216 protein-coding genes and 9 pseudogenes (1 of these 225 cut by a window edge) are annotated in these 227678 nt (G+C 70.5%); 127 read left to right on the top strand and 98 right to left on the bottom strand.

Translation table 11 applies throughout. The features are described from left to right. Positions 1-398: the final stretch of a hypothetical protein gene (locus tag ACIBBA_RS13700; RefSeq protein WP_396696971.1), read on the top strand. 523 nt of this gene lie to the left of the window's left edge; only the last 398 of its 921 coding nucleotides appear in the window; its start codon lies off the left edge, out of view; its stop codon occupies positions 396-398. 146 nt (positions 399-544) lie between these two features. On the opposite strand, the gene ACIBBA_RS13695 is transcribed toward ACIBBA_RS13700, so the two are convergent. Further along, positions 545-1621, bottom strand: coding sequence for a PQQ-binding-like beta-propeller repeat protein (locus ACIBBA_RS13695; RefSeq protein ID WP_396696969.1), 1077 nt, complete (start codon positions 1619-1621; stop codon positions 545-547). Positions 1622-2106: 485 nt separating this feature from the next. On the opposite strand from ACIBBA_RS13695, the gene ACIBBA_RS13690 reads away from it, so the two are divergent. The 3 genes from ACIBBA_RS13690 to ACIBBA_RS13680 all read left to right on the top strand — a co-directional run bounded on the left by ACIBBA_RS13690 (position 2107) and on the right by ACIBBA_RS13680 (position 4726). Further along, the gene (locus tag ACIBBA_RS13690) at positions 2107-3297 is read left to right on the top strand and encodes a helix-turn-helix domain-containing protein (RefSeq protein ID WP_396696967.1); all 1191 of its coding nucleotides are present in this window, start codon (positions 2107-2109) and stop codon (positions 3295-3297) included. 132 nt (positions 3298-3429) lie between these two features. After that, positions 3430-3582: a hypothetical protein gene (locus ACIBBA_RS13685; protein WP_396696965.1), complete on the top strand. Its 153-nt coding sequence runs from the start codon at positions 3430-3432 to the stop codon at positions 3580-3582. Next, on the top strand, positions 3572-4726 hold the full coding sequence (locus ACIBBA_RS13680; RefSeq protein ID WP_396696963.1) for a helix-turn-helix domain-containing protein: 1155 nt from the start codon (positions 3572-3574) through the stop codon (positions 4724-4726). Before ACIBBA_RS13685 ends, ACIBBA_RS13680 begins: the two co-directional genes overlap by 11 nt. Before the next feature lie 62 nt (positions 4727-4788). On the opposite strand, the gene ACIBBA_RS13675 is transcribed toward ACIBBA_RS13680, so the two are convergent. Both ACIBBA_RS13675 and ACIBBA_RS13670 read right to left on the bottom strand, forming a co-directional pair. Further along, positions 4789-6837: a glycogen debranching N-terminal domain-containing protein gene (locus tag ACIBBA_RS13675; RefSeq protein ID WP_396697058.1), complete on the bottom strand. Its 2049-nt coding sequence runs from the start codon at positions 6835-6837 to the stop codon at positions 4789-4791. A gap of 12 nt (positions 6838-6849) precedes the next feature. Then, positions 6850-7203 (bottom strand): SCP2 sterol-binding domain-containing protein, encoded by a 354-nt coding sequence (locus ACIBBA_RS13670; protein WP_350876616.1) that lies wholly within the window; start codon positions 7201-7203, stop codon positions 6850-6852. Between the two features lie 131 nt (positions 7204-7334). Here ACIBBA_RS13670 and ACIBBA_RS13665 point away from each other — a divergent pair, with 131 nt between their 5' ends. Further along, positions 7335-8048: a PH domain-containing protein gene (locus ACIBBA_RS13665; protein ID WP_396696961.1), complete on the top strand. Its 714-nt coding sequence runs from the start codon at positions 7335-7337 to the stop codon at positions 8046-8048. A gap of 69 nt (positions 8049-8117) precedes the next feature. After that, positions 8118-9428, top strand: coding sequence for an alpha/beta fold hydrolase (locus tag ACIBBA_RS13660; RefSeq protein ID WP_396696959.1), 1311 nt, complete (start codon positions 8118-8120; stop codon positions 9426-9428). 15 nt (positions 9429-9443) lie between these two features. On the opposite strand, the gene ACIBBA_RS13655 is transcribed toward ACIBBA_RS13660, so the two are convergent. Further along, on the bottom strand, positions 9444-10271 hold the full coding sequence (locus tag ACIBBA_RS13655) for a hypothetical protein (RefSeq protein WP_396696957.1): 828 nt from the start codon (positions 10269-10271) through the stop codon (positions 9444-9446). Between the two features lie 456 nt (positions 10272-10727). Between ACIBBA_RS13655 and ACIBBA_RS13650 the strand changes: the two genes are divergently transcribed. The 3 genes from ACIBBA_RS13650 to ACIBBA_RS13640 are packed head-to-tail and all read left to right on the top strand — an operon-like array spanning position 10728 to position 13527. After that, positions 10728-11684, top strand: a complete 957-nt coding sequence (locus ACIBBA_RS13650; RefSeq protein ID WP_396696955.1) for an SRPBCC family protein — start codon at positions 10728-10730, stop codon at positions 11682-11684. Between the two features lie 24 nt (positions 11685-11708). After that, positions 11709-12881 (top strand): zinc-dependent alcohol dehydrogenase, encoded by a 1173-nt coding sequence (locus tag ACIBBA_RS13645; RefSeq protein WP_396696953.1) that lies wholly within the window; start codon positions 11709-11711, stop codon positions 12879-12881. Between the two features lie 52 nt (positions 12882-12933). Further along, the gene (locus ACIBBA_RS13640) at positions 12934-13527 is read left to right on the top strand and encodes a GNAT family N-acetyltransferase (protein ID WP_396696951.1); all 594 of its coding nucleotides are present in this window, start codon (positions 12934-12936) and stop codon (positions 13525-13527) included. A 56-nt stretch (positions 13528-13583) separates the two neighbouring features. Here ACIBBA_RS13640 and ACIBBA_RS13635 read toward each other — a convergent pair whose 3' ends face one another. Next, complete coding sequence (locus tag ACIBBA_RS13635) at positions 13584-15062, bottom strand: glutamate--cysteine ligase (protein ID WP_396696949.1); 1479 nt, start codon at positions 15060-15062, stop codon at positions 13584-13586. Positions 15063-15244: 182 nt separating this feature from the next. On the opposite strand from ACIBBA_RS13635, the gene ACIBBA_RS13630 reads away from it, so the two are divergent. Beyond that, positions 15245-15586: a DUF3817 domain-containing protein gene (locus ACIBBA_RS13630; protein ID WP_396696947.1), complete on the top strand. Its 342-nt coding sequence runs from the start codon at positions 15245-15247 to the stop codon at positions 15584-15586. Between the two features lie 105 nt (positions 15587-15691). Here the strand turns inward: ACIBBA_RS13630 and eda are convergent, their stop codons facing one another. Next, positions 15692-16405, bottom strand: a complete 714-nt coding sequence (gene eda / locus ACIBBA_RS13625; RefSeq protein WP_396696945.1) for a bifunctional 4-hydroxy-2-oxoglutarate aldolase/2-dehydro-3-deoxy-phosphogluconate aldolase — start codon at positions 16403-16405, stop codon at positions 15692-15694. A 61-nt stretch (positions 16406-16466) separates the two neighbouring features. Next, positions 16467-17015 carry a hypothetical protein gene (locus tag ACIBBA_RS13620; protein ID WP_396697056.1) on the bottom strand — a complete coding sequence of 183 codons (549 nt, stop codon included), beginning with the start codon at positions 17013-17015 and terminating at the stop codon, positions 16467-16469. Between the two features lie 143 nt (positions 17016-17158). Here ACIBBA_RS13620 and ACIBBA_RS13615 point away from each other — a divergent pair, with 143 nt between their 5' ends. From ACIBBA_RS13615 to ACIBBA_RS13600, 4 genes are all read left to right on the top strand, one after another. Then, a complete protein-coding gene (locus ACIBBA_RS13615) occupies positions 17159-18283 on the top strand; it encodes a Vms1/Ankzf1 family peptidyl-tRNA hydrolase (RefSeq protein WP_396696943.1) in 1125 nt (374 codons plus the stop codon). Then, the gene (locus tag ACIBBA_RS13610) at positions 18276-20036 is read left to right on the top strand and encodes a thiamine pyrophosphate-binding protein (protein WP_396696941.1); all 1761 of its coding nucleotides are present in this window, start codon (positions 18276-18278) and stop codon (positions 20034-20036) included. Before ACIBBA_RS13615 ends, ACIBBA_RS13610 begins: the two co-directional genes overlap by 8 nt. Before the next feature lie 482 nt (positions 20037-20518). Continuing rightward, complete coding sequence (locus ACIBBA_RS13605) at positions 20519-21922, top strand: hypothetical protein (protein WP_396697054.1); 1404 nt, start codon at positions 20519-20521, stop codon at positions 21920-21922. A 223-nt stretch (positions 21923-22145) separates the two neighbouring features. Continuing rightward, positions 22146-23282: a SigB/SigF/SigG family RNA polymerase sigma factor gene (locus tag ACIBBA_RS13600; RefSeq protein ID WP_396696939.1), complete on the top strand. Its 1137-nt coding sequence runs from the start codon at positions 22146-22148 to the stop codon at positions 23280-23282. Between the two features lie 184 nt (positions 23283-23466). Here ACIBBA_RS13600 and ctaD read toward each other — a convergent pair whose 3' ends face one another. From ctaD to ACIBBA_RS13575, 5 genes are all read right to left on the bottom strand, one after another. Continuing rightward, positions 23467-25470, bottom strand: a complete 2004-nt coding sequence (ctaD, locus tag ACIBBA_RS13595) for a cytochrome c oxidase subunit I (protein ID WP_396696937.1) — start codon at positions 25468-25470, stop codon at positions 23467-23469. A gap of 105 nt (positions 25471-25575) precedes the next feature. Beyond that, complete coding sequence (locus ACIBBA_RS13590) at positions 25576-26304, bottom strand: STAS domain-containing protein (protein WP_396696935.1); 729 nt, start codon at positions 26302-26304, stop codon at positions 25576-25578. 91 nt (positions 26305-26395) lie between these two features. Beyond that, the gene (locus ACIBBA_RS13585) at positions 26396-26848 is read right to left on the bottom strand and encodes a DUF4383 domain-containing protein (protein WP_396697052.1); all 453 of its coding nucleotides are present in this window, start codon (positions 26846-26848) and stop codon (positions 26396-26398) included. Positions 26849-26988: 140 nt separating this feature from the next. Beyond that, a complete protein-coding gene (locus ACIBBA_RS13580; protein ID WP_396696933.1) occupies positions 26989-28146 on the bottom strand; it encodes a glycosyltransferase in 1158 nt (385 codons plus the stop codon). 58 nt (positions 28147-28204) lie between these two features. After that, entirely contained in the window at positions 28205-29188 is a 984-nt protein-coding gene (locus tag ACIBBA_RS13575; RefSeq protein ID WP_396697050.1) for a glucosyl-3-phosphoglycerate synthase, read from the bottom strand. Between the two features lie 230 nt (positions 29189-29418). Between ACIBBA_RS13575 and ACIBBA_RS13570 the strand changes: the two genes are divergently transcribed. From ACIBBA_RS13570 to ACIBBA_RS13545, 6 genes are all read left to right on the top strand, one after another. Beyond that, positions 29419-30429 carry a Gfo/Idh/MocA family protein gene (locus ACIBBA_RS13570; protein WP_396696931.1) on the top strand — a complete coding sequence of 337 codons (1011 nt, stop codon included), beginning with the start codon at positions 29419-29421 and terminating at the stop codon, positions 30427-30429. Beyond that, positions 30422-31510 (top strand): zinc-binding alcohol dehydrogenase, encoded by a 1089-nt coding sequence (locus ACIBBA_RS13565; protein WP_396696929.1) that lies wholly within the window; start codon positions 30422-30424, stop codon positions 31508-31510. Before ACIBBA_RS13570 ends, ACIBBA_RS13565 begins: the two co-directional genes overlap by 8 nt. Before the next feature lie 90 nt (positions 31511-31600). Beyond that, positions 31601-33892 (top strand): accessory Sec system translocase SecA2, encoded by a 2292-nt coding sequence (secA2, locus tag ACIBBA_RS13560; RefSeq protein WP_396696927.1) that lies wholly within the window; start codon positions 31601-31603, stop codon positions 33890-33892. Between the two features lie 181 nt (positions 33893-34073). Further along, the gene (locus ACIBBA_RS13555; RefSeq protein ID WP_396696926.1) at positions 34074-34814 is read left to right on the top strand and encodes a GAF and ANTAR domain-containing protein; all 741 of its coding nucleotides are present in this window, start codon (positions 34074-34076) and stop codon (positions 34812-34814) included. A gap of 97 nt (positions 34815-34911) precedes the next feature. Further along, positions 34912-35412, top strand: a complete 501-nt coding sequence (locus ACIBBA_RS13550) for a DUF2231 domain-containing protein (RefSeq protein WP_396696925.1) — start codon at positions 34912-34914, stop codon at positions 35410-35412. A gap of 167 nt (positions 35413-35579) precedes the next feature. Further along, on the top strand, positions 35580-36338 hold the full coding sequence (locus tag ACIBBA_RS13545; RefSeq protein ID WP_396696924.1) for a class I SAM-dependent methyltransferase: 759 nt from the start codon (positions 35580-35582) through the stop codon (positions 36336-36338). 6 nt (positions 36339-36344) lie between these two features. Here the strand turns inward: ACIBBA_RS13545 and ACIBBA_RS13540 are convergent, their stop codons facing one another. Both ACIBBA_RS13540 and ACIBBA_RS13535 read right to left on the bottom strand, forming a co-directional pair. After that, complete coding sequence (locus ACIBBA_RS13540) at positions 36345-37298, bottom strand: DUF3500 domain-containing protein (protein ID WP_396696922.1); 954 nt, start codon at positions 37296-37298, stop codon at positions 36345-36347. Between the two features lie 40 nt (positions 37299-37338). Next, entirely contained in the window at positions 37339-37731 is a 393-nt protein-coding gene (locus tag ACIBBA_RS13535) for an ankyrin repeat domain-containing protein (RefSeq protein ID WP_396696920.1), read from the bottom strand. A 61-nt stretch (positions 37732-37792) separates the two neighbouring features. Between ACIBBA_RS13535 and ACIBBA_RS13530 the strand changes: the two genes are divergently transcribed. The 9 genes from ACIBBA_RS13530 to ACIBBA_RS13490 all read left to right on the top strand — a co-directional run bounded on the left by ACIBBA_RS13530 (position 37793) and on the right by ACIBBA_RS13490 (position 43911). Then, positions 37793-38170 carry a signal peptidase I gene (locus ACIBBA_RS13530; RefSeq protein WP_396696918.1) on the top strand — a complete coding sequence of 126 codons (378 nt, stop codon included), beginning with the start codon at positions 37793-37795 and terminating at the stop codon, positions 38168-38170. 130 nt (positions 38171-38300) lie between these two features. Beyond that, positions 38301-38759, top strand: coding sequence for a cysteine dioxygenase (locus ACIBBA_RS13525; RefSeq protein ID WP_396696916.1), 459 nt, complete (start codon positions 38301-38303; stop codon positions 38757-38759). A gap of 101 nt (positions 38760-38860) precedes the next feature. Then, on the top strand, positions 38861-39349 hold the full coding sequence (locus ACIBBA_RS13520) for a rhodanese-like domain-containing protein (RefSeq protein WP_396696914.1): 489 nt from the start codon (positions 38861-38863) through the stop codon (positions 39347-39349). A 51-nt stretch (positions 39350-39400) separates the two neighbouring features. Beyond that, on the top strand, positions 39401-39949 hold the full coding sequence (locus ACIBBA_RS13515; protein WP_396696912.1) for a winged helix-turn-helix domain-containing protein: 549 nt from the start codon (positions 39401-39403) through the stop codon (positions 39947-39949). 391 nt (positions 39950-40340) lie between these two features. Then, positions 40341-40946, top strand: a complete 606-nt coding sequence (locus ACIBBA_RS13510) for a winged helix-turn-helix domain-containing protein (RefSeq protein WP_396696910.1) — start codon at positions 40341-40343, stop codon at positions 40944-40946. A gap of 59 nt (positions 40947-41005) precedes the next feature. Continuing rightward, the gene (locus ACIBBA_RS13505) at positions 41006-41683 is read left to right on the top strand and encodes a uridine kinase (RefSeq protein WP_396696908.1); all 678 of its coding nucleotides are present in this window, start codon (positions 41006-41008) and stop codon (positions 41681-41683) included. Between the two features lie 153 nt (positions 41684-41836). Beyond that, positions 41837-42235 carry a TraR/DksA C4-type zinc finger protein gene (locus ACIBBA_RS13500; RefSeq protein WP_350876551.1) on the top strand — a complete coding sequence of 133 codons (399 nt, stop codon included), beginning with the start codon at positions 41837-41839 and terminating at the stop codon, positions 42233-42235. Positions 42236-42283: 48 nt separating this feature from the next. Continuing rightward, on the top strand, positions 42284-43156 hold the full coding sequence (locus ACIBBA_RS13495) for a DUF72 domain-containing protein (RefSeq protein WP_396696905.1): 873 nt from the start codon (positions 42284-42286) through the stop codon (positions 43154-43156). A 326-nt stretch (positions 43157-43482) separates the two neighbouring features. Next, positions 43483-43911: a DUF2267 domain-containing protein gene (locus tag ACIBBA_RS13490; RefSeq protein WP_350876547.1), complete on the top strand. Its 429-nt coding sequence runs from the start codon at positions 43483-43485 to the stop codon at positions 43909-43911. A gap of 40 nt (positions 43912-43951) precedes the next feature. Here ACIBBA_RS13490 and ACIBBA_RS13485 read toward each other — a convergent pair whose 3' ends face one another. Beyond that, a complete protein-coding gene (locus ACIBBA_RS13485) occupies positions 43952-44704 on the bottom strand; it encodes a DUF72 domain-containing protein (protein ID WP_396696903.1) in 753 nt (250 codons plus the stop codon). 192 nt (positions 44705-44896) lie between these two features. Between ACIBBA_RS13485 and ACIBBA_RS13480 the strand changes: the two genes are divergently transcribed. After that, a complete protein-coding gene (locus tag ACIBBA_RS13480; RefSeq protein ID WP_350876543.1) occupies positions 44897-45187 on the top strand; it encodes a hypothetical protein in 291 nt (96 codons plus the stop codon). An 8-nt stretch (positions 45188-45195) separates the two neighbouring features. After that, positions 45196-46470 carry a cupin domain-containing protein gene (locus ACIBBA_RS13475; protein WP_396696901.1) on the top strand — a complete coding sequence of 425 codons (1275 nt, stop codon included), beginning with the start codon at positions 45196-45198 and terminating at the stop codon, positions 46468-46470. 145 nt (positions 46471-46615) lie between these two features. On the opposite strand, the gene ACIBBA_RS13470 is transcribed toward ACIBBA_RS13475, so the two are convergent. From ACIBBA_RS13470 to ACIBBA_RS13450, 5 genes are all read right to left on the bottom strand, one after another. After that, positions 46616-47281, bottom strand: a complete 666-nt coding sequence (locus ACIBBA_RS13470; RefSeq protein WP_396696899.1) for a hypothetical protein — start codon at positions 47279-47281, stop codon at positions 46616-46618. Continuing rightward, positions 47278-49947: an FtsK/SpoIIIE domain-containing protein gene (locus ACIBBA_RS13465; protein ID WP_396696897.1), complete on the bottom strand. Its 2670-nt coding sequence runs from the start codon at positions 49945-49947 to the stop codon at positions 47278-47280. The genes ACIBBA_RS13470 and ACIBBA_RS13465 overlap by 4 nt, the downstream gene beginning before the upstream one ends. After that, positions 49940-51061, bottom strand: a complete 1122-nt coding sequence (locus ACIBBA_RS13460) for a hypothetical protein (protein ID WP_396696895.1) — start codon at positions 51059-51061, stop codon at positions 49940-49942. Before ACIBBA_RS13460 ends, ACIBBA_RS13465 begins: the two co-directional genes overlap by 8 nt. Before the next feature lie 8 nt (positions 51062-51069). Next, the gene (locus tag ACIBBA_RS13455; RefSeq protein ID WP_350876533.1) at positions 51070-51330 is read right to left on the bottom strand and encodes a hypothetical protein; all 261 of its coding nucleotides are present in this window, start codon (positions 51328-51330) and stop codon (positions 51070-51072) included. A gap of 150 nt (positions 51331-51480) precedes the next feature. Beyond that, a complete protein-coding gene (locus tag ACIBBA_RS13450) occupies positions 51481-51891 on the bottom strand; it encodes a hypothetical protein (protein WP_396696893.1) in 411 nt (136 codons plus the stop codon). Positions 51892-52066: 175 nt separating this feature from the next. On the opposite strand from ACIBBA_RS13450, the gene ACIBBA_RS13445 reads away from it, so the two are divergent. From ACIBBA_RS13445 to ACIBBA_RS13435, 3 genes are read left to right on the top strand one after another with little or no spacing between them, the layout of a single operon-like run. Beyond that, positions 52067-54622, top strand: a complete 2556-nt coding sequence (locus ACIBBA_RS13445; protein WP_396696891.1) for an ATP-dependent Clp protease ATP-binding subunit — start codon at positions 52067-52069, stop codon at positions 54620-54622. Beyond that, on the top strand, positions 54619-54819 hold the full coding sequence (locus ACIBBA_RS13440) for a hypothetical protein (RefSeq protein ID WP_350876527.1): 201 nt from the start codon (positions 54619-54621) through the stop codon (positions 54817-54819). The genes ACIBBA_RS13445 and ACIBBA_RS13440 overlap by 4 nt, the downstream gene beginning before the upstream one ends. Next, the gene (locus ACIBBA_RS13435) at positions 54819-55169 is read left to right on the top strand and encodes a DUF3140 domain-containing protein (RefSeq protein ID WP_396696888.1); all 351 of its coding nucleotides are present in this window, start codon (positions 54819-54821) and stop codon (positions 55167-55169) included. The genes ACIBBA_RS13440 and ACIBBA_RS13435 overlap by 1 nt, the downstream gene beginning before the upstream one ends. Positions 55170-55293: 124 nt before the next feature. Here the strand turns inward: ACIBBA_RS13435 and ACIBBA_RS13430 are convergent, their stop codons facing one another. The 3 genes from ACIBBA_RS13430 to ACIBBA_RS13420 form a co-directional block, all read right to left on the bottom strand. Then, entirely contained in the window at positions 55294-55539 is a 246-nt protein-coding gene (locus tag ACIBBA_RS13430) for a hypothetical protein (protein WP_396696886.1), read from the bottom strand. A gap of 19 nt (positions 55540-55558) precedes the next feature. Continuing rightward, positions 55559-56566: a LysR family transcriptional regulator gene (locus ACIBBA_RS13425; protein ID WP_350876522.1), complete on the bottom strand. Its 1008-nt coding sequence runs from the start codon at positions 56564-56566 to the stop codon at positions 55559-55561. Positions 56567-56675: 109 nt separating this feature from the next. Then, a complete protein-coding gene (locus ACIBBA_RS13420; RefSeq protein ID WP_396696884.1) occupies positions 56676-57275 on the bottom strand; it encodes a hemerythrin domain-containing protein in 600 nt (199 codons plus the stop codon). A 139-nt stretch (positions 57276-57414) separates the two neighbouring features. On the opposite strand from ACIBBA_RS13420, the gene ACIBBA_RS13415 reads away from it, so the two are divergent. Both ACIBBA_RS13415 and ACIBBA_RS13410 read left to right on the top strand, forming a co-directional pair. Continuing rightward, positions 57415-58743 (top strand): M20/M25/M40 family metallo-hydrolase, encoded by a 1329-nt coding sequence (locus ACIBBA_RS13415; protein ID WP_396696882.1) that lies wholly within the window; start codon positions 57415-57417, stop codon positions 58741-58743. Between the two features lie 59 nt (positions 58744-58802). Continuing rightward, the gene (locus ACIBBA_RS13410; RefSeq protein ID WP_396696880.1) at positions 58803-59456 is read left to right on the top strand and encodes a hypothetical protein; all 654 of its coding nucleotides are present in this window, start codon (positions 58803-58805) and stop codon (positions 59454-59456) included. Positions 59457-59543: 87 nt separating this feature from the next. Here the strand turns inward: ACIBBA_RS13410 and ACIBBA_RS13405 are convergent, their stop codons facing one another. The 3 genes from ACIBBA_RS13405 to ACIBBA_RS13395 all read right to left on the bottom strand — a co-directional run bounded on the left by ACIBBA_RS13405 (position 59544) and on the right by ACIBBA_RS13395 (position 61191). Next, positions 59544-59735: a DUF5703 family protein gene (locus ACIBBA_RS13405; RefSeq protein ID WP_039906151.1), complete on the bottom strand. Its 192-nt coding sequence runs from the start codon at positions 59733-59735 to the stop codon at positions 59544-59546. Between the two features lie 98 nt (positions 59736-59833). After that, positions 59834-60775: an SseB family protein gene (locus ACIBBA_RS13400; protein ID WP_396696877.1), complete on the bottom strand. Its 942-nt coding sequence runs from the start codon at positions 60773-60775 to the stop codon at positions 59834-59836. Beyond that, on the bottom strand, positions 60772-61191 hold the full coding sequence (locus ACIBBA_RS13395) for a YbaB/EbfC family nucleoid-associated protein (RefSeq protein ID WP_350876510.1): 420 nt from the start codon (positions 61189-61191) through the stop codon (positions 60772-60774). The genes ACIBBA_RS13400 and ACIBBA_RS13395 overlap by 4 nt, the downstream gene beginning before the upstream one ends. Before the next feature lie 93 nt (positions 61192-61284). Between ACIBBA_RS13395 and ACIBBA_RS13390 the strand changes: the two genes are divergently transcribed. Genes ACIBBA_RS13390 through ACIBBA_RS13380 form a run of 3 tightly spaced genes read left to right on the top strand, consistent with a single transcriptional unit; the run spans position 61285 to position 63603 of the window. Next, on the top strand, positions 61285-61617 hold the full coding sequence (locus ACIBBA_RS13390) for a hypothetical protein (RefSeq protein ID WP_350876508.1): 333 nt from the start codon (positions 61285-61287) through the stop codon (positions 61615-61617). Continuing rightward, positions 61614-62675: a WXG100 family type VII secretion target gene (locus ACIBBA_RS13385; RefSeq protein WP_396696875.1), complete on the top strand. Its 1062-nt coding sequence runs from the start codon at positions 61614-61616 to the stop codon at positions 62673-62675. Before ACIBBA_RS13390 ends, ACIBBA_RS13385 begins: the two co-directional genes overlap by 4 nt. 19 nt (positions 62676-62694) lie before the next feature. Next, positions 62695-63603: a hypothetical protein gene (locus tag ACIBBA_RS13380; protein ID WP_396696873.1), complete on the top strand. Its 909-nt coding sequence runs from the start codon at positions 62695-62697 to the stop codon at positions 63601-63603. A gap of 33 nt (positions 63604-63636) precedes the next feature. Here the strand turns inward: ACIBBA_RS13380 and ACIBBA_RS13375 are convergent, their stop codons facing one another. After that, on the bottom strand, positions 63637-64608 hold the full coding sequence (locus ACIBBA_RS13375; protein ID WP_396696871.1) for an aldo/keto reductase: 972 nt from the start codon (positions 64606-64608) through the stop codon (positions 63637-63639). 190 nt (positions 64609-64798) lie between these two features. On the opposite strand from ACIBBA_RS13375, the gene ACIBBA_RS13370 reads away from it, so the two are divergent. Together ACIBBA_RS13370 and ACIBBA_RS13365 are read left to right on the top strand one after the other, a co-directional pair. After that, positions 64799-65851 (top strand): LLM class F420-dependent oxidoreductase, encoded by a 1053-nt coding sequence (locus ACIBBA_RS13370; protein WP_350876500.1) that lies wholly within the window; start codon positions 64799-64801, stop codon positions 65849-65851. Next, positions 65848-66684 (top strand): undecaprenyl-diphosphate phosphatase, encoded by an 837-nt coding sequence (locus ACIBBA_RS13365; protein WP_350876498.1) that lies wholly within the window; start codon positions 65848-65850, stop codon positions 66682-66684. Before ACIBBA_RS13370 ends, ACIBBA_RS13365 begins: the two co-directional genes overlap by 4 nt. 72 nt (positions 66685-66756) lie before the next feature. On the opposite strand, the gene ACIBBA_RS13360 is transcribed toward ACIBBA_RS13365, so the two are convergent. Then, the gene (locus ACIBBA_RS13360; protein ID WP_396696868.1) at positions 66757-67350 is read right to left on the bottom strand and encodes a hypothetical protein; all 594 of its coding nucleotides are present in this window, start codon (positions 67348-67350) and stop codon (positions 66757-66759) included. Positions 67351-68220: 870 nt separating this feature from the next. Between ACIBBA_RS13360 and ACIBBA_RS13355 the strand changes: the two genes are divergently transcribed. The 4 genes from ACIBBA_RS13355 to mshC all read left to right on the top strand — a co-directional run bounded on the left by ACIBBA_RS13355 (position 68221) and on the right by mshC (position 71808). Next, positions 68221-68934, top strand: a complete 714-nt coding sequence (locus tag ACIBBA_RS13355; protein WP_396696866.1) for a histidine phosphatase family protein — start codon at positions 68221-68223, stop codon at positions 68932-68934. Between the two features lie 147 nt (positions 68935-69081). Further along, positions 69082-69666, top strand: coding sequence for a DUF3090 domain-containing protein (locus ACIBBA_RS13350; RefSeq protein ID WP_396696864.1), 585 nt, complete (start codon positions 69082-69084; stop codon positions 69664-69666). Further along, positions 69663-70481, top strand: a complete 819-nt coding sequence (locus ACIBBA_RS13345; protein ID WP_396696862.1) for an SCO1664 family protein — start codon at positions 69663-69665, stop codon at positions 70479-70481. The genes ACIBBA_RS13350 and ACIBBA_RS13345 overlap by 4 nt, the downstream gene beginning before the upstream one ends. An 88-nt stretch (positions 70482-70569) precedes the next feature. Continuing rightward, entirely contained in the window at positions 70570-71808 is a 1239-nt protein-coding gene (gene mshC, locus ACIBBA_RS13340; protein ID WP_396696860.1) for a cysteine--1-D-myo-inosityl 2-amino-2-deoxy-alpha-D-glucopyranoside ligase, read from the top strand. A gap of 148 nt (positions 71809-71956) precedes the next feature. On the opposite strand, the gene ACIBBA_RS13335 is transcribed toward mshC, so the two are convergent. Next, the gene (locus tag ACIBBA_RS13335; protein WP_396696858.1) at positions 71957-72748 is read right to left on the bottom strand and encodes a GntR family transcriptional regulator; all 792 of its coding nucleotides are present in this window, start codon (positions 72746-72748) and stop codon (positions 71957-71959) included. A gap of 128 nt (positions 72749-72876) precedes the next feature. Beyond that, entirely contained in the window at positions 72877-73746 is an 870-nt protein-coding gene (locus ACIBBA_RS13330; RefSeq protein WP_350876985.1) for a PAC2 family protein, read from the bottom strand. Positions 73747-74008: 262 nt separating this feature from the next. On the opposite strand from ACIBBA_RS13330, the gene metH reads away from it, so the two are divergent. Further along, positions 74009-77524 carry a methionine synthase gene (gene metH / locus ACIBBA_RS13325; RefSeq protein WP_396696855.1) on the top strand — a complete coding sequence of 1172 codons (3516 nt, stop codon included), beginning with the start codon at positions 74009-74011 and terminating at the stop codon, positions 77522-77524. 57 nt (positions 77525-77581) lie between these two features. Here metH and ACIBBA_RS13320 read toward each other — a convergent pair whose 3' ends face one another. The 3 genes and pseudogenes from ACIBBA_RS13320 to ACIBBA_RS13310 form a co-directional block, all read right to left on the bottom strand. Beyond that, positions 77582-77722: a hypothetical protein gene (locus ACIBBA_RS13320; protein ID WP_396696853.1), complete on the bottom strand. Its 141-nt coding sequence runs from the start codon at positions 77720-77722 to the stop codon at positions 77582-77584. Between the two features lie 459 nt (positions 77723-78181). Next, entirely contained in the window at positions 78182-78895 is a 714-nt protein-coding gene (locus tag ACIBBA_RS13315; RefSeq protein ID WP_396696851.1) for a GNAT family N-acetyltransferase, read from the bottom strand. Between the two features lie 29 nt (positions 78896-78924). Next, positions 78925-79129 (bottom strand): annotated as a pseudogene (locus ACIBBA_RS13310) (IS5/IS1182 family transposase); the annotation flags it as partial. Between the two features lie 226 nt (positions 79130-79355). On the opposite strand from ACIBBA_RS13310, the gene ACIBBA_RS13305 reads away from it, so the two are divergent. The 4 genes and pseudogenes from ACIBBA_RS13305 to ACIBBA_RS13290 form a co-directional block, all read left to right on the top strand. Beyond that, complete coding sequence (locus tag ACIBBA_RS13305) at positions 79356-79802, top strand: GNAT family N-acetyltransferase (protein ID WP_396696849.1); 447 nt, start codon at positions 79356-79358, stop codon at positions 79800-79802. Between the two features lie 274 nt (positions 79803-80076). Then, positions 80077-80595 carry a GNAT family N-acetyltransferase gene (locus tag ACIBBA_RS13300; RefSeq protein ID WP_396696847.1) on the top strand — a complete coding sequence of 173 codons (519 nt, stop codon included), beginning with the start codon at positions 80077-80079 and terminating at the stop codon, positions 80593-80595. A 1122-nt stretch (positions 80596-81717) separates the two neighbouring features. Further along, entirely contained in the window at positions 81718-82014 is a 297-nt protein-coding gene (locus tag ACIBBA_RS13295; protein WP_396696845.1) for a GYD domain-containing protein, read from the top strand. A 150-nt stretch (positions 82015-82164) separates the two neighbouring features. After that, positions 82165-82276 (top strand): annotated as a pseudogene (locus ACIBBA_RS13290) (IS5/IS1182 family transposase); the annotation flags it as partial. Positions 82277-82292: 16 nt separating this feature from the next. On the opposite strand, the pseudogene ACIBBA_RS13285 reads toward ACIBBA_RS13290, so the two are convergent. The 8 genes and pseudogenes from ACIBBA_RS13285 to ACIBBA_RS13250 form a co-directional block, all read right to left on the bottom strand. After that, positions 82293-82511, bottom strand: a pseudogene (locus ACIBBA_RS13285) (IS5/IS1182 family transposase); the annotation flags it as partial. Between the two features lie 145 nt (positions 82512-82656). Then, a complete protein-coding gene (locus ACIBBA_RS13280) occupies positions 82657-84021 on the bottom strand; it encodes an NAD(P)/FAD-dependent oxidoreductase (protein ID WP_396696843.1) in 1365 nt (454 codons plus the stop codon). A 71-nt stretch (positions 84022-84092) separates the two neighbouring features. After that, positions 84093-84554 carry a GNAT family N-acetyltransferase gene (locus tag ACIBBA_RS13275; RefSeq protein ID WP_396696841.1) on the bottom strand — a complete coding sequence of 154 codons (462 nt, stop codon included), beginning with the start codon at positions 84552-84554 and terminating at the stop codon, positions 84093-84095. A 2-nt stretch (positions 84555-84556) separates the two neighbouring features. Then, positions 84557-85048, bottom strand: a complete 492-nt coding sequence (locus tag ACIBBA_RS13270; RefSeq protein ID WP_396696839.1) for a GNAT family N-acetyltransferase — start codon at positions 85046-85048, stop codon at positions 84557-84559. A gap of 197 nt (positions 85049-85245) precedes the next feature. Then, positions 85246-86496 (bottom strand): MFS transporter, encoded by a 1251-nt coding sequence (locus ACIBBA_RS13265; protein WP_396696837.1) that lies wholly within the window; start codon positions 86494-86496, stop codon positions 85246-85248. 90 nt (positions 86497-86586) lie between these two features. Beyond that, positions 86587-86967: a nuclear transport factor 2 family protein gene (locus ACIBBA_RS13260; RefSeq protein ID WP_396696835.1), complete on the bottom strand. Its 381-nt coding sequence runs from the start codon at positions 86965-86967 to the stop codon at positions 86587-86589. 758 nt (positions 86968-87725) lie between these two features. Next, entirely contained in the window at positions 87726-90542 is a 2817-nt protein-coding gene (locus ACIBBA_RS13255; protein WP_396696833.1) for an immunoglobulin-like domain-containing protein, read from the bottom strand. Positions 90543-91329: 787 nt separating this feature from the next. Continuing rightward, positions 91330-93276: an Hsp70 family protein gene (locus tag ACIBBA_RS13250; RefSeq protein ID WP_396696831.1), complete on the bottom strand. Its 1947-nt coding sequence runs from the start codon at positions 93274-93276 to the stop codon at positions 91330-91332. Between the two features lie 346 nt (positions 93277-93622). On the opposite strand from ACIBBA_RS13250, the gene ACIBBA_RS13245 reads away from it, so the two are divergent. Then, entirely contained in the window at positions 93623-96217 is a 2595-nt protein-coding gene (locus tag ACIBBA_RS13245; protein WP_396696829.1) for a transcriptional regulator, read from the top strand. A 111-nt stretch (positions 96218-96328) separates the two neighbouring features. On the opposite strand, the pseudogene ACIBBA_RS13240 reads toward ACIBBA_RS13245, so the two are convergent. After that, positions 96329-96439, bottom strand: a pseudogene (locus ACIBBA_RS13240) (transcriptional regulator); the annotation flags it as partial. Between the two features lie 115 nt (positions 96440-96554). Here ACIBBA_RS13240 and ACIBBA_RS13235 point away from each other — a divergent pair. Next, positions 96555-97124: a hypothetical protein gene (locus ACIBBA_RS13235; protein ID WP_396696827.1), complete on the top strand. Its 570-nt coding sequence runs from the start codon at positions 96555-96557 to the stop codon at positions 97122-97124. A gap of 199 nt (positions 97125-97323) precedes the next feature. On the opposite strand, the gene ACIBBA_RS13230 is transcribed toward ACIBBA_RS13235, so the two are convergent. Further along, complete coding sequence (locus ACIBBA_RS13230; RefSeq protein ID WP_396696825.1) at positions 97324-97968, bottom strand: TetR/AcrR family transcriptional regulator; 645 nt, start codon at positions 97966-97968, stop codon at positions 97324-97326. 55 nt (positions 97969-98023) lie between these two features. On the opposite strand from ACIBBA_RS13230, the gene ACIBBA_RS13225 reads away from it, so the two are divergent. After that, positions 98024-98431, top strand: coding sequence for a RidA family protein (locus ACIBBA_RS13225; protein WP_396696823.1), 408 nt, complete (start codon positions 98024-98026; stop codon positions 98429-98431). Positions 98432-98557: 126 nt separating this feature from the next. Here the strand turns inward: ACIBBA_RS13225 and ACIBBA_RS13220 are convergent, their stop codons facing one another. Further along, positions 98558-98995 (bottom strand): Lrp/AsnC family transcriptional regulator, encoded by a 438-nt coding sequence (locus ACIBBA_RS13220; protein ID WP_396696821.1) that lies wholly within the window; start codon positions 98993-98995, stop codon positions 98558-98560. Positions 98996-99168: 173 nt separating this feature from the next. Here ACIBBA_RS13220 and ACIBBA_RS13215 point away from each other — a divergent pair, with 173 nt between their 5' ends. From ACIBBA_RS13215 to ACIBBA_RS13205, 3 genes are all read left to right on the top strand, one after another. After that, complete coding sequence (locus ACIBBA_RS13215) at positions 99169-100440, top strand: ArgE/DapE family deacylase (protein ID WP_396696819.1); 1272 nt, start codon at positions 99169-99171, stop codon at positions 100438-100440. 19 nt (positions 100441-100459) lie between these two features. Continuing rightward, positions 100460-100669: a hypothetical protein gene (locus ACIBBA_RS13210; protein WP_396696817.1), complete on the top strand. Its 210-nt coding sequence runs from the start codon at positions 100460-100462 to the stop codon at positions 100667-100669. 687 nt (positions 100670-101356) lie between these two features. Further along, a complete protein-coding gene (locus tag ACIBBA_RS13205; protein ID WP_396696815.1) occupies positions 101357-102361 on the top strand; it encodes an ATP-dependent DNA ligase in 1005 nt (334 codons plus the stop codon). A gap of 147 nt (positions 102362-102508) precedes the next feature. Here ACIBBA_RS13205 and ACIBBA_RS13200 read toward each other — a convergent pair whose 3' ends face one another. Beyond that, complete coding sequence (locus ACIBBA_RS13200; RefSeq protein WP_396696813.1) at positions 102509-103249, bottom strand: hypothetical protein; 741 nt, start codon at positions 103247-103249, stop codon at positions 102509-102511. A 58-nt stretch (positions 103250-103307) separates the two neighbouring features. On the opposite strand from ACIBBA_RS13200, the gene ACIBBA_RS13195 reads away from it, so the two are divergent. Further along, positions 103308-103808 (top strand): STAS domain-containing protein, encoded by a 501-nt coding sequence (locus ACIBBA_RS13195; RefSeq protein WP_396697048.1) that lies wholly within the window; start codon positions 103308-103310, stop codon positions 103806-103808. A gap of 187 nt (positions 103809-103995) precedes the next feature. Here the strand turns inward: ACIBBA_RS13195 and ACIBBA_RS13190 are convergent, their stop codons facing one another. After that, positions 103996-105180, bottom strand: coding sequence for an LLM class flavin-dependent oxidoreductase (locus tag ACIBBA_RS13190; protein WP_396696811.1), 1185 nt, complete (start codon positions 105178-105180; stop codon positions 103996-103998). Positions 105181-106068: 888 nt separating this feature from the next. On the opposite strand from ACIBBA_RS13190, the gene ACIBBA_RS13185 reads away from it, so the two are divergent. The 14 genes and pseudogenes from ACIBBA_RS13185 to ACIBBA_RS13120 all read left to right on the top strand — a co-directional run bounded on the left by ACIBBA_RS13185 (position 106069) and on the right by ACIBBA_RS13120 (position 119999). Further along, positions 106069-106311, top strand: a complete 243-nt coding sequence (locus ACIBBA_RS13185; RefSeq protein WP_396696809.1) for a hypothetical protein — start codon at positions 106069-106071, stop codon at positions 106309-106311. Next, positions 106304-107632 carry an aminopeptidase P family protein gene (locus ACIBBA_RS13180; RefSeq protein WP_396696807.1) on the top strand — a complete coding sequence of 443 codons (1329 nt, stop codon included), beginning with the start codon at positions 106304-106306 and terminating at the stop codon, positions 107630-107632. Before ACIBBA_RS13185 ends, ACIBBA_RS13180 begins: the two co-directional genes overlap by 8 nt. A gap of 32 nt (positions 107633-107664) precedes the next feature. After that, entirely contained in the window at positions 107665-108570 is a 906-nt protein-coding gene (locus tag ACIBBA_RS13175; protein WP_396696805.1) for a dihydrodipicolinate synthase family protein, read from the top strand. After that, positions 108567-109568 carry a proline racemase family protein gene (locus ACIBBA_RS13170; RefSeq protein WP_396696803.1) on the top strand — a complete coding sequence of 334 codons (1002 nt, stop codon included), beginning with the start codon at positions 108567-108569 and terminating at the stop codon, positions 109566-109568. Before ACIBBA_RS13175 ends, ACIBBA_RS13170 begins: the two co-directional genes overlap by 4 nt. Further along, entirely contained in the window at positions 109565-110257 is a 693-nt protein-coding gene (locus tag ACIBBA_RS13165) for a GntR family transcriptional regulator (protein WP_396696801.1), read from the top strand. The genes ACIBBA_RS13170 and ACIBBA_RS13165 overlap by 4 nt, the downstream gene beginning before the upstream one ends. Then, positions 110254-111411 (top strand): NAD(P)/FAD-dependent oxidoreductase, encoded by a 1158-nt coding sequence (locus ACIBBA_RS13160; RefSeq protein WP_396696799.1) that lies wholly within the window; start codon positions 110254-110256, stop codon positions 111409-111411. Before ACIBBA_RS13165 ends, ACIBBA_RS13160 begins: the two co-directional genes overlap by 4 nt. After that, a complete protein-coding gene (locus tag ACIBBA_RS13155; protein WP_396696797.1) occupies positions 111408-111701 on the top strand; it encodes a (2Fe-2S)-binding protein in 294 nt (97 codons plus the stop codon). Before ACIBBA_RS13160 ends, ACIBBA_RS13155 begins: the two co-directional genes overlap by 4 nt. Next, the gene (locus ACIBBA_RS13150; RefSeq protein ID WP_396696796.1) at positions 111694-113184 is read left to right on the top strand and encodes an NAD(P)/FAD-dependent oxidoreductase; all 1491 of its coding nucleotides are present in this window, start codon (positions 111694-111696) and stop codon (positions 113182-113184) included. Before ACIBBA_RS13155 ends, ACIBBA_RS13150 begins: the two co-directional genes overlap by 8 nt. Beyond that, on the top strand, positions 113177-114706 hold the full coding sequence (locus ACIBBA_RS13145; RefSeq protein WP_396696794.1) for an aldehyde dehydrogenase (NADP(+)): 1530 nt from the start codon (positions 113177-113179) through the stop codon (positions 114704-114706). Before ACIBBA_RS13150 ends, ACIBBA_RS13145 begins: the two co-directional genes overlap by 8 nt. A 530-nt stretch (positions 114707-115236) precedes the next feature. After that, entirely contained in the window at positions 115237-116106 is an 870-nt protein-coding gene (locus tag ACIBBA_RS13140; protein WP_396696792.1) for an alpha/beta fold hydrolase, read from the top strand. Between the two features lie 174 nt (positions 116107-116280). Next, on the top strand, positions 116281-117567 hold the full coding sequence (locus ACIBBA_RS13135; RefSeq protein WP_396696790.1) for an IS701 family transposase: 1287 nt from the start codon (positions 116281-116283) through the stop codon (positions 117565-117567). Between the two features lie 511 nt (positions 117568-118078). Then, positions 118079-119035 carry a sulfotransferase family protein gene (locus ACIBBA_RS13130; RefSeq protein ID WP_396696788.1) on the top strand — a complete coding sequence of 319 codons (957 nt, stop codon included), beginning with the start codon at positions 118079-118081 and terminating at the stop codon, positions 119033-119035. After that, a pseudogene (locus tag ACIBBA_RS13125) lies at positions 119028-119231 on the top strand (RCC1-like domain-containing protein); the annotation flags it as partial. The gene ACIBBA_RS13130 and the pseudogene ACIBBA_RS13125, both read left to right, overlap by 8 nt. 39 nt (positions 119232-119270) lie before the next feature. Continuing rightward, positions 119271-119999 (top strand): RCC1 domain-containing protein, encoded by a 729-nt coding sequence (locus tag ACIBBA_RS13120; RefSeq protein ID WP_396697046.1) that lies wholly within the window; start codon positions 119271-119273, stop codon positions 119997-119999. Between the two features lie 244 nt (positions 120000-120243). Here ACIBBA_RS13120 and ACIBBA_RS13115 read toward each other — a convergent pair whose 3' ends face one another. From ACIBBA_RS13115 to ACIBBA_RS13040, 16 genes are all read right to left on the bottom strand, one after another. Next, positions 120244-120678 (bottom strand): methyltransferase domain-containing protein, encoded by a 435-nt coding sequence (locus ACIBBA_RS13115; protein ID WP_396696786.1) that lies wholly within the window; start codon positions 120676-120678, stop codon positions 120244-120246. Positions 120679-121260: 582 nt separating this feature from the next. After that, a complete protein-coding gene (locus ACIBBA_RS13110) occupies positions 121261-122298 on the bottom strand; it encodes a C40 family peptidase (protein ID WP_396696784.1) in 1038 nt (345 codons plus the stop codon). A gap of 502 nt (positions 122299-122800) precedes the next feature. Further along, entirely contained in the window at positions 122801-123145 is a 345-nt protein-coding gene (locus tag ACIBBA_RS13105) for a hypothetical protein (protein WP_396696782.1), read from the bottom strand. Positions 123146-123241: 96 nt separating this feature from the next. Then, positions 123242-123679, bottom strand: a complete 438-nt coding sequence (locus tag ACIBBA_RS13100; RefSeq protein ID WP_396696780.1) for a hypothetical protein — start codon at positions 123677-123679, stop codon at positions 123242-123244. Continuing rightward, the gene (locus ACIBBA_RS13095; protein ID WP_396696778.1) at positions 123676-124071 is read right to left on the bottom strand and encodes a hypothetical protein; all 396 of its coding nucleotides are present in this window, start codon (positions 124069-124071) and stop codon (positions 123676-123678) included. Before ACIBBA_RS13095 ends, ACIBBA_RS13100 begins: the two co-directional genes overlap by 4 nt. Before the next feature lie 119 nt (positions 124072-124190). Continuing rightward, positions 124191-125180 (bottom strand): DUF932 domain-containing protein, encoded by a 990-nt coding sequence (locus ACIBBA_RS13090; protein ID WP_396696776.1) that lies wholly within the window; start codon positions 125178-125180, stop codon positions 124191-124193. A gap of 363 nt (positions 125181-125543) precedes the next feature. Further along, positions 125544-126830, bottom strand: a complete 1287-nt coding sequence (locus ACIBBA_RS13085; protein WP_396696774.1) for a helix-turn-helix domain-containing protein — start codon at positions 126828-126830, stop codon at positions 125544-125546. A 202-nt stretch (positions 126831-127032) separates the two neighbouring features. Then, on the bottom strand, positions 127033-127722 hold the full coding sequence (locus tag ACIBBA_RS13080) for a hypothetical protein (RefSeq protein ID WP_396696772.1): 690 nt from the start codon (positions 127720-127722) through the stop codon (positions 127033-127035). A 304-nt stretch (positions 127723-128026) separates the two neighbouring features. Next, on the bottom strand, positions 128027-128914 hold the full coding sequence (locus ACIBBA_RS13075; protein WP_396696770.1) for a replication-relaxation family protein: 888 nt from the start codon (positions 128912-128914) through the stop codon (positions 128027-128029). A gap of 170 nt (positions 128915-129084) precedes the next feature. Beyond that, positions 129085-131541, bottom strand: coding sequence for a type IV secretory system conjugative DNA transfer family protein (locus tag ACIBBA_RS13070; RefSeq protein ID WP_396696768.1), 2457 nt, complete (start codon positions 131539-131541; stop codon positions 129085-129087). Continuing rightward, positions 131541-133244 carry a VirB4 family type IV secretion system protein gene (locus ACIBBA_RS13065; RefSeq protein ID WP_396697044.1) on the bottom strand — a complete coding sequence of 568 codons (1704 nt, stop codon included), beginning with the start codon at positions 133242-133244 and terminating at the stop codon, positions 131541-131543. Before ACIBBA_RS13065 ends, ACIBBA_RS13070 begins: the two co-directional genes overlap by 1 nt. 44 nt (positions 133245-133288) lie before the next feature. Further along, positions 133289-134179 (bottom strand): PrgI family protein, encoded by an 891-nt coding sequence (locus ACIBBA_RS13060; RefSeq protein ID WP_396696766.1) that lies wholly within the window; start codon positions 134177-134179, stop codon positions 133289-133291. Beyond that, positions 134176-135093 (bottom strand): hypothetical protein, encoded by a 918-nt coding sequence (locus ACIBBA_RS13055; RefSeq protein ID WP_396696764.1) that lies wholly within the window; start codon positions 135091-135093, stop codon positions 134176-134178. The genes ACIBBA_RS13060 and ACIBBA_RS13055 overlap by 4 nt, the downstream gene beginning before the upstream one ends. Before the next feature lie 10 nt (positions 135094-135103). After that, entirely contained in the window at positions 135104-135400 is a 297-nt protein-coding gene (locus ACIBBA_RS13050) for a pilin (RefSeq protein ID WP_396696762.1), read from the bottom strand. A gap of 653 nt (positions 135401-136053) precedes the next feature. Next, entirely contained in the window at positions 136054-136386 is a 333-nt protein-coding gene (locus ACIBBA_RS13045) for a hypothetical protein (protein ID WP_396696760.1), read from the bottom strand. Positions 136387-136560: 174 nt separating this feature from the next. Beyond that, positions 136561-137370 carry a hypothetical protein gene (locus tag ACIBBA_RS13040; protein WP_396696758.1) on the bottom strand — a complete coding sequence of 270 codons (810 nt, stop codon included), beginning with the start codon at positions 137368-137370 and terminating at the stop codon, positions 136561-136563. A gap of 259 nt (positions 137371-137629) precedes the next feature. On the opposite strand from ACIBBA_RS13040, the gene ACIBBA_RS13035 reads away from it, so the two are divergent. The 9 genes from ACIBBA_RS13035 (at position 137630) to ACIBBA_RS12995 (ending at position 145524) form a co-directional block, all read left to right on the top strand. Continuing rightward, entirely contained in the window at positions 137630-138205 is a 576-nt protein-coding gene (locus tag ACIBBA_RS13035) for a hypothetical protein (protein WP_396696756.1), read from the top strand. Beyond that, positions 138198-139040, top strand: coding sequence for a TRM11 family SAM-dependent methyltransferase (locus tag ACIBBA_RS13030; RefSeq protein ID WP_396696754.1), 843 nt, complete (start codon positions 138198-138200; stop codon positions 139038-139040). Before ACIBBA_RS13035 ends, ACIBBA_RS13030 begins: the two co-directional genes overlap by 8 nt. A gap of 806 nt (positions 139041-139846) precedes the next feature. Beyond that, entirely contained in the window at positions 139847-141022 is a 1176-nt protein-coding gene (locus ACIBBA_RS13025) for a hypothetical protein (protein ID WP_396696752.1), read from the top strand. Positions 141023-141131: 109 nt separating this feature from the next. Further along, on the top strand, positions 141132-142130 hold the full coding sequence (locus tag ACIBBA_RS13020) for a DUF4192 domain-containing protein (protein ID WP_396696750.1): 999 nt from the start codon (positions 141132-141134) through the stop codon (positions 142128-142130). Between the two features lie 31 nt (positions 142131-142161). Further along, on the top strand, positions 142162-142614 hold the full coding sequence (locus tag ACIBBA_RS13015) for a hypothetical protein (protein ID WP_396696748.1): 453 nt from the start codon (positions 142162-142164) through the stop codon (positions 142612-142614). Between the two features lie 4 nt (positions 142615-142618). Then, on the top strand, positions 142619-142933 hold the full coding sequence (locus ACIBBA_RS13010) for a hypothetical protein (protein WP_396696746.1): 315 nt from the start codon (positions 142619-142621) through the stop codon (positions 142931-142933). Positions 142934-143077: 144 nt separating this feature from the next. Next, a complete protein-coding gene (locus ACIBBA_RS13005; RefSeq protein WP_396696744.1) occupies positions 143078-143770 on the top strand; it encodes a GGDEF domain-containing protein in 693 nt (230 codons plus the stop codon). Beyond that, positions 143767-145065, top strand: a complete 1299-nt coding sequence (locus tag ACIBBA_RS13000) for a hypothetical protein (RefSeq protein ID WP_396696742.1) — start codon at positions 143767-143769, stop codon at positions 145063-145065. Before ACIBBA_RS13005 ends, ACIBBA_RS13000 begins: the two co-directional genes overlap by 4 nt. Positions 145066-145284: 219 nt before the next feature. Further along, positions 145285-145524 carry a hypothetical protein gene (locus ACIBBA_RS12995; RefSeq protein ID WP_396696740.1) on the top strand — a complete coding sequence of 80 codons (240 nt, stop codon included), beginning with the start codon at positions 145285-145287 and terminating at the stop codon, positions 145522-145524. A gap of 23 nt (positions 145525-145547) precedes the next feature. On the opposite strand, the gene ACIBBA_RS12990 is transcribed toward ACIBBA_RS12995, so the two are convergent. Then, complete coding sequence (locus ACIBBA_RS12990) at positions 145548-146477, bottom strand: NADP-dependent oxidoreductase (RefSeq protein ID WP_396696738.1); 930 nt, start codon at positions 146475-146477, stop codon at positions 145548-145550. Between the two features lie 51 nt (positions 146478-146528). Here ACIBBA_RS12990 and ACIBBA_RS12985 point away from each other — a divergent pair, with 51 nt between their 5' ends. Continuing rightward, a complete protein-coding gene (locus ACIBBA_RS12985; protein ID WP_396696736.1) occupies positions 146529-147164 on the top strand; it encodes a TetR/AcrR family transcriptional regulator in 636 nt (211 codons plus the stop codon). Between the two features lie 277 nt (positions 147165-147441). Here the strand turns inward: ACIBBA_RS12985 and ACIBBA_RS12980 are convergent. Then, positions 147442-147775, bottom strand: a pseudogene (locus ACIBBA_RS12980) (IS5/IS1182 family transposase); the annotation flags it as partial. Positions 147776-148211: 436 nt separating this feature from the next. Here ACIBBA_RS12980 and ACIBBA_RS12975 point away from each other — a divergent pair. From ACIBBA_RS12975 to ACIBBA_RS12935, 9 genes are all read left to right on the top strand, one after another. Then, the gene (locus ACIBBA_RS12975; protein WP_396696734.1) at positions 148212-149159 is read left to right on the top strand and encodes an alpha/beta hydrolase; all 948 of its coding nucleotides are present in this window, start codon (positions 148212-148214) and stop codon (positions 149157-149159) included. 1 nt (position 149160) lies between these two features. Next, a complete protein-coding gene (locus tag ACIBBA_RS12970) occupies positions 149161-149997 on the top strand; it encodes an alpha/beta hydrolase (protein WP_396696732.1) in 837 nt (278 codons plus the stop codon). A 231-nt stretch (positions 149998-150228) separates the two neighbouring features. Next, the gene (locus ACIBBA_RS12965) at positions 150229-150510 is read left to right on the top strand and encodes a DUF4396 domain-containing protein (RefSeq protein ID WP_396696730.1); all 282 of its coding nucleotides are present in this window, start codon (positions 150229-150231) and stop codon (positions 150508-150510) included. Positions 150511-151100: 590 nt separating this feature from the next. Next, positions 151101-152066: a helix-turn-helix domain-containing protein gene (locus tag ACIBBA_RS12960; RefSeq protein ID WP_396696727.1), complete on the top strand. Its 966-nt coding sequence runs from the start codon at positions 151101-151103 to the stop codon at positions 152064-152066. 252 nt (positions 152067-152318) lie between these two features. Beyond that, positions 152319-153362 carry a sensor histidine kinase gene (locus ACIBBA_RS12955; protein ID WP_396696725.1) on the top strand — a complete coding sequence of 348 codons (1044 nt, stop codon included), beginning with the start codon at positions 152319-152321 and terminating at the stop codon, positions 153360-153362. 7 nt (positions 153363-153369) lie between these two features. After that, on the top strand, positions 153370-154029 hold the full coding sequence (locus ACIBBA_RS12950; protein WP_396696723.1) for a response regulator: 660 nt from the start codon (positions 153370-153372) through the stop codon (positions 154027-154029). 89 nt (positions 154030-154118) lie between these two features. Next, positions 154119-154688, top strand: a complete 570-nt coding sequence (locus ACIBBA_RS12945) for a hypothetical protein (RefSeq protein WP_396696721.1) — start codon at positions 154119-154121, stop codon at positions 154686-154688. A 265-nt stretch (positions 154689-154953) separates the two neighbouring features. Further along, a complete protein-coding gene (locus tag ACIBBA_RS12940) occupies positions 154954-155793 on the top strand; it encodes a helix-turn-helix domain-containing protein (RefSeq protein ID WP_396696719.1) in 840 nt (279 codons plus the stop codon). Between the two features lie 66 nt (positions 155794-155859). Continuing rightward, positions 155860-156441 carry a dihydrofolate reductase family protein gene (locus tag ACIBBA_RS12935; RefSeq protein ID WP_396696717.1) on the top strand — a complete coding sequence of 194 codons (582 nt, stop codon included), beginning with the start codon at positions 155860-155862 and terminating at the stop codon, positions 156439-156441. Between the two features lie 184 nt (positions 156442-156625). Here ACIBBA_RS12935 and ACIBBA_RS12930 read toward each other — a convergent pair. Further along, positions 156626-156808: pseudogene (locus tag ACIBBA_RS12930) on the bottom strand (ISL3 family transposase); the annotation flags it as partial. A 14-nt stretch (positions 156809-156822) separates the two neighbouring features. Next, complete coding sequence (locus ACIBBA_RS12925) at positions 156823-157179, bottom strand: DNA polymerase ligase N-terminal domain-containing protein (protein ID WP_396696715.1); 357 nt, start codon at positions 157177-157179, stop codon at positions 156823-156825. A gap of 461 nt (positions 157180-157640) precedes the next feature. Between ACIBBA_RS12925 and ACIBBA_RS12920 the strand changes: the two genes are divergently transcribed. After that, the gene (locus ACIBBA_RS12920; RefSeq protein WP_396697042.1) at positions 157641-158801 is read left to right on the top strand and encodes an alkaline phosphatase PhoX; all 1161 of its coding nucleotides are present in this window, start codon (positions 157641-157643) and stop codon (positions 158799-158801) included. A 451-nt stretch (positions 158802-159252) separates the two neighbouring features. Here the strand turns inward: ACIBBA_RS12920 and ACIBBA_RS12915 are convergent, their stop codons facing one another. Beyond that, positions 159253-160488, bottom strand: coding sequence for an MFS transporter (locus ACIBBA_RS12915; RefSeq protein ID WP_396696713.1), 1236 nt, complete (start codon positions 160486-160488; stop codon positions 159253-159255). 709 nt (positions 160489-161197) lie between these two features. Between ACIBBA_RS12915 and ACIBBA_RS12910 the strand changes: the two genes are divergently transcribed. After that, on the top strand, positions 161198-161545 hold the full coding sequence (locus tag ACIBBA_RS12910; RefSeq protein ID WP_396696711.1) for a hypothetical protein: 348 nt from the start codon (positions 161198-161200) through the stop codon (positions 161543-161545). Positions 161546-161727: 182 nt separating this feature from the next. After that, entirely contained in the window at positions 161728-162033 is a 306-nt protein-coding gene (locus ACIBBA_RS12905) for a hypothetical protein (protein ID WP_396696709.1), read from the top strand. A 401-nt stretch (positions 162034-162434) separates the two neighbouring features. Here the strand turns inward: ACIBBA_RS12905 and ACIBBA_RS12900 are convergent, their stop codons facing one another. Both ACIBBA_RS12900 and ACIBBA_RS12895 read right to left on the bottom strand, forming a co-directional pair. Next, the gene (locus ACIBBA_RS12900) at positions 162435-162644 is read right to left on the bottom strand and encodes a hypothetical protein (protein WP_396696707.1); all 210 of its coding nucleotides are present in this window, start codon (positions 162642-162644) and stop codon (positions 162435-162437) included. 615 nt (positions 162645-163259) lie between these two features. Next, positions 163260-163868: a DJ-1/PfpI family protein gene (locus ACIBBA_RS12895; RefSeq protein WP_396696705.1), complete on the bottom strand. Its 609-nt coding sequence runs from the start codon at positions 163866-163868 to the stop codon at positions 163260-163262. Between the two features lie 289 nt (positions 163869-164157). Here ACIBBA_RS12895 and ACIBBA_RS12890 point away from each other — a divergent pair, with 289 nt between their 5' ends. From ACIBBA_RS12890 to ACIBBA_RS12880, 3 genes are all read left to right on the top strand, one after another. Beyond that, positions 164158-165990: a glycoside hydrolase family 15 protein gene (locus tag ACIBBA_RS12890; protein WP_396697040.1), complete on the top strand. Its 1833-nt coding sequence runs from the start codon at positions 164158-164160 to the stop codon at positions 165988-165990. Between the two features lie 202 nt (positions 165991-166192). Then, a complete protein-coding gene (locus ACIBBA_RS12885) occupies positions 166193-167035 on the top strand; it encodes an enoyl-CoA hydratase/isomerase family protein (RefSeq protein ID WP_396696703.1) in 843 nt (280 codons plus the stop codon). A gap of 327 nt (positions 167036-167362) precedes the next feature. Next, positions 167363-168580, top strand: coding sequence for a low temperature requirement protein A (locus ACIBBA_RS12880; protein ID WP_396696701.1), 1218 nt, complete (start codon positions 167363-167365; stop codon positions 168578-168580). A gap of 190 nt (positions 168581-168770) precedes the next feature. On the opposite strand, the gene trxB is transcribed toward ACIBBA_RS12880, so the two are convergent. The 6 genes from trxB to ACIBBA_RS12850 form a co-directional block, all read right to left on the bottom strand. Beyond that, positions 168771-169703: a thioredoxin-disulfide reductase gene (gene trxB / locus ACIBBA_RS12875; protein ID WP_396696699.1), complete on the bottom strand. Its 933-nt coding sequence runs from the start codon at positions 169701-169703 to the stop codon at positions 168771-168773. Positions 169704-169766: 63 nt separating this feature from the next. Continuing rightward, positions 169767-170174: an arsenate reductase ArsC gene (locus ACIBBA_RS12870; protein ID WP_396696697.1), complete on the bottom strand. Its 408-nt coding sequence runs from the start codon at positions 170172-170174 to the stop codon at positions 169767-169769. A 182-nt stretch (positions 170175-170356) separates the two neighbouring features. Next, complete coding sequence (locus ACIBBA_RS12865) at positions 170357-171100, bottom strand: aquaporin (protein ID WP_396696695.1); 744 nt, start codon at positions 171098-171100, stop codon at positions 170357-170359. A 51-nt stretch (positions 171101-171151) separates the two neighbouring features. Next, positions 171152-171814 (bottom strand): arsenate reductase ArsC, encoded by a 663-nt coding sequence (locus ACIBBA_RS12860; RefSeq protein ID WP_396696693.1) that lies wholly within the window; start codon positions 171812-171814, stop codon positions 171152-171154. Continuing rightward, the gene (locus tag ACIBBA_RS12855; protein ID WP_396696691.1) at positions 171811-172497 is read right to left on the bottom strand and encodes a helix-turn-helix domain-containing protein; all 687 of its coding nucleotides are present in this window, start codon (positions 172495-172497) and stop codon (positions 171811-171813) included. The genes ACIBBA_RS12860 and ACIBBA_RS12855 overlap by 4 nt, the downstream gene beginning before the upstream one ends. A 182-nt stretch (positions 172498-172679) precedes the next feature. Continuing rightward, positions 172680-173030: an ArsR/SmtB family transcription factor gene (locus tag ACIBBA_RS12850; protein ID WP_396696689.1), complete on the bottom strand. Its 351-nt coding sequence runs from the start codon at positions 173028-173030 to the stop codon at positions 172680-172682. A 64-nt stretch (positions 173031-173094) separates the two neighbouring features. On the opposite strand from ACIBBA_RS12850, the gene ACIBBA_RS12845 reads away from it, so the two are divergent. Next, positions 173095-174228, top strand: coding sequence for a flavin-containing monooxygenase (locus tag ACIBBA_RS12845; protein ID WP_396696687.1), 1134 nt, complete (start codon positions 173095-173097; stop codon positions 174226-174228). A 137-nt stretch (positions 174229-174365) separates the two neighbouring features. Here ACIBBA_RS12845 and ACIBBA_RS12840 read toward each other — a convergent pair whose 3' ends face one another. Beyond that, entirely contained in the window at positions 174366-174743 is a 378-nt protein-coding gene (locus ACIBBA_RS12840) for an ArsR/SmtB family transcription factor (protein ID WP_396696685.1), read from the bottom strand. Between the two features lie 68 nt (positions 174744-174811). On the opposite strand from ACIBBA_RS12840, the gene ACIBBA_RS12835 reads away from it, so the two are divergent. The 9 genes from ACIBBA_RS12835 to ACIBBA_RS12795 all read left to right on the top strand — a co-directional run bounded on the left by ACIBBA_RS12835 (position 174812) and on the right by ACIBBA_RS12795 (position 182321). Further along, the gene (locus tag ACIBBA_RS12835; RefSeq protein ID WP_396696683.1) at positions 174812-174979 is read left to right on the top strand and encodes a hypothetical protein; all 168 of its coding nucleotides are present in this window, start codon (positions 174812-174814) and stop codon (positions 174977-174979) included. Further along, positions 174976-175248: a hypothetical protein gene (locus ACIBBA_RS12830; RefSeq protein WP_396696681.1), complete on the top strand. Its 273-nt coding sequence runs from the start codon at positions 174976-174978 to the stop codon at positions 175246-175248. Before ACIBBA_RS12835 ends, ACIBBA_RS12830 begins: the two co-directional genes overlap by 4 nt. A 62-nt stretch (positions 175249-175310) precedes the next feature. Beyond that, a complete protein-coding gene (locus ACIBBA_RS12825) occupies positions 175311-176489 on the top strand; it encodes a M28 family metallopeptidase (RefSeq protein ID WP_396696680.1) in 1179 nt (392 codons plus the stop codon). A 12-nt stretch (positions 176490-176501) separates the two neighbouring features. After that, entirely contained in the window at positions 176502-176834 is a 333-nt protein-coding gene (locus ACIBBA_RS12820) for an ArsR/SmtB family transcription factor (RefSeq protein WP_396696678.1), read from the top strand. Continuing rightward, positions 176834-177331, top strand: coding sequence for a GNAT family N-acetyltransferase (locus ACIBBA_RS12815; RefSeq protein ID WP_396696676.1), 498 nt, complete (start codon positions 176834-176836; stop codon positions 177329-177331). The genes ACIBBA_RS12820 and ACIBBA_RS12815 overlap by 1 nt, the downstream gene beginning before the upstream one ends. A 71-nt stretch (positions 177332-177402) precedes the next feature. Then, the gene (locus ACIBBA_RS12810) at positions 177403-178821 is read left to right on the top strand and encodes an FAD-dependent oxidoreductase (RefSeq protein ID WP_396696674.1); all 1419 of its coding nucleotides are present in this window, start codon (positions 177403-177405) and stop codon (positions 178819-178821) included. After that, on the top strand, positions 178821-180062 hold the full coding sequence (locus ACIBBA_RS12805) for an MFS transporter (protein ID WP_396696672.1): 1242 nt from the start codon (positions 178821-178823) through the stop codon (positions 180060-180062). The genes ACIBBA_RS12810 and ACIBBA_RS12805 overlap by 1 nt, the downstream gene beginning before the upstream one ends. A 149-nt stretch (positions 180063-180211) precedes the next feature. After that, complete coding sequence (locus ACIBBA_RS12800; protein ID WP_396696670.1) at positions 180212-181786, top strand: FAD-dependent monooxygenase; 1575 nt, start codon at positions 180212-180214, stop codon at positions 181784-181786. Between the two features lie 229 nt (positions 181787-182015). Further along, positions 182016-182321: a VOC family protein gene (locus ACIBBA_RS12795; protein ID WP_396696668.1), complete on the top strand. Its 306-nt coding sequence runs from the start codon at positions 182016-182018 to the stop codon at positions 182319-182321. 118 nt (positions 182322-182439) lie between these two features. Here ACIBBA_RS12795 and ACIBBA_RS12790 read toward each other — a convergent pair whose 3' ends face one another. Both ACIBBA_RS12790 and ACIBBA_RS12785 read right to left on the bottom strand, forming a co-directional pair. Then, positions 182440-183486 carry an endonuclease/exonuclease/phosphatase family protein gene (locus ACIBBA_RS12790; RefSeq protein ID WP_396696666.1) on the bottom strand — a complete coding sequence of 349 codons (1047 nt, stop codon included), beginning with the start codon at positions 183484-183486 and terminating at the stop codon, positions 182440-182442. 229 nt (positions 183487-183715) lie between these two features. Further along, positions 183716-183868, bottom strand: coding sequence for a hypothetical protein (locus ACIBBA_RS12785; protein WP_396696664.1), 153 nt, complete (start codon positions 183866-183868; stop codon positions 183716-183718). Between the two features lie 114 nt (positions 183869-183982). Here ACIBBA_RS12785 and ACIBBA_RS12780 point away from each other — a divergent pair, with 114 nt between their 5' ends. Further along, positions 183983-184501, top strand: coding sequence for a hypothetical protein (locus ACIBBA_RS12780; protein WP_396696662.1), 519 nt, complete (start codon positions 183983-183985; stop codon positions 184499-184501). Between the two features lie 4 nt (positions 184502-184505). On the opposite strand, the gene ACIBBA_RS12775 is transcribed toward ACIBBA_RS12780, so the two are convergent. From ACIBBA_RS12775 to ACIBBA_RS12760, 4 genes are read right to left on the bottom strand one after another with little or no spacing between them, the layout of a single operon-like run. Further along, on the bottom strand, positions 184506-184841 hold the full coding sequence (locus tag ACIBBA_RS12775; RefSeq protein WP_396696660.1) for a YnfA family protein: 336 nt from the start codon (positions 184839-184841) through the stop codon (positions 184506-184508). Then, positions 184838-185146 carry a hypothetical protein gene (locus tag ACIBBA_RS12770; RefSeq protein ID WP_396696659.1) on the bottom strand — a complete coding sequence of 103 codons (309 nt, stop codon included), beginning with the start codon at positions 185144-185146 and terminating at the stop codon, positions 184838-184840. The genes ACIBBA_RS12775 and ACIBBA_RS12770 overlap by 4 nt, the downstream gene beginning before the upstream one ends. Then, entirely contained in the window at positions 185130-185579 is a 450-nt protein-coding gene (locus tag ACIBBA_RS12765; RefSeq protein ID WP_396696657.1) for a MerR family transcriptional regulator, read from the bottom strand. Before ACIBBA_RS12765 ends, ACIBBA_RS12770 begins: the two co-directional genes overlap by 17 nt. After that, entirely contained in the window at positions 185576-185932 is a 357-nt protein-coding gene (locus ACIBBA_RS12760) for a hypothetical protein (RefSeq protein ID WP_396696655.1), read from the bottom strand. The genes ACIBBA_RS12765 and ACIBBA_RS12760 overlap by 4 nt, the downstream gene beginning before the upstream one ends. 303 nt (positions 185933-186235) lie before the next feature. Here ACIBBA_RS12760 and ACIBBA_RS12755 point away from each other — a divergent pair, with 303 nt between their 5' ends. After that, positions 186236-186616, top strand: coding sequence for a hypothetical protein (locus ACIBBA_RS12755; protein ID WP_396696653.1), 381 nt, complete (start codon positions 186236-186238; stop codon positions 186614-186616). A gap of 93 nt (positions 186617-186709) precedes the next feature. Here the strand turns inward: ACIBBA_RS12755 and ACIBBA_RS12750 are convergent, their stop codons facing one another. Continuing rightward, on the bottom strand, positions 186710-187561 hold the full coding sequence (locus ACIBBA_RS12750) for an alpha/beta fold hydrolase (RefSeq protein WP_396696651.1): 852 nt from the start codon (positions 187559-187561) through the stop codon (positions 186710-186712). A gap of 23 nt (positions 187562-187584) precedes the next feature. Further along, the gene (locus ACIBBA_RS12745; protein WP_396696649.1) at positions 187585-188535 is read right to left on the bottom strand and encodes a patatin family protein; all 951 of its coding nucleotides are present in this window, start codon (positions 188533-188535) and stop codon (positions 187585-187587) included. 125 nt (positions 188536-188660) lie between these two features. On the opposite strand from ACIBBA_RS12745, the gene ACIBBA_RS12740 reads away from it, so the two are divergent. Then, positions 188661-189452 (top strand): helix-turn-helix domain-containing protein, encoded by a 792-nt coding sequence (locus ACIBBA_RS12740; RefSeq protein ID WP_396696647.1) that lies wholly within the window; start codon positions 188661-188663, stop codon positions 189450-189452. Between the two features lie 878 nt (positions 189453-190330). Beyond that, a complete protein-coding gene (locus tag ACIBBA_RS12735) occupies positions 190331-190942 on the top strand; it encodes a hypothetical protein (RefSeq protein WP_396696645.1) in 612 nt (203 codons plus the stop codon). Positions 190943-191306: 364 nt separating this feature from the next. Here ACIBBA_RS12735 and ACIBBA_RS12730 read toward each other — a convergent pair whose 3' ends face one another. Then, positions 191307-191927, bottom strand: coding sequence for a hypothetical protein (locus tag ACIBBA_RS12730; protein WP_396696643.1), 621 nt, complete (start codon positions 191925-191927; stop codon positions 191307-191309). Positions 191928-192675: 748 nt separating this feature from the next. Between ACIBBA_RS12730 and ACIBBA_RS12725 the strand changes: the two genes are divergently transcribed. Beyond that, positions 192676-193419 carry a class I SAM-dependent methyltransferase gene (locus tag ACIBBA_RS12725; protein WP_396696641.1) on the top strand — a complete coding sequence of 248 codons (744 nt, stop codon included), beginning with the start codon at positions 192676-192678 and terminating at the stop codon, positions 193417-193419. A gap of 755 nt (positions 193420-194174) precedes the next feature. Next, positions 194175-195278: a phospho-N-acetylmuramoyl-pentapeptide-transferase gene (mraY, locus tag ACIBBA_RS12720; RefSeq protein ID WP_396696639.1), complete on the top strand. Its 1104-nt coding sequence runs from the start codon at positions 194175-194177 to the stop codon at positions 195276-195278. A 152-nt stretch (positions 195279-195430) separates the two neighbouring features. On the opposite strand, the gene ACIBBA_RS12715 is transcribed toward mraY, so the two are convergent. Continuing rightward, positions 195431-195856, bottom strand: coding sequence for a DUF6069 family protein (locus ACIBBA_RS12715; protein ID WP_396696637.1), 426 nt, complete (start codon positions 195854-195856; stop codon positions 195431-195433). 39 nt (positions 195857-195895) lie between these two features. Then, on the bottom strand, positions 195896-197248 hold the full coding sequence (locus tag ACIBBA_RS12710) for an FAD-binding oxidoreductase (protein ID WP_396696635.1): 1353 nt from the start codon (positions 197246-197248) through the stop codon (positions 195896-195898). Between the two features lie 47 nt (positions 197249-197295). Here ACIBBA_RS12710 and ACIBBA_RS12705 point away from each other — a divergent pair, with 47 nt between their 5' ends. Then, positions 197296-198720 (top strand): PLP-dependent aminotransferase family protein, encoded by a 1425-nt coding sequence (locus tag ACIBBA_RS12705; RefSeq protein WP_396696633.1) that lies wholly within the window; start codon positions 197296-197298, stop codon positions 198718-198720. A 245-nt stretch (positions 198721-198965) separates the two neighbouring features. Here ACIBBA_RS12705 and ACIBBA_RS12700 read toward each other — a convergent pair whose 3' ends face one another. Beyond that, positions 198966-199166 carry a hypothetical protein gene (locus tag ACIBBA_RS12700; protein WP_396696631.1) on the bottom strand — a complete coding sequence of 67 codons (201 nt, stop codon included), beginning with the start codon at positions 199164-199166 and terminating at the stop codon, positions 198966-198968. A gap of 45 nt (positions 199167-199211) precedes the next feature. On the opposite strand from ACIBBA_RS12700, the gene ACIBBA_RS12695 reads away from it, so the two are divergent. The 4 genes from ACIBBA_RS12695 (at position 199212) to ACIBBA_RS12680 (ending at position 209401) form a co-directional block, all read left to right on the top strand. Then, positions 199212-207593: an RHS repeat-associated core domain-containing protein gene (locus ACIBBA_RS12695; protein WP_396696629.1), complete on the top strand. Its 8382-nt coding sequence runs from the start codon at positions 199212-199214 to the stop codon at positions 207591-207593. Positions 207594-207622: 29 nt separating this feature from the next. Further along, on the top strand, positions 207623-208183 hold the full coding sequence (locus ACIBBA_RS12690; protein ID WP_396696627.1) for a tail fiber protein: 561 nt from the start codon (positions 207623-207625) through the stop codon (positions 208181-208183). A 65-nt stretch (positions 208184-208248) separates the two neighbouring features. Then, positions 208249-208797 carry a phage tail protein gene (locus ACIBBA_RS12685; RefSeq protein ID WP_396696625.1) on the top strand — a complete coding sequence of 183 codons (549 nt, stop codon included), beginning with the start codon at positions 208249-208251 and terminating at the stop codon, positions 208795-208797. A 10-nt stretch (positions 208798-208807) separates the two neighbouring features. Beyond that, positions 208808-209401: a phage tail protein gene (locus tag ACIBBA_RS12680; protein ID WP_396696623.1), complete on the top strand. Its 594-nt coding sequence runs from the start codon at positions 208808-208810 to the stop codon at positions 209399-209401. Between the two features lie 86 nt (positions 209402-209487). On the opposite strand, the pseudogene ACIBBA_RS12675 reads toward ACIBBA_RS12680, so the two are convergent. Next, positions 209488-209727: pseudogene (locus tag ACIBBA_RS12675) on the bottom strand (transposase); the annotation flags it as partial. On the opposite strand from ACIBBA_RS12675, the gene ACIBBA_RS12670 reads away from it, so the two are divergent. From ACIBBA_RS12670 to ACIBBA_RS12660, 3 genes are all read left to right on the top strand, one after another. Next, complete coding sequence (locus tag ACIBBA_RS12670) at positions 209687-209983, top strand: hypothetical protein (protein ID WP_396697064.1); 297 nt, start codon at positions 209687-209689, stop codon at positions 209981-209983. The pseudogene ACIBBA_RS12675 and the gene ACIBBA_RS12670 sit on opposite strands and share 41 nt — an antisense overlap. Before the next feature lie 370 nt (positions 209984-210353). Further along, positions 210354-210677, top strand: coding sequence for a hypothetical protein (locus ACIBBA_RS12665; protein ID WP_396696621.1), 324 nt, complete (start codon positions 210354-210356; stop codon positions 210675-210677). Positions 210678-210980: 303 nt separating this feature from the next. After that, positions 210981-211523, top strand: a complete 543-nt coding sequence (locus tag ACIBBA_RS12660; protein ID WP_396696619.1) for an excalibur calcium-binding domain-containing protein — start codon at positions 210981-210983, stop codon at positions 211521-211523. Between the two features lie 490 nt (positions 211524-212013). Here ACIBBA_RS12660 and ACIBBA_RS12655 read toward each other — a convergent pair whose 3' ends face one another. Further along, positions 212014-212382 (bottom strand): hypothetical protein, encoded by a 369-nt coding sequence (locus ACIBBA_RS12655; RefSeq protein ID WP_396696617.1) that lies wholly within the window; start codon positions 212380-212382, stop codon positions 212014-212016. Between the two features lie 262 nt (positions 212383-212644). Here ACIBBA_RS12655 and ACIBBA_RS12650 point away from each other — a divergent pair, with 262 nt between their 5' ends. Further along, complete coding sequence (locus ACIBBA_RS12650; protein WP_396696615.1) at positions 212645-213514, top strand: aldo/keto reductase family oxidoreductase; 870 nt, start codon at positions 212645-212647, stop codon at positions 213512-213514. Between the two features lie 211 nt (positions 213515-213725). Here the strand turns inward: ACIBBA_RS12650 and ACIBBA_RS12645 are convergent, their stop codons facing one another. Beyond that, positions 213726-213923: a hypothetical protein gene (locus ACIBBA_RS12645; RefSeq protein WP_396696613.1), complete on the bottom strand. Its 198-nt coding sequence runs from the start codon at positions 213921-213923 to the stop codon at positions 213726-213728. Positions 213924-214085: 162 nt separating this feature from the next. On the opposite strand from ACIBBA_RS12645, the gene ACIBBA_RS12640 reads away from it, so the two are divergent. Both ACIBBA_RS12640 and ACIBBA_RS12635 read left to right on the top strand, forming a co-directional pair. After that, a complete protein-coding gene (locus ACIBBA_RS12640; protein ID WP_396696611.1) occupies positions 214086-214751 on the top strand; it encodes an Hsp70 family protein in 666 nt (221 codons plus the stop codon). 105 nt (positions 214752-214856) lie between these two features. Further along, positions 214857-215468 (top strand): Hsp70 family protein, encoded by a 612-nt coding sequence (locus ACIBBA_RS12635; protein WP_396696609.1) that lies wholly within the window; start codon positions 214857-214859, stop codon positions 215466-215468. On the opposite strand, the gene ACIBBA_RS12630 is transcribed toward ACIBBA_RS12635, so the two are convergent. The 6 genes from ACIBBA_RS12630 to ACIBBA_RS12605 form a co-directional block, all read right to left on the bottom strand. Continuing rightward, positions 215440-215784: a hypothetical protein gene (locus tag ACIBBA_RS12630; protein ID WP_396696607.1), complete on the bottom strand. Its 345-nt coding sequence runs from the start codon at positions 215782-215784 to the stop codon at positions 215440-215442. The genes ACIBBA_RS12635 and ACIBBA_RS12630 overlap by 29 nt on opposite strands. Before the next feature lie 386 nt (positions 215785-216170). Further along, positions 216171-216587, bottom strand: coding sequence for a YeeE/YedE thiosulfate transporter family protein (locus ACIBBA_RS12625; protein ID WP_396696605.1), 417 nt, complete (start codon positions 216585-216587; stop codon positions 216171-216173). Beyond that, complete coding sequence (locus ACIBBA_RS12620; protein ID WP_396696603.1) at positions 216587-217261, bottom strand: YeeE/YedE thiosulfate transporter family protein; 675 nt, start codon at positions 217259-217261, stop codon at positions 216587-216589. The genes ACIBBA_RS12625 and ACIBBA_RS12620 overlap by 1 nt, the downstream gene beginning before the upstream one ends. Before the next feature lie 1075 nt (positions 217262-218336). Further along, entirely contained in the window at positions 218337-218870 is a 534-nt protein-coding gene (locus ACIBBA_RS12615) for a hypothetical protein (protein WP_396696601.1), read from the bottom strand. Between the two features lie 826 nt (positions 218871-219696). Further along, positions 219697-220689 carry a hypothetical protein gene (locus ACIBBA_RS12610; protein WP_396696599.1) on the bottom strand — a complete coding sequence of 331 codons (993 nt, stop codon included), beginning with the start codon at positions 220687-220689 and terminating at the stop codon, positions 219697-219699. 340 nt (positions 220690-221029) lie between these two features. Further along, positions 221030-221707: a hypothetical protein gene (locus tag ACIBBA_RS12605; protein WP_396696597.1), complete on the bottom strand. Its 678-nt coding sequence runs from the start codon at positions 221705-221707 to the stop codon at positions 221030-221032. A gap of 1907 nt (positions 221708-223614) precedes the next feature. Here ACIBBA_RS12605 and ACIBBA_RS12600 point away from each other — a divergent pair. Next, on the top strand, positions 223615-223926 hold the full coding sequence (locus tag ACIBBA_RS12600) for a S8 family serine peptidase (RefSeq protein WP_396696595.1): 312 nt from the start codon (positions 223615-223617) through the stop codon (positions 223924-223926). Here ACIBBA_RS12600 and ACIBBA_RS12595 read toward each other — a convergent pair. Beyond that, a pseudogene (locus ACIBBA_RS12595) lies at positions 223871-224152 on the bottom strand (serine/threonine protein kinase); the annotation flags it as partial. The gene ACIBBA_RS12600 and the pseudogene ACIBBA_RS12595 overlap by 56 nt on opposite strands. Positions 224153-225188: 1036 nt before the next feature. Between ACIBBA_RS12595 and ACIBBA_RS12590 the strand changes: the two are divergent. From ACIBBA_RS12590 to ACIBBA_RS12580, 3 genes are all read left to right on the top strand, one after another. Then, a complete protein-coding gene (locus ACIBBA_RS12590; protein ID WP_396696593.1) occupies positions 225189-225704 on the top strand; it encodes an ATP-binding protein in 516 nt (171 codons plus the stop codon). Beyond that, positions 225701-226027 carry an STAS domain-containing protein gene (locus tag ACIBBA_RS12585; RefSeq protein WP_396696591.1) on the top strand — a complete coding sequence of 109 codons (327 nt, stop codon included), beginning with the start codon at positions 225701-225703 and terminating at the stop codon, positions 226025-226027. Before ACIBBA_RS12590 ends, ACIBBA_RS12585 begins: the two co-directional genes overlap by 4 nt. 755 nt (positions 226028-226782) lie before the next feature. Continuing rightward, positions 226783-227678: IniB N-terminal domain-containing protein (locus tag ACIBBA_RS12580; protein ID WP_396696589.1), on the top strand; the 896-nt coding region annotated here is incomplete at its 3' end.

The raw sequence follows: 227678 nt of genomic DNA, 5'->3' as shown, positions 1-227678 counted from the left end.
GGCGGCTGCTGGCCGCCGGCTTGCCGTGCGTGCTCGGCCACGCCGACTTCGAGGCGCAGAACCTGCGGTGGCAGGGCTGGCAGGTGTGGGCGGTGCACGACTGGGACAGCCTGGCGTGGCAGCCGGAGGCGGCGCTAGTGGGAGCGGCGAGCGGGTCGTTTGCCAGTTCCGGGCCGCCCACGCTGGCGCCGATCGAAAGCTCCGAGGCGTTCCTGGCGGCTTATCAAGACACTCGAGGGCGCTTGTTCACGGCCGTGGAGCTGGAGATCGCATGGGCGGCCAGCTTGTGGATGGCTGCGTACAACGCCCGGGAGATGGCACTGTGCGGTGGCGCCCCGGCGGGCGGCGATGCGCTGCGGGCGCAGGCAGCCGAACGCCTCCGCAGGGCTAATGCGTAACATCAGCACCCAAATTCAGCCAGCGTCTGCCCCCGGCCGCGGCGTCGGGGCCCGTCCGCCCTTCGAGATCATCGCCGCCGCCAACCGCATCTGCTCGTGTGGGCAGGAGTAGCCACTCTGATGGCTGAGACTACGGAGCGCACGAGCTACACCTCGACCCTTCGTTCGTGATCAGCACCTGAGTCTTCCCGACCAGGGGTCACGAGGTTGAGCGTGACGAGGTGGCCTGTGCCGATGGCGTGTACCAGATCGCTACCTCCCGGAAGCAGCCGGTCGATTCGCGCCGGGATGCGCAAGGAGGCATTGACGTGGCCGACCCGGTCGACGCTGACGAGGGAGCCGTCCGGGTAGGCGAACAGTGCGCCGCCGGATATGGGAGCTGCGGCAGATACAGCGCCACGCGGTAGGTGCGCCACCTCCGTGACAGCACCGCGGTCCAGGTCTACGAATGTGATGCCGGTGTCCTCCACCAGCCAGAGCGCTCCACCTCTGAGCATCGGCGGATGCGGCAGTAGGTCGCGCTCGTGTTGCCACAGCACCTTGACGCCGTCGACGGGGTGAAAGGCCATGATCGTGCGTCTGCCGCTGAGGAAGATGATGCGCCCATCGTCGCTGACGTCGTAGGCGATTCCGGTATCAGGAAATACCACCGGGGCGGGCAGCGGCCACTCGGCCACGACGGTGCCGGACTGGGAGTCGAGCAGGAGCAGTTCGGGTTTGTCGGCGATGGCGATGAGCGCCGCATGGGTGGCGAGATCTCGCTCTGGCGCCAGTCGAAGTGGCAGCGGCCAGGCCAGTTGACTGCCGTGGGGGAGCGCTGTGGAGACGGGTGGGAGAGGCTCGCCGTCGGCAAGGGAGACCCGCTTCAATGGGTGATAGCCACGCCACCCGCCCAGGAGGATGACCGAGCCGCTGACGCTGACGTAATGCAGTAGGCGAGGGCCTGGCGTCGACCACATCTGTTCGCCGTTGTGAAGGTCGAAGCAGTGCAGTACCCCCGCCTGGCTTAGATAGAGGCACTTCTCACCTGCAACGACGGTAGTGCCCCAGCAGTCCTCAACGCGCTGCTCCCACAGCGACTCCCCGCTGACCGGATCCAGCCTTGTCAGGCGCGAGTGCCGCTCTGCTACGACGAGGGCGTCGGAGGCGGCGGCCATCGTCTCTGAGCTCGATCTCAAGTGCAAGGATCGTGACCACAACAACTTCACCGACTGATCCACCACGCCGATATCATGCACGCTTCTCCGCAGGAGAGGATGCCCTGGTATCTGCGTCTGGGCCGTTGCCGTCCACGGTCAGTAGCCAACGATTTGAAGATCGCGTAACCATCGATGCCGTCCGGTTAGACAAACTCCTCTTCGCTCCGCTGTAGGTGCGATGATGCACCCATCAGTACGCGGCACAATTGTTGGAAGCATGAGGAAGACCTGACGATCCGCTACAGCGGCGCGCACAGCGTCACCACGGAGCCTGCCGACCATGGGGCGGGACGTGGCCCAGCTCCAGGACGTGGGGAGCCGACACGAAGCCGTCTGTCTCGCCGGAAGGCTGGTTGTGACGAGCCAGGCCGCGTGCGACCGAGCCGGGGCGGCGCTTCTTGGGCACTCAGCGTCATCGCTTGGACGCTCTGCCGGTGTACCGTCCAACCGTGCGGGATGGCAGGCCGTGGCCGCTATCCCTAGTCCTCTACCTGGGAGTGGGCGAAGGCATGGTGAAGAAGCCGGAGACCATCGGCGCCAGGATCCGGTACTGGCGGATGCGCCGTGGCGGAATGACTCAGGCCGTCCTCGCCGGGCTGGCCGGCGTCACTCAGTCCTACGTGTCGCAGGTCGAGTCGGGCCGGAAGACCATCGACCGTCGCTCCACTCTGGTCGCCCTCGCTGCCGCGCTCCAGGTCACGGTGGCCGACCTGCTCGGCCAGGGCACCGAGTCCGGCGATCCGGCCCGCGAGAGTGCCGCCGAGTGCGTACCGGCGATCTGGTCGGCCCTGATCGAAATCGAGGACGGCGAGCGCCGACCGGCGACCTACACGAAGGACCGTCTGGCCGTCGAGATCGCCCGCAGTGATCAGCTCCGCAACTCCTGCAACTACCCGGCGATGGCTCGCCTGCTTCCCGGACTGCTGCTCGAAGCCGCTGCCGTGGGTGGGGCCGCGCTCGCTCAGGTCGCGTACCAAGCTTCTACCTGCCTTCGGCACCTCGGGTACCGACACTTGGCGCTCAATGCCGCTCGGATCTCGGTGTCGGCAGCGGAGGACGTCGAAGACCAGGCGTGGATAGGAGCATCTCGTTTCGCGTATGCGCAGAGTCTGCCGATTGAGTCCGCGCGGTTGGCTGCCAGAGCTGCCGACCGGTCGCTGGCGGAGCTTCAGGAGAATGCATCCGACGTTCGGGTGCGGCAAATGCTTGGCCAGCTGCACCTCATGGCTGCGCTTGCTTCGACCGTGGATGGTCGTCCGGATGTTGCCCGCGACCACCTCGCCGCGGCCACGGGTGAGGCAGCGAGTTTGGGAGACCCGGCTGACGGTGGCGGCTTCAACGGTTGTTGCTTTGGGCCGACCAATGTAGGGCTCTGGAAAATGTCCATAGCGGCAGAGCAGGGCGAGTCCGGCAGAGTAATCGAGCTGTCCCGGATGGTACGGCCACAGGTGCTGGTGGCATCAAATCGCCAGCTGTCCTACTGGCTCGATGTTGGCCGAGCGCTGGCGGACGGCGGTCGCCGGGACACCGAAGCGCTGGCCGCATTCATCCAGGCCGAGCGGGCCGCACCGGTGCCGTTCGCTATCAACCCCCTCGTCCGAGACGCCGTGGTGACGCTGGCGCAGCGCGCCCAGCGCCGGGCCGTCCCCGACGAACTGCGGCTGCTTGCGAGCCGCATCGGCATCGACCTGGCCGCATAACTCCTGGTAATCGGCTCATCGCCGATCCGCCCTACCGTCCGATTCGGGGCGCAATCGCGTCCTTTGGCCTGGTGGGGCGGTCGGTCTCTTCTCTGGTAGGACCGCTGCCACGCCCTTGCGGAGCGGGCAGGGATGAGCGATCAGGACAGCAAGGGTCAGCAGTCTGAGGCGGCCGAGCGGGAGGCCGCCAAACAACGCCTGCTCGCGCAGGCCGAGGCGGAGCGCGTACCGGTGGAGGAGACCACCCGGGCGGTCCCGGACCGGCGGTGGCGGCGTGACCGGTGACGAGCTGCCGATCGGCCGCCGGGTGGCGCACTGGCGGGTGCGGCGGCGGATGACCCAGCAGATGCTCGCCGACCGGCTGCGCAGGTCGAAGAGCTGGGTGGACAAGGTCGAGCGGGGCGTCCGCCCACTCGACCGGTACTCGGTGATCCAGGAGCTGGCCCAGGTGCTGCGGATCGATCCGACGGTGCTGCTCGGCCAGCACCAGACGACACGGGCCGGCACGCTGGACGGAGTGGACGAGATTCGGGCCGCTCTCGCCCGCTACGACAGCGGGTCAGACACAATGCCCCCGGCCGAAGAGCTGAGAAGGCAGGTCGGGCATGCCTGGTTGACCTACCAGCACGCGCACTACCCGCAGCTGGTGCGGGTGCTGCCGGGCCTGCTCGACGCCGCCCAAGGCGTGCAGTCAGTAGAGCTGTTGGTGCAGGCGTACCGGATCACCTCGTCGGTGTTGGTGAAGCTCGGTGAGGCCGACCTCGGGTGGCTGGCCGCGGACCGGGCGATGGCCGTGGCGGGCGGCGATCCGGTGCTGGCGGCGACGGCGGCCGTGTCGGTCGGGCAGGCGCTGCGCGCGTCGGGCCGAGACCGGCTGGCCCTCGCTGCGACGACCGCCGCCGCGAGCCGTGTCGCGCCAGGGCCGCGGCGGCCGGCGGGGGAGTGGGCGGTCTGCGGGACGCTGCTGCTCCAGGCCGCCCTGGCCGCCGCCGCCTGCGCCGACCCCCGCCGCGCCGAGGAGCTGACCGACCGGGCCGCCGGCCTCGCCGCCCAGCTCCGGGGGTACGACGACGCGCACCGGACCAGCTTCGGACCGATCGCCGTCGACCTGGCCCGGGTGGTGACGGCTGCCGAGCGGGGTGACGCCGGGGAGGCGGTCCAGCGGCACGCGGCAGTGATCCGGCGGGAGGCGTGGCGGCGGCTGCCGGCCGAGTACCGGGGCGCGTACCTGGTGGACGCCGCGCGGGCGTACCTCCAGCTCGGTGACCTACGCGGCGCGGCGCGGGCGCTGGTCGACGCGGACAGCGTCGCGCCGGCCGAGGTCCGGTGCCGGCCGTCGGCGCGTGCGGTGATCGCCGAGGTCGCCCGGAGCCACCCGGCGCCGGCCGGTGTGGCGCGACTGGCGACGCTGGTCGGCCTGACCCGATGACCGGTCGGCCTGCACCCACTCTCGCCGGGAGATCGAGTCGACCTGGCCGCCGGGAAGGTGCGTCAGTGGTGTGGCTGGTCGGGGCGGCGGCGGCCGAAGGCGTCGGCCTTGCCCCAGCGGCCGGGGATGTCCAGCAGCGCGATCCGCTCGAAGGCGGCCGGCAGCGCGGGGGCCACGGCGAGATGGTCCTCGTGCGGGTCGATGCCGAGCATGGTCCTCAGGAGCAGCATCGACGCGCCGCTGGACCACGCCTGCGGGCTGCCGGCCGTCGGGTACCGGACCGGGTAGCGGGTGGTGTGGCGGTCGAACCCACCGAAGGCCTCCGGCAGCCGCCCCTGGAAGTAGGTGGCCGCGTAGAGGATGCCCTCGGCGATGCGGCCCGCCTCGCTGGTGAACCCGTAGCGGCGCAGTCCCCACGCGATGAACGAGTTGTCGAACGGCCACACCGTGCCGTTGTGGTAGCCGAGTGGGTTGTAGCGGGCCTGCCCCTCGGCGAGGGTGCGCACTCCCCAGCCGGAGAAGAGCGCCGGGCCCATCAGGTGCTCGACGACCCGCGGCGCCCGCTCGGGCGGCACGATGCCGCTCCACAGCAGATGACCGATGTTCGAGGAGAGGCTGTCGACGGGCGTGCCGTCGCGGTCGAGCGCGAGAGCGTAGTAGCCACGATCCTCCAGCCAGAAGTCCCGGTTGAAGCGGTCGTAGAGGGCCGCCGCCTCGCGTTCCAGCCGGTCAGCGTAGTCGGGGTCGCCCCAGACGGTACGGGCCAGCCGCGCCCCGCGGACCTTGGCGTCGTAGGCGTACCCCTGCGTCTCGCACGTGGCCCTCGGGAAGGCCGGCAGCCTCCCGTCGGCGTAGGAGATGCTGTCCCACGAGTCCTTCCAGCACTGATTCTCCAGGCCGGTCGCGCGGTTGCGCCGCTCGTACCAGATGTAGCCGGAGGACATCAGGTCCGCGTACTGGTCGATCCACGTCAGGGCCGCGCGGGCCTCCTGCTCCAACTCCATCACCAGCGCCGTGTCGCCGCTCCACCGCTCGTATTCGTCGAGCAGCACCACGAACAGCGGTGAGGCGTCGACGGTGCCGTAGTAGGGAGAGTGTGGCTGCTCCTCGAACGCGGCGGACTCGCCGTAGCGCAGCTCGTGCAGGATCCGCCCGGGATCCTCCTCCAGCACGTGGTCGGTGCGGGCGCCCTGGAGCGACGCGAGGATCCGCAGTGTCGCCGGGGTCAGCGACGGGGTGACGGGCAGGGTCTGCAGGCAGGTCAACAGACTGTCCCGCCCGAACAGGGTCATGAACCAGGGCAGTCCGGCCGCCGGCACGCTCGCGCCGCTGAGCGAGAGCGGCGCGAAGCGCAGCGCCGCCAGGTCCACCAGGCTACGGCGGTACACCTGCTGTAGCGCGGTGTTCTCCGTGTCCAGGGTCGGGGCCGCCGCGACCCACGCCTGCACGCTCGCCGGCAGGGTCGATTCGTCCGGCCGCAGCGCCCGCAGGGCGGAGCGGAAATCGACACCGTCCGGGCGCAGCGCGCGCATGACCACCTGAACCTCGGTGGACCACTGCTCTCCGGGCCGCAGTCGGGCGGCGAACCGGAGCCCCTGCGCGTCGAACGTGGCCGGCTCAGTGGCCGTCAGGGAGATCTCGCGCCGGTAGGTGGCGCGCTCGTAGCCCAGCCGCAGCTCGTTCGCGCCGACGTGGGTGTAGTGACTGCCGGCCTTGTCGTGGAGGTCGAACTTGATCTCGAAGATGTCGGCGAAGTCGGCCGCCACGTCGAGTCGCACGTCGAGCTCGACGTCCTGCTGACCGTAGTTGAAGATCGTCAACGACTCGGTGAGGTCCGGGCCGAGCCGACGGCGCCGGATCGCCGAGACGTCGGCCTGCACGTAGTCGACCGCCCCGCCCGGCACCAGGAAGAACGTGACCTCGTAGTACAGCATGTCGTCCACCGACAGCGCGTTCAACCGTTCGCCGTTGATGGTGAGCACCCAGTGGGACAGGTAACGCGTGTCGGCGGCGAAGAGCCCGACCGGGGTACTGCTCGAGGACTCCACGTCGCCACTGGCGTCCGACACGATGAAGGTGTTGCCGTCGAGGCACGACACGGTGCCGGGGATGTCCCTCATCGGCTACTTCCCGCCGTAAGGAGCGGTCTGATCCGGCGTTCGCGGGAACAGCCGGCCGATCCGCAGCGCCAGGCCGAGGTCCCCGTCGACCAGGATCTCGCCCCGGATGATCGCGGCCAGACCGTTCACCTCACCCCGCGCCATCGCCTCCGCGACCTGGGCGGACACCCGGATGACGGTCCGGGCGTGGCCGCCGTCCCGCGTCACCCGCATGCGGCCATGATCAATGTCCAGGTGCCACTGCTCCACACGGTTCCCGTCCCGGATGTCGAACCGCACGCTCCCGGACACGTTGCTGAGCCGTTGATCCTGGCCAGCAACCGCCAACCGCTCGAAGAAGGCACTGGTCGTCGTCATCCGACCTCTCCAGGCGCTGGTAGGGGCGCCTGCCGGCTACCCGCTGGACGAAGCGGCTAACTCCGTGCCGGCGGCAGCCGGCCGACTACCGGGGCACCTACCTGGTGGACGCCGCCGTTCACTATGGCGACATGCGTGGATGGCAGCGCCCTTACTCAGTCGACCTGGCGACCGGCTCGGCGATGCTGGGGCTGGTCGGGGTGGCAGGGTTCGGGGTGTTCCTCGGGATCCTCTACGTGCGCGGGCACCTGTCGGCCCCGATGGCGGTCCTCTGCGGGGTGTGGCTGGCCGCCGCCCTCGCCGTCACGGCACGGCGGGCGGTGCTCGGTGTCTATGTCAGCGATGGTGGCCTCCGGACCCGGTCCCTGCTGCGCACGATCACGCTGCCGTGGGAGTCGGTGGCGGCGATCCGCAGCGGCACGGCCTCCATCGGGGGCCTGGACATGGGCCGCACCGCCATCGTCATCGAACGAGCCGACGGGGTCCTGATCCAGACCCCGCTGCAACGCGGGGACGTCTTCCGGCCGTTCACGTTCCGGCCGGAACTGGGGCGGCTGGCCACCTGGCCCGAGCACTACGACGAGATCCTGGCGACACTGCGGGCCCACCACCGCGACGCGCAGCGCCGCCGGCCGGCGGCATCTGCAGCTCAGCTCCCGCTACCGCCCCCCGGGGTTGGGTCGACGAGCCCTACCGACGGAGTCACCCGGACCCCTGCGCCCCACGATGCCGTCTCCGCTGACCAGCGGCGCGACATCCACACCCTGATCCGGCAACACCAGCGCGGTGCGCTCAGCGACGCCGAGTTCGCCGTGGAACTGGCGAAGATTCGCGGCACCGGCTAGGTCGACTCCCGGCCCGGTGGCCGGATCTTCTGCTTCTACGATGAGCGGGCCTCATCCGAAAGGGAACCCGTGCCGACCTACCGCCATCCGGGCACCGTCATCACCGACCACAGCTTCCCGGTGCCGCTGGACCACGCCGACCCGACCGGTGAGCGGATCGAGGTGTACGCCCGCGAGGTCGTGGCCGCCGGCCGGGAACGCGACTCGCTGCCCTGGCTGCTCTTCCTGCAGGGCGGCCCGGGCGGGCGCTCGCCGCGCCCGGTGGGCCGGGACAGCTGGCTGGACCGGGCGCTGGACGACTACCGGGTGCTGCTGCTGGATCAGCGGGGCACCGGCCGTTCCACCCCCGCCGACCGGCACACCCTGCCGCTGCGCGGGGACGCCGCCGCGCAGGCCGACTATCTGGCGCACTTCCGGGCTGACTCGATCGTCCGCGACTGCGAGCTGATCCGCCGGGAACTGCTCGGCGAGGGCGGGCGCTGGACCCTGCTCGGCCAGAGCTACGGCGGCTTCTGCACCCTCACCTACCTGTCGTACGCCCCTGAGGGCGTCCGCGAGGCCCTGGTCACCGGCGGCCTGCCCGGGCTTCGCAGCACGGCGCAGGACGTCTACCGGGCCGCCTACCCGCGGGTGCAGCGCAAGATCGAGGCGCACTACGCCCGCTACCCGGAGGACGTCGAGGCGGTCCGCGCCGTCGTGCGGCACCTGCGGGAGCGGGAGGTGCGGCTGCCCGGCGGCGGGCTGCTGACCGCCGAGGCGTTCCAGGCGATCGGCACCGTGCTGGGCACCGGCAGCGGCTCGCACGCGCTGCACTACCTGCTCGAAGACGCCTTCCTGCCCGGGATGCCCGAGCGCCGGCTCGCCGACTCGTTCCTCGCCGAGGTCCAAGGCCACCTCTCGTACGCAGGTCGCCCGCTCTACGCGCTGCTGCACGAGTCGATCTACGGCCAGCGCTCGGCGTCGCCGCGCGCCACCGGATGGGCGGCCGAGACGGTACGCGCCGAGTTTCCGCAGTTCGACGCCGATCGGGCGCTGGCGGAGGACCGGCCGGTGCTGCTGACCGGCGAGATGATCTATCCCTGGATGTTCGGCACCGATCCGGCGTTGGCCCCGCTTCGCGAGGTGGCGGAGCTGCTGGCGGCCCGCGAGGAGTGGCCGGACCTGTACGACCCGCGGCAACTGGCCCGCAACGAGGTGCCGGTGGCCGCCGCCGTCTACCACGACGACATGTACGTCGACACCGACGACTCGCTGGCCACCGCGCGCGCGGTGCGCGGTCTGCGCCCCTGGATCACCAACGAGTACGAGCACGACGGCCTACGGGTGAGCGAGGGTCGGGTCCTGGACCGGTTGATCAGGCTGGTCCGCGACGAGACCTGAGCACGGGCGCCGAGGTCACAGTGGTGGCGGGCACCGATCGGGGAGCGTTACCTGCCCCGGCTGGTGGGCGAAGGTCCTCATCGTGAACCACTCGTCCAGCGCCGGATCGAAGAGGTTCTGGAACCCGAACTGCAACACCTGCCACCACTGGCTCGGGTTCCGTTGGTCGACGTAGACATCGCCCAGGGCGATCGGGAACCGGAAGACCTCGCCCGGCTGGGTGAAGCCGCCGACGACGCCGACCCGCCAATGGTCGACGCGGCGATCGGGCTTCCCCTGCAGGATCTCCGGTCCGACGAACCGCGCGGTCTTCAGCAGGTCGTTGAACATCTGCCGGTTGAAGAATCCCACCCGGTCGCACGGGCGCGGCGGGTCCAGCGGGATGTTCGGCCACTTGTAGGTGAGCGTGTAGAGCGTGTTGCGGTAGATCAGGTTCGTGAACCAGATCGGATGCTCCGGACCCCCGGCGATCATCTGGCTGTCGCCATTGCGGCCCTGCCAGGTGAAGGGCACGTCGATGCCGAGGTCGCGCACGATGTACCGGCCGGTGCCCCGGAAGTCCGCCGGCAGCAGCGGCGGGCGCGGCTCCTCCGGGCCGGGCGGCTTGCCGTGCGCCGTACCGCCGGACTCGTCGGGTCCGGGCTTGGTGCCGCCCGGCTCCTCGGAGTCGAGCGGCCCGCCGGCCCTGGTGCCGCGCGAGTCGTCCGGCCCGAGTGGCCTGCTGGGCGCGGTGGCGCCGGCCGAGGTCTCGCTCGGCGGCGCGGCGGACGCGCCGGGTGCGATCAGGGCGAGGGCGACCACGCCGCTGGCGATCAGCGTCCGAAGTGCGCGGATCGGTGCCATCTGCCCTCCGTGCTCAAAGTGGCTGAAGTTCGGACAATCGGGGCGTCTGTGGCGAATGTTAGGGCTCGGGTGGCAGCCCAATCGGCGTCAACTCCGCCGTCGTCACCCGGAAGCGCCGAAGAATCCTCGCCTGCCGCCTGCCGCCAAACTCTCGGGAGCGCAACGGCCGCCGCGAAGATCGCGCTCGATCCGGGATGTAGTGGCATCCTGCTGATGGTGAGGCCACTACATCGTGGATCGAGCACGATCTTGCGAGCTCCTGGGTGGTTCCACGTGTCCGACCAGGCGGGCGGGACCGGCCGGGCGAATGCTCGGAGTCGGTGCAGCGGAACGCGGCGGGACAATCTCCGCTGAATCGGGCATGCCGACACGTCGTACCGCATAGCGTCACGGTGGCGGCGTCACCGCCGCGCCGCCGGTCCGCCGGCGGCCCCGCGCTGCGCGGAGGTTACCGACGTGAACCGCATCGACGGAGTGCTCCTGCCCGAACTGGATTCCCCCATCCGGGAGCCGCTCCTGGCCCGGGCTGTGGGCTGGCTGAGCCTCGTGCTCGGGGTGGGCGCCCTCGCCGTGCCCGGCCGGCTGGCCGAACTGGCCGGCGTGGACGACTCGCCCACCGCCCGCGCCATCATCCCGGCCGTCGGCGCCCGCGAGTTGGGCCACGCCGCCGGGCTGATCACCGGCCGCCGCACGGCCGGCTGGGCCTGGAGCCGGGTGGCCGGCGACGCCATGGACCTGACCCTGCTCGCCCGGGCCCTCACGGACCGCAGCGGTGACCGGCGGAAACGCGTCGCCGCCACCACCGCCGTGATCGCCGGCATCACCGCCGTCGACGTGCTCGCCGCGCTCGGCGCCTCGCGCGCCCGCCGATCCCGGGACCGGATGATCCGCATCGACGTCGGGGTGACGGTGAACCGGTCACCGGCCGAGGCCTACCGGTTCTGGCGGGACGTGGAGAACCTGCCCCGCTTCATGTCGCACCTGGAGTCGGTGCGTGCCGAGGACCTGCGCCGGTCGCACTGGACCGCGCGCGGGCCAGCCGGCCGCCTGATCGAGTGGAACGCGGAGATCCTGGACGACCAGCCGAACCGGTCGATCGCCTGGCGGTCGATGCCCGGCGCGCGGGTGCCGAACGCCGGCCGGGTCCGCTTCCAGCCCGCCCCCGGAGACCGGGGCACCGAGGTCCGGGTGCAGCTCGGCTACGCGCCGCCGGCCGGCTCGCTCGGCCGGGCCGTGGCGAAGCTCTTCGGCGAGGCGCCTGAGCAGCAGGTCCGCGACGACCTGCGCCGGTTCAAGCAGGTGCTGGAAACCGGGGAGGTGGTCCGCTCCGAGGGCAGCCCGGACGGGATCTCGGCGCGGCAGCAGGTCATGCAGCGCCCCGCCCAGCCGCTGCCCAACGGCCACCGGCGCTGACCGCCGCACCCAGGAAGGAAGACAATGAAGGCCACCGCCTGGATGGGCAAAGAGAGCGTCAAGGTCGTCGACGTGCCCGATCCCACGATCATGAATGCCCGGGACGCGATCGTACGGATCACCACGACCGCCATCTGCGGCTCCGACCTGCACCTTTACCACGGCTACATCCCTGCCATGCGCAAGGGCGACATCCTCGGCCACGAGTTCATGGGCGAGGTGGTCGAGGTCGGCCCGCAAGTGCGCAACCTGCGGGTCGGCGACCGGGTGGTGGTGCCCTTCCCGATCGCCTGCGGGCACTGCACCTCCTGCCAGCGCGGCCTCTACTCGGTCTGCGAGAACTCCAACCCGAACGCCGGCATCGCCGAGAAGATCATGGGTCACTCGCCGGGCGGCATCTTCGGCTACTCCCACCTGCTCGGCGGCTACGCCGGGGGCCAGGCCGAGTACGCCCGGGTGCCGTTCGCCGACGTCGGGCCGATCAAGGTGCCCGACGAGGTGCCCGACGACCAGGCGGTGATGCTCGCCGACGTGTTCCCGACCGCCTACATGGGCGCCGAGATGTGCGACATCAGGCCGGGTGACGTGATCGCGGTCTGGGGCGCCGGACCGGTCGGGCTGCTCGCCGCGGCCAGCGCCCGGATGTTCGGCGCCGAGCGGGTGATCATCATCGACCGGTACCCGTACCGGCTGGCGCTGGCCCGGGAGCACACCGGCGCGGAGACGCTCAACTACGAAGAGGTCGACGTGCTGGACGCGCTCAACGAGCTGACCGCCGGGCGGGGCCCGGACGCGTGCATCGACGCCGTCGGCATGGAGGGGCACCACGGCAACGCCGCGATCTACGCGTACGACCGGGCGAAGCAGGCGGTCCACGCGGAGACCGAGCGGCCCTTCGCGCTGCGTCAGGCGATCCTGGCCTGCCGAAGCGGCGGGGTGGTCTCGGTCGTCGGCGCGTACGGGGGCCTGATCGACAAGTTCCCGATCGGGGCGTTCATGAACCGGTCGCTGACCCTGCGCACCGGGCAGTGCCACGTGCAGCGCTACACCCGGCCGCTGCTGGAGCGGATTCAGCGCGGCGACATCGACCCGAGCTTCATCGTCAGCCACCGGATGCCACTCAAGGACGCCCCCAAGGGATACAAGATCTTCCAGAAGAAGCAGGACGAGTGCACCAAGGTCCTGCTCACGGTGTGACGACCGCTGCGTCCGGCCGGCGGGGCGGCGGCCCGGTGGGTGAGCGGCTAGCGTGTCCAGGGTGGAGGGCGGCCAGCCGCCGGTGCCGCTGGCCGGCATCGCGCACGAGGCGGACGGGACGACCGTCCGGCTGCGCCCGGTCACCGAGGCCGACCTGAGCATCTTCCGGCGCTTCCTCACCGAACCGGGCCTGATCGGCCTGGACTGGGCCGGCTTCCGGGACGCCGGCGCGCCGGCCCGCCGGTTCGCCGCCGACGGCTGGCTCGGCGCGGACGACGGCCGGTTGATCGTCGAGGTCGATCCGGAAGCGGCCGCCACCGGGTTCGTCAGCTACCGGGCCGGCCGCTACGGCGGGCAGGCCGGCTACTGGGAGATCGGCGTCGCCCTGCTGCCGCAGTGGCGCGGGCGGGGCATCGGGTGGCGGGCCCAGGCGCTGATCTGCGACTACCTCTTCGCGCACAGCCCCGCCCAGCGCGTCCAGGCCGGCACCCACCCGGAGAACATCGCGGAGCAGCGGTCACTGGAGAAGGCCGGCTTCCAGCTGGAGGGGGTGGTCCGCGCCTGCGAGTTCCGGGCCGGCCAATGGCACGACGGGCACCTCTACAGCCGGCTGCGCGACGACCCGTCACCGTGGGACCGGCCGTGACCTGACCGGGCCGGCTCAGGGTGGCGGGCGCCGTCGCGGCGCTTGAGCCGCACCCGTCAGGGCAGCGGCCACTCGTGCACCGGACGGTTGCTGTGCATCAGGTCCACGTAGTGCCGGACCACCTCGCGAAGCGCCGCCGGCCGGTCCAGGTGGTCGGCGGACTCCAGCCGGTGCAGCGTCTCCACCTGCCACGTCGCCCCGTTACGCCCGGTCAGGCAGCGCTGCTCGATGATGCCGAGCAACCGGTCGCGTTCGTGCGGGTCGAGCCCCCAGCTGTCCAGCCCGTGGTGGGCCATCGGCAGCAGCCGACGCAGCACCAGCTCGGTGACCGGCAGATAGCCGAGGCCCGGCCAGAACACCTGCGCGTCGATGCCGTAGCGGGCGCAGGCGTTGAAGTTCTCCTCGGCCGCGCTGAACGACATCTGCGACCACAGTGGCCGGTCGGACTCGGCCAGCGCCCGGACCACCCCGAAGTAAAAAGCGCCGTTGGCGATGGTGTCCAGCACGGTCGGACCGGCGGGCAGCACCCGGTTCTCGACCCGCAGATGCGGACGGCCCCGCAGCACGTCGTAGACCGGCCGGTTCCACCGATAGACGGTGCCGTTGTGCAGCCGCAGCTCGGCGAGCCTCGGCACCTCGCCGGCCGCGAGCGTCTCGGCCGGGTCCTCCGGGTCGCAGACCGGCAGCAGCGCCGGGAAGTAGCGGACGTTCTCCTCGAACAGGTCGAAGACATTGGTGATCCAGCGTTCGCCGAACCAGACCCGCGGCCGTACGCCCTGCGCCTTGATCTCCTCGGAGCGGGTGTCGGTGGCCTGCTGAAACAGCGGGATCCGGGTCTCCCGCCACAGCTCGCGGCCGAAGAAGAGCGGTGAGTTCGCGCCCAGCGCGACCTGGATGCCGGCGACGACCTGGGCCGCGTTCCAGTAGTCGGCGAACTGGGCCGGGCTCACCTGCAGGTGGAACTGGGTGCTGGTACAGGCCGCCTCCGGCGTGATCGTGTCGGCGGTGACCGCCAGCCGCTCCACCCCGTTGATGGCGATCCGCAGATCTTCCCCCCGGGCGGCGAAGATCTGCTCGTTGAGCAGCTCGTAGCGGGGATTGGTGGAGAGCGTGTGCGCGGTGAGGTGCTCCGGCCGCAGGGTCGGCAGGATGCCGATCATCACCATGTGCGCGCCGATCTTGCGGGCCTTCTCCTCCGCAGCGTTCAGGCTGGCCCGGACGTGCTCCTCGAACTCCGCCGTGCCGGTGCCGGTCAGCCGCCGCGGCGCAACGTTGATCTCGACGTTGAACTGGCCCAGCTCGGTCTGGAAGCTCGGGTCGGCGACGGCGGCCAGCACATCGGCGTTGCGCATGGTCGGCTGTGACTGCTCGTCGACCAGGTTGAGCTCGATCTCCAGCCCGGTCATCGGGCGGTCCACGTCGAAGCGCGACTCGCGCAGCATCTCGGCGAAGACGTCCAGGCAGCGGCGCACCTTGTCCCGGTAGCGGGCCCGATCCTCCCGGCTGAAGGTTCGCGCGCCGACTTCCTCGCCCATGGTCACCACCCCGTCACCGCTGGTCTTCCTAACCTCGCACGCCACCGTTGGCGGGGGAAGACCCGTCTGTTCCTTTCTCTACCCAGCCCGGGCCCCGGTGATCCCCGTCGCCTCCGGCGGGTCCGCGCAGGCCGGCCAACCCGATCCCGCTAGCATGGCGGCCCGAGAGGGTGGTGGTGGGGATGCGCGACAAGCTGACCGGGCTGTTCGTCGTGGCGGCGATCGCCGAGGCCTGTTCCTGGTTCGGCCTGCTCGTCGGCATGCTCGTGAAGTACGGTCCGCCCGGCAACGAGCTGGGCGTGAAGATCTTCGGCCCGATCCACGGCGGCCTCTTCGTGGCGTACCTGGTGCTGGTCCTCGCCGTCGCCCGGCGGCAGCGGTGGAGCCTGCTGGCGACCGGGGTGGCACTGGCCTGCGCGGTGCCGCCGTTCGCCACCCTGGCCTACGAGCGGTGGGCCCGCCGCCGGGGGATGCTCGGCACCGCGCCGGCCTCGACCCGGCGCGACCCGGCCCCGGTGGGCTGACCCGAGCGGCGCCGAGCCCGGTCGGGCCTGGCTCTGGTCGGGCCCGTTGCTGGTCGGCGGGCCGGGAGTTCGATGTCGCCGCCGGTGGCGAACGTCGTCAGCGCGTTAGGCGGCCGTCGGGTCGGCCGTGCCCAGTGCCGCGGCCTCGCGGGCGAGCGCCGTCACGGTCGCCTCGTCCCGGGCCCGGACCGCGGCGGCCGGCGTGAGCCATGAACCGCCCACGCAGGCGACGTTGGGCAGGGCCAGCCACTCGCCCGCGCTCGCCGCGGAGATGCCGCCGGTCGGGCAGAACGTGACGTGCGGCAGCGGTTGGGCCAGCGCCGCGAGGTAGGCGGGGCCGCCACTCGCCGCCGCCGGAAAGAACTTGATCGTGGTCAGGCCGATCTCGGCCAGGGCCAGCATCTCGCTGACCGTGCCGGCGCCGGGCAGGAAGGGCAGCCCCGAGTCCAGGGCGGCACGGGCGAGCCGGGGGGTCGCGCCCGGGCTGACCAGGAACCCGGCCCCGGCCTCACCGGCCTCGGCGACCTGCTCCGGGGTGAGCACGGTGCCCGCGCCCACCACCATCTCCGGCACCTCGGCGGCCACCTTCCGCAGGGCGGGGAGCGCGGCGGCGGTGCGCAGGGTGATCTCCATGGTGCGGACGCCGCCGCGCAGCAGCGCCCGGGCCAGCGGAACGGCGTCGTCGGCGCGCTCCACCACCACGACCGGGACGACGGGACCGAGCCGGACCAGCTCCGCCGCGGTGAGCGCGGCGGAGGGCGGCCGGCCGCCGGGCGTGGACGCCGCCGACGGGCCGGCGACGGGGTGGGGGATCGGCATGGCACTCCTCGGGCCGGTGCGGTCGGCACCGTGAACCCGGAGCGTACGACAGTGATCCCGGTCAGCGCAGCGCGGACCAGGCGGCGATGCCGAGCAGCAGCAGCGCCCCGAGCATCGCCTGGAGCAGCAGCGGCGGGCCGAGGTGCGTCCAGAGCGTCGCGGTACGCGGGGTGAGCAGCTGCCCCGTGGTGAGGTTGACGATCCGCTCGATGCGCGGCGGCAGCTCCGGATCCCGCTGCGGGCGCAGGGCGAGCTGCACGTGGTCGGCCGGATGCAGCGCGCTCTGCGGCAGGTGCCCGTGCAGCTCGACCTCGCAGAGCCGACCCGTGGTGTCGCGTAGCCGCAACGGCGTGACCAGGTACTCCGGGCCCTTGCGCAGCTCCTTCCAGCGCCGCCGGGCACCGCCCCCGCCGCCGGGCAGCACGGAGCGCACCAGCAGCATCAGCAACCCCGCCACGCCCGCCGCGGCGAGCACCGCGACCAGCACGGGCTGACCAACGGACACCTCCCGGGAGTAGCCGTCGAGCAGCCGGACCACCCGCCCGGTGACGATCCGTTCCGTCGGATGCGCGATCCGTCGGGTTTCGAGTCCGCTGTCCATGTCCACCACCGAGAGTCCTGATCCGTTCACTGATGGTATCGACGACACGGGTTGAACGGCGTGAATGAAACCTGGTCACGCGCTCACGATCGGCCAGGTGACATCCGGGACGGCACGGGTAAGCGGGGGGCCGAGCTGGAAAGGGGTCGAGCATGCAGCTGTCCTTCCTGCGCCCGCTCTACGACCGACCCGGGCCGTGGTGCTCGGTGTATCTGGACGCGTCGGCCGACACGCACGACGCCCATCCGGCGCTCGACCTGCGCTGGCGGGCACTGGAGAGCCAACTGACCGAACAGGGCGCCGACGAACCCACGCGCGCCGCGCTGGACCGGGTGATCCGTGGCCACGACCCGATCGCGGGCGACTACGGGCTCGCCGTCTTCGCCACCCGCGGCCAGGTGGTGCTCACCGAGTATCTCTCCGCCCCGCCGATGCGCGATCTCGCCTCGTACGCGCAGCTGCCGCACGTGATGCCGCTGCTCGCCCAGCGCGGCGAGCAGGTGGCGTGGGTGCGGGTGCTGGCCGACCGCACCGGCGCCGACGCGATGGCGGTGAGCGCCGGCGGGGTTCCACGCCGGTCGCACATCGTCGGGCGGGAGGAGTTCCAGCTGCGTCGGGTGCAACCCGGCGGCTGGTCGCAGTCCCGCTACCAACGGGCGGCGATGGAGGCGTGGCACCACAACGCCGGCGACGTGACCGCCGCGACGGTGGAGTTGGCCGAGAAGGTCGGCGCCGACGTGGTGGTGGTGGCTGGCGACGTACGGGCCACCGGAATGATCGCCGCGCAGATGCCGGAACGCTGGCAGGACCTGGTGGTACGTACCGACGCCGGTTCCCGGGCCGGCGGCGCCGACCAGACGCTGCTGGACGACCTGACCGTGCAGACCATCGCCGAGGTGGCCGACCAGCGGATCAACGCCGCCCTGGACAGGTTCGGCATGCAGGAGGACGTCGGCGCGGGCCTGGACGCCGTGGTCGCCGCCCTGCAACGCAACCAGGTCGACACCATGCTGATCGTGGACGACCCGTCCGCCAACGGCGAGCTGTGGATCGGCCCGGAGCCCACCGAGATCGCCGTCGACCCGGGACAGCTCGCCGCGATGTCGATCACCGACCCGCAGCGGGTACGGGCCGACGCGGCCCTGGTGCGGGCGCTGGTCGGCACCAACGCCGAACTGACCGTGCTCGGTGCCGACGAGGCCCCGGAGCTGGTCGACGGCGTCGGCGCGGTGCTGCGGTACGCGGACGCCAGCACCCCCGGGCGCGAAAATGGCTGAGCGCACGGTGGCCGACCTGGTGGTCGACCGGCTGCGGGCCTGGCGGGTGCCGCGGGCGTTCGGCTATCCGGGTGAGGCCATCGCCCCGGTGATCGCCGCACTGGACCGCTCCGGCGGCGACCCCGCCTTCATCCCCGCCCGGCACGAGGAGACCGCCTCCTTCATGGCCACCGGGCACGCCAAGTTCACCGGCGGCATCGGCGTCTGCCTCGCGACCCAGGGGCCGAGCGCGGTGCAGCTGCTCAACGGCCTCTACGACGCCAAGCTGGACAGCAAGCCGGTGGTGGCGATCGTCGGCGAGGACGTCTCCGGCCCGCTCGGCGGCGCCCACGAGGAGATCGGGCTCAGCCGGCTCTTCGGCGACGTGTGCAACCAGTTCGTTCGCTACGCGCGCAGTCCGGGCCAGGTGCCGACTCTGCTCGACCAGGCGTTCCGCACTGCCGCGGCGACCCGCAGCCCGGTCTGCGTGGTGCTGCCCCGGCAGGTGCTGGATTCCGCCGTGCCCGACCTGCAACCGCACGCCGCCGGCGTCTTCACGGCCACGCCCGGCGAGCCGCTGGCCCGGGTGCTGCCGCACGAGGTGGACCTGGCCGCCGCCGCGCAGCTGCTGGGCAGCGGCCAGCGCACCGCGATCCTGGTCGGGCAGGGCGGCCGTGGCGCCGAGGACGAGATCATCGCGCTGGCCGACCGGCTCGGCGCCGGGGTGGCCACCTCGCTGCTCGGCAAGCCGGTGCTCGACGAGCGGCTGCCGTACCACGCCGGTGTGCTCGGTGAGGTGGGCACGCCCGCCGCCGCCGAGTTGATGGGCGGCTGCGACGCGCTGCTGCTGATCGGCACCAACGACCCGTGGACCGACTACTTCCCGATGCCGGGGCAGGTCCGCACGGTGCAGATCGACATCGACGGCCGGCGGATCGGCACGCGCTACCCGGTCGACGTGCCGCTGGTCGGCGACGCCGCCGAGACGGTACGCGCGCTGCTCGACCGGGTGCCGGATCGGCCCAATCCGCAGTGGCGGGCCACCGTGGAGAACTCGGTGGACCGGTGGCGGCGGGAGGCCACCGAGCGGGCCGCCGCGCCGGCCGAGCCGGTGAACCCGCAGTTGGTGCTGCAGGAGCTGTCCGCGCGGCTGCCCCGTACCGGCGCCGTCGCGGTGGACGTCGGGTCGGTCATCTACTGGTACGCCCGCCATCTGGAGCTGCCGCCCGGGGTGAACGCGCAACTCTGCGGCACGCTCGGCTCGATGGGCTGCGCCCTGCCGTACGCGGTCGCCGCCAAGCTCGCCGCGCCGGACCAGCCGGTCGTCGCGCTGATGGGCGACGGCGCGATGCAGCTCAACGGCCTCGCCGAGCTGATCACCGTGTCCCATCACTGGTCCGGGTGGCCCGATCCACGGCTGGTGGTGCTGGTGCTCAACAACCGGGACCACTCCGGCATGGGCGGCGGGCGTCAGCCGGTCAGCGATCCCGCGCGGCGGCGGCCCGACGTGCCGTACGCCGGCTGGGCGCGGCTGCTCGGCCTGCACGGCGTGCGGGTCGACCGGCCCGAGCTGGTCGGCGCGGCCTGGGACGAGGCGTTGGCCGCGGACCGGCCGTGCGTCCTGGAAGCGGTGGTGGACGCGGCGGTGCCGCTGTCGCCGCCGGAGCCGGCCTTCGCCGACCTGCGCGACCTCTTCGCCGACGGCGACGCCGCCCGGCGGGTACGGGAGCAGTCGGACCGTCGGCTGACCCTGGCGGCGGAGGAGATCGCCTAGGACCTCTCGGAACTCGCCCCCGGGCACCCGGCTCCGCTTCGCCTCGCCGGCGTGCGGCGTGCGGCGGGCGGCGGGCGAGGCAAGCACCGCAGCCTTTGCTCCGCTTCAATCCCGGCAACACCCGACGCCCGGTATCTGGACGCCGGGTGTTGCCCTGGGTGAAGCAGAGCAAAGGTGGCGGAGTCCGGATCGGGTGGGCCCGCTGCGGAGTGGTCACCGCCGCGAGCCGGGTCAGATCCGGTCAACTCACCCCGCGAGCGACAGCACGACCGACGGCACGACCGGGCGGAACGGACGGGAAGTCGTCGGAGGCACGGCCGGGCCGAGCCGGGCCGGACGCCACCAACCGCCCGGGACCGGCGAAGCGCCGCCGACCTGCGGATTGGTCCCGCCGGGTGGGGGAGGGCCCGTTTGAACCGCATCGGGACGGGAAGCCGGGCCGCGTGGTGAGCGAACGAGGCAAGGTGGGGCCGGTGCACAAGGTGCACAAGGGGCTCACGGCTGACGGCGCCGGTCTGGCCGGCGACCGGGTCGTGACGGCCGGCAGCACGGCACGGGTTCTGGTCGCCGCCACGGCCCGCGCGCTGCGCGGCACCGACTGCGCCGATCTGGGGCACCCCGGGCCGGTCTCCCGGTTCCCCGGGGCCCCGGAACCGGTCCGCCGGGCGGCGGTCACCCGCGCCGCCGGGCGGGTGGCGCTCACCGTGGGGCAGACCGCCGAGGTCGACGCCGAGCGGGTGGCCCGCTGGTTCGTCGACCAGTACCCGCGCCGCACCTACCCGGGGGCGGTGCTCGGCTCGCCGCACGGCGCCGCGGCGCATCTGGCGGTCGCGCTCGGGGTGCCCTGGCTGCCCGCCGGCTTCGAGATGAGCGTGCACTGGGCCCAGGGCGCGGTGGACCGTCCCGGCGCCGCGCTGGACCACGGGGCCGCGCTCGCCGCCCGGCTGCTCGCCGGGAACGACGATCTGCACGTACGCCAGGTGCACTGCCCGGCGAGCCGCGGCGCGCTGGCCGGGGTCACGGTCGCCCTGGCGGCCCGCTGGCGGACCCTGCCGGCGGTGTACCGGCGGTTCCTGGCCGACCGGCTCGCGCCCGGTGCGCCCGTGCTGCTGCTGCGCGACGCGCGCACCTGGCCGGTGCTCGACTCCGGGCAGGGACACAGCTTCCAGGTCGGTTGCCCGGGCAGCGGACTGGACCCGGTGGACTTCCACCCGGACAGCCACGCGCTGCGCCAGGTGCTCCGCTCCGCCGGCGGCGACGCGTCCTGCTGGGAGCCGCCGCAGGTCTCCTCGCCGTCCGGCTACGCCGAGCACGGCGTGGACTCCGGTTTCGAACTCTCCGCCCGGGACTGGGCGGCCCGAGGCGGGCATCCGCTGCACCGGGTGCTCTTCCCCCGCCCGGAGGCGCTGAGCGCCGCCACGGCCGACCTCTACCGCCGGTGGCTGCGCTCGGCCGGTAAGACCGGCAACCGGCTGGTGGTGGAGTGCGGGCGGCTGCTCGACCCGTGGCAGGTGGTGCGCGCGGGGCTGGTGCCGTACTGGTGCGAGAACGCGACGCGGCGCAGCGTCGAGGGCGTCGAGTGGTGGCTCGCCGGTAGCGAACCGTTCAGCTCGGTGGACGTGCTGCCCGAGCCGCCTGGGGTCCGCTCGCCGGCGCTCGCCGGGCTGCCGCAGTGGCTCGCGGTGGCCGGGTTCGGCCGCCGGCGCCGCGCGCTGGACCGCACGTCGGCGCGGGGCTACCCGGTGACGTCGGTACCCACCCGCCGGGCCACCGAGGTGCTCCGGGCCCAGCCGTACGACCTGCCGACACCGCCGCCGCTGGCCGTCGCCGAGGCGCTCGCCGTGCTCCGCGACAGCGGCACCCACCAGGGGTTGCTTGTCTCTTGAGGTGAGCCCACCGAAACATCCTCGCGAACCCGGGATCCCGTGATTGAGTACCTACGGAGCGGGAACATCGCTGGCTGCGACGGCCTGACAACGCTGCGCAGTGTGGTGTCGTCGCCCGCTGGCATCCCAGTCACGTAACCCATTTCCGGCCCGGTGCGTGGCCCGACCACGCGCACGACCGGTTTCCCAATCCGGGCGGGGGACCTTCCTGAGGGAGGCGCGGATGTTCGGACAGACCACCACAAGCACGCCACCACCCACCGAACGAGGGCTTGAGGATCTGGACGCGGCCGCTCTGGCGTACGCGGCACGGATCGCCGGGCTACCGCCCGAACGGCGGCAGGAGGCCCGGGACGACCTGGTCCGCTTCGCGCTGCCGTTCGCCGGCCGGCTGGCCCGCCGGTACCGGGGGCGGGGGGAACCGCTGGAGGATCTGGAGCAGGTGGCGCGACTGGGGCTGGTCAACGCCGTCGACCGGTACGACCCCGAACGGGGCTCGTTCACCGCGTACGCGGCGATCACCATCGTCGGGGAGATCAAGCGGCACTTCCGGGACCGCACCTGGGGCGTGCACGTGCCCCGCCGGCTGCGGGATCTGATCCTCGAGGTCGGCCAGGCCACCTCGGCGCTGACCAGTGAGCTGTCCCGGGCGCCCACGGTCGCCGAGCTGGCCAAACGGTTGGAGACGCCGGAGGAGGAGATCCTCGCCGCGCTGGAGTCGGCCGCCGGTTACAGCCCGGCCTCGCTCAACGCGCCGGTGGGCGGGGAGAGCTCCGCCGAGTTCGGCGACCTGGTCGGCGAGTCGGACAACGCGCTCGAATCCGTCGACGACCGGGTCACCGTCAGCGGTCTGCTGCACCGGCTGCCGTGGCGGGAGCGGCGGATCCTGGCCATGCGCTTCTACGGCAACCAGACCCAGGCGGAGATCGCCGCCCGGTTCGGCATCTCCCAGATGCACGTCTCGCGGCTGCTCTCCCGCGCGCTGACCTGGCTGCGCCAGGCGATGCTCGCCGACGCCCCACCACCGTGGCAGAACGGCGCCGCCGAGTCCGAGCCCGCGAAGACCCGCATCTCGGTACGGCAGAACGGTGACCGGGTGGTGGTCGAGGTCGGCGGGGAGATCGACCGGGACGGCGCCGACCAGCTACGCCGGGCGATGTTGGAGGCGGTGACCGGCCAGCCGAGTGAGGTGGTGGTTGACCTGGTCGGCGCGGGCGGCTTCGACGCCGGCGGCATCGCCGCGCTGATGGCCGGCCGGGACGCGGCGGCCCGCACCGGTGTGCCGCTGCGGCTGACCCGGGTGCAGCCCGCGGTACGCCGCTCGCTCACCGCCGCCGGCCTCGCGCCGGTCCACGACTGAGCACCGGCACCTGCGCCACCGACCAACGGCGGGCGGTCCAGTCCACGTGTTCAGGCGGCCTGCGCCGCCACCGGCTCGCCCGCCAGGAGCCGAGCGACGGCGGCAGGGCCGGCACGGCCTACGGAAACGGCAGGGCCGGCACCCAGCGGGTGCCGGCCCTGATCGCGTTCCGTGCCGGTGTTCGTCAGCTGTCCGGCCGGTCCTCACGGCTGTGCGGGTGGCGCCACCGCTGCTTCTCCGGCGGCTCGCGCCCCGCGTCGGGTGGGGTCTCCTCCGGGGCGTCGCTCTGGTCGAAGCTGGGCCGGCGGACCTCGGTCGGCTCCGGCACCTCCACCGGCCGGGCACCGGACTGCGGCGCCGGCTGGAACTCGGCGGCCTCGCGCGGGCCGTGCGCCCCCTCGGCGGCGGGTGACTCCGGCACCTGGGTGATGTGCCGCAGTTCCTCGCGGAAATCCTGTGGCGGTTTGGTGGTGCGCTGCGGCAGGTCCCGGCCGAGGTCGGCGACGAGCGGGCCGTACTTGGCGTCGAACGCCGGGCGCTCGGAGCGGATCCGGGGCATCCGGTCGAAGTTGCGCAGCGGCGGCGGGCAGGTCGTCGCCCACTCCAGTGAGTTGCCGAACCCCCACGGGTCGTCCACGGTCACCATCGCGCCGTAGCGCCAGGACTTCCAGGCGTTGTAGATGAAGAACAGGGTGGAGATGCCGAGTACGAACGCGGCGATGGTGGAGATGGTGTTCAACGTGGTGAAGCCGTCGGTCGGCAGGTAGTCGGCGTAGCGCCGGGGCATGCCCTCGTTGCCCAGCCAGTGGTGCACCAGGAAGGTGCCGTGGAAGCCGAGGAACATCGTCCAGAAGTGCACCTTGCCCAGCCGCTCGTCGAGCATCCGCCCGGTCATCTTCGGGAACCAGAAGTAGAAGCCGCCGAAGAGCGCGAACACCACGGTGCCGAACACGACGTAGTGGAAGTGCGCGACGACGAAGTAGGTGTCGTGGGTGTGGAAGTCCGCCGGCGGGCTGGCGAGCAGCACCCCGGTGAGCCCACCGAGCAGGAAGGTCACCAGGAAGCCGATCGCGAACAGCATCGGCGTCTCGAAGGTGAGCTGCCCCTTCCACATCGTGCCGATCCAGTTGAAGAACTTCACCCCGGTGGGCACCGCGATGAGGTAACTCAGGATGCTGAAGAACGGCAGCAGCACCTGACCGGTGGCGAACATGTGGTGCGCCCACACGGTCATCGACAGCACGGTGATCCCGATGGTGGCCAGCACGATCCCGGTGTAGCCGAAGATCGGCTTGCGGGCGAAGACCGGAATGATCTCGGTGATGATGCCGAAGAACGGCAGCGCGATGATGTAGACCTCGGGATGGCCGAAGAACCAGAACAGGTGCTGCCAGATCATCGGCCCGCCGGTAGCCGCGTCAAAGACGTGCGCGTTGAGCAGCCGGTCGGCCGCCAGGGCCAGCAGCGCCGCGGCGAGCAGCGGGAAGACCAGGATCACCAGCACGCTGGTGAAGAGCATGTTCCAGGTGAAGATCGGCATCCGGAACATGGTCATGCCGGGCGCGCGCAGGGTGAGGATCGTGGTGATCAGGTTGACCGCGCCCAGGATGGTGCCGAGGCCGGAGATCACCAGGCCGATCACCCACATGTTGGCGCCGACGCCGGGGGAGTGCTCGACGTCGCTCAGCGGCGCGTACGCGGTCCAGCCGAAGTCCGCCGTGCCCCCGGGCACCGCGAGCCCGCCGATCACCATCAGCCCGCCGAACAGGTAGAGCCAGTAGGCGAGCGCGTTGAGCCGGGGGAAGGAGACGTCCGGTGCGCCGATCTGGATCGGCACGATGAAGTTGCCGAAGCCGAACGCCGCCGGTGTGGCGAAGAGCAGCAGCATCACCGCGCCGTGTGAGGTGAAGAGCTGGTTGTACTGCTCCGAGGAGAGGAACTGCAGCCCCGGGCGGCCCAGCTCGGCGCGCATCAGCATCGCTTCCAGGCCCGCCACCACGAAGAAGCCGAACGAGGTCAGCAGGTAGAGGATGCCGATCTGCTTGTGGTCGGTGGTGGCCAGGAACTTGAGCAGCGAATTGCCCGGGATCGGCGTGCGCAGGGGCCCGGGGAAGCCACCGAATCGGGCCGGCGCCAGGATCGCCGCACCCCGGTCGTGGCCAGGCTCCGTGCTAACCCGCTTGGGCATCGCTGCTCACCCCGTCCTGACGAGAAAAGGACGGGCGTGCCTACCCGACCCGGTCTCCATGTAACCAGGCCGAAGCGGAAAATTCGGTCAGTTCGGTGGTGGTGGTCAATTCGCCGGCAGCATCGCCCAGACCGCCTTGCCGTTTCCGGCCGGGACGCTGCCCCAGCGCTGGGCCAGCTCGCGCACCAGCAGCAGCCCCCGGCCGCCCTCGGCGGTCACCTCCGGGGTGGCCGCCCGGGCCGCCATCTGGCTGCCGTCCACCACCGCCAGGTGCAGGTACGGGCGGCGCAGGGTCAGCGTGACCTCCATCGGGGTGCCGGCGTGCCGGACCACGTTGCCGACCAGCTCGCTGAGCACCACCGACGCGGGGCCGAGCGCCTCGGGCAGGTTCCACCGGGTACAGGCGTCGCCGACCAGCTCCCGGGCCCGCCGGCACGCCTCGGCGACCGGCTCCAGCCGGGCGCGCAGCCGTGGTGCGGCGGCCTCCCCGGCTTCCCGCGTCGCCTCCGCGCAGTCCCGTCGTACCGGCAGCACCCGGCACGCCGTGGTCTCGGCCAGCCAGCGGGCGGCGTCCGGTGGCGGGGCGCAGAGCACCACCGGCACGGCCGGCCACTCCTCGGCCCGACGGGCCGTGGCGGCGAAGACCGAGAGCGCCAGCTGGTCGCGGACGGTGACCCCGCCCAGGTCGACCACGAGCGCGTCGGGCTGCGCGGCCAGACAGTCGTCGAGCGTCCTGTGCACCGATCGCATCGTGCCCAGGTCCAGCGTGCCCGCGAGGTGGACGACGGTGACCGGGGATCCGTCGTGTACCTCGCAGCTGATCCGGCTCGCCATCAGGGGCGCCTCTCGCGTCTCGTCGGTGGGACTCACGAACTACCCCCGACGCCGGTCGGTCAAACGGCGGCGGCCCAGCGTGGGAGGCACCTCACCCACCCCGCCGCACCCGGCTGGTCAGCAGCCCCAGGGTGATCATGCCGAGCCCGAGGCCCAGGTGCAGCCAGTTGTCGGCGTCGTTGAGGGGCAGGAAGTTCGCCCCGCTGCCGCGGTCGACGACCAGCCCGTAGAGCCAGAGCACCAGGTAGATCGCGCCGCCGCCGACCAGGTACGTCCGGGCGTTGGTGACGGTCCGGGCCATCGCCAGGCCGACCACCCCGAAGAGCAGGTGGACAAGATTGTGCAGCACCGAGACCTGGAACGCGCCGAACAGCATGGCGCCGGAGTGATGGCCGGCGAACCGCAGGTCGCCGTAGCCGCTGGTCACCCCCGGCAGGAAGCCGAGCAGGCCGATCAGCAGGAAGAGCACGGCCACCGCGCCGGCGGCGCGGCGGACCGGCGCCTTGCCGTCGGCCGGGTTCGCCCGGGCGCGGGAGTGTGCCATCGGTCCGGCCACCACCGTCTCCTCCCGCCACGGGCCCGCTCGGTCCGCCGCGGGCCGCTCGGTGGTGCGCGGCTACCCGTCATCGGCTCGGGCAAACCGGGCGGCGGGCCGGCCCCGGCGCGAGCCGGCCCGCCGGCGGATCAGGCGACCTGCAGGCGTCCGGTGGCGGCCAACTGCCGTACCCGCTCGTAGAGCGCGACGTAGCGCTCGGCCATCACCGCCGGGGTGAACCGTTCGGCAGCCTCCCGGCGGCACTCGTCCGCATCGAGCAGACCCGCCGCCAGCACCAGGTCGCCCAACTCCTCCTCGTCGGTGGTGAGCAGGCCGGTGCGGCCGTGCTCGATCAACTCGGGCAGGCAGCCCCGGGCGGTCGCCACCACCGGGGTGCCCAGGGCCAACGACTCGACCACGGCGGTGCCGCCGGGCTCCTCCCAGCGCAGCGGGAACAGCGACGCGCGGGCTCCGGCGAGCAGGTCGTCCCGCTCCTGCCCGGCGACGGTGCCCACCCAACGGACCAGGTCCCCGTCCACGTACGGCGCCACCTCGTCGTAGAAGAAGCGCACGTCCGGGTTCTGCCGCGCCTCGTCACCGGCGGCGGCGAGGTCCTCCGGGCGGTGGTAGGGGCCGACCGGGCCGGCCAGCACCAGAGGGAAGCCCACCTGCCGCGCCAACCGCGCGCCGAGGTCCTGCCCCTTGCCGGGATTGATCCGGCCCAGCACCAGCAGGTAGTCGCCCTTCTCCGCACGGGGGCGCCGGTCGGCGTCGACGGCGAGCGGAGTGGAGAGGTGCACGTGACCGACCGAGTGGTCGCGCAGCGCCTGTGGCGCGCGGGCCAACTGGGAGGCCGAGACGCCGTTGACCCGGACCCGGTCGCCGCCGTCGAGATTGCCGTACAGCGCGGGGTGCTTGGCGAGGTCCCAGTGCAGGGTGTGCAGCACCGGCAGGGCGTCCGGGCCCATCGCGGCGAGGGTGGCCAGGCCGACCGCCTCGACGTGGTCGTGCACGAGGTCGATGTCGTCGCGGGTCTGCAGTTGCCGGACCACCCCGCCCAGGTGCGCCTGGGAGATGCCGCAGACCTGGTTGTAGGGACGTTGCAGTGCGGCGAACTGGCCGTCGGGGAAGACCGTCACCAGCTCGTCGGCCGGCAGCGTGCTGCTGCCCACCGAGGCGAGCACCACCCGGACGCCGAGGCGGCGCAGCTCCGGCACCAGCGTCGCGATCACGTTCTCGATGCCGCCGTAGCCGGGCGGCGGCACGGAGAGCCACGGGCCGGCGTTCATCAGGACGGTGAGGCTCATCGGCTCAGGCCCCTCATCCCGGCGGCCTCGCCGGCCAGTGGTGGGAGCAGCCGGCCGCTCACGCCGCGGCCATCCGCCGGCGCGGCACCTGGTGCCGCAGCTCCGCCAGGGGCGGGCGCTCCTCGATGGACACGTCGCTCACCACGATCTCCCGCTCCAGGTTGGGCAGGGCCTCGGAACCGCCGCGGCGGAACTGGGTCAGCAACGAGGTCGGGACGGTGCCGGGGGCCGCCCACCCGCGCCGCTGCAACCGCGACCAGGCGGTGAGCATGATCTGCGCGGACATCCGGCCGAGCGCCGCGGTGTCCTGGTGGCGGTGCTTGCGCTCGCCGAGGTCCACCTGGGCCAGCGCGTCGAGCCCCACCAGCTCCAGCAGGTCGATGAGCATCGCCGTCTCCACCCCGTACCCGGAGACGAAGGGCACCCGGGCCAGCACCTCCCGGCGGCCGGCGTACTCGCCGGCGAGGGGCTGGACGAAGCCGGCCAGCTCCGGCCAGAACAGGTTGAGCAGCGGACGAGCCATCAGCTCGGTGACCCGGCCCCCGCCGTCCTGCTCCACGCCGGCCGTGCCGACCAGCGGTCGGTGATAGAAGCCCTTGACGAAGTCGACTGACGGGTCGGTCAGCAGCGGGCCGAGCAGCCCGGTCACGAAGTGCGGACGGAACTCGCGCAGGTCGGCGTCGACGAAGGCCACCACGTCGCCCTCGGCGGCGGCCAGCCCGGCCCAGAGCGCGTCGCCCTTGCCGGTCAGCCGCGGCAGCCCGCGGGTCATCGCGTCCTGGCTGACCACCTCGGCTCCGGCGGCCCGGGCCACCCGTGCGGTCCGGTCGGTGGACCGCGAGTCCACCACAATCAGCTCATCGACCAGCGCGACCCGATCCATCAGGTGCTCGCGGATCGTCGACACGATCGCGCCGACCGTCGCCTCCTCGTTACGCGCCGGAAGCACCACGCTGACCCGGCTCTCGCCCTTGGCCCGGACCAGCCGCCGGGGCGTCCAATCCGCGGCGGAGGTCGTCCGATATGTCGCCCACGCCTCCACCACTGGTGAGACGGTCGATTCTGTATCCCGCACGGGCACACCCCCAGATCGTGGCGGAAAACGCGAACTCGGATTTCCCACTGCCGACCTCGCGCTAACCGGATCATGCCTAACAGCTGGATCACGACGGTCCCACCACCGCGTTCCCGGCCCGTGAACGTTTGGTTGCGCCGCTGTGGGGGGAGTGCTTGCGTCGAAACGTGAAACCGGGGGCGGAGAGGGCTGGTCGGATGCGCAAGTGCCGAGTGGGACTGGTAGGGGCCGGCGGGGTGGCGCAACGCCACGCCCGCGTGCTGGCGGGCTTCGACGACACCGAACTGGTCGGGGTGACCGACGTCCGGCCCGAGGCGGCCGCCGCGCTGGCCGCCGCACACGACACCCGGACGTTCAACGACGCCGACGAGCTGCTCACGGCCGGGCCGGACGCCGTCTACGTCTGCGTGCCGCCGTTCGCGCACGGCCCGGTGGAGGAGACGGTCGTCGCCGCAGGCGTGCCGATGTTCGTGGAGAAGCCGGTCGCGGTCGACCTGGTCACCGCCGAGCGGGTCGCCGACCTGGTCGCCCGCCGGGGGCTGCTCACCGCGGTCGGCCACCATTGGCGGTACCTGCCGGTGGTGGAACAGGCCCGCGAGCTACTGGCCGGCCGTCCGATCCGGATGGTCAGCGGCGCCTGGCTGGACAAGGTGCCGCCGGTCGACTGGTGGTCGCGGCGGGAGCGCTCCGGCGGCCCGGTGGTGGAGCAGGCCGCCCACGTGCTGGACCTGATCCGGGTGCTGGCGGGCGAGGCGACCGAGGTGACCGCGTACGGCGACGGCGCCCCGCCCCCGGTCGACGGGGCCGACATCGACTCGGTCACCGCCGCCACCGTGCGCTTCGCCGGCGGCGCGGTCGGCACGCTGAGCGCGGCCTGCGTACTCGGCTGGAAGCACCGGGCCGGGCTGGAGATCCTGGCCGACGGGCTGGCTCTCACCCTGACCGAGGATGGCCTGCTGGTCCGCGACGCCGAGGGGGAGCGCCGGATTCCGGCCGACCCGGAGGCGGCCCGGGTGGCGGTGGACCGGGCCTTCGTCGACGCGGTACGCGGCGTCGGCGACGACATCCGGGTGCCGTACGCCGAGGCGCTGGCCACCCACCGGTTCGCCCTCGCGGTGGCCGACTCGGCCCGCACCGGCCGGACCGTACGGCTCGGCGCACCGCGCGAGGCGGCGGTCGACGTCACCGGGGTGACCGTCGATGCGTGACCGGGTGGTGGTGGTCGACGGGCCGGGCCGGGTGGCGCTGGTCGAGCAGGACGCCGCACCGGTGCGCCCGGGCACCTTCCGGGTGCAGACGCTGTTCAGCGGGGTCTCCGCCGGTACCGAGCTGAGCTATGTCAAGGGCACCAACCCCTACCTCAACGTCACCTGGGACGCCGACCTCGGCCTGTTCCGGCCCGGCGCGGCGAGTACCCCCTACCCGGTGACCCGGCTCGGCTACATGCAGGTGGGGCGGGTGGTGGAGAGCGCCACCCCCGCGGTCGCGGAAGGCACCGTGGGCGCGATGACCTACGGCCACCGCACCGGCTGGGTGGCCGACCCGGTCGCCGAGCGGTTCGTCCCGCTCCCGGACGACCTGGACCCGCTGCTCGGGGTCTACGTCGCGCACATGGGGCCGATCTGCGCCAACGGGCTGCTGCACGCCGCCGCCGACCTGCACGGCACCGACGTCCGATCCCTCGGCGACGGGGTGCGCGGGCGCCGGGTCGCGGTGGTCGGCAGCGGGGTGGTGGCGCTGCTCACCGCGCTCTTCGCCCGGCGCCACGGCGCGGCCTCGGTGGTGGTGCTCGACCCCACCCCGCAGCGCCGCCAGGTCGCCGAGGCGCTCGGCCTGGAGACCCTCGACCCGGACGCGGACGACCCGGCGGTGGTGCTCAAGACCCGGTGGGCGCACCTGGCCGGCGACCGGGGCGCGGACGTGGTGTTCCAGTGCCGCGGGCAGGCCTGGGCGTTGGGGCTGGCGCTGCGGCTGCTCCGGCCGCAGGGCACGGTGATCGACCTCGCCTTCTACCAGGCGGGCGCCGACGAGGTCCGGTTCGGTGAGGAGTTCCATCACAACGGGCTCTCGCTGCGTTGCGCCCAGATCGGCCGGGTGCCGCGTGGGCTCGCTCCCATCTGGGACCGCGAGCGGCTCTCGGCCGAGACGATCGACCTGCTGCGGACGTACGGGGATGTGATCCGCAAGCACCTGGTCTCGGCGGTGGTGCCCTTCGCGGAGGCGCCGGCCCTGCTCACCGATCTCGCCGAGCGGCGCCGGCAGGAACTGCAGGTCGTCCTGACCGCCTGAGCAGCCGATCATGGCCGCCGACCCGCCCGGGCCGACATGCCGCCCGGGCGGGACGCGGAACGCGGCGAAGTTCGCGTACCGTTGCCGCTCATGGGTGTGTCGCAACGGATGAAGAGCAGGTTCCGGCGGTTCCTCCAGCGCCCGGGGACGACGGTGGACCTCGCCCCACTGGAGAAGCTGCTGCCGGCGATCGAGGCACGCGAGGACGAGCTCGCCGCGCTCGACGACGTCGAGCTCACCGAGGCCGCGGGCAAGGCCGAAGGCTACGAGGAGATCTGCGCCCTCGGCCGGGAGGCTGCCCGGCGCGGGCTCGACCAGCGGCCGTACGACGTGCAGCTGCTCGGCGCGATGGCGCTGCTCTCCGGCAAGGTCGCCGAGATGGCCACCGGTGAGGGCAAGACGCTCACCGCCGCCGTCGCCGCCTACGGGCACGTCCGGTTGGGCAACGGTCCGGTGCACGTGCTCACCGTCAACGACTACCTGGCCCGCCGCGACGCCCAGTGGATGGAGCCGGTCTACACCCTGCTCGGCCTCAGCGTCGGCTGGGTCAACGAGGCGTCCACCCCGCAGGAGCGGCGCGACGCCTACGCCTGTGACGTCACCTACGTCTCGGTCAGCGAGGCCGGCTTCGACTTCCTCCGGGACCAGCTGGTCACCGAGATCGAGGACCGGGTGCAGCCGCCGCTGCGCACGGCGATCGTCGACGAGGCCGACTCGATCCTGATCGACGAGGCCCGGGTGCCGATGGTGCTGGCCGGGGCGGTGCCCGGCGAGCAGGACCCGGTGCACGCCGCTGCCGCCCAGGTGCGCGGGCTGCGCCGGGGCAAGCACTACACGGTGGCCGAGGACGGCCGCAGCGTGGCCTTCACCTCGGCCGGCCTGGCCGCCGTCGAGGCCAAGCTCGGCATCGACCTCTACGACGAGGAGCACGTCGAGCAGCTCTCCGCGATCAACGTGGCACTGCACGCGCACGCCCTGCTGCACCGTGACGTGGACTACATCGTCCGGGACGGCTCGGTCGAGTTGATCGACGAGATGCGCGGCCGGGTGGCCCAGCGCCGCCGCTGGCCCGACGGGCTCCAGGCCGCGGTCGAGGCCAAGGAGGGCCTGGACGCCACCGCCGAGGGCGAGGTGCTGGGCACCGTCGCCGTGCAGGCGTACATCGGGCTCTACCCCAAGCTCTGCGGGATGACCGCGACCGCGGTGCTCGTCGGCGACCAGCTGCGCGAGTTCTTCGGCCTCGAGGTGGCGGTGATCCCGCCGAACACCCCGTGCGTCCGCGAGGACGAGCCGGACCGGATCTACGCCACCCGGGCGGAGAAGGAGGAGGCGCTGATCGACGAGATCAAGCGCTGCCACTCCGCCGGGCGGCCGGTGCTGGTCGGCACCCTGGACGTCAAGGAGTCCGAGGGGCTGGCCGCCGGTCTGCACGCGGCCGGCGTGCCGTGCGCGGTGCTCAACGCCAAGAACGACGACGAGGAAGCCGCGATCATCGCCGAGGCCGGCGCGTACGGCGCGGTGACCGTCTCCACCCAGATGGCCGGCCGGGGCGTCGACATCCGGCTCGGCGGCAGCGACCAGGCCGACCGGGACCGGGTGGCCGAGCTGGGCGGGCTTTACGTGATCGGCAGCGGCCGGCACGACAGCCGTCGGGTCGACGACCAGCTGCGCGGCCGGGCCGGCCGGCAGGGCGACCCGGGTGGCTCGGTCTTCTTCGTCAGCCTGGAGGACGACCTGGTCGTCCGGCACGCCTCGGACGCGGTGCCGCCCTCGCCGCGGATGAACGCCGACGGCCTGGTCACCGACGAGCAGGTCGACTACGCCGTGGAGCACGCCCAGCGGGTCGCCGAGGGCGTCAACCACGAGATCCACCGCAACACCTGGCGCTACAGCGTGGTGATCGAGCAGCAGCGCAAGGCGCTCGCCGAGCGGCGGGAGCGGCTGCTCACCACCGACGTGGCCGCGCTGATGCTGCTCGACAAGGAGCCGGAGAAGGCCGGCGAGATGGACGAGGATCTGCTCGCCCGGGTCGCCCGCTCGATCGCGCTGTTCCACCTCGACCGGCTCTGGGCCGCGCACCTGGCCGAGCTGTCCGAGGTACGGGAGGGCGTGCACCTGCGCGCGCTGGGCCGGCTGGACCCGTTGGACGAGTTCCACCGGGCCGCGGTGCCGGCCTTCAACGAGCTGGTCCCGGAGATCGAGGCGCGGACCATCGCGACCTTCAACGAGACCGAATTCGACGAGGACTGGGAGCCGGACGAGGCGAAGCTGGTACGGCCGACCGCGACGTGGACCTACCTGGTGCACGACAACCCGTTCGGCTCCGAGCTCGACCGGCTGATCGCCTCGGTCGGGCGACGGCTCACCGGCGCCTCCCGCTGACGCGTACGGGCGCCCTTCCGGATCGCTCCACCCGGAAGGGCCCCCGTTTGCGCCCGTTTCGACCCATGTTCCCTGGGGTAGTAGGGCGGGTCCGAAGACTCGGGAGAGAGCAGACGATGACACAGGTGATGGCATCGGTGGGGCGTGCGGTGGCACGCGTGGGGGCCGGGACCGTGCGCCGGTGAACCTGGACACGCAACAGCCGACGGCGCCGACCGTCGGTGTGCTGGAGACCGCCGCGCTGCTGCGGGAGCTGACCGCCGGTCTGATCGCCGTGACCGATTTCGATGAGGCGTTGACCGCGCTGGTCCGGATCAGCCGGGACGCGGTGGCGGGGGTCAGCTGGTGCGGTTTCACCGTCCTGCGGGCCGGTCAGCCGGCCGGCGGGGCGGCCTCCGACGACCGGCTGGCCGGCCTGGACGACCCGCGGCACGGCCCCGACTCGCCGGCGATGGACGCCATCCGCCGCCGCGAGATGGTGCTGTCGGAGAACCTCGGCCGGGAACGGCGCTGGCCGGACTGGACCTCCCGCGCGACCGACCTCGGGGTGCACGGGGTGATCTCCGCCCCGCTCGACGTCGACGACCACGTGATCGGGGCGATCAACCTGTACGCGGGCGCCGCCGACGTGCTCACCACCCAGCACCAGCTCACCGCGATGCTCCTCGCCGAGCACGCGGGCCTGCTGCTCGCCGCCGTGCGGGGCCGCGCCCGCCAGTTGGAGGTGGCCGGCGAGTGGGACGCCGCGCTGCTGCACGACGGGGTGGTCGGGCAGGCCGTCGGGGTGATCATGACGCAGCGCGGCTGTCCCGCCGAGGAGGCGCTGGACGTGCTGCGCAGCGCCGCGTCGTCGCTCGACATCCCGCTGCGCGAGGTGGCCCAGCGGCTGGTCCGGACGGTCTCCCGCGCCCGCGAGAGCTGACCCGGTCCGGCCGGTTCCGCCTCGCGTGTCGTTTCGTCCCGGGTGCGCCCGGGTAGCACTCTGGGCTCAGGCGCTGAGCTGACCAGGGGAGGGAACGATGCAGAGCCGGCTGCGGGTCCAGGGGCACCCGATCCAACCGATGCTGGTGACGTTCCCGTACGGGCTCTTCGTCAGCGCGGTCGTCTTCGATCTCACCGACGTCCTGGGCGGGCCCGCGTTCCTGGGCGAGGTCGGCTACTGGACGGCGGTGGCGGCCCTGGTAGCGGCGGGACTCACCGCGATGGCCGGGATGATCGACCTGTGGGACGTGCCCGGCGACCGGACCCGGCGCACCGCGATCGCCTTCAACCTGGTGAACCTGGCGATGGCCGGGCTGTTCCTTCTCGCCTGCCTGATCCGCGCCGACGCACCGCAGCGCGGCGCGTCGATCGTCCTGCTCCTCACCGAACTGGTCGCCCTGGCCGTCGGCGGGGTGGGCGTACGGCTCGGCGCGCGGCTGATGCGCCGGTTCGACAAGGGCCGCAGCGAGGCGACCACCTTCGACGCCCTGGGCGGCGTCACCGCCTCGACGGCGGAGATCGTTCCGCCCCGCCCCTGACCGCAGCCGGCGACCGGCCGTTCGGGGGCGAGGATCGACACCGGATCCGCGATATGGCGGCCTCCCCGCGCCGGGGACACCGCCATGTCGCCGACCTGGAGTTGATCGAGTTCCGGTCGGGCAATTTCGTTTGCCGGCGGGGGAAGTCGGCCGGCAGGCTCACCCGGGTGCACACCGATCCGGACTTCGAGAAGCTGATCGCCGAAGGGGCCGCGGCCCCGGTCGAGGGCTGGGCCTTCGACTGGCTCGCCGGCCGGGCCACCGAGGAGCGCCCCACCTGGGGATACGCCCGGATGGTCGCGGCCCGGATGGCGGACGCCGAGGCGGCCCTGGACGTGGACACCGGAGGCGGCGAGGTGCTCGCCGAGGTGCCCCGGGCGCCGCGACTGCTGGTGGCCACCGAGGGCTGGCCGCCGAACGTGCTGGTCGCCCGGCAGACGCTGCGTCCGCTCGGCGCGACCGTGGTCGCGGTCGCCCCGGACGCCGAGCTGCCCTTCCGGGACGCGTCCTTCGACCTGGTGGTCAGCCGTCACCCGGTGCGGACCGACTGGCCGCAGACCGCACGGGTGCTCCGGCCCGGCGGCACGTTCCTCTCCCAGCAGATCGGGGCGGGCACCGTACGGGAGCTGAGCGAGGCCATCCTCGGCCCGCTGCCCCCGCCCACCTCGCGGCACACCGCGCAGGCGGTGGCCGCCGCCCGGGCCGCCGGGCTGAGCGTCGTCGACGTGCGGGAGGCGACGCTGCGCACCGTCTTTCACGACGTCGCCGCGGTGGTGTGGTTCCTGCGCAAGGTGATCTGGACGGTTCCCGGCTTCACCGTCGATCGGTACCGTCCCCAGTTGCTCGCCCTGCACCGGCGGATCCGGTCCGAGGGTCCCTTCGTCGCCCACGCCCGCCGCTTCCTGATCGAAGCCCGCCGTCCCTGACCGGGGTCAGGGGTGGGGGGTGGTGGTGTGGTGGGCGGCCAGGACGTCCTGGCCGAAGTCGCTGGCCGGGCGGCGCAGCACCGTGTGCGCGTGGTTGCCGTCGTCGGTGGTGTTGTCGTACTCGATCAGCAGGTCGTCGCCCTGGATCCGGTAGTAGTGCCGCTGCCCGGGACTCATCGGGCCGGCCCAGGCGAAGTGCAGCTCGCGGCTGTCCAGCCGCTTCGCCTCCCGAATCGCCAGCTCCGGCGGGAGCCGGTCCAGATAGAGCGCGACCAACTGGTCGAGCAGTGCCCGCCCGGTGGGGCCGAGTCGGTCCGCCGGAACGCCGAGCGGCTCCAGCGGCCCGTCCACCCGCGGCCGGGTGGCGCTGATGATGTCGCCGGGCGCCTCGTCGTCGATGATCGCGGCGGCCCGCCCGGCCGGCCCGATCGTGTCCAGCAGTGCGCGGCCCAGGTCCTCCTCGATGCCGAGCGGGCGGGAGACCGGCCGGCCACCGTGCCGGACCGCGGCCGGGTTGGCGCCGAAGAAGATCGGCGCGGGGGAGACCTGGTCGTCCACCACCGTCATGCTGACCGACAGGTGGTGCCCCTCCAGCCGCCACGCCCAGCGGTCGTCACGCTCCGGGTCGCCGAAGACCGCCACCCAGTAGTCGCCGCTGTGCCGGCCCCGGCGCCACCCCTCGGCCCGGTCCAGCACCTCCTCGAGGGCGACGATCGCCATCGCCTGGGCGTACGCCGCCGGGCTCAGCGCGGTCGCCAGCAGCCGGTGCGCGGCCTTGCGCCCGACCACGTCCAGGTCGGCGAGGCAGGCCCCGGGCCGGGGCGCCGGCCGATACTCCAGCCAACGGCGGGCCGCCTCGTCGTCGAAGCGGTAGGCGGCGCGGGCGCGCGCCGGCTCGTCGAGCGCGGCCAGCAGCGCGCCGCCGGCCGTACGCATCTGCTCAGGTAGCGGATCTTCCACCGCCCCTGTATACCGTGCCCGACAGTGGGCCCGCCGGAGGTCACCCGGCGCGCAGCAGCTCCACCATCGGCGGCAGGTCGAAGAAGCGGGCGGTGTCCATCGCCGACGGAACGCCGTGATCCGGGTCGGCGCCGGCGGCGAGCAGCGCCCGTACCGCCTCGGAGCTGCTGCGGAAGACGGCCGCGGCCAGCGCGGTCTGCCCCCGGTCGTTGATTCGGCTGTGATCGGCGCCCCGGGCCAGCAGCGCGGCCACGGTCTCCGGGTGAGCGTGGTAGGCGGCCAGGATCAGCAGGGTGTCGCCCTTGTCGTTGGTCAGGTTCACCGGCAGCCCGGCGTCCAGGTGCCCGGACAGCTCCTCGGTGGCCCCGGCCCGGGCCAGGTCGAACATCCGGTGCGCGAAGGCCAGGGTCTCGGCGTCGAGTTCGTCGCTCACCGGTCCAGGTTAGGTCTCCCGCCGCCTGGTACGGTCCTCGGCCGGCGGATGGGGGAGGGCGATGAGCGAGACGGTGTACGTGGGCAACGCGGGCATCGACGGCGCGGCGGACGCGGGCTGGCTGCTCGGGCACTTCGTCCCGCCCGGCGACGTGCGGCACAGCACCGACGTCGAGGTCAAGTGGGGGGTGCACCCGGCGGGGGAGGCCCGCGCCCGGTGGGCGACCGGTGAGCGCCGCATCGCCCTGCTCGTGCTGATCAGCGGGCGCTTCCGGGTCGAACTGCCGGACCGCACGGTGGTGCTCGGCGCGCCCGGCGACTACGTGGTGTGGGGTCGCGGCGTCGATCACAGCTGGTACGCCGAGCGGGAGTCGGTGGTGCTCACCGTGCGCTGGCCGTCCGTGCCGGGCTACCAGGTGGAGCCGCCGGTACGCCGCTGACCGGGTCGAGGGGGCGGAACCGACCGGGTGCGGGCGGACCGCCGTCCCGGCATCTGAGAATACCTACTAAACCTATAGGGTTTGCCGCCTAGAGTGGGGTGACCGTACCGCCCGACCCGCGAGGAACGTCATGAACCGCAACGCCCCGCAGCCCGACCTGCTCGCCGTCGCCGCGAGGTGGGCGGCGGACCCGGCCGGCTGGCCCGTGCCGCTGCGCTTCGACCCCGCCGAGCGCTGGTACGGCCGGCTCGCCGCCGGGGCCGACCACGAGGTGTGGGCGTTGAGCTGGCTGCCCGGCCAGGGCACCGACCTGCACGACCACGGCGGCTCCTCCGGCGCGTTCCTTGTCGTCGCCGGAGCGCTCACCGAGGAGACGGTCAGCGCAGGCCGGTTGCGCCCGCGGCGGCTCGCCGCCGGTGCCGGCCGCCGCTTCGGCGCCCGGCACGTGCACCTGGTCGCCAACCGCGGCGACGAGCCGGCGGTCAGCGTGCACGTCTACCGGCCGGCGCTGCGCCGGATGACCCGCTACCAGCTCACCGACGGCCGGCTGCGGGTCGCCGAGGTGGCCGAGGCCGGCGTCGCCTGGTGAGCACAACCCGCCGACCCGCGCCGAGCAGCGTCGCGGCGCCGACCGGCACGCCGTCCCGCACCGGGTCGCCGACCCGTCGTCGTCATCGGAAGGAACCGAGAATGCGCCAGTCCCGCGCCACCCGCTGTCCGTCCCCGGTGCCCCCACCGGGTTCCCGGGGCATCGACGAGATCCTGACCGCCGCCCGGGCCCGGCTCGACCGGCTCGATCCGGAGCAGGCGCATCTGGCGTACCGGTCGGGGGCGCTGCTGGTCGACATCCGACCGGCCGCCCAGCGGGCCGCGCACGGCACGGTGCCGGGCTCGCTCGCGGTGGAGCGCAACGTGCTGGAGTGGCGATTCGACCCGCGCTGCCCGGCCCGGCTGCCCCAGGCAGTCAGTTACGACCTGCCCGTGGTGGTCCTCTGCCAGGAGGGTTACACCTCCTCGCTGGCCGCCGCGGCGCTGAAGGACCTCGGGCTGCACCGGGCCACGGACGTCGTCGGCGGGTTCGCCGCCTGGCGGATCGCCGGCCTGCCCGCCCTCGGCCCCACCCCGCTGCCCCCGTCCCCGCTCGCGCCCCCGGTGACCGCCGGCCGGGCGCTCCACTGACCGCCACGCGCCACCCGGCGTGGCGGGCGTACCGCCGTCACAGGAGGCACCATGTCCGTCGTCGCCATCTCGCCACGGCCGCACCCGCCGGTCCGCGCCGTCCGCAGCGCGCCGGCCCGCGCCAGCTCGACCCTCACCCTCACGGTCGACCTCGCGCCGGGCCCGCTCACGCCGGGGCTGGTCCGGCTGCTCGACCTGATCGGCGAACTCGCCGAGTCGGGGGAGGGTCGGCTGCGCGCCGACGACCTCGCCCCGGCCGGGCCGCGGGCCGTCCCGGACCTGCCGGCCGCCGCCCCGGACGAGGTCCACATCCTCGCCGGCTCCCGGGTGGTACGCCAGGGCGACCGGGAGATCCCGCTGACCCGCATCGAGTACGACCTGCTGCTGTTCCTGGCCGAGCGGCCTCGACGGGTGTTCACCCGGTTGCAACTGTTGGCGAACGTCTGGGGCTACGAGCACGCGGTGGCCCGCACCGTCGACGTGCACGTGCGCCGGCTGCGCGCCAAGGTCGGCGTCGACACGCCGGTGGTGACGACCGTCTACGGCGTCGGTTACCGGCTCGCCGACGAGGCCCGGATCGCCGTCGACCGGACCCGCTGACCGGCGGCTCCGCCCCTTCGCCGACGCGGCGCACCCGTACCCGCGGGTGCGTCGCGTCGTCCTGTCGGCGCGCGACGTGTCCCACCACCGTGACGTGGCCGGTCCATCTGGGAGCGTGCCCGGCGAAGGCGAGCGCAATTCACTTGCGACGGTGGGTACGGTTCGACACCGAATGTGAACCGGGTGGGCACCCCCCGTATCGGGTCATCTCGGCGGCTCTGCTGTAATCATCAGGCCTCGTACGCAGAGCGAGCATCCGGCTCCGATGCGTTCGTCAATTGTCACATTCATGCAACGCAGCCGCCCCTTGACCCTCGCACGGGCGCCGGGAAGCATCGATGAAGCGGCGTCCCGGGCCGTGGGGAGATACCCGGACCAGCCAAGGAGGACCATGTCGGTCAGCCCCGCCTCGTCGCGCGCCGGATGGCATACGTCCCAACCCGCGGTTCCCGGTCGACCCCCGGGCGGCCAGCGCCGCCCGGCGAACACGGTCGCGCCCGTGCTCACCGTGACGCTGTCCATCCCCCTCGCCGCCGAGGAGTCGCTGACCCCGCCGGCCCGCCGGCTGCTGGAGGCCGCCCGGGAGCTCCTCGAGCGCGGCGAGGGGGTGATCTCCAGCAACGTCCCGCTGGAGCGTCGGCCCGAGTCGCTGCCGGCCAACCGTGCCCCCGCCCGGCCACTCGCCGCGACCATCCCGGCCCTGCACATCCTCGCCTCGTCCCGCTCCGTGCTGCGCGACGGCGAACCGCTGCCGCTCACCCGGCTCGAGTTCGACCTGCTGCTGCACCTGGTCGCCCACCCCCGCCGGGTCTTCACCCGGCTGCAACTGCTCAACGCGGTCTGGGGCTACGAGCACGCCGGCGTCCGCACGGTCGACGTGCACGTGCGCCGGCTGCGCGGCAAGGTCGGCGTGGACGTACCGCTGGTCACCACGGTCTACGGCGTCGGCTACCGGCTCGCCGACGACGCCCGGGTCACCATCGACCGCAACGGCTGACCCGGCTCGGCGCCACCGCCCGCCGCGCCAAGCCTGTCGGCGCGCGGCAGGATGGGTCGGTGCGCATCCGTCCCATCTCGCCCGAGCGGCTCGTCGCCGAGCTGACCGACCGGCTGACCGATCGGTTGGCCGAGCAGGACGCCCACGCCGGGCCCGCCGCCGACGCGGCCCCGCCCCGACTCCGGGTCGGGGTGGACGGCCCGGCCGCCGCCCGACCGGACGAGCTGGCCGCCGCCCTGATCGACCCGCTGCGCGCCCGCGGCCACCCGGCCCTGCACGTGCGGGCCGAGGATTTCCTGCGCCCGGCCTCGGTGCGTCTGGAGTTGGGCCGGACCAACCCGGACGCGTACTACGAGGGGTGGGTGGACGAGGTCGGACTGCGCCGGGAGGTGCTCGACCCGGCCGGCCCGGGTGGCTCCGGCCGGGTACTGCCCTCGCTCTGGGACGCCGCGGCCGACCGGGCCAGCCGAGCCGGCTACGTCGAGCTGCCACCCGGCGGGGTGGTGCTGGTCAGCGGGGCGCTGCTGCTCGGCGGTGGGCTGCCCTTCGACGTCACCGTCCACCTCGCGCTCTCCCCGGCGGCCCTGCGGCGGCGGACCGACCCGGGGCAGAGCTGGACGCTGCCGGCGTTCGACCGCTACGCCGAGGAGGTCGCGCCGGCCTCGTTCGCCGACGTGGTGGTGCGCTACGACGACCCCCGGCATCCCGCTGTCGTGGAGCCGCCCGCGGGCGCCTGATGTCCCCGAAATCGCCGGTTTGGTCGACGGATCCGGTGGGTAATCGCCCGGCTCACAGAGCACGGGTGATCGCCCGTGCACCGGACGCGACCGTAACCGGGGCCAGGGGCCGCCGGGCCGCCGGTTGACAGACGCCAGGAAAGGCAGGCAGCGATGCTCGTCCATGACACGGTCGGCACGGGCCGTTCCCAGACGGAGACCGCCCAGATCCGTCAGTCGCTCCAGGCGCGCTACGACGAGCTGTCCGCGGAGTACGAGCAGGCGGTGCTGCAGAGCCAGGTGCTGCGGCTGGTCGAGGTCGGCGACACCGCCGGCGACGACCAGGCCGACAGCGGCACGAAGACCGCCGAGCGGGACACCGCGCAGTCCCTGCTGCGCACCATCCTCGACCGCCGGGCCCAGTACGAGCACGCGCTGGGCCGGTTGGAGGAGGGCACCTACGGCTTCTGCGAGGGCTGCTCCGCGCCGATCCCCGTCGAACGGCTGGAGATCTTCCCCTCCGCCACGACCTGCGTGTCGTGCAAGCAGACCCGGGAACGTCGGGCGGCCTGACGAGCCTCAGCGGTTGCCGGTCGGTCCGGAGCGCGGTGGACTTCACCCATGGGTGAGATCAAGGTGGGCACCGCGTCCTGGACCGACCGGACCCTGTTGGACTCCGGGTGGTATCCGCAGACGGCCGACACGCCGGAGAAGCGCCTGGCCTACTACGCCAGGAAGTTCCCGCTGGTCGAGGTGGACGCCACCTACTACTCGCCACCCGCCGAGCGGACCGCCCAGCTCTGGGCCGAACGCACGCCGGCCGGCTTCACCTTCAACATCAAGGCGTTCAGCCTGCTCACCGGTCACCCGACCCGGGTCAGCGCGATCTACAAGGATCTGCGTCCGCAGACCGACAAGCGCAACGTCTACCCCGACGACCTGCCCGCGCAGGCGTACGAGGACGTGTGGACACGTTTCCTCTCCGCGCTCGACCCGCTGGTGCAGGCGGGCAAGCTCGGCGCCCTGCTGTTCCAGTTCCCGCCCTGGTTCACCATCAAGCGGGACAACAAGCAGTACCTGCTCGAGGTGGCCCGGCGCTGCGCCCCGCTGCGGCCGGTCTACGAGTTCCGGCACGCCTCCTGGTTCGACGGGGACAACGCCGACGAGACGCTCGACTTCCTGCGTACCCACGAGCTGCCGTTCGTCTGCGTGGACATGCCGCAGGGCCACCGCTCCTCGGTGCCGCCGGTGCTGGCCGCCACCGCGGACCTCGCGGTGGTCCGCTTCCACGGGCACAGCGACAAGTGGACCAGCAAGGACATCCACGAGAAGTTCGGCTACCGCTACGCGGACCGGGAGCTGCGGGACTGGGCGCCGAAGCTGCGCGAGCTGGCCGACTCCACCCAGCAGACGCACGTGCTGATGAACAACTGCTACCGGGACTACGCGCAGACCAACGCCGCCACCCTCGCCGGGCTGCTCGACGCCGACTGATCCGGCCTCACCTGAGAAGGGTGAGGCCGGATCACCCGCCCGGCCGGCAGAGTGGCGGTGCGTGCGGTCGGCGTCGTCGACCCGGCCAGGGCGGCACCGCAAACGGTCGCCGGCACGCACCACGAGGAGGTGACCGGGAATGACGGCTCGGATGGTGACGGACCCCCGACGGGGCGCCGTCCTGCACGTGGTCGGCGGCTCCGGAGACACCAGGCGCGCTCCGCGGAGCGGCCGACGGGGCCCGATCCGCTCGCGACCCGGCCCGGTGGGGCCGCCGCGCCGCGACGACGACCGACGCTGGGATACCGACGAACGGGGGTGGGACGATGGCTGAGCAGTTGATCTCGGCGTTCGAGTCCTCGCTGGACAAGACGAACCTGATCCTGAAGGACATCGAGAGCGCCTACGGCTGGCCCAAGGAGCAGCGCAACCAGTCCTACGCGGCGCTGCGAACCGTGCTGCACCTGCTGCGCGACCGGCTGCCGGTGCAGGAGAGCGTCGAGTTCGCCCAGCAGTTGCCGGTGCTGGTGCGGGGCATCTACTTCGACGGGTGGAGCCCGTCGGACGTGCCGATCAAGCTCAACCGTGACGACTTCCTTTACGAGGTCCGGCAGGGCTTCCCGTACGACGTGGAGGGCGGCATGGAGCAGGTCGTGCAGGTGGTGCTGGACACCCTGCGCCGGCACATCACCCAGGGCGAGTGGCAGGACGTCAAGGACACCATGCCGAAGGACCTGGCCCGGATGATGCCGTGACACCCTCCGGCCCGCCCCGGCGCAGGGGCGGGCCGGGCGCTCACTCCGCCGGGACCCGGCTCACCGGGTGCCCGGCGCGGCGCGCCAGTCCGGCGAAGGCGACCGCGTCCACGATGGCCGCGCCCCCCGGGTCGTTGTTGAAGTAGACGTACGCCGGCGCGTCGCCGAACGTGTCGGCGAGCCGCCGGACCCACGAGGCGAGCGCCGCGCGTCCGTAGCGCGGGTGCGGACGGGCCCGCCCCTCGTGCAGTCGCAGGTAGCCGAAGTCGGTGGTGCGCCACAGCGGGGCAACCGGACGGCCGAGCCGGTCGGCCCAGACCAGCGCCGCCCGGCGTCGCTCCAGCAGCGCCCGGGTTGCCGGCATCCACCACGACGGGTGGCGGGGCTCCACCGCCACCCGCACCTCGGCCGGAAAGAGGCGCAGCGTGGCGTCCAGCGCCGCCAGGTCGGCGGGCAGGTTGGGCGGCAGTTGCAGCAGCACCGGACCGAGCCGGTCGCCCAGCGCGGTGGCCCGGCCCAGGAAGCGGCTCACCGGCTCGGCCGGGTCGCGCAGCCGCTTGATGTGGGTCAGGTAGCGGCTCATCTTCACCGCCACACAGAAGTCGTCGGGGGTCCGCGCCCGCCACGCGGCGAAGGTGTCCCGCTCCGGCAGCCGGTAGAAGGCGTTGTTCACCTCCACCGTCGCGAACCGCTCGGCGAAGTGCTCCAGCCAGAGTCGCTGCGGCACCGCGGCGGGATAGAACCGCTCCCGCCAGTCGCGGTACTGCCAGCCCGAGGTGCCCACGAGGATCATCGGCTCCATCCTGACACCGGCGGCGCCGCGCCGCTGGGTGGCCGGGCCGCCGAGCAGCGCGGCGGCGGACCGGCGAACCGCCCGTGCCGGACGGTCGGGGCGTCTACGGTGTGGTTAGAGGAGATCGCGCGTGGGGTACCACCCGCTGCACACGGACCCCGGCGCACGGCGGGGCGGCACAAGGGAGCACCGATGGCACTCAGCGACGACGACATGACCACCAGCGGCGCCGGTGGCGCCGAGGGCCCGGCCGACGGAGGGGCGACCCCCGGTCAGCGCGACGGCGGCGCCGACGGCGGCGCGGACCAGGGCGCCGAGCGCGGCATGGACCAGGGCGCCGACCAGGGCGCGGAGGGTCCGGCCGACGGCGGTGCGACGCCGGGTAAGCAGGACGGTGGCGCCGACGGCGGTGCCGAGGGGCCGGCCGACGGCGGTGCGACGCCGGGCAAGCAGGACGGCGGCGCCGACGGCAGCGCCGGGTAACGAGCGCCGTGACGCACAACGACCCGCCGGGTGGCCACGGCCGCCCGGCGGTCCCGTCCGTTCCCGCGGCGGCCGCGCTGGCCCGCTGCGTCAGCGTCGAGCCGGCGAAGTTCGCCGCGGCGTACTGGGGGCAGACCCCGTTGTTGTCCCGCGCCGACGAGCTGCCCGACCCCGCCGGTTTCGCCGACCTGTTCAGCCCCGCTGACGCCGACGAACTGCTCAGCCGCCGCGGCCTGCGTACCCCGTTCCTGCGGATCGCCAAGGACGGCGAGCTGGTTCCCGCCGGGAGGTGGACCGGCGGTGGTGGCGCCGGCGCCGAGATCGCCGACCAGGTCCTCGACGAGCGGGTGCTGGAGCAGTACGCGGGCGGGGCGACCCTGGTGCTGCAGGGTCTGCACCGCACCTGGCCGGCGCTGATCGACTTCGCCCGCGACCTGGGCCTGGCGCTCGGCCAGCCGTTGCAGGTCAACGCCTACCTGACCCCGCCGGGCAACCAGGGCTTCGCCACCCACTACGACACCCACGACGTGTTCGTGCTCCAGGTGGACGGTCGCAAGCACTGGCGCATCCACCCTCCGGTGCTGCCCGACCCGCTGGAGCGGCAGCCCTGGGGTGGCCGGGCCGACGAGATCACCGCCACCGCGCAGGGGCCGGCCGCGCTCGACGTGGTCCTCGCCCCCGGCGACGCGCTCTACCTGCCCCGTGGCTGGCTGCACAGCGCGCAGGCGCAGGAGACGAGTTCGCTGCACCTGACCGTGGGCATCCGGGCGCTGACCCGCTACGCGCTCGTGGAGGAGTTGCTGGCGCTCGCCGCCGAGGACCGCCGGCTGCGGGCCAGCCTGCCGTTCGGCACCGACGTCGCCGACCCGGACGCCATCGAGCCGGAACTCACCGAGACCGTCGAGGCGCTGCGCGACTGGCTGCTGCGGGCCGACCCGGTCGCGGTGGCGGCCCGGCTGCGGCAGCGGGCCTGGCCGGCGTCCCGGCCCGCGCCGATCCGCCCGCTCGCCCAGGCGGCGGCGCTGGCCGCCCTGGACGCCGACGCCCGCCTGAGCCCGCGAGCAGGGCTGCGCTGGCAGCTCGTCCCGGACGGCTCGGACCGGGTCGCGCTGCGCCTGCCGGACCGGACGATCACCCTGCCCGCGCAGTGCGAGCCAGCGGTGCGGGCCCTGCTCGCCGGCCCGGTCACCCGCGTCGGCGACCTGCCCGGCCTGCCCGACGACGCCGACCGGCTGGTGCTGGCCCGCCGGCTGCTGCGCGAGGCGGCCGTCGTCCCAGCCTGAGCGATGCCGGCCGGTCACGCCGTCACACCGTTGCCGGTCGGCAGTGAGCGAGCCCGCCGTCGATCATGCAGTCGGGGTGCCAGCCTCATCCACTTGTGCACCTTTCGTCACCCACCACAACTGCATGATCGACGGCCGGCAGGGGTCAGCGGCCGAGCACGAGCAGCAGCGCCGTGGTCAGCAGCCCGGCCGCCAGCACCACGGTGATCGGGCGTGGGCCGAGCACGGCGTGTCGCCGGTCGGCCAGCACCTTGGCCGGTACCAGGCCGACCAGCGGGCCGAGCAGCGTCACCACCAGCGCCAGCACGGGCATCCCGACGGCCAGGTCACCGCCGTAGCCGACCCCGGCCGCCCGGGCGCCCACCCCGAGGCCGTAGGCCAGGGCGGCCCCGCCCACCCCGCAGAGCGCGAGCATCGGGTTGACCGACCCGGGCAGTTCACCCGGTTGCCTGGTCCGGTTCAGTAGCTCCCGCACCCCGGCGAGCAGCAGCACCGGATCGCCGTCGGCGCCGACCGCCGGCGCGGGTGGACCGGCCAGCCGCCGCCCGGCCGCGCCGAGCCGGGCGCGCAGCTGCTGCCACAGGTGCGCCACCTCCGCGTCCACCCGCTCTTGCAGCTCACGCGCGGCGGTCAGCTCGCGCTCGGCGTCGCGGACCTGCTCGGCGGCCTCGGCGACGGCCCGGTCCGCGGCGGCGCACTGCCGCTCGTGCCAGCTGCGCGCCTCGTCCCGCTGGGCGTGCACCCGGGCGGTCAGGTCGGCCAGCCGCCGCACCTGGGCCGCGTACGTCTCACTGGTCACCGGTTGGTTCATCGGGCCGGTCCGTAGGGGATGATCACCTGTCCGGTGCGGTGCACCGCCCGGTCGAAGAAGAGCCCGCGCCACGGCCGGGGATACCAGTCCGGCCCGCCGGTGCCCGGATAGAGCGAGGAGCCCAGCTCCCCGCCGTGCGCGTCGAGCGCCACCCACGCCCCGATCTGGTCCGTGCGCGCGGCCGGCCCGCCCAGGTCGGCGCGCATCCGGGCCACGCCCCGCCACCAGGCCAGCACGTGGGTCCGCCGCTCCGGCCCGTCGTGCAGGATCCGGCGCAGCTGCTCCAGCCCGCTGCGCCGCCCGGCCGGCGCGGCCAGCGAGCCGGCCGCCGCGTCCACCGCGAAGAGCAGCAGGTAGTGCGGGTGGCTCGACGCGGTGAGGCCCTCCGCGGTCTCGACCATCAGCTCGGGCACGGTCTCCTCGTCGTACCAGGCGGCGTCGTCGGCGAGGTCCTCGTAGAGGGCGCGGGCGACCGGGTCGGCGTCGGGGTCGAGGCAGGCGATGGAGAACCGGGCGGTGCCCGGTCGGTGCTGGCGCGCGAGCGACCGGGCCGCCGCGTCGAGCACCGCGCACGCCTCGTCGACCCGGGTGCCGAGCACCGCCAGGTTGCGCCCCGGCGCCCGGGGCAGCCGCAGCGCCGCCGAGCGGGCCTGCACGTCGATGATCTCGCCGAGCAGCGCGACCGGTCCCCGCTGCGTCCCGTCAGCCGGCCGCAGCGCGCGGAAGTCCGGGGCGTCGGCCAGCCGGGGGATGGCATCACCGTCGAATAGCCGGGCCGGCGCGGCGTCCTGCGGACGCATCCGCCACAGCCGGTGCTGCAGGCCGCTCCAGGTCTCCCAGTCGCTGGCCGACGGGATCCTGGCCACCTCGTTCCCCTCGGGCAGCCCCGACTCGGCGTTGACCACGGCGTGCCACCGCGGCAGCGACTGGGCCGCGTCGTTGCGCTCGGCCAGGATCCGCAGTGCCTTCGGCAACGCGATGCGCAGGGTGAACTGGGCGACCAGGGCGGGCCGCCCCCACAGCGCCTCGATGCCCCGCACGTCCTGGGAGGCGAGCACCAGGTGGATGCCCTGCGAGCGGCCGCGGCGGGCCAGGTCCTCCAGCAGGTCGGCGGCCTCCCGGGCGACCACGTCCCGGCCGGCGAGCAGCATCTGGAACTCGTCGACGACCGCGACGATCCGCGGCCAGCGCCCGGTCGGGTCCACCGCGCGCAGCTCGGCCAACTTGGTGACCTCGTGCTTCTTGGCCGCGTCGGCCCGCCGGCGCAGCTCCTCGGCGAGAAAGCGCAGCAACGCCAGCCCGAACTCCCGGTCGGTGTTGACGTTGATGCCGACCAGCCGCATGTGTGGCAGCCAGCTCGGATCCCGTCGGCCCTGCGCGAACCGGGCGAAGGAGACCCCCTCCTTGAAGTCCAGCAGATAGAACTCCAGCTCGGCGGGGGAGTAGCGGGCGGCCAGGGCCCCGATCCACGCGAAGATCAGGTTGGTCTTGCCGGTCCCGGACGGGCCACCGATCAGCGCGTGCGGCGGGTAGTCGCCCAGCGTCACCCGCACCGGCCGGCCGTGCGGTCCCTCCCCGATCGGGGCGGTGAGCGCGGTGGACGAGTCCTCCTGCCACATCTGCTCCGGCGGCGGCAGCAGGTCGGTGAAGGGGGTCGGCGGCGGGCCGGCGTTGACCCGGGCCGCCACGTCCCGGCACGTCTCGGTGACCAGCGTCGCCGGTGGCGGCGGATCCAGCCGGACCGGCAGCCCCGGCGGCCCGCCGATGCGCGCGCCGTCCGGCTCGGCCACCACCCGGGTGATCGTCGGGTCGTCGGGCAGCGGCACGCCCCGGACGACTAGGTGGACCCCGCATGCCGCGCCGGTGCGTACCACCCGGTCGAGCTGTCCCCGCTCGTGCCGGGACAGCTCGTCGCCGCCGAGCAGCACAGCGACCCGCCACGGCTCGGGGCGGCGACCGGTCGCCGCGGCCAGCTCGCGCAGCGAGCCGTGCTCGCCGGCCAGCACGGTCTCGTTGATCCGGCGGATCTGCTCCACCAGGTCGTCGAGGAGTCGGCCCAGCCCGCCGGGGCCGACGAAGGTGAGCAGCCCAGCGGTGCCCAGCGGGGCGAACCCGGCCAGCCCGCCGCCCAGGTGCTCCGGGTCGTACCCGATCAGCCGGACCGCACCCGGTTCGGCCCGGCCCAGCGCGCGTAGCAGCAGCGCGGCCAGCACCGCGTCGCCGCCGTCCCGGTCGTCGCCGGTGAGGTGGACGTGCCCCGCGTCGAGCAGGGGCACCAGCGCCGGCACCGGTTCGGCGCCGGCGATCCGGACCGCGCCGACCCGCAGCGCGCCGGGCGGCTCGCCACGGCCGCCGGGCGTGGGCCGCCACCCTGGCCACTCCTCGCTGGCCGCGCCCGGCGCCTCCCGCCGCGCGGCGTCGGCGGCGCGGCGGGCGAGCTCCGCGATCCGGGCGGCGTGCCGGGCGTCGATCTCGGCGAGCCGGCGGTCCCGTTCCGCGCCGACCCGCTCCGGCACCGCCGCCGCGGCCCGGCGTACCCGGGCGAGCCGTTCCTGCCCGGCGGTCAGCTCGGCCTGCGCGGCGGAGAGCCGGGTCCGGCTCGCGCCGAGCGCCTCGGCGAGGGTTTCCCGGACCCGGGTGACCAGCTGGGCGCGCCGGTCAGCCATCGGAGCCCCGACGTCGGGGCGCGTCGTGCCACGGACCCGAGCGCGGCGGCACCCGGTCGCCGGTCCCGGCCGGCTCACCCGGCCACGACCGCACGCTCGCCGCCGCACCGGGTGCGGCGCCGGTGCGTCCCGACGGGCGGGCAGCGGGCCCGCGCGGTGGCGTCCGGCCCGCGCTGGTGGCGTCCTGACCGGCCGGCGGGCGCCGTTCGCCCGTGCGTCCCGGCGTGGTGCCGCCCGCGTCGGCCCGGCCCGCGTCCGCCGTGCTCGACCGGCCGGCGTCGGCGGGGAGGTCCCGGCCGAGGCGGGCCAGCAGCACACCGGTCAGCACCCCGGCGCTCACCGCGGAGTCCGCGGCGTGCGGCGGCTCCCCGGAGCGTCGTGGTGGGGGCATCCGGCAGACCCGGGTCAGCAGGGTGTCGAGCACCGGCACCGGCAGCCCGGGCAGCAGGTCACGCACCCGGCCGTCCAACTCGCCGCGCAGCCGGCCCAGGTCGTCGGCCCGGGGCGGGTGCCCGAGCAGCTCGCCGGCCAGGTCGCGGAGCAGCGGCGGGGCGAGCGCGGCCAGCCCCAGCCCGACGTCGGCGTGCGCCCGGCGCAGCTCGGTACGGAGCCGGTCACGGTCCCCGGCGCGTACCCCGCGGACCACCCGGCGCAGCAGCTCCGCGGAGTCGCCGATCCGCTCGTCCGGCTCGTCGGCGCCCTCCGGCCCGCCGGTCAGCTCGGCCACCCGCACCGACCACCAGCGACGTAGCCGCACCTGTTCGGCCGGTTCGGCCGCTACGGCGACGGGAGCGGCGTCGCGGGGCGCGTCGTGCCGCGGTTCGGGCTCCTGCGGCCGGGCCGCCGCCGGCCCGCCCCCGCCGGCCAGCCCGAGCGCGGTGAGGTAGGCCGCGAGCTGCTCCTGGGCCAGCCGTAGCGCGTAGCCGGCCGTCTCGGCGTGCTCGGTCGCGGCGGAGAGCTCCGGCACCCCCATCGGGTTGGCCGATTCCTGCCGCACCCAGCGCAGCCGCTCGCTGGCCAGCCCGAACTTCTCCAGCGCCTGGCCGAGCAGGTCGAGCGGCAGCTCCTCGGCGGCGGCGCGGACCTGCGCGCCGACATCCTCGACAATGGACACGGCGGGCCCTACAGGGCCGCGACGTAGAGCTGCGCCTGCTCGACCGCGACCAGGGTGGCGGCGAGGCACTCCTCCAGCTCCTGGCTGGCCTGGGTCAGCGACGCCTGGGCCGCCTCGACCGTCTCGTGGCCGCTGCCCTCGAGCGCGCCGGCGAGTGTCTGCTGCGCCTCGGCCAACCTCTCACCGGCTGCCTGGACGGCGCTCTGGCCGTCGCCGATCTGTTGCAGTGCAACGTCGATGGCTGCCTTGAGCTCGGCGACGCTCGCCACGGGGGGTACCTCCTGGGGGCGGGGAGGCCTTCATTAGAGCCTATTCGGGGCGCGGGAGAACATCCGCCCTGTCAGTGTTCCTGCCTCGCTGACCGCTTGTCACCACGAAGCGCCGGGAGTCCGATTGGCGGGACCGGAGGTCGGGGCCGCTCAGCTGCGCGCAGTGGCGTCCGGGCCGGTCATCGCGTCACGCAGCCAGCGCGGGCCGTACACCTCGGCGCCCCGGGCGGTGACGCGTTCGCGCAGCTCACGGTCGGCGGTGACGACCACCCGGCGCCGCTCCGGCGCCGCGCCGACCAGCTCGACCATGGCGTCGTCGCCGGAGCCCGGGGCCGCGACCACCTCGACCCCCGGCACGGCCGGCACGTCCCGGGCCGCGCCCTCGACCACGAGCACCACCTCGAGCGGAGGCGGCAGCTGCGGTGGCAGCCCGGCGGCGGCCACCCCGGTCAGCGAGTCGCGCAGCCGGGCGGTCGCTCCGGCCCGGTCCCGCCACCACCCGTTCGGGCGGGATCCGACCACGTTCGCGGCGTCCACGATCAACAGCGGCGGTACGTCCATCACCTCAGCCTGCCACCGCGACCGCCGGTACGCCCGCTGCTGGGCTATCCCGGCGGGTCGCGACGGGCCGGACGAGGGTCCGGTTCCGCGCCGGTGCCCTGCGCCGCGCGGCGTTTGTCGCGCCGACCGCCGGGTAGCCCCTGCCGACCGTGCCGCTCGCAACTGCGGAGGAGACATGATGGGACCCGGCGAGTTCGGCTCCGACCCGTGGGACGAGTTCCTGGCCCGGTACTTCGGCCGGGGTGAGGGTGGGCGCCGACCGGCGCACCGGGTCGACATCACCCGGCTGATGACCGCCGACGCGCGGGAGATGCTGGCCGACGCCGCCCGGCGCGCGGCGCAGCGGCAGAGCAGCGACCTGGACACCGACCATCTGCTCTGGGCGGCGCTGCAACGTGAACCGCTGCGCGACCTGGTCCGGCGGGCCGGCGCCGACCCGGACACGCTGCTCAACGCGCTCGGCGGGCGGGGGGACGGCGCCCCCCGTGGCGAGGTGCCGCCGAACCTGTCGCTCACCCCGGCGGCGAAGCGGGCCCTGCTCGACGCCCATCAGCTCTCCCGCGCGATGGGCGCGAACTACATCGGCCCCGAGCACATCCTGATGGCGCTGCCGCTGAACCCGGAGTCGCCGGCCGGGCGGATGCTCGCCGCCGGGCGAATCCAGCCGGAGTCGTTGCAGGCCGCCAACGCCGAGCGCGGCCCGATGACCGGGCCGAGGCCGGACCGCGGCACCCCGACCCTCGACCAGTACGGCCAGGACCTCACCGACCTGGCCCGAAACGACCAGATCGACCCGGTGATCGGCCGGGCCGACGAGATCGAGCAGGCGGTGGAGATCCTCTCCCGCCGTACCAAGAACAACCCGGTGCTGATCGGCGAGGCCGGCGTCGGCAAGACCGCCATCGTGGAGGGGCTGGCCGAGCGGATCTGCGACGGCGACGTGCCGCAGACCCTGCTCGGCAAGCGGGTGGTCCAGCTCGACCTGGCCGGCCTGGTGGCCGGCACCCGCTACCGCGGCGACTTCGAGGAGCGGCTCAAGAAGGTGATCGACGAGATCCGGGCGCACCGGGAAGAGCTGATCATCTTCCTGGACGAGATCCACACCCTGGTCGGGGCGGGCGGGGCCGGCAGCGAGGGCGGCATGGACGCGAGCAACATGCTCAAGCCGGCGCTGGCCCGTGGTGAGCTGCGGGTGATCGGCGCGACCACGCTGGACGAGTACCGCAAGAGCATCGAGAAGGACGCCGCCCTGGCCCGCCGGTTCCAGCCGGTGCTGGTGCCCGAGCCCAGCGTCGACGACACCATCGCCATCCTGCGCGGGCTGCGCGACCGGTACGAGGCGCACCACCAGGTGCGCTTCACCGACGAGGCGCTGGTGGCCGCGGCCGAGCTCTCCGACCGGTACGTTACCGACCGGTTCCTGCCGGACAAGGCGATCGACCTGATCGACCAGGCCGGCGCCCGGGTCCGGTTGCGTACCCGAACCCCGGCTGCCGACGTGCGCGACCTGGAGCGGCAGCTCGACGACGTCCGTCGGGACAAGGAGCAGGCGGTCGCCGACGAGCAGTACGAGCGGGCGTCGACGCTGCGCGACCGGATCGGCGAGTTGGAGGAGCAGGTACGTCGGGCGCACGGCGAGGACGGCGACACCTCGCAGGTCCCCGAGGTCGGTCAGGAGGAGATCGCCGAGGTGGTCTCCCGGGCCACCGGCATCCCCGTCGCCCAGCTCACCGAGGAGGAGCGCGACCGGCTGCTGCGCCTGGAGGGGCACCTGCACGAGCGGGTGGTCGGGCAGGACGACGCCGTGACCGCGGTCGCCGAGGCGGTCCGGCGCTCCCGGGCCGGGCTCGCCGACCCCGAGCGGCCGATGGGCAGCTTCCTCTTCCTCGGCCCGACCGGTGTGGGCAAGACGGAGCTGGCCCGGGCCCTGGCCGACGCGCTCTTCGGCGAGGCGGACCGGATGGTCCGGGTGGACATGAGCGAGTTCCAGGAGCGGCACACGGTCAGCCGGCTGGTCGGGGCGCCACCCGGGTACGTCGGCTACGAGGAGGCCGGTCAGCTCACCGAGGCGGTGCGCCGCCGCCCGTACGCGGTGGTGCTGCTGGACGAGATCGAGAAGGCGCACCCCGACGTGTTCAACATCCTGCTTCAGGTGCTCGACGACGGCCGGCTCACCGACAGCCAGGGCCGGACGGTGAACTTCAAGAACACCGTCCTGATCATGACCAGCAACCTGGGTTCCGAGTTGATCACCGGTACCCAGCGCTCGGTCGGCTTCGGCGCCGGCGAGCCCGGCAGCGCCCAGGAGAGCGACGAGTTGCGCGAGCGGCTGATGCGCCGGCTGCAGGAGAACTTCCGGCCGGAGTTCCTCAACCGCATCGACGAGGTGATCATCTTCCGTCGGCTGGAGGCCGAGCAGCTGCGCCAGATCACCGAGCTGATGCTGGAGGAGACCCGACGCCGGCTGCACGCCCAGGACATCCAGGTGGAGGTCACCACGGCGGCCATCGACTGGCTCGCCGAGCACGGCTACCAGCCGGAGTTCGGCGCCCGCCCGCTGCGCCGGGTGATCCAGCGCGAGGTGGACAACCGGTTGTCCCGGATGCTGTTGGAGTCGGAGATCTCCCCGAGCCAGCGGGTGACCGTGGACGTCAGCGAGGGGGCGCTGACCTTCCAGGTGGGGGCGGGGGAACGCGGCTACACCGCCGCCACCACGACGCACCCGCGATGAGCCGGACGCAGGCGCCCGAGCCCGAGAAGCCCCGGGAACCGGCGGAGTCCACCCAGGAGGACGAGCACCCCGAGCCGATCCAGGCCCGCCCGACGGCCAACCCCGCCCGCGTGCGGATGCCGGCGGAGGGGCTGAGCCGGAAGAAGGACGAGGAGGACCCGGAGGCGTCCGGGCCGCCACCGGAAGAGGAGGCCTGATGGTACGCGAGCAGCGGCTCGAACCCGAGGTTGCGGTGCTCTGGGATGACTTTCACGCCCAGGTCAACGTCCCGTCCGAGCAGTTGCGTCAGTGGCTGCTGACCCGCGGCTCCGGCGAGGAGTCGTTCGGCGCGGACCCGGATCTGGGCCTGCCCGAGCCGGGTCGGCAGATCCTGGCGGTGCTGCGCAAGCGGAAGGTGGACCTCACCCCGGAGGACATCGAGGTGATGCGGGACGCTATCGACCGGATCCAGTCCCTGATGGACGCCAAGCCGTCACGCGGCAACGCCGACGACGAGTGGCGCCACTCCCTGCTCGACCTAGGCCACGACGTCCTGGTCGAACGCTGACACCCGAGCCGGCCGCGCGGGCCGCACCGGCCCCGCGCCCGCCGCGCGTCGATCATGAAGTTGTTGTCACGGCGCCCGACGTGTCGTGACAACAACTTCATGATCAACGCGGGGTGGGGTGCGGTCAGGTGCCCTGGTCGGACTCAAGGCTGCCGAGGGTCAGGCCGGCAGCGTCCGCGGCCGCCTCCCGGTCGGCGCGCTGCTGCTCCTCCCGGGTGATCAGGTTGGCGTACTCGGTGATGTCCGCCGCCCCGGGCACCTGCGGCAGCCGGCGCAGGAAGGACTCCACGTCCTGGGCGGCGGCGGTGTGTGCGGCGGCCGCCCGGCGCAGCAGCTCGCGGTCGTCGGCAGCGGGATACAGGTCGGTCATGTGGCCGTGATACCCGTCGTCAGGCGGTTCGCACCCCACCGGCCCCGGCGACCGGGCCGGCCGCCGTCGGCCGGCGGACCCCGAAGCCGGGGTTGCGGGTCAGCCAGGCCAGGTAGCCCGGGTGCGGGACGAGCGAATCGGTGTACGCCGCTTTCGCCGTCTCCAGCACCAGCTCGGCGACCGGGCCGGCGGGGGAGTCCGGGTGCCAGCCGAACATCAGCCGCCAGCGCAGCGGCACCCCGGCCAGCCGCCGGGTGACCAGTCCGGTGACCGGACGGAAGGTGGCCTGGCAGAGCGCGATCGCCTCGCCGGCGTCCACCAGGTCGACGCAGCCGCGCACGTCGGTCTCGTACACCTTGCGCGGGGTGAAGCCGGCGCGGGCGCAGGCCGCGGCGAAGCAGTCGCCGAAGCAGCCGTCACCCGGCGCCGCCACCCACTGCTCGTGACGCAGGTCGACCAGGTGAACCTCCTCCCGGTCGGCCATCGGATGGCTCTCCGGCAGCAGCACCAGCACCGGGTCGACCGCCACCTCCCGCCAGCTGAGCCCGAACTCGGCCGACGGACTGGAGTCGCCGCAGACCCCGGTGAGCACGAAGTCCAGCCGCCCCCCGACGACCAGCTGCGCCAGCTCGTCCACGGACCACGAGGCGTAGGTGGTGATCTGCGCCTGCGGCTGCTCGGCGGCGAGCCGGTGCACCAGCCGGCCGAGGATGGGGCTGTTCACCCCGCCGAACCGGTAGCGCCGGGGCGTGTCCCCAGCCCCGGCCAGCCGCGCCGCCTCGTCCTGCAGCCCCTTCATCGCCGGCAGCAGCACCCGGGCCCGGGCGAGCACCAGCTCGCCGAGCGCGGTCGGCCGGGCGCCGCGCCGGTCCCGCTCGAACAGCGGGCCGCCGAGTGTCCGTTCGATGCGCTGGAGCTGGGCGGTGAGCGCCGGCTGGGCGAGGCCGAGCGTCGATGCCGCCTTGGTCACGCTGCCCGTCTCGGCGATCGCGCAGACGACCCGCAGGTGTCGCAGCTCCAGGTTCATACGGTGACGGTAGGACCCCACCCGGTGCTGCGGAAGGGCCCGGACGGATCGGTGACGATGGATGACCGGCGCCGGGCGGGCGGTGCCACCGCCCGCCCGGGCGCCGACGTCAGCCGCGCGGCGGCTCCGGCAGGTCGGCCAGGTACGTGGGCCGCCCCGTCACCACGTCCCGGACCTTGTCCACCACCCCGACCGCCGGTTCCACGATCCGGTTCCACGGCGGGGTGGCCGGGGTCGCCGGGTGCGGCCGGGTCGGCGCCGCCTCCTCGGCGATCTCCAGCCGGTTGCCCAGCCGGATCAGCTCCTCCTCGGTGGCCACCGCGCGCAGTGCCGCGACCAGCGCGCCCACCCCCTCGACGTGCCGACGGACCCGCTCGGCCACCTCGTCGAGCCCGTCGTCGCCGAGCGCCTTCAACGCGGTCAGCAGGGCGGCGTCGGCGTCGATCTCCTTCTCGACCCGCTCGACCGCCTCGGGTGCCGCCGCCCGCACCGCCGGCAGCAGGTACTGCTCCTCGGCGGAGAGGTGCCGCGACAGCACGGCGGTCAGCACCGGCAGGCCCTCCTGCGGGGTGGTGCCGGGCCCGGTCAGCTGCCCGAGCAGCTCCAGCAGCTGCCGGTGCTCCGAGTCGACGATGTCGGCGATGCTGCGACCACCGGGCCGGTAGCCCTCGTCAGGCGCGGGCGGCAACGGCGGCAGGGGAACGGTCATGGTGCCCTCCTCGGCTGGCGGGCGGTGCGGGACGGGGGAACGTACGGTCGCCCGGCGCGGTACCCCCGACGGCGCGCCGCGAAACCGCGAAGCGGGCCGGGGCGACCTGCCCGGACACCGCTGCTGGTATGAAGAAGCGATGACGACCGACCCCGCCTCCGCCCGACCCGAACCGACCGACGAGGTCGTCGACCTCTGCCGTGACCTGCTGCGGATCGACACCACCAACACCGGCGACAACGACACCAGCGCCGGTGAACGCCGCGCGGCCGAGTACGTGGCGGAGAAGCTCGCCGAGGTGGGCGTCACGGCCGAGATCCACGAGTCCGCACCGGGCCGCGCCAACGTGGTCGCCCGGATCGCCGGCACCGATCCCGGCCGGGGCGCGCTGCTGGTGCACGGCCACCTGGATGTGGTGCCGGCCGACGCCGACGAGTGGTCGGTGCACCCGTTCTCCGGCGAGATCCGCGACGGCTACCTCTGGGGCCGGGGCGCGATCGACATGAAGGACTTCGACGCGATGGTGCTGGCCGTGCTGCGGCACTGGCAGCGCACCGGGGTGCGCCCGCAGCGCGACATCGTGCTCGCGTACACCGCTGACGAGGAGGCCGGCAGCGACTACGGCGCGCACTTCCTGGCCGAGCGGCACCGCGACCTCTTCGACGGCTGCACCGAGGCGATCGGCGAGGTGGGCGGCTTCTCCTACTCGATCAACGACTCCCAGCGGCTCTACCTGATCGAGACCGCCGAGAAGGGGCTGGACTGGCTGCGGCTGCACGCCAAGGGCCGCCCGGGGCACGGCTCGATGGTGCATGACGACAACGCGGTCACCGCGCTGGCCGAGGCGGTGGCCCGCATCGGCCGGCACCGCTTCCCGGTAGTGGTCACCCCGACCGTGCGGGCCTTCCTCGAGGAGGTTTCCGACCTGCTCGGCGTCGAGCTCGACCCGGAGGACCCGGAGACCGCGATCGCCAAGCTCGGCCCGATCGCCAACATCATCGGCGCGACGATCCGCAACACCGCCAACCCGACCCGGCTGACCGCCGGCTACAAGGACAACGTCATCCCCGGGCGGGCCACCGCCACCATCGACTGCCGCAGCCTGCCCGGGCAGTCCGAGCTGCTCGAGCAGCAGCTGCGCGAGCTGATCGGGCCGGACATCGCGATCGAGTACATCCAGCGCCAGCCGGCGCTGGAGACGACCTTCGACGGCGACCTGGTCGAGGCGATGTCGGCCGCGCTGCGCGCCGAGGACCCGGGCGCCCGCCCGGTGCCGTACATGCTCTCCGGCGGCACCGACGCCAAGGCCTTCTCCCAACTCGGCATCCGCTGCTTCGGGTTCGCGCCGCTGCGGCTGCCCGCCGACCTGAACTTCTCCGCCCTGTTCCACGGCATCGACGAGCGGGTTCCGGTCGACGGACTACAGTTCGGCGTGCGGGTTCTCGACCGGTTCCTCCGCACCTGCTAGCCCGTGTCCGGTAGCCACATCCGGCACGCAACCTCCCCATCGTGAAGGGACACCCTCCCATGACCGACCAGCACGGTGAGCTGGACGCCGCCCTCGAGCGGGTGATCGACGCGGCTCGCCGCCACCTGGCCGCCGTACGCGCCGCCCAGGGCCGCATCGACGACGACGACGTGTGGCAGGCGTACGTGGCGTTGAACAACGCGTCCTACGCCTACGACGAGCAACTCCTGGACGCCTTCGGCGAGGTCACCCCCTGGGACGTGGACTCGATCGACCCGGACGAGGCCGACGAGCGCTTCGGCGGGGCGGAGGGCGCTGAGGCCGGCGACCCGCACCCGCGGGTGATCTCGGTCCGGCAACGTCGCGACTACCGGGTGCCCAGCGTCTCCGCGCTGATCCGGGTCGCCGAGGTCGCCCGCCGCGAGGGCACCCCCGAGGACGACGAGCCGGCGCCCGTGGAGGGCGTCGGTGAGGCGGTGCTGGAGCTGCTGCAGAACGGCGACGGCTCGCTCGGCGCGCTCGACATCCCGGAGCTGGAGCCGCTCGACGGGGTGGTCATGGTCAGCGAGGTCGGCACCCCGGTCGACCTGGAGTCGTTCGACGACGACGACCCGGTCGGGCCGTTCCAGCCGGCCGCGGACGACCGCCTGGTCGGCCGGCTCGACGAGCACCCGTTCCTCGACCTGGACGAGGAGCACGACCACGCCCACTAGGCGGTGACGCCCCGGGGCCCGGCCGTGCGCGGCACGGCCCCGGGGCGCGGGCGTGGCCCCCGGGCGTACGCCCCGGGGCGGGCCTCGTCAGTACGACAGGCCAGGCTGCGGCTGGTTGACCCGCCGACGGCGCAGCATCACCTGCCGCGTTCCGTCCCGGAACAGCCGCACCCGGGCCAACTCCCAACCGGAGAACTCCGCCTGGATCGCCAGCTGCGCCGCGGCGGTCAGCCGGTCGACGTTCGGCGGGAGCCGCAGCGGCGCGTATTCGTAGTCCATGAGCCCTATGCTGCCCAGCCCAACGGCCGTTCGCCACCCCGAGCGGGGTGACCGACACCGCCACCCGGGTGGTTCCTGCCACCCTGGTCGCCGGTGCCCTACTCGGGTGGCGGGTTCGCGGCGAGCAGGGCGGTCAGCGTCGGCGCGGCCAGCGCGACCGCCCGGGCGCTGCCCGGGTCCACCGCCAGCCCCCAGGAGGCGTCCGGCCAGTCCGCGAGCAGCTCGGCGCAGGGCAGCGCGACGAACGGCACACCGTCCCCGGCGAAGGCGGCCAGCGCCTGCGGGGAGGTGAAGACCGGCAGCAGCGGGGCGCCGGTGGCGTCGCCGACCACCGTCCAGGGGAAGTCGTCCTCCGGCGACGGTTCCCCGGCGAGCGGGACGCAGACCGTGGCGCCGGCCAGCACCCCGAGATAGCCGGGCAGGTCCTGCCGCTCGGCGGCCGCGGCGAGCAGCCGCGCGACCGCCGGTTCGCCCGCCGGACCCGTCGGGGCGGGCGCCGCCACCACGGACCCGGAGGTCGGGCCCGTCGGGGCGGGCGCCATCGCCACGGACCCGGTGGCCGGGCCCGTCGCGGCGGGCGGCGTTGCCGAGGAACCGGTGGCCGGGCCGGTCAGGGTGGGCGATGTCGGGGCGGACGCCGTCGCCGGGGTCGGGCCGGTCTCGGCCGCCGCGCGGGGAGCGGACACCGGCGGTGGCGAGGGGTGGCCGACGGGCGGCACGGGTCGGCAGGAGAGCGCGCCCGGGTCGGCGGTCAGCACCTCGGCCGCGGTACGGGTGACGAACGCGCTGAGCCAGTCCAGCCGCTCCGGGCTGCGCGTCGTCTCGTACCACCAGCCGGCCTCGTCGATCGGGCGGCGCCAGCCGAGCGCGGCCAGGCGTGCCTCGTCGTAGCCCGGGCAGAGCACCCGGACCACCTCGCGGCGCACCAGCAGCCGTATCCCGCGCGGACCGGCGGAGAGCTCCAGGTCGGTGTCCCGGGCACAGCGGGCGAGGGTGTCACGCAGCCGCGCGGTGATCTCCGGCCAGGTCGGTGGGGTCATGCCGGCGAGCCGGGCAGGCGGCCGTCGAGGCGCCCGAGCCGGCCGATGGTCTCCTCCAGGCGGCCCATCGCGGAGAAGTCGCCGGGCGTGCCGAACAGCTCGCCCAGCCCGGCGCCGAGCTGGGCGTCCAGCCCTTCGGTGCGCTCCTCGACCTGCTCGGCGGCGACCGAGCGGGCCTTGCCGTACGCCTCGAGCACCAGCTCCGCCAGCCCCTCGGTGCCGGCGCGCAGCGCGCTCGGCGCGAAGCTCAGGCCGGTGAGCACGCCGGTCGCGTCGACGGTCACGGAGACCAGGCCGCTCTCGTCGGTCGCGGTGGCGGACAGTTCGGTCAGGTCGTCGCGAAGGCCGGCGAAGCGCCGTTCGATGTCGGCGATCCGCCCGGCGAGCGCGTCGAACGCGGACAGCGGGTCAGCCATGAGATCCTCCCCCGTGGACAGTGGCACCGGGGTGGTGCCCGGTGGCCGATGAATCGTATCGTCGGTGCGCCGGACACACGGGGGAGGAACGGCATGCCGCCTGACATCGAGGTCGACGTGCACGCGGTGCGTCGTCTGGAGACAGCCGCCAAGCAGGTCGCCAGCTCGCTTGCCGCGTTGGAGAGCCAGATCGCCTCCGCCGGCGACGTGCCGTCGGGCGCCTTCGGCCACCTGCCGTTCGCCAGCGACATGCTGCGCGACAAGTACGCCGAGCAGGTCACCGGCGGCCAGGAGCTGTTCCGCTCCGCGCACGACGCGTTCCAGCGGGTCGCCCTCGCGCTCGGCGACACGGTGCAGATGTACGAGCTCAACGAGCAGGACATCGACGCCGGCTTCAAGGCCATCCAGTCGAGGATGCCCGGATGAGCGGGCCCGCCGGCAGCGCCGTCCAGCTGTGGAACGGCCTCGACAACGCGCTCTCCGGGGTGCAGGACGCGGTCGACAGCGTCTGCCGCACCCTCGCCTGGCCGCTCATCCAGCTCGTCGACATGGTCGACGGCGAGCCCGCCGCCCTGCGCGCCAAGGCAGCGGAGTGGGACGCGCTGGCCGCGCAGGTGCGCGACCTGGCGCAGGGGCACCGCGGCGTCCGGCTGGCCGCGCAGTCCGGGTGGCGCTCGCCCGCCGGTGAGGCGTACGGCCAGCGGCTCGCCGAGGTGGAGCAGCAGCTGCTCGACCTTGCCGCGCAGTTCACCGCGACCGCCGAATACCTGCGCGGCGTCGCCGACGGCCTGCAGATGGTGCACGACGTGCTCGTCGACCTCTGCGTCGAGTTCGTGAACTTCCTGCTGGTCACGCTGGTGACCGCGCTGCTCATGGCGCCGTTCACCGCCGGGGCCTCCTGGGCCGCCGGCGTGGGGCTGGCGGTGACCCGGGGCATGATCGCGGTGACCCGGGCGCTGAAGGTCATCCGCCCGCTCGCCACCCACCTGCAGAAGGTGATCAGGCTGCTCCAGCGGGTGCTGGTCTACCTGCGCAAGCTGCGCAGCCACCTCGACAAGCTGGTCGACAAGCAGAAGGCGCTGCGCAAGGGCGCGAAGTACGCCGACAAGCGGCGCGCCGCCGGCAAGGCCGACAAGTGGTACCACAAGGTCACCGACCCGGCGAAGGGCACCTACAAGCTGGGCAAGTCGGGCTCGCCGTTCGACATGAGCACCCTCGACCGGGCCGGCGCGCTGCGGGCGCACGGCCTCACCGACGGCGCTCGGGTGATCGCCCGCGACTGGGCCACCAACCTGCCGTGGAACGTGCCGAACTCCGTCGTGCACGGCGTCACCTGGGGCACCGTCGCGCTCACCTCCGGCCTCTCCGTGCCGGGCGCGGACCTGGTCAGCGACCAGATCGGCGAGAAGGTGCAGGACGGCGCCGACTGGATCGACCAGAATGTCTTCGGGCAGCCGCCGGCCGAACAGCCTGCGGGCCGGTAGCCCGTCGAGGAGGTAGCGCGTGACGTCAGGGGAACGGGGTCGGCTCGGTCGGTTCGCCGACGCGGTGCGGGGCGGCGCCCGCGCGGCCCGCGACAAGGCCCGCGAGCTGCGCGACGAGTTCCGCACCAGCGACGAGCCCGAGCGCGCCCTCGTCGCGCCGCTGCTGAGCGGGCAGGAGCTGCGCTACGTCGGGCTGGCCCCGGTCCGGGCGCCCGAGAACCACCGGGCGGGCAGCCAGCTGGCCGACCGGATGGCCGACGAGATGGCCGAGGCGCTCGATCCCCGGGCGCTGTTCGGGCTGCTCAACATCGTCAACCCGGTGGTCTGGGTGGACGCGGTGATGACGCCGGTGCGGCTGGCCGCCGGGGTGCTGCTGCTGCCCGGCAAGGCCGCCGCCCTCGCCGTCGGGCTGCCCGAGGAGGCGCCGCCGCAGTCTGGCCCGCCGCACCAGCCGGTACAGCGGGAGCCGTTGCCGCTGACCGAGGAGCAGGAGGCGTTCCGGGCGCTCTTCCGGCTCAGCCGGTACCGCCCGCTGGCCGACCAGCTCGCCGAGATCGCCTACCGCCGCCGCTACGTCTTCAGCGGCGACCTGGCCACCCTCGCCGGCAGCCTGCTGCTCTTCCTGGAGCGCTACAGCGGCACGCCGCTGGCGGTGACCGACACCCACCTGCACCTGCTGCGGATGGGGCGCCGGCCCGACGAGGGCCGACCCGACCGGCGCCAGCCGCGGGTGCTGTGGAGCGTGCACCGCAGCCGGGTGCTCCGGGTCGACTCGGAGCGCGGCACGGCGGGGCTGGTGCAGTTCCCGTCCACCATCTTCTTCGACGACGGGTCGTGGATCCGCATCGTCAACCCGGCGCTGCGCGACGACCAGTCCCGCTTCCTGACCGCGATCCGCGAGCTCCCCGGGCAGCGGCCGACGCCCTGACCCGGCCGAGCGCTCCGGCGGCGCCCGGCGGGGTCAGCTGTCGCGTTCGGGGTAGCCGACCGGCACCGACGACACGTCGTCCAGGGCGGTGGTGATCTCCTCGGGCAGCGTCATCCGCTCCACCTGGAGCGCACCGAGCAGCTGACCGACCGTGCGGGCGCCCAGGATCGGCGCGGTCACCCCGGGCCGGTCCCGGATCCAGGCCAGCGCCACCTCCGTCGGCGAGACGCCGAGCCCACCGGCGGCGGTGGCCACCGCCTCCACGATGCTGGAGCAGCGGGGCTCCAGGTAGGTGGCGACGAACCGCTCGAAGTGCGGCGAGGCGGCCCGGGAGTCCGCCGGGCGGCCGTGCCGGTACTTGCCGGTGAGCACCCCCCGACCGAGCGGCGACCACGGCAGCACGCCCAGCCCGAGCGCGTCGCAGGCGGGCAGCACCTCCCGCTCCACGCCGCGCTCCAGCAACGAGTACTCGACCTGCGCGGCCACCACCGGCGCCCGGCCCGGCCACGCGGTCTGCCAGGCCGCCGCACGGGCGGTCTGCCAGCCGGAGAAGTTCGACACCCCGACGTAGCGGACCCGACCGCTGGCCACCGCGTGGTCCAGCGCGGCCAGCGTCTCCTCCAGCGGAGTGTCCGGGTCGTAGCCGTGCACCTGGAACAGGTCGACGTGGTCGGTGCCGAGCCGGCGCAGGGACGCGTCCAGCGTCCGCAGCAGGTGCCCCCGGGAGCCGTCCCGGCGTCGGCCGCTGCCCGGCCGCAGCCCCGCCTTGGTGGCGATGAGCAGCTCGTCGCGGGGGACCAGGCTGCCGAGCAGCGACCCGATCACCGACTCGGCGTCACCGTCTCCGTAGACGTCGGCCGTGTCGATCAGGTTGCCGCCCGCGTCGAGGTAACTCTTCAGCTGGGCGGCCGCATCGTCGGCGTCGGTGTCCCGGCCCCAGGTCATGGTGCCGAGCGCGAGCCGCGAAACCGCCAGCCCGCTTCGGCCGAGCGGTCGCTGTTGCATGGGTGAACCTTATTTCGAACCTGCCGCAACCGATATCCTCGCTCCCGTCATGTTGCTCGGCTTCTGCCGGTGTTCCTGCCGCCCGGCTGCCGGAACCGCACCTCGCGGCCTTGCGGGTGAGCCGGTGATCGAGCCGACCGCCCGCATTGCGTAACCTGATGCGACCTGTGGTGCGGATGGGGGAGGACCAGTGCGACTCGGGCTCAGCCTCGGATACCAGACAGCGTGGAGCACGCCGGCGGACCACCTGGCCCTGGCCCAGGAGGCGGATCGGCTCGGCTACTCGGTGGTGTGGGCGGCGGAGGCGTACGGCTCCGACTCGCCCAGCATGCTCGCCTGGATGGCCGGCCAGACCGAGCGGATCGACGTGGGCAGCGCGGTGATGCAGATCCCCGGCCGCACTCCGGCGATGACCGCGATGACGGCGGCGACCATCGACGCCCTCTCCGGCGGCCGGTTCCGGCTCGGCCTGGGCGTCTCCGGCCCGCAGGTCTCCGAAGGCTGGCACGGTGTGCGCTTCGGCAAGCCGCTCGCGCGCACCCGCGAGTTCGTGGACATCGTGAAGCTCGCGATCGCCCGCAAGGAGGTCGCGTACGACGGCGAGTTCTACACCCTGCCGCTGCCCGACGGGCCGGGCAAGGCGCTGCGGTTGGGCTTCCACCCGCCCCGCGAGCACATCCCGATCTACCTGGCCGCGGTCGGCCCGAAGAACCTCGAGCTGGCCGGCGAGATCGCCGACGGCTGGCTGGCCGTCTTCTACGCCCCGGAGTTCGCCCAGGAGCAGCTCGACGCGGTCCGCGCCGGGCGGGCCCGGGCCGGCAAGGAGCTGGCCGGCTTCGACGTGGTGCCCTCGGTGCCGGTGGTGGTCGGCGACGACGTGGCCACCTGCGCCGAGCTGGTCCGCTGGTACGCCGCGCTCTACGTCGGCGGGATGGGCAGCCGGCAGCAGAACTTCTACAACCAGCTGGCCACCCGGATGGGCTACGGCGACGCCGCCAAGGAGGTCCAGGACCTCTACCTGGCCAAGCGGCAACGCGACGCGGCCGCCGCGGTGCCGATGGAGTTCATCGACCGCACCTCGCTGCTCGGCCCGAAGGAGCGCATCGCCGAGCGGATGCGGGAGTACGCCGCCGCCGGCGTCACCACGCTGTCGGTGACCCTGTTCGTGGCGGACCGGGACAGCGGCGTGCAGACGCTGCGTACCGTCGCCGAGGCGCTGGAGCTCTCCGGAGTCGGCGAGTGACCTGGGTCGAGGCCATCGTCCTGGGCATCGTCCAGGGGCTCACGGAATTCCTGCCGGTCAGCTCGTCCGGGCACCTGCGGATCACGTCGGCGATCTTCTTCGGCCGCGACGCCGGCGCGTCGTTCACCGCGGTGACCCAACTGGGCACCGAGGCGGCGGTGCTCATCTACTTCGCCAAGGACATCTGGCGGATCACCCGTACCTGGCTGCTCGGGCTGCGCGACCGTTCGGTGCGCTCCAGCCTGGACTACCGGATGGGCTGGTACGTCATCGTCGGCACCATCCCGATCGGCGCGTTCGGCTTCCTGTTCAAGGACCAGATCAAGACCGCCGGGCGCAACCTCTGGCTGGTGGCCACCACGCTGATCGTCTTCGCCTTCGTGCTGGCCTTCGCCGAGTACTGGGGTCGGCAGACCCGCACCCTGGAGAACTTCCGGATGCGCGACGGCGTGGTGATGGGCTTCGCCCAGGCCATGGCGCTGGTGCCCGGGGTGTCCCGGTCCGGCGGCACGCTCACCGCCGGACTGCTGCTCAACCTGACCCGGGAGGCGGCGGCCCGGTACTCGTTCCTGCTGGCCATCCCGGCGGTGGTGCTCTCCGGGGTGTTCAGCCTCGGTGACGTCTTCGAGCCGTCCGCGCCGGGCACCGCGGCCCCGACCGTCGCCATGCTGATCGTGGCCACGCTCATCGCGTTCGGCATCGGGTACGCGGCCATCGCCTGGCTGCTGCGCTACGTCGCCCACCACACCCTGTACGTCTTCGTGCTCTACCGGGTGGCGCTGGGCACTCTGGTCCTCGCCTTACTGATGACCGGCACGATCTCCGCCACCTGACCGGCTGCGAACACGCCGCTGGCCGGCACCCGTGTCAGGGTGCCGGCCAGCGGTCAGACCATTCTGTGGTTGTCAGCTGTTCCAGTGCTGGGCGACGAGGTCAGCGGCCTGCTGCTCCCACTGGGCGTAGGCGTCCGGGTAGGCCGACACCTGCACCGTCTGCGCGGCCTCGGTCAGCGGCATGTCCTGCCACCCGTCGACCTGCTTCAGACCCTTCTGGAACGCCATCGTCGAGTACTCAGGATCGGTGATTTGCTCCGGCGTACCCCAACCCGAGGAGGGGCGCTGCTGGAACAGACCCAGCGAGTCGTGGTCGTTGGCGTCGCCGAGGTGGCCCAGGTTCTCCAGCTTCGACTCCTGCAGCGACGTGGCGATCGAGATGACCGCGGCCCGCTCGTCCAGACCCGACTTCTTCGTCCCGGCGATGATCGCCTTCACATTCTTGGTCTGCTCGTCGTTCAGGTCGATACGGGACTGCTCGCCCTGCACGCCGTGCGGGATCAGCTTCGCCTTGTCCACACCCGGCTTGTCCACCTGCACCACCGCAACGGGCTTGGCGTCCACGGCCGGCGCGGCGGCGTGAGCGGCGACGGGGCCGGCGAAGATGCCACCGGCGAAAGCCAGACCAGCAACACTCAGAACGCTCTTACGCATGATCGTATTCATCAGGAAAGCTCCAATTCGGGGGTAGACACCCACAGCCGATAGGGGTCGGCACAGTGCGCGGGTGTGCAGCACCTCGACAGGCGCTCATGCAAACAAGGGGAAAGTCATTTCGGCCGGGCCACACGACAGGGGCTCATCGGCCAGGGGGGTCCGACGTGCGAGGCGGGGGCCTCACGGGTGCCGGGTCCAGGTGTAACGACCGGCTGCCCACCATCATTCCGGGGGCCAGGCCACCGTCGGCGACCGGATGAACCGGCCTGCGGGCGGGGCTGCTACCTCGGCCGTCGGGGATGTTCAACGACGCCCGGCCGCCCACCATTCCGGGCCCGGGATGCCCCCGGTCACACCGCAAATCGCCCAGATGTGCCCAGCTGGCACGGGTCGCAACGGGCCTCGGCCTGCCGCAGGAGGCATGCATGTCGGCTCGACGCCAGCCCTCGCAGATTGCGCCCCGGAAACCGGACAATCAGCCCACACGGCACCGGCCGGTCTCGGCCTGTCGCGCACGCGTCCGCGCGCGCGAGCACCCCGCCGATACGGTCCGGGCCGGTGGCCGGCCCGCCGAGCCCACGCCAGCGCCAGTACCGGCGACCGCCCCGGGATCACTGAAATCGGGGTGACGAAGCCACCGGGACAGGCCGACATCAGTGAGCCCGAGTTGGTCAAACCTGACGGACCCGCCCGATCGACTCCAGATCGCCCATCGCAGCACCAACCCAGCCTGGACACCGCCGTGTCGGGCGAGACAGAACGGACCATGGGGGGTCCGACTGCGGGGACCTCCGTCGGGCACCGGGCAAGGGCCCGAAGCGCGTGCAATGCGTACGCTCGGCGAGCGCGGCCGGTCGGGCAGGTCGGCGAGGTCATAGGGTGGTCCCCGTGGCGACCCTTCTGCTTCTGCGACACGGCCGGACGACCGCGAACGCCGACGGCGGCCTGGCCGGTCGGCAACCGGTCGAGCTGGACGAGACCGGTAGGTCGCAGGCCGCCGCGGTGGGTGAGCGGCTGCGCGGCCTGCCGCTGGCCGCCGTGGTGACCAGCCCATTGATCCGGTGCCGGCAGACGCTGGAGCTGGCGCTGCCCGACGCGACCCCGGCCGTCGAGGAGGGGCTGATCGAGTGCGGCTACGGCAGCTGGGAGGGGCAGCCGCTGAAGAAGCTGGCCAAGGAGCCGCTCTGGCCGGTGGTCCAGCAGCATCCCAGTGCCGCGGTCTTCCCGCAGGGTGAGGCCATGGCCGCGATGGCGGCCCGCGCGGTGGCGGCGGTGCGCTCCTGGGACGCCCGGGTCACCGCCGAGCACGGGCCCGAGGCGGTCTGGCTGGCCTGCAGCCACGGCGATGTGATCAAGGCCATCGTGGCCGACGCGCTCGGCGTACACCTGGATCTCTTCCAGCGGATCGTCGCGGACCCGGCATCGGTGACCGCGATCCGCTACACCCCGCTGCGACCGTTCCTGGTCCGGCTCAACGACACCGGCGGCGACCTGACCGGTCTGGTCCCGGCGCCGCGCAAGCGCCGCCGGCGGGCCCCCCGGCCGACCGACTCAGACGCCGCGGTGGGCGGCGGCGCCGGTGCGGCCCGCTGAACCCCGCGGGCGGCGCCGAGCCGACCCCGAGGCCGGCGGGGTCGCCACGCCCGACCGGGTCCGGCGGTACGGCGGGCGCGCCGGCCGGGCGGCGATTCGGGTCGGTGGGGTGCGCGACGCCATGACGGGCCGGATAGGGTCGTGGGTATGACCCACCAGGTGCACGCCTTCGAGCCGCCGGAGCGGTTCGTCGCCGGGACCGTCGGGCCGCCGGGGGAGCGCACGTTCTTCCTCCAGGCGCGCGGCGGCGGCCGGCTGGTCAGCGTCGCGCTGGAGAAGGTCCAGGTGTCCCTGCTCGCCGAGAAGCTCGAGGAGCTGCTCACCGAGGCGCAGCGCCGCTTCGGGGTCGATCTGCCCGAGGTGCCCGCCGTGATCGGCGACAACGAGCCGCTGGACACGCCGGTCGACGAGGAGTTCCGCGTCGGCACCCTCGGGCTGGCCTTCGACGTCGACAGCGCCACCGTGGTGATCGAGGCGATCGCCGCCGGGGAGGCGGAGGCCGAGGTCGAGCTGGGCGAATCCGACGACGACGATGACGACGATGACGACGACGAGGAGCCGGACGAGGACCTCGACCGGCTGCGGGTGCGGCTCACCCCGCAGGCGACCCGCGAGTTCATCGAGCGGGCCCGGCGGGTGGTCAACGCCGGTCGACCGCCCTGCCCGCTCTGCGGCCAACCGCTGGATCCCGCCGGGCACCTCTGCCCGCGGCACAACGGTTACCACCGGTGACGTCGTCCGGCATCCAGCCCCGACAGGACGGCAGCGCCGCACTCCGGCTGCTGCGTGACGGCGAGCTCGCCCTGGAGGGCCGGCTGGTCGACGCGTCGAACACCACCCTGCGCGGGGTGCTGACCCTGGACGACCTCAGCGCCCGCTGCGTCTACAAGCCGGTGCGGGGCGAACGCCCGCTCTGGGACTTCCCTGACGGCACCCTCGCCGGCCGGGAGGTCTCGGCCTACCTGGTCTCCCGGGCCTCCGGCTGGGATCTGGTGCCGCCGACGGTGCTGCGCGACGGCCCGTTCGGGCCGGGGTCCTGCCAGCTCTGGATCGACGAGCCGGAGGAGGCCGAGCCGCTGGTCGGGTTCGTACCGGCCGACGAGTTGCCGCCACGCTGGTTCCCGATCGCGGCCGCCCGCGACGACGACGGCACCCCGTACGCGCTGGCCCACGCCGACGATCCCCGGCTGGCCCGACTCGCGGTCCTCGACGCCGTGATCAACAATGCCGACCGCAAGGGTGGGCACGTGCTCGTCGGGCCGGACGACCGGATCTACGGCGTCGATCACGGGGTGAGCTTCCACGTCGAGGGCAAGCTGCGCACGGTGCTCTGGGGCTGGGCCGGCCGGCAGCTGCCGCCGGACGCGACGCAGATGCTCGACGCGCTCGCCGGCCAGGTCACCGGCCCGCTCGGCGCCGAACTCGACGACCATCTGACGATCAGCGAGATCGCCGAGCTGGCCGCCCGCATCGACCGGCTGCGCGACACCGGCCGGTTCCCGCTGCCGTCGGAGGGCTGGCCGGCGGTGCCCTGGCCGCCGATGTGAGCTGAGCGGCCCCGCCTCGACCTGCTGTCATGTTGATCACCTGTGGGGGCGGCCGCCCGGCTCCGGCCGGCTGGTTAGGCTGGCGGTCATGGAAGCGTGGACGGGACACGAGGTGCCGCGGCTGCCGGGTAGCGGCCGGCCGCTGGAGTTGTACGACTCGGCGCGGCAGGGCGTGCACCCGAGCGATCCGACGGACGTGGCGCGGATGTACGTCTGCGGCATCACCCCGTACGACGCGACCCACCTCGGCCACGCCGCCACCATGATCACCTTCGATCTGGTGCAGCGGATGTGGCTGGACGCCGGGCGTCCGGTCCGCTACGTGCAGAACGTCACCGACATCGACGACCCACTGCTGGAGCGGGCCGCCCGCGACGGCGAGGACTGGGTGGTCCTGGCGATGCGCGAGACGGCGCTGTTCCGCGAGGACATGGAGGCGCTGCGGATCATCCCGCCGGAGCACTACGTGGGCGCCGTGGAGTCGATCCCGGACATCGCCGAAAAGGTCCAGCTGCTGCTCAAGGACGGCGCCGCCTACCGCCTCGACGACGGCACCGGCGACGTCTACTACGACATCTCCGCCACGCCCCGCTTCGGCTACGAGTCGAACCTGAGCCGGGAGGAGATGCTGAAGATCTTCCCGGAGCGCGGCGGTGACCCGGACCGGGCCGGCAAGCGCGACCCGCTCGACCCGCTGCTCTGGCGCGGCACCCGCGAGGGTGAGCCGTCCTGGCCGGGCGGCGACCTCGGGCCGGGTCGCCCGGGCTGGCACATCGAGTGCGCGGTGATCGCGCTGAACCTGCTGGGCAACCAGATCGACGTGCAGGGCGGCGGCAACGACCTGCTCTTCCCGCACCACGAGGCGTCCGCGGCGCACGCCGAGCGGCTGACCGGCGAGGCGCCGTTCGCCCGGCACTACGTGCACGCCGGCATGATCGGGCTGGACGGCGAGAAGATGTCGAAGTCCCGGGGCAACCTGGTCTTCGTCTCCCGGCTGCGCGCCGACCGGGTCGACCCGATGGCGGTCCGGTTGGCGCTGCTGACCGGGCACTACCGCAGCGACCGCACCTGGACCGACGAGTTGCTGAGCGCGGCGCAGCAGCGGCTGAACCGCTGGCGGCGGGCCGCCGCCGCGCCCGCAGGGCCGTCCGAGGCCGAGCTGCTGGCCGCCGTACGTGACCGGCTCGCCGACGACCTGGACAGCCCGGGCGCCCTGGCGGTGGCCGACGCCTGGGCCGAGCAGGCCCTCGCCGGCACCGGCGACGACTCCACCGCCCCCGCCCTCTTCGCGAAGACGGTAGACGCCCTCCTCGGCATCCGCCTCTAACCCCCGCCCCCACCCCGCCCACCCCTGCCCACCCCTGTCCCGGGTCGATCATGCAGTTGTGGTGCCTCGCGAAAGGCACGACGGTGGGCAATCCGCCCACCACAACTGCATGATCGCCAGCCTGGGCCGGGTCGCCCGGATGGGGCGGTCAGCCGAGGACGAGCCCGGGGTCGGGTTCCGGGTCGGCGGCCGGGGCCGGGATCTTGTACTCCTCGGTGAGGGTGGTCATCGGGCCGGGCCAGGTGGCCTGGGCGACCTCGATCGGTTTGTGGGCACCGTCGTAGGCGACGTGCAACAGGTGCAGCACGGGGGTGTCGGGGCGGATCTGCAGCGTCTCCGCCTCCTCCCGGCTGGGCTGGCGGGCGCTGATCGTGTCGGTCGCCGAGACGTAGCGCCGGCCGGTGGCCTCCTCGGCCTCCTGGTAGAGCGGCCGGCCGAACGCCTCGGCCCGCTCCAGTGTGGTGCCGGCGGTGTCGCTGGGCATGAACCAGGAGGCGCCCACCTCGACGGGGGAGTCCTCGGTGCGGACCAGGTGCCGCCGGCAGAGCAGGTCGGTGCCGTCGGCCACGCCGAACGCGTCGGCCACCTCCGCCGGGGCCGGGGCCCGGCCGACGGAGACGAGCTGCTGCCGGTACCGGGCGGCCAGGTCGGTGTGGTAGCCGCGGAAGCCGCCGTAGCGTCCACGGGAGAGCCGGTTGAGCCGCCGCCGGGTGCCGCGGACGTACGTACCGGAGCCCGGCTTGGTGATGAGGATGCCCTCGACCCGCAGCTGGTCGACGGCGCGCTGCACGGTCTGCTTCGCCACGCCGAACATCTCGGCGATGGCCGGGATGGACGGCAGGCGCTCGCCCGGCCCCCAGTCGCCGCGCCGCACCTGGGCCTTGAGCTGCGCGGCGATCTGCCGGTGCGGGAACTCGGCAGCGCCCGGATTGATCTGCATCCCCGCCTCCTTGATCACATCTAGGTTCCTAGGATGCCGTAGAGGGTGTGTCGGCGCCACCCGGACACGCACACGAAAAGGCCGGGCCCGGACATCCGTCCGGGCCCGGCCGAGGCAGGGGAGAGGCGCTACCAGGAGCCGGCGGTCGGGCCGGCCGACCCGCCACGGCGGCGCAGGTACTTCTCGAACTCCTGAGCGATCTCGTCACCGGTCAGCGGGGTGATGCCCGCGTCGCCGACCCGTTCCTCCAGCTCGCGGACGTATTCGCCGAGCTCCGCGTCCTGCTCGGCGGCGCTGCGCACCCGCTGCTCCCACTCGGCGGCCTCCTCGGCCAGGTCGGCCATCGGCACCGGCAGATCCAGCACCTCCTCGACCCGGTGCAGCAGCGCCAGGGTGGCCTTGGGGCAGGGCGGGTTGTTGGCGTAGTGCGGCACGTGCACCCAGAACGAGACGGCGTCGACCTCGGCGCGGCTGCAGGCGTCGTGCAGCACGCCGACGATGCCGGTCGGGCCGTCGTAGCGGGTGGGGGTGAGCTGGTAGCGCTCGGCGGCCTGCGCGTCTGAGGCGCTGCCGCTGATCGGCAGCGGCCGGGTGTAGGGCACGTCGGCCAGCAGCGCGCCGAGCAGCACCACCCGCTCGACCTCCAGGCTGTGGCAAATCTCCAGCACCTGCTCGCAGAAGGTGCGCCACCGCATGCTCGGCTCGATGCCGCGGATCAGCACCACGTCGCGTTCGGTGCCCTCGGGGCTGGCCACCATGAAGCGGGTGGTCGGCCACTCGACCCGGCGGGTCTCGCCCTCGGCCATGGTGATGGTCGGACGGCTGACCTGGAAGTCGTAGAAGTCCTCCGGGTCGAGCTCGGTGACCTGCCGGGCCTGCCAGACCTGCTCTAGGTGCTCGACGGCCGCGGTGGACGCGTCCGCGGCGTCGTTCCAGCCCTCGAACGCGGCGATGGCCACCGGGGAACGCAGCACCGGCAGTCCGTCGAACTCCGTCACGCCGTCACCTCACCCTGCTCGTGGCGGGCGGCGGCGGGGTCGAGCCCGGTCGTCCGCCCCTGGTGCACGGTGGCGTCCCTGTTCTCCTTCACGTCCGTCAGCCTACGTGCCGGGCCGGGATGCGGCCCGTCGGCCGCGCCGTTCAGACGCCCGGACAACCGGGGCACCGACGGCGCAACCGGACAACGTGATCCCGCTGACACAATGTGGGACGCCGGGCGGGAGGCGGTCGCTGCGGCGGAGGTCGCACTAACCTGAAGCCGTGCGGACTTCGTTGCTCGACGTGCTGGCCGATCGGATCCTCATCGCCGACGGGGCGATGGGCACCATGTTGCAGGCCGCCGACCTGACGCTGGACGACTTCGACGGGTTGGAGGGGTGCAACGAGATCCTCAACGTCACCCGCCCCGACGTGGTGCGCGGCGTGCACGACGCCTACCTGGCCGCCGGCGCGGACTGCGTGGAGACCAACACCTTCGGCGCCAACCTGGCCAACCTCGGCGAGTACGACATCCCGCACCGCATCCGGGAGCTCTCCGAGGCGGGCGCCCGGATCGCCCGGGAGGCCGCCGACGCGGCCGCCACGCCGGAGCGGCCCCGGTTCGTGCTCGGTTCCATCGGGCCGGGCACCAAGCTGCCCACCCTGGGCCACGCCGCCTACGCCACCCTGCGCGACGCTTATCAGGAGAACGCCGCCGGCCTGATCGTCGGCGGGGCGGATGCGCTGATCATCGAGACCTGCCAGGACCTGCTCCAGGTCAAGGCGGCGGTGGTCGGGTCGAAGCGGGCGATGGCCGAGCTGGGGCAGTCGGTACCGATCATCTGCCACGTTGCCGTGGAGACCACCGGCACCATGCTGGTGGGCAGCGAGATCGGCGCGGCGCTGGCGGCCATCGAGCCGCTCGGGGTCGACCTGATCGGGCTGAACTGCTCGACCGGCCCGGCGGAGATGAGCGAGCACCTGCGCTACCTGTCGCAGCACTCGCGGATCCCGCTGTCGGTGATGCCCAACGCCGGCCTGCCCGTGCTGACCGCGGACGGGGCCTACTTCCCGCTCACCCCGGTCGAGCTGGCCGACGCGCTGGAGCGGTTCATCACCGAGTACGGCGTGGGCCTGGTCGGCGGCTGTTGCGGCACCACCCCCGAGCACATCCAGGTGCTGGCCGAGCGGCTGCACGGGGTCACCGCGGCGGCGCGTGAGCCGCGGCACGAGGCCGGCGTCTCGTCGGTCTACCACCCGGTGCCGTTCGCCCAGGACGCCTCGGTGCTGATGGTGGGGGAGCGGACCAACGCCAACGGCTCCAAGGCGTTCCGCGAGGCCATGCTGGCCGAGGACTGGCGGGCCTGCGTCGAGATCGCCCGCAGCCAGGCGCGCGACGGCTCGCACTTGCTCGACCTGTGCGTCGACTACGTCGGCCGCGACGGCACCCTGGATATGCGGGAGCTGGCCGGCCGGTTCGCCACCGCGTCGACGCTGCCGATCATGCTGGACTCCACCGAGCCCGCGGTGGTCGAGGCCGGGCTGGAGATGCTCGGCGGCCGGTGCGTGGTCAACTCGGTGAACTTCGAGGACGGCGACGGCCCCGACTCCCGCTACGCCCGGGTGATGCCGGTGGTCAAGGAGCACGGCGCGGCGGTGGTGGCGCTGCTCATCGACGAGGAGGGCCAGGCCCGGACCAAGGACTGGAAGGTACGCGTCGCGGCCCGGTTGATCGACGACCTGACCGGCCGGTGGGGGCTGGACCGCTCCGACATCCTGATCGACGCGCTGACCTTCCCGATCGCGACCGGCCAGGAGGAGACCCGCCGCGACGGCATCGAGACGATCGAGGCGATCCGGGAGATCGCCGGGCGCTACCCGGGGGTCAACTTCACCCTCGGCATCTCGAACGTGTCGTTCGGGCTGAACCCGGCGGCCCGCCAGGTGCTCAACTCGGTCTTCCTGCACGAGTGCGTACAGGCCGGCCTGACCTCGGCGATCGTGCACGCCAGCAAGATCCTGCCGATGTCGAAGATCCCCGACGAGCAGCGCGAGGCGGCCCTCGACCTGGTCTACGACCGGCGCCGCGAGGGCTACGACCCGGTGCAGCACTTCATCGAGATCTTCGAGGGGGTCGACGCCGCGTCGGCGCGGGCCGGCCGGGCCGAGGAGTTGGCCGCTCTGCCGCTGGACGAGCGGCTGAAGCGGCGGATCATCGACGGCGAGCGCAACGGTCTGGAGGCCGACCTCGACGCCGCGATGGCCGGGGGCCGCAGTCCGTTGTCGATCATCAACGACATCCTGCTCGACGGGATGAAGGTGGTCGGTGAACTGTTCGGCTCCGGGCAGATGCAGCTGCCGTTCGTGCTCCAGTCCGCCGAGGTGATGAAGACCGCGGTGGCCTACCTGGAGCCGCACATGGAGACCGCGGAGGACGGCGGCAAGGGTCGTATCGTCCTGGCCACCGTGCGCGGCGACGTGCACGACATCGGCAAGAACCTGGTCGACATCATCCTGTCCAACAACGGCTACGAGGTGGTGAACATCGGCATCAAGCAGCCGATCAACGCCATCCTGGAGGCCGCCGAGGAGCACCGCGCCGACGCGATCGGGATGTCCGGCCTGCTGGTCAAGAGCACGGTCATCATGAAGGAGAACCTCGCCGAGATGGCCTCGCGCGGGGTCGCGGAGCGCTGGCCGGTGCTACTGGGCGGCGCCGCGCTGACCCGGGCGTACGTTGAGGACGACCTGCGGTCGATGTTCCCCGGGCAGGTGCACTACGCGCGCGACGCGTTCGAGGGGCTGTCGCTGATGGACCGGGTGATGACCGCCAAGCGTGGCGGCGCGCCGGTGGTCGACCCGGAGCGGGAGGCGGCGCTGGCGGCCCGGCGGGCGCGGCGTGAGCGGCAACGGGCGGTGGTCACCGAGTCGTTGCCGGAGTTGCACGACTCCTCCGTCCGTTCGGACGTGGCCGGTGATGTTGAGGTGCCCACCCCGCCGTTCTTCGGCAGCCGGGTGGTCAAGGGCGTGCCGCTGGCCGACTACGCGGCGCTGCTGGACGAGCGGGCCACCTTCCTTGGTCAGTGGGGTCTGCGCGGCTCCCGGGGCGGTCAGGGACCGTCCTACGAGGAGCTGGTGGAGACCGAGGGCCGGCCGCGGCTGCGCTACTGGCTGGACCGGCTGATCTCCGACCAGGTGCTCGAGGCGGCGGTGGTCTACGGGTACTTCCCCGCCTACAGCGAGGGCAACGACCTGGTGGTGCTGGACGAGAACGGGCACACCGAGCGGGCCCGGTTCTCCTTCCCCCGGCAGCGGCAGGAGCGCCGGCTGTGCCTGGCCGACTTCTTCCGCCCGCGCGGCGAGCAGCTGGACGTGGTGGCGTTGCAGCTGGTCACCGTCGGCCAGCCGGTCAGCGAGTACGCGGCGAAGCTCTTCGCCCGCAACGAGTACCGCGACTACCTGGAGGTGCACGGGCTCTCCGTGCAGCTCACCGAGGCCCTCGCGGAGTACTGGCACCGGCGGATCCGCGCCGAGCTGACCCTGCCCGGCGGCCGTACGATCGCGCAGGACGACCCGGCGGACCTGGCCGGCCTGCTGCGCAACGACTACCGGGGCTGCCGGTACGCGTTCGGCTACCCGGCCTGCCCGGATCTGGAGGACCGGGCGAAGATCGTGGATCTGCTCGGGTCGGAGCGGATCGGGGTGGAGCTGTCCGAGGAGTTCCAGCTGATGCCGGAGCAGGCCACCGACGCCATCGTGGTGCACCACCCGGAGGCGAGCTACTTCAACGCCAAGTAACGGGCGCAGGTGCCCTGACCTGCGCCTGAGGTCGTCCGGAAAGCCGTTGAACCATGATCATGCCGTCTCCAGGCCGTCAACGGCTTCCGGGCCGTCCTTGGCGGCCTGGTCCTCGCCGAACGCGGTGTCGATGGCGCGGCGCCCTCGGTCCTCGCTGGTCGGTAGGAGATGCGTGTAGGTCGGCAGGGCGGCCGACACGCCTACGCCGGCGGCTGGCGCGGAAGCGGGAAGCCCAGGGGCCGCCGCAGAACGACGGACCGTTGACCGGTGCTGTGGTGGGCCGGCAGCCGGCCGGGCCGCGCGGCCACGAGTCCGCGCGGCGCAGGGAAGCGCACGCTGGCCGCGTCGGCGAGCTGGCGGCGGTCGCGGGGTTGCGGCTATTGCGCCTCCGGCGGGGGCGCTCGGGCTCCGAGATGGTTGCAACCCGTCGGCGGGTTGCGGTCCGTTAGTGGTTGCGCGAGCTATCCCGCCTGCCGTCGACCCGGGCAAGCCGAGCAGACCACCGCCCGACCCGCCAGCGTCCGACCGTGCGTCAAGGCCGTCTTGACGTGGCGGGCCGGGCGGCGGCCCGCTCCCCAGGAGGGCGGGGTCGACGGCAGACGAGATGGCAGAACCCGGGCTGCTGCCGTGTTGACTGGCCGGCCGCAATGCGGGGGCTCAATTAGTCATCCGCATGTACCAGACTGCCGTCGAGACCGGCTCGAAGCCGAGTCGCTGATACAGGGGCAGGCCAGCCGGGGTTGCGACGAGCGTGGCGATGCGGTCCGGGTGCGCGGCCAGCATAGCGTTCATGACCGCCCGCCCGAGGCCGGTGGAGCGATACTCTGAGAGCGTCGTGAGCCAGTAGATCCCCACAGCGTCGCCATCGTCGTAGGTATATCCAGCCGCCGCTGGCACACCGTCCCGCCGCGCCAGCCACACCTGCCATCCGGGCAACTGGAGCACCTGTGGCGGAAGCGCCTGCCCGGGGGTAAAGGGCTGAAGGTGGCGCAGCGGAAAGCCATCCACGATGACCTGTTCAGCCTGTTCCAGACCTGGCCGGTCGAGTACGGACACCACTGACACGCCGTCCGAGTCGAACGGCCTCACAGGGGCGGGCGGGCGAATCATGACTGGCATACGCAGGACGGTGGTTTCGACGGGCGCGGTAACGTCGGGTACTCCAAAGGGATCCTCTACCACGGTGCGTCCGGGCAGGCCAGGCGCCGCGACCAGCGCGGTCAGGTTGGCTTCTGGCAACCGGCGCAGAGCGAGGACGCGGGTACTACCCGACGTCCGCACCGCGAGGACGCCCTGGGGGACAGGGACGAACTGGCCAAGGCTGGCCCACATCCCGGCCGCGTTGGTGGAGTAAACATCAATCCTGGTCATTGGGGTGATAGTGCCAGAAGCCCAAGTGTGGTGGCGACGCCGACGGCGAAGCTGGCGGTAAGCCGGATGTAGGTGTCGCCGTTGCGCAGATGGGCCAGGGCGAGCAGGCGTCTGCCGACCTGGGTCGAGGCGCCGCTTTCGGGATCGGTGCTGGTTGCGGTGCGCGCGGATGAGGTCGGCGAGGTGGTGCAGGGTGCGGCTGGTCAGAGGGATCGTGGAGGGGGCAGACAGCACGAGCGAGCCTCCCGGCCCGGGGATCGGACCTTGGTCGCCTGTTGTCTTGCCCGCAGCCTCGCCTCATCGATCTCCAGGCTTGCCGCACCACCTGAGCTGCAAGATCAGCTTGGGAAAGGCTCGCTTCTGCCCGATAAGCGGTGATATTACGTTTTGTGTCTGTGGGTGGGCACGCCGGAAGCGGGTGGAATACGGTACCCGAGTGGTTGTCCTGAGACTCGAACCGATGACCGACGAGCAGTACCGGCTGTATCGGCAGCGGGCGGAAGCAAGTTACGCGCAGAACATTGCGACCTCCGGCGCGATGCCAGTGCCCGAGGCTTCGGAGAAAGCTCGGCAGGACTACAACCAACTCTTACCTGATGATCTGGACACAGAGGGTCATCATCTCTGGACGGCCTATGACGACGATGTTGAAATTGGCATGCTATGGCTGCAAATAGAACGGAAGTCGGACGGGCTGCACGCTTTTGGCTATGACTTCGAGGTGCGCCCGGAATTGCGTCGGAAGGGCTACGGCCGAGCAATCATGCACGCGGCCGAGGAGGTTTGTCGGCAGCTGGGCGTTGTGTCCGTCGGTCTGAGCGTCTTTGGGTTCAATCTCGGGGCTCGCACGCTTTACGAACAAATGGGCTTCGAGGTCGCCACCATCCATATGCGCAAGCGATTGTGACCAGGCAGCGACTCAGACACGTTTCCGGCTACCGACCAGTGCCCTTGGCCTCGCTGAACGGTCAGGGCGCATTTAAGAGGGAGTCCGCCTGCCACTGGGCACCTGCCATTCCCACTCGGAGTACTTCTGTAACGACGAGTGGCCAGCGGGGTATAGGTGCGAGGACGTGGTTCCCGTCCCACTGCCCCTATGAGTGGTCCACGTTGGGCGGGAAGGTCAGGCGCCAGGGTTGTAGGTTCTGCGCTGCTTGCGCGCACCGGTACCGTGACCGTTCATGCGTATTCGATTCGGTGGTCAGCAGGACATGGTTGGGCTCGCTCGCGTCCACTTGGCGACGCGGCAAGCTACCTACCGAGGGTTGCTACCTGACGAGGTGTTGGACGCTATGACACCAGAATCGTTGACGGCCTGGTGGCATGAGTATCTGGCGCAGGCACCCAAGCCGAACACTCTGTTGGTGGCCGATGTCGACGGTACTCCACAAGGATTTGCTCTCCTGCAGAAGGCTGGCCAGCGGGGCGAGGTCTTCGCCATCCATGTGCACCCGCAGGCGCAGGGGCAGGGCGTCGGACGGCGCCTGATGGAGCAAGGCCTCGGTGTGCTGCGTTCGTGGGGATGCGATCAAGCCCTGCTGTGGGTACTAGCCGACAACCATGGCGCCCAGGGCTTCTACCGAAAGCTCGGGTGGACGCCCATCCCCGAGGGCTCTCGTATCGAGGACATCGACGGTGCCCTGGTCGCGGAGGTCTGCTACGAGTTGCCGCTCACTCAGGCAATGGAGCATTTGCCGTGATAGACCTGGTCACGGCAAGTGGGACGTAGCGCGTGTCGACATAGTACGAGGTCCCGGTAGAACAGCAGTCGACCAAGATCCGATACCCCAACCGGGAACCTCGCTGTGCTGTCTCAGACGTCCACGATCCCGCTGTCCAGCCGGACCCCGCACCACCTGGCCGACCTCATCCCCGCTGAGCGCGCCCGGCGTCGAGGCCGGTGGTGGTGCCTCGACCTCGTCCTACACCACGTCGAGAGCCGCCGAAACCCAAGATGACAAGGGCTCAGTGTGGGCCCTCAGGCCGATCCGCTGGTGGCGGGGTAGCGCTCTCAGTTCCGGTGGTGGCGGGGTAGCGCTCTCAGTTCCGGTTCAACGTCTGAGTTGAGCGTTGGCGTCCGAGCGCGTCGATTGGTTGAATTCGTCTGTCCTCGCCCAAGGCGGGGTGGCTCCGGATGACCACGTCCGCAAGGTGGAGAGGGTGGCAGCCCGTTCAAGCCGGGCCGAGTCCGGGGAGCCCCGCCGGTTGCGGGGCTCCCAAGCCTCGCAACGAGCAGGTCAGCCGATGCCAAGCTCGGGCAACTGGACCTCGGCGCAGGGATCGACTGTGATCAGTCGGTCGATTACCGCGGTTCTCATGATCGCTCGCTTGGTCGCCCAAATTGGTCGGATCGACGACACGGAGACGCTCAGGCCAAGCCCGCTTACGAATGCTGTAGCTCGGAGTGGCGCAGTTGCCCAATCGGGCGGGCACCCAGCGCGGGATAGAAGTGCGTCGTCAACTGTGGCCGGTGCGCGCGGCGGTGTTCGGACGGCGCAGCGCCGGGCGTCCCGGTTCCCGGCTCACCCGATCTTCACGCCCCGCGACTCTCACTGTCCGGCCGAGGAATCTCCCCCCGGCCGGGTGTTGGCCCGCTCCGCCGGAGGGCCGGGGGGCGCGCGCCAACCCCTGGCGGACATGGGCTTCTGCCTCACTCGTTATGCCAGCTCCGCCGTAGAAGCGATGGCTGGGCCTGGCTCGCCGGGCGGACGGCCATCCTGTTGATCACTCGCATCATTCGTGCTGATGCGCACTTGATGCCGATTCAGGCCACTATGCCCAGAATTAGCCTTACGATGAGGTCTCTATGGAGGTGAAGGACCATGCCGATCTATATCGCGTTGCTGAACTGGACCGATCAGGGGATCCGAAACTACAAGGACACCGCGAAGCGCGCCGACGCCTTCGCGACAGCGACCGAGAATGTCGGAGCGGATCTCCAAAAGCTTTACTGGACCGTCGGTCCGTACGACCTCGTGGCCGTCGTCGAGGCGCCCGACGACGAAACCGCCGCCGCGGCGCTCCTGCAGCTCGGCGGGGCGGGCAACGTGCGTACCACGACGCTGCGGGCCTTCGGTCGAGAGGAGATGGAACGCGTCATCGGCAAAACCGCTGGCTAAGGGCTGTCGAGCACGGTCAACCTGTTCAGTACAGAATTGTCTGCGCCCTCCTGATTGAATTTCCACCGCTTGAGCGTTTCGGGCGGGTAACGGCGCTCGTCGCCGTCGACCTCCTCGTGGTGCCCTAAACAAAGCAAGAGAAGGTTGGCGAAAACGCACCTGGCCTGTGAGCAGGGCCAGAAGGTCCTGTCGATGGTCGTGACCGCGGGGCACTGCGGTGACAGTCGGCAGTTCATCCCGGTCCTGCGCCGCGTCCGGGTCGCCCGCGCGATGCCGTTCTCGACGGCGTGGCGTAGCCGGTAGAAGTCTCGGTCGAAGGCGGGTGGGCGTCCGCCGCGGGAGCCTTTGGCTTTGCGGTGGTCGTCCTAGTCCTACTTGCTCGGGATGCAGGCCTTGATACCGCGCGTCCGCAGGTAGCGGCGGTTGCCGCGGCTGGTGTAGGCCTTGTCGGCCAGGACCACATCGGAACAGGTCCGGAGCCGGCCCACCCCGAGGCGTCTCAAACGCCACCGCGGCGTCGCCGCCCGATACGACAAGTTGGCCGTCCGCTTCCAAGCCGTCCTCACCATCACCGAGTGGCTCTGACCTGCTTGTGAAACACCCCTTAGTCGGCAGGCCTCGGCGAACTTGCGCACAACATTGTCATGCCGATTGAACATGCTGGGACCGGATAGGCGGGTGCGCGGGTGGCTCCACCGGGTCGTCGCCGGTGACGAATGCGCGGCGGGGATCCTGCAGCGAGGCCAGCGAGACGATGTCGCGGCCGAACACCGCGGCGGTCAGCCAGACCGCCAGCACCCGGGTCTTCCGTTCCCAGCTCGGTACGGCGAGGACGTGGTACCCCCGGTGCATCAGCCAGGCCGGCAGCCCCTTGATAACGATGCCTCGGTACTGGAAGATGCCCCGACCGAGGCCCAGCGTGGCGACGGTGCCGAGGCTGTGGTGCACATACTGCTTCGCCTTCCGCCCGCGGAGGGTGGCCACGATGTTCCTCGCCAGAAGCTTTCCCTGCCGCACGGCGTGCTGGGCGTTCGGCACCGTCACGGCGCCGGGTCGGCTCACGGCAAGGTCCGGAATCGCCGCGTCGTCGCCGGCACCCCAGGCGTCCGGCACTGGTTCGCTCTCGGTGCCGACCCGCAGGTCGGCTCGGACGATCAGCATCCCGCGCCCGTCGATGGGCAGATCGGTGTGGCTACGCACCATCGGATTGGCGGCGTTGCCGACGGTCCACACGATCAGGTCGGAGTCGAACTCCTCCCCGGTCGACAGCACCACGTGACCGTCGCGGGCGGAGATCAATTGTGCATTGAGGTGTATGTGTGCCCCGCGCTTCTCCAGCGACCGCACTACCCATTGCCCGGGTCCGTCGGACACCTCGGGAAGGATGCGGTCCCGGGCCTCCACCAGGTGGAACTGCAGCTCGGCAGGGTTCAGCTCGGGGTACGCCCGCATCAGCGACGTCGCCAGGGACAGCAGCTCGCCGAAGCCCTCGACGCCGGAGAACCCACCGCCCACGAACGTCACGGTGAGCAGCCGCCGGCGCAGCGGCCCCGGCTCGAGCGTCGAGGCCCGGTCGAAGGCGGTCAGCAGCCGATCCCGGATCGCCACCGCCTCCTCGACGTGCTTCATGCCAATCGCCTGCTCCGCCACGCCGGGAATGGCCAGCTTGCGGGTCACCGCGCCGGCGGTGACGACGATGATGTCGTAGCCGAGCGCGAACTGCGGACCCTCGGCCGGCTGCACAGTAGCCGTCCGGTGTGCATGGTCGACCGCGACGACCGTGCCCGAAATGAGCGTGGCCCGGCGTAGGTGCCGGCGCAGCGACACCGCGGCGTGTCGCGCCTCGACCGATCCGGCCAGCACCTCGGGCAGAAACGGCTGATACGTCATGTACGGGCGCGGATCGATCACGACGACCCGTGCCTCGTCCCGCCGAAGCTTCTTCTCCAGCTTCCAGGCCGTGTAGAAGCCGGCGTAGCCGCCGCCGACCACCAGAATCGTTCGCACGGTGTCCTCTGTTTCTCTCGCAGCCGACACCTATATGACCAGGTAGCGCGCTGGTTTGTGACGTTGGCGGATCAGTCCAGTCCGGACACCGCTGCGGTCTTCTCGGGGTTCACGGGTTCGTGCTTCGGGTACGCGCCGGAGCCGGGATGGATCTTATCGATGAGGTCGGTGTACTGCGGGTTGCGGGCAATGAACTCACCCACGACCGGGCAGATGATAGTGATTTTCTTCCCGCTCTCGCGGATCTCGTTCAGGACGCGAGAGACGAGTTCCGTGGCTACCCGATGGTTGCGGTAGGCGGGATCGACCCAAGTCGTCAGCAGAACGACACGGCCACCCACGAACCGGTACGGGAGCTCGGCGATCGCTTCGGCACCGAGGGTGGCGACCCATCGCCCGTGCTCCGCGTCGTTGATGACATCGAGTTCCCAGCTGGACTCCACCTCGCTAAGACCTGACTCGTCCAAAGCGGCAATGATCGCCGCGGTGTTCTCGTCACGGACGACCGCCTCGGCCTCGAGATTGATCGTCATCGTCACACTTTCTGCCGGGAGCTGATAGGTGGGTTTAGGATCGGTGTGAACCCTCTGGTCACTCCGGGGTGCGCAGGGTCGATGAGGTCGGCGTACTCATGGTTGTGCTCGATGAAAGTGCGCACGATCGGGCACAGGATGGTGATGGTCTTGCCTTGCGCGCGCGCGTCGTGCAGGACGCGTCGGATCAGTTCGGTGGCGATGCCCTGTTTGCGGAACTCGGGGTACACCAAGACGGCCAGCAGCACGAGTCGGTCGTCGCCGGCGACGTTGTAGGTCAGCCCGGCGATCTCGCGGTCGCCGGCGATGGCGTCGTAGATGCCGGCTTTCTCGTCGTTGACGACGGCGAAGTCGAATGCGGGGGCATGGGGATCATCGAGCACCTCGTCGACGAGGACGGCCTGGTCCTGACTGAGGGTGCCTTTCTCGTCGGGGTGTCCGGCCTCGTCGGGGTACTCGAAGGCGTCGCGGGTCGGCTCAGATGGGCCGGTCATGGTGGTGTCCCTTCGTTAATGCTCATCAGATCGGTCCCGGGTCGCGGCGATAGTCGTACTCGTCCAGCCGCATGTCGTCGACAGAGTCGTAGGCGCGGCTATCGACGTATTTCTCGCGACCGATGGGCGTCCACGAGAACGATCAGCGCCCGCGCACGGTCGAGTGAGGTCTGCATACGGCCAGGTTCGTCGCATGATTACTCACCGTGCTGGCTGTTCTCGGCCGTGTCGGTGTGCGCGTTGCGTGCGGCGGTGGCGGTGAACAGGGTGGCGATGAGGGCGAGCGCACCGTAGCCGAGCGCGATCTGCGGCAGCGAGAAGGTGTGGGAAAGTCGGCCGGCGATGAGGGCCGGGATCGTAGCGCCGCTGTAGCAGAGCAGATAGATCACGCTGAGGATCGGTGCCCGGTCGGCCAGTGTGCTTCCGTGCAGCAGACCGCGAGTGGCGGCGCTGATGGCGATCCCTTGAGCGGCGCCGGCGACGATCGTTGCGGCGATGAACAACGCCAGTGTGCCGGTGGCGATCGCTGTGATGATGCCGATCATTCCGGCTAGGAAGGCGATCATGCCGACACGTTGGGCTGCCGTTGTGGTGAACCGGCCGCCGACGGGAGCGCCGAGAACGCTGGGACCCATGTAGGCGGCGAACACCAATCCGACGATGAGCGGGCTGCTGGTGTGGAGCTGATCCTCGACCAGTGCGGGCACGAACGCTTGGTAGAAGGCCCCGGCCGCCCAGGTGGCCAGGAACACCGCCGCCGCGACGGGGAGCAGATGCCTGACCCGGGCCGGCACGTAGACCCGGGGTCGCAGCGATCGCCAAGCACCCGGCATCCGAGTCACGGTCTCCGGGCTGACGGCAATGAGACCGACAGACAGCAGGAGAAGGCCGATGACAACCAGGAAGATGAAGTCGCGTGGCCACGGCCCGAACTGAACCAGGGCGCCGGAGGCGATGGTGCCGACGGCGAGGCCAAGCATGACTGTCTGGCTGGAGGCGACAGAGGCCAACCACGCAGGCCTGGCGGGTGCGGCGTCGACGATGTACGCAGTGAGGCTGCTACTGGCCAGCCCGGCACCAAGGCCCATCAGGAGCCGGCTGGTGATCAGGGTGCCGATGTCGTGCACGTTCAACAGCAGCGCACAGCCCAAGAGGAGCAGGACGAGGCTGGCGATCGAGATGGGCCGTCGGCCCAGATGATTGGACAGTCGCCCCAGCACCAGCAGCGTGGTCAGAGTGGCGGCGGAGTACGCGACGACGCTCATCGAGATGCCGGCGTTGGTGAACCCGTCCTCGGCCCGATAGATGTTGAACAGCGGGATCGTCGAGCCCACAGTGGCAAATGCGGCCACCAGGGAGACCACTGCAGATATGAAGGTCAGCCGGAGCGTTCTGCCCTGGCCGGCCACGTTGGTCACTGGTGCCGTGTTGAGCATCGAGCTGCGCATTTCTGTTGTCCTGAACTATCCCTTGGCTCCCGTGTGGTCCCCACCCGAGTGCAAAGATGTCTCGCGACCAGGAGCCTCGTTCGACCGGCGTCAGGCGCCCGGAGCGATCGCGCAGGCTGAGATGCAGACCCAGGTGCCCTCACGCTTCTGGTACACGTCCGTGTACAGAGCTTCCTGCTCCGCGCCGTCCGCGATCAGGGTGTATGAGGCGCGGCCGTGGATCAGCGCAACGTCACCGAGGATGCGGATCTTGGCGTCGCGCAGCGTGAGATCCTTGAAAGGGCGCGGCTTGGCGATGTACTCGAGGTACTCGTCGCGGTTGCGGGTGACACCCGGTGTCTGCACGATGAAATCCTCAGCAAGAAACTCACTGAAGCGCTTGGCATCGCTGGCCTGGTCCGCATGGTTGTAGTCAAGGTTGAGCTGCTCGAGGATCGCCAGATCTTCGGTGGACTGCGTGGTGTCATTCATTTTCTTGCTCCTTCTGTGTGTGGTTCGACGCTCGCGGTAGGTGGGCACAACGAACGGCGTCATGGTCCGACTGTTTAGTGTCGGTTGCGGCGCCGTCTTACCTCAATGTCACGATCTCGCCCCGTTGTGCGGTTCCTCGGCGACGAACGTGAGGCCGCGGGTGGTCATGTCCGTGCGTCGGCGCTTATTCGCAGAAAGGACAGCTCGGGCGGATGCGACGACACGATCCCGATCGGTCCCCAACAGGCGCGCCTTCCTGTAGATCCTGGTAGTGGCGGTCCAGATACGCGGATTCCAGCAGCAGCCGAGCCGCAGTCTGAGTGGGGGCTGTGGCCGGGCGTATCACCCCGTGACCGAGTACCTCCGTAGGCTAGCCTGCGCGGACTCGATAGTCCAGTTGACCGCTCGTGGCCAGAACCGCCCAGACCTCGTGGACCGTCATCTCGTGGTGCTTTGAGCTGCGCTGAAGGGCGGCTAGGGCCAAGGGGCCCCCAGCTGAACTCGCTCCAGGCCAAACGCGGAGATGGACTCATCAGTCCGTTAAGGCTAGCGTGTATGCTGTCGTTCACGCATCAGGGCGGCGACGGTGTAGCGGAGTCGTCCGTGCTCGTCGAGGCGGCCCAGGAGCCACCTTGGCGCCTCAACGTAGTCACGTGGCTTGACGCTTTTGACACGCTTCAGATAGCGGGCGAGATCAATAGATCTCGCCCGCTCCTTCTTGTGGCGCATCTCAGCACGCCTCGGCGTGCCTATGCTGGCTACCGCACCGTCAACTCCTGGTAATTGGCGTCGTAGGGCTGGTAGGTCGGGTTGCCGGAGTAGGCAACATGGACCCGGTAGGCCCCGGGCTGAAGATCGGCGGTCGGCAGTTCGACGACGGCCTTACCGTCCGCCAGCGGCACGACTTGCACGGTGCCGCCGAAGGTGACGGTGACCTCGCCGGTCGGGGTCGGAGCGTTCTGCTTCCGCCCGCCCGCCGGCCCAACAGTCACGTTCAATCTGAACGTGTCCCCGCGGACAACCGACGCCGGCGCGGTGTTCGCCTGGACCTTGACGGCGGCCGGGCCGGAGGGCACCTCGAACGACGCCGTACCTTCCGACGCCTTCAGGTAGTCGAAGCCGAGGTACTCGGCCTTGACCGTCCGGGCACCCGCAGGCAGACCCGTCGGCAGCGTGACCGTGGCGGCGCCGTCGCTCAGGTGGGCGAGCTTCGACCACGAGCCGATGCTGAACCGCACTTGACCCCCGGTCTCGAACCCGTCAGATGCCGTGACTGTCACGGTGGCCGTGGTCGTCTGGGCCCCGCTCGCGTACGGCTCGACAGCCACCTCGGTGGTGGTCGTGACGTCGCTGTTCGGGTTCCCGCGGATGTCGTTCCACTCGCGGACGGTCAGCGGGATCACGGTGCCGTGACGCGGACGGACGACACCCGCGTTGGTCATCGTGATCGCCTTGGCGTTCCAGGTCGGAGCCTCGATGTTCTCGTGGCACGCTGCCTGGTATCCACCACCGTTCGTGTACCTGTCACCCCAGAGGTAGAACTGGCCGGGGCAGGAGGTGTCACCGGGGTTGGCCTTGAAGATGACCGGTCCCTCGTACCCCTGGTTGGCGACCCACGTCGTGCGCCCCAGAGCCGGCGCGACCATCGTCCAGTTGTCGATGTTGCTGTCCAGGAAGTCGGTGTGCTTCTCCGAGAAGATGTCCGAGCCCTGGTTGCCGGCCTCGTTCTTGGTCACGCGGTAGTAGTAGTCACCGACCCGGATCGCGGTCGTGTCGATCCGCGACAGCGGGGCCGGGTTCTGCCAGACCCGGGGAGCGGAGAACGTCTGGAAGTCTCGCGTCGTGGCATACCACATCTGCGCGTTCCCCTGACCGGTGCGGTTCACGGGGTTGTCCCACAGCGACTGTGCCCAGAACACGGCGTAGGCGCCAATCTCCTCGACCCACAGCGATTCTGGTGCGAAGGCGTTGCCCGCGTTGTCGGGCGCGACCTTCACGTGCCGCTGAGGGGTCCAGTGCACAAGATCGTGCGACTCGAACACCTCGATGTACTGGGTGTCGTTGATGGCGTATCCGCCCTGGTCGTACCAGTTCAGGTCGGTGGCGATCATGTAGAACGTGTCGCCGTTGGGTGAGCGGACGATGTGCGGGTCACGAAGCCCCTGGTCGCCCAGCTGGGAGATGAGTGACGGCCGACCTCCGGTCAGGCCGGTCCAGTCCAGAGCGGTGTTTCCGTTGGATGTGGCGAACATGATCTGCTCGCCGTCGGCAATTCCCTCGCCCTTGAAGTACCCCATGAAGTACCGCTCGTACTCCTCGGAACGCGGCAGGGCGGTGATGGTCACCGGGAACGACTTCGTCTGCGAGGCCGTACCCTTGGTGATGGTCGCCGTCAGGGCGGCGGCAACATCCTCATGGCCGAAGGCCGGGCGGGTCACCTCACCCGTCGGGGTGACGAGGTCGGTGGACGACCTCCAGGTGATCGTGGATCCGAACTCGCCCTTGGCAGCGAGGTCGAGGTTTCCGCGTACGTCGTCGGTGGCGTACAGGGTCAGGTCGAAGGTGTCACGGTCGACCGCCTGCGCATCGTCGAACTCGGCCTTTACCACGACGGGGATCTCCCGTGTGGTGACCTCTTGGGCGCCCTTGCGGACAGTCGCCGTGAGCGTGGCTGTCGCGTCGGGCTGCCCCTGCGCGGGCCGGGTGATCCTGCCGGTCACCGCAACCTTGCGTGCGCTGGCGAGGGCTGGCGGTGTGTAGACCTCGACGACCGACGGGTCCGAACTCGTCCAGGTGATGGCCGAGCCCGCCGCGGAGCCCACCTTGGGCAGAACGATGTCGCGTACGACCGCACTGGTCAGGCCGAGGTCGATGGCGGCGGCGTCGGCGCGAACGCCATCGGAGACGGTCCTCTCCGCCAGGGCGAGTGTCTCGTCGAGACTCACTGCCCGGTCGTACACGCGGAAGTCCCGGACAGTCCCGCGGAACGAGTAGTGGCCCGACGTCTGCGAGCGACCGAGGAAGTTGCAATTGGTCCCCGCAGCATTCACCGACGGCGCCGTGGCCAGGTTCGTCGACGTCGCGTGCAGCACGCCGTCGACGTAGAGCCTGCCGGTCCAGCTCGTACCGTTCGAGTTCAGTGACTGGGTGTAGGTGACATGCGTCCACGCTGCCTCAAGCATGCGGACCCGGTTCTGTTGGAGGTTCGCCGGACCCACCGCGACGCGGAACCGCTGGGTGTTCGACGCGAAGATGGAGCCCTGGGCGCCGGTGTCGACGTCGCACGAGCCGGACTTGCGGCCGAATCCCCACATCTGGTGCTCGCCGACGTTCGCCGGGTCAATCCACACGTCATAGTCGACGGTGAGGTTAGACATGCCGGCGGTAATGTCGTTCGGCAGCGCCACGTACGCGCCGTCGAGGGCGCTCTCGTAGGAGTCGGGGTTGAACCTGACTCCTTCGCCGGTCAAGGTCGCCTTCTCGGGATTCACGAGCGTGGCGTTCGCCGCCGAGCCCGCGCTACCCGAGTTGACCAACGTCGTCCCACTGGTCTCGTCGAGGGCGAAGTGGTGCACCAGACCCTCGTTGAGCTGCTCCTCGGCAGCGTGCGAGGGCGTCGCCGCGAACGAGACCGAAAGAAGCGCACCCAGTGCCAGGACCGCGACACCTCTACCCTTCCGACTCCGCCTGGGACGGGACCTTCGCTGTCGCAGTCTCAATTGATCCTCCTTGGCCGGTGTGGGGCTCCCTCTGAAGTGGACGAGGTTTGTTAACGCTAACTTCGGCGTACTGCCAGGTCAACGCAATGCGTTGCGGCCCGAAGCCGCGGCCCGAACTAGGCCTCGATCGGGTTGGCCCAGGAGGCGTAGCTCGGGGTGAAGCAGAGTCCGACCTGTTCCGGCTGGGACCAGGCAGGTGATCGCTGGCGCCGTGTTCCCGCCTGCCGAGGCGAGCACGACCAACGCCCGTCGCAGTCGTGATCGGTGATCGACCGCACGTTCTCCGCCCAGTCTGGCTGTTGATCGGGCCGACACTCGCTGCGTCGCTGGGTGCCTTCCTGCTCGCCGAAACACTGGGCCGAGTGCTATCGCGTCGGCGGCGCTGGGGGTATGAAAGACCGCTCCAGCCGGCCACGATGCAGCCCGAACCGCACCCGCCCGCGGGTGCCTAGGCCGTCTGCCACGGTGCCGTTCGCCATGCCAAAGGGGGTGGAGGTTAAGGCCGGCGTGGTAGCGGTTTATGTCGTTGGTCGATTAGGCCGGTCGCAGGCTGCGATGGCCTATCGGGGTGCATGTAGGACCTGTGCGGCGACAGCAAGTCAGAGCCGCTGGAGGTAGAGCGTTCGACTGTCCATATTCCTTTTCAGGCCTGGGGCGGCGGCCGGTCGCCTTGGTGGTGTTGGTTGTCGATCATGCGGCCGAGGATGGTTCGGTTGATGGGGAAGGCGAGTCGCAGGGTTTGGGCGGTGAGTCGGATGCCCCACCAGGTGACGGCGACGAGGTAGCCGACGATCAGGGCGCTGCTGGTGTCGTAGCTGAAGACGAGGGCGTAGCCGATGGCCAGACCTGGCGCGGTGATGGTGCGAAGCAGCCGGCTACGACTGGCGGTCAGCGCGGTGGCTACGCCGAGCAGGGCTGCTCCGAGGCTGCCGGCTATGCCGGCGGTGTTGTTCGTGTGGATGGGGGTGGTGAGGGTCAGTGCCGCGCGCATGAGGAAGATGCCGGCGGCGGCGATGAGGGCGTACGTGATGGCGGGGCGGGTCAGGGCGAGCCAGGTGGGCAGTGCGTCGGCGGGGATCCGGGGTGCGGCGGCGGCGATGAGGGCGGCGCACGCGGTGAGGGGCAAGGCGGCGCCGAGGGTCCATTTCAGGTAGGGGGTGTAGTCGAACTCGACGGCCGTGCCGGTGGCGAGTCCGTAGAGGGTGGCGGTGACCGCGCCGCCGACGGCAGCGGCGAGGTATCCCCGCCGGATGAGGTTGCCTGTCGTGGGTTCGGGCGTTGACGCGGTGGGTGATCCGGCGAGCCAGGTGGTGGGTGCCAGGTGCGCTACGGCGAAGGCGGTGAGCATGGCGAGTGCGCCGGCGGTGCCGAGTTGCGGCAGTGAGGTGCGCACGCCGGCTACCCAGGTGTTGACGGTGGTGATGTTGGCGGTGAAGACGGCTTGCAGGAGCAGCGTCAGCGAGGATGCGCCGATGAGCAGGGCTCCGGTGAGGTCGCTGACCCGCAGCCGGACGCGGGGTAGCCGTGCGGCGCCGGCACGCGGTCCCGGTTGGTGGGCGGCGGTGAGCGTCAGGGCTCCGTCGGCGAGTGCGTAGGGATGGTCGATGAGGACGGGCGCAGCGCCGGTGGCTTGGGTGAGCTGGTCGGCGAGGGCGGGCAGGGCATGGGCTGGTCTCAGGACGACCGCGGTGAGGTGCTCGGTGTCGACGTCAGCTGCGTCGAGCAGTTCGTGGACTGCGCTGGGTATCTGATCGAGGAGAGGTTGTGCGGCGGCCGTGATGTCGTCGCGGGTGATGACCGTGGGTTGTCGGGGCGCGGGTAGCAGGATCGGCGCCCGATCTTGTTCGACGAGCAGATGACGGGCGGTGCGCACGGATTCCAGGAGGGCGAGGCGGCCCTCTGCGTTGTCGTCTGAGGGCTGGTTGATTGCCGTTCGGAGGGGGTCGTCGTCGGCGGTTGCCGTGTGCACGACGCGTTGGGTGATGAGGTGGTCGAGGTCGGGTGTGCCATCGAGCTGGTGTGTTGCCAACTCGCGGTAGCCGTCGCCGACTGTTTGCAGGACGGTGAGGGTCGCCGGATGGCGATCCGCCTGACAGGCGAGCACGCAGGAGCTTTCGGGCGTGTGGAGGCCGAGCATCGTGGCGTAGGCGGTGAGGGCGGCGGGTGCCGTGACCAGGGTGGGAGGAGGTAGTCCTGCTCGGGTTGCCGCCTCGCCGACTTGGCCGCGGCGGCGTGGTCCCCAGCCGGGCGGGATGGTCACGGTGAGCTCGGTGGCCGGCTGGCCGACCTGGTGGGCGCAATGCTGGCCGACATGCCGCAGTACGGCGGCGAGTAGGTCCACGGGGTCGGGTTGTACAGCATCGAAGGCTCGTACGGGCTTGCCGAGCAGGTCGGTGGGGTTATCGACGAGTCGGTGCTGCGCTGGGAGGGACCTTGCTGCCGTGCTGTCGAGGCCGACGTAGAGCTGTCCCGTGGGGCCGATGGCGACGCCCGGTGGCATGACGAGGCGACCGTCGATGAGGATCGGGACCCGCGTTCCCTGCCGGATGGCCGTAGCGGCGACAGCCGAGGAATTGAGATCAATCGACAACCTGACGCCCCCGCTTGGCATGAGGGGCAGTCTCGCCCGTGAGGGCGGGGCGATGCCAACGTGATCCTTTCCGGGTGATCCCTTGTGCACGGATGGTGAGAATCCTTCTCGGCGGACTGGCCGCAGACACTCATCCTCGTGTATGCGAAGAGGTTGACGATCAATTGCGGGGGAGGGGCACGTGCCGCAGATGTCCCCGGACAAAGGCGACAGGCTCGCCGAGTACGGTGCACGGGCCACGGTCCACCCGTCCCGAGCATCACCCCCGCGCCGTCGTGGTTCGCTGTCGCGGTCGCTGGCCAGGGCTGGTCGCGCTGTCGTAGGCGCTGGCCTGTTCCTGATCGCGGTGCCGACGCTGCTGTGGTCCGCCGGCGGCAACCCCGTGCGACGCCTGCCGGCCTGGTCGCAGATCCCGGATTGGTTCGCACGATCCAGTGGACGATTCACCCCCGACGTCCTCGTCGGCGCGGCCCTGTGGGTGATGTGGCTGCTGTGGGGCGTCCTCGCGCTGCTGCTGCTCGCCGAGGTGCTCGCGGTGCTGACCCGGTGGCGCGTTCCCGCGCTCAGGTTGCCGGCGCCGCTGCACCGGCTGGTGTTCGGTCTGGCCGGCACCGCCGCGCTGGCCGTCACGTCCGCCGGCACGCCCGACCGCACGGCGACCCCGGACCAACCCGCCACCTCGGCCGCAGCGACAGACCGTGTCGACATTCCTCGACAAGCCGCCGCCCGCGGGCCCGCCATCATCCAGGTCGCCGACGAGCGTTACCTGTACACGGTCGAGCGACACGACACGCTTTCCAAGGTCGCGAAGGAGTGGCTCGGCGACGCGAACCGGTGGCCGGAGATCTGCCATCTGAACAAGCACCGCAATTTCGTAGGCGTCGGCGGCATCCTGCGCGACTGCGACCTCATCTACCCCGGCTGGGAACTCCGACTGCCCGCCGACGCCCGCCCGCCGAAGGCCGCCAAACCCGCAACGCCCCCCACGCCACCGTCGGCGAGCACGTCCCGGCCTGCCACCCCATCTGCCTCCTCGAGCGTGGATCCGGAGCCACCGGACTCGAGCGTGCGGCCGCCCGCGAGCACCCAGAATCCGTCCACGGCCCCCAGCACGTCATCGTCAGCCGCCAGCACGCCGGGGCCCTCGCGGGCTCCCTCGTCGGCGGCTCCCGCGCCCGCGGTGCCGCCGGTCTCGCCCTCGGTCACCGACACACACCATCCGGCCATTGCCGCCGACGAAGGCGGTGTGCAGCTGTCGACCTCCGAGTGGCTGCCATGGTCGCTCGCCGCCGCGATCAGCGCCGCCGCCACGTTGGTCTGGTTGCAGCGCCGCCGGCGCTACACCGGCGAACCCGAAGCCGATCCGCCCGTCGAGCTGCCACCGCCGGTCGTCCACGTCCGACGTGCCGTGGCTGCCCGCAACCCCGATCCACCAGCCTCGGACAACGACGACAGAGAGCCGCCAGTCCTCGTACCCGCGTCGCTGCCGACCGGCGGAATCGGCGTCGCCGGCGACGGCGCGCACGCCGCAGCCCGCGCTGCGCTCGTCGCGATCCTGACCTCCGGCGGACCGCACCACCCCGACGCACGCGGTGAAGTCATCATCGACACGTCCACCATGGTCACGCTCCTCGGCGCCGACGCGACCGCCTTCGAACCGTGGCCACGTCTGCACCTCGTCGACAGCGTCGATGACGCGCTCACCGCAATCGAAGCCCGCCTCCTGCACCGCAGCCGCATCCTCGACGAGCACGCGCTGACCGACCTCGACACCCTGCGTGAGCAGGCTCCCGACGAGGAGGCGCTGCCACCGGTCGTGCTCATCACCGCCGCCCCACCCGCCAACGCCTCCCTGAGGACCAAGACCGTCCTCGCGCTCGGCGGTGACCTGAACGTGTCCGCCGTGCTGCTCGGCGAATGGGCACACGGCGCCACCATCGAGGTCTCCTCGGACGGGCACACCACACTCGCGTCCGGGCCGGCCACCGAGCCGATCCCACCGCGCCTGCCCGTACTCGAGGCCGACACCGCCATGCAGATCCTCACGACCCTGCGAGAAGCGCAGACCGGGGAACCTGCCGCAACTGGGTCACCCGGCGCACCAGGCCCGACCGTTGCACTGCATGCGAGCCGAACCAACGCCCCTTCTCGCGATCGGCCCGCACCGCTCACCGTGCCTGTCGAGGCCAGCCCCACCGGCAAGGCGCGACTGCGAGTGCTCGGGCCGCCGCGCATCGACAACATCAGCCAGCCCGGCCGACCGCTACGCGCCAAAGCCCTCGAGCTCGCCGTGTTCCTGGCCTGCCACCCCGACGGCGTCACCACTCGGGAGATCGGCGAATACCTCGAACCCGACGCCCGCGTCAGCCAAGCCGACCAACGCGTCCACACCAACGCGAGCAACCTGCGACACGTACTCGGCCGCGCCGCGGACCCCGACGCGAAGAACGCCTACCTCGTCAAGGGCGCCGGACGCTACCGGCTCGACCCCGCCACCGTCGACGTCGACGTCTGGACACTGCGCGACCTGCTACGTACAGCCACCATCGCCACCGGCCCCCGCCGCCGGGAACTGCTCACCGCCGCCTGCACCCTCTACACCGCGCCGTTGGCGGACGGCCAGGACTACGAATGGCTACCGCCACATCGGGAGACCGTGCGCCGCTGGGGTACCGAAGCGCATCTGCTGCTGGCAGATGACCTCATCGGCTCCGACCCGCAGGGCGCATCCGACCTGCTCGACAACGCCATTGGACTGGACGGCTACAACGAGGCCCTCTACACCCGCGCCATGCACGCCCGCCACGCCCTCAGCGACGCCGACGGCATCCGAACCCTCCTACGCGCCCTGACCAAAGCCCTGGCCGACCTCGACGCCGAACCCCAGGAAACGACCATCACGCTCGCGAACCGGCTTCGAGGTAGCCTCGCTGACATCTGAAGACCCACAGGAGCACGCCGCGGGGTCGCGATGGCGACGGCAAGCTGACAACAGTCGGACTCGCCCACCGTGACCCCGTGCAGCAGGCGCAGTTGGAGGCTTCAGACGACCGCGGGCCCTCCTCGTCGCTCGCTTGCGCGGACGCGTCAGCAGATCGGCAACCGCAGTAATCGTGGACGGGACGAGGCGTGCCGCTGGGCTGACGAGCCGTGGTGTCCTCTCAAACGAGATCAGTCGCATCGCGTCACCACGGGTGCCATCGCAGCGAAACAGCCAAGTAGACCTTTCCACCGACCCCCACGAGTCGGCATCCAGCATTGGCAGGCATCATGTCGGCGTGAATTCGACCGTCGCCGCCCTGCTCGGCTCAGCGATCACCGCCTTCGCCTCGCTGTTCGTGGTCCTGTTGCAAAGTCGGCTGAGGCGGCGACACCGGGAGCAGGCCGACCTTCAGCGCGCCTACATCCTCATGCTGTCAGGCGCCCTGCGCCTCGCGCACAAGGCCGAGGCGCTGCGGCAAACCAGGTACTGGCGCTCGGGCCTGCGGGAGGTGAGCGACCAGCTGCTTGGAGGGCACAAGCCTCTAGATCCGATGGTGCTCCACGACTGGCTGGCCAAGGACATGGCCACCGTGGAAACCGCTTGGTCGCAGATCTGGACCAGCGGTGATCAAGACGGCATCGCCCTGGCCAACAGCCTCATGATGGCATTCACCGGCGTAATGGATGCTGCCATGCACTCCACCGGCAACGAGTCGTTCGTTGCCACCGACGAAATGCTGGTCGCCAGCCGTCGCCTCGATGAAGCGCGCGGCCAGCTCGCCCTTCACGCTCGCCGTGTCGTCAAACTGGGGCCCCGCGACGTGGACCTGTTCACCGACCGCGAATACAACCTGGCCACCGCCTGATATTCGCTCGTCATTCAGCGGTATCTCGCTACATGCCTCGATCCAGGCGCCGCGGGCTATCGCCAGGCAATGGCTGGTCAACCCGCCTGCGGCCCGCGTCGGATCGTTCGCCCGCACCATGTAGGTCGACGCCAGCGAACAAGGAGACAGCATCCCCCGGGACTACGCCGAACAACGCGTACCGTTCGGCGCTGGCTGCCTAGGTGGGACGGCTAGCGGACCGCGATTCGGATGAGGGGTCGAGGCGCCAACCGAGCTCGACTGACCGGGGGCAGGTGTCCGGGTCGTCGCCGCAACCGATGAACAGCGCGGTGAGCATGGGTGCGCCGTGGTTGAGGGCCTCGCGCGGCAGGGGGCCGGTGGCCACCAGTGAAACCAGTCCGTGGCCGATGGCCCAGCTTTGCGTGGCCAGGGCCAAGGCGTCGATGTCGGAGCGGAACCGTCCGATGCCCTTGGCCCGCTCGGTGGCGCGCACCAGACAATGCAACGTCTCGTCTGCGGCCGCGGGGTCTTCCAGTTCGAAGCCGGTGTCGAACATGATCCGGTAGAGGTCGGGATTGGCGAGGGCGTTGGACAGGTATGCGGCCCCCAAGGCGGCGAGGTCTCGCACCGGGTCCGCTGAGAGCCGCACCGTCTCGAGCTTGGCGGCCAGGCGCGTGAACCCCTCCTGGCGCATCGCGCGCCACAAGCCGTCCATCCCGCCGAAGTACGTATACACGGCCATTGTGGACACGCCAGTACCCGCGACCAACAAGCGCAGGGTGACCGGCTCCCGTGCCCGCAGCAACTGCGCGGCCCGCTCGATCAGCAGGGTCCGGATCGCCGGGTCCTTCGTCCTGACCACGGCATCACAATATGTTTACGTAGTCGTCCAGTTCCTGCATCGTGAGGAGTGCTCCGTGGCTGTGGAGTTGGTCAACCCGGACGGACTGCCGAAACCCGAGGTGTACCGGCAGTTGTCGGTCGCCACCGGATCCAGGCTGGTGTTCCTTGCCGGGCAAGTGGCTCGCGACGCCGATGGAAACCCGGTCGGCGAGGGTGACCTGGCCGCCCAGGTCGAGCAGGCGTACCTCAACATCGGCACGGCACTGGCGGGGATCGGGGGCTCGTTCGACGACGTGGCGAAGTTGACGATCTACGTCGTCGACTGGACCCCCGACAAGATGCCCTTGCTGGGCGAAGGCGTGGCCCGGGCGGCCGCGAAGCTGGGAATTGACCCGGTCAAACCGATCACCTTGCTGGGCGTCGCCGCGTTGGGCGAGCCCGACCTGCTGGTCGAGGTGGAGGCCACCGCCGTCATCGACTGACACCTGCGGGCTGGCGTTGCCGCTGGCACGACACCGGTCATCGTATGGCTGCCCCTGCACGAGCATCGCCTTCAGTCAATGTGCGAGGTCGTGCTCACTGGGTCCTGTGCGCCGGTGAGGACAGGCTCACATCCGGGGGCGGCTGATGAGTCGGGACAGCGCGATGACGCTCTCGGTGCTCCCGATGACGGGGGAGGTCCGCATCCGTTGGATGGCCTGTTCGAGGTGAGCGATGCCTTCGGCCTGTAGGTGGATCATCGCATCGGCTGCGCCGGAGATCGTGCACGCCTCGATCACTTCTGGGATCTTCTCGAGCTCTTGCCGGAGCTGGGCGGGAGTCGGGTTGCCGGCACAGTGGATCTGGACATATGCCTCGGTGCGCCAGGCCAGCGCCTGGGGGTCGATGATTGCGGTGAATCCACGTATGGCGCCGGCGGCGACCAGGCGGTCGAGTCGTCGTTTGGCCGCCGACGGGGACAGCCCGGCCGCCTTGCCGATCTCGGCGTACGTGCTGCGTGCGTTGGCGACCACGCACCGGATGATCTCCTCGTCAATACGGTCCACGGGCACCGACCTCCTCGCGTGACGCTGTGCTCCTGTGCAAAGAATCGCCTATCCCTGGCCATCTATGCAAAGGATCGTACGTGGTCAGCAAGTTTTGGCGATTGTTTGCGCAGCAGGCCCTGGATAGGTTCACTGCGCCACATCGTCGCCGTATCTCGGAAGGGGCGGGTGCCATGACCACGACGCTCACTGCCACGGAGGCCGACGCCCTGGCCGCGGTCGACGAAGCGGGCATCGCCCGTACGCTGCTGCAACTGCTGGCGGTTCCGAGCGTCACCGGCAGCGCCGCCGAATCCGAGCTGCAGCACGTCCTGGCCCAGCGCCTTGATGCGCTGGGCCTTGAGGTCGACCTGTGGGCGATGGATCTGCCCGCGCTGCGCGCCGATCCCGAATTTCCGGGTACTGAGACGCCGCGGGATGAGGCGTGGGGGCTGGCCGCCGTCACCCCGAGCGGGGGCGACGGGCCGACCCTCATCCTGCAGGGTCACGTGGATGTCGTGCCGCCCGGCGACCCAGCCCAGTGGCGCGGGGACCCGTTCGTCCCGAAGGTTGTCGGAGACGTGGTCCACGCTCGGGGCGCCTGTGACATGAAAGCTGGGCTGGTCGCCAACCTCGCCGCGCTCGCCGCGATCCGCGCCAGCGGTGCCAGGCTGCGCGGCAGGATCGCGGCTCACTTCGCCGTCAGCGAGGAGGACGGCGGGCTCGGAGCGTTCGGCACGCTACGGCGCGGCCACACCGGCGATGCTTGCATCATCACCGAGCCCACCAGCGGCGCCCTGGTAACCGCCAACGCCGGCGCGTTGACCTTCCGGATCGAGGTGGGCGGCAGGGCGACCCACGCCAGCACTCGTGACGCGGGGATCAGCGCGATCGACGCCTATCTGCCGATCCATGCCGCCCTGGCCCGCTTGGAGGAGCGGCGCAACAGCGCGCCTGATCCACTCATGAGCGACCATACGATCCCGTACGCCTTGTCAGTGGGCAAGCTTCGTTCGGGCGACTGGGCCAGTAGTGTGCCCGACCTGCTCGTGGCCGAGGGCAGGTTGGGGGTGCAGCTGGACGAGGACACGGCGCAGGCGCGGGCTGCGCTCGAGACCTGCGTCGCCGAGGCCGCCGCCGCGCAGGCGTGGCTACCCGAGCCGCCCACCGTGACCTGGCCGGGAGGCCAGTTCGCCAGTGGCCGCCTGGCGCCAGGCAGCCCGCTGCGGGATCTGGTGCGCGACGCGCACGCCGACGCCGTCGGCGGTCCGCAACTGCTCGAACGCGGCGCGCCGTACGGGAGCGACCTCAGGCTGTACACCGGGGCGGGTGTGCCGACCCTGCACTTCGGGCCCGGCGACGTACGCCTGGCACACGGACCGCGCGAGCAGGTCCGGGTGAGCGAGGTCGTCGCTGCGACCCGCGTGCTCGTGCTCGCGGCGCTGCGCTCAGTCGGTGTCAGGTAGCAGATAGGGAGGCTCTGGGATGACAGTCAGCAGGACCATCGGCGGCGTCACCGTGCTAGCCATCGAGGACGATGACGGCCCATTCTTCGAACCGCGCGAGGTCGCGTTTCCGAGGGTCGATCCGCGACTGTGGGCCGAGGCCGACCAGCGCGATCCGGCCAGCGTACGCGACGGGAACTGGCATCTGCGGTTCCGCTGGGGTTCGGCGGTGTGCCGACAACGGTGCTGAGCTGGGGTGCCCGGACCGAGCCGACCCGGCTCGAGCAGATCGGCGGGCTCATCGTGACGGTCTGCAACGTCGCTATCGCCTTGGGAGCGATCGTCGGCGGAGTCGTGGTCGACGAAGTCACGGCCAGTGCCCCTTGCTCATCGGTGGCATCGCGGCGATCGCTGGCGCTGTGGTGCTCGCTAGCGTGCGCCTACGTAGCTGATCAACAGAGCTCACCAGTCAAGCAAGCCAGCCGCGTGCCTCGGTGCCGCCGCCGAGATGCGAGCACCTGGCAATCAATCGGATGTCGTCCGGAGCCCAGTCCCGCATCTTCACGTCTTTCCTGACGTCGCAGCTTCGCGCCGCGGCAGGCGTCACGATCCCTTGCCGCAGGCGTCGGCTGCAGGACCACCGGTTGCAAGCATCCACGTGGCTGCGGCTATGTGTCCCAGTTCTATTGAGCAGGCAGCGCTGGGTCGCACGCCGAAGGCCGCGACGAAACGGTAGTCGTACGGTGTCGGGGCGACACGGCGCTGTACCGGCGGCATTCGTTGTCGCGGATCTTCGCCCCTGTCGGGTGGCTTCTCCCTCACGCTGGCGTGGGGGGCGGAAGATGAGGAGCGTTCACGGCCGGCGCGGGCGGTGAGCCCTGCCCGGCGCCGTGCAGGGCCCGCGGCTGAGCGGGTGCTGCGGCGGCCGGTGGCGCCGATGCTTGCCGCGCCGGTCGACGAGGTGCCCGAGGGCCCCGGCGTGGTGCACGAGCCGAAGTGGGACGGGTGGCGAGCGATCGCCTTCCGTGAGGGTGACGGGGTGTTCCTCCAGTCCCGGGCCGGCCGGAACTTGAGCACCTACTTCCCGGACATCACCCGGGCGATCCGAGAGAGCATCCCGGCCGGGGTGGTGCTCGACGGAGAGCTGGTGGTGTGGGAGCGCGGTAGGACGAACTTCGCGCAGCTTCAGCGGCGGGTGAGCGCCGGTCGCGCGTTGCTGCGCCTGGCCCGCGAGTGCCCCGCGCACCTGGTGGTGTTCGACCTGCTGGCCGATGACGGCGGCGAGGTCACCCTGGAGCTGCCGCTGTCGCAGCGGCGGGCCCGGCTGGGCCGGCTGCTCGCCGACGCGCCGACGCAGCTCACCCTGACGCCGCAGACGGCCGATATGCGGCAGGTGTCGGAGTGGTTGGCGCACTGGACCGTCGCGGCGGGCATCGAGGGGGTGGTGAGTAAGCGGCTGAGCGGCCGTTACGAGCCCGGTCGAAGGGGCTGGTGGAAGTACCGGACCCGGATCACCACCGAGGCGATCGCCGGCGGGGTGACCGGCAACCTCTCCAGCCCGGACACCGTGCTGCTCGGCCGGTTCGATCGCCGAGGAAAGCTGCGGTACACGGGGCGAACGCATCCGCTGAATGCAGGCCAGCGGGAGGAACTCGGCGCGCTGCTGTCGCCGCCGCGAGCAGCGCGGCGCCGCGCGGTGCCCGTGGCGCACCCGTGGCCGCAGCCGTTACCCGCGTCCTGGTCAGGGCAGCTCGACCGGCCGGAGCCGCTGCCGTACGTGCAGGTGGAGCCGACGGTGGTCGTGGAGATCGAGGCGGACGTCGCGTTCGAGCATCAGCGATGGAGGCACCGGGTGCGGTATGCCCGGGCCCGGCCCGACATGTTGGTGTCCGACGTGCCGCTGCTGCTCGGTGAGGAGGAGGGCTACTTCGGCGAGATCTAATCCGTTGGTCCGACGAGGAAAGCCTCGTGATGAATCATGGCCACTGTCGGTGCTGCTGCAGTTCCCTCGGAGCCGCCTCGACCGTCGGCTCGAACTCGGGAGTGGGTAACTCTTCTCACGACGTGCTCGACGTTGGGGTTCATGTCGCTACGCCACCATGCCGGTGCGGCAGAGCAGCTTGAGTTGGTCGAGCGTGAGCTCTTGCGTGCGGTCCGCGGCTTCGCTGCTGATCCAGGAGTGGACCTTCCGGTTTGGCAGCTCAGCAGAGGTCCCGGGGGACACGTCGGCGCCTTCCGAGCGCACGATCTTTTCGATCATTCGAGCCAACTCCGTGGGGCCCCCACCCCGATATCCCACGCTGTACCCGGCGCCCTGTTTCTCGGGCAGGATGTGCAGGTTGCCCCGGTCACTGCGCACCCAGATCATGTCCGCTTCCCGGTCGATGACGAGAGCGTCGAGACGTTCGCCGTCGGCAAGGCAGAGCGGCGCGTAGGTGAGGTGCTGCCAGGTCTCGTGGTTGCCGCTGACCGTGCGGTAGTGGTGCGCGGCGACGGGGAGCCAGGTCAGCGGATCACGGTACGTCTGCCAGCAGACACATCCGTCCCGCGCGACGGCGGCGGGCGAGTCGGGATCGTCGTAGACGCAAGGTTGCCACAGGCGCGGCGCGTCGCTCTGGCCGACGAGGGTGACATGCAGGGCGTCGGGATCGCAGGGGGTCAGCCGCTCGATCCACTCTGCGGCGTACCGGCTCCCGGAGGCGTCGAACCGCTGCGAGGCGTTGAGCGCGCTTCCCGCTCCCATCGGAGGCTCGATATGCAGAACGAAGTGCCAGTAGCCCCTTGCCGGGTCGTGCGTCAGGTGCAGGTCGCGCTCGAGCGGGTACGCCATCAGGGCGCTCCTTCCTGGCGCGGGAGGCAGCAAAGTGATCAGCGCCGCACACACGGTAATGCGAGAGTGCGGAGTTAGCCACCGTAGGACCAAACGCCGGCAGAGCGAAGCTAGTCAGCATGGTTATCGCCTGACCTGGCCGGTGGCGGCTGCCGCGGTTACCGTTCGAGTTGGCGCCCGGAGTGCCACGTCGAGGCCGGCACCGCCGCACGCAAGCTCTGTCCCCTTCGGCGCCGGATCGATGGTGCTACCTCGGCCGGCTCTCCTAGCGTCCTTCGCGGGGCGGGGACTGAGTCCTTCGATGGACGATGCCATTGGTCGCGGCGTGCTGCGATGCGACTACCGGGACGTAGGGGCAAGCATTCGGTATGTCGCCCTGAGCGGTGAAGCCGACTTAGCTACCGCCGATCAGCTTGAGGACGACCTGAGGCGCCTGCTGGCTCCCTCTTGGGTGCTCCGTCTCGCTCTCGACCTGACAGCGCTGCGGCATCTCGATTGTGCCGCGCTCGCCGCGCTGCTGGCCGTCAGGGAACCGCCTTGGCGCGAGGCCAGGAGATAGCCATCATTGCCGCCGTCGGCGCGCCAGCGCGCGTCCTCGTGCTCAGTATGGTCGGCGAGCTTTTCGAGTATCCGCCGCTGTCAGGACGCATCGCTCAAATTCCCACTGCGGGGGGATACGCGAACCCTCCCGGTTCGATGGGCGTCAAACTCGGCTGAGTGGCAGTGGCGAAGTACCAGTGCGACGGTCACGACACAGCCGCCGACTGGCGCGGCTTCGGCTGGGGCGGCGTGGCGAAGGGCACCTGGGCCGGGGCGGCTTCGGCCCAGTCACCCTGGGGATGCGTCCACAGTCCGCGGTCGCGCAGGTTCGGCAGGACACCCTCGCCGAACCAGTACGCCTCCTCCAGGTGCGGGTAACCGGAGAGGATGAACTCGGTGATACCCAAAGCGTGGTACTCGGCGATCCGGTCTGCGATCTCGCCGTGGCTGCCTACCAGCGCGGTGCCGGCGCCGCCCCGAACCAGGCCGACGCCGGCCCACAGGTTCGGTGCCACCTCCAGCCGGTCCCGTGCACCCCCGTGCAATGCGATCATTCGCCGCTGCCCCTCCGACTCGCTGCGCGCCAACCCGGCCTGCACGGTGGCGATGTCCTCGTCAGGGATGCCGGCGAGCAACCGTCGCGCCTGTGCCCACGCCTGCTCACTGGTGTCGCGGGCGATGACGTGCAGGCGGATGCCGTATCGCAGCTGCCGGCCGGCCTCGGCGGCCAGCCCGCGGATCCGGGTGAGCTTCTCCGCCACCTGCTCGGGCGGCTCGCCCCAGGTGAGGTAGACGTCGCTGTGCCGGGCGGCGACGGGGCCGGCGGCACCGGACGACCCGCCGAAGTAGATCTCGGGTGCCGGGTCCGGGCGGGCGGCCAGCCGAGCCTCCTCGACCCTCAAGTGAGCGCCGTGATGGGTGACTGTCTCACCGCGCCACAGTGCGCGGACGATGTGCAGGAACTCGTCGGTGCGCGCGTATCGCTGGTCCTTGTCGAGGAAGTCGCCGTACGCCCGCTGCTCGTGTGATTCGCCGCCGGTGACAACGTTGAGTAGCAGCCGCCCCCGGGACAGGCGTTGGAACGTCGAGGCCATCTGCGCCGCCAAGGTCGGTGAGATCAGGCCGGGCCGGAACGCGACGAGGAATTTCAGCCGCTCGGTCACCTCGGCCAGCATCGCCGTGGACAGCCAGGCGTCCTCGCACCACGCGCCGGTCGGAGTGAGCGCGCCGGCGAAGCCGAGCTGCTCGGCACTGCGGGCGATCTGGCCCAGGTAGGCCACCGTCGGCGGCCGGGCGCCGCCCGCCGCGCCGGCCGGCAGTCCGTGGCCGCCGCCGACGATGTCCCGGCTGTCCCCGTTGGTGGGGAGGAACCAGTGGAACGTGAGGGTCATGATCTCTCCGATCAGCGCGGTCCGTACGGCGGACAATACCTATCTCTCCTATCGGTTCAATAGGGTATTGTGGTCGATCTGACATCTATGGCGATTCGGCGAGAGCCGTGCCTCGGTTCGCCGTCCCACCGCGCCCGGCGGCGAGTCCGGTGTCGACGAGCGTGACCGGCGGGATCGGGTGTGGGTCCCAACGCCGGCGAGGGCGCCGCTCACCTGAGAGGAGAGCAACGGCGAACCCGGTGTCGACGGGGTTCCGCTCACGCCGATGCGCCAGGTCCCGCCCGGGACGTCCCCCACCGGCAGTGACCGGGAGGTCCTGCGGGTGCTTAGGGGCGGCCAACGAGCTGGAGCCGGACCGCCCGAGTGGTCGCCGCTGGCGCCAGTTCCGGTCGTTGAGCTGGAAGAACAGCCGCTTCATCCACCAGCCGGGAGAGTTGCGCTGCTCGACGTCGATCGGCACGCCGCACGCCTCCTCGGTAAGCGATCGGCTGTGGCTAATCGACGGCTTATTAGCGGATTAAATCCGCCATAACCGGCGCCCGAGTGTCAGGCGGCGCCGATACTGTTCACCGCGCGGAAGGCCGGGGTCCGAAGGACTTCTGCACCCGGCCGCCCGAGGCAGTGAACGCCGAGGGCAACGACCCGGGCCTTCCGTCCAAACCTCGGTCCGCGTTCGGGTCGCGGCCCGCTGCCGGCGCCGCCCGTATCCCCACAACGGGCGGCGCCCGGCCTTCACCGGATCCGCTTCGCGGCGTACGCCTCACGCCGGCGCGGCTTCACGCCGACGGCGATCGCGTCTTGGCACGTGAGCTGTCCAAGCCTAGGGTCAGTGCAATGCCACACGTTACTGGCGGTGCTGATTGCGGCGGAGCAAACCCTATTCTCCCGGTGGCCGGCGCCGTCTACCACGACGACATGTACGTGGACGCCGGCCTGCAACTGGACACCGCGTCGCGGGTCGGCAACGTCCGGACGTGGATCACCAACGAGTACGAGCACGACGGCGTCCACGAGGACGACCGGGTCTTCGCCCGGCTGACCGAGCTGGTCCGCGAGGCGGGCGGCGGTGTCACCGACGCCTGGGGACCCGACCGGGACCCGTCCGGCCAGGAAGGAGTTCCCGTTGCGTGACGGCAGGCCGCCGAAGCTGTCCGAGATCGCGTCGTTCACGGCGTACATGAACACGGGCTGGGGTGTTCCCGACCGCACCCCGCCGGTCGTGCCGGGCGCCGCCGAGGCGGCCGCCGACCACCGGGCCCGGCTGGCCGAGGCGCTTCCCGGCCGGACTGTCGTGCTGGCGTCGGGGCAGGCCCCCGTGCGCAGCAACGACACGACGTACGACTTCCGTCCGGACAGCGACTTCTTCTGGCTCACCGGCTGCGCCGTCGAGAACGCCGCTGTGGTGCTGCGCGGCGGTGCCGCCACGCTCTACCTGCCGCCCCCCGCCCGCCCTGGCGACCCCGGCTTCTTCACCGATGCCCGCCACGGTGAGCTGTGGGTCGGTGCGGCGCCCGCGCCGGCCGACTGGGCGCGGGTGCTGGGCGTCGAGGTCCGGCCGCTCGCGGAGCTCACCGAGGAGGTGACCCGGGACGATGAGGTAGGTCGGACCCTCGCCGAGCTGCGCATGTACAAGGACGAGTGGGAGATCGGGCAGCTCCGGGAGGCGGTGGACCGCACGGTCGAGGGTTTCGCAGCGGTTGCCCGGGAGATCCCGACCGCGGTGGCGGGGCCCGGCGAGCGGTGGCTGCAGGGCACCTTCGACCGGTACGCCCGGGCGTACGGCAACGGCCCCGGCTACACCACGATCGTCGGCAGCGGCCGGCACGCGCCCACCCTGCACTGGGTGCGCTGTGATGGCCCGGTGCTGCCCGACGAGGTGCTCCTGCTCGATATGGGCGTCGAGGTGAGGAGCCATTACACGGCCGATGTCACCCGCACGCTGCCCGCGTCCGGGCGGTTCTCTCCCGTCCAGCGGCAGGTGCACGACCTGGTGGAGCGGGCCCACCGGGCGGGGCTGGCGGCGGTCGGCCCGGGCAGCCGGTTCACCGACTTCCACCATGCCGCGATGGAGGTGATCGCGCGGGGGCTGGCGGATTGGGGCCTGTTGCCCGTCTCGGTGGACGAGGCGCTGTCCGACACCGGGCAGCAGCACCGGCGCTATCTGGTGTGCGGCATCGGCCATCATCTGGGGCTGGACGTGCACGACTGCGGCCGTGCCTCGCAGGAGGCGTACCAGGGTGCGGTGATGGCGCCCGGCATGGTGCTCACGGTCGAGCCCGGGCTGTACTTCCACGCACACGACCTGACCGTGCCTCCCGAGCTGCGCGGGATCGGCGTGCGCATCGAGGATGACCTCCTGGTCGCGCAGGACGGAGTGGAGGTGCTGTCCCGCGCGCTGCCGATCGAGGCCGACGGTCTGGAGAAGTGGATGGCAGCCACCCAATCCATGTGACATTGCACTACCCGATCGCCCGAGGAGCCAGGATGACCACCCCCGCACAGCCATGGCGCGGCGTACACGTCGCGACGGCGCTTCCCCTGCACGATGACCTCTCCGTCGACTACGACGCGTACGCCGAGCACGTCCGGTTCCTCGCGGCCGCCGGCTGCGACGGCGTGACGCCCAACGGCTCGCTCGGCGAGTACCAGACGCTGACCCTCGAGGAGCGGGCGCGCGTCGTCGAGACGGCCGTCCAGGCCGCCCACGCCGGATTCGGCGTCATGCCCGGCGTCGCCGCGTACGGCGCGCTCGAGGCCCGCCGCTGGGCCGAGCAGGCCGCCGCGGCCGGAGCCACCTCCGTGCTCCTGCTGCCGCCGAACGCCTACCGCGCCGACCGCCGGGCGGTCGTTGCCCACTACCGCGAGGTCGCGCGGGCCGGACTGCCGGTCGTCGCCTACAACAACCCGATCGACACCAAGGTCGACCTGACTCCCGCGCTGCTCGCCGAGCTGTTCCACGAGGGCCTGGTCGTCGGTGTGAAGGAGTTCACCGGCGACGTCCGCCGGGCCTACGAGATCAGCGAGCTGGCGCCCGGCCTGGACCTCCTGGTCGGCGCCGATGACGTGCTGCTCGAACTGGGCATCGCCGGGGCCGTCGGCTGGATCGCCGGCTACCCGAACGCGATCCCGGAGAGCACCGTGGAGCTCTACCGGCTGGTCACCTCCGGCGACCCCGCCGACATCGCCAAGGCGGTGCCGATCTACCGCGACCTGCACCCCCTGCTGCGCTGGGACTCCCGGACCGAGTTCGTCCAGGCGATCAAGCTGTCGATGGACGTCTGCGGTCGCACGGGCGGCGCCTGTCGTCCACCGCGCCTGCCGCTGCCGCACGACGTGGCGGCCAGGATCACCGGTGACACCGAAGCCGTCCTGGCCAAGGGGTACAAGTGAGGTCCCGCCGCACGTTCCATGCCGTCGACTCGCACACCGAGGGCATGCCCACCCGGGTCGTTGTCGGCGGCGTGGGGACGATCCCTGGGGCCACCATGGCCGAGCGCCGGCTCTGGTTCATGCAGCACAGCGACGACATCCGCACGTTGCTGATGTACGAGCCGCGCGGTCACGCCGCGATGAGCGGGGCGATCCTGCAGCCGCCGACCCGTCCCGACGCGGACTACGGCGTGCTGTTCATCGAGGTCTCCGGGCTGCTGCCGATGTGCGGCCACGGCACGATCGGGGTCGCCACGGTCCTCGTCGAGACCGGGATGGTGCCCGTCGTCGAGCCGGTGACCACGATCCGGCTCGACACCCCCGCCGGGCTGGTCGTCGCGTCCGTGGACGTACGCAACGGCGCGGCCGAGTCGGTCACCATCCAGAACGTCCCGTCGTTCGTGCACGCGCTGGACCGGAAGGTCGAGGTGCCGGGCTTCGGCCAGGTCGGGTACGACATGGCGTTCGGCGGGAACTTCTACGCGATCGTCGAGCTCGCGGACCTGGGACTGCCCTTCGACCGCTCCCGCGCCGGCGACCTGCTGACCGTCGGTCTGGCGATCATGGATGCGGTGAACGAGCAAGACCGGCCGGTTCACCCCGAGCGCGACGACATCAACGGCTGCCACCACGTCTATCTGAAGGCCCCCGGCTCGACGGCCCAGTTGTCGCGGCACGCCATGGCGATCCACCCTGGCTGGTTCGACCGGTCGCCGTGCGGCACGGGCACGAGCGCGCGCATGGCGCAGCTGCACGCGCGGGGCGAGCTGGGCATCGGCGAAGACTTCGTCAACGAGTCGTTCATCGGCACCCGCTTCACCGGGCGGCTGCTCGGCGAGACCACGGTCGGGTCACACCCGGCGGTGCTGCCGTCGATCACCGGCCGGGCGTGGGTCACCGCCACCGCACAGTTCCACCTCGATCCCACGGACCCGTTTCCCGCGGGGTTCCTGCTGTGAGTCCGACGCCCGTCCCGGATCTGCCCGGCATCGGTCGCCGGGAGAACCTGCGCGACCGGATCCGGGAGGCTCTGCGCGCCGGGATCATCTCCGGCAAGCTGGAGCCGGGCGTGGTCTACTCGGCTCCGGCGTTGGGCGCGCAGCTCGGCGTCTCGGCGACGCCGGTGCGGGAGGCCATGCTCGACCTGGTGAAGGGAGGCCTGGTCGTCGCCCACCCCAACAAGGGCTTCCGGATCACCGAGATGTCCGAGGAGGACCTCGACAACCTGGCCGCCGTGCGGCTGCTCATCGAGCCGCCCACCGTGCGCGACGCCGTGGCGGTGATCCCGAAGGAGGACTTTCCCGAGCTGCGGGCCCGCGCGCAGGCCATCGTGGACGCGGCGGAGAACGGCAACCTGCTCGGCTACATCGAGGCCGACCACGTGTTCCATCTGACTCTGCTCGCCTACAGCGGCAACCGCTTCCTGGTGGACGTCGTGTCCGACCTGCGCTCGCAGACCCGGCTGCTCGGGCTGACCCCGCTGCTGGAGAGCGGCAGGCTGGGCAGCTCGGCCGCCGAACACCACGAACTCCTGGACTTCGTCGAAGCCCGCGACGCGTCCGGGGCCGAGCTGCTGATGCGCCGCCACATCGGCCACGTACGGGGCCTGTGGGCCGGCGGCGCCGAGCGAAGCACAGCGGTGAGATGAGCGTGGACCTCGTGGTCGTCGGGGCGGGCGTGGTGGGCGCGGCCAGCGCGTACTTCTCGGCCCTGGCGGGGCTGCGGGTGCTCGTCGTCGAACGCGGCGCGATCGCCGGCGGCACCTCCAGCGCGGGCGAGGGCAACCTGCTGGTGTCCGACAAGGAGGCCGGCCCCGAACTCGACCTGGCGCTGTACTCGCAGCGGATCTGGCGCGAGGACCTGGCGGAACACGGCGACCTGTGGGAGTTCGAGTCCAAGGGCGGCCTGGTCGTCGCGGCGTCGGAGCAGAGCCTCGCCTCGCTGCGCGCGCTCACCGTGCATCAGCGCCGGTGCGGGGTCGAGGTCCGCGACGTCGCGGCGGCCGAGTTGCGCGACTACGAGCCGCACCTGTCCCCGCGACTCGCCGGAGGCGCCCACTATCCGCAGGACGCCCAGGTCCAGCCGATGCTGGTCGCGGCCCACCTGCTCCGGCTGGCCCGCGAGCACGGGGCCGAGGTGCGTACGAACACCGAGGTGACGGGCTTGCTGCGCGCCGGCGACCGGGTGAGCGGCGTGCGAACCCCCGGCGGCGACATCCCCGCCGGCGCGGTGCTCAACGCCGCCGGCACGTGGGCCGGCGCGGTCGCCGGCCTCGCCGGGGTATCCGTCCCCGTGCTGCCCCGGCGCGGCTTCATCCTGGTCACCCAGCCGATGCCACCCCGCACGATCCGCCACAAGGTGTACGCCGCCGAGTACGTCGGTGACGTGGCCAGCTCCGACGCGACCCTGCAGACCTCACCGGTCGTCGAGGGAACCGCCGGCGGCACCATCCTCATCGGCGCGTCGCGCGAGCGCGTCGGCTTCGACCGGACCGTGTCCGTCACCGCGATCAGCACGCTCGCGGCCAAGGCGATCGCGCTGTTCCCGATGCTGCGGCAGGTCCGTGCGATGCGCACCTATTTCGGCTTCCGCCCATACTGCCCCGATCACCTACCCGTTCTCGGTCCCGACCCGCGTGCGCCCGGCCTGTGGCACGCCTGCGGCCACGAGGGCGCCGGCATCGGCCTGTCCGCCGGGACCGGCAAGCTGATCGCCCAGGCGCTCCTAGGGCAGCGGACCGACCTCGACCTCACGCCGTTCGCCCCGGACCGGTTCGCCGACGCCGAGGAGGCGGCCCGATGACCCACCGGTTGACCTTCCGCGGCACCGAGGTTGCGGCCGAGCCCGGCCAGAGCGTCGCCGCCGCACTGGTCGCCGCCGGCATCCTCGACTGGCGCACCACCCGCCGGGGCGGCAGGCCCCGGGGACTTTTCTGCGGCATCGGCGTCTGCTTCGACTGCCTGCTCACCATCGACGGCGTCCCCGACCAGCGCGCCTGCCTGGTCACGGCCGCGGACGGCATGACCCTCGGCGACGACGCCGACTCACAGGACCCCGGCTCACCGGGGGAAGACGATGCCGCCAATGCATGACGTCGCCGTGGTCGGCGCCGGCCCGGCCGGCCTCGCGGCCGCCGTCGAGGCGGCCGAGGCCGGGCTCGCCGTCGCCCTGCTCGACACCGCCGGGCAGCCCGGCGGGCAGTACTGGCGGCACTACGACGAGACCCACGACCGCCCCGCCGATCGCGTCGGCCACCACGGCTGGCCGATCTTCACCGGCCTGCGCAACCGCCTGGAGGACCTGCGCGCCGCCGGCCGGATCCGCTACCTCCCCGGCCATCAGGTCTGGCTCATCACCCGCGACGAGGGCGGCGCGTTCACCCTCCTGATGACGGCCACCGCCTCCACCTGCGCCGGCAGTGGCATCGACCGGAGCCTCCTCGCGCGGGCGCTGATCCTGTGCCCGGGAGGCTACGACCGGCAACTGCCCGTCCCCGGGTGGGACCTGCCCGGTGTGATGACCGCCGGGGGAGTGCAGGCCCTTCTCAAGGGGCACCGCACCACCGCGGGGCGACGCGCGGTCGTCGCCGGCACCGGCCCGTTCCTGCTGCCCGTGGCCACCGGCCTCGCGCGGGCCGGCGTAACCGTCGCGGCCGTCGTCGAGGCCAACGCAACGCTCGGGTGGCTGCGCGACCCGGTCGGCGCGATGTCCGCGCCGGGCAAGGCCGTCGAGGCACTGCAGTACGCGGCGCTGATGGCCCGACACCGCATCCCGTACCGGACGAGGACCGTGGTCCGTAAGATCCTCGGTACGGACCGCGTCGAGGCGGTCCGGACCGTCCGGGTGGACACCGCCGGCCGTCCGACCGGGCCGGAGCAGGAGATCGCCGTCGACCTCGTGGCGGTCGGCTGGGGCTTCACTCCCTCGCTCGAACTGCCGCTCATGCTCGGCGCCGAAACGGTGCAGGACACCGACGGGTCCCTCGTCGTGGCCGTCGACGACCGTCAGCGCAGCAGCGTCGACGGGCTGTACGTCGCCGGCGAGGCGACCGGGGTGGGCGGGGCGATCCTAGCCGTCCACGAGGGACGGCTGAGCGCGCTCGCCCTCGCTGCCGCACTGGGCCGCCCGGCCGATCCGGCCGCGACGAGGCGGTTGCGCGGCGCCGTGCGGCGGGGGCGGCGGTTCGCCGCCGCCATGCAACGGACCTACCCGGTGCCGGGTGCGTGGCCGCAGTGGCTGTCGGAGACGACGCTGGTGTGCCGCTGCGAGGAAATCTCCTACGGCGACCTGCGCCGGGCGTACGAGGACCTCGGCGCGGAGGACGCGCGCACGCTGAAGATGCTGGCCCGGCCGGGAATGGGCTGGTGCCAGGGACGCGTGTGCGGCTTCGCCACCGCCGCGATCGCGGCCCGGCTGAGCGGACGTGCGACCACGGCCGACGACTTGAGACCGCTGGCCACCCGCAGCCTCGCCGTGCCGGTGCCCCTCGGCGAACTCGCCGACCTGGCCGACGAGACGACGCCCGTCGAGACGCTGGAACACCCGACGAGAGAACGAGGACGAGACGGTGAGTGACGTACTGAGCATCGATCCGCGTACCGGAGAGACGCGGGCCCGCGTCGCGACGGAGTCGACGGCGGCGGACGTGGACCGGGCGGTGCGCGCAGCCGCCGCGGCCGGCGCGGCACTCCGCGACCACGCCGCGCGGGCGGACCTGCTGCGCACGGCCGCCGCGCTTCTGCAGAAGAGCGGCGAGGAGATCGTGGCGACCGCCGACGCGGAGACGGCGCTCGGCAGCGTACGGCTCTCCGGCGAACTGGCCCGCCCGTGCTACCAGCTCTGCGTGTTCGCGGACGTGGTGGACGCCGGCGCGTACCTCGACGTGATCATCGACCACGCCGACCCGCAGGCGCAGCCCGCGCCCCGGCCCGACCTGCGACGCTACAAGGTGCCGCTCGGCGTGGTCGCGGTCTTCGCGGCCAGCAACTTTCCGCTGGCCTTCAGCGTGGCGGGCGGTGACACCGCGAGCGCCCTGGCCGCCGGATGCCCGGTCGTGGTCAAGGCGCACCCCGATCATCCGGCCACCTCCGCCCTGTGCGCCCGGATCCTGCGCTCGGCGGCGGCCGAGGTCGGGCTGCCCGAGGACGTCGTCCAGCTGGTCCACGGCTTCGACGCGGGTCCGGAACTCGTACGCCACCCGATGACGGCGGCGGTCGGGTTCACCGGCTCGGTGCGCGGCGGCCGCGCGCTGTTCGACATCGCAGCCGCCCGGCCGCGGCCGATCCCGTTCCACGGCGAGCTGGGCAGCCTCAACCCCGTGGTGGTGACCGCCCGGGCGGCCGAGACCAGGGCGGAGGAGATCGCGGCGGGACTCGCCGCCTCGTACACCCAGGGTCTGGGCCAGTTCTGCGTCAAGCCCGGCCTCGTCCTGCTCCCCGAGGGACCGGCGGGCGACGCGGTCGTCGGGGCGGTCGTCACGGCGGCGGTCCCGTCCGGGCCGTTGCTCGACCCGCGCATGCGCACGGCGTTCCTCGACGGCGTCCGCTCCCGCGTCGCCCTCCCCGGCGTAACGCAGCCGTTGACAGCGGGGGAGGCCGGCGACGACGGGACGCCGCTGGCCGTACGGCCGGGTGTGTTGACGGTCGCGGCGGCGCGGCTCGCCGAGGGCGGGCCCTACGAGGAGCTGCTGGAGGAGTGCTTCGGACCGGTCACCGTGCTGGTCCGCTACGGCTCGACGGCCGAGCGGGACGCGCTGCTCGCCGGCCTGCCGGGCAACCTCACGGCGACCGTGCACCTGGCCGCCGACGAGCGGGACGGCGCAGCGGCGGAACTGGTCACCGCGCTGAGCGCGATCGCGGGACGGGTCGTCGTGGACGGCTGGCCCACGGGGGTGACGGTTTCCCCGGCCATGCAGCACGGCGGGCCCTACCCCGCCTCGACGAGCGGCTCGACCTCGGTGGGAAGCACCGCGATCGAGCGTTGGCTGCGCCCGGTCTGCTACCAGACCACCCCGGACCCACTGCTGCCCCCGGAGCTGCGGGAAGCCAACCCGCTCGGCCTGCCCCGCGTGGTCGATGGCGTTCGCACGGCGCGGTAGCCCGGCGTCCGGCCGAACGCGCCGTTATTGGCAGGTATCGCCTGCTGCTGTCACGGGTGGACCTCCTCGAGGTTATGCCCGCAGGTAGCGGTCGCTATGGAATAGCCGATGGTGGCTGCCGTCAGCACGAGGCCGACACCGACGCCGAGAGCTGCCGCGCCTTTGATGGACAGTTTAGTTCGCCAAACGAACACGGCCGTCACTGCAGATCTTGAGGCCGCTGATGGCCGGCCGCCGAGGGAGCGCGTCGGTCGATGAGGATCCGCAGCAGGGCGAGTTGTTCGTCGTTGACCACCGGGCGCAGCCCGGCCATGCGAGTGCCGACCAGCGCGACGCAGTGGGCGTCGAGTTTTCGTCAGACCTTCGGGGCTTCCCAGGTGGTCAGGCCTAAAACCCTTATTTACCAGGTCCTAACAGTTCCTCAATCTCCGACACAGCAGCGACTCTTTCGTCGCCCGGCGCTCCGCGCGATCCTGGGTTTTGGTCGAAAACTGGCCTCTTCGAGAGTTCGGCGATCGTATGGTGGCAACATGGGCGAGCAACGTCTTCCGGATGGGTTCAGTGAGCTGACGGCCGACGTCAACGGCATAACCATCAACTACGTGCGCGGCGGCAACGGCCCGACGGTGGTGCTCCTGCACGGGTACCCGCAGACGTGGTACTCGTGGCGCAAGGTGATGCCAGCCCTCGCCCAGCATTACACCGTCATCGCCCCCGACATGCGTGGTGCTGGGAGCAGCGGGGCCCCGGCTGACGGGTACGACAAGAAGACTCTGGCCGGCGACCTCCACGGCCTGCTCACCCAGCTCGGGCTCGACCGGTCCATCCGGTTGGTCGGGCACGACATCGGCGCGATGGTCGCCTACTCGTACGCCGCGCAGCACCCGGAGAGCGTGCAGCGGCTGGTGTTCTGCGAGGCGGTCATCCCCGACGAGAACATCTTCTCGATGCCGGTGCTTACCCCGCAGGGCCCGGGCCACTGGAACTTCGGTCTGTTCAATGTGGACAGTGGCTTTCCCGAGGGGCTGGTGAAGGGCCGGGAGTTGGCGTGGGTGCGTGGATACATGATCCCGCAGGCGGTGAACGCGGAGGCGATCGACGAGCAGAGCCTCCAGGAGTATGCCCACTACCTCGAAGACGAGGCGCACCTGAAGGCAAGCTTCGCCTACTTCCGCATGCTGACCCACGACATGGCCGACAACGCCGAATACATGAAGACCCGGCTCCCGATGCCGGTTCTGGCCATCGGTGCCGGTGGCAGCCTCGGCGACTCGATCGGCGCCCAGCTGACGCGGTATGCCCAGGACGTGCACATCAGCGTCATCGACGACGCCGGGCACTACCTGTTCGAGGAGCAACCGGACGAACTGGCACGGCAGGTGCTTCCCTTCCTGGCCTAGACAGTATTCCAGCCCGGGTTCGTTATGTAGATGAGCAGCGATGAGCTGGGTGGTTCGGGCTGGTCGGCGCGCCTGCGGGCATGGAAACGGCCGCCGGTTGATCGTCGATGACTTGTGGAGACAATAGAAGATCGTGCGGCGGCCGTTGGGCACAGCGTAGACGCCGAGAGATGGTTGGCGGAGTTCGATACCGGGTTCGCGCGGATCGCGGGCCGGTTCGCGCGGGTGGAGCCGCGCAGGCAGGCCCGGTCGTTCCTGCTCGGGTTGTTGTCTGATGTGGACAACCGGTCGTGTTGGCAGTTGGCTGAGCAGGCCGGGGACGCGTCGCCGCATGCGATGCAGCGACTGCTGGGCGAGGCGGTCTGGGACGCCGACGCGGTGCGTGACGACGTGCGGGGCTACGTCATCGAGGCGCTCGGTGACCCGGGCGGGGTACTCATCCTGGACGACACCGGCGACCTGAAGAAGGGCCTGCACACCGTCGGTGTGCAGCGGCAGTACACCGGGACCGCCGGGCGGGTAGAGACCGCGCAGGTCGCGGTCCGCCTCACCTACGCCGCGCCGGGCGGATACACGTTGATCGACCGGGAGGTCTACCTGGCCAAGGCGTGGACCGACGACCCGAAGCGGTGCGCCGCCGGTGGCGTTCCAGCCGACGTCGAGTTCGCGACCAAGCTCGTCCTGGCCCGGCGGATGCTCACCCGCGCTCTCGACGCGAACGTGCCCGTGGCGTGGGCCACGGCGGACGAGGCCGGCGGTGACCGGCAGCTACGCCGCGACCTGCAACGCCGCGGAGTGGGTTACGTCCTGGCCGTGGCGAAAAGTCACCGCGTCACCGCCCGCCCGGTTGACGGCCCGGTCCGCGCCGACCGCCTCGCCGCCGTCCTGCCCGCCCGAGCGTGGAACCGGCTGTCCGCCGGAGCCGGGTCGAAAGGCGCCCGCGACTACGACTGGGCCTGGATCGGCATCACCGCACCCGCCGACGAGAGCACCGGCCATCACTGGCTGCTGGTCCGCCGGCGGATCAGCGACGGTGAGCTGGCGTTCTACCGCTGCTGGTCACCCCAACCCGTCCCACTACGAGTGCTGGTGCGGGTGGCCGGGACCCGCTGGTCGATCGAGACCTGCTTCCAGACCGGCAAGACCATCGGCCTGGACGAACCCCAGGTCCGCCGCTGGCACGCCTGGTATCGGCACGTCACCCTCTTCATGCTCGCCCAGGCGATCTTGACCGTGATCGCCGCCCAAGAACGTGGCGACCGTCCCGCAGCCAATCACACGGTGATCCCGTTGACCCTGCCCGAAATCCGACGCCTCCTCGCGAAGCTGATCACCAACACCGTCCACCCGATCAACCACTGGCTGACCTGGTCACACTGGCGACGCCAACACCAAGCACGCGCCCGGACCAGCCACTACCGCCGCCGCACCCAGCAAAGCCATCAACCAACATCTACATAACGAGCCCGGGCTGCCGTACTAGGGCGCGGCCACGCACGCAGGTAGCCAGCTGAGTGTGCACCGGCATCTCCAGGATCATCGCCGGCATCCGCAATCGGGGGCGTAGGTGTCGCCGCTGCAAGATCAGCCAGGGCGGCGCTGCTTGCGGTGGCTGCGAGTGCGGTCGGCGAGTGGTTCAGGGCCCGGCTGAACAACGGGATCGGGCGGGGTAGGACAGCATGGCGAGGCTCCAGGCCGGGGTCTCGGTTCCTGTTGACCGCTGTCCTACCTAAAGCATCGCAACCATCACCCATCAGGCAGACACACACGCAACGACCTGCAAGATCAGGTTGGAAAAGGCTCAGTGTGTGAGGGATGCGGCGCGTTGGGAAGCTTCGATAATTCGTTGCTCGCTTGTGGAGGCGGCCGTCCGGCACGCACTCAGCGCAGCGGGTGCGGGTCCGGCCCGTAGCAGCGGGTGAAGGGGATAATGGCTTGCACAGGCGCCGGACTGAGAGTTTGACTGCTCGCCATGCCTTCCCCCTCACCGATCTTCGTTGCGGGTACGGGTCGTTCGGGAACGTCACGGATCGCCGACATCATCGGCGAACATCCGCTGATCCATCGGATTCCCATGGAGACCCGGTTCCTCATCGATCCGGGTGGCCTGCGGGACCTGGCCGACGCGCTCACCGATCGATACGACCCCACCGTCGGTGAGGACGCCCTGCACCGGCTCAGCGACTTCCTCACCGTACGAGTGCCCGGCCGGCGCGACGATCGCGGCAAGACCGTTCCCGAGCTGGTCGGCGAACGGCGCTACCGGGACGCGGTGCAACAGCTCTGGCCGCAGTTGATCGCGTACACTTACGACGAACCTGCGCCCGCGGAAGGCTTCGGGAACGGCGACCGGCCTGCCGGGCCGTTCGAGCCACTGAGCCGCCGGCGGGTACTTCCCCGGTATTTCAGCGACCGGCGCGAACTGCTCGGAATCTTGCGGGGCCTGATCGACACCATGTTCGGCGGAGCAGCCGCCGACGCGGGCAAGCCGACCTGGTGCGAAAAGACACCGTTCAACCTGCTGTGCATGGAGTTCCTCTGGGAACTAGTCCCCGAAGCGACCATCGTGCACATCAAGCGCAATCCGGTCTCAGTGCTCGCATCCCACCTGGCCCAGCCATGGGCACCGTCCACGGTCGACGGCGTCCTCGCCTACCTCAAGCCGGTCTACCACCGATGGCTCACCTGGAAGAACACGGTCGACCTGACGGGCAGGCGATACATCGAGGTGAAAGCAGAAGATCTCGCAGCCGACTGGCCCGGGCAGCGCCGAGCCCTGTTCGAACGGCTCGACATCGACGACTTCGTCACCCCTTCAACATTTCAGTCGCACAAGCTGACGAACCGCAACGACCAATTCGACGACGAAACCCGCGAGTTCATCGAAGAAGCACTCGGCAAGGTCATCCCGGCCATGGGATATGAGTGACGGGCTCTTGAGTTGCCTGAGGTCGAGTACACCGGGGATGCGGAAGCCATCAGCGCCTACGCTGCATGGAGCGGGCCGGATCCTCCAGGGTCGTGTGATCGGTAATGCTGTGCACGTGAGTAGTCCGGTCATCGCCGCTGGACGGCGACACTCGTTGGGGCTGTGTGCCGACGGCACAGTGGTTGCGGCCGGCACGGGGACATCTGGTGAGTGTCGAGTCGAAGGCTGGGTCCAGGTGGTCGCCGTGGCGGCGGGCAACGTGCATACGGCGTCGAACACTGGACGCTCCCACAGCGTCGGCCTGCGCGCGGACGGCACTGTGATGGCGACGGGCTGGAACGGTGACGGGCAGTGTGACGTCGCGTCATGGCGCGAGGTGATCCTTGTCGCCGCGGGCTGGCGCCGCACGTTGGGGCTAGTTGGTGACGGCACCGTGCTGGCTGCGGGACGCCTCCGCGAGGGAGCATGCAACGTGAGCCAATGGCGTGAGGTTGTCGCGTTGGCTTGTGGCGACTGGCATTCGGTGGGCCTCAGAGCCGATGGGACCGCCGTTGCCGTGGGCAACGGTCGCCGTGGGCAGTGCGCGGTCGACACGTGGCGTGACGTTGCCGCCGTCGCCGCCGGCTACCTTCACACGGTCGGTCTCACCGACGACGGACGCGTCTTTGCGGTCGGGGATCAATCGGCGGGCGCCTGTGACGTTAGTGCTTGGCGGGACGTTGTGGCAGTGGCGGCTGGGAGCTACCACACCGTCGGAGTCACCGCGGCTGGCCGAGTCGTGGCCGTGGGTAGCAACGATTCCGGTCAGTGCGATGTCGCCGACTGGCGCGAGATCGTCACGGTGGCGGCCGGATCCACTCACACTCTCGGACTACGCGCGGACGGAACAGTTGTCGCCGCCGGAAACAACGAGCACGGTCAGTGCGACATCATCGGCTGGGACGCGATCCGATCGCCAAACTAGATGCTGCACGGAGGCTTGCTCTGCTGCCGGTCGCTGGCCAACATCCTCATCTGCCGCGGTCCGCGCGCTACGCGACGTAACTAAGTGCTGACTCGGCCGGCATGCGCACATGTCGATGACAGTGTGTCATCGGGGTTGCCGTGGACGCACACCCATCCAAGGCGCCGATGTAGCGCCGGTCGGCTGGGGCAGCGAGGCACGAGCGGTGCGTCGCTACATCGACCGCCGCGCCGCTTCGTTCGGCTCAAGGCCGCGCGATGGGTAGCTCACGAAGCGGATCGCCGCCATCGATGAACAGCCGGGCGTCTGCCTTGGTCGCCCTAGCGATACGCTGCAGCACCCGCTGACCAGCCTCGGGGTGGCGGCCGTCGAGGGCGCCAACGCGGACGGCGAACACGATCTCGTACGGCTCTTCCTGGGTCTGCAGGACGAAGTCTTCGGCCGCAACGCGGCGGACACTCATGCGGCCGGACCTGATCTCGTCCACTGCGGCGGCCTCTGCCTGGGCGATAGCAGTGGCAGACCGGTCGATGGCCAAGATGTGGCCGGTGGTGAGTCGGGCCGCCACCGCTCGTGCGGCCGCCCCGGGCCCGCATCCGATTTCGAGGACGCGGGAGTGCGGCTGAAGAGGAAGCGCGTTCACGATCGCGGCGAGGCGATGCGACAGAGATCCCGACACGGCCAAAGGATAAGCGGGGCTTGGCCAACCAGAGCAACACCCGCCGCGACCGTAACGGCCGGGCCGCGATCCGGACCGCCACCGACACACCCGTGCGGCGCCGGGCGCGTCGACCAGCCCCCGCCGCGACGACCAGGCCAGCGCGGGAGCGACGTAAAACCGCACCCGTCCCGAAGCAGGTCCGACCTGCAGGTGCCAATACTTCACGCCTGCTGCCCTTGCGACGGCAGGTTCCCGCGCCGACACACCCCCCACTGGGGTCTGCCGGCAAGCGTCCGGCGGGACGGACACCCCAGGCAACCAACCCGTCAGGGCCGGTCCGCCAGGTGCCGCACACGGCTCCACCACCACCGCGCGACGACCCCACCGGGTCCGCGGAGCAACAATCGGTCGGGGCTTTCACCGCCACGTGCACGCCACCCCCATCATGGGACCGCCGCACAGGCGAGATGACCGGACCGGCGAGGATCACATAGGAAACCAGAGACGCTGGCCATTCCCGCTGCCGCCATCCCGATAGCGAAGGCCTCGGCGGCGATGCACGCTCCAGCCGCGGTCCGCTTGCTGAGATCCTCATTGTGGTCAAGCACCCGGCGAGCTCGAGTTCGCGATACGGCGAATCGCCGCGATCTTGTGAAGCCAGTCGCCCAGTCGGGTGATCTTGACGACGTCGCCGGTCTCCGGGGCTTGGATGATGAGCCCTTGGCCGAGGTACATGCCGACGTGGCGTGGGTTGGACGTGGTGCCTCGACTGCCTGGGATGAGGATGAGGTCGCCTGGCAGTAGAAGCGCCGGGTCGGTGACCGCCGTCCCGGCCTTCACCTGGTCGGTGGTGACACGGGGGAGGGAGATTCCGCCGGCCCGGTACGCCTGCTGCATGAGTGAGGAGCAGTCGCACTGCTTGTTGGGGTCGCCGGAGTGCGGGTCGGTGCACGATCCGCCGAAGTGGTACGGGGTGCCTAGCTGTCCGACCGCCCAGAGGATCGCGGTCGTGACCTGCGGCGGGGTGTTGGCGGGCAGGGTGAATCCGTCCGGCAATGCGGCAAGCGCGTCGGTGCTGCAGTCGGTCAGGGTGCTGGTCAGTTGCTCCACGAGCTGGACCGCGTCGTCGGCCCACTTGGCGTACGCGTCGGGGAAGGCCGAGACCTGAACTGCCTGCGCGGCCTCGGTGAGGGGCATGGTTTGCCAGCCGGTGACGGTCAGCAGCTTGTCGAAGAACTTTCCCGCCTGGTAGGCGGGCTCGGACAGCTGTCTGGCGCTGCCCCAACCCTGGCTCGGACGCTGTTGAAACACGCCGATCGAGTCGTGGTCGTTGCCGTCGCCGAGGTGCGGCAGGTTACGCAGCCCGGACTCCTGCAAGGCGGTGGCGAGGGCTACGACCCATCCCCAGCGGGGCACGCCTTTGGAGACGCCGACATCGATGATGCTCGCGGCGATCTCGACCTGTTCGGTGTCCCAGGTGCCGATGCCGGGTGGCTGCCCGGAGGGCCGCAAGGCGGGCATGGCGGCGACGCCGCACCCGCCGGGACCCCCGCCCATGACTGAGGACAGCAGCAGCATCGGCAGGCCGAAGCAGCCGATGATGACGACGGTGACGATGCCGATGATGGCTTTGGTCATGGCAATTCCTCTCGGTGAAAACAAGAAAGGGCCGGGTCCTCGCGCAGGTGCGCGGCCGGCAGGGGGTGCGATATCAGGAAGCTCGGCTACCTGCGGTGAACCAGTGGGACCAGGTCCGCGCGGATCAGGCGGGGGAGTTCGGCGATCAGGTCGGCCGTGTCGAACGGCGGGTGGCCGAAATTGAGCATGGACTGCGTCGCGCCAGTCTCAGCGGCCGGGTTCGAGACCGGGGGCGAACCACAGCGCGCCGCCGATCCGTGGGGTGAGCAGGGCCATCGGCTGGCTGGCGCAGGTGGCCAGGTAGTGGCAGCCCGGGGTCGTTGTAGATGGAGCGCGGCCGGCCGTGGTGGACTGGGCAGCTGCAGTCGCAGGGGCGCTCGTAGGCGTTGGGGTCGGTGACGTAAGAGCTGTCTCCCTGTGCGGTCGTGAAGCGCAAGAAGGCCGTGGGCCGTCCTCGCGGACCGCCCAACAGGCCCATGGTCGTGGCGCGGGGTTGGAGCGACTACGCCTGGCGGCGCTGCTCGTGAGGGTGTTGCAGGATGGTGATGGTCTGGAGTAGTTGGCGCTCGATGGTGCGGCTGGCCGCGTAGAGGTCCTGGTGTTCGTGGATGTGGTCGGCGTTGGGCCAGTCCCATTGGCCGCCGGGGAGGCGGTTGACGAACCAGAGGTCTGCGCCGTGGTCGAGGAACAGGGCGCAGTTCCAGTGCTCGGTGATGAGGGTGGTTGGCTGGGTGGCGCAGGTGATCGCACAGGCGCAGCGGTCGTCGTTGTAGGTCGTGCGTTGGTAGCCGTGGTGCTGCGGGCAGCGGCAGTCACAGAGCCGCTGCCACGGCGCCGTGTAGGCCATGTCGGTCTCCTTGGAGGGTGAGGCGTGTGCGCCTCGGGGCCGCCGGCGGGGGCGGCTTACCGAGGCGCACGCGGGTGGGAAGGGTGATGGCCGCGATCAGGACGGCGGGGTGAGGCGGGCACGGTCGGGTCCGAGGCGCATGTCGCGCTGGATCTGGCGGGTTTCCTCGACGGTGAGCAGGTAGGCGGGCAGGCGTGGCACGCCTTCACGCCAGGCGCGGTAGAGCCGGTGGCATCCGTCGATGAGCAGCGGCGAGGGTGACCGGCCGGTGATGAGTAGCTGCGCGACGATCACGGGTGTGCCGAGTTTGGTGGTCATCGCGTAGGCGCGGTCCAGGCCGTTGCGGGTCACACCGATGAGGCTGATCGTGCGGGCGTGAGGGTTATCGATGTCGGTGAGGTCGTACGCCTGCGCCCACGCTGCGACGTCCAGCGGCCGGGCGTCGCGGGGTGCGGGGGCGATCAGCGCCTGTGCGGCGTTGATCGAGAAGACCCAGGGGCCGAAGTGGAACCACTGCGGGTTGGTCTCGGTCATCGGCGGCCGCCGGTGACGTGGGTGTAGATCGCGACGCACCGCAGGATCAGCTCGTGCGACGGCAGGGTTAGCAGCCGCTGCCGGTGCTTGGCTGTGAGGCGGTCCCAGATGGCGAGGGTGACGCTGGCCGACCAGAGGTCCACCAGCACGCCGTCGATCTTGGCGTGCTGCCGTTCGGCGACGATGCGCCGCAGCGATTCGATGAGCGTCGCGTCGCCGGGTGGGTGGGTGTAGTCGTCGCGTCGGGCAGCGTCGGGCAGCAGGGTCAGGCAGTCCTCGCAGGTGCGCTCGGTGTGCGGCGGGTCCTGGGTTTCCCACCGGGTGACGGTGTCGGCGGGCAGGCCGCAGACGGCTTGCCGCGGGTCGCGTGGGTGGCGGAGGTGACCGGTCAACGGGGGCTCCTGCGTTGCGGGCGGTATCCGGGTGCGTTGGGTCATGGGTGGTTGCTCCGTGCGGGCGGCCGGGGCAGCGGAGCGCGCGGTCCGCTGCCCCGGGCAGAAGTGGTGGACGGTTAGACCGTCAGCAGGTTGAAGGCGGCCACCTTCAGGTCGCCTGCCTTGCCGGTGACGACGCGGTTGGCGCGGGTGGTGGCGTCCTTGGCCTGCTGGTAGTGGTCGAGGTACTCGGTGATGGCCTGGTATCCGGCCCAGCAGGTGCCCGCGATGGCGCGTTGGGTGTCGGCCTCGGTGATGAGGTACTTGAGGGTCCCGAGGCGTTCCTTGGCGTTGTTGCGAGTCTTCTCCGAGGCGTTGTCCTTGACCGGCCACACCTGCGCGACCACGTTCTCGAACTCGCGCATGGTCATCTCGGTCTGCAGCATCCGATCGGCGGCCTTTTCGAACGTGTCCATGTACGTCCACATCAGGCCCAGCGCCTCGCGTGCCTGAGCGATCTGGGAGGTGACGTTGCTGGTGTGCCGGAACGTGTAGTGGCCCACGGCGTGGGCGAAGGCCGCGCGCTGCGTGTTCGCACACACCACCCGGATGGGGCTGGCGTCCACGCGCAGCGCGGCGGTGCCGTCGTGCGAGGTCGTCCCGATCAGGTAGAGGTCCATCCGGTCGACCCCGGCGATCTCCATGGAATCGGGGAGTTTCAGGGTGACGAACACGCTCTTGCCGTTTCGGAGGCTGCCGGCGGTCTCGAAGTGGGCACCGCCGACCTGGTCCACGAGCCGGTCGAGCATGTCGGCGCACTGCTCGTTCTGCACCACGGTGTAGTCGGTCCCGACGACGCCCAGATATTCGGTCGCCCCGGTTACCGGGTTGCGGCGTACGGTCATGCGCTTGTCGTCGGCGGGGATGGGGACTTCGATGCCGTCCACGACATCGATGCCCTGGACGCGGATCGTGCGCACGCCCCAGTTGCCGAGCAGTGCGGCGCCCATGATCTCCTGGGCGCTCATCGTGTTCTGGGTGACGGTGCCCAGCTGGTGCCAGGCCGATAGGCGGGCGCTGGCGAAGGCGGTCTGGCCGTTGGCGAAGGTTTCCAGTTCGTGTGCCACAGGGTTTCCTCTCAACGTGCCGCGGGGGCCGAGCCGTCCGGCTCGGCCCCCGCGGAAGGGATGGGGATGGGTTGCTGCTGCCCGGTGTCGCCGTCGGCCCGCGCCGGGTGCGCGAACGTCATGGGCGCCGGGTCGACCTGGACGAGGCGGCTGTCGGCAGCTTCGTTCGGGCAGACGGTGGCGGCGACGCCACCGTGGTGTCGCCGAGCGGCGTTGATGTCCTCGGCGTATCGGGAAGGCCTACCCCGGGGGTGTTGGGCCGGCTTCTCCGGGACGCGCGCTCGCCGAGGGGCAGCCGGTCGGGCGTGAGTGGCGAGGCTCCGCGGGACCGGTGCCGGGCGTCGCCCGACCACGCAACCGCCGTCAGGACCGTTCGACAGCGGCCTCGTCGGACTGGTCCGTAGCGCCGTCGTCGGCCTGTGCGGGGAACTCGAAGGCCCACGGAGACTCGGAGACCATGACGATGCGGCCGGCGGCCCCGAGCTTGCCGCAGTTGTTGCGCACCGCCCCGGAGCTGACCGCCCGGCCTGCGAGCTGGGTGCTGATCGCGGCGGCGATCTCCTGCGGCGTCATCGTCCGACCCGGGTTGGCCTTGAGCGTCTCGAACGTCAGCCGCTCCAGCTCGCCTCTGGCGAACGGCTGGCTGCCGTCGGTGTTGGCCGTGACGTCGGTGCGGGGCGTCCCGGCCGTCGGCTGGCCGGGCGCGCGGGTGGGCGGCCGGGTGGGCAAGTCCACGCTGTGGACCGTGCCGTCTGCGGCGACGATGTGCAGCGTCGCGTCCGGGCGGACGAGGGGCTGCACCTGGGCGAGCGCGTCCGGCGCGGACAGGCCCCTGATCACCTGGAAGCACAGCGGGCAGCGGGGCGGCCGCGGGTTCGGGTCGACGTCGCTGGCCTTGGTGGGGCCGGCGATCCACCGCCGCGGCACGCCGGGTAGGTGGCGCGCCGCGTTGGCCTGCTCCATCGCGGTCAGCAGCCGGAAGGCGGTCGTCTCCCCGATGCCGCTCTCGGCCACGATCTCGGCGATGGTCGCACCGTTGCCGCCGTGCTCGCTGAGCACCGCCTTGATCGTCATGACCTTGCGGTCGCCGGGACGGCTGGGCTGAACCACGGTGACGCGGTCGCCGAAGTCCTGGTCCGAGTCACGCTCGTCCGAATCCGCGTCGTCGGAGCCCTCGCCGGTGTCGTGGTTCTCGGCGTCATGCGGGTCGTCCTCGTCGACGTCAGCCAGGTGCTGGCCGACGTCGGCGCCGCTCGGCCCGTCCCCGGCTTGCGTGTCGTCGTCGGCGTGGCCGTCCTCAGCCTGGTGGGTGACAGGCGCGTCGGTCTCGACGATGGCGGTGTCGTCATCGTCGACGGCCGGCTCGTCGGCGCCGGGCTCGGCGTCGGTGCTGACGTCGCGCTCCTGGATGTCGGCCGCGACGCTTTCCGAGGGAGCCCACCGGGTAGGGGCGCCATCGGTGGCGCTCGCGTCGGCGTCGATCGCGACGATCAGGCCGGCGTCGGCCAGGGTCTTGATCGCCCGGTCGGTGGTGGAGCGGGCCTTGCCCGACCGTTCGCTGAGCTCGTGGGCGGTGCCCTGGCCGAGCGCGACCAGTGCGTCGAGGACGGCCCGGGTGCTGGGCGTCATGGTGGACGGGTCGTATTGCATGGGGTTCCCTCCCTGGGAACTGGTGGGTTGGTGCCCCGGCACGGCGTCGTGTCGGGGCTTGTTCGCCGGGTCGTGGACAGCCGTCATGGCGGCGGGCGCGTCGAGCGGCCCGCCGCCGTGGTGTCGGGTGTTCGGCCCGGTGGTCGTAGAGGCGGCGGGGAGGCCGCCGCCTGCGGCCGCGTCGTGGTGTCTTCGGGGTGGGTTAGGCGATGGCGACCGCGCACAGGCGGGCGCTGCGCTTGAGGCTGCGGATGTAGGCGCACGCCTCGTTGAGGAAGCGGAATCGGTCGGCGACGGAGTCGCTGGCTGGGGTGAGTAGGCGGCCGTCGGTGGTGATCAGCGCGTCGCCGATCAGGGCGGCGCGCCAGTGCAGGCCGGCGTAGGTGGCTTCGCCGGCCTGGTAGACGGACAGCTCGTACGGGTCGAAGTGGTGGGCGAGCATCGCCAGAACGCGGGGTTGCTGCTCGAAGCGACGGCGGGCCTCGGCCACGGTGATGGTGGCCGGGGCGGCGTGGTGCTGGGCGAGGTGGTCCTCCCAGGTGCGGGCCGGGAGGGTTCTCGCCGCGATGTGGGTGTTCCAGGCGCGCCAGCGCAGGGCGGCGTCGTGGGCGGCCTTGGCGGCGGTGCCGGTGAGGTCGAGGCGGCTCTTGCGGCCTCCGGCGGCGATGGTGATCGCGCCGAAGCGGCGGGCGGCGTCGAGGAGGTAGTAGCCGATGAATCGGGTGAGCCAGCCGATGAGGCGTCGGTGGCGGACGTGGTAGCGGCGCGCCGGGGTGCCGTTGGCGTCCAGCAGGTCGTTGACCTTTTCGCTGGCGGCGAACCAGTCGGCGTCGTCGCCGGGGGCGAAGCAGACGGTGACGACCAGGTCGGCGAAGCTGGTGGGTGTGGGCATGGCAGGGTGCTCCCTTCGCGAAGGCGTGGGCTTGGGTGGGTGTGCGGTGATGTCACCGGGTCGCGGCGCCTGGGCCGGGAGTGCTGCCGTGCTCGGCGGGCGGGAATCACGGGCCGACCGAGGCGGTGGGCTGTCGGTGATCCCGCTGGCGCGGGCAGGTCCAGGACGGAGGCGGGCGGCGGTGCGAGAAGAAAGAAGAAGCTGCACCGTAGCCGCGTGACCTGACAGCACCGCTCCTGTCAGGGAACACGATCAAGCCCGTGACCTGCGAGCAGTGGTGCGGCCGCGTGCCTGTCAGGGTCTGTCAGGCGACGAAGACGCCGTCGTCGTCGTAGTTGGGGTTGTCGGCCACCGGCTGACCGTGGTCGGCGGGCAGGTCGGCGATGCCGACGCGGGCAGTGGCGCCGACCGGCAGCCACACCGCGTCGGCCGGGTCCGTGTCGTGGGTGGCGGTGGCGACGGTGACCTCGTCGTTGTGGCCGCGAAGCATCCGGTGCAGGTGTTCCTCGCGTGGGGCGCTGCCGAGCCAGAACAGCACCGGGTACCGGACGCCGACGCGGCGGGCCAGGTTGGCGTAGCGGTCGAGTTTGGCGACCAGCCTGCCCAGCGGTTCGGTGCCGGTGTCGGCCTCCAACCAGAACCCGACGGTGGCCTCGCCGAGGCTCCACAGGCCGTGGCCGTCGGCGGTGATGGTGCGGAACTGTTTCGTGGTCGTGGTCTCCGACCACCACCGGTCCAGGCGTGCCTGTCGGTGCCGTCGGGTGTGCGCCCGCAGCCGGACGAAAAACTCGTTGACCGTGACCAGGTGGCTCAGGCGCGGGTTGGCGGAGAGCCGTTGCACAGTGTGGCGGCTCGCCCGGGCGGTGGGTTCGGGACGGTCGTGGGCGGCGGCCTGGAATCGGTGCCCGTGGTGGCCGAGCGTCCAGTGCCAGGGCTGGCTGCCGCCGCCGGTGCGGGCGAACCGGAACCGGTCCAGCAGGCCCAGCCCGTGCAGCTCACCGAGGCGGATCTGGCAGGTGCGTCGGGCGGTGAAGAGCAGGCGGTGGATCTGGTCGGTGGTCAGGACGTGATGCTCGTCGAGGAGGTGGAGGAGGTGGCGGTCGCGGTCGGTGATGTGGGGGTAGATGGCCAGCAGGCCATCGGCGCGCGGTGGGGGCATGGGTGCCTTTCGGGCCTCGTTCGGGGCCGGCATGGGGGGCTCGTTTGGGGGTGTCGGCGACACGAGCCCCCAGACGAGCCCGCGGAGCCCGGCCTGTCAGGTTCCTGACCTGCGAAGATCTCGCCCGACGGCGACCAGAGGGCAAGATCGACTCATCCCGACTCCCTACCGGGACTGTCTCCTGCGGGGGTGAGCGGCGGTGTTCAGCGCTCGTGTCCGGCCGTCCGCCGTCTCATGGCGGTGCGGGCGAGCTGCTGCAGGGGTGGCTCGCCGTCGGTGCGGCGGTGCGCTGCGGCGCAGTGCTGGCGGATCGCGGTCGCCTCGCCGACGATGCCGGCCGGTGGGTTGGTGGTGAAGGTGAACGACGGTAGTTCCCGGTTGCCGACCAGCAGCCGGGCGGCGGCGGTGTACACGTCGAGGTGGGCCAGGTCGTGTTCGTCGAGTTCCGGTTTCGTGTGGCGGGACAGGTCGCGGGCGTCGGCGGGGTCGACGGTGAAGAACAGCTTCGACCGGGCGTTGGCGGACACCGCCGCGGCGATGTCCTTCGGTAGTTGCGCCAGGTCCTGGTGGGCGAGCACCAGGCCCAGCCGGAACCCGCGCGCCTCGGCCAGCATGTCGCCGACGCTGCCCGGCAGGGTCAGGAAGTTCTGACACTCATCCACGTACAGGCTGGCGTCTTTGCGCTGGTCTTCGGGGATGCTGGCACGGGCGATGGCGGCCTGCCAGACGCGGGCCACGATCAGCGAGCCCAGGATGCGGGTTGTCTCTTCGCCGAGGATGCCCTTGGGCAGTCGGCACAGCAGGACCCCGCCGTCGAGGATCGTGCCCATGTCGAAGGAGCTGTGCGCGTTGCCGATCACGCTCTTGACGAAGTCGCGCAGCAGGAACGCCCGCAGCCTCGCGAGCACCGGTGCGATGACCTGGCCGCGGAACTGTTCGTTGATGCCGTCGTACCAGACCCAGAACCCGCCCAGGCCGTCCGGGTCGTCCAGGCCGTGGGTGAACCGGGCCCGGAACTGCTTGTCCTGCAGCAGCGACGGCACGAGGCTCAGGGTCGGTTTGGCGTGGCGCATCAGCGTCAGGCAGGCCACCCGCATCGTGTCGTCCATGCGGGGTCCCCACTGACCCTGGAAGATCTTCGCGAAGATCCCCACCAGGTTGTCGACGGCCAGGTGCGGGTCGCCCCGGTCGTCGAGGGGGTTGAAGCAGCCGGGGTTGTCCTGGTCGGGGTCGATGATGACGATCTTCTTGGCGTATGAGGCCGGGAGCCGGTCGAGGATGTCGGTGATCAGGTCTCCGCGCGGGTCGATGACGACAGTGCCGCGGCCGGCGGTGATGTCGGCGAGGATCATGTTCAGCAGCAGGGTGGACTTACCGACGCCGGTCTTGCCGACGACGTGGACGTGCTGGCGGGCGTCGGTCACCCGCAGCCCGACGCTGTGGCGGCCGATCTGCGAGCGGCCCAGCACTTTCACGCCCCGCCCGCCGGCGGGCACCTGCACCGGCGCCGGCACGGCCTTGGCCCGAGCCCGGTCCAGCCCCGGCACGGCGTGGTCCTGTGGCAGCGCGGCGAGGGCCGCGAGTTCCGCCACGGTGGCCAGGAACCCTCGTCGGAAGCGGCGCCCGGCGAGGGTGGCGACGGGTCGGGGCATCCTCATGCGCCGCAGTCGGTTCGGGCCGGTGTACGTCGCGGCGGCCGAGGCGATGCTGTGGCTGAGCCGGAGGAGGCGTGCGCGGGTCTGCTTGGCCCGTTCGGCGTTCGGCGGTGTCTTGTCCGGGTCGGCGGCGACGGCGAAGCGGACCGCGATCTCGAAGTGCGGCACCCGCACCGCCTTGTCCACGACCGTGCGGGCGTCGGCGCTGGCCACCGGGTCCCGCTCGGTCACCCGCGCCGCCTTCACCCGCGCCTGTGATCGGGGTGGGCCGGGCGTGAACACCTCGAGCAGCCACAGCAGCGGCTCGATCGCCAGCCGCGCCGCCCCCGACACCGCTCGCGCGGCCACGTCGGGCCGCCCGTGGGGATAAGTGCTGGTGGCCGCCGCCTGACGGGCGGCCCGCACGCGGCGCGCGGGTGCCGGTCGGGCGAGGATCTGAACGCACACGTGTTCCCGGTGGCGGACCTGCGCGCCTGCGGCGAGCAACGCCCGCAGCGGGTCGCTGTCGTGGTCGCTGCGCAGCGGCAGCCCGTCGGTGTGCTGCGGCCAGTGCGCCCCACCCACCTCGTCAGCGACCTGGGCCGGGATCGGGGCGGCGGCGTCTGCGGTGGTGAGGGTGGCGGCGGGCCAGGCCGCGCGGATGGCGGCCTCCACCGCGCCGGGCGCCACCGTGGCGGGCACCCACACCCGGATCGTCAGCGAGCGGCCGGTCCACGTGTACTCCCACCCGACGTGCGGGTGACCGAACACCCGGCGCCGCCACCCCGACGGGGTCAGCACACCGGTGAGGGTTGTCCAGAACGCGGCGGCGGCCTCGGCGGTGACCTCGGGTGGGGCGGCGATCGTCAGCCACCGCGCCCCGTCGGTGAGCCGCCGGTGCCGCCAGGCGAGCACCTGGTCGTGGCCGAATACCGTGCCGACGATCGCGGCGGCGGCGAGCAAGCCGAGCCACGGCCGGGCGATGATCCATTGCCCGAGGTCTGCGGGCCAGGTCGGGGTGGGCATTATTCGACCTCCCCGATCCCGGTCACCGCGATCGTGTGTTCGGCGCCCGACCCGACGCTTCTGAACGGGATCCGCGACCGGCCCGCGACGAGCAGGCCCTCGCCTCGCGGCGCCGACAGCAGCAGCCGTGACTCCCCGGCGGTCAGGCTGAACGCCTCGGACACCGGGTCGATCGACTGGGTGCTCTGGCGCATCAGTACCTGGGTGGCGGCGTTGGACACGACGGCGAGGCCGAGGTCGCTCGAGAGCACGTCGGCCGCGTCCTGGGTGATCACGCACAGCCCGGCCGAGCGTTTGCGGGCGGCCTTGGCCATCCGGAACAGGAACCGGCTGCCTTCGTGGTCGCGCATCAGCAGCCAGGCCTCATCCACCACGACGAGCTGCCGGCACCGGCGTGCGTTCGCGGCGGGGGTGTCGATGCTCGACCAGATCGAGTCGAGCGCCAGGAGCGTGCCCACGGTGCGCAGCTCGTCGGGCAGGTGCCGCAGCGACCAGACCACCAGGTGCGCGCGTTGCGTGGTGGTGCTCGGCCCGTCGAACAGGCTGGCGAAGTTGCCGACTGTCCAGGGGGCCAGCCGGGCGGCGAGCTGCCCGGCGGCCGGGTCGTTGTCGCAGCCCAACACGCCGGCCAGGTCTCGCAGCAGCGGCGCGGGCTTGGCCCAGGTGCCCGGGTCGGCGTTGATCCCGGCGCCGGCGTAGGTGGCGGTGATGGCCCGGTCCAGCGCGGCGCGTTCGGCCGGCGGCGGGGCCGCCCCGAGCATGACCGAGATCAGCGTGTGCAGGTACAGCCCGCGCCGGGTCAGAGTGTCGGGCCGGTTGTCGGCGGGCAGGTCGAACGGGTTGACCCGCACGTCCGGCTGGCCGAGCTGCACGACGGTGCCGCCGACATGCTCGGCGAGGGGCGCGTACTCGTCCTCGGGGTCGATGACCGACACCGCCGTGCCCTGGTACAGGTTGCGCAGCACCTCCAGCTTGACGAAGTACGACTTCCCGGCGCCGGAGCGGGCAAGGACGACGGAGTTGTGGTTGTCCTGCGCCCATCGGTTCCAGATCAGCACTCCGTTGGAGGTGGTGTTGACCCCGTACAGCACCCCCTGCGGCGCGGCGACGGCGCCGGGGGCCGGTGCGGCGAGGTCAGCCGAGGCGAGGGGGAACGCCGCCGCGAGGGCGGTGGTGTCGAGGATGCGGCGCATCCGCAGCGGGTCCACGCCGACGGGCAGTGTGGCCACCCACCCCTGCTGGTGGCGGAACGTGGCCGGTTGCAGGTCGAGGAGCACGCTGGCGGCGGCCGACTTCACACCCGCGGCGACGGTTCGTAGTTCGTCGAGGTCGCGGGCGTGGATGGTGACGTAGATGCCGACCTCGAACAGCTTCGCCGCACCGCGGGCGACGCGTTCGGCGAGCTCAGCCGCGTCGGTCGCTGCCGCGTCGACCATCGGGTCGCCCAGGCGGCCCTGCTCGGCGTCGAGGCGGCGGGAGGATTCGAGGCGGGCGCGTTGGCGCTTGAGCATCGGTGCGGCCAGTTGCGGCGACACCGGGTCCAGGTGCACCGCGACGTCGACTCGTCCGGGGTAGGACAGCAGCGGGTCCAGCCAGGCGGGGCCGACCTCGGCCGGGTAGCCGCACACCGCGTAGGTCGCGGCGTAGCCGTCGCCGACCTGCACGTGCCACGGCGTGACCGACACCGCGGCCGGGGAGGGCATGCCGTCCCCGGCCGCCACGCTCTTCCTGGTGATCTTCAACAGCTTCACGATGTGCTCCGTAGGGTGATCGGGGTGCCGGGCACCGCACGGGGTCCAGGCACCGGTGGGGAGAACGGATCGACCGCGTTCGCGAGGGCCGAGGCGACGGCCGGCCCGTCCAGAGCGGCGGCTTCGACACCGAGCCCGGACAGGGCGCGCACGGCGCCGTCGGCGGTGTGCTCGCCGGTGACGACGGCGAGAACCTGGCGGCGCAACGGATCGCGCTCGTTGTCGAGCTCGAGGAGGAATTGCGCGTAGTCGCCGGCGGCGGCCCGCAACGCGGGGTGCGGCAGGCGCGGCGCGTGGTCGACGGTCGCCTGCGCGTGGCCGGTCAGGTCGTGTCGCTGCGCGGTGACGACGATCTGCGCCGGCCCGGTCAGGCCGTTGAGGAACCGGCCGAACCCGTCCAACAACGCGCCCTGCTCACTGCCGGTACGCAGGTGGATGTTGGTGGTGCCGCAGGCGATCAGCACCTTGTCGCTGCCCTCGGTGGTGAGCACTCCGCTCGGGCTGAGCGCCGTGACGGGGGAGCGCAGCGGCGCCGGAAGGCTCGGCGCGCCGGCCACGACGGCAACGCAGCTGGCACGAACCGCACCCGGCGTGAGCGTGCGCGGGCTGCGGCTGAGGGTGAACCCGTGGCGCAGCCACACATCCAACGGCAGGCCGTCACGGCGGCCGAGCGCCACCACGACCGCGACGGCGAACACGACGACCCCGGCGGCGACCCAGGCCACCGGCGGCAGCAGATCCCCGAACGCGCGGTGGATGCCGAACGCGGCCAGGCCGACGCCGCCGATGATGCCCAGCTGACGGAAGGTCAACCCGAACGCGATGCGGTCGGGCTCGTTGACGTTGGCCGGCACGACCGCACGCGGGACCGTGTCTTCGTGGGTCATTGCCCACCTCGCAGCGCGGCACGACCGAGGCGGCCCAGCGGAAGTTGACGGGTGATGCCCTGGATGAACACCGCGCGCAGCAGCACCCCGCCGCCGCCGCGGGATGCCGCCCGGTTCACCTGCCGGCGCATCATCGCCGGAATCGTGACCGTTACCCAGAGCACGACGATGACGAGCATGAGGTTCACCGTGTCCGAACCGGGCAGGCCGAGCAGGATCGGCAGGTTCGACCGCGGATCGGTCAGCAGATTGATGCCCGCCGAGAACGCGACGGCCTGCAACAGCGGCGTGGCCAGACAACCCAGCAGGGTGCGCCACCACAGCTCGGCGGCGCCCTGCGTCCACGGCGTCGCGTAGCAGGCCAGCGCCACCGGCGCGACGCCGGCCAGGACCACCAGCATCCCGATGCGCGCGAGCCAACTACCGACGAGCATGAACATCAACACGACGATGAGCAGACCGATGATCACCGTCAGCAAAGCGGCGCTCTCGTCGGTCATCGCCGACGCCACACGAGCCCGGACGAAAGTCACCGCCTCGACCGTCGGCGCCGACGTGCCGACCATCGACACCGTCACCGCGTTGGCAATGTCGATGAGCACGCCGGTCATCGGGATCGCGAACACCGACAGACCGAACCCGACGACGAGCCGAGGAATCAGCTCCTTCATGCCGTAGCGCATCTGCACCGAGTCGCCGACCATGCTGGCGATGCCCACGGCGATGATCGCGAGGACGAAGCAGGCGTTGACCACCAGCGCGCTCCTGCCGGCGATCGACTGCACCTGCGGCAGGACGGTGACATCCGGCGACACGAAGATCGACGACGCGAGGAATGCCAGCAGGCCGCCGAGAAGGTCGGTGACCTTCTCGGCGAGCCAACTGACCAGGTCGTTCATCATCCAGTCCACCATGGTCTGCGCCTCAGCCGCCGATGATGCCCTGCAGCACCTGCAGGATCACCGGGGACAGCACCGCGAGGGCGTAGCCGACCAGGGCGGACTTGACGTTGCCCTTGGCCTGCTCGACCTGCGCCGGATCGCCCCCGGCAGCCATGTACCGCAGGCCGCCGATGACCAGGAACATCGTCGCGACCAACGCGAGCAGGCCCATGATCCAGCCGGTGATGCTGGAGATGACCTCGTTGATGCTCTTCGGCGCCGCCAGCGGATGCGGCGCGGCGGCGGCGAGGTCGGACAGAACGGAGAGAGTCGTGTGCATTGCGGCGCTCCACAGGGAATGCGGGGGCCGCCGCGGTGGGGACCAGGCGAAGCACCGGTGTAGCCCGGTGGGGGCGCTCCTCCCTTGCGAGAGCGGAGGGGTTGCGATGTCAGTACGCCGCGCCAGCCGTGCCGGACTCGTTGGCCTCGCCGGGCGGAAGGTCCCCACCGGGCGGGCATGCCGTGGATGACATGCACCACCCAGATCTCGGCTGTCAGGTCGATCGAACTCGCTGTCTGCCTGTCACGGTCCGACAGAAGCTGTCAGAGACTCGCGCCGCGCTAATACGACAGCTCGGGGTTACGTAGGCGCTGGCTGATATCCGACGTGGCCTCGGCGGGCGGTAGTGGCTGGTCCGGGCGCGTGCTTGATGTCGGCGTCGCCGGGCCGACCAGCGCAGCTGAGCAAGACGGCACGCGCTGCCGACGCGGCTGCACCCGCCGGAACCGTCCAGCAATCGCCGCAAACCCGGCGTCGAACCGGCCAGCCACCCATCGGCGTCCACGGGGTGACCGACGGCCGTCAAAAGATCGTCAGTTGTCTCCACGAGCCGACGACGACCACGTGGTGGACGACCCCGCGCCCGCAGGCCCGCCGAACAGCCCAAACCTGCATGGCTTCATCGCCGACGACCTACACCGCCGGCCACCGCACTACTGGGCGGCCTTGTCACGGTGGGGTCGCGCGTGCTGGAAGGCGGCCAGCAGGGCGGCGGCGAGGCCGGCCGCCAGCAGGATCCTTGTCACGTTGAACAGCACTGTGTCGCCCGTGGAGTGAGGCGGGAAGACGTCCTTGACGAGCCAGCCGACGCCCATCCCCAGCCCCAGGCAGGCGTGCATCGCGGCCCGCAGGCGTGGGAAGGGCTGTGGGCGGCCGAAGATCCGGGGAACCGCTGCGCCGCCACGGCTCCTGGCGAGCAGCACGGCGGCGACGGCCAGGTTGGCCGCGGCGGCCACAACGGCCAGGAGCAGGTCCACAGATCCCATGGGGCCACAAGCTATCGCACGGATGCTCCCGGCCGGGATCGGCGAAAGTTGAGCTCCTCGCAGTGGATTGGCGCGGCGGGCGCGCCCATCCGGCGGATGGCGCGCGACAGCGCCCGCGTCATGTCGCGGCCGGCTGCTACCACCGACGCGGGACCACTGTCCATCGGCCAGCATCTACATAATGACCTCAGGCTGTCGTACCACGCGCTCGTCAGCGTGCCACGGCGGCTTGGCATCGATGGGACGAGCAGAGCGGATCGGACCGGAAAGATCACCTTGTCTGACGGCAACGGCCACGATGCGTTCGGCGCGGCGGCGGCGCATCCGCAAGGCCGCGGTGGGCACAAGCTGCTCGGCGGCCAAGTGCTCGATCAGCGCGTCGCCGAACCGGGTCGCGCTGATCAGCTCGGCGGCTTCGGCGGTGATCAGGCCCGCGGCGACTGCCCGGCCCAGCAACAGGTCCGGGTGACCGTACGGCATCCTCGGCGATCGTGAGCCGGTGGACAGATCCAGCGGCAGTTCCTCGCCGTCGTCGGACTTGATGACCGCCACTCCCGCGCGCCATGCCGCCCAGCACAGCCGCAGCCACAGCCGAGGCGGGGCGAGATTCGCCGTGCGCAGCGCCTGGAGGAACCCGGCGAGGACTTCGGAGTCGACGTCGTCGGCGTGCCGGGCGTGGCCGCGGCTGATCCTTGACGCCAGGCGCGTCAGCGCGGGCAGCGCCACGCCGATCGCGCCGACGACCCAGGCCGGTCCCCGCTCGCGAGCGTGGTGGGCCAGCTGCCGCCAGAGCGCGTCGGTGGTGTCGCTGTCGTAGCGCTCGAACAGCAGCAGCCTGCGCAGCTGGTCCAACGGCACGGTCGTGTCCGGAAGGCCCGGTATCGCACGCGCGTCGAACACCAAGGGCGCGGGCTCGCATGTCAGCAGCTCGAACGCCTTCTCGGCAGTGGTCAGGGCGCTCTGGGCCCGGGTGGTGCTCGCCATGATGCTGTCTCCCTCGACGGGGAGCACTTCGCCGTGTGCGAAGGCTCAGAAGCCCCGATTGGGACAGCCCGGCCTGACACCACCAGCGCTTGTCAGACCCGGACAGGCCTTGCCAGGTTCGCCGCTGTCAGATCGGCCCCGTGTACCCGCCGAGGCGATCGCTGACCGGACCTGTCAGGCCGGGGCCGGGTTCGATCGGTCTGTCAGCACCGCTCTGGGGACCGTCAGTACGCCCGCCGGTCCGGGGGCCACCGTGCCTATGACCGAATCCACCCATCACCGCGCACCGGTCCCCGTGGGGGACGTGGTGCCCGGCGACCCGCCCGTGCCGATCACCGTCTGGCCGGTTCCTGCCCCGCAGCAGGGCGAGACCATGTCCAACCAGATGGGCGTGCGGCTCGTGTACAACCTCACTCACCCTCGTGAACTGGTCATCGACCTGACAGACGGGCCGCAACTGGCCCGCGCGGTCATCGCCGCGTACCGCCGCAGTCACCTCCAATCGTCCCGGCCCGTCGGCTGGGGCCAGGAAGCGGCGGCGCTCATCGTCACCGGATGCCCGCCCGAGGGCGGCCCTGCACCGGCCGAGTTCTTCGGCCGGTGCCGAGCCGCGCTGCAACCCGGCGGCTGCGTGGCGGTGCTGCTTCCGCATGGCGACCCGGTGCTGCCGGTCGACGTCGTCATCGACGCCAAGCAGGGCGGGCTCGCCTACCTGCAGCACATCGTCGCGGCCGACCGCCCGCCCCGCCGCGGCGGGCAGACCCAGCTCGACATCCACACCGACGTGCTGATTCTGACCCGCAGCGCGACGCAGAACGGGTACGCCGATGGCTGAGTCCCTGCCGGTCACTTCGGTGTGGCTGACCTGCCAACAGCCCGCCCGCGACCAGCGGCGAGGCCGCTACGTGCCGCAGACCTCCAGCCATCCGGCCAAGATGCTGCCTCACCTGGCCGCCCACGCCATCAACTCCTACACCGTGCCAGGAGACCTGGTGTTCGACCCGATGTGCGGCGTGGGCACCACCCTGGTCGAGGGCATGCACCTCGGCCGGCACGGGCTTGGTATCGACATCGAGCCCCGGTTCACCGCGCTGGCGGGCGCCAACATCGCCCTCGCCGCGTCGCAGGGCGCGCCCGGCACGGCGAAGGTGCTCACCGGTGACGCAACCGGTCTGCTCAACCTGGTGCCGGCATCCGCGGTCGGTCGGGTGCAACTCGTGCTCACCTCACCGCCGTACGGGCGCGGAACCCACGGGCTGGTGCGGATGACCAGTACCGGGATGCGCAAACGCGCCCACCTGTACGGCGACCGGGAACGCGGCAACCTCGCCTACCGTGGGTGGTCCCGACTGCTCGACGGGTTCGCCGCGATCCTGGCCGCCAGCTACCAGCTCCTGCGCCCCGGCGGGACCGTGGTGATCACCTGCCGACCGGTACGCCGCCAACGCGACGACCTGATCGACCTGCCCGGTGCACTCCTCGCCGTCGCCCGGTCGGTGGGGCTGATCCCGGTGCAGCGGTGCGCGGCGATGCTCGCCGCCGTCCGCGACGGGCAGATCGTGCACCGAGCCAACATGTTCGGCCTGTTGGCCGTCCGTCGCGCCAGGGACGACGGCATTCCCGTGCACCTGGTGGCGCACGAGGACGTTCTGATCCTGCGGCGCTGTTAGGCGGCCCTGCCGGAGGATCCCTGAATCCAACAGTGAGCCCTCGGGTTACGCGCTGTGCGGTGGGGCGGGTGGCGGTCTGATCCGCCGCCCGCCCCGCCCTCTGTCTGCCCCGCATCGGCCGACGCCGTTCGGTGCGCCGGTTCCGCTGAGCGCGGGGCCCATCCCGGGCGCGTCATGGTGTCGGTCGCACACCAGTCGCTGGCTCCGCGTCACACGACCCCGCGCCGGTGACGCCGGGGGATGGACGGCACCGGCGCCGACGCCGGTACTCCCGCACCCGGTGCACACCTGAACCGGCAAGCCGGCGGTACTTACTGTCCTCGTGATCGCCGGCGCGGCACCGTCAGGTTGCACGGCGACAGGCGCGCCCGCCGCGCTCGGCGGGCTGTCAGGTTCTGCCAGATGGTGGGACCTGACAGCCGTCACCGCAGCACCCGCGGCGCGGCTAGCCTGAAGCCTCTTCTCTTTCTTCCGCGCTGATCTGACTCGTCCGCGACGGCATCGCGCCCACCGTCCCCGGTCGGCCGCCGCTCGCCCGCCTCAGACCCTCAGCGCTCACCATCCACCTCGTCGCCCCTCGACGGCCCTGGTGCAAGACCCCCTGTCCCATGCGGCGACCACCACCCGGTGGCCGCCGTTTCTTCGTGTCTCCTGGGAGGACGTATGCCTCACCCCACCATCGATTCGACCCGCGACAGCCACCGCGCGGATCGCCACATTCCGGGCCCGGACCCCGACAGCGGAGTCAGCGCGCTCCTCGTTGACGAAACCGATGGCCTCCCCGCCTGCGGCCAGGTGGCGCCGCGATGACCGGTGTGGGCCGCGCGGACCAACTGCGCGCCCTGCGCATCGAGACGGTCGCCGCCGTGCAGCAGCGGCTGGGGCTGGCCGTCGCGGCCCGGACCGCGCTGATCGCCGCGTTGCACGACCGGCGAATCTGCCGCGCCGGATGTGAGGACGCCCTCGCCGACTGGGGATTGGATCCGTTGCCGCGGCAGTGGGACATCTCCGCCGAAGCCCTGCTGTCGTTCACGCGCTCGCACGCCGACGACGACGAGGCCCGTGCGCAGGCACGCTTCGGTGTACCGGAGGAACTGCGCGAGCTGGTACCGCCGGTGGCGGTGTATCCGCAGCGCGTGCTCGACGTGGCGCCGGACACGACCGGCCAACCGGGGTCGCGGCGGTACCTCATCAGCGTGCAGATCACGCTGCACACCTGGGTCACAGCCACCCGGGCGAGCGACGCGTTCGAAGCCGCCCGCACCGCGGTGCAGGCTCACCTGCCGGCGCTGGCAGCCGCCGGGGTCACCCTGAGCGGACTGACCTGGCGCGGCATCGACACCCCCGACGACGCCGCGGCGGACGGCATCGACATCGCCGCGCTGCCGGTAGCCGATACGACCTCACCCGCCGACGACCTCGCCGCGGCGACAGCGGCGCGGGACACGGCGCTCACCGCTCTGAGCGGCCTGCGGCGCGCCATCCGCACCCGGGCGATCCGCGCCCTCGTCGACGACGAAATCGGCGGCGGCTACCAGCACACGGCGCAGCTGGTCGACCGGTTCCTGGTCGGGCTCGGGCTCGATCCGCTGCCCCGAGCCCACCACGTCACGGTCAGCGTCGAGGTGACGCTGCCCGGCGGCGACGGCACCGCCGAGGACGCCTACGACAGGGCCCGGCGCCTGATGCGGGCGGTCACCACCAGTTGGCCGGACGAGACACGGCCGTGGACCGCCGACGGTTGGACGATCCCCGAGCACGCCAGCGTCGAGACGGACGGCTGGCGGATTGCGTGGCGACACGAGTACGAGATGTGGCTACGAGGCCACGCCACCTGCACCAGCGCCGCCGTCGTGGCCGAGGCTCTCGCCCGCGTGGACCTGGCCCGCGCACTGCGCGGCACCGGCCACCAGATCGTCACCGTCACCGCTCACGTGGGGAGCGTCGGCGTCGACTTGTACCTGGATCCGGACCGCGACTGAACCCTGCGCCCGCCGAGCCGATGCCCGGCGGGGCAGCTGCGGCGGGCCGTGCCCGGATCACCGGCGCCGCAGCCATTTACCCAACCCGCAACCTGCATGGGAGATCACCATGACGTTTCCCGACAACAAGTTGACCGTGCGTTCCCCCGCCGACCTGGTCGCCGTGGTGCCGTACCTCCTCGGGTTCCGACCCGCCGAGGGCAGCATCGTAGTGCTCGCCAACAGGGACCACCGGGTCGTCTTCGCCGCCCGGGGCGACCTGCCCGCCCCTGACGCCCCCGCTCACGAAGTCCTCGGCCTCGCCGCCCACATGCTCCCGATCGTGTGCCGGCAGAAGCCCATCACCGACATCGTGACGATCGGCTACGGCAACCCCGAGCACGTCGACGCCGCGTTGCACGCCGTCGGGGAAGTACTCACCGCCGGCGACCTGAGCGTGCGCGCCCTGCTGCGGGTCACCGGCAGCCGGGTGGTCAACCTCTCCTGCGACGAGCCCACCTGCTGCCCACCGCAGGGGATCGCGTTCGACGCGACCGCGTCACTACTCGCCGTGCAGGCCACCGCCGCGGGGCTCGTCGCGCTTCCCGACCGCGCCGCCGTCGCAGCCCGCTTCGCCCCCGTCACCGGTGCCGCCCGTGACGCCATCGGACATGCCGCCGACAGTGCGCTCGCCCGGTTCAAGACGCTGTCCGCCGCAGGCGGCGCCGCCGTCGACGTAGCCGGCGCGCACGCGCTGCGTGACGCGCTGCGGCAACCCGACAGGCGGCTCACCGACGACGAACTGGCCTGGCTCACCCTGCTCCTGACGCGAGCGTCGGTGCGGGACCTCGCCGTCGAGCTCACCCAGCCGCACGACCCGCACGTCACGTTCTGGGCCGAGATCACCCGCCGCGCCCACGAACCGCTCGTGCCCGCACCAGCCACCCTGCTCGCCATCGCCGCATGGCGCTGCGGCGACGGCGCCCTCGCCGCCATGGCCGCCGAACGCGCCCTGCAGGTCGACCCCGCCTACCACCTGGCCGACCTGCTGCTACAGGCACTGCGCGCCGGACTTCCACCATCGACGTTCGACCAGGACACCGGCCGCGCCAACCCCGCGACCCCCTGAGCACCAGCCCTCACAGAACCGGAGAACCCGTATGGATTCCACCCGCAGCATGCTGCTCGCCCTCGCCCGGCACGCCCAAGAATCCCGACTGCGCTGGCACGCCGAACGCGCCGCCGTGCGCGCCCGCGGCGAAACCCCCGCCCGCACCGAGGCGTACGCCTACCAGGTCCAGGCCAACCTGTGCCTGATCGCCGCGATCGGCGCGGCCGACCTGCCGGCGAACTTCCGCCTCTACGACACCTTCCTGTCCCGAGACCCGCTCACCGCAGCCGAACAACTGCGACAGGTCGCCTCCGCCTACGACCACAGCGGCCCGATCGAGGCCGCACACGAGATGGCGCGGCAGGCGTACAAGGCGGCGTTCGCCCCGCCGCTCACGGCGCAGGAACAGCAGTACGTCGAGCTGCTCGCCGGCCTGCCCGCCGCACGACGCGACAAGATCGTCGAGGCGGCCGAGGAACGCGCCACCTCGCCGGGGGAGTGACCTGATGAGCCTCTACACCCTCGTGCCCAAGCCCGGCTTCGACCGCTACACCATCCAGGTCGGCTGGAACCCACACCGCTCGTACTTCGCCAGCGTGATCGACTTCGGCTGGGATCCGGCCACCGATCCGGACAACGAACCCGACAGCGTTCGGCTCGGCCACCGCACGGCGGTCCTCGACCCGGCCGAGGTCCTGGCGGCCGTCGAACCCTACGCCGACATCCCAGCCGGCCTGGTCACCCAACTGCGCACCGACCAGAGCGCACACCCGCCGGCAACCGACCGCGGCACACCGACAGCTGAGCCCGATCGGCCCTGACCGCCAGAGCGCACATTCGCCGCCGGCACCGGCGCAACCCATACGAAACGGCCCGCCATCGGCGGGCCGTCGTCGCATTCAGGACCCGGGACGCCCGCCTACCAAACGTCGCGTCCCGGGTTCTCCAGTGAACGGAGGAACCCAGTGTTCACCACACCGGCCGTGATCGCCAGCATCGCCGCAGCCCTCGGGCTCGGCCTCTGCAACCTCTTCCTGATCACCGCACTGCGCCGTGCACGCGCCGCAGCAGCCGACGCCGCCTGGAAACTCGCCCACGACCCCCTCACCGGACTTCTCAACCGTGCCGGCCTGCTCGCCACCCACCGCGCCCTCGCGCTCATCCCGCAGCCGATCGTCGTCCTGCTCATCGACCTGGACGACTTCAAGACCATCAACGACACCCACGGCCACGACGCCGGCGACGACCTGCTCGCCGAGGTCGGCGACCGCATCGAACAGGTCGCCACCCTCTACGGCGGCACCGCCGCACGGCTCTCCGGCGACGAGTACGCCGCGCTGCTCCCGGTGCGCGGCAGCGAGCCCACCCGCACCGCCGAGACGTTCGTCGTCCTCATCGCCCAGCCCGTGCAACTGACCGAAGGCAGCGACGTCGTCAAGGTCGACCCCACCGCCAGCATCGGCGTCGCCGTCGTCGACAGCACCGACGCGATCGACGTCGCCCTGCACCGCGCCGACATCGCCATGTACCACGCCAAGCGCAACGGCGGGAACCAGCACGTCCTCTACACCCCGGGCATGAAAATGCCGGCCCGCCTGCCCCGCCGCGGCCCACGCGTGCGCGACCTGCACCGGAGCCTGGGGGAGGCGGACGCATGAACCTGGCAACCCTCATCGCCTGCGCCACCTGCGGCTACGCGCTCACCGAAGAACACGACGGCGACGACGTCATCTACCGGCACCCGGTCAGCGAAGACGGACGCCACCAGCCCGCCCCCATCGCCGCCAGCCTCCTCGGCGACGTCTACGACCGCTGCCACATCTGCAGTGCCGGCCAGCCGGTCTGGTGCTACCGCACCGCCGAACTCGAAGCCCAAGGCATCGGTGGCAGCCGCGAGATCATCCAGACCTACAACACCCGCTGGCACGTCTGCCTGCGCTGCGCCCAGCTCATCGAAGCCGACGACCCCGACGGCCTCACCGCCACCAGCGCCGCCTACATGCGATGGCGCCCCGCCGACCCCCGCTACGCCATCCTGAGCATGGTGCACCGGGCGATCGTCCTCACCCGCGAAAGCCGGCGCCTGCTCACCACCACCGACTGGCCGCCGGCGAAACTCACCCCGGACATGCTGCCGAAGATCCGCGACCGGCTCACCGGACTCCTGCGCGGCCCGGCTGACCTAGCCGCGCCCCTGCACGCCCCGCACACCCGCCGGACCCTCGCCGACGAACTCGATCGCGCCCCGCTCTACTGGGTCAACCAGGAGTTCACCGACCTCACCAACGAGGTCACTCAGGACCAGCCACCCGCACCGGTCAACGACCGGATCGCTCCCTCACCGAGCGGACTGCTCGTCTGGCCCCAACCCGTCGGAGCCAACGCACTCGCCACCGCCATCTCCTGGACACCGCAAGCGCACGGCTGGCACATGATCTGCTACCGCAGCATCGGCGGCGGCCTGGCCGATGACCTGATGCCCACGCTTCGCCACGACATCGGCTGGCTCGTGCCCATCCACAGCGAACACGTCGCGCGCGACGCAACCGTCGACGGCAACCATCCCCTCGGCCCCCTGATCACCTGCTGGCTGCTGATGAACCAGCAGATGGCCGAAACAGCCTCCGCCACACTGCCCAAGGCAGTCACCAAGGCCTACCAGCGGCGTCACGGTCGCGCACCCGACGTGCGCCTGGTCCAGATCAAACCACCCTGCACCACCTCGACCGCCTCGCCGCAGGGCGGGGGAGAGCGCACTCGCGCCACATCCGCCTACCGCTACTGGGTCTCCGGCCACGAACGCAACCAGGCATACGGGCCGGGGCGCCGCCTGCGCAAGAGAGTCACCATCGAACCCTTCCTGAAAGGCCCCGACGACAAACCGATCAAACTCAGCACCACCGTACGAATGCTCGGACGGCGGCAACCCTCGGACGGCAACGATCCCGGGTAGGCCGCCAGCGACTGTGCGTGGCGGGACAGACAGCCCGCCACGCACAGGAGCAGAAAGCCGCGGTACCAACTCCATGATCCACGACGTCCGGGCAGCGGTCGGCGGCCATCCGCCGACCGCAATCACCGCCGTTTAAGTGATCACCAGCTCGGGGCGCTGGCGGACGGCCGCGACGATGTCGCGGCGCAGTGGAAGGCCGTACTCGATCACACCGTCCCGGTGGTCGAGGAATTCCACCTCCGAGCCGCCCACGGCGGCGGCACTGGCACGCCGCTTCTTCTCTCGCAGCGGTCCGGCCTGTACGCGCGGATTCCGCTGAGACGCAAACGCAAGATTGTGTCCAAGGACAACGATTCGCTGACCCGGGAATCCGGCAAGGCCATCGCGACCGAGGACACATATCTTGCCCGCTGGCGCGGTGCCGGGTTAACGATTATGCCGCCGCCCGGCGCGCCCTGACTCAGGAGCACGCGCCCTGTCAGCTACGGCTTCAGCACGATTTTGCCCCGCGCGTGGCGGGACTCGCTCAACTCATGGGCGGCGGCGGCCTCCGCCAGGGAGAACACGGCAGCGATCGGCACCGTGAGGCGGCCCTGCTCGGCGAGTTCCCCAGCGACGGCGATTCCTTCGAGCGCCGGCGAGTCCGCACCGGGACCAGAACCGCGGGAGAGGTGCACGCCGTACGCCGCGGCGTTGATGTCGGCGATGCTCACCACCCTGTCCGGATCCGCGACCAGGCCGACCAGATCGGGCAGAGAACCAGAGCCGGCACAGTCCAGCACGACATCCACCCCGCTGGGCACCAGAGTGTCGAGCCGATCGGCCAGCCCGGGTCCGTAGGTGGTCGGGACCGCTCCGAGCGAGGCCACGAACTCGTGGTTGCGGGCGCTAGCCGTGCCGATGACGGTCGCGCCGCGAGCGACCGCGAGTTGGATCGCGGTCGTGCCGACCCCGCCGGCCGCGCCTTCGATCAGCAGTGAGGTGCCATCCTTGACGGCCAGCAGGTCGAGCACGCGGGTGGCCGTCTCGATGTTCCCGGCCGCACCGCCGGCCTGCTCCCACGTCAGGGCGGCCGGCTTCGGCGCCCACGCGGCCAGGACGGCGTATTCGGCGTTTGCCCCGCCGTTTTGGGCAAAGTCGATGATCCCGAAGACTTCATCGCCTGCCTGAACCGTGGTCACCCCCTCACCGATCTCATCCACCACGCCGGCGGCGTCGACTCCGGGCACATGCGGCAGGCGGAGCGGGATCCAGTCCCGGAATCGGCCGGCGCGGAAGTACGTGTCGGCCGGATTGACACCCGAGGCCAGAACCGCCACCCGGATCTGTCCCGGTCCGGGATGCGGTTCCGGTACCTCGGCGACCTCAAGTACGCTCGCCGGACCGTACTTGGAAAATTGCAAAGCTCTCATGCTCGCGAACACTAAAGGGCGCCGGCCCTCTGGTTAGCTAAACTGAGAGCGGTGACCGACCGTTTGCCTCACACCCTGCGCTCCGACGCCCTGGACAACCGCGAGCGCATCCTCGACGCGGCCCGCGCGGTTTTCGCCACCGAAGGCCTGAACGTGCCGATGCGGGAGATCGCCCGGCGCGCCGGGGTCGGCCCCGCCACTCTGTACCGGCGCTTCCCGACCAAGGAGATGCTGGTCACCGAGGCATTCACGGAGCAGATGTACGCGTGTCACGTCATCGTCGACGAGGGGCTCGCCGACCCGGATCCGTGGCACGGCTTCTGTCTCGTGATCGAGAAAATGTGTGAACTGCATGCACGCGACCGAGGCTTCACCGCAACCTTCACATCGACCTTCCCCAACGCGATGGATTTCGACGCGCGCCGCGAATACGCGCTGAACGCGGTCGCCGAACTGGCCCGCCGCGCCAAGGACGCCGGCCGCCTGCGCCCCGACTTCGTCGTGGACGACCTGGTCCTCGTGCTCATGGCCAACAGCGGTATCCACGCGACCTCACCGGCCGCCCAGGTCGCGGCCTCCCGGCGCTTCGCCGCGCTCGCGATCCAGGCATTTCAGGCATCCCCGGACGCCGCGCCGCTCCCGCCAGCTCCGCTTTCGCCGAGCAGGATGATCGTGAACAGGCGGTAGCGTCCGGCGAGGCGGTCCGGTCCCATGCATGGGCGCCGGGTGATTTGTGGGGGATCGCGGAGCCGTTGATTCCGCCCGCGCCGGTTCGCCGGCAGGGCGGCGGGTCGACGACCGGGCGGTCCTGGCGGCGGTCGTGTACGTGACGCAGGCGGGTGTTTCTGGTGGAAACTGCCGGAGGCGTTGTTCGGGGTGACCCGGGCGAGCGCTCACCGCCGGTTCGGTCAGTGGACTGAGATCGTGGACTTGCCGCAGGACCGTCTAGAACCTGTCCTGTCGATCATGGGAGCCAGATGATGGCGTCGATCAGGACGAGGCTGGCTCGGTAGAGGATGCACGTTTGGCGTATCGGGTGGCCAGGTCACGCCACTGTTCGAGCCGGGTTGAAGCAACGTTGAACGACGTTACGCTTGCGGTAGATCGCCTTGTCGAAGGGCCCGCCGGTGCTGCCCTTGGCGGCACGGCGAGCGACCTGGTTCGACGATGACGTGCCGGATGCCGCGGTTGCGCAGAGCGCGGCGGGTGGAGTCGTGCGCGTAGCCCTTGTCCGCGATCAGCAACTCAGGACGCTTGCGAGGCCGTCCGGGTCCGGGCCCGTTGGCCAGGATCGCGTTCGCCCACGACCCTTGCCCTCTTCGTGGCCCGCCACAACCGCGCCCTGCCCGAAGTTCCGATCCCGCCCGATGTCCGGACATTACCGATGATGCCGGTTTACACGTGGCCGCTCGTTGCGATCCACCTTCCCTGCGGCGTTCCAAGGCGACCTCTCCCCACACGACGACTCCATGGAAGCGAGGACGGCGTCGCACTCGTGTTTCGCGAGGCCATCCGTGTTGAGAACGATCGGCATGGCGCCGACGTAGAGATCTTGACGGCACAGCCAGCGCCTTGCACACAGAGCAAATCTGTGTGCGCGCTGGTACATGCGCCACCGTGGAAGCGTTTTCTACGGTTCATGGTCGACGGCACGGGGGGTGCCGTCGCGGGAACGACGGCGCCAAGCATCGCCGGTCCGACCCCGTCAGCTCCACATCGCTCAAGGAGAACACCGTGCCCGGACCTGTTCTAGAAGCCGCCGCTCAGGCGTTCGCCGACGCCACGGCCCACCCGCCGTACCTGTTCGACCTCGGCCCGATCGAAGGACGCAAAGCCGTCGACGAGGTACAGAGCCCCGAGGCCGAGGTGCCCGGGACGACCAAGACCTCGATTTCCAAGCCGGCGCTGACCATCTTCCGGCCCGACGGCGTCACCGGCCCAATGCCGGTCATCCTGTACATCCATGGCGCCGGCTGGGTCTTCGGCAACAACCACACCCATGACCGGCTCGCCCGCGAGCTCGCCGCCGGCACTGGCGCCGCGGTCGTCTTCCCCGACTACAGCCTGGCGCCTGAGGCGCGGTACCCGGTCGCCATCAAGGAGAACTACGCCGTCGCCCGTTGGGTCGTCGAGCACGGCGCCGGGCACGGACTCGACCCGTCCCGGATCGCGGTCGCCGGCGACTCGGTTGGCGGGAACATGTCGGCCGCGCTGACGCTGATGGCCAAGGAGCGCGGCGACGTGCAGCTTGCCGGGCAGGTGTTGTTCTACCCGGTGACCGACGCCGCCTTCGACACCGGGTCCTACGAGCAATTCGCGGAGGGGTACTTCCTGCGCCGCGACGCGATGCAGTGGTTCTGGGACCAGTACACCACCAGCGAGGTGCAGCGGACGGAGGTCACCGCGTCGCCGCTGCGGGCCACCACCGAGCAGCTCACCGGCCTGCCCCCAGCCCTGGTGATCACCGCCGAGGCGGACGTCCTGCGCGACGAGGGCGAGGCCTATGCGAACAAGCTGCGGGCGGCCGGGGTGCCGGTGACCGCGGTGCGGTACCAGGGCGTCATCCACGACTTCGTGATGCTTAACGCCCTGCGCAGCACCCACGCCGCCGAAGCGGCGATCAACCAGGCCATCGCCTTCCTGCGCACCGTTCTGCGCACCGTTCCCGGACAGGAGCAGTGACATGACCCTGCAGACCGACCTAGCCCAGATCGAGGCCGCGAACGCCAGTGGCCGGCCGCCCGTCGTCTTCATTCACGGCCTGTGGCTGTTGCCGACCAGCTGGCAGCGCTGGGCGGAGGTGTTCGCCGCCGCCGGCTACGCCCCGGTCGTGCCGGGCTGGCCCGACGACCCCGACACCGTCGAGGAGGCCAACGCCCATCCCGAGGTCTTCGCCCGCAAGAGCGTCGGCCAGGTCGCCGACCATTTCTGCGACCTCATCGGCAAGCTCGACCGCAAGCCGGCGGTCGTCGGCCACTCCTTCGGCGGACTGATCACTCAGATCACCGCCGGGCGGGGTCTGTCCGCGACATCGGTTGCGATCGATCCCGCGCCGTTCCGCGGCGTGCTGCCGCTGCCGATCTCCGCCCTGCGGGTCGCCAGCGCCGTACTCGGCAACCCGGCCAACTACCACCGGGCCGTCCCGCTCACCTACGAGCAGTTCCGGTACGGCTTCGCCAACGCCGTCAGCGACGACGAGGCCCGCGAACTGTACGAGACGTACGCAGTGCCCGCCTCCGGCGAACCGCTGTTCCAGGCCGCCGTCGCCAACCTCAACCCGTGGACTGAGGTCAAGGTCGACACCGACAACCCCGACCGAGGGCCGCTACTCATCATCTCCGGCGAACAGGACCACACCGTACCGTGGGCCATCGCCAACGCCTCGTACAAGCAACAGCGTGACAACCCGGGCATCACCGAGATCGTCGAGATCGCCGGTCGCGGCCACTCCCTGACCATCGACAGCGGCTGGCGCGAGGTGTGCGGCAGCGCCCTCACCTTCATCCAGCGCTTCCACTGACCGTCGCACCGCGGCTGGCGCCCCGCCACGGGCGCCAGCCGCGCACACCGGAGGAACCCCACGATCCAACTCGCCCACGGGTGGAGCCATGGCCGTCAGTACGACCCCTGCGCTGCCTCCCGGGCTGCCCCATCGGCGAGGTCCTCGGCATGGTGATCGGCGCCACCGCGAGCCACGCCGACGCCCCGACTATCGCCCTGCCGGTCACGCTCGCGCCTGTTCGGCTGCACGTTGACGGCCCGCCGGGTCCACCGCACCGGCCTCGACCTGCGCCACGCGGTCCTCATCGCGTTCGTCGCGGACACGTTGTCGATCACCGTCATGGAACTCCTCAACAAGGCGGTCCTGGTCGCCATCCCCGGTGCCCTGGACACCAACCTGAGCACCGCCAATTTTGGGCTGTCGCTGGCCGGCCCACTCGCGGTCGCCTTCGTCGTCTCCTTCCCGGTCAACCGCTGCCTGATTGCCTGGAGCCGCGGCCACGCGGTCGTCCCCGGCCACCACTACCCGTAGCTCCCCGCGTGCGAGCAGCGGAGACAGGCAGGGCCGCCGATGACGGCGCTGCGGCACAGTGGGGTGGTCGAGTTTGACCCCGAGGACGAACTGAACGATCGGGAGTCCGAGGTTCCGTGGGCGGGTGGCCTGATCGAACGGGAGATCGCGTCCGACGGTGTGGTCATGGGCGGGTCCTCGACCGGCTGGCCAGGTACGTCGTCGACCTCGTCGCCTTCGACCTGCGGGCCCGGGACGCGATGCGGGTGGACGCAGGCAACGTGGAGTCGGCGGTCCGTGACTACCTGCAGCGCCATCACGACGTCCTGGGCGTCGACGCTCCGCGGCTGATGCGGTCGGTCTCTGTGCCGGTGGCGGCGCGTCGCAACACGAGCCGGGATGTTCGATTATTCGATCGCGCCGGACGACACGCGGTACCTCCTCGCGGCGAAGTTCGAGGAGGGAGGCGGCCTCGGCCGGGTCGACATGGAGACCTGACCATGCTGAGTGTGCACAGATCCGTGCCCATGCTGAACGCCCGCGACCACCGAGTTGTGCTCGTCGGCGCGGGCCGGGCATGCTAGCGCCGATCCAGGGCAGAGGTACCGAGCATGACGACTGTGTGGAAGGCCGCGGAGGCCCCGGCCGCGGAGCGGGCCGCCGCCGTCCGGGAGGCGGTGGGGACCCGGGTGGTCCGAGTCGACATCGACCTGCCCGACGACCCGCGCGACATCCAGGTCGAGCTCACGCTCTCCGACGCGGGTCCGGTCCAGGTGTTGACGGTGCGGTCCATGGCCACGACGGTGACGCGGAGCCCACGGCTGGCACGTGAGGCCGCCGAGCCGCAGTTGTTCCTGACACTGCAGGGGTCCGGCGAGTCGGCGATGGCGCAGCACGGCCGGCATGCCCGGCTGCGCAGCGGCCAGTTCGCCGTCTACACCACGACCACCCCGTACACCCTGATGTTCGACCACGGCCTGGACGCGCACTTCTTCCGAATTCCCCTCGCCGAGCTCGCCCTGCCCGAACCGGCCCTACGCGAGGTGTCCGCGCGCCCGCTCGGCGCCGGCAACCCAGTCGCCGAGCTCACCGCCGCCTACCTGAGGCGGATCGCGGACAGCCCGGACCTGCGCTCCCGCGCGGTCGCCGCCAGCCTGGCCCAGCCGACGATCGACCTGGTACGCGTCGCGCTGCTGAGCAGCATGGCCGATCCGTCGATGGGCAAGGAGTCGATGCAGACAACGCTGGAACTCCGGCTTTTCGAATACCTCCGCACCCACCTCGGCGACCATGACCTCACGGCAGCGAAGATCGCGGCCGCCCACCACATCTCGGTGCGTCACCTGTACACCGTCCTCGCCCGCGCCAGCGTGAGCCTCGGCGACTGGCTCCGAACTCACCGCCTCGAAGCCTGCCGCCGCGAGCTGGCCCAGCCACACGCCCGCGACCGCACGATCGCCTCCATCGCCCACCAGTGGGGCTTCGCCGACGCCACCCACTTCAGCCGAGTCTTCCGCGAGACGTACGGTATGACCCCACGCGACTGGCGCGCCGCAAAGATCCGCAAAGCACGGTAACGGTGTTGGCTTCTCGTGCGGTGAACGTTAGTGAACACCGCACTAGCTGCCGCTGCTTGGTGAGGTAGACGCTGCCGTGCGGGGCAGCATTCCACTGCCGCAGCCCACCTCGCCGACGGCCGCTGAGTCACCTGCCCGCAGATCAGAGAAACGCGGCGAGACCTGGTCGAACCGTCTCTCGCCGCGGCACCGGTCGCCATCATCGCCCGGCGCTGCAGCTCCCGCGTCTGCTGAAGGCGTTACCGTCGGCAGGTGGCGTTGCTGATCGTGGTGGCAGCTCTGGTCGTCGGCGGTGTACAGACCGCCGACGGCGGTGTCACCGCCGCGGGCCGGCTGGCCGGTGCCGCGCTTCTCCTCGCCGCGACCGCCACCCTGCACTGGCGGCGCCGCCGACCGGCCGCGGTGCTCGCGGTTACCGCTGCCGCCGCGGTCAGCTACTACCTGCTCGGTTATCCGCTGGGCCCGGAGCCGGTGCCATTCGTCGTGGCGCTTTACGCGACGGCAGAGGCCGGCCGGCGCTCGATCGCCGTGACGGCGGTCCCGCTCGCGATCGGGCTGGTGCTGGCCGCCGACATCGCTGCCGGCCGGGCGCCCGAGGGCGAGGACCTGGTGGCGGTCGCGGCTGTCCTGGTCGCCGCGGTCGGGCTCGGCGAGCTTGCCCGCTCCCGCCGCGAGCAGCGGCACGCGCACACCGAGCGCGCCGCCGTGCAGGAGCGCCTGCGCATCGCCCGGGACCTGCACGACACGCTGGCGCATCAGCTGACCGCGATCAGCGTCCAGGCCGGCGCCGCGCTCCGCAAGCGCGACAGCCGCCCGGAACTGGCCTACCCGGCCCTGGAGACGGTCCGCGAGGTCGCCAGCGACGCTCTGCGTGAGCTCAGATCGGTGCTGGGTGTCATCCGCGCCGAGCCCGCCGGTGCCGGGAACACGTGCGACGCGGTGCCGGCGTTGGGGGCGCGGGCCGGAATCGCGGTGACGATGACCGTGTCCGGCGAGGCTGCCGCGTTGCCACCCGCCGTCGACGCCGCCACCTACCGGATCGCGCAGGAGGCGCTCACCAACGTCGGCCGGCACGCCGGCGTGACCGAGGCGGAGGTCCGGCTCGCGTACCTGCCGGGCCACGTCGAGATCGAGGTGCTCGACAGGGGCAGCGGAGACAGCGCCGGCGGCGATCGGAGCGCCGGCGGTCACGGCATCGCCGGGATGCGGGAACGGGTCACCGCGCTCGGCGGACGGTTCAGCGCCGGGCCACGTCCGGGCGGCGGGTTCCGGGTCTGGGCGACGATTCCCCGATGATGATTCCGTGATCACCGTCCTCATCGCCGACGATCACCATCTGGTCCGGTCCGGGCTGCGGGTCATCCTGGACGAACCGGACCTGACCGTCGTGGCCGAGGCCGCCACCGGCACCGACGCCGTGCGGCTGGCCCGCGAACATCAGCCCGACCTGGTGCTGATGGACATCCGTATGCCCGAGCTGGACGGGCTGGAGGCGACCCGCCGCATCCTCAGCGACCCGGTGACCGCCGGCGTCCGCGTGGTCGTACTGACCACCTACGACCTGGACGAGTACGTGTTCCGCGCACTGCGTCTCGGAGCCAGCGGCTTCGCGTTGAAGGATTTCGACCCGGGGCAACTCGTCGACGGCCTGCGGGCCGTCGCGCGGGGCGACGGCATGCTGGCGCCCGCCGTCACTCGTCGCCTCATCGCCGTCTTCGCCCGGTCTCCGTCCCCGGACACCGGGCGTCTCGAGCTCGAGCGGCTGACGACGCGGGAGCGGGAGGTGCTAGAGCTGGTCGTCGCCGGGCGTGACAACACCGAGATCGCCGACGCCTTGCGGATCAGTCCGGCCACGGCCCGCACCCACGTCAGCCGGCTGCTGGCCAAGGTCGGCGCCCGCGATCGCGCCAACCTCGTGATCATGGCGTACGAGTCAGGGTTGGTGGTGCCGGGCACCCCGTGAGACCCCCAGGGGCGAGCGCAACATCTGCGTACGTCGGGATCCTGCCCACGGCGGATTCGGCGGACCTGTCGCCCGCACACGATCAGAGCATGACCGCCGCCTTCCGCATCGCACTCGTCCTCGGCCCCGCCGGCTCCGCATTCGCGACCAACTTCTGGACCGATGGTCGCTACGGCGCCACCGGCGGCACCATCCTCGTGCTCGCCATGGTGGTCTGGACGTACGGACTCATCGGCCTGCTCGACGCGATTCGTCCGCGCGCTCCGCGATACGCCGCCGTCGCGCTGCCGGTGTTCCTCTACGGCGCCATGGGCGGCGCGGCGTTCGGTTTCCAGGGCGTCTTCGAGGACATCTTCGAGCAGTCGACCGACACGTCCCTCACCGCGCTCGCCGAGCACCCGTTCGCCGCGAACCTGCTGCTGTGGCTACCCGGACCGGTGATGCCGCTCAGTCTGCTCGTGCTCGGCGTCGTGCTGGCCCGCACCCGGCTTGTACCACTGTGGACCGCGGCGCTGTTGTGCGCGGGAGCGGTCGCATTCCCACTCAGCCGCATCCCTCGAATCGATGTGATCGCCTACCTGGCCGACGCGCTGCTCGTCGTCGCGTTCGTGGCGATCGTTTGGCGGCCGATTACCCGCGCCACGTGTCTTAGCCAGTAGGGGCGCAACCAGAGTCCCTATGATGCCTGCTGTACTCATTGGTCATCAGGCCTGAGCCGATTGGCCAAGGCTATTTCGTGCGACCTGTCACTGCCTCTCGAAAAACTCGATTCACGGGTCCCCCGAGATTCTTGCCGAGCCGGCTCACCGCAACCGTCCAGGCCATGACCGACTCTCAACACGACGACGTCGACCAGCAGGGCGATTGAGGCGCCTGGACCATCCCGGCGCGCGATGCGGCGGGGCGTCGGCGATGCTGTGGGGCATGGAGTACGTGTCCAGAGTGCCGCGACCGCCGCTGGACGGGCTGATCGACGACCTTTACTACCTGGAGGGTGCGCCGCCATACGCCCGGCTGACGCTGCCGCCGATGCCGGCGGCGTTGCTCATCGTCAACCTCGGGGCGCCGTTCCGCATCCGCGCCGGCACCGACATCGAGACGGCCCAGTACGCCGACGGCTGCGTGGTCACCACGCCCACCCGCGCATTGGAGTTCGGCTACCCACCCCGGACCCGGTCCGTCGGCGTGCACGTCAAGCCGTGGGGGCTGGCGCCGTTCCTGCCGATGCCCGCGGCCGAGCTGTGTGACCGGCCGGTGACGATAGAGCAGGTTTGGGGCCGGCCCGCCGTTGCTGAGCTGCGAGACCGGCTGGCCACGGCGGACGGACCGCACGAGATGCTGACGCTGCTCGAGGAGGAGCTGATGCGACGGCTGTGCGAGACCGCCGGCCTGGGGCTGGTCCGCCATACGAGCAGCGTCATCGCGGCGACCAGCGGAGCGGTGGGGATCGGCGACCTGAGGGTGGCAGCCGGTGTCAGCAGCACTCATCTAACACAGCGGTTCAAGGAGCTCATCGGCGTCACGCCGAAGCGGTTGGCCCGCACCTACCGCTTCGCCGCCACCGTGTTCGCGATCAACCCCGCCGTTCCGATCGACTGGGGCGACCTCGCCGGTGGCGCAGGCTACTTCGACCAGGCCCACTTCGGCCACGAGTTCCGGGAGTTCACCGGGCTCACGCCGACCCGGTACGTCGAAGTCCGGCGGCGGTTCCTGCGCGAACATCCCGGCCACGCGATGGACGGCTGGCCGCTGCCGGCCGATTGATTTCTTACAAGAGCGACAGCTCACGACACGCTAATTTGGGGGCATCTCGAAGCAGAGGAGAGCCCCGTGGGCAAGGTGGTCATGTACAGCTCGGTGTCGGTGGACGGCTTCGTCGCGGACGAGAATGACCAGCCCGGAGCGCTGTTCGACTGGTTGTCCAGCGGTGACGTCCCGTTGGACGAGAGCGGCGAGCTGAAGGTGTCGCAGACGTCCTACGACTACACCCGGCCGTACTGGGATCAGATCGGGGTGACAGTCGTCGGCCGCCACGTCTTCGACCTGACGGACGGCTGGGACGGGAAGCCTCCGGGCGGGATCGCCCACGTGGTCGTCGTGACGCACCGGCCGGCGCCCGAGGGCTGGGACCCCGAGGCGCCGTTTCACTTCGTCGACGGCATCGAGGCAGCCGTGGCCAAAGCGCAGGAGCTTGCGAGTGACCGCATGGTCGAGGTCGCCGCTGGCGACGTCGGTGGCCAGGTGCTTGCCGCGGGTCTGGTCGACGAGGTGCGCATGGACGTCGTACCCGTGGTGTTCGGGTCCGGCAAGCGCTACTTCGGGTCGGTCCACGCGCAGCACCTGTTGGAGGATCCTGACGTGGTGATTCAGGGCGACCGGGTGCTTCACCTGCGCTATCGGGTGCGTCGTTGACCGATCTGAGCGGGTGCGCGAAGAAGTCCACCGCGAACGGTGACACAAGATCGGGCCTCCGGCTGCTTTTGCGCATCGCTGTCCCTGGTCGGGCAGCCGATGTCGGTCCGCCCCGGCACCTTACCTGCGGCAAGTTCAACTCAGGGTCACTGTTTGCCGGTCTCCGGCGATCTCGACCAGCGGGCCTGGGGACGCCGGTGCTGAGCGACTCGATCAGCTTGACCATCAGCTCGCGGCCCGCGGCTGGGGCGGGGTGCCGGTAGGCGGCGGTCATCCGCTGGTAGATGCCCCAGGTTGCCTCGACCTCGACGTGCTCATCGATGGCGAACAGGGCCGTGAGTCGGGCGGCCTGCTTGTCGGCGAGCAATTCTTCGGAGCTTCTTAATTTCGCTTGTCTGAAGGTTGCTCTTTCGTCAAGTGGAGCAGCCATCCCTCGCCCGTGCGGATGAGCGCGTACCGTCGGCGGCCAGCGCGGCCATGCAACGTGAACAGCAATCGACGGTCCGTACGGTCGTGCTCCTCCCACGTGCCAATGTCGACGATCGACTTGTCAGCGTCCTCGTAGGTGAGGTGATCGAGGTGGTGATCGGGCACGGCGATCGCGAGCCGGTTCTCGTTGGGATTGTTTGGCAGACCGCGGGGCACCGCCCAGGAACGCAGCACGCCATTCTCCTCGAGCCGCAGGTCGAAGTGCGGTCGTGGTTTGCGGTGGTGGTGCAGCACGAAGGCGAGTGGCACCCTTACGATTGTCGTCGACAGCCCGGCCAAGGCCGCCGAGCGCCGTGCCGACCAACTCAACCGCGAGCTCACCTCGCAGTGCGCCCGGCGAATCGCCTCCGACGCTCCGACCTCAATAGCACTGTGGCGGGCATCGGCCGGGCCGGCCGCGGGAGGTGTAGCGAAGCGGGTGACAACGGGTGCGTCCGTCGACGGTTTCTGCCTCGACCGAAGCCTCGTCGGGCCGCGATCGTAGGTCAATGAAACAGGTAGCCCGAGTTGAGGGTGTATGACCAGCGCAACCCGCCCTCCGCACCGGGCGCCCTGGCTGACACGGGGCTGGGTATCAAGTACGTCTATCCCACTTTGCGGCGTAACGAACCCGCATGTTCACGCGTCGATGGCGGATGTTCACCTTCGTAACTGGCCCTCAGAAATCACAGATCAATACGTTCCTCACATCCCCCATGAAGGAGCTCGTGATGGATCGACGGAACCTGCTGCGCACCACAGTGCTCGGAGCCAGCGCGGTAGCGCTGCCGTTCACCACCTGGTCAGCGGCGTACGCGGCGCCAGCGCAGAACGCGTCCGGCCCGTACGGTCCGCTCATGCCGGCCAACGGGCACGGCATCCAACTTCCGGCCGGTTTCACCAGCCAGATCGTCGCCCGCTCCGGCCAGGTCGTGGCCGGCACGTCGTACACCTGGCACGACGCTCCCGACGGCGGCGCGGTGTTCGCCAACGGCAGCGGCTGGGTTTACGTGTCCAACTCCGAGACCAGCGCGGGTTCCGGCGGTGGTGCCTCCCGGATCCTGTTCAACTCCAGCGGAGCCATCATCGGGGCGTCCCGCATTTTGTCCGGCACCAACAACAACTGTGCGGGTGGCAAGACCCCCTGGAACACCTGGTTGTCCTGCGAAGAGGTGAGCCTCGGCCGAGTGTGGGAGACCTACCCGCTCGGCGGCACCGCTGTGGTCCGTCCGGCGATGGGCCGTTTCAAGCACGAAGCCGCCGCGGCCGACCCGGATCGGCAGGTCATCTACCTCACCGAAGACGAAAGCAACGGCAAGCTCTACCGGTTCATCCCGAACACCTGGGGCGATCTGTCTAGCGGCAGGCTGCAGGTACTGGTCGCCGGCACCGGCACATCCGGCTCGTTCAGTTGGGCGGCCGTACCCGACCCGGACGGCTCCCCGACGGTGACCCGGTCGCAGGTGTCCGGAGCCAAATCGTTCAATGGCGGGGAAGGCTGCTACTACTCCAACGACACGCTGTGGTTCACCACCAAGGGCGACAACCGGGTCTGGCAGCTCAACCTCGTCGACAAGACCTACGAACTCGCCTATGACGACAACCTGGTCAATCCCGGCCCGGCGCCGCTGACCGGCGTAGACAACATCACCGGTTCCACGTTTGGTGACCTCTACGTCGCCGAGGACGGCGGCAACATGGAGATCTGCCTGATCACGCCAGGCGACAGGATCTCCGTATTCCTGCGGATCACCGGCCAGAGCTCATCGGAGATCTGCGGTCCCGCATTCACCCCGGCCGGGGATCGGCTGTACTTCTCGTCACAACGTGGCACCTCGGGCTCCTCCTCCGGTGGCATTACGTACTGCATCACCGGGCCGTTCCGCACCTGAGCGCCGCTCGCCGCGCGGCCCCGCCGCAGCGCACGCTTCCTGGGTCCTGAATCCCGGACACCGGAATACGGGACTCCGGCCACTGTGGAAGTCGCGACTGTACTGGCCGACCGGAACACCGACGTTTCCGCCGCGTCCCAGTCATCCCGGCTGGGGCGCCGCAATGTTGTGCGTTGATCCTTGGCGCCGATGGTCAACGTTGGCGGCGACCCGAATTGCAGAGCAGTCGCTTGAGCTTGAAGGCTCTTGAGGTCGATTCGGCTTGCCCACCGCTTGAGCATCCGCTCCTGGCATGGGCACACAGGGGCACAAGACATCATCAAACGTCGTCAGCCAGCGGCCAACGATGGCAGCCTCAGACGCCGTGCGAGCAGGGGCCGAGCAGTGTTCCCGCTGGTGGTGGGACGGCAGCTCTAAGTTCCGCTTCAACGTCTGACACGCGCGGACCCGTCTATCGACGGGCGGTGGCGAGGAGGCCGATCAGGGCGAGCAGCATCCAGCCGACGAGGTAGGCGAAGGCGACGGTTGGAGAAACGGCGGTCCAGAGGACACCGGCTACAGCGCTGGCGGCGACGTTGCCCAGGGCTTGCACGGTGGCGAGGAGGCCGAAGGCGGAGCCGCGGGCGTCATTGGGGGCGAGGGCGGCGACGGCGGCGTGTTCGGCGGTTTCGACGGCACCGATGCCAATGCCGGCCAGGACGAATGGCACGGCGAGCAGAATCAGGTTGGTGGTGCTCGTGGCGAAGCCGGCGTAGGCGAGGGCGAACAGGGCGACGCCGGCGGTCAGAACGAGGACGGGGCCGTGCGTGCCGAGCTGGTCGGAGAGGCGCCCGGCTGGGATGGAGGCGATGGTGGCGGCGAGGTTGTAGCCGATGTAGAGCACCAGGGCCAGTCGGGTTGCCGACTCGACCCCGTGTCCGGGGGTCAGTTGCTCGGTGGCGCGCAGGATGAGCAGGGTCGCGGCGACGTTGCCGACCTCGAAGGCGGCGATGCCGGCGAGCAGGCGGCCAAGGCGACCCCGCAGCACCGGGTGTAGCCGTAGCCTGATCGGTTGACGCTCGCGCTGCTCGGCGCGTGGGGCGCAGCGGATGGCGTAGACGATGGCCAGCGCGGCCAGCACGCCGGGGATCACCGACAGTCCGATGGCCCACTTGACGCCCACGAGGGTGACTAAGCCCAGGGCGAGCAGCGGGCCGACGATCGCACCGAGGTTGTCCATGGCCCGCTCGAAACCGTATGCGCGGCCGTATGCGGAAGCGGGCACCATGTCGGCCAGGAGGGCGTTGCGGGCAGGTACTCGCAGTCCTCGGGCTGTCCATGCGCCGGCACGCAGCAGCGCTACCTGCCACACGGAGGTGGCCGCACCGATCAGCGCGCCGAGGGCAGCGGTGGTGGTGTAACCGCCAACCGCGACCTTGCGGCGGCGGCCGGGATCGTCTGCCAACGCCCCGCCGGCGAGACGAGCCGCCCCCGCCAGCCCGTCCGAAACACCCTCGATGACGCCCAGGGCGGCGGCCGATGCACTAAGCGAGGACGTGAGCAGACTCGGCAGCAGCGCGGTAGGCACCTCGTGGCCGACGTCGGCCAGGAAGCTGGCCGAGCCGATCCCTGCTACGCCAGGAGTCAGCCACCGCCGGCCGTCCTTCTCGCCGGCCGCGTTCACACCCTCTTCAACTGCCTCGGCCATCACAGCAGTATCGGGCGCTGGGGTCTGAGGCGGGAGGGCCCGACTGGGTGTGCCAGGCCGTCGCCAGGCCGTCAGCCGTCAGCCGACGATGACCAACGACGACCATCGGCGACGACGTTTGCCGAGGTCACAAGGGGTGATCGGCCTATTGACCGGCGCAGACGATCGAGGCTTACCTGTAGTTGGTGAACTGATGGGGATTGGCGACGCGCCAGATCCATGCCAGGTCGAGGGGTCGTGGCGGGGGATTAGCGGGACTGGCGGGGAGAGTAGCCGGCTGGACGCAGGTCACCACCACGGCAGGCCAAGGGAACTTGAGAGAGCCCCCTGGCAGTGTGGGAGTCAGGCAACGGCTGTCGACAAACCCTATATTGAAGCAGAGCGGCAGCGTCGAGGCGTCCGGTACTACCTGGGGTATTTCGAGATGTTGGCTCTGTTGTCGGACCGGCAAGACGCGGAGGTCATCAACCACAAGTTGATTCGACAAGCGCTGGATGGAGGTCGTCGGGCGCGGCGCGGCACAAGGACGGGCTACTAACTGAGTGACGACCGGTACGCACACCGCCAGACGACCGTGGACGCTAGCGGACCCTTCCCGCAGCTCAGCAGGCAGATCGAAGCTGGTCTAGCCGGCCCGGAAGTTCCTTCGGGACGAAGAGGTCGAACTTCGGGGCCTTGAGCTGCCCGCACCGCCTGCGAAAATTCGTCCGTGACCGGTATCCAGGGACTGACACCAGCGGAGTACTTCGTACTCCATGACTCCGATGGCTGTGCCACGCTACCCGAGATCCTTGCGACCTGGATGGACAACGGTGATCGGTCCCCACGCCTTGAGGAGGCCATATCAGACCTCGCGAAAGCGATCGTGTCACTAGAGCGTGGCGGCCTGGTCGAAGTGCGCCGCTTCGAACTCTGGCCGGCAGGTTGGGGCCAAGGCGTCAGGGTGACAGTGGAGGAGCTAACGGAGGCGAGTTGCCAGGCGAGCAGCTGGTTGCCTGACGCGCAAGCCAGGTTGCTCGTCGTCGGTATCACGGAGATAGGCGGGGCCTGGCTCTGACCGGGGCTGCTCGCGCCGTGCCCGATGCGTGCCCGATGCAGCGGTTAACACCGGCCTACAACGGCGCGCCCGGCACCGCTGCCTGAACGCTCCGTGCTCGCTGACTAAGCAATCCGGCTACCCAGGGTGCGTATCAACCCGCTTCCCAAGCTGACAGTCTGGGAGCCACGCTTGGAATCCAGGTGGGCGGAATCGAGACTCTCAAGGAGGTGCCCGTGACTCGGATGTTCATCGCTGACTCCTTCACGGTTCCTCGTGTTGGCATCGTGGTCACCGGGCGCCCGGAGTTGGGGGACATCCGCGAGGGCGATCTCCTCTGGCTGAACGAGGGCGCGGTGCGGCACAGGGTCACTGTGCGCGGCGTCCGGCACCTCTGTGCCAGGTCCCTCGACCCACGGGTTGCTCCAGCCGGCATAAACAGCTCCTTGATCCTCGACGGCTTTCCCGAGGGCATAGAGCTTCCCGGCCTCTTGCTGTCGTCCGAGTAGACCAAGATGACAGACACTGACGCTCGCTGACCCCAGCCTGCCCCAGCGCGACGCCAACAGCCGCCACCAGATGAACGTCGGCCACGAGCCAGCGAGGAGGCGAGGCGGGTGACGGCGGATGCGGGACGCTGCTACGAATCAGATGCTCGTAAGCGTGGCCCTTCTCAGTCCTCATCCAGTCATCAAAAGGTCGAGCCCTGGCCGCTGACGCTGAGAGGCGCCGAGAGGGGCTTCCGCAGGCCAGCCGGGGTTGGGGCAGGTAGACCGTGGTGGGCAACTTGATCTCGTAATGCGTAGGTCGCGGTGACAACGAGCGAGTCCCAACTCAGTGGGGATCGGCCCCGTTACGGTGAGCGGACGTGGTCATGCCGACGGCAAACTGGACCGCTGACCAGGACCCATCAGGAAAGCAGGCTGTAGGTGCCGTCTGGGTTCTGGTAAAAGTACGCGGTGTAGCCGCCTGGATTCCCCTGCCGATGCTTCGGCAGGAAGACGCCATAGGTGTGGTCCGCCCAGCCGGGACAGGCGCGACGGACGTCGTCGGGACGGAAGCGGTCACCCAGTCGGCCTGCGGCTCGAGCCTGGCGGATGTCATCGACGAAGCGGCTCACGAATCCAAGTGTGCTGAATGCTTACGCGCCCCTGGGGTCAGGGCCGTTTGCGACCCGAGTAGCGGGACTAGGCCGTCGCCATCTAGGCAAGAGCATCCCAGCATCGACGGGTGCAGCTGTCGTGTCCTGCCCTGGTCGCCGCCGACGTCGGCGTTCACCGGGTTCCGGTTCCCGGCGGAGGTGATCGTCGTCGCGGTCCGCTGGTACCTGCGGTATGCCGATCGCAGCTAGCTTAAACACCGATACGACCCATGCGCGGACTCCGGACCGACTCAACCGCGCAAGTGATCATCGCCGGACACGCTTTCATCCAGAACCTCCGCCGCGGACACTACGAACCCGGGCTCGACAGTCAGCCCAAGCTCCGAGTCGCTCCGGCGTTCAGTGAACTCGCCTGGGTCATCTGACCGCAGACCCGACCCGGGCGCCTCCCGATCAGATAATGCAACGGCTTCCGTGCTGGTCATCAGCGCGCCCTCGTGCGGACGGCATAGAGGGCGGCGGTGTATCCGGCGGGGCCGGAGTTGTTGATGATCAGACAATGGCCGGGTACGGGGGCTTCAGGCCGCACCTACACCCCGGATTGTGAAAGCGCCTCGGAAGGCTGACAGCGCGTCAGTGCAGTGCAACCTCGCCTGCCTGAACGGCGCGCACGGCGCGTTCGACGGTCTCCTGATTTTCGCCGACCGGAGCCACGTAATCGATGACGTCACGTGCGGCGTCATCGCCGAGCATTCGGGTGATCACCCACGTGGCGAGATAATGGGACGCCAAGCAACCGCCCGCGGTAGCGACGTTCCCCTCGGCGTGGAACGGCGCGTCGAGCACGGTGACGTCGCAGGCTTCGACAAAGGGCCGACTCTTCATGTCCGTGCAAGCCGGCATGCCGGCCAGCAACCCGAGCCGGGCGAGCACCAGCGCGCCGGAGCACTGCGCACCGATCAGCTGGCGCGAAGGGTCGAGCTGCAGCCTGGAGAGCAGCCGGTCGTCGGCGACCACGTCTCGCGCCTTCACCCCGCTACCGATCAGCACGACGTCGGCTGCGGTGACGAACTCCATCGGGCGTTGCCCAGTCACCTCGACGCCGTTCATCGACGTGACCACCGGCGTCGGCGTCGTAATGAAGGCTTCTAAGCCGTCCTTACGGCAGCGGTTTATCAGCGCGGAAGCGATGAAGCTGTCGAGCTCGTTGAACCCGTCGAAGGTCACCACGGCTACCTGCATCACAACTCCCTCAAGCGCGGCATCAGGTTGCATTCTCCCTGGCGGGCCGTTCGGGTCGAGAGCCAATCAGCGGCTGGCGGCATTCCTATCGAGCCCCTGCATTCCGAGCTCCGACCCTGCCCGGCCGACAAACTCTGTCCCTGTGCGCTATCGCGAGCAGCTCCTTTCGCAGCCAGGCGACGTCGAGGAACAAGGTGAGGGCTGGTCTTTTTGTGTGCCGCAAGCAGCTATAGGCGCTTCGTCCGGTAGAAAGAAGTCTGGTAATGATGAGATAATGCGGGAGGCTTGGGTGGATTACTACCCTACGATGGAAGCCCACGGTTTGATCGGTGATCTGCAGACCGCAGCGCTGGTGGCGATGGACGGGACGCTGGACTGGTTCTGTGCCCCTCGGTTCGACTCCCCGAGCCTGTTCGGCGGCCTGCTCGATCGGCACAAGGGCGGGCATATCCAGGTGTCGCCAGAGGGCGTCGACTACGTGAGTAAGCAGTTGTACCTGCCCCGCACGCCGATCCTCATCACCCGCTTCCTGAGCGCGGACGGCGTGGGGGAGCTCGTGGATTTCATGCCCGTCGCGGGGGATCAGCCCACCGACCGCCACCGCCTGGTGCGGATGCTGCGGGTTGTCCGCGGTGTCATGCGGTTCCGTATCGACTGCCAACCCCGCTTCAACTACGGGCGGGATCCGCACGAACTCGACGCGTACCCCGCGGGTCACGTTTTCCGCAGCTCAGCGCTCTCCCTCGCCCTGAGCCTCGTTCGTTACCCCGGGACCCAGCCCGCCGAGGAGGCATTCGAACGTAGGGGTGGTGGCATATGGACCGTCGCCACGCTGCGCGAGGGTGAGGCCGGGGGTGCCGTTCTAGAAACGGGAGTGTCGCCGGACCGGCCACGCTTCTACACGCCGGGCGAGGTGCAGGAGTTACTGGAGCAGACCCGCGACTTCTGGCGGCGTTGGCTCGGCCGTTCCTGCTACACCGGCCGTTGGCGGGAGATGGTTGAGCGGTCGGCGATGACGCTCAAGCTCATGACGTACGCGCCGACTGGCGCGCTCATCGCCGCCCCCACCGCCGGGCTGCCCGAGCAGGTCGGCGGCCAGCGCAACTGGGACTACCGCTACACCTGGATCCGCGACGCGTCAATCTCCGTACACACCCTGCTCAAGCTGGGATTCACCGACGAAGCGTGGCGGTACATGCACTGGGTCGACGACCGGGTCCGGGAGGCCAGGGACCGAGAGGTGCCGCTGCAGATCATGTACCGCATCGACGGCTCGCCCGATGTCTCCGAGGAGGTGCTCGACCACTTCGAGGGTTACCGCGGCTCAGCGCCTGTGCGGGTCGGCAATGGCGCCGCGAACCAGCTGCAACTCGACATCTACGGCGAGGTGCTCAACGGCCTCCACGAGGCCGACAGCCATGGTCTGCAGACCTCTCACCAGTTGTGGCTGAACACCGTGCGACTAGTGGACTGGGTCTGCGAGCACTGGGACCAGCCCGAAGACGGGATCTGGGAAACTCGCGGCGGCCGCCAGGACTTCACCTACGGGCGGCTGATGTCCTGGGTCGCCCTCGACCGGGCTGTCCGCCTCGCGCATCGGCGCGGACGACCGGCTGACACCGCCCGGTGGGCGCGTACGCGAGACCAAATCTACCAACAGATCATGGCCCGTGGTTTCGACCCCAAACGCGGTGCCTTCGTGCAGCACTACGCGACCGACGTCCTGGACGCCTCGCTGCTCGCCATGCCCGGCGTCGGATTAGTATCACCAATGGATCCGATGTGGCAGTCCACCCTGCGGGCGATGGACGCGGAGCTCGTGTCCGACAGCCTGGTCTACCGGTACGACCCGGCCGCCTCGCCCGACGGCCTTCCCGGCCAGGAGAGCACCTTCACCATGTGCAGCTTCTGGTACGTCCGGGCCCTCGCCGAGTCCGGACGGCTCGACGACGCCACGCTGACCTTCGAGAAGATGCTCACCTACAGCAGTCCACTGGGCCTCTACTCAGAGGAGATCGCACCCACCGGTGAGCAGACCGGCAACTTCCCGCAGGCGTTCAGCCACCTCTCGTTGATCGGCACGGCCGTGAGCCTCGATCGCCTGCTCGATGCCCGCCCTTGAAAAGTCGCGCGGGGCTGGGTGGGAGCGGTTCGCTTGGGATCTGGCGAAGCGCCACGGCCGGGCGGAGCCGCTCCGTACGATCGACAACGACCATCGGGCGCCGATCCGTCGAGTGACGTGAGGCACTGGCGCTGGTCGCCCCCGCGGATTCCACCGCCGCCGCTGCCCGCGGCCCGGTCGCGCGACGAAGAGGAGCAGGCGGGTGAAAGCCTCGTTCGAGACCGTGCGTACTGAGTTGACCGGCGCCGTCCTGACGGTGACGCTGGACGCGCCGCCGATCAACATGATCGGCCCGGAGTTGGTGCGCGACCTGATCACCCTGCTTGACCGACTGACCAGGACCACAGAGGTGCGGGTAGTCGTCTTCGACACGGCCGACCCCGACTTCTTCATCTCTCACGTCGACCTGACCAAGGTCGCCGAGTACTCGGCGGAGGCGGCCAAGGCGGGCGGGGGTCCGCAGGACGCCTTTCTCGGGATGGTGCTACGCAAGCTGAGCGAGGTGCCGGTCGTCACCATCGCGAAGCTGCGCGGACGGGCTCGGGGAGCGGGCAGCGAGTTCGTGCTCGCCTGCGACATGTGCTTCGCGGCGCGGGAGAACGCGCTGCTTGGCCAGCCCGAGTGCGGTTTCGGCGTGGCACCCGGGGCTGGTGGCCTACAGCACTTGACGCGCCTGCTCGGCCGAGGACGGGCCATGGAGATGATCCTCGGCGCGCAGGACGCGGACGCCGACCTCGCGGAACGGTATGGGTGGATCAACCGGTCGCTGCCGGACGCCGAGCTCGATGAGTTCGTGGCCACGCTGGCCGGACGGATCGCGTCCTTTCCCTCGGCGGCGATTCAGGCCACGAAGCGGGCGATCAACGAGCTGACGCTGCCACCGATCGAGGCCGTACGCGCCGACGGCCGCCGGTTCCAGGAGTTGGTCGCCGCCCCGGAGGTGCAGGACCGGTCGAAGGAGTTGTTCGGCCAGGGCTTTCAGACCCGGGGCCCGCTGGAGCTTGATCTCGGCACACGGATCGCCGATCTGCCGGCCGCCGGGTGAGCGCCGGCTCTGGATGGCGCGCAGGCGCTACCGTCCAGTGACCGGGGACCAGGGGCTGTGGTGTTTAGAGGGTGGGGTTGTCGGTGGCGGGCCAGTCGCCGTGGACGGTGGGTGGGATGCCGCCGGGCAGCGCGCGGTTGATCAGCTGGGCCAGGACGTCGCTCTCGTGCGCGCGGCGGTCGATGGCCTGGCCGCAGAATCCTGCTCAGTGGGCGTGGTGGCGGGTTACCGACGAGGGGTCGTTGGCCGGTCCGCATAGCTCCCGTCAGGTCTCTGGAAGCGGACGAAATCGGCGCGCGAGGACAGTCATCACGCGACCATGGGCGGGTGGGGCGAGCATCGGAGCCGGCGCAGACCGGGGGCATCATCCGCGGCGAGGAGGACGCCCAGCAGGCCAGCTTCCTGGAATTGTTCTTCGACCTGGTGTTGGTCTTCGCCCTGGTCGGGGTCGTCAGCCGGATGGTGCCGGATCTTCTCTCCGAGAACGTGGGCGTGCGCTGGCGGTCGCTGCTGTACACGCTCGTTCTGGCCCTGCCGCTGCTGTGGCTGTGGACGACCACGGCGTACGTCACCAGCCGGTTCGACTACCGCAACCGCTGGATTCAGCTGCTGGTCCTGGTCAGCGCGTTCGGCCTGCTGGTCATGGCGACGTCCCTGTACGAGTTCGAGCAACGCGGCGCCGCCTTCGCCGTTGTGTACGTGGTGCTGCACATCGGACGGCCCTTGGTGCTCCGGCCGTTGTTGCGGGAGCACGAGGACGTGCGGGGGCTCTACACCCGCCTGGCCATCTGGGCCAGCATCTCCGGCGTCATCTGGCTCGCCGGGGCGGCGATGGGCGGAAACCACCGGTTGGCCCTGTGGTTGATCGCCATCACCGTGGACATGGTCGTGGCGCGGCTCAGATGGCCGGTACCCGGCATGGGCCGACCACCGACCAGCGCTTGGGCGATGGCCAGCAGCCGATACCTCCCCGAGCGCTACCAGCAACTGTTGCTGATCGCGCTCGGTGAGACGGTGCTGTCCATAGGCTTCACCTACGCCAACCACCCCGCCACGCTCGCCGCAAAGGCGGCCCTGGTGGTCACATTCGTGACGTCCGTGCTGATGTGGCGGATCTACTTCTATCGCGCTGGCCAGGTGCTGGCCGAGGCGGTCGAGATGTCGTCGAACCGGGCGGTTGCCGGCGGGATCGTCGGCGTAGCCCATCTGCTCATGGTGCTTGGCATCACCTTGGCCGCGGCTGGCTCGGAAATCGTGTTGGCGCACCCCTCCGGTCCCTCAAAGCCGGCCTGGCTCATGGTCATCCTCGGCGGGCCCGCGCTCTTCCTGTTCGGCCGCAGTCGGCTGGAACGGGTCGTCTTCAACCGGCTCGCCGTGCGCCGGCTCGTCGGCATCGGCGTTCTGGTCCTGCTGGCGCCGCCGCTGTTCTTCGGCCCGCCGCTGCTCGCCGCCATCGTCGCTGCGGTCGTGCTGCTCGGGGTCGCCGTTGCGGACGCTCGGCGCGCCGCCGGGCGCCCACTGGAGGCCCCGTCCCCGTCTGCCTAGCGGAGCGGTCGGCATTCAGTCCGCGAGAGGCCCACGGACGGCCGGCGAGTCCGAAAGGTTTCTCACGGGTGCCGTGCACCGGAGTGCGGGCCACGTGCTCACCAACGGACCGGGCCAACTGCCCCTGCGGCCGTGGCCGGACGCCCTGTCGGTGTGCTGCCGAACCTCGGTCCAGCAGCACACCCGAGGTTCAGGAGTCGGCGGCGAGGTAGCGCTCGGCGTCGAGGGCGGCGGTGCAGCCGGTGCCAGCGGCGGTGATGGCCTGTCGGTAGGTGTGGTCAACGAGGTCTCCAGCGGCGAAGACGCCGGGGATGTTGGTGCGGGTGCTCGGGGATCGCACCTGGACGTATCCTTCGTCGTCAAGCTCGACCTGGCCGCGGAACAGTTCGCTACGGGGGTCGTGGCCGATGGCCACGAACACGCCGGTGAGATCGAGTACCGTGATCTCGCCGGTGTGAAGGTTGCGCAGGCGCGCCCCCACAACAACCCCGTCGCTGCCGATGACCTCGTCCACGACGCTGTTCCATACGACGCGGATCTTGTCGTTGGCGAGGGCTCGGTCGGCCATGACGCGGCTGGCGCGGAAGGTGTCGCGGCGGTGCACGATGGTGACGCTGCGGGCGAATCGGGTCAGGAACGTGGCCTCCTCCATGGCGGAGTCACCGCCACCGATAACGGCGATGTCCTGGTCGCGGAAGAAGAACCCGTCGCAGGTGGCGCAGGAGGAGACGCCGTGGCCGAGTAGTTCCCGCTCGCCGGGGACACCGAGGGGGCGCCAGGCCGAACCTGTAGCGAGGATGACCGCCTGGGCTTGGTGGGCCTGCCCGCCCACGTACACCGTCTTCAGGCCGGGGCTGGTGAGGTCGACGCGGCTGACGTCGTCGGTGACGACCTGCGCGCCGAACCGGTCGGCCTGCTTGCGGAGGTTGTCCATCAGCTCCGGGCCGTGGATGCCGTCAGGAAAGCCGGGAAAGTTCTCCACCTCCGTGGTGGTCATCAACGCGCCGCCGGACTGGACGCCCTCGATGACCAGGGGCGAGAGGTTGGCGCGCGCGGCGTAGAGCGCTGCGGTGTATCCGGCGGGACCGGAACCGATGATGATCAGACGATGAGGGTCGGGCACGGCAGACTCCTGCTCGGAGGGCAAGCCCGCCGGGAGGTGACCGGCGGGCGCGCAGCGGGTGGATCAGGCGGCGGGTTGTAGCTCGGTGAGGAGCTTCTCGACCCTGGCGCGGATCTCGTCGCGGATCGGCCGCACGGCCTCGACGCCCTTGCCAGCGGGGTCTTCGAGCTTCCAGTCCTCGTAGCGCTTGCCCGGGAAGACGGGGCAGGCGTCGCCGCAGCCCATGGTGACGATGACGTCCGAGGACTCCGCGGCCTCGTACTCGAGGAGTTTGGGCGTCTGGTCGGTGATGTCGATGCCGACCTCGCGCATGGCCTCCACGGCGGCAGGGTTGACGGCGTCGGCGGGAGCGGAGCCTGCGGAGCGAACCTCGACGGCGTCGCCGGCGAGGTGACGCAGCCAGCCGGCGGCCATCTGGGAGCGGCCGGCGTTGTGGACGCAGACGAACAGGACGCTGGGCTTGTCGGTCATGAGGTGCCTTTCGTGCGGTGCGCGCGACGGAGCCGATTGGCCGACGCGCCGTGAAGGGTGAGGAGCAGGCGGTGGTTCGGGTGTGCTGTTGCGGTCGACGAGCCGGTAACGGCCCGGGTCGTACGGCCGGTTGATCAGGTCGTCACGCCGGTGATCGGCGTGGTGGCCGCACGGTCGCGATGTCATGCGCGAAAGCCCGTGGCGGCGTCCTCATCGGCGGGGACAACGACCTGGTCCGCAGCGCTGCCGGCGTCGGGATAGAGGGCGGCCAGCAGGCTGACGCCGACCGCGAGGCCCACCAGTTGGGCCACAACGAAGCCCGGCACGGAGGCGGGCGCGATGCCGGCGAAGGTGTCGGTGAACGCCCGCCCGATGGTCACCGCCGGATTGGCGAACGAGGTGGACGAGGTGAACCAGTAGGCCGCGCCGATGTAGGCGCCGACCGCGGCGGGCGCGACGGCGGCGCGGCCGGAGCGGGCGAGGGCGAAGACCAGCAGGATGAGCCCGGTGGTGGCGACGACCTCGCCGAGCCAGAGGTGACCGGCGGATCGGTCCTTGCCGGCAAAGTCGACGGCGGCCAGGTCGAACATGAGGTTCGCCAGTACCGATCCGGCGATCGCGCCGAGGATCTGGGCCATCGTGTAGCCGGCGAGGTCTCGGGCGGTGAGGCCGGTGCCGGCGCGGCGGCCGAGGAACCAGTCGGCTGCGGAAACGACCGGGTTGAAGTGGGCGCCGGAGACCGGGCCGAAGATCAGGATCAGCGCGACGAGGGCGAACGCGGTGGCGATCGAGTTCTCCAGCAGTTGGAGACCGACGTCGCCGGGGGAGAGGGTCGTGGCCATGATGCCGGAGCCGACCACGGCGGTGACCAGCAGCGCGGTGCCGGTGAACTCGGCCAGCAGCCGCCGCTGAAGGGGGATGGTCATCAGTCTGGTCTCTCCCATGATGGTGCTGTCCTGCCGCTGTGGCAGTGACGGTTATCGGTTGGTGGGGACGTGCAGCTCGTCGAGGAGACCGCGGACGCGACGCTCGATCTCGTCGCGTATCGGCCGGACGCCGGTCAGGTCGAGGCCGGCCGGATCGTCCAAGTCCCAGTTCTCATACCGGGTGCCGGGGAAGACGGGGCAGGCGTCGCCGCAGCCCATCGTGATCACCACATCGGCGGCACGGACGACTTCGTCGGTCCACGGCTTGGGGAACTCCTGCGCAATGTCGATGCCCCGTTCGGCCATCGCGGTGATGGCGGCCGGGTTGACCTCGACACCGGGTTCGCTGCCGCCGGACCAGGCGACCGCCTGCTCCCCCGCGAGGTGGGTGAAGAAGCCGAGGGCCATCTGGGAGCGACCGGCGTTGTGCGTGCAGAGGAACAGCACGACGGGACGGCCGTCGCGGTGGTGACCCTCGACCCGGGCGAGAGCCTGCAGGCGCTGCCGTGCGAAGCGTTCCGCCAGCAGCGGAAGGAAGTTGGAGATGCTCGCGGCGGTGGCGATCTGGTCGTAGCTCGCGTGCAGGAACCGCTCGATCGTCTCGGTGCCGTAGACGCCACTGAACTCCTCGGCGAGCCGAACCGCGGCGGTGTGCAGGGCGACCTGCTGGTCGAGGGTGATCTCCTGGTGAACCTCGGGGCTGATGTCGGTCATCCGGTGCCTCTCAAGGTGGTCGTGGGGGCGAGGCGGTCGACCCGGTCGGCGAGATTGGCATAGGCGGCTTCGAACGCCTCGTCGGAGTCGACCCGGACCGGGTCCGGCACGGACCAGTGCAGCCGCGGACGTACCGGTCCGGCGAGTTCCTCGTGGGCGTTGTCGCAGACGGCGATGACCAGGTCGTCGTCGCGAACCACGTCATCGACGTGCGCGGTGGCGACCGGATCGAGATGCAGGTCATGGCGGTGCGCGACAGCGAGCGCGCGGGGGTGAACCCGCGCGGCCGGCTTCGTGCCCGCCGACGCGGAGTCACCGTTGGTGCGTCGTTTCCACAACGCGGCAGCCAGCTGCGACCGCGCGGAGTTGTGCGTGCAGACGAAGACCACACGACCCACCTCCGTCAGCGACGGAGGGGTGAGAGCGGCCAACGCCCCCGGCTGAAGCCGCAGGTAGGTGCGTCGCCGGTCGCCCTCTGACCGGCCGCGCACGACGAGGCCGGCCTCGGTGAGCACCTTGACGTGGTGGGCGACCAGGTTGGTCGGCATGTCGAGGTTGTGCGCGATCTCCCCAGGCGAGGCGTCGCCCAGGGTGAGCGCGTCCACGATCGCCAGGCGCGCCGGGTCGCCGAGCGCGGCGTGAATACGGGAGCGCACGGCCAGGGAGGCTACTTCAATGGTCATTGACTCAACTATTACTGAGTAAACCGCATTTCGTCAAATCGGGCCTCGGCCATGAGTGGACCGGGTTGACGTCGCCCTTGATCGACCGCCGATGGTGGGGCGGGTGAGGTCGTGTCGCCTCCGCAGCGACCGCGGATCATCCCCCTGTGCTGGCGGCGGGGTCGTTGCCGTGCTGAGTCGAGTCAGCAGCAGGTCGTCAGGTACGACTGCAGTTCGGCCAGCGCGGCGAGCGCGCCTTCGCGGTCCGCCCGGTAGTAGACCGTCTTGCCGTCACGCCGCGACGTCACCACCCGCCCCCGGCGCAGCAGCGTCAACTGCTGTGACGCGGTCGCCTGACTGATCCCGACGCGCTCGGCGACCTCGCCCACGGACAGCTCCGCCCCCTGGGCGAACAGCATCATGATCCGCTGCCGGGTCGGGCTGCCCAACGCCTTGAGGAACTCGTGGGTCTGCGGCGCCAACCCTGACGAGGCGCCCGCCGGGCTCATGGCCACGGATGTCGGTGCCGCCTGCTCGGGTGTCGCCTGGCTCATGCCTTCCACTTTCCCTCACCATCATCATATTGTCATTCAACGAAACGACGATATGATCCTTGGTGTGACTCCTCGAACCGAACCTGTGATCATCGTCGGCGGCGGCCAGTCCGGTCTGGCTGCCGCCCGCGCCGCCGCAACCGTCGGCCTTCGGCCCGTCGTCCTCGAGGCCGGCGCCGAGCCGGTCGGCTCCTGGCCCGACTACTACGACAGCCTCACCCTGTTCTCCCCGGCCCGTTACAGCGCCTTACCCGGCGTGCCGTTCGACGGCGGTGACCCGGAGCGCTACCCGAGCCGTGAGGAGGTTGTGTCCTACCTGCGCCGCTACGCCGGCAGCCTGGACGTCGACATCCGCACCGGCACCCGCGTCACCGAGGTACAGCCCCGACCCGACGGCGGCTACCTCGTCCACACCGATGCCGGGGAGCAGATCGCTGCGGCCGGCGTCGTCGCCGCCAGCGGTTCGTTCGGCAACCCTCGCCTGCCGGTCCTGTCCGGAATCGGCCGGTACACCGGCGACGTGCGGCACGTCGCCGACTATCGCCGGCCAGAGCCCTACGTCGGCAAGCGGGTCGTCGTTGTCGGCGCCGGGAACTCCGCCGTCCAGGTTGCCTACGAACTCGCCGCGCACGCGAATGTCACGCTGGCCACCCGGGAGCCCATCCAGTTCCTGCCGCAGCGCATCCGCGGCCGTGACCTGCACTACTGGCTTCGCATCAGCGGTGCGGATCGGCTTCCCCGCCGGGTGCTGATCCGACTCATCCGGCACGCCGCGGTGCTCGACACCGGCGTCTACCGCGACGCCGTCGCTTCCGGACGGGTCACCCGGCGGGAGATGTTCACCGCCTTCACCCCCGAGGGCGTCGTGTGGAGTGACGGCGTCGTCGAGCCGGTCGACGCGGTCATCTTCGCCACCGGCTACCGCCCGAACCTGCCGTACCTGCGGCTGCTCGGGACTCTCGACGGCGGCGTACCCCGGCAGGTCGGAGGGATCTCCACGACCCACCCTGGCCTGGTCTACCTCGGGTTGGAGTTCCAGCGGTCGTTCGCGTCGAACACGCTGCGCGGTGTGGGCCGCGACGCCGTACACGTCATCGCCGCTCTTGCCGCACACGTTTCCGGCCGGCCGCAGCGCGGGCTCCGCCGATGGCAGGCGCAGCTACCGGGCGCCTCAGCCGCCGTCGGCGTGACGAAGTAGAACAGCGCGTCGCCCGTGCTGGGCGAAAGTCCAACTGCGGCTGCTCTGGGCAGGCGAGTCGACGCCATTGCTGTCGTGCTCGCGAGTCCCGCAGGTGGTCAACAGGCCGCTTGCTCGCTCGGTTTTCGCAGCCCGAGCTACGAGCCGGAGGGTGCCTCGACCGTGAGCAGTGCCGCGAGCTGGCGCAGGATGCCCGGCCGGGCCCGATAGTAGACCCAGGTGCCCCGACGCTCCGCGTCCACGAGGCCCGCCTCCCGCAGCGTCTTGAGGTGGTGCGAGATGGTTGGGCCGCTGAGGCTGAAAGCGGGGGTGAGGTCGCAGACGCAGGCTTCCCCGCCTTCGGCGGAGGCGATCATCGACATCAGCTGCAGGCGAACCGGATCGCCGAGTGCCTTGAACGCGGGCGCGAGGACCGCGGCGGTCTCCGCCGGTACCCGACTCTGTGCCAGCGGTGGGCAGCAGGGCTCGTCGGCGTTCAGGTCGATCACGGTGAGGGATGCGCCTTGCTTTGACATGCCTCTAGGTTGACATCTCTCTAATCAACGTGCAACTCTCTGCTTAGACGGATGTCAAGACAGACTCCGTGGGAGGGGGATTCATCATGTTCGGCAAGACCCGGCGGTCGGCGGCGGCGCGGGCGGGAGTCCGGTTCTGTGACTCCTGCGCCCAGGTGTCCACCGCCACGCAGCGCGCGCAGCAGCGCTTTGAGAGCGCCCGCACCACCGCTTACACCCTGGCCAGCTACCGATGAGCGAGCGGAAGGCCACCACGATGAGGGAGAACACCTCCACGACCGGGGGGTTCGCCGGCGACCCCGCCGCCGCCCTGGCGGTCACCGGCTCCGGTGCCTGCTGCGGCAGCACGGCCCAGGCGGTCGGCTCGATCCTCCCGCCCGCTGGCGGAACCGCTGCCAGCGGTCCCTGTTGCGGCACCCAACAGGCCGCCGCGGCAGCAGGCTCGTGCTGCGGCGCCGAGGCGAAGGCCGACGCCATCAGCGCCGGGCAGGGGTGTTGCGAATGAACCCGGCAGCAGCCTCACCCTCGCCGTTAGAGACCCTGTTGGCGCAGGTGTCAGGTGACCGGATGGCCGCCACCGTTAACACCCTCGCTTCCGACGAGTTCACTGGTCGGCGTGTCGGCTCGGCCGGGGGTGCTGCCGCCCGCGCCTGGCTGGTCGACCAGCTCGCCGCAGTCGGCGCGACGGTGAACTCCGACGACTTCGCCGTCCGCGCGGTGCCCGACGTGGACGCCGCACCCACGGTGACCTGGGGCAGCAACGCCGCCTCGCACCGCCTGACCTTCGGCCGCGAGGTGGCCATCCACCTCGCGTCCGCGCACATCGCCGACCTCAGGCAGGGGCCGCTGGGCGTCGCCGGTGCCGACGACCCGACCGGCCGGTGGCTGGTCGTGCCGGCGGCGATGACCCTGTTTGACGCCTACGGGCACGCACACAACGCCGCCGGACTGCTCCTGGGCCGCCCCGTCGACGCGCACGGCTGGCAGTACACGACCCTCGCCGGCCCGGACCCGGGACCGTTGGCGGTCCTGACGCTGGATCCCGCCACCCATCGCGCGGTCCTCGCCGCAGCCGACGAGGGGGGTTGGCTCAGCGGCAACGCGCCGCTGCGCAGGCTCGACGTCACCGGCGCCAACATCCACGCCACCTTCCACGCGCCAGCGCCGGGCGGGGTCGGCCTGCTGCTCACCGCGCACTACGACGGTGTGGGGGACCATCCGGGCCTGCGGCAGCCGGGCGCGTCGGACAACGCCAGCGGAGTGTCGGTGGTCCTCGAGGCCGCCCGAGTCCTGGCCTCGGGACCTGGCGGCATCGGACTATCCGTCGCGCTGCTCGACGGCGAGGAGATTGGCGCCTTCGGCTCGGCCCACCACGCCCAACGGCTGCGCGCCCGCGGCGCGAGCCCTCTGGTCGTCAACGTCGACGGCGCCGGGCGGCTGGACCACGCCGCCGCCGTCGAGGCCGGCGGGCCGGCCCACCAGCTGCTCGCCCTGCTCGACCAGGCCGGCCGGCACACCGGCGTACCCCTGGCCGCCGGTCCGGTGGCCTCGGACAACCGCCGCTACGGCGCAGCCGGGCTCGCCGCCGTCGGCATCGGTGCCGGCATGGCCGGCTACCACAGCCCCGCCGACACCCCCGACGGAGTCGACCCCGGCACTCTGGCCGCCGTCGCTCGCCTCGTCGTTGCAACCGCCTGGCTCGCGGCATCGGCGCCGGTTACACTTTCATCGTCAATCGGCGATTAACGATAGAAGGAGATGGTGGTGGACGACCTGCTCGACCGCGCGACGGCGCAGACCTACGCCTCCTGGTTCCGTGCCTTGGCGGACCCGACTCGCGTGCAGATCGTCGAGTACCTGGCGCGCCACTCCAGGCCGATGAGCGTGGGGGAGATCGTCACCGCTGTCGGGCTGGCCCAGTCCACCGTCTCTCAACACCTGAAGATCCTCACGGAGGTGCGGTTCGTGCTCGTCGAGGCGGTCGGCACCGCGCGGCACTACCGCATCAACGACGCCTGCATCAGCTGCTTCCCGTCCGCGGCCGACGTTGTCATGGGCCGTCCCGCCCCCATTCCGAACGGAGCCTGCTGATGGCCGACATCGCCGTCCGGCCGATGGCCGCGGGCGACGCCAACCTCGTCCTGGCCATCTACCAAGCGGGCCTCGACACCGGCAACGCCAGCTTTGAGACAGTCGCGCCGAACTGGGCAACCTTCGACGCCAACAAACTGGCCGAGCATCGCTTCGTAGCGGTCGACGGGGACAGCAACGTCGTCGGCTGGGTCGCCGTCACGCCAACCTCTGCCCGCGCGGTCTACGCCGGAGTCGTCGAACACTCCGTCTACGTCGACCCTGCTGCGCAGGGACGTGGAGTCGCACGGCTGCTGCTGGACGAGCTGATCGCCTCCACCGAGACGGCCGGCATCTGGACCATCCAGTCCGGCGTCTTCCCCGAGAACGCCGCAAGCCTCACCCTGCACCAGCGGGCCGGCTTCCGAGTCATCGGCACCCGCGAGCGGGTGGGCCGCCATCACGGCCGCTGGCGCGACGTCGTCCTGCTGGAGCGCCGCAGCCCCACCATCACGTGAGCACACTCGCCCCCAACCTCGGGCTGAGCTCGCTTGCTTAATTCGACGATTATCAACACAAGGAGTTTCCGATGACTGTCCTGGACGAGCTGCCCGTCGTCGTGATCGGGGCCGGGCCTGTCGGCCTGGCCGCCGCCGCGCACCTGCACGAGCGCGGCCTGCCCTTCCTCCTTCTGGAGGCCGGGGACACCGCCGGCGCAGCGGTGCGGCAGTGGAGTCACGTCCGCGTCTTCTCACCGTGGCGCTACAACATCGATCCGGCCGCGCGGCGACTGCTCGACAAGTCCGGCTGGGTCGCCCCCGACCTGGACGCGCTGCCGACGGGCGCCGAGCTCACCGGCGACTACCTCCAGCCCCTGGCGGAACTGCCGCAGCTCAAGCCGCACCTGCGCTACAGCGCCCGGGTCGAGGCGATCAGCCGCCTCGGCCTGGACCGGCTGCGCACCGCCGGCCGCGAGCACGCCCCGTTCCTGATTCGCCTCGCCGACGGCGAAGAGATCCTCGCCCGTGCGGTGATCGACGCCTCCGGAACCTGGGGCACCCCGAACGTTCTCGGCGCCTCCGGCCTGCCGGCGCGCGGCGAGACCGAGGCCGCGTCGTTCCTGGAGCACGCCCTGCCCGATGTGCTGGGCGTGGACCGGGACCGGTTCGCCGGTCGACACACCCTCGTCGTCGGCGCCGGCCACTCCGCCGCCAACACCCTGCTGTCCCTGGCCGACCTGGCCGCGGCCACGCCGGGCACCGAGGTGACCTGGGCGATCCGCTCCGCATCCCCGGCCCGCACCTACGGCGGCGGCGACGCCGACGCGCTACCCGCTCGCGGTGCGCTCGGCTCCCGGCTGCGCGAGCACGTGGACGCCGGCCGGATCCGGCTGCTCACCGGCTTCTCCGTGCAGACCCTCACCCCGACCGGCGGGCGCGTCGCTGTCGTCGTCCGGCACGCCGACGCAGGAGAGGAGCCCATCGTCGTGGATCGAATCATTGCCGCGACCGGCTTCCGACCGGACCACTCCATCGCCAGCGAGCTGCGCCTCGACCTGGACCCGATCATGGGCGCCACCCGCGCCCTCGCGCCGCTGATCGACCCGAACGAGCACTCCTGCGGCACCGTGCCACCGCACGGCGTCGACGAACTCGCCCACCCGGAGCCCGGCTACTACGCCGTCGGCATGAAGAGCTACGGCCGCGCGCCGACGTTCCTCATGGCCACCGGCTACGAGCAGGTCCGTTCGGTCGTCGCCGCCCTGGCCGGCGACTGGGACGCCGCCCGCGACGTGCAGCTCGACCTGCCCGAGACCGGCGTCTGCAACAGCAACCCCGCCGAATCGACCGGCGGCGACAGCTGCTGCGGCACCACCGCGGCCACCGAGCCGGCAAGCCGGGGTCTGGCCACCGGCATCGCCGGCGGCCTGCTATCCACCCCGCTGAACCTGGTCACTCTCAACGCTGCGCCCAGCGGCGGCCAGAACGGCGGCTGCTGCGCCAGCTGATGCCCACCACCACGACGGTGCCCGCCGACCCCACGGTCGGCGGGCACCGCAGCACCCACGGCCGGCGGATCGTCGCCGCGCTCGCCATCACCCAGACCGTCGGCTACGGCACCCTCTACTACGCCTACGCCGTCCTGCTGAATCCGATGGCTGCCAGCCTCGGCACGCCCACCACCGCGGTCACCGGAGCGCTCACCGCCTCGGTCCTGGCCGGGGCGGCCATGGCCATCCCCGTCGGACGATGGCTCGACCGGCATGGCGGTCGCGCGCTCATGACCGTCGGCTCGGCCACTGCCACCGCACTGGTCCTCGCCTGGTCGCAGGTGCACACTGTCTGGCAGCTCTACGCCGTGATGATCGGCATCGGCGCCACCGGCGCGATGGTCCTCTACGAACCCGCCTTCGCCGTCATCGTCACCTGGTTCACCCCCGAGCGACGCGGCAACGCCCTCCTGGTCGTCACGGTCGTCGCCGGCTTCGCCAGCACGATCTTCCTACCCCTCACCGGTTTACTCGTCGAACACCTCAACTGGCGCAGCACCCTGATCATCCTCGCCGCCATCCACGGACTGATCACCGTCCCACTGCACGCCGCCACCATCCGACGACCATCCCACCCACCGGCGCACCACCGGGAGAAGGAACGCCCGCCCTCGGCCCGCACTGCCACCGGCGACGCCCGTTTCTGGATCCTCGTGATCACGTTCGTCGCTCACGCCGCGGCGACCAGCACGATGGTCGTTCACCTGGTCAGGTACCTCACCAGCCGCGGCCACCCCGCGACCTTCGCCGCCACCGTCACCGGCCTGCTCGGCGTTCTGTCCGTCACCGGCCGACTCGTCCTCACCGCAGCCCGCCGAATCGCCACGCTGACCGCCGTCGTCGCCGTGATCTTCGCGATCCAAGCCGTGGCCGCCGTGTGCGTACCCGCCCTCGCTGGCAGCCGCGTCGGCGCCGTCGGCGCTGTTGTCGCGTTCGGGCTCGGCTTCGGCGTGTCCAGCCTCGCCGTACCCGCCCTGCTCGCCGACCGGTACGGCACTACCGCATACGCCAGCATCGCCGGAATCTTGGCCCTGCCGGTCACCATCTCCCGCGCCACCGCACCACTGGCCGCCGCCGCGCTCCTTCACACGACCGGCTACCCGTGGCTGCTCACCGCGGTAGCGATCTGCTGCACACTCGCCACGACCGGCATGCTCGTTCGTGCACGATCCCTGCCACCGCAAGGCTTGAGCCGATGACGGCCTACCGGGACGGTTGAGCCGTGTTCAGCAGAGGACATGGGACCATGCTTGACAGCAGGTGCGAGGTGTTCACAGGCGAATCGGCCGGAAGGATCAGACCTTCATGAGCTCGGCAGCGATCCCCTCTGGAGATCGGTGATCGGATCGTGAACGCCGTCGAGGTCTTGGTGGTCGGGGCAGGGCCGACCGGATTGGCCTTGGCTGGTCAGCTGGCGTCCTTCGGTGTGCAGGTTCGCTTGGTCGACCGCGCTCTCGACCGGGTTCACGAGTCGCGGGCATTGGCGATCCAGCCACGCACCCTTGAGGTCCTTGCCGGTCTGGGGGTGACCGACGAACTGGTCGCTTCTGGCAACCGAGCGGTCCGGCTGTGCCTGCATGCGGGCCGGCGGGAGCGTGAGGTGCCACTGTTCGATTTGGGCCTGCACGACAGCATGTATCCCTACCTGCTCTTCCTGTCCCAGGCGGAAACCGAACGCGTCTTGGCCGAGCGCTCGGCGGCGATGGGGGTGAGCGTCCAGCGGGGCGTCGAACTGGTGGGACTGGAGCAAAGCACCGACAACGTGGTGGCGAGCCTGCGGTACCAGGACGGCCACGAGGAGCAGGTGTCAGCCCGATACGTGGTGGGCTGCGACGGCGCCCACAGCACGGTGCGCCAACTCGCCGGAATCGAGTTCGAAGGCGCGTCCTATCCGCAGACGTTCGTTCTGGCCGACCTGGAAGCCGACGGCGTCGCCGAGGGCGCAGCGCACGCGTTCCTCTCCGCGCACGGAATGCTGTTCCTGTTCCCACTCGGCCACCCGGCAACCTGGCGGTTGCTGGCCATGCGCCCACCGACCAACCTGCCTGCGGCCGACGCCCCGCTCACCCTCGACGAGGTACAGCATCTCGCGGACACCTACACCGGCGCGACAGTCCGGCTGCGCGACCCGGTGTGGATGACCAACTTCCGGCTACACCACCGCGCCGCCACCCGATACCGGAAAGGGCGGCTCTTCCTGGCCGGCGACGCTGCACACATCCACAGCCCGGCGGGCGCGCAGGGCATGAACACCGGCATCCAGGACGCGGTCAACCTTGGCTGGAAACTCGCCCAAGCCCTGCGCAGCCGCGTCGCCCCGACACTGCTGGACACCTACGAAACGGAACGCGCACCGGTCGGACGGCTGGTACTGCGCTTCACTGACCGCGCATTCACCGTGGCTACCTCCACCAGCCCGGCCATCCGGTTCGCCCGTACCCACATCGCGCCAGCGCTCATCCCCGCCGTGCTCGGCCCCAAAACCGTCAGGCGCAGAGCCTTCCGCACCATGTCGCAACTAGCAATCAACTACCGCCAAAGCCTCCTCTCGCTGAACGGGTCACGCACCCGAGGCGTCGGTCCCCGGGCCGGTGACCGGCTGCCCGACGCGCGACTACCCGACGGCGGCACGCTGCACCAGCTCACGGCCACGCCCGGATGGCACCTGCTGCTGTGCGGGCCAGCACCAGCCTGGGACACAGGCACAGTTGCGGCCCTAAATCAGAAGATCGCCGGATGGCTCACCGTGCACCGCCTGACCGGTACCGGGGACGCGGTGTCCCTTGCACTGCGTCGTCTGGGCCTCGCCTCGGGCGCCACTGGCCAATATCTGATCCGCCCCGACGGGCACATCGGCTACCGATCCGATGGCACCAACCTCACCGGCTTGATCGCCTACCTGAACCAGTGGCTTCCCGTCTGACCCAGCCGGGTCTCGCTGACTGTGCAGACTCCGGCTGCGAAAAGCGGCTGAAGTACCAGCGCCTGTGTCGAGCTCGTCGGCTGTGGTGCTTGATTTGTGGATGCCGAGACGAGGCGCCGCGCGGGGGCTGGTGCATCGCCGCGGGCGGGTATTGATGACCGCGTTCCGAGCCGTCTTGCCGTCATCGCCATCGAAGCCGTCCGACCACAACTGATCGCCGACTTTGTGCTTGGCCCTCGGCTGGCGGGTTGTTGATGAGGGTGCCGGGGTCATCACCGTCGCAGCATCCGAACCGTTCTGGCCGGTGATCAACGTTGCGGCCGTGTCAGAGGGCAAGTCAATCAAGAGCTGGTTGCGTTTCGACCTGCATGCCGACGGTGTGTCCACCGCGGAGGAGCTTGGGCCTGACCGCGTGCTCACCCTCGGTGCGGGGCACGTCGGCGTGGGACAGCGCTCCGACGCGAGCTGGGTTGTGCATGCTTATCCTGCAGGCGACAGGTTCTGCCTGCTGTCACGTCCTGTCCGGGCGCTTTAGGACGGCTTCCAGTCAAGCGGGCTGCGGCGTGGACCGAGTCGGCTGAGCGAGTGCGTGTGTCGAAGGTGCGGCGTGTCGGTGGCCGATCAATGGCGGGCCTCCGGTAGACGGTTCAGCGTCAGCTCACGTCGAGGTCGATGTAGGCGGGATCGTGATCGGAGCCGTCACCGCTGATCTGGGTGCGGCGCATGACGTGCGCGGCGGTGACGGTCAGGTCTGGGCTGGTCCAGATCTGGTCGTAGAGGGCGAAGGTGGTGACGCCCTTGGCGCGGTGGCGGTGTGTCCAGATGGTGGGGGACAGGTCGGCGAATTGGTCGTCGATCAGGGTGCCGTTGCGGTTGGGGCCGGCGACGGTACTGCCCTGGTGGACCTGTTCTGCGAGGTCTGCTTTGCGGAGCGCGGTGAGGGCCTCGGCGTCTGGTAGGTCGTTCAGGTCGCCGGTCATGACAATGCGGCGGGTCAGCCGTTGGCGGCGCAGAATCTGGACGATCGCCTTGGCCTGCTCGCTGCGTCGTTCGGCGATGGCCTGTCGTTCGGCCGCCACCTCCTCGGCGGTGAGCGTGTGCTCGTCGGCGATGAAGTTGCTTTTCAGGTGGTTGACGAACACGTGCAGGGGCTTGCCGTCCGGGGCGGCGATCTGCGCTTGGAGCAGGTCACGGCCGAACACCGGTTGCCCTGTGGGGTCGGGCCAGAACCGCCAGGAGCTGATGCGGGTGATCGGGTGGCGGGAGCAAACAGCGACGTCGATGCGGCGTGGGTCGTTGCCTTCCACCACGACTCGGTAGCGGTAGTCGGCGCCGAGGGGAGCCAGGTCGTCGCGGTTGAATGTGTCCAGGGCGTCCTGGTCTTCGACTTCCTGCAGGCACAGCACGTCGGCGTCTAGGGCGGCGATGCGTCGGGCGATCCATGCCCGGGCTTTGGGGTCTTTGCCCTTGACGAGTTTGCCGCGAAAGGTGCGCAGCACGCCGCTCATGTGGGTTCCGTCTGGCAGGACTACCTCGACGACCGATGGTTGCCCGCTGCTGGCGTCGCCTGCGCCGCTCGTCGTGCCGTCGGCGGCGAGCTCTGCGATGGGCGGGTTGGCGACGGTCCGCGGAAGCTCCGCCTGGAACGACCAGCGAGAGAACAGGTTGTTGGCGTTGAACGTCGCGATCCTCACCGCCACCGCCCCCCTTCCTCTGCTAACGGACCAGCCCGCTTGATGCGCTCGACGCTACGGCCCCACCCGCTCGGGCTGGCATCAACTATCAGCAAGCCGCCAATCCCGGATCGCGCCTGTCCCGTTGGTGACCTCGTCGGCGGATCCGAAGGCGTCAGTGTTGGTGGCCCCTGCCTGTCAGTCGAGCGGCATGCACGTTATACCGAGTTGGGTCCTCCGCTAGGTTGTCCGCCGATCACGGCTGGCCTGTCGGACAGGTTCCTCGCCGGACGAGGCGATCAAGGTGATCGAGCAGCTTCACCTCGCTGCGAGCCAGCCTTTCGCGCTCGGGTGTTGGTAAATCGGCAAGCAGGTCCGAAAGGCGTTCGTTGCGCGGTACGAACACCATGGCACCGGAGTGTTCGCGGCAGATCGAGGACCACACCAAGCCGACGCAGCGGGATGGCTAATTGCCGCTCGCGTCGTGTCAAAGCCTGTGGTTGCCCGGGTTCACACTTGGTGCATGGCATGGGAGTGGGTTGCGCCGGTTAGCACGGGCGTCGTGGGGGTGGCAGGCATCGCCTCCACCTGGTCAATAGGCCTCCGGGATCGCAAAGCCCGAGCCGAGGAACGGAAAGAACAGCGAAGGGCCGAGGTTTACATAGATCTTCTAGTCCGGGTGTCCCACGACATTATCGATGCAATACCACTGGTTGGATCGCTAGCTGGTCCGGTTCCTGAGCGGCAAAAGCCTGAGGAAGAGATCCTGCTGCAAGCACGCCTCGCCGCCTTTGGCAGCCGGGGGGTCAGCGATACGTACGCTCAGATGTTGGAGGAGATATCGAATCTAAGGCACCTCAAGAACATAGCAAATGGTCGGCGCGGCAAGATCCACGTCACAGAATCTGAGGCTACTAAGAGTCTGTCGCTCGATGAGATCTACCAATTGAAGCGAAAGAAGTGGGACGAAGTCCTGGGCCTACGCGACATGTTGACAAACCAGATTCGTCGCGAGCTGGGCGAGTTGCCGGTCCCGACGTAGTCAGCTAGCTGGCCCGTGGGGCGTACATGATGACGGCGACGCCGACGAGGCAGATGGTGGCGCCGATGAGGTCGTAACGGTCGGGGCGGAACTTGTCGACGACCATGCCCCAGGCGAGGGAGCCGGCGACGAAGATTCCGCCGTAGGCGGCGAGGATGCGGCCAAAGTTCGGGTCGGGTTGAAAGGTGGCGACGAAGCCGTAGAGCCCGAGCGCGATGACTCCGGCCGCGATCCAAAGCAGCCCGCGGTGTTCCCGCCAGCCCTGCCAGACCAGCCAGGCCCCGCCGATCTCGGCGAGAGCGGCGATCACGAAGAGCAGGATCGAGCGGGCCACCGTCATGCGTCGGACCCTATCCTCACCACCTGGCGGTCCTTCTGGTCAGCCTGTCCACAGGAGCAGCTGCCGCCGGCGCAGCCGGTGCTGTGGCGGCGTTTGGTGGCCCACCACCAGGCTAGGCCGGCGAGCAGGGCCAGGGCGACGGCGACGGCGGGCATGAAACGGTTGACCGCAGCCCAGCCGGCACCACCGAGCACCCCGGCGGTGAGCAGCGCCGGCAGCACGCAGCAGGCGGCGCAGGCCGCTCCCGCAAGTCCGGTCATCCCGGAGGGCAGCAGGCGGCGCAGCCAGTTAGCAGGTGTCGGCACAGTTGGTCCTTTCGGCGAGTTCAGCAAACGGCAGGGGACAGCAGGAGCTGCCGGCGCAGGCGACCAGGTCGTCACAGCCGGCGGAGATGGCGGCGCGGAGGGTGTCGCGGATGACGGTGAGGTCGGCCAACTTCTGTTCCACCTCGACGAGCTTTTCTCTGGCTCGTGCCTGGAGGCCGGTATCAGGTTGGCCACTGTGCCGGTGTCGGCCGGCGTCGAGCAGATCGGTGACCTCGTTGAGGGTGAAGCCGAGGCGCTGCGCGGTCTTGATGACGCGCAGCAGCGTGATCGTGTCGGACGGGTAGAGCCGATGTCCGCCAGGTGACCGCTGCGGGGAGTCGAGCAGTCCCCGGCGCTCGTAGTAGCGCAGCGTTTGCAGGTTGACCCCGGCCGCGTCGGCGAGCTGGCCGCTGCGCAGCCCTGACTCGCTCATCGCGAACCTGCCGCTGTTGCGGCACGATTGGCGAGACTGTCGAGAACGTCGACGTGAGCCGCTGCCACCCGGACGTCCAACGTCAGCGCGTCCGGGCCGGATCGGGAGATGTCGAAAGCGAAGAACGAGCAGCAAGACGACTCCCGGGCGGTTAGGTCCCGCGCCGTCTCCTCAACCTGCACGCCTCCGGCGAGCCGCAGCCGCAGAAGCTGCGCCGACAGACGGTCGGCAGCTCGGACCGCGCTGCGGAAGAACTGATCGAACTCCGCGAGCCGCAGCGGCCGTTCGGCTGTCGGCAGGGTGCAGGCATCCGGCACCCAGGAGTCATCGGTTGTGACGAGTCGGTCGCTCATACTCCGACGGTAAGCCTGTACCTAGGTATCAGATGCAAGCCCAAGGTCGGTGAAAGTTTCCAGGCCGTTGCCAGGCCGTCGGAGGTCGGACGAGGCCAACCAGCGATGACCGTCTCGTAGAAGCGCAGTGTCTTGGTGGTGGTGCCGGTTGCCCTGGCGAGTTCTTCGATCCGCATACTCCTGTCGTCGCGCCTTGACCTTCCCCTGCACTGGAAGGTCAAGTCTGGTACGGGTAGAGCCGTGACGGCCAGGTGGTGTGCCTCGTGCCACCTCCGGAGCCGCTTGCTTTGGAAGGGGGCTGCGATGACCACAGAGGCAGATGGTGTCGAGGTCAGGGTGGCTGTTGAGCTTCGTTCCGTGCCGGACTGTCCGAACCTTGGTCCGGCCAGGCAGGAGGTGAGTTCTGCGCTGGCCGACCTCGGCCTGCCGCAGGGGGTGGTCACCGAGGTTGTGGGGGACTATCCCTCGCCGTCGATCCTGGTCAACGGCGTGGACGTGATGGGCGGTGCCGGCGACGAGTCAGCCGCGTGTCGCCTCGATCTGCCCACCGAGAAGCGCATCCGCGCTGCCCTGCGCCAGGCGATGGGCGCCGCATTCAAAACCGCCGTGCCGGAGCCGAGCGTAGAAGTCCACTTGGGTGCCCGCGGCAGCGACGATCTTCCCCGCCGGCACGCCCGGATATAGTCGTGCTCGGCGAACAGCCGCCGCGTACTGCCGATCAGCGTCGCCCTGGTCGTCATGGGCGGGTCCTGCTGACGCTGCGACACCTCAACTTCTTCATGCGGCGAACTCCACGACCAGCCGGGCCAGTTCGGACGGCTGATCCTCCGACACGAAGGTATACGAATCGGCGACCGTGACCAGTCGGGCGTCGGGCAGGGTTGCCGCGAGTCGTTCGAAGAGCCGGGCAGGGAAGATCCGATCGTCCTGCGCGCGGACCAACAACACCGGCTTGCTGAATCCGATCAGCGCCTGGGCGGCGGCCAGCGTGTACCTGTTGTGCACACCAGCGATGAACCGCCTGGCGTCCCTGCGAATCTGCCGGCTGTCGTAGCTTGGCCGTAGGTAGGAGTCCATGATCTTTGCGGGGATGCCGCGCTTGGCCAGCCAGCCGAACGCAGACGGCCGGCGCTGCACCATCGGCAGCCGGAGCAGTCGGCTGGCCAGCCAGACCGCACCGGGCAGCCGGACCAACTCGGGTAGCGAGGTGAACGGCTCGGGCAGGAAATCCTCGAACGCGTCGCACGGTGTGAGCACAACACGGCCGAGCCGCTCCGGATGGTTGGCCATCAGGATCTGGGTGAGTGCGCCGCCGGTGTCGTTGGCGACCACGGTGACGTCAGTCAGGTCAAGCGCGTCGAGGAACTCCGCGATCAGCGTGGCGACTCCGGATGGCGTCAGGTCAGCGTCGGCCGGCATGGGCAGCTGGTGCGCGCCGAGCGGCCAATCCGGCGCGATGCAGCGAAAGCCCGCGTCCGCGATGCCCGGCGCGACTTTGCGCCAGAGGTTGGCGTTGACCAGCAGACCATGCACGAAAACGACGGGCGGGCCGGAGCCGCGCTCGGCGTAGGCGACCCGGCCGCTGGGCAGGGCCACGGTCTTGCCGGTGCCTAGGGCTGCGTCGAGCATGCCGACCTGCCCGGGAATCGATGTCACCTCGGGGCGAACCTTATAGGGGCATCTTCGAGGCAGCGTAGTTCGTTCAGTGCCGCCTGCCGGCCTGTGTCGACAGCTGCGCGAAGCAGGTGTGGGCGTCGCTCGGTACGGCCGATCTTCGCGCTGCCGATGGGTGGGCGGATCTGCAAGGTCGAGGGGTGGGACGCCAGGAGTTGCTCTTCCTCCGCCCTGATGGCTTCGCGGCGCAGCCACGTCTCGGTGGCTCCCGGTGCGCGTCGGGCGAACCATCGCGACATCACCAGGCGTTCGGCGCGGGACGGAGCTGACGCAACCTCATCCGTTCGTCGAGTACGCAGCGCAACGATATGGGTGGCCTTCTGAGCGAGTGCCGTCCGTACCGGGACCGCCTCGCTCAGCCCGGCGTCAACGAACGGTCGCCCGTCGATCTCGATCGGTTCGCCTGCGAGAAGCGGCATTGCGGTCGACGCGCGTAGCGCGGCCTGCAAGCTGGATCGGTCACGGATCTGCCCGTGCAGATCAATGGCCTTACCTGTGAGCGCGTCTGTGGCGATCGGATGGAATTCAACCGCGCTGTCCAGGATCTCCTGGAACCCCATCGGCAAGATCTCGGTGTACACGGTGTGGACAAGGAAACGAGTGTCCACGATCGGCAGCCGGCACAGTGCACGCCTTGGGTTGATGGTCGTCCGCATGATGATCGGATCCCACCAGGCGTGCTTGCTGCTTGCCGCGCGACCGCACAGCAGCCAGGCTGCATTCAGCGCTCCCGCGGAGCTGCCGTAAACGGCGTCGAACAGTGGTAGCAGCCCGAGTTGTTCGACGGCGATTGTCATGCCGCTCGAGTAGGCGCCACGGGAGCTGCCGCCTTCGACCAGTAGTACCAGGCGCGCGTCGTCGCTGCGTTGTCCGGGAATGCTTGCTTGTTGCATTCGGTCACGTAGCAGCTGAAGGACAGTGGCGGTCACGGTTGCACCCTTTCTTGTTGATGCCGATTTGGGGGTGTCGCCATCCTGCCTGCTGGGGGGACGCAGATGCGAATACCTGCCAGGTACTCGTTTCGACGCGTGCCGCCCAGCTATCGTGACGTCTCGTGACAGCTGCGGACGTCGGACACCTGATCCGTCGGCAACGGGGACTGGCTCGGCGCAGCCAGATGGACCTGGCGCACGAGATCGGCATCTCACCCCGCCACCTGAGCTTCGTCGAACTGGGCAAGTCGAAGCCGAGTGTCGGCTTGCTGATGAAGATCGCCGAGCATCTGGACCTGCCGCTGCGCGAGCGCAACGACTGGCTGCTGGCGGCCGGATACGCTCCCCGCTATCCCGAGACGCCGCTCACCGGGCCGGCGCTTTCCCGCATCCGGGCCTCGGTGCAAGCTCTCCTGGACACGCACGACCCGTTCCCCGGCCTCGCAATCGACCGGCAGTGGAATGTGCAACTCAGCAATCGCGCTGCGCGCCGACTGGTTGCCGGCATCCCTGAGGACGTGCGAGGCGTGCCGATCAACATTTTCCGCATGGCCCTGCACCCTGCCGGACTCGCCGGCCGTACCCGAAACTTCCCGCAATGGTCGGCATATTTGCTGCGCCGGCTCGATCGGGCGGTCGTGCGGACCCAAGACCCCCGCCTTGCCGCACTCGCCGACGAGATCGCGACCTGGCCAGCCATCCCAGAACGCCACACCTGGGGCCACCTTTCCTCAGACGAAGCGGACGACCCGGTCCTCTCATGGCGCCTCGAGCTCGGCGGTGAGGAACTATCGATGTTCAGCCTCCTGAGCACATTCGGAACCCCGATGGACGTCACCCTGTCGGACCTGTCAATCGAGCTGTTCTTCCCTGCCGACGAGCAAACCGAGACCATCCTGCGCCGCCACTCTTAGGTCGGTTTCGAGGAGAACGCGCTCCAGTCGAGTAGCGTCAGTAGCCCGAGGTCACACATCCGGATCTGTCGCAAGTCGCGCGGTCACGCCGCCGATAATGCGCGATAATCGAAGTCGCTCTGCCGCGTCTGAGGCCGTCACCACCGCTGGCGCGTGTTGGTTCCGCGGCGTCGCCGCCTAGTGGAGCGACAGGGATGAGGACGGGGATTCGACGCCGGAGCCGCGGCCGCTGCCTCGGCAACGCCCGGCTCCCAATTACCAGCGGTCGGACGACTGCGGCTGGGTCGAACACGGCGACGTCGACTCGGCGAATGGTGACCCGGCTACGCACATGACGTCCGGTCCGAACAAGGCGTACGTAGACGCAATCCGGGTTCGGCCACCGATACATCGAAGTTTGTCCCTCCCGGATGCCGGTGGGCCCAGCGAATCGCCGGTTGGGCGGGTGCGGTGCCGGTCAGGGACAACATCAATGCCTGCCACCTTCGAGCTAACCAGTTGGGTGGTTCTGGAACCGATCCCCGCAACCTGGCTATCTGCTCGCGAAAGGCCAACGCCAGGCAGCTCGGTTCGGCCCAAAGTGGACAAAGTGTGGCGTTCTACGAGGCTCAGGTGAAGGCGGCGATGGACTCGGGGCAGAACGTCAGGTACTCCTGCTGTTCTATAGCGGCAACCGGACAGTGCCGACCGGGTTCTGCATGACGGCTCTCGGTACTTACGCGGACGGAAGTCCGGGGGGCGGTTCCTTCGATGTCTTCATCGAGAACACTCTTACAGCGGAACAAAACCTGGGTATGTTCAACGATCCCCAGACAGGTGGGGCGGTCCCGACCGGTGCAGCGTCATGACGTGCGCCCGGATGACGCGAGAGGATGGTTGTGGCTGATCTGGAGATGCTGCGGCGCATGATGCAAGCCCCGGCTGGCCCTGAAACGGCCGTGGACTGGGGGCGACTGACCGGATCTTGGGGGAAGGAGTTTCCTGCCGACTACCGGCAGTTCATGGAGGTGTTTGGTCCCGGTACGATCCAGGACTTTCTGGTGATTGTGCAGCCTGAGCCCAAGGAAGCCGCCTCCGTTGACGCGACGGGCGGGATGGTTCACGAGACGGCCAATGCCGAGATGGCGTGGACGGAGTTCCGCAAGGAGCCCGCGTTGGCCGAGGTCGAGCCGCTGCTGATCGCATGGGGGGTGAGCAGCGGAGCGGACATTCTGTGCTGGGATGCGTCCGGTAATGACCCCGACGACTGGCCGGTTCTGGTGTGGAACCGGGACTTCACGGCATGGCGCCGCTACGACTGCGGGATGGTGGAGTTCCTGCGGCGCGTGTTGGAGGCGGAATTCGGCGGATGTCCGCTGAGCGGTACCAACATTTGGGGTGTTGCGACGGTAAGGTACCTGACCTTGGGTGAGGAGATGCGGTTGTTGAGGGCCGGGCTGGATCCCTGGACAGGCGAGCCGGATCCGTACGCCGGGATGTTTCCCAGGTGACGGTGCATGCCAGTTTCCGATGAGGCAGTGAAGGCTGAATCGGGAACGTGACGGGCTCCTGGCCGGCGCGCTGGTGTTAGCACACCATTTAGGGAATCACCCACTGTCTGGATCGCGAAACACATGCCGGCGCCCCAGCAGACTACGATTAGGCAAAGGCGGCAGGGCAGGTGCGGATGGGGATCGAACCAACCGAGGCGCCAGGGCCTGTGCAACGCACTCTCGTAGCGCGATTTCCTCGCCATAGAGGAGTCAAGCAAGAGGCGTCGAGCAGCGACGAACTGACATGCCGCCGACCGTGCATCATCAAGGCGTCACCGAGGAGCGCACAAACGGCTCTGTCTCGCGTCCATATGACAGAGCCTCAATTCAGCAGGCGCTGGGCCCAGTAGACCTGGCCGTCCGGTCCGACGCTTATCAAGGCGACCAGCAGGTCGCTGACCGCAGCCGGAGCGGTGGCGACGGCCTGCTCGGGTGGCGTTTCCGGACGCTGCGGGTGCAGCACGAGGACGAAGGTCACCGGTGACGCGTCGACCGAGGACACCGTGACGGCACTACCGGCGGCCCAGAACGACCCGTCGACCTCGCGCGCACCGATGCCCTGTAGCCAGCGATAGCGCTCCTCGGCACGGTCCAGGGCCCCGTCCGAGCCGGCTCCGACATCGTCCGGCCGCGACGACGTCACGGTGATGAAGCCAGGCATACGGTGGGTGCGCTTGTCCAGCACGACGATCCGGAACGAGCCGCCAACCTTTGGATCGGGGGGACGCTCCCAGGCCACTCGGCCGAGGAAGATCTGGTCGCCATCGCCGGCCTGCTCCACGTCTCTCGGGCTGAACGCGGCGTCCGCGGTGGTCTGGTCGACCAGCTCCAGAGTCGCGGTCGCGGCCAACACCTCCGGCCCGTACGGCGGCAGATTGCGCCACCACCGCCAGCCGGCCAGACCGCCTACCCCGACGAGCAACACCACCACGCCGATGATCAACCCTGCCCGTTGCCTCATCCGTGGCAGTACAGCACATCACCACCATCGATCGGTGCGTCCGCAGGCTCGCGCTGTCACAGTGCAGCCACTTGCGAACTACCCAGATGGAAGCCGTCACGCCCCGTGGCCCCCCGTGCCTGCCAGCGTCCGGAACTGCCGATGAGCGGATACCTGATCTTGGTTCCAGTATCGGTGTGCCATGACTGAGGTGGCGCCCTGTTGCGTGGAGCCGAGACCCGCGCGGGCTGATACCGCCCCGGGCTGATCGTGTGGCAATCACCAGAACTCGTATACCCGCTCGCGTTCTTCGATTTGCATCTACGCCACCGGGGACACCTGCTGGACGGCCCGAACCCGGCATTCCCGGAAGTGCAATTCATTCCCTGACACGCCGTCGACCGGCTCGAATGACGCCGCCCGCAGCAGCCAATACCGCCGACACCGCAACCCGTTGCGGTGTCGCCGCCCTCGTGGATGATCCCGCAGCACCCCGCCGACCCGGCGCGGTGAGCTGCCCGCACTGGTGTGGGCACCGGCGGCGCGGGGGCGATGCCTGATGACGGAAGCCCCGCGTGTGGGGACGACCTGGATGTGCTGGGTGGGCAGGGACAGCCGAGCGAAGGCCCCGGGCGTGAAGGCCGGCATGCCCGGCGGTCCTCGCTCAGATCGGCCGATCGGAGCCTGTGGTATCCGACACTGGCCATCGCGTAGAAGGCGCCCCGCGGGCTCGGGCAGGTACCTTTGTCCGGTGTTTTCGCCTCAGGGTCCGTCTCTGCGTGAACTCTGCATCCAGGCGATGTCCTCGGTCGAGCGCGGCTATGACCTGCTAGCTCCGAAGTTTGACCACACGCCCTTTCGCACGCCGGATAGCTATCTCGGCGCGACCGCCGACGCGCTGTCCAAACTCGGGCCGTTCGAGCAAGGGCTGGACGTGTGCTGCGGTACCGGCGCGGGCATGGTGGTTCTCAGGTCTGTCTGCCAAGGAGGCATGACGGGCGTGGACTTCAGCGCTGGCATGCTCGCGCAGGCGCGCAGCGCTCACCCGGACGCCACGTGGGTCCGGGCCGACGCTCGGGCCCTGCCATTCACTGAGTACTTCGACCTCGCCGTCAGCTTCGGAGCGCTCGGGCACTTCCTGCCCACCGACCGACCGGCGCTCTTCGAGGGGGTGTACCGCGCGCTGCGGCCCGGCGGGCTCTTCGCCTTGCCGATCGGCGCACCGCCGCCCCCGGCCTCGGTCTCGCACTTGGCCACGCTCGGATTCGACCTGGCTATGCGGGTACGCAATGCCCTGTGGCGACCGCCGTTCGTCATGTACTACCGCACCAGCCCGCTGCCCGCAGTCCGCGAAGACCTGACAGCGGCTGGCTTTACCGTGACGGCCGTCGCCTTGACCGTCCTGGGCCGGCGCCGGGACGGCAGCTCACGGTGCACGCTGATCCTCGCGCGTAAGCCGGCAGACCTCACGGATGCCCACTCGCGGACCATGTAGCCGCCTGTGGTCCGGGATGCGTCACGTCCACCTAACCGACGGCCGTCCGGATCAACAGACAGCCGTCCATCTCGATGAAGCGGGTGCGTGAGCGCGCTTTCCAATCGGGCGATGCGGCTTCGTTAGTCAGCGCTGGTGCCAACCATGGCACTGGGCTGGCAGCTCACGATCGGTCGGCGGTCCGCGGTCCGCGGCGTGGTGCCGGGTCGGGGGAAGCAGATTGGAGCAGCCAGGTGCCCTGAACGGCCTTGAACTGCGTCCAACGGCATCGGACTGGACTCAACCGCAACCATCCCTGCCTGCGGCTGTAGGTTCCCGCAGGTCAGAGTCGGTGCAGCGCCCTGTTCACACGGGCTGCGCAACGAATTTGACCAGACGGCAACTGCGGTCTATCTGGCCTGGTGGGGGAGTGGGAGTGCGAGCAGGTCAGGGCCGTGACCACTGATGCCGCAGTTGGGCCTTACGTTGGGAGCAGACTGGGTGCAGGTTTGGCTATCTCCGCCGCTTCGGACACAAGTTGAACGTCGGGCCTGGCGCTGCAAGACCGGTGCGGATTTCGTGTGGGCGAGTTGCGAACCACGGCGCTGTGAGGTCCAGTGCTGTTCCGCTAGCCGTCGGATGGCAAGCTCGTGTCTCGTGATCGATGATGTCGCTAGTGACTATCTGCAGGGCCAGCTCGGGTCGATACGTCAGGCGGTGATCTGGAGGCTCGGTGGGGACGCCGTGAGAGATCCGGATCTCGTGGAGGTTCGCCCGTGAGGGCGGTGATCGTCGCGGCCGCGGTCGCGTTCATCATCTCCTTGTTCGGCACGCCGGTGGCGATTCGCGTCTTCACCGCGCTCAAGGCCGGGCAGCCGATCCGATCCATCGGGCTCGCCAGCAACCAGGGCAAGAAGGGCACGCCCACGATGGGCGGCGTCGTGTTCATCGTGGCGACCGTGCTCGCGTACGTGGCCGGGCATATCGCCCTGACCACCCTGCCTGAGCGGCAGATCGCGCAGGAGGGGCCGACCATGACGGCCCTGGTGCTGCTCGGGCTGTTCGTCTTCTGCGGCGCGGTCGGCTTCTTCGACGACTTCCTCAAGGTTCGCCGGCGCAACTCCGACGGACTGTCCGCCAAAGGCAAGCTGCTCGGCCAGGCGATCGTCGGCGGCGGATTCGGCGTCGCCGCGCTCTACGTGCCGAGCACCGGCGGCCAGACCGTGGCCAGCGAGCACATCTCGCTCATCCGCGACATCAGCTGGCTGAACGTCGGCAAGGTCGGCGCGGTGATCGTGATCGTCTTCGTGATCATGGCGATGTCGAACGGCGTGAACCTCACCGACGGCCTCGACGGCCTGGCCACCGGCGCGTCGATCCTGGTGCTCGGCGCGTACGCGCTGATCGGCTTCTGGCAATACCGGCACTGGTGCGCCGACGACGCGTACGACCGCGTGAACGAGTACTGCTACCAGGTCCGGGATCCCCTGGAGATCGCCATGATCGCGGCGGCGGCGGCCGGGGCCTGCGTGGGTTTCCTGTGGTGGAACACGTCCCCGGCGCGGATCTTCATGGGTGACGTGGGCTCGCTCGGGCTCGGCGCCCTGATCGGCGGGCTCGCGGTGGCAACCCGCACGACGCTGCTCTCGGTCATGATCGGCGGGCTCTTCGTCATCATCACGACGACCTGGGTGATCCAGATCGTCTCGTTCCGGACCACCGGTAGACGTGTCTTCCGGATGGTGCCGTTGCACCACCACTTCGAGTTGGCCGGCTGGAGCGAGGTCAATATCGTGGTCCGCTTCTGGATCGTGGCCGGTGTCTGCGTGGCGGTCGGCCTGGGCCTGTTCTACTCGGATTTCTTGGCGGTCGTTGGATAAAAGCCACGCGACCTCTTCGGCGGACCCAAAGATGCCAGCGTTCGTAGCTTCCGGTGTCGAGTGGGCGACGTCCGTACATGCCGAGATGGGGATGCCTATCCGCCAAGCCGGCCTCGCTCCACACTCACGCGGGGTGCCGTGACGAACGATCGTCAGATTGCCAGCCGGCGGGCGATGGCAGGGATCACGATTGCGGCGGCGATCAGGTGTGCGAGCACGAGCGTGCACTCGGTGGCGAGATTGGCGTCGACCAGGAACGGTGGTACGAGCGACAGCGCGGTGAGTGCCACTGCGGTGCGGAGCCAGGTGCGTGCCGGCTGGGACGCCCAACGGCGGATCGCCAAGGCGATAAGGATGCCCACAACGCCGAGGGTGAACGTGAGCTGCGTGAACCCGACCAGCGGAATCGACTCGCCGCCTTCGGGTAGCTCGAAATCGACACCGACGGCCATGGCGATGGCCACGACGGCCGTCACGGCGACGGCGGCGGCAGCCGCTGCGGCCAGGCCTGGCAGGAACAGCCGGCTGCGCTGCTGGCTGTGGGTGCTGAGCTGAACGTCGGGGCCGGTGAAGGTCATGAGCATCCTTCCCATCTGTCGGTATCTCTCGGTGCCGGCTTAGGCGTGGCTGGGCCGGATGTTGTGGTTGAGGTGGAAGATGTTCTGCGGATCCCAGACGGTCTTGAGGGCGGTCAGCCTGGCGAGCTTGGCGGCCGGGTATGCACGGCGTAGCCCGCGTTGCCCTTCGTCGGCGGCGAGCGAGTTGACGTAGACGCCGTCGGCGTACGGGTCGAGCGCGGCTCCGGCAGTGCGAGCCGCTGCCATCCGGAGGTCGTCTTCGGATGGCTCGGTCCAGCGGGAGCCGGCGCTGTACTCGAACGTGGTGCCGCGGTGGCTGAACGCAGCGTCGGCGTCCGCGACGTCGGCGATGGCGCCGCCGTGCGCCTGCAGGCCGACGCCGGGCAGGTCAGTGCCGGCGTGCAGGTCCGACGCGCCGCGCAGCAGGAACGCCTCTATCGCGGCGGTGGGGAACTGCCGCAGGTAGTGCGCGCTGGAGTACCGGCGGTAGGCGTGGCCGCCGGTGGTGTCGTCGCGTTGCTGGAGTTCGAGGTACGACTGCGTGTTGACCCGCTCGGCGACGGGGCGCCCGAGCGCGCGCATCGCCGGCAGCAACCGGCGACCCTGTGCCGGGTCGCCGACCCAAACGAAGCCGACGGTGGCGGTCGGGCCGATGGCCGTGCTGCGGACATCGGCGGTGAAGGTCGCCTGCCGCGGTGCGACGGCGTTCAGGTCCCGCCAGCCTTCGAGCACCGGCACGGCGTCCTCGGCGCGGAAGTCGAACTCGGCGACCAGGGTCTGCGTTCCGGTGCGATGCAGTTGGAAGTCGAAGGCGGTGACGATGCCGAAGTTGCCGCCCCCGCCGCGCAGGCCCCAGTAGAGGTCGGGGTTCTCGGTTCGGCTCGCGGTCACAACCTCGCCGTCGGCGGTGACGAGCGTGTAGGAAACGACGTTGTCGCAGGCCAACCCGTGTTGGCGGGCGAGCCAGCCCATGCCGCCGCCAAGGGTCAGGCCGCCGACCCCGGTGTGCGAGACGTTACCCGCGGTCGTGGCGAGGCCGTAAGGCTGCGAGGCCCGGTCGAGCGCGCCGAGCAGCGCGCCGCCCTGGACCCGGGCGCGCCGCCGGATCGGGTCGACCCGAACGCCGTTCAACGGGGTCAGGTCGATCATCAGGCCGTCCGCGGGGACGGCGAGGCCGGCCCCGTTGTGCCCGCCGCAGCGCACCCCGATCTCCAGGTCGAGCTCGCGGGCCAGGCGCACCGCGCTCACCACGTCGGTGACACTCGCGGCCCGCACGATCATCCGCGGGCGGCGGTCGATCATGGCGTTCCAGACGGTGCGGGCCGCGTCGTAACCCGGGTCGCCCGGGATGAGGAGGCGGCCGTCGAAGCGAGCGCTAGTCACTGTCGTCATACGTCTGATCCTGACGGAAATCGGTACACCCGGTAAGGTCCGATTGCATGGGCCGAACCAGGACCAATTCAAGCACGGCAGAGGACCTGCTCATCGATGTCGACCGGTCCGCGGCCGAACCGCTGCACCGGCAGATCGCCGCCTCGATCCGGGGCAGCATTCGGGCCGGCCGGTTGCGTCTCGGGACGTCCCTGCCACCCACCCGCACCATCGCAGCCGATCTGGGAGTGTCGCGCGGCGTCGTGGTCGAGGCCTACCAGCAACTCGTCGCCGAGGGCTACCTCACCAGTCGGGCTGGCGGCTACACCCAGGTTGCGGTCGAGCCGGTTCCGCCGCCAGCGGATCGCCGCGCCAGGGATCGGCCGGCGGCCCGGATCGACTTCGGGTATGGCCGCACCGACGTGTCGTCGTTCCCCCGGGCCGCCTGGCTGCGTTCGGTGCGCACGGTCCTCACCACCACGCCGAACGAGCGCTTCGCCTACCTCGACGGGCGTGGCGTGCCAGAACTGCATGCGGCCCTGACCGACTACCTCAACCGGGTCCGCGGCACGTCGGCCCGCCCGGAGAACGTCGTGATCTGCAGCGGCTACGGCCAGGGCGTCGCGCTGCTGATCCAGGTGCTCGCGGCGCGCGGCGCCCGCCGGCTGGCCGTCGAGGACCCATCCGCGGACGACGACGCCCGCCTCGTCGCGGCCGCCGCCGGCCTGGAGGTGATCGGCGTCCCGGTCGGGCCGGACGGCATTCTCGTCGAGAAGCTCGAACAGACCGACGCGGAGGCCGTCGTCCTGACGCCCTCGCACCAGTGGCCCACCGGCGGGGTCCTGTCGGCCTGCGCGCGGGCGCGGGTGATCGGCTGGGCGCAGCGTCGACGTGCCGTGGTGATCGAGGACGACTACGACGCGGAGTACCGCTACGACCGCTCGCCCGTCGGCGCCATGCAGGGGTTGGCGCCCGACACCGTCGTGTACTGCGGCACCGCGAGCAAGACCCTGGCGCCAGGGCTGCGCCTCGGCTGGCTGCTGGCGCCGTCACACCTGGTCGACGAAATCGCGGCGGCCAAGGTTCTGGCCGACCGCGGCTCTCCCGTCATCGACCAACTGACCTTCGCCGACTTCCTCACCCGCGGCGAGTTCGACCGGCACCTGCGGCGCATGCGCCCGGTCTACCGCCGCCGCCGCGACGCACTCCTGGCCGCGCTGCGCACACGGCTGCCCGAACTGGAGCCGGTCGGTGTCGCGGCGGGCCAACACGTCGTAACCTGGCTCCCGCACGACCTCGACGAGGCCGCGGTCGTGGCTGCCGCCGCCCGCCAGGGACTCGTCGTGCAAGGCGTCTCCCGGTACCGCCTCAGCCCCGCCCGACCCGGCGGGCTGATCTTCGGCTACGCCACCCTCACCGAACGCGCCATCACAGAAGGAGTGCAAGCCCTTGCCGACGCGGTCGCAGAGGTCCGTGCACCAATCTGCCGCTGATCAGGCGGCGTTGGCGGATCGACCTGCAGGACGCGCGCGGCTTTGTCGTTGTGAGTGCGCAAGGGCGGCGGAGGGTGTTCCACCCGGATCGTTACGGCGAGACGTTAGAGACCGATGGTGGTAGCCCGTAGATGCCGGTTGCAGCCATGGGGGCGTCGTTGACGGCGCTCGGGTCGATGCTCCAGCGACTGCCCATCGCCATCGCGTCCGATTCGAACGGTGTCGTGTCGTACCAGGCTGTCCACTCATCGTCCGACCAGTGCTCCCACCCTGGCGGCGCAGAAACTCCATCGCATCCATGCCGTCCGGGACTGGTACAGCTCGACGTGAAGGGCATAAGCGGCGAAGGTGCCCTCGATGAGGGCGACGTCGGCGGGATCGTCCTCGACCAGCAGCACCCGTAACGGCGTGGTTCGGCTGCGATCGGCGCTTCCGGCGTCGTCCACAGGTGAAGGCTGCTGCCTCTTCCGGGCGCCCGGGAAGCGCCTCGCGTGCCGCGCCGGGGGGCCGGGAGCCTGTGCCGGCCAGGCCAGACTTGCGCATCAGGTAAAGCGGGCCGGCATCGCGTCGGTGTTGTTCGGGCTGACGCGGAACCCGCTCCACATGTCGGCCGAACACTGGCGAGCTATCTAGGGGATATGCGTGCTTCCTGCCTTGTTGTTCCGGATAACGTGACTATGCCCGGTTCGGATTTGCGCCGTGCTGCGCGGCGGCGGCGTGCGGGCGGGTGTGCTGTGGTGAAAGGGGTGGGTGCGGTGGGCGTCGCGCAGGCAGCGGCCGTGCCAGGAGTGCGCGCGTCGCAGTTGCTGCTTGGTGGCGACGTCGCGGACGTGGTGAATATGTTCCGCGGGGAGGTGAACCTGCCGGTTGACCTGCTCTCGCTGACCGGCCGCGGCGGCTTGGACGTCACCGTGACCGCTTTCTACGGCAGCGGCGTGCACGAGTCCGTCGAACGTTCTAACCTCACTGTGCCCACGGGCGTGCTCGGCGTGGGTTGGTCGCTGCCGTATGAGCGGATCGTTGTGGAGTCGCAGACCAGCGGCACGACGGTCGACGACGTGTACTACTTGATCAGCGGTGGTGCGGCCCGACGGCTCGTGCCGGTGGGCGTCGATGGGCGGGCGCGGCTGTTCCAGCTTCTCGACCAGCCATTCTGGCAGATCACCTATCACCCCGACCCGATATCGCCGGAGTCGGAGTGCTGGAGTGTCGTGCGGGAAGACGGCAGCACCTACACCTATGGGCTCAGCGCTATTCAGCGCGGGGTCAGGTGGGGCAACTGGATCGGCCCGTCCACCCTCGCGGGCGGTGTGAGCTTTCCCGTGGCGTGGAATTTGCTGCGCATCCGCTCACTCGCGGGCGACATCGTGTCGTTCGCGTACGAGGTCGACGACGTGCTGATCGGGCCCACCGTCCAGGCGCGGTCCACCCGCTCATGCCGCCTACGCCAGATCACCGACGTGTTCGGGCAGACTGTCGAGTTCTGCTACCTGCCGAAGGAACCGTGCGAGACACCACCCGCGCACGTTCCGCCGCCCGGAGCGGGCAACGCCTACCAGTTCCACGTAGAAGACCACTACCTCGACCGGGTCGTCGTCCGTGACACTGCTGGTGGCACCATCCTGACCACCTGGTTGCGCTACGTGTTGCGCAACGTGTCCCGGCACCCAAACGACAACCAGTACCTGAAGCGGTACCTGGTCGCGGTCGGGCAGGAGGTAGCCGGCGGTGGGGTCCTGCCCGAGTTGGAGTTCGACTACCACGGCCCCGACAACCCGAATCCAGGGGCGTTGCAGACCGCGCGCACGCCCCTGGGCGGGCGGTCCACCTACGAGTACCGCGCCGAGGAGTTACCCAACACCGCGCTGCGGGTCGCGATCACGCGCCCCGCAGCCGGCGGCACACCCCGGATTTGGCACGGGCCGGGTTACACGGTGGTGACCTGGCAGAACAGCGATACGGGTCAGGTCACGACCGACGTGTACTCGTGGAACGGTAGTTGGGTCGGCCAGCAGGAGACGCGTGGCTGGGCGGCGTCGCCGGGGACTCTGCGGGTGCTTACCACCGACGGTTTCTTCGCGATCTGGTACCGGGATGCACGCAGTGCCGAGTATCGGGTGCATCTGATTCGCGCGGAGCAGTTCCGCTTCGGCGAGTGGGGACGGGACACGTACCCGATCACGCTCGACCGCCCGATGACCGAGCCGGAGGTGAGCCTCGGCGGCGGTTTCGTCGCCGTCGCGGACGCCGCGGCGGGACAGTTGAAGATTGTCAGCTGGGACCTGGTCGAACGGCGCTGGGTGGAGCACGGCTTCGAACTGGGCGCGGTGATGCGCGTCGCGCTGGCCGCCGGTCCGAATCACTGCGTCGTGGCCATCTACACGGGCTCGAGCCGGACGTTGAGCGTCATGATCTATCACGGCGACGACGAGGGGCGTTGGCGTCGCGCGGACACCGTCAGCGAGACCGTCGACGTCGATTGGTCGGCCACCCGCAGCGACGGTCTCCTCGCCACGGGCGCGTCGTTCGCCGTGCTCGGCTTCGTCGCCGCCCTGGACCGGACCAGCGGGACCGTCCGATACGCCACCCGGCTGCTCACCTGGTCCACCGCGTACCGGTTCGGGCAGGTGTTGAAGGCCGACGGCAGTCAACCGCTGGACGCCCTCAACCCGGTGGGCTACGCGGCGGTCAACGGGTCAACGGCGGCCAACGGCGAGCACCTCTTCCGCTTCGACGGCTCCCGCTGGCAGCAGGTGACCGCCGTCCGGCCTACCGTCGGTCCGCGATACAGCTACCGATACGCCGCCGACATCGCGTATGCCATCACCGCCCCAAACGCCGGCCCGTGGTCGGCCGAGCTGTTCGAGTACGACCCCTATCGCAATACCTGGGCCACACCGACCAGGGTCACCGGCAGTAGTCCGGGGCTGCCGACGCTTGCCGAGGGCTACCGCACGGTGGGCCGCGAGCTGCTGTGGCGTACTCCCGAAGGCGCGTGGCTCACGGTTTACACCCTGCCGGCCGAGGCGGACCTGACCACACTGACGAACGCCGCCCCGAGCTACCTGACCTATCAGGAACGCAGTGGCGCAACGCACCTGGTGACGCTCGTCGACGCGGCGGTGCGGGATTCGGTCACGCTGCCCGGCGAGCGGGTGGTGGTTCCCGATCCGCAGCCCGGGCAGATCCTCACCGGACCGGACACGATTGTCACCTACCGTGGCCCCGACTTCGACGGGGCCACCAGCCTCGCTCTGTACCGGGTCGTCGGTGGGCGAACCGCCACCCGGCTGGTGGCCTACCCGGTAGTCCGCGTCGGCACCGACAGCGGATACCAGACCCAGCACACGACGCTCGGCTACGACCTCGGCACCGCCACCTACGACCCGTACGGACTGGTCACCCAGTTTGTGACCGTCCGTGCCACGCCCGGCGATGGCGGTGAAGGCTGCGTCGAGCGGGTGTTCTTCAACGGGCTCAGTCCCCGCGTGCCGGGCGTGGTCTACCCGGTCTCCGACGAGTACAGCAACGCTCGGGCGTACTTCAGCGCTCTCAACGGGCAGCTGTACCGCACCCGCGGCTTCGACGCCGACGGCCGTCAGGTCAGCGAGAGTGTCACCTTTCCCTATACCTGGCCCGGGCGGGACACCGACCGGCGTATCGCCGGCGCCTACACCCGGGTGCGCAAGCAGACGCAGGCGCTGTCGGGGGAGCTGTTCACGTCGGACGTGGACGGCACCGACCTCTCCCGGGAGGCGATGCCCCGAGCCCTGAGCGCGGCGTTCGCCGCGCACGGGCTGCCGCTGGCCGAACCGGTGACCGTTGCCGAGGACCGGCCCGGCCCACGCTGGCGTCTCACCGATGCCGCCGGCGCCGAATACCAGGTGCACGCGGACGGGACACGGCTCACGGTGTATGGGTGGCTGACCGACACCACCGAGTACGAGTACAACGAGCACGGGCAGTTGTGCCGCGAGCTCGGCGAGAACATCGACGACCAGGGGGTGCGGCGGCGGCTGCGCGGCGATACCGTGTACGCCTGGCAGACCTACCCGGGCCTGCGCGAGCGCAACTGCCTCGTCCCCATTAGCCAGGTGACCGCCGTCGACGTCACGGCGGACGTGGTCACCGCCAGCGAGGTCACCACCTACTCCGAGGCGTGGGGTCCCTGGGCAGCGGCACGCAGCTACCAGTGGCTGGGCGTAAACGAGCCGACCTTCCCAGGATGGGCGTCCGAGGCGGATCCCGGGCCGGGCTGGCTGTGTGCCCGACAAGTCGTCGACGTCACCGAACGGGCCCAGCCCTTGACGGCGCTCGACGCCAGCGGCCACATCGCCGCGGCCATCTACGACCGCGAGCACCGTTTCGGGGTCGCCACGACAGCGAACGCGGACCCTCGCGCGGGCGAAGCATGCTGGTACGGCTTTGAGGAGTACGAGGACGACAGTGGTTGGACCCTCGTTCCCGCCGACGCGGACCCGGGCGACTACATCACGGAGGGACCGGCGCATTCCGGATCTCGACGCCTCGCCGTACCCGGTGACCCTGACTGCGCCATCGGTATCACCAACGAGTTCACCCCGGCCCGCGGTGATCGGCCCTACCAGCTGACGTGTTGGGTCTGCACCCAGCCGGGATTTGTCAGCGATCCGGACCTTTCGGCCTGGCGGACGGTCGTCCGCGACGAGCAGGGCGATACGGCCGAGGTCGTGGTGCCCATCCCCGCGACCGACGGCCGGTGGCGCTGGCTGCACCAGTTGATCGACTCACGGGAACTCGGCCTGGGAGCGATCGCGTCGGTGGCGCCGACGCTGACGAGCCGGCAGGACCGGCGGTGGCTCCTCGTCGACGACATCGCCTTCGCGCCGGTGTCGGCCAGCCTGCGCGCCTCGGTGTACTCCCCGGACGGTCAGGAACTTCGCGCCACCGTGGACATGTTGGGCGGCACCCGCCGCGTCGGCTACGACCTGTTGAGCCGGCCGGTGGTGGACGTCGGCCTCGACGAGCAGCCATTGTCCGTCACCGTCGAGCACTTCTGGCGGTGCCGTCAGGGCACCTTCGACCCTACTCGGCCGAACGCGACCCTGGCCGCGGCGTTGCGCGGGTCCGGCAGCTTCACCGACTTCCGGCAGGGCGAGCAGTGGCGAACGCACTGGTGCGCGGACGCGGGCTGGAAGCAGCAGCCCGGCCTGCTGTGTCATGACGGGGACGACACCGCCCGGCTCACGCTCGCCGAGACACCCAAGGGCAGCTACCTGCTACGTCTTGCCCTGGCCGCCAACCCGCCCGCGCGGCAGGCGCTGCGCGTGGCCGCGGGGCAGTGGTGTATCCGCTGGTCCGACGGCTGCTGGACCCTGCGTCAGGCAACGGACGAGCCGGTGGTCTCGGCGGCGGGCGCCGCTGGCACAGACTTGCTGCTCATCGTGTGGCCGCACCGCCTGCTGTGGTACGTCGACGGCGACCTCGTGCTGCAGCACGTCGACTCCGGCGGTTTCGCCGGGCCGGTGGCCTTCGCCACCGACGGCCCGCTGGCGCTGCGCTGGATCGCGTTCGGCGCCGATCCGGTCGTCGCGATCACCTTCAGTGACAACGCCGGACGGCCCCGACAGCTGCACCGCGTCGACGATACCCGGGTGCGGGCGTCAGCTAGCGGCTACGACGCCGCCGGCCGACCGGCGGTCGCCACCAAAGCCGTAGAGGTAACCGGCGAACCAATCGGCTACCGACCTGATTTGACCACCGAACTGGATCCCGATAGTGGGGCCATGGGCGTCTGCGAGCTGACCCGCGCCTACCCTGCCGACGACGGATACCCGTTCTCCCGGACCCTCTTCGAATCTTCGCCGCTGGGGCGCCCCGTCGAGTCCGGACGGCCGGGACGAGCCTTCGCCGTCGTCGAGTCGACCCCGGTCGGTCAGCGGCACACCGCGCGGACCGACTATCGGGTCAATACGCGTCAGCCGCTCCTGACGAACCTGCCCGCGGGCCAGTATCCCCTGGAGGTCAGCACCGACCCCGACGGCCGGGTGACGCGGATTTGGCGCGACCGGCTGAACCGGGTCGTCGCCGCCGCGCAGGGCGACCTGGCCGGCGAGCCGGGAGCCTTCACGCTGGTGCGTAACTACTACGACGCCTACGGCAACCTCGTGCGGCGGGACCAGCCGAACCTCACCGACACCACGGTGCCCGACCGCGAGCGGTTCACCGAGCGGACCGAGTACGACTTCGTCGGCAATCCCGTGTCCATCACGGCGCCTGACCTCGAGGGCAGCGTTGAGCACGTCTATGACACGCTCGGGCGGCTGCGGTTCAGCCAGGGCCCGCAGGCCGCAACCGACGGCTACCTCTGCTACCGGCGGTACGACGCGCTGAGCCGCCTGACGGAGCAGGGCACCTGCGACACGGCGTGGAACCGAGACGAGCTGCAGAGCCACGCCGACGACGCCGCCTGGCTGCCGGCCGCCGGCATCTGGCTGACCCGGTTCCGCTACGACGGCGACGGAACCGATCCGCTGGTCTACGGCCGGCTGTGGCAGACCCTAACCGGCCCGGCAGTTGATGACGACACGCCGCTAACCCGCAGCACCTACGCCTACGACCGGCGAGGCCTGGTCACCTCACGGACAACCCGCGTGAGCGCCTACAACGACAGCGAACCACACACCCTCGCGTTTGAACATGACACGACCGGAGCGCTCACCGCCATCACCTACGATGCGCAACTCGACGCGGATGCCTTCACTGCCCGCCTCACCGCGGACGGTTTCACCGACCTCGTCAATGTCGCTGGCGAGCACCGCGGCTCTCGCACCGAGCTGGCGAGATTCCGCTACACCCCCGACGGGGCTCTGGCCACTGAGATGCTCGCGCCCGGCGGCTCGGCAGAGCTGACCCGCACCTACCGCTACGCACCGCCTGGATGGTTGGCCAGCGTCGAGGACCGCTACCTGACTGAGACCACCGACTACACAAGCGGCGGGTACGACGGTGGCGGCTACCACGACGGCCGCGCAACCCGCCTCGCAACCCGCTTCACCGGTGTGAACCAGGACGGCTTCCTGCCCGACGTCACCGTTCGATACCGCTACGATCCCTTGGGCAGGCTCGCTGTGGCCGAGTGCAGCGCCGGACCGGCGTTCGGAATGAGCGGGCTGACCTACGACGCGAACGGCAACGTGACCGCCCGCGTCGACGCGGGCCGATCCCAGCGCCTCTGCTACCAGGATGGCACGAACCGGTTGCGCACCGCGGAGGCCGGGGATCAGGGCCCGTTCGGCTACGACCGGGATGGGAACGTCACCGCCGCGCCGCTCATTGACGTGCCGGAGCTGCGCTACGACCCGTGCTCGAGGCTGCCCACCGGCCTGACCGGCGCCGCCGGGCAACTCGACCTCACCCGCGGCGCCGACGGTACCCTGCTCCTGCGCAAAGGCTCCGACGCGCGCCTGCTCTCCGTACCGGGCGCCGGCGCGGCACCGCTGGCGCTGCACCACACCGATGGCTCCGGCGCCCACCGCGTCGGCTACCTGATCCCCGGCCCCGGCGGATCCGTCGGGGTCTGGTCGCCGCAGGGCATCACGTACGTGCTGCGGGGGCGCCTCGGCTCCACCCGAGCCCTCTACGACGGCAGTGGGCTCATCGGCGCGTTCAACTACCTGCCCAACGGCGGATTTCTCGGCACTCCCGTGGACCGGGGCGCCAGCGCCGTTTATCCGTACCTGTTCGCCGGTGCCGAACGTGACCCGGGCAGTGGCCTCTACCTTTTCCCGCAGCGCCTCTACGACCCGGACACCGGGCGTTTCCTCAGCGTCGACCCCGCCGGACAGTACCCGAGCCCCTACCTGTACGCCGGCGGAGACCCGATCAACGGGTTCGATCCCAGCGGCGGGTTCGCCTTCTCCTGGCCCGCGTTCGGTGCGGTCCTCGGCGGGGTCGCCGCCGCTATCGGCGGGATCGCGCTGACAGTGCTGACCGCTGGCGCTGCCTGGCCGGTCATGGTCGGCGCGACCCTGGCCGGCGGCCTGCTCATCGGCGGTGGACTCGCCAGCGCCGCCTACGGACTGGGCCACGCGAACGCGGAAGGACCGGCGTTCGACAAGACCGAATGGGGCATCTCGGTGGGCCTGGGAGCCGCGTTCGGCCTCGCCGCCGCGGGACTCGGATTCGCCTCGGCGGCCGTCACTACCAGCGTGGTCGCGTCGCTCGGCATCGAAACGTTCATCGGCGCAGGGCTCGGCGCACTCGACGGATTCATCAGCAACGGCGTCCTCAACCAGCAGCAGGGCCGGGACTTCGACGCCGGAGCCGGACTCGCGGCCGGGCTGGGCGCGCTGGGCGGAGCCATCGCCGGCGGCATCGGAGGAGGTCTGGGCCGCGGCCCAATGCTGCGTACGAACCTGACGCTGAGGGCCGGCCGTCAGGCACAGACCGCCGGTCAGGCCAGCAGGGCCTACGTGATCACCTACGACCAGGGCAGCATCTGGCACGCGCAGATCGGCACGCGCGCCCAAGGGGCCGCCACCACCCGGGTGACCGACCTGCAGGCCAACCTGCGCAACGTCAAGGAGACCTTCCGCGGCGGGCAGGAAACCAACGTCGTCACGCGCGAGATGAACTGGGTGCCGGCGAGCAGCAACGAGGTCATCCCGCGGTACGTGCGCGGGATCGACCTACCGGCGGAGAACGTGGCAGCGGCCGAGCGGTTCGCCCAGCGCAGCGCCGAGGCGGACCCCGGCAGGTTCTCCGTGTTCACCAACAACTGCACCACCTACGCCGCCGACGTGCTGCGGGCCGCCGACATCCATCCACCGATGTGGGTCCGTTCCCCCAGCGGCCTGCGGTTGTGGGCTGTGACCATCGGACAGCGACTTTGACACCGTGCAACTCGACGAGAGGAATTGGCATGGCGGCCGACCCGTCACCGGTGCCGATCGGCACCATCACCGCCTTCGCCGGCAGGCTCGACATTCCTTGGCTCAGGTCACAGGGCTGGCTGTACTGCGACGGCGCCGAACTGACCGAGGCGGACTATCCCGCCCTGCACGCCGCGATCGGCGGCAACTACGGCAGCGGTAACGGCACCTTCCGGGTGCCGGACCTGCGCGGACGGTTCGGCCGAGGCGTCGACCTCGGTGCCGGCCGTGACCCATACGTCGGGGAACGGGCCGCGTCGGCACGCGGCGCTCTCGCCGGCAACAATCCCGGATCTGTCCAGGACTGGTACACCGCCCTTCCGGCCACAGCATTCGCGGTAGAGGGCGGCGGGGCTCACCAGCATCCCGTCGCGCACATGCCGGCGGACAAAACCGGAGCGGCGGTCATCGGCAGCCACTACGGCATCTGGAACGACAGCCGGTGGATCTGGGACACCGGAGCGCACACGCACACCATCACCGGCGGTGGCGACGCGGAAAGCCGACCCATCAACAAGTACGTGTACTTCATCATCAAGTTCGACGGATGAGGCCCGCCATGACAACAAGTTCCCAGCCAGGACCGGCCACGGTCGTCAGCGCCGACGGTGTGCTCGTGGGCGCGGTCGTCGGCTACGGCGCGATCGTCTCCGGCAACGCGGCCGCCCCCGAGGGATGGCTGCTCTGTGACGGCAGCGCCGTGTCTCGCTCCACCTACGCTTGCCTCTACAGCGTCATCGGCGACATCCACGGCAGCGGAGACGGCAGCAGCACCTTCAACCTGCCCGACTACCGCGGCCGGTTCCATCGCGGCGTCGACGACGGAACCGGCCGTGATCCCGACGCCGGCACGCGCACCCCAGCCAACCCCGGCGGGCTCAGCGGCGACCGGGTCGGCTCCGTCCAACCGAAGGCCACCGCCCGACCCGGTGGCGAACGCTTCGCCAGCGACTACAGCCCAGACCATCATCACTGGGTGCCGAACCTGCCCGACGACAACTCCCACCCATGGGCCGCCGGGTCGCACTACGCCGGCTGGAACGACGGCAGCGGCGAGACCAGCAGCAACGGTTGGCACCAGCACGCACTCAGCGGCGGTGACAGGGACACCTGTCCGGTGAATCTTTACCAGAACTACCTGATCTACTACGGCACGCGTTCCTAAGGAGCAACGGATGAGCCAGGAAGACGTGCCCGTCGTTCCGCTGGGGCACCTCGTCGTCGGAACGGTGCTGCCATACAGCGCTGGCAACCCTATCGACGAGTACGGGCTGCAAGAGCAAGGCTGGATGTACTGCGACGGCAGGCTCCTCGGCCGAGCCGACCACCCCGAGCTCTTCACGGTAATCGGCACCCTGCACGGCAGCGGCGACGGCACCACCACCTTCAACCTGCCCGACTACCGCGGCTACCTACTTCGCGGCGTGGACGACGGCACCGGACGCGACCCCGACGCCGGCAGCCGAAGCGAACCCGCTCCCGGTGGCGCGGTCGGCGACCGCTGCGGTTCCCAGCAGCCCCACGCCACCGGCCGACCGCGGCAAGCGCTCACGCTCGACACCGACGGCGGACACAGCCACCAGGTGTACGGCGTCCCGGAAGACAACTCATCCACACCCGTAGCCGGTTCGACCCGAAGTATCTGGAACGAAGACGGCGGGAACACCGACCCCGGCGGATCCCACCAACACCTGATCTCCGATGGCGGGGACATGGAAACCCGTCCGACCAACGCCTACGTCAACCACATCATCCGATACCGGACGTAGCAATTCGAGGCTCGCCGGTGCAGGCACCTCGATCCCATCGCTGATTTAGAGGGCTGTCTCGCTAAAGGCGGTTCCGGCGATCTTGGTTAGTCGGTTTCAGCGGCTGGGAAGCGGTCGCTGAAGGTGACGGCGAAGGCGTTCAACGCGGGTTTCCAGCGCATCGTCCATCGGGTCCGGCCTGCTCCGGTGGGTCTCAGGGGGCGGGTCACCAGGTACAGACACTTCAACGCGGCCTGCTCGTTCGGGAAGTGGCCCCGGGCCTTGACCGCACGTCGGTAGCGGACGTTGAGAGACTCGATCGCGTTCGTCGAGCAGATCACCTTGCGGCGGACAGAGAGCTGCAAGGCCGCGCTGGCCTCGATAGACCCGACGCCGTACTTCGGCAAGTACCGGGAGAACGTGTGGGCCGGAATCCGCGGCTACCTGAACGCGGTCACCGACCGCGCCGCCGCACCGGTCATCGACAAGTACACCGGGGTGCTGGCCGCGGCCGACATCGAGGAGTTCACCACCAGCACCACGTTCATGATCCTCCAGTCGCTCCGGTTGGACCGGGGGATCGGCTCGCAGGTCCACCCCTGACCACTGCCAGTGAGAACGACTGATACGACTGGTGACCGGTGAGAGCCTGTTGAAGGACGTGGTCAGGTCGCGTGGATTTATGGTGGTCGTGGCTGCTGGCGGGCAAGTCGGCGGGGCATGATGACTCAAGTCTCGTGATTATGCGGCCTCGGCTGTGCTGGTCACGGTCCCATGGTGGGCTAATCCAGCGAAGGTCGCGGCGGCAAGTGTTCCGTAAGCGGATCCGCGAAGGATCCGGAAGCCAGCACCCGAGCCGCTCCGGGAAGCATCGGGCTCATAGCTGTCGCCGCGAATCTATGTCCGACCAGACGAACGGTAGAACTCCGCGCCGCATCGAGGTTGGCGACTCCGACGTAAGCTTCTAGCCGCGATGCGCGCGTTCAGCCCGCCCGCACCCGAGGACGCCTCGCTGCCGGCATTCATTGACGATCTGCGCGATCAGCTGACGCAGCTTCAGCGCCGGTGGGAAGGCGTCATCGCGCCGACCGTTCGCGGAATGATCGAAACAAACACCTGCGAGGTGACCCTGAGCGTTATGGCCGACGACATCACCACCGCTCCCATAGCCGCAGGCCGGGCAGTCGCTTACGCCGCCGATCGTGCGGCGGCCTCCTGGCAGGTCGCGGTCGGCCGCATCACCGTTCAGAGACCACCTCGGCCAACCACCTTCGCGGACCTGCCACCGCTTCCCTGACCCGGCCAGGCCGGGGTGCAGGTGCCGCTCACGCTCTTCGCCCGCACTCACGGACCCGGCCTGCCCTAGGTGCAGCAGTTTGGACGCACATGACGCACAGCGCGGCGCGTCGACGCCGGCGCCCAACCAGGTGACGCTGCGGGTCGCTCTCACCGAGCCGACCGCCACGGGCGCCACACCCGTGCTCCTCAACACGGGCCTCGACGGCGCAGGAAGGCAGGAAATACTGGTGCCCGTCGGCCGGGCCCGGACCCTGGCCTACCAGATTCGTTTCCTACCCAACCGACAGGGAAGCCGCCACTGATGACACCCGACCCCGATCAGGCGCCGCAGGGCGACACCGTGCAGCTACCCATCTACCAACCCCCGCCAGCAGGCAGGAAGAAGGCGGTCCCATGGGTGATCGCCGCCTCCGTCCTCCTCGGTCTCAGCTGCTGGGGAGGTTTCATCGCCGTCAACGACGACGAACCGAGCCGCCCCTCCGCCGGAAACAGCCCCACCCAGGCCGGCCCCTCCGCCGCTGCACCCTCCGGCGACGCGACCGCCACCACCGACTCGAACGTCCTCCAGCAACTGCCCACCCCGACACGATCTACCCCGACGACGTCCGCGGCGCGGCCGAGCCCGTCATCAGCCCGGCCGAATCCGACCGCCACCCACAGCACCACGCCACGGCCGGCGCCCACCAGCTCTCGGCCGAAGCCTCCACCCGCGCCCACGACCGACCCGCGATTCGGCACCTGCAAAGAGGCCAACAACGCCGGCTACGGCCCGTACTATCGCGGCGTCGACCCCGAGTACGCCTGGTACATCGACCGGAACAAGGACGGCGTGGTGTGCGACTGATAAGTCCCCAGCCCGGGCGGAACGGAGTAACCGATCATCACTTGTGCCCACCGCTACGTCCTGCCGCTCCTGGCTGTACCCGGGCCAAGGTCGCGCACGGTGAGTGCGGCGAAGGTGGCGAAGGGGGCGGCGCCGGACGAGTGTAGATGTAGCGCCGCACATTCCCGCGACGCCTGTAAATGATGGAAAGGTCGGGTGCGCGGCCTGACGAACGGGCGGGACCGCACCACCCCCGCGATCTCGCCCGGTACCTGGTCCGAACAGCGCACCATGAAGCCCGTCGGGAGACATCCCTTTGGCTAATTCGACACCTCGTACCCCGCCGCCGCGCTGGCCGGGTAGCCGCAACGGCGTTGCCGCACCTGCCGTCTGGAACCTGCCAACCCGGCCACTTCCCCAACAGCCGCAACGCTCGGGGGAGTGGTGGCCCTATGCGGTGTTCGGCGCAGTGACCCTACTGCTCGGGTGCTTGGCGATGGTGGTCGTCCTCCTAGCCAGGTAGCCCGCGAGGCGGCTGATTTCTGGTTAGCCAGCGGGTGCCGCCCTGCTCACCAGTAGCGGCGAACCAGGGCCTAGCTCGGCCGGCCCCTGTCAGATCGGCGCGCCGGGCGGGCCGTGCGCAGCGACCCGAGCCAGGCGCGGCCAGCTTCGCGTACGACGGCTCCTCGGCGATCAGTCCGGCCGCCGCGGAGACGGCCAGCTCGGTCAGCTCAGCCGCGTCCGACCGGGCGGTACGCCCCGACTCGACCAGCGCGAGGATCCGTTCCGGGTCGGTGTCGTGCAGCTTGTGGTGGCGGCGGCGCAGCAGGCCGCGCAGCAGGGTCCGGCGAGGTAGCGGCCTCGCCGATCGACCACTCACATGAAGCGGGACCACGACGATGCCGGCGGGGCGCCGCAGGGCTTCGGGGTGTAGGGGGAGCAGAAAATCGGTGTGCTCGGCTCCCAATCGCGTCAGAAGACGGCTCCCTAGCGCCATTCGCGAGTCCTGCTTACGTCCCGCGACCGGCCCATGGGAACTCGTTGATATCCGCCGCTAGCCATCACCTCTGGCGGCCACCGCGGTTTGGCGCCCGCGTCGGCGGGAAGCGCGTGGACCTGCGACAACGAGGAGAGGAACTCTCATGACATCGACCCCACCGCCTGGCGGGACGTTCACCTTGGCGAAGGATCTGACAGTCACCCGGATGGGGTACGGCGCGATGCAGTTGGCCGGCCCGCACGTGTTCGGCCCGCCGGCCGACCGCGACGCTGCCGTGGCCGTGCTGCGCGAGGCCATTCTCCTGGGCATCAACCACATCGACACCGCCGACTACTACGGCCCGTATGTCACCAACGAGATCATCAGGGAGGCTCTGCACCCCTACCCTGACGATCTACACATCGTGACGAAGGTCGGAGCGTTGCGGGACGCCGAGGGGAACTGGCCGCCGGCGCTAACGCCTGGGCAGCTGCGCCAGGCTGTGCACGACAACCTGGATCACCTCGGGCTGGACGCACTCGACGTGGTCAACCTGCGCGTCGGTGGGCTCGACCGACCCACTCCCGGCCCCATCGCCGAGCCGTTCACCGCGCTCGCGCAGCTGCAGCAGGAGGGCCTGATCAAGCACCTCGGTCTCAGCACCGTCACCGCCGAGCAGATCGCCGAAGCACAGTCCATCGCGCCGATCGTATGCGTCCAGAACTTCTACAACATCGCCAACCGCAACGACGACGACCTGATCGACTCCCTCGCCGCACAGGGCATCGCCTACGTGCCTTACTTCCCGCTCGGCGGCTTCTCCCCACTGCAGTCCGAGGAACTGAACGCCGTCGCCAACCGCCTCGACACCACACCGATGGCCATCGCGCTGGCGTGGCTGCTCCAGCGCTCCCCGAACCTCCTGCTCATCCCCGGCACCTCATCCGTCACGCACCTGCGCGAAAACGTCACCGCTGCTGCGCTGACCCTTCCCAAGGACGCGCTGACCGAACTGAACGCAATCGCGTCGTGAACACGACCACCGCGCAACCTCCGATCGGGTTCATCGGCCTCGGCGACCGGGGACCACTGCGGCGACCGCCGTCGCCAAAGCGGAGTGCCCCCTGCACATGGAGCCCGCCGACCCGGCCCCCTCGACGCAGTCGGCGACGACGTGCACGTCCGGCAGGAACCCAGTCGCTGGGCTGACTGGTTGAGGATGCTGTGCCGTCCACCCGTCGACGTCATTCGCAGCGGTCCTCCGAGCCGCGTCCGTACCGCTGGCAACAGTCGGTCCGGTGCTGGTACACGCGCAGGTCCCAGCCGCGGGACCGCCCGATGTCCGAGGTGCGCTCGTACAGGCACGCACCCCACACCACGGACTCGCCGCCCCCGTCGATGACGTGCCCGTCGCCTGGCCCGCCGCGCAACAACACCTCCATCCGACTGACGTACCACGCAGGACCGGCCGACGCAGGACGACGGCAAAGGTCAGGACGCCCTGCGCACAAGTCCACCGATGCGACGTCACGAGGAGCAAAGCGGACGGCCCCATTCCTGACTGTAGCGGCGGGGTGACGTAAGCGAGACGTTCATGTTTGACTATGCCCAAGCAGGCGGGGGAGGCGCGGCTAGCAATCGACTGCGGCACCACCAGCACCGTCGCCGTCCTTGCCTGGCCCGACGGCAGCTGGTCGCCACTGTCCATCGACGGCGCACCACACCTGCCCAGCGCCGTCTACCTCTCCCCGGACGGCGACGTGTGGACCGGGCAGCGGGCCTGGCAGGCCGCAGCGGACCAACCGAACCGGTTCATCCCGGCACCACGCCGCCCCACCGACGACCAGCTCACCGTCGACGGAACCGTCGTTGACGCTCTCGACCTGACGGCCGCAACCTTGCGCCGCGTCGCTGCCGAGGCCGAGCGGGTCGCCGGCGGCCCGCTGCAGGATGTGCGGGTGGTGGTGCCGGCGCGCTGGGGGCCGCGGCGCACCTGGATGCGGCAGGCCGCCCACCGGGCAGGTCTTCCACAGCCACGCCTGGTGGAAGCGCCGGTGGCCGTCGCCGAGCACCTGGTGGCCGCCGGCCTGCGATGGCCGGTGGGGTCGTTCATCGCCGTCTGCGATCTGGGTGCGGGCGCGGAGGTCAGTGTCCTGCGCCGCGGCCCTGCGGGCCGCGACCCTCGCCGACCCGGCCGCCGGCGGCAGCGCCATCGACCAAGCCCTCACCGCGTCCCTCACCGGCGACCCCACGCCGGAGGACACCGGTGATGGCGCAACGCGGTGGACGGTGGTCGCCAGCGTTCAAGCCGCGAAGGAAGCCTTGGCGCATCACCCGACCGTGACCGTGCCGCTTCCCGACCGCCACCCATCATCGTGAACAACACCATGCTCGAGGAGGCCGCCCGCCCGGTCGTGCAGCGCGCTGCGCGCCTGACCAGCGAGGCGGTCACCGCAGCCGAGATCAGCACCGATGAACTCGCCGGCGTCTACTGCGTCGGCGGCGGCGCGCACCTGCCGCAACTGGAGAAGCTCATCGCCGACCAGAGCGGCGTCGCCCCGACGGTGGTCACGGAGCCGGCGCTCGTTGCCGCCCGAGGCGCCGCGGACGCCGGCGTCGCCAACCCCAGCATGGCGAGCGCCGTGGAGGCGGCGGTGCCGCTGGTGCGGCGGGCCGTCGCCATCGCCGTGCCCGGCTTCGCGTCCCTGGCCCTGATCTGGCAGTGCCTCATGACCGGAGAGCAACACAGCACGCTGAATGTGCACTACTGGGTGACCCTGAACTGGGGCGAGCTCACCATGGCCGCCGTGTTCGCCCTCCTGGCATGCCTCGGTGCGGGCACCATCCTCGACTCCCTCGCCGCCGCCCACAGCCCCACCCCCGATGCCGGGTCCGAAGGCGGAAAGATCAGCGTCGGCATCCTCGCCGCCGTCTCCCTCGCCCTCGGATCGCGGGCCTCTACGCGGTGGTTGCCAGCCAATATTTAGGCAAGCCGGTGGGCGCGTTCCTCAGCTGGGCCCTCTGGCCGGTCACCCCGACCGTGCTGATGGCCGCCGCCATGGCGGTCGTTGCCGCCCGGCAATGGCGGGCACCCGTCAGTTGGCGGCCGCTTCGCGCGGCCGCATCGTGCCGGGTCAGTCCGGCCTGTGAAAACAACGCCGCCGCGCGGAGCATGTAATGCCGCACCACCGGAGAACGCTTTTCATTGATAAAGGTCGGGTGCGCGGCCTCCTTGCCGGGGCGGGACTGCCCGACCCCCGCAGTCCCGCCCCACTCAACCGAACAGCGCACCATCACCTCCACGGAGACATGCCATGACGGCTGACTCGACGCCCCGCACCCCGCCGCCGCGCTGCCCGGGCCGCCGCAATGCAGTGGCAGCGCCTCCGGGTTGGAACCTGCCAACTCAGCCTCTCAGCAGCGGCAGCACTCCCGCGACTGGTCGCCGCTCGTGATGACATCGCCCTACGGCTGGAACGAACGACCGCCCAAGACCTGTATGCCGAGACCGGTGAGCATGGCGCGGCCGCCGCGCCCATCACCCCGCCGGGCGCCGCAGAAGCCGAGCGGTCACCGGGGGCCCGTGATCCCCCACAGCTGGGCTTGGCCGGCGTCGGGGATCAGCCTCGTGGCGCCTGGCTAAGCGCCCTTCCTGGCGTTCTTGACCGCCTCGCGGTTCCTCTGCGCGGCTACCGTTCGCAGGATCCGCTGTCGAGGTGGAAGTACCTCGTGTTGGCCCAGCGGCAGAGCCGGATGCCGACGACAACGCCGGCGATCGTGACCAGGGCAGGAAGGTACCCGCTGGCGACCTGCACGATCGGGATCGCCGGACAGCCACCCGAGATCGCCCAGCCGGTACCGAACAGCACCGCGCCGGGGATCACGCCGGCGTGGATGCGTCCCGGGGTGCGGCGGACACGCAGTACGGCGAACACCACGACGATGATCGCTACGGCGCCGGCGAAGGCCAGGAACATGCGAGGGTCCTGGAAGGTGAACATGCGGTTCAGTTCGGCGTAGTCAGCGAAGCCGATGTTCGTGACGGTGAAGCCGAGGGCAAGCCCGGCGATGATGTTGGCGACGAGTATCCCGCCCCGGGTACGCATCAGATCACCTTCCACAGCAGGAACGACACGAGGACGCCGGTGCCGAAGAAGACGGCAGTGGCGACGATGCTGACCGGCTGTAGTCGGCCGCAGCCGTTGAGCCCGTGACCGCTGCTGCACCCTCCGGCGAGACGGGTGCCGAAGCCGACGAGCACACCGCCGACGAACAGTGCGCCGATCATTGCGATCGGCTTGTCGGTCACGATCCGGCCGAAGGCGTCGCCCATGTCGAGGCGGAGCTGGAATCTGCCGGCGGTGACGGCCGCTACCCACCCGCCGACGAAGATTGACAGAAGCAGGGCGGCCTGGCTGACCAAGGGCGCCGGGAGCATGCTCGCCATGGAGGAACTCACCGCCGTCGGCGGCCGCACCGCCTGTTCCGGTGTCCGCGCGTCTCCGTGCGGAGCGCGAGGCGCGGCAGGCGCAGGCGAACCGGCTCCGAAGTGGTCGGCGGTGGCCACGGCGAGAGCGTCGGCGAGGACACGTTCGTCGGCGAACTGGGCGTTCACCCGTTCGACACGGCGTTCTGCGCGCCAGTGCAGCACACGGTCCCACGCACCGGACACCCCGAAGGATCGATCGGTCGTCACGGCGTAGTTGATGGTGGTGAGGGCGAGCCCGGCGGCCCCGGCCCACCACGGCCAGTATCCAGTCATGCGGAGGTCGCCAGCCAATCTGTGAGTCGGGTCCACCACCGGACCCGCCGAGGCGCCGGTGGGGTCGATGGGGTTCTGGCTAGGTGCGGACCCTGTGCGGGTGATCCGGTGTTGAAGCCTTGAGCGGCTGCCGGTACCGGGTTGGGATCCCGGGCCGGTACCGGCTCGAACCGCTGTGAGGGCCCCGGATTGAGCCGTGACGGGGATGCCTGCCTGGCCGTGTCCGACCCGTCAGCGGCGGGCATGCCTCTCAGGTGCAGCGCGTCGGCTCCATTTGGCAGGAGCGTGATCGGCACGAGCTGCCCCGTCCGGGACCGCTCATACCGAGCGCACGTCCGCCAACCCTCCGCGCTGTCGCAGTAGTAGTTACGCCATTCGCGCAAGCTTGCGTTGAGCAGCGGGAAGAGGGGGCACTCCCGAACGTGTAAGCAGCCCATGTCACTCCGATCTGGCCAGCGTTCACCCCGAGGCGATTGGGCGGGATGGCATGAGCTGGAGAGGCAGGTCTCGGTCAGCAAGCATACATACCGTATGGATGAATAGCGATCGAAAGGTGATCATGTCGAACGCCGTTTTGATCAACGGCCTGGACACGCCCTACTACGGCCTCGGGCGGTCGGACGCCCGTTGCCCGTGGCCGATGGCGCGTCTGCGTCGGCCGTCTGGTTCGCCCGACTGGCGCGGGGTCAGCCCCGCGCCCCGGTCGTCGCCGCGCCGAGCGTTCGCGCTGCGCGGCCGGCAGATTCCATGCCGGCGCGCCCTACGCCTCCGGCCACCGGAAGCGTTGTGGATCAGCGGACGTGTTGAAGCCGTGTGGATGAGACCAGTCGGGAAGCGCAGTCCGGTGCAGTCAGGCAGGCGAGCGCGTCGGCGGCCGCACAGTTCGACGGGGTAGTCGCCGACTTGGCCAGCCGAATGTCCGCGCAGAGGTGAGTCGCGAGGTCGACATCGGACGCCTGTCGCGCCGGCGTCACGAAGTTCGGCACGGTACAGGGCCTCATCCACGTGAACACGTCTTCAGCACGCGTATACCACGGACGGCGACCGCGAGATTGCGGCACGCTGGCCGGGCAAAGGGGGCGGCCTCGGCCTGTCACTCGAGCAGAGGTATCCATGCGGCGGCGACGGTTCCGTCGCGTCGCGCCTCGGTGAGCCGTTGAGCCGGAAGCGGCTCGGGGTGCCCTGCCCGCTGCCGGGGACCAACTCCGTAGACGGCGGCGACGGCGCCCAGCGCCCTCGCGGCGGTCGTCCAAGTGGACGGTATCTCGTTGACGCCGTAGGCGAATACGTGACCGGTCGGGTCATGCAACCCGAGACCCGTAGCGTGCAGATCCACACCCCAGGTGGTCACCCTCGCCGGATGTGTCGCCGATGTCCAGCGCGGCAGGCCCAACAAGATCGCCGCCTCCACCTGCGCCTCGCACCGTGAGCCCGTGAGGGTTTCCGTCCACGCGGCGCTGGCTGGCTCGAACCAGGCGACGGCGACCACCACCGGTCCGTCGGCGTGAGAAGGCTCCCCTGGCTGCGGGATGGGAAAGGGAGCATCCCACCGCTTCTCCTGGCTCGTCACCCACAAGTGCAGCCGTTCACCGCCGCGCCCTTTCGCATCATCGGCGACGGCAAGCACCCATGCATCGCTGACCTTGTCTCGCGCGCCTGACCGATCCGGGTGATTTACCGGTGGAGTCGGCTCCGTAGCACCTGCGCTTTCCACAGCCGGTAATCCATCCGATACCTCTCGCGATGTTGCTGATGTCCACGGGCGTGCATTCACCGCTTGAGTGGACCTGGGTACGGCCGCGGGTGCGGGCCTGAACGCGTCGACTCCATTCGGCAGGAGCGTGATCGGCACGAGCTGGCCTGTCCTGTACATCTGGTACCGAGCACACGTCAGCCATCCCTCCGCACTGTCGCAGTAGTTGTTGCGCCAGGCGCTCAAGCTCGCGTTGAGCAGCGGGAAGAGCGGACAGCCCTGAGCGTGTGAGCAGCCCATGTCACTCCGATCTGGCCAGCGTCACCCAGGGTGAATGGGTGGGATGGCATGAGAGTTGGAGGGGCAGATCTCGGTCAGCCAGCATACATACCGTATGGACGAGTAGCGATCGAGAGGTGATCATGTCGAACGCCGCTTTGATCAACGGCAGGCACGTCGACCGCTTCGTCGACACCCTCGAGGCCCTCCCAGCGGCGACCGCCGCGCCCGCTCCGCTGCCGCGCTCGCACGAGCAGCCCGGTCGGCCCCTTGCGGCCAGGCTGCGGTGACTCGATTGCTTCGTCGGACAGCCCCGTCCACCGGCCTGGCTGCCCGTCAGGACGGTGCAGTCCCCGACAGACCGCGAGCAGCACCGGGGCTTCGATCCCTACGCAGCCGGTGGTCGCAGCCTCGGCCAGGCGAACGGACGAACTCCTGCCACTCGTCGAGCTAACAGGTCCGCCTGTCTAGGTCGGACCCGCTACTGCCCGGGCTGATCGGACAAAATCCTGCAGTCGTTGCCCGCTGCCGCGAGTAGAGCGTCCGCGGTGTCGAGCCGGCCCACCGCGCGGTGGGTGGCGGCGAGGGCTTTCCACTGGAGCGGGTCAACGGTCAGCACCGCGGCGGCCGGATGGTTGACCAGGAGGTCGAGCCGGTCGGTGTCGACGACTGATCGGGCTGCCTCGGCCAGGCACATCACGGGTAGCCCGAAGAGGGCTTTCTCGCTGGCCACCGTGGCGATCGCTTCGCCCACGGCGGTCGAGCCCTCGGTGAACGCGAGGATGGCGGAGGTGTCGAGGATGAGCCGGATCGGAAGGTCATTCAAGGCGGGGCCGCGCTGGTCCGGGCGGGCGGGTGGGGTAGATGAACGGTGGCGGGGTCGGCGCTGCCTTGGGGCGCGCCACATGGGGTAGGTAGGGCTGCCGTCGGGGAGAGTGAACGGTTCGAGGGGAACGTAGCCGTGCCGTGAGTACAGGTCCTGATCGACGAGGGTTGTCACCTCCGTGTAGATGGGCATCGGCGCCTGGCCCATTCGAGCGTTGCTGGTGGCGAGCAAGGTGCTGGCGCGCCTGACCCAGTACGGCTTCGGTGCGACGGTGAAGAACGCCAGGTGGTGGTGCGGGCCGTCGGGTCGGTGCGTATGCAGAACGTCGTCGAGGTGCAGGAAACGGTCCAGGTACTCGCCGCAGGCGACAGCGAGCCGCTCGCCGTACCCGCTCGGCGGTGAGATTAAATCGTAGCGGTGCAGCCACACGGCGGCGGCGGAACGATCGTGCAGGAGATGGGCTTCGCCGAACAGCAGCGCGTATTCGGTCCAGACGCGGACGACGGCGCTGAGGATGTCCCGCCGACGGTGTTCGTCGGGTACGAGCCATGCGCCGATCGTGCTGTCGGTGAAGGGCCCGACGACAAGATCCACGATGTGAGGGATGTCGTGCCAGTGGGCTCGACAGACGGGCAGGTTGTTGGTCACGCGGTTCTCCGGGTAGCAGATGCGGTTGGTCAGCGATGGCGGTGTCGCCGGGCAGTGCAGAGTTCTGGGACGGCATACGTCCAGCAACAGATGCGGCTTCTTCCCCTACCGTGCGATCAGCCAGCGCGGTACGGGCAGAAGTGGTTCCGAAGGGCCGTGAAGGCGGGACCGGGCCGATGAGCCGGGAGGGCATCGGTTTAGAGGTACGCCCACAAAGGCGCTGCTGCCGTTCCAACTCAGGTAGGCGCCGTACTGGGTCACAGGCGAGGCGGACAGCGGGCGGCCGACGCCCTGGCCCTCTGGCCGGGATGGCGGGGCCATCCCGGCCAGATCGGGTGGCTCAGCGCAGCGCCCACCGGACCGACGGGTTGTTGTGTGGGACCAGCGGACGCCGCACGGGTGAGCGGACGTTACGGCTGGACCTTCCCTTCCACAGCAGCGACAACCGCCACATCGAGTGCGCGATGGTGTGATCGCCGAGCGGAACGGCGTCCCTGTCGGCGTATTTGTGGTGCCGAAACAGCGTTCGGTCGTCGTCGGTGAAGACCTCCGCGTACGTGGGCAGGCCGAGTGTGTCCATCCACTGCTGCGCTCCGGCGAGGGCCGCCGCGGCGTGGCCCGACTCCGCCGGGCCCGGCGCGGCGAGCAGGGCCAGGTGGTTGTGCGCCTCGGTGGGACGCCGCGCGGCGAGGGCTTGGTCGAACTGCAGGAAGCGATCCAGGTGCGCACCGCATGCTTCGGTGAGCCGGTCGGCGTATCGGTTTGGGGGCGGGATGGGCCGGTAGCGGTGGAACCAGACGGTCGCGGCGGTGCCGTTCGGTAGCAGGAAAGCATCGCCGAAGAGCAGCGCGTGTTCGATCCAGATCCGAGCCACAGCGGCGAGGGTGTTCGGCCGGCATCGCTCGTCGGGGACGAGCCAGGCGCCGAGGCCGGTGGGAGCGAGGGTTTCGGTGACAAGATCGGCGATCCGGCCGATGTCGCACCAACGAGCCCGGACGACGGGCTGGGTCACGTTCATGGGTAACTCCTGGCCACCATTGTGATGGGATACTCGGGAAGGATGCCGGCGTCGTCGCGGGCCACCGCGGGCCGGCGCGGGCCACCAAGGACCGTCAAGCATTGGGGTAGGCAGAGGCCGTCGGTGCCGCGGACGGCACGGAACGGCCCGCCGGTCAGGCGGGCCGGGTGCCCGGGCGGGGCGAGCGCGACGGGAGAGCGTCGCCAGCGCTCGGGTGGCAGCGGCGGCCGGCCAGGCTGGGTGGCGTCCATACCGACGTGGGGGCGTCGGCCGGGCTTCCGTGTACTGCACCGGACGTGGCGGATCCACTGGTGCCGGGGGCGGGCGGGGAGTCGGCATTCGGCCAGGGCAGGTGCGGCGCGTCCGGCCGAACGAGGCCCGGCAGAGACGACAGCTGCCTGGTGGTGTGCCAGTCCGGTGGGGTGCGGGTGGAGTCGAGCCCTGCGGCGGGCTTGGCCGGCGCGGCGACGCCCGGTCCGGTGGCAGGCCCGATGCAGCCCGGGCCGGTGCCACGCACCGGGCCGCCGGGCGGGCTACTCGGCGGCGTTGTCGCCGGTGGTGTGGCCGGCGGGTCCAGAAGGTCCGTCACCGGTTCGAGGGTCTCGAGCACAGGATCCAGCGGCGCGAGCACCGGCTGCAGCCCTCGCCAGATGGGCGAGAGGACCGGGGTGAGCGGTTGGGTCACCGGACGGAGGGCGTCAGCCACCGGCATGAGCACGTCGGACTGCACGGGGCCCGTAACCGGGCGCAGCGCGTCGGCCACCGGGGCGAGCACCCCGGATCGCACCGGCTCGGCCACCGAGCGTAGGGCATCACCCACTGGTGTCAGCACAGTCCCGTCTGGCAGCCCGGCGGCCGAGCGGGAGTCGCCGGCGGCGGGCTTCGGCGTGCCGGCCCATGCGGGTGGCTCCGCGTGGCGGACGGGCGGTGGGGACACCCAGCCCGGTCGGGTTACTGCCTGGTCCGGGGTCGGGCGGCTCGGTGCCATCCGGGTCGGTGGTGGCACCGCTCGGGAGCCTGGTTCCATTGGCGGGGCGGCTGGGGACGCGGCGTCGGCGGTGGGCGACTGCGGTGTCGCGGCCTCGAGAACTGGGCGGAGGACGTTGGCGAGCAGGTCGACAGCGGCGTCGATCGGCGCGGCCGGCGGACGGTCCGCGGCGTAGGCGGTCGCGGTGGTGGCGGCCTCGTGGGCGCCCCACGTCACAACGACCCCGCCGATCAGGAGCCCGAGGCGCAGCGCGACCCGCGTCCACCGCCCGCCCCGTCGACTCATCCCGGCATCCCTCCGACCCTCGGCCATCGCCGACGATCAATCATGCGCACTGTACCGAACGCAGCCGACCGATCACAGCATGTCGCTGATCGGAATCGGGCGCGTCGCGCCCGGATGGCAGGATTGGGCGCTCCCGACCGGGCTGCCACCGGCAGGCATCGACGACCTGGCGCACGAGCTGTTCGAATGCCCCTGATGTGGTCGGAGAAGCCACCGGCTTGTGGCCTGTAGATGGCCAGGCGGCTCCGGCGTGCGTGCTATTGACGCCTCGGCCCGTAAAGGGAACCGTGCCAGGAAGAGGCTGGAGCCACGGGCCGTCCATCTGACATCTACGGCAGGACGGGCCGGGCAGGGTCTCTAATCCGACGGCCTGCGCCATTCGGGCCGGTGACGGTGCCGTCGCGAAGCGCGAAGGCGCCGCGGGTGTCTTCCCATCGACGACGATGCCTCTACCCGCGTTGGCGCGCCGGCGGCGGTCGCTCTGGCGGGAGTGGCTACGCACCGCCGCCATCAGCTCGTACGGGTTACCCGGCTTGAGGTGCCGCCTGGCGGTGATCGGCCGGCCCTCGCTGTTGCGTTTCACGCGTGATCATCGATCTACAGATGAAGCTCCCGCATCCTGAGGAGAGGTCTTATGTCGATCACGCGGTTACTCGCCAGTGCCACGCTGGCCACCGTGCTCGTGGCTGTCGCCGGGACGCCCGTCCAGGCGGCTGGCAACGATCCGTTATACGACAAGCAGTGGGGCCTGCGGCAAATCCACGCCGAGCAGGCTTGGGTGACCAGCACGGGAGCCGGTGTGGTGATCGCGGTTGTCGACACCGGTGTCGATCTCAACCACCCGGATCTGACGTCCAAGCTCGTTCCCGGCGCCACCTTCGTGGACTGCGGTGCGGCACGGTCAGTCCTGCCTGCTCGGACTCGCCGTAGTCGTAGACGTTGGTGATGTGAGGATGACTGAGCCGAGCCGCGGCCTGGGCCTCGATCCGGATCCGGCGCCGAAAGGACCGCGCACGGGCAAGCCGTGAGGCGAGCATCTTGATCGCCACCTGCCGGCCGAGCACCTCGTCGTAACCCCGCCACACCAACGACATGCCACCGGCGCCGAGCTGTTCGATCAGCCGGTACCGTTCACCGAGCACTTGGGCACCGTTGCTGATCGCTCCACTCATGCTGACAGTTGTTGCCCCCGCTCAGCCCAGCTACACCACTTATCCGAAATCCGGCCCTGCCCATACGAGCTGATCGTTCTGCTTGCCACAGCGGCCGCGAAGGCCGGCGGACTAACCGGTCGTTACGGAAGCGGCGGGCCGGCCGGCGACGCCGCGAAGTAGCCCACTGGGCAGGAATGTCAGTTTGTCGCGCCCATGCTCGTCACAGCGGGCGAACAAGCCTGCTTGGGGAGCGCTGCGCAGCCCAGGCGAGATCTATTGCCTCACCGGCGGCTGCGTCCGTCCCCGGAAGTTGGCGGACGCCAGAGTTCCACCGACTGGCTGGTTCTTGTAACAGCACAGTGGCTCTCGACGCCTGCCTATTGAAGTCGGGTGCGCGTTTCCGTGGCGGGCCTCCGGACCCGCGGGACCCGTCCGCTCTGTCGAACGGCATGCGGGCAGGCCTGCCGGACGTAGCCATGACTGAGGCGACACGGTCGGTCCTGTCAACCGCCGACAACTAAGGGGAGACGATGACGGACACTGCCTCCGAGAGGGCGGGCCAGGCGCCGCCGCCACCGTCCGAGCAGCAGCGATCTGCGACGTGCCGGAACTGTGGGCAGCCGCTGTTTCACGAGTGGTTGTGGGGCTGGATGCACGAAGGCGATCGCTACCTGTGTGAGGACCCTGCCACGGGTAAGTTGCTGTGCCAACCGGCAACGCCCGCCTCGCCCCTTTGAGAGCAACACGCCGCGAAGCTCGCCCCCACGGAAGGCCGTCGATGATGACAGCCGGCGCCCCATCAGACGTCGCAGAGTGACATCACACGGCTCAATTGCGTCGCCTTCCCTGGCTGGCCATGAAACATCGGCTGGCCGCGGCAAGGACGGGGAGGTAAGGACCAAAATCCTCGGCCTCGCCAGTGGCGTCGGCGCGGTCGAGACGGGCGCCTGTTCGGGCTGCCCGAGCGGGGCCATCGGCCAGAAGCGGGTTGAGCTGGGGCTACTTGTCGTCGAGCAAGGGTCGCGGTGACGCCGTGGCTGGGTAGCCTGCGACCATGAGCGAGGACGCGGAGGCACCTGAGCCGGACGATCCGGCATGGTCCCGCCACGCCCCGGTCACGCTGCTGATGTCACAGCACTTCATTGCCGCGACGGTGACCGCGCTCCGGCACAGCGTTGAGGCGACAATCGCCTCGGCGGGACTAGTGGGTGATGCAGGCTTCGACTTCCTGTTGGCCGTGCATGAACTGGTCGCCAACGCCGTGCGTCATGGCGGCGGGAGAGGACACCTCTATCTGTGCAGGCAGGAAGATGTGCTGATTTGCGAGATCACCGATCAGGGAAAGGGGGCTGATAGCCTCCCCATACGGCTGCCGGGGCCCGATGTCTCCGGTGGGCGGGGACTCTGGTTGGCGCACCAACTGACCGACCAGCTCGTCCTCGTCCGGCGACCCGACGGCGTGACCGCCACGGTCACACTGTGCTTGGAGCCCCTAGACGCTCCCCATAGCCGGTCCGAGTCGGCCGCGCCGCAGACCGAAGGTCTCAGCCCTAGGGAGGAGAACCAGTGACCAGCTTTCAGCCCAGCTGGCAGCACCAGGTCCGCGTTGACCAGGACCACAGCACAGTCCTGCTGTCCGGAGAGATCGACATGAACGGAGCCGGCCAGCTCCTGGACCTCCTCGACCGCACCATCCAGACCACGAGGCGGGTTGACGTCGACATGGCGGCGGTCCAATTCATCGACTCAACCGGGATCAACGCTCTGATCACTGCAAGAAGAGCGGCAGCGGCAGCTGGCGGGCAGCTAGTCGTCACTAATCCCAGCAGGAACGCCCATCGTGTTCTGGGCATCACCGGCATACTCGAGGTTCTCTCGCCCCCCGGCACCTGACCCGCACTGCCGGCACAGATGGCCCCGGCTTGAGTGGACCGTGCGGGTCGTCAAGTAGTCAGGCCGATCAGGTGGACCTGGTGCACGCAGCCGAGGAGCCGCGAGGATCGATCTGCTGACGATCTGGGTGCCCCCGGCCGGCAGCGACTAGGTCTGTGAGGCCGCGTCAGCCCTCAGGCATCTTGGGGAACATTTCGCCGCCGAGCACCGCCGCCACCGACCGGCACGACGGCTGGTCGGTGACCACGGCCATGATCTCGGCCTGCACCTGCGGGAGCGGCAGCCACATCGCGGTGGGGAGGTGAGGCAAACACGTCGTTCGGACCCGGTGCACGCGGTCCCCATGCGGTGGTCGTGCCGGGAAGGCGCCGGGCGCTGAGGCGGTAAACGGCCCGGTAAGGCGCGCCCGGAGAGTTCGGTGGCCATCGATCCCGCGAAGCGCACTGCGTGGCCGCATCGAGGTGAACCGTCTGAACGACAGTCATAGCTTGGTGCAGTCGGCAACGCTGCTTCGATGACCCCGTCAGGGTTCGCTGACCGACTGCTGCGCCTCACCCCCTGGGGCTATCGATGGGGGTCTTCGCGCAAGAACCCGGTAATCCCCTAACGCCACACGCCGCCCATGCCCCTAACCCGGCGGGACAACGCTGGGGTGCACCCCCGATGCCCGATACCGCTGTTCAACCTACGGTCGATCGGGGCCGGGCGATCTTGTCTGGGCCACGTCCTAAAACACGAATCGAGGGACCGGCAACATGAGTGAAAGCGCCAGCACAAATTCAACCGCCGACGTGAGTTCCACCTCTGCCGCCGACTGGACCGGGAACACGGAGGTAACTGCCGATGCGAACTCGACGTCCACCGAGTCCACCGCCAACGCGGGGTCGACGGCCGAAATGGGCGTAACCCCTGGGATGGTGTCGCCGCAGAGCCTGCAGGACTTCGTATTCGGCCTGCTCACCAACGTCGACGCCCGGGCCGGGTACGAGGCGGACCCGCAAGCTGCGCTGGACGGCGCGGGCCTCAACGACGTGACCCCGGTCGACGTGCAGGACATCATTCCGCTGGTCGCTGACTACGTTCCTGTCCAGGGCGTCACGTCCCCTCTTGCCGGAGACAGCCTCGGAGCTGGCGCGGGTGCCACCGTCGATGGATTTGCGCTCGGCGGCGTGGCCGGCACCGTCGACAGCACCATGGGCGGCCTCGGCTTCACCGGTGTGACCGGCGACGTGGGTGCCACCCTCGATGGCGTGAGCCTCAGCGGCGTGGCCGGCGCCTTGGACAACACCGTCGGTGGACTCGGTGTCAGCGGAGTGACCGGCGGCCTGGGCGGCACGGCGCACGGCGTCACCGCCCTGGCAGCCGGCGTGATCGGTGACGTCGGTGGCACCCTGGACAGCACCGTCGGCGGGCTTGGTGTCAGCGGCGTGATCGGGGACGTCGGCGGGACTTTGGACGGCACGGTTGGCGGGCTCGGTGTCGGTGGTGTGACGGGCGACCTGGGCGGCACGGTGCATGGGGTGACCGGCCTGGCTGGCGGCGTGACCGGTGACCTCGGCGGGACTTTGGACGGCACGGTTGGCGGGCTCGGTGTCGGTGGTGTGACGGGCGACCTGGGCGGCACGGTGCATGGGGTGACCGGCCTGGCTGG

It is taken from the genome of Micromonospora sp. NPDC051006 (assembly GCF_044456245.1).
Lineage (GTDB): Bacteria > Actinomycetota > Actinomycetes > Mycobacteriales > Micromonosporaceae > Micromonospora.
Note: the sequence above shows the minus strand (reverse complement) of the source record. Positions and strands in the feature narration are given on the sequence as shown.

Bases quoted from the DNA above. Each gene is read 5' to 3' on its own strand.
- ACIBBA_RS13060 (WP_396696766.1), bottom strand. From the start codon at position 134,179: ATGACCCACGAAGACACGGTCCCGCGTGCGGTCGTGCCGGCCAACGTC.
- ACIBBA_RS13260 (WP_396696835.1), bottom strand. From the start codon at position 86,967: ATGAATGACACCACGCAGTCCACCGAAGATCTGGCGATCCTCGAGCAG.
- ACIBBA_RS13410 (WP_396696880.1), top strand. From the start codon at position 58,803: ATGACCGACCAGCACGGTGAGCTGGACGCCGCCCTCGAGCGGGTGATC.
- ACIBBA_RS12805 (WP_396696672.1), top strand. From the start codon at position 178,821: ATGCCCACCACCACGACGGTGCCCGCCGACCCCACGGTCGGCGGGCAC.
- ACIBBA_RS13395 (WP_350876510.1), bottom strand. From the start codon at position 61,191: ATGGCTGACCCGCTGTCCGCGTTCGACGCGCTCGCCGGGCGGATCGCC.
- ACIBBA_RS13210 (WP_396696817.1), top strand. From the start codon at position 100,460: ATGACAGTCAGCAGGACCATCGGCGGCGTCACCGTGCTAGCCATCGAG.
- ACIBBA_RS13080 (WP_396696772.1), bottom strand. From the start codon at position 127,722: ATGCCCACACCCACCAGCTTCGCCGACCTGGTCGTCACCGTCTGCTTC.
- eda (WP_396696945.1), bottom strand. From the start codon at position 16,405: ATGCCGATCCCCCACCCCGTCGCCGGCCCGTCGGCGGCGTCCACGCCC.
- ACIBBA_RS13100 (WP_396696780.1), bottom strand. From the start codon at position 123,679: ATGACCGAGACCAACCCGCAGTGGTTCCACTTCGGCCCCTGGGTCTTC.
- ACIBBA_RS13570 (WP_396696931.1), top strand. From the start codon at position 29,419: ATGCGCAAGTGCCGAGTGGGACTGGTAGGGGCCGGCGGGGTGGCGCAA.
- ACIBBA_RS12920 (WP_396697042.1), top strand. From the start codon at position 157,641: ATGGATCGACGGAACCTGCTGCGCACCACAGTGCTCGGAGCCAGCGCG.
- ACIBBA_RS13500 (WP_350876551.1), top strand. From the start codon at position 41,837: ATGCTCGTCCATGACACGGTCGGCACGGGCCGTTCCCAGACGGAGACC.
- ACIBBA_RS13190 (WP_396696811.1), bottom strand. From the start codon at position 105,180: ATGACCCTCACGTTCCACTGGTTCCTCCCCACCAACGGGGACAGCCGG.
- ACIBBA_RS12715 (WP_396696637.1), bottom strand. From the start codon at position 195,856: ATGACCTTCACCGGCCCCGACGTTCAGCTCAGCACCCACAGCCAGCAG.
- secA2 (WP_396696927.1), top strand. From the start codon at position 31,601: ATGGGTGTGTCGCAACGGATGAAGAGCAGGTTCCGGCGGTTCCTCCAG.
- ACIBBA_RS13670 (WP_350876616.1), bottom strand. From the start codon at position 7,203: ATGACGACGACCAGTGCCTTCTTCGAGCGGTTGGCGGTTGCTGGCCAG.
- ACIBBA_RS13385 (WP_396696875.1), top strand. From the start codon at position 61,614: ATGAGCGGGCCCGCCGGCAGCGCCGTCCAGCTGTGGAACGGCCTCGAC.
- ACIBBA_RS13585 (WP_396697052.1), bottom strand. From the start codon at position 26,848: ATGGCACACTCCCGCGCCCGGGCGAACCCGGCCGACGGCAAGGCGCCG.
- ACIBBA_RS13405 (WP_039906151.1), bottom strand. From the start codon at position 59,735: ATGGACTACGAATACGCGCCGCTGCGGCTCCCGCCGAACGTCGACCGG.
- ACIBBA_RS13580 (WP_396696933.1), bottom strand. From the start codon at position 28,146: ATGAGCCTCACCGTCCTGATGAACGCCGGCCCGTGGCTCTCCGTGCCG.
- ACIBBA_RS13415 (WP_396696882.1), top strand. From the start codon at position 57,415: ATGACGACCGACCCCGCCTCCGCCCGACCCGAACCGACCGACGAGGTC.
- ACIBBA_RS13635 (WP_396696949.1), bottom strand. From the start codon at position 15,062: ATGGGCGAGGAAGTCGGCGCGCGAACCTTCAGCCGGGAGGATCGGGCC.
- ACIBBA_RS13070 (WP_396696768.1), bottom strand. From the start codon at position 131,541: ATGCCCACCCCGACCTGGCCCGCAGACCTCGGGCAATGGATCATCGCC.
- ACIBBA_RS12710 (WP_396696635.1), bottom strand. From the start codon at position 197,248: ATGACGACAGTGACTAGCGCTCGCTTCGACGGCCGCCTCCTCATCCCG.
- ACIBBA_RS13465 (WP_396696897.1), bottom strand. From the start codon at position 49,947: ATGGCTGACCGGCGCGCCCAGCTGGTCACCCGGGTCCGGGAAACCCTC.
- ACIBBA_RS13305 (WP_396696849.1), top strand. From the start codon at position 79,356: ATGACCGACGAGCAGTACCGGCTGTATCGGCAGCGGGCGGAAGCAAGT.
- ACIBBA_RS13270 (WP_396696839.1), bottom strand. From the start codon at position 85,048: ATGACCGGCCCATCTGAGCCGACCCGCGACGCCTTCGAGTACCCCGAC.
- ACIBBA_RS12680 (WP_396696623.1), top strand. From the start codon at position 208,808: ATGAGCCAGGAAGACGTGCCCGTCGTTCCGCTGGGGCACCTCGTCGTC.
- ACIBBA_RS13520 (WP_396696914.1), top strand. From the start codon at position 38,861: ATGCGCCAGTCCCGCGCCACCCGCTGTCCGTCCCCGGTGCCCCCACCG.
- ACIBBA_RS12990 (WP_396696738.1), bottom strand. From the start codon at position 146,477: ATGAGAGCTTTGCAATTTTCCAAGTACGGTCCGGCGAGCGTACTTGAG.
- ACIBBA_RS13450 (WP_396696893.1), bottom strand. From the start codon at position 51,891: ATGGACGTACCGCCGCTGTTGATCGTGGACGCCGCGAACGTGGTCGGA.
- ACIBBA_RS12645 (WP_396696613.1), bottom strand. From the start codon at position 213,923: ATGGAGGTGTTGTTGCGCGGCGGGCCAGGCGACGGGCACGTCATCGAC.
- ACIBBA_RS13525 (WP_396696916.1), top strand. From the start codon at position 38,301: ATGAACCGCAACGCCCCGCAGCCCGACCTGCTCGCCGTCGCCGCGAGG.
- ACIBBA_RS13110 (WP_396696784.1), bottom strand. From the start codon at position 122,298: ATGACCAAAGCCATCATCGGCATCGTCACCGTCGTCATCATCGGCTGC.
- ACIBBA_RS13300 (WP_396696847.1), top strand. From the start codon at position 80,077: ATGCGTATTCGATTCGGTGGTCAGCAGGACATGGTTGGGCTCGCTCGC.
- ACIBBA_RS12625 (WP_396696605.1), bottom strand. From the start codon at position 216,587: ATGCGTACCCGGGGCGGGATACTCGTCGCCAACATCATCGCCGGGCTT.
- ACIBBA_RS12600 (WP_396696595.1), top strand. From the start codon at position 223,615: ATGTCGATCACGCGGTTACTCGCCAGTGCCACGCTGGCCACCGTGCTC.
- ACIBBA_RS13140 (WP_396696792.1), top strand. From the start codon at position 115,237: ATGGGCGAGCAACGTCTTCCGGATGGGTTCAGTGAGCTGACGGCCGAC.
- ACIBBA_RS13200 (WP_396696813.1), bottom strand. From the start codon at position 103,249: ATGGCGTACCCGCTCGAGCGCGACCTGCACCTGACGCACGACCCGGCA.
- ACIBBA_RS12810 (WP_396696674.1), top strand. From the start codon at position 177,403: ATGACTGTCCTGGACGAGCTGCCCGTCGTCGTGATCGGGGCCGGGCCT.
- ACIBBA_RS13665 (WP_396696961.1), top strand. From the start codon at position 7,335: ATGCGTGGATGGCAGCGCCCTTACTCAGTCGACCTGGCGACCGGCTCG.
- ACIBBA_RS13050 (WP_396696762.1), bottom strand. From the start codon at position 135,400: ATGCACACGACTCTCTCCGTTCTGTCCGACCTCGCCGCCGCCGCGCCG.
- ctaD (WP_396696937.1), bottom strand. From the start codon at position 25,470: ATGCCCAAGCGGGTTAGCACGGAGCCTGGCCACGACCGGGGTGCGGCG.
- ACIBBA_RS13085 (WP_396696774.1), bottom strand. From the start codon at position 126,830: ATGCAATACGACCCGTCCACCATGACGCCCAGCACCCGGGCCGTCCTC.
- ACIBBA_RS12780 (WP_396696662.1), top strand. From the start codon at position 183,983: ATGGCATGGGAGTGGGTTGCGCCGGTTAGCACGGGCGTCGTGGGGGTG.
- ACIBBA_RS13470 (WP_396696899.1), bottom strand. From the start codon at position 47,281: ATGAACCAACCGGTGACCAGTGAGACGTACGCGGCCCAGGTGCGGCGG.
- ACIBBA_RS13105 (WP_396696782.1), bottom strand. From the start codon at position 123,145: ATGGCCTACACGGCGCCGTGGCAGCGGCTCTGTGACTGCCGCTGCCCG.
- ACIBBA_RS13215 (WP_396696819.1), top strand. From the start codon at position 99,169: ATGACCACGACGCTCACTGCCACGGAGGCCGACGCCCTGGCCGCGGTC.
- ACIBBA_RS13630 (WP_396696947.1), top strand. From the start codon at position 15,245: ATGCGCGACAAGCTGACCGGGCTGTTCGTCGTGGCGGCGATCGCCGAG.
- ACIBBA_RS12815 (WP_396696676.1), top strand. From the start codon at position 176,834: ATGGCCGACATCGCCGTCCGGCCGATGGCCGCGGGCGACGCCAACCTC.
- ACIBBA_RS13265 (WP_396696837.1), bottom strand. From the start codon at position 86,496: ATGCGCAGCTCGATGCTCAACACGGCACCAGTGACCAACGTGGCCGGC.
- ACIBBA_RS12860 (WP_396696693.1), bottom strand. From the start codon at position 171,814: ATGACCGACATCAGCCCCGAGGTTCACCAGGAGATCACCCTCGACCAG.
- ACIBBA_RS13480 (WP_350876543.1), top strand. From the start codon at position 44,897: ATGGCACTCAGCGACGACGACATGACCACCAGCGGCGCCGGTGGCGCC.
- ACIBBA_RS13055 (WP_396696764.1), bottom strand. From the start codon at position 135,093: ATGGTGGACTGGATGATGAACGACCTGGTCAGTTGGCTCGCCGAGAAG.
- ACIBBA_RS13600 (WP_396696939.1), top strand. From the start codon at position 22,146: ATGTTCGGACAGACCACCACAAGCACGCCACCACCCACCGAACGAGGG.
- ACIBBA_RS12970 (WP_396696732.1), top strand. From the start codon at position 149,161: ATGACCCTGCAGACCGACCTAGCCCAGATCGAGGCCGCGAACGCCAGT.
- ACIBBA_RS13205 (WP_396696815.1), top strand. From the start codon at position 101,357: ATGCTTGCCGCGCCGGTCGACGAGGTGCCCGAGGGCCCCGGCGTGGTG.
- ACIBBA_RS12850 (WP_396696689.1), bottom strand. From the start codon at position 173,030: ATGAGCCAGGCGACACCCGAGCAGGCGGCACCGACATCCGTGGCCATG.
- ACIBBA_RS13440 (WP_350876527.1), top strand. From the start codon at position 54,619: ATGAGCCGGACGCAGGCGCCCGAGCCCGAGAAGCCCCGGGAACCGGCG.
- ACIBBA_RS13045 (WP_396696760.1), bottom strand. From the start codon at position 136,386: ATGGGATCTGTGGACCTGCTCCTGGCCGTTGTGGCCGCCGCGGCCAAC.
- ACIBBA_RS13530 (WP_396696918.1), top strand. From the start codon at position 37,793: ATGAGCGAGACGGTGTACGTGGGCAACGCGGGCATCGACGGCGCGGCG.
- ACIBBA_RS13035 (WP_396696756.1), top strand. From the start codon at position 137,630: ATGACCGAATCCACCCATCACCGCGCACCGGTCCCCGTGGGGGACGTG.
- ACIBBA_RS12690 (WP_396696627.1), top strand. From the start codon at position 207,623: ATGGCGGCCGACCCGTCACCGGTGCCGATCGGCACCATCACCGCCTTC.
- ACIBBA_RS12895 (WP_396696705.1), bottom strand. From the start codon at position 163,868: ATGCAGGTAGCCGTGGTGACCTTCGACGGGTTCAACGAGCTCGACAGC.
- ACIBBA_RS13315 (WP_396696851.1), bottom strand. From the start codon at position 78,895: ATGACCAGGATTGATGTTTACTCCACCAACGCGGCCGGGATGTGGGCC.
- ACIBBA_RS13485 (WP_396696903.1), bottom strand. From the start codon at position 44,704: ATGATCCTCGTGGGCACCTCGGGCTGGCAGTACCGCGACTGGCGGGAG.
- ACIBBA_RS13435 (WP_396696888.1), top strand. From the start codon at position 54,819: ATGGTACGCGAGCAGCGGCTCGAACCCGAGGTTGCGGTGCTCTGGGAT.
- ACIBBA_RS12870 (WP_396696697.1), bottom strand. From the start codon at position 170,174: ATGACCGACAAGCCCAGCGTCCTGTTCGTCTGCGTCCACAACGCCGGC.
- ACIBBA_RS13030 (WP_396696754.1), top strand. From the start codon at position 138,198: ATGGCTGAGTCCCTGCCGGTCACTTCGGTGTGGCTGACCTGCCAACAG.
- ACIBBA_RS13020 (WP_396696750.1), top strand. From the start codon at position 141,132: ATGACGTTTCCCGACAACAAGTTGACCGTGCGTTCCCCCGCCGACCTG.
- ACIBBA_RS13515 (WP_396696912.1), top strand. From the start codon at position 39,401: ATGTCCGTCGTCGCCATCTCGCCACGGCCGCACCCGCCGGTCCGCGCC.
- ACIBBA_RS13350 (WP_396696864.1), top strand. From the start codon at position 69,082: ATGACCCACCAGGTGCACGCCTTCGAGCCGCCGGAGCGGTTCGTCGCC.
- ACIBBA_RS13615 (WP_396696943.1), top strand. From the start codon at position 17,159: ATGCAGCTGTCCTTCCTGCGCCCGCTCTACGACCGACCCGGGCCGTGG.
- ACIBBA_RS13025 (WP_396696752.1), top strand. From the start codon at position 139,847: ATGACCGGTGTGGGCCGCGCGGACCAACTGCGCGCCCTGCGCATCGAG.
- ACIBBA_RS13040 (WP_396696758.1), bottom strand. From the start codon at position 137,370: ATGGCGAGCACCACCCGGGCCCAGAGCGCCCTGACCACTGCCGAGAAG.
- ACIBBA_RS13065 (WP_396697044.1), bottom strand. From the start codon at position 133,244: ATGCCCTCCCCGGCCGCGGTGTCGGTCACGCCGTGGCACGTGCAGGTC.
- ACIBBA_RS12660 (WP_396696619.1), top strand. From the start codon at position 210,981: ATGACACCCGACCCCGATCAGGCGCCGCAGGGCGACACCGTGCAGCTA.
- ACIBBA_RS13000 (WP_396696742.1), top strand. From the start codon at position 143,767: ATGAACCTGGCAACCCTCATCGCCTGCGCCACCTGCGGCTACGCGCTC.
- ACIBBA_RS13015 (WP_396696748.1), top strand. From the start codon at position 142,162: ATGGATTCCACCCGCAGCATGCTGCTCGCCCTCGCCCGGCACGCCCAA.
- ACIBBA_RS13400 (WP_396696877.1), bottom strand. From the start codon at position 60,775: ATGACCCCACCGACCTGGCCGGAGATCACCGCGCGGCTGCGTGACACC.
- ACIBBA_RS13155 (WP_396696797.1), top strand. From the start codon at position 111,408: ATGACCCACCGGTTGACCTTCCGCGGCACCGAGGTTGCGGCCGAGCCC.
- ACIBBA_RS13565 (WP_396696929.1), top strand. From the start codon at position 30,422: ATGCGTGACCGGGTGGTGGTGGTCGACGGGCCGGGCCGGGTGGCGCTG.
- ACIBBA_RS13445 (WP_396696891.1), top strand. From the start codon at position 52,067: ATGATGGGACCCGGCGAGTTCGGCTCCGACCCGTGGGACGAGTTCCTG.
- ACIBBA_RS13130 (WP_396696788.1), top strand. From the start codon at position 118,079: ATGCCTTCCCCCTCACCGATCTTCGTTGCGGGTACGGGTCGTTCGGGA.
- ACIBBA_RS12840 (WP_396696685.1), bottom strand. From the start codon at position 174,743: ATGTCAAAGCAAGGCGCATCCCTCACCGTGATCGACCTGAACGCCGAC.
- ACIBBA_RS12785 (WP_396696664.1), bottom strand. From the start codon at position 183,868: ATGGTGTTCGTACCGCGCAACGAACGCCTTTCGGACCTGCTTGCCGAT.
- ACIBBA_RS13495 (WP_396696905.1), top strand. From the start codon at position 42,284: ATGGGTGAGATCAAGGTGGGCACCGCGTCCTGGACCGACCGGACCCTG.
- ACIBBA_RS12665 (WP_396696621.1), top strand. From the start codon at position 210,354: ATGCGCGCGTTCAGCCCGCCCGCACCCGAGGACGCCTCGCTGCCGGCA.
- ACIBBA_RS12940 (WP_396696719.1), top strand. From the start codon at position 154,954: ATGGAGTACGTGTCCAGAGTGCCGCGACCGCCGCTGGACGGGCTGATC.
- ACIBBA_RS13510 (WP_396696910.1), top strand. From the start codon at position 40,341: ATGTCGGTCAGCCCCGCCTCGTCGCGCGCCGGATGGCATACGTCCCAA.
- ACIBBA_RS13195 (WP_396697048.1), top strand. From the start codon at position 103,308: ATGCGAGAGTGCGGAGTTAGCCACCGTAGGACCAAACGCCGGCAGAGC.
- ACIBBA_RS13430 (WP_396696886.1), bottom strand. From the start codon at position 55,539: ATGACCGACCTGTATCCCGCTGCCGACGACCGCGAGCTGCTGCGCCGG.
- ACIBBA_RS13645 (WP_396696953.1), top strand. From the start codon at position 11,709: ATGAAGGCCACCGCCTGGATGGGCAAAGAGAGCGTCAAGGTCGTCGAC.
- ACIBBA_RS12705 (WP_396696633.1), top strand. From the start codon at position 197,296: ATGGGCCGAACCAGGACCAATTCAAGCACGGCAGAGGACCTGCTCATC.
- ACIBBA_RS13075 (WP_396696770.1), bottom strand. From the start codon at position 128,914: ATGCCGGCCCCGAACGAGGCCCGAAAGGCACCCATGCCCCCACCGCGC.
- ACIBBA_RS12960 (WP_396696727.1), top strand. From the start codon at position 151,101: ATGACGACTGTGTGGAAGGCCGCGGAGGCCCCGGCCGCGGAGCGGGCC.
- ACIBBA_RS12825 (WP_396696680.1), top strand. From the start codon at position 175,311: ATGGCCGCCACCGTTAACACCCTCGCTTCCGACGAGTTCACTGGTCGG.
- ACIBBA_RS13295 (WP_396696845.1), top strand. From the start codon at position 81,718: ATGCCGATCTATATCGCGTTGCTGAACTGGACCGATCAGGGGATCCGA.
- ACIBBA_RS13690 (WP_396696967.1), top strand. From the start codon at position 2,107: ATGGTGAAGAAGCCGGAGACCATCGGCGCCAGGATCCGGTACTGGCGG.
- ACIBBA_RS13590 (WP_396696935.1), bottom strand. From the start codon at position 26,304: ATGGCGAGCCGGATCAGCTGCGAGGTACACGACGGATCCCCGGTCACC.
- ACIBBA_RS12865 (WP_396696695.1), bottom strand. From the start codon at position 171,100: ATGACCATCCCCCTTCAGCGGCGGCTGCTGGCCGAGTTCACCGGCACC.
- ACIBBA_RS12590 (WP_396696593.1), top strand. From the start codon at position 225,189: ATGAGCGAGGACGCGGAGGCACCTGAGCCGGACGATCCGGCATGGTCC.
- ACIBBA_RS13010 (WP_396696746.1), top strand. From the start codon at position 142,619: ATGAGCCTCTACACCCTCGTGCCCAAGCCCGGCTTCGACCGCTACACC.
- ACIBBA_RS13420 (WP_396696884.1), bottom strand. From the start codon at position 57,275: ATGACCGTTCCCCTGCCGCCGTTGCCGCCCGCGCCTGACGAGGGCTAC.
- ACIBBA_RS12650 (WP_396696615.1), top strand. From the start codon at position 212,645: ATGACATCGACCCCACCGCCTGGCGGGACGTTCACCTTGGCGAAGGAT.
- ACIBBA_RS12605 (WP_396696597.1), bottom strand. From the start codon at position 221,707: ATGAACGTGACCCAGCCCGTCGTCCGGGCTCGTTGGTGCGACATCGGC.
- ACIBBA_RS12755 (WP_396696653.1), top strand. From the start codon at position 186,236: ATGACCACAGAGGCAGATGGTGTCGAGGTCAGGGTGGCTGTTGAGCTT.
- ACIBBA_RS12750 (WP_396696651.1), bottom strand. From the start codon at position 187,561: ATGCTCGACGCAGCCCTAGGCACCGGCAAGACCGTGGCCCTGCCCAGC.
- ACIBBA_RS13150 (WP_396696796.1), top strand. From the start codon at position 111,694: ATGCATGACGTCGCCGTGGTCGGCGCCGGCCCGGCCGGCCTCGCGGCC.
- ACIBBA_RS13335 (WP_396696858.1), bottom strand. From the start codon at position 72,748: ATGCAGATCAATCCGGGCGCTGCCGAGTTCCCGCACCGGCAGATCGCC.
- ACIBBA_RS12945 (WP_396696721.1), top strand. From the start codon at position 154,119: ATGACCGCCGCCTTCCGCATCGCACTCGTCCTCGGCCCCGCCGGCTCC.
- ACIBBA_RS13610 (WP_396696941.1), top strand. From the start codon at position 18,276: ATGGCTGAGCGCACGGTGGCCGACCTGGTGGTCGACCGGCTGCGGGCC.
- ACIBBA_RS13375 (WP_396696871.1), bottom strand. From the start codon at position 64,608: ATGCAACAGCGACCGCTCGGCCGAAGCGGGCTGGCGGTTTCGCGGCTC.
- ACIBBA_RS13175 (WP_396696805.1), top strand. From the start codon at position 107,665: ATGACCACCCCCGCACAGCCATGGCGCGGCGTACACGTCGCGACGGCG.
- ACIBBA_RS13685 (WP_396696965.1), top strand. From the start codon at position 3,430: ATGAGCGATCAGGACAGCAAGGGTCAGCAGTCTGAGGCGGCCGAGCGG.
- ACIBBA_RS12775 (WP_396696660.1), bottom strand. From the start codon at position 184,841: ATGACGGTGGCCCGCTCGATCCTGCTCTTCGTGATCGCCGCTCTCGCC.
- ACIBBA_RS12640 (WP_396696611.1), top strand. From the start codon at position 214,086: ATGCCCAAGCAGGCGGGGGAGGCGCGGCTAGCAATCGACTGCGGCACC.
- ACIBBA_RS12760 (WP_396696655.1), bottom strand. From the start codon at position 185,932: ATGAGCGACCGACTCGTCACAACCGATGACTCCTGGGTGCCGGATGCC.
- ACIBBA_RS12820 (WP_396696678.1), top strand. From the start codon at position 176,502: ATGGTGGTGGACGACCTGCTCGACCGCGCGACGGCGCAGACCTACGCC.
- ACIBBA_RS13390 (WP_350876508.1), top strand. From the start codon at position 61,285: ATGCCGCCTGACATCGAGGTCGACGTGCACGCGGTGCGTCGTCTGGAG.
- ACIBBA_RS13160 (WP_396696799.1), top strand. From the start codon at position 110,254: ATGAGCGTGGACCTCGTGGTCGTCGGGGCGGGCGTGGTGGGCGCGGCC.
- ACIBBA_RS12855 (WP_396696691.1), bottom strand. From the start codon at position 172,497: ATGACCATTGAAGTAGCCTCCCTGGCCGTGCGCTCCCGTATTCACGCC.
- ACIBBA_RS13275 (WP_396696841.1), bottom strand. From the start codon at position 84,554: ATGACGATCAATCTCGAGGCCGAGGCGGTCGTCCGTGACGAGAACACC.
- ACIBBA_RS13655 (WP_396696957.1), bottom strand. From the start codon at position 10,271: ATGGCACCGATCCGCGCACTTCGGACGCTGATCGCCAGCGGCGTGGTC.
- ACIBBA_RS13360 (WP_396696868.1), bottom strand. From the start codon at position 67,350: ATGAATACGATCATGCGTAAGAGCGTTCTGAGTGTTGCTGGTCTGGCT.
- ACIBBA_RS13550 (WP_396696925.1), top strand. From the start codon at position 34,912: ATGCAGAGCCGGCTGCGGGTCCAGGGGCACCCGATCCAACCGATGCTG.
- ACIBBA_RS13490 (WP_350876547.1), top strand. From the start codon at position 43,483: ATGGCTGAGCAGTTGATCTCGGCGTTCGAGTCCTCGCTGGACAAGACG.
- ACIBBA_RS13425 (WP_350876522.1), bottom strand. From the start codon at position 56,566: ATGAACCTGGAGCTGCGACACCTGCGGGTCGTCTGCGCGATCGCCGAG.
- ACIBBA_RS12765 (WP_396696657.1), bottom strand. From the start codon at position 185,579: ATGAGCGAGTCAGGGCTGCGCAGCGGCCAGCTCGCCGACGCGGCCGGG.
- ACIBBA_RS12830 (WP_396696681.1), top strand. From the start codon at position 174,976: ATGAGCGAGCGGAAGGCCACCACGATGAGGGAGAACACCTCCACGACC.
- mshC (WP_396696860.1), top strand. From the start codon at position 70,570: ATGGAAGCGTGGACGGGACACGAGGTGCCGCGGCTGCCGGGTAGCGGC.
- ACIBBA_RS12915 (WP_396696713.1), bottom strand. From the start codon at position 160,488: ATGGCCGAGGCAGTTGAAGAGGGTGTGAACGCGGCCGGCGAGAAGGAC.